Below are 190,098 nucleotides of genomic sequence, written 5' to 3' on the forward strand. Positions count from 1 at the left end.
GAGTGACGCTGGCGACGCGTCGGGCGACCCCGACGACGCCGGGCACCCCGACGAGGCCGCCCCGTCTGCGGCTGCGGACCCCTCCGAGAGCGACGCATCCGGCGCCGATGAGGACGCAGCGCCACCGACGGCCGGAGACGGCCTCGCGGCCGACGAGGCGGCGGCCGCGCTCGAAGAAGAGACCGACGAAGAGAGCGGTCCGAGCCGACTGCAGCGCGCCGCGGCGTTCGCCACGGGGAAGGTCATCATCGAGGAAGACGACCTCGAAGACCCGCTGTGGAACCTCGAGATGGCGCTCCTCGAGAGCGACGTCGAGATGAACGTCGCCGAGGAGATCCTCGACACCGTCCGCGAGAAGATGGTGGGCGAGACCCGGGCACAGGTCCAGACCACGGGCGAACTCGCCGAGAGCGCGTTGCACGACGCGCTCTACGACGTCATCAGCGTGGGTCAGTTCGACTTCGAAGAGCGCATCGCCGACGCCGAGAAGCCGGTCACGATCGTATTCACCGGGGTCAACGGCGTCGGAAAGACCACGAGCATCGCGAAGATGGCACGCTATTTCGAGGCGCGAGACCGCTCTGTCGTCCTCGCGAACGGTGACACCTACCGCGCCGGCGCGAACGAACAACTCCAGAAGCACGCCGACAACCTCGATCAGAAGCTCATCTCACACGAGCAGGGCGGCGACCCTGCCGCGGTCCTGTACGACGCCGTCGAGTACGCCGAGGCCAACGACATCGACGTCGTCCTCGGCGATACGGCTGGTCGGCTCCACACCTCGAACGACCTGATGGCCCAGCTGGAGAAGATCGACCGCGTCGTCGATCCCGATATGACGCTGTTCGTCGACGAGGCCGTCGCCGGGCAGGACGCCGTCGAGCGGGCGAAGCAGTTCAACGACGCCGCCGAGATCGACGGCGCGGTCCTGACGAAGGCCGACGCCGACTCCAACGGCGGCGCAGCCATCTCGATCGCGTACGTCACGGGCAAGCCCATCCTCTTTCTCGGCACCGGGCAGGGCTACGACGACCTCGAACGCTTCGACCCCGATCGGATGGTCGATCGGCTCGTCGGCGGCGACGAGTAGCCGTCCCATCGGACCTCCGACCCTGAACCGTCCTCTCGTTGGGTCGCTGAGTGTGAGCCGTCCTCCCGTCGGGTCGCTGAGTGGCAATCGCTCTCTCGTCGGATCTCCGACGGTGAGTCGTCGTCTCGTCGACCCTCCGGTTACGCGTCGCTGTCGGCTGTCCGACTAGGCGTCGCCGTCCGACTGGAACGGCTCGCCGACTGCCGATCTGGGGAGGAGACTCAGGAATTCCAGTTCGAGGTCGTCGCGCGAGGTGAATCGGTCGGTGGCCGATCGTTCGAGTACGTCGCCGACGCTGACCGATCCCTCAGCGAGGCGCACCGTCACGTCACCGCACTCGCCAGCGGCCCGCCGCGGCGAGAGCGGGTACTCGAGTGCGTCGAAGACGGTGCCGATCCGGTTGAGTTTGATCGATTCTGTCACGCTACTCGTACGCCGCCAACAATAATAAATATATATGATAATTTCTGGCGGCTCACCGGAAGCGGGAGCGCGGAGCCAGCGGCCGTCACTCGACCGCGAGCGCCAGGCCGAGCGTGATCATCGCGCCGCCGCCGACCCAACTCAACCGGGAGGTTGTGGTCGAGGCGGTGAGCAGCGAGCCCACGCGCCCCGAGGCGACCGCGACGATGCCCAGATACGCCGCCGTCAGGGTGGCGTACGTCGCGCCGAGGACGAGCATCCGACTCGTGGCACCGGGGGCCGACCCCGCGAACCCCGGGAGAAACGCGAGGAAGAACAGCGCCACCTTCGGGTTCAGGACGTTGACCAGGACGCCCCGCCGGAAACTCCCTGTGGCGTCCGCGGTCGGCCCGTCGGCGTCGGCGGCGTCGCCGAATTCGTCGTTCCGGATCGCCTGTACGCCGAGGGAGGCGAGGTAGACCGCGCCGGCGTACTTCACGACGCGGTAGGCGGCCGGCGCGGCACGGAGCAGCGCGGCGAGGCCGAGCGTCGCCGCGGCCGTATGGAGGAGCACGCCCGTCGCGATCCCGAACGCCGAGCGGACGCCGGCGTCGCGGCTCTGGATCCCCCGCGCGAGGACGTACATCGTGTCTGGACCGGGCGTGAGAATGAGCGCGACGGCGGCCGCACAGAACGCGAGGTAGGTGGCGGGGCCCGGAAGGAGCGCCATCACGAGTGCGTCGGCGGCCCCGCAGAAAAAGCCTTTACACGGCCGGTGGCGTAGAGACGGGTAATGGTACTCGATAATCTCGGGAGTTCCCTCCGCAGCAGCCTGGATACACTGCAGGGGAAGTCCCGCCTCGACGAGGAGGACGTCGAGGAGATCGTCAAGGAGATCCAGCGGTCGCTGCTCTCTGCCGACGTCGACGTGAATCTCGTGATGGACCTCTCCTCGTCGATCGAAGAGCGTGCGATCGAGGAGGAACCGCCCGCGGGGACGTCCGCCCGGGACCACGTCCTCAAGATCGTCTACGAGGAACTGGTCGATCTCGTCGGAGAGTCGACAGAACTGCCGCTTGAGTCGCAGACGATCCTGCTCGCTGGGCTCCAGGGCTCGGGGAAGACCACGAGCGCCGCCAAGATGGCGTGGTGGTTCTCGAAGAAGGGGCTCCGCCCCGCCGTCATCCAGACGGACACCTTCCGCCCTGGCGCGTACGACCAGGCCAAACAGATGTGCGAGCGCGCGGAAGTCGAATTCTACGGCGATCCCGACGAGTCCGACCCGGTCAGGATCGCCCGCGACGGCCTCGAAGCCACCGAGGAGGCCGACGTCCACATCGTCGACACCGCCGGTCGTCACGCGCTGGAGGACGACCTGATCGCGGAGATCGAAGAGATCGAAGCCGTCGCCGAGCCGGATCGATCGCTCCTGGTCCTCGACGCCGCGATCGGCCAGGGCGCGAAGGAGCAGGCCCGCGAGTTCGACGAGGCGATCGGCATCGGCGGCGTCGTCGTCACCAAACTCGACGGGACGGCGAAGGGCGGCGGGGCGCTGTCCGCCGTCAACGAGACCGGCTCCTCGATCGCCTTCCTCGGGACGGGTGAGACCGTCCAGGACATCGAGCGCTTCGAGCCCAACGGCTTCATCTCCCGGCTCCTGGGGATGGGCGACCTCAAACAGCTCTCCGAGCGCGTCGAGCGCGCGATGGCCGAAACCCAGGAGGAAGAAGACGACTGGGACCCCGAGGACATCATGGAGGGATCGTTCACCCTCAAAGATATGCAGAAGCAGATGGAGGCGATGAACCGGATGGGGCCGCTCGATCAGGTCCTCGATATGATCCCGGGACTCGGCGGCGGTTTCAAGGACGAACTCCCGGACGACGCGATGGACGTCACGCAGGATCGGATGCGCGCCTTCGACGTCATTATGGACTCGATGACTGACGACGAACTGGAGAACCCCCGCTCGATCGGGGCCTCCCGCGTCCGCCGCATCGCCCGCGGTTCGGGCAAGGACGAAGAGACCGTCCAGGAACTCCTCCAGCAGCACAAGATGATGGAGCAGACCATCCAGCAGTTCCAGGGGATGGGCGACGGCGATATGCAGCGGATGATGAAGAAGCTCCAGAACCAGGGCGGCGGTGGCGGCGGAATGGGCGGTCTCGGCGGCGGCGGTGGCGGCCTCGGCCCCTTCGGATAACGGGCCGTGACTCTGCGGTCGTCCACGACACGTCCGATTTTTCACCCCCGCGTTCGTCCCCAGTCGTATGACCGTCCGGGACGCGGCTCGCGACGCCTACCGCGAGGCCCTCCCAGCACTCGCCGCGAGCCTCGTCGGCGGTCTGTTCGCGGGCGTCGTGCTCAGCGGAATGCGCGCGGAACTGCGCGCGGTTCCCGGACTTCTCGTTCTCGTCCCCGCGCTGTTGGCGACCCGGGGTAACGTCTATGGCTCGCTCGGCGCACGGATCTCGACCGCCCTGCACCAGGGGCTCATCGAACCCCGCATCCGCGGCGGCGACGAGCGCCTCCGCGCGGCGGTGGCAGCGGCGCTTGCCAACGGACTGCTCGTGTCGTCGTTTGCGGCGATCGCGGCATTCGCCATCCTCACGGTCTTCGGTGGTTCCGTCGCGCCGCTTCCCGTCCTCGTCGCGACTGCGCTTCTCTCCGGTCTCCTCTCCGGCATCGCGCTCGCCGGCGTCGTCGTCACCGCCGTGTTCGCCGGCTATCGTCGCGGGCGCGACCCCGACACGCTCGTGGGGCCGCTCGTGACGACGACGGGGGACCTCTTCGGAATGCTGTTTCTCCTCGTGGCTGTCAGGCTCGTCCTGTTCGTCGTCGGGGTGATCTGAGTGGCGACCGACTGGACCGTCCGGGCGATCACGCGCGCGATGCTCCCCGTGCTCCTCGTGTTGACGATGGTCGAGATCGGCAGCGGACTCGTCCTCGGCAGCTTCGAGGCGCAGCTGCTCCAGTACCCGACTCTGCTGGCGCTCGTGCCGGTCACGATCGGGACGGCCGGCAATCTGGGAAGCATCCTCGCCGCGCGGCTCTCGACGGCGTTTCACCTCGGGACGCTCTCGTTCGACCCGCGCGACGAGAACCTCGCGGGTAACGCGGTCGCGACGCTCGCGCTCGCGGTCTCGATCTTCCCCGTCGTCGGCGGCGGCGCGTGGGGACTCACCGCGATCGTGAGCGGGGTCCAGCTGGCACCGGGCACGGTCGTCGCGATCTCGCTCATCTCGGGGATCGCACTGGCGATCCTGGCGATTACGGTGACTGTGGCGGTGACGTACGTCGCCTACCAGTTCCAACTCGACCCGGACGACGTGGTCATTCCGGTGGTCACCAACACCTGCGACGTGCTGGGGATCGTCGTGCTCTTCGCGACCGTCCAGTTGGTGTTGTGAACCGACGGGCGACCCCGCGGGGGATCGGAAACTGCAGAATCGACGCCGATTAGTCGGCCGAGAACCGAGTACTGCGCGTGCAACCTGGAGCGCTCGTCGACACCGCCTGGCCCGTCCTCGTCGAGGTTGCGCCGCGAGTCGCCCGCATCGCGGTCTTCATCGGGGCGGGCGTCTTCCTCGCGAACATCGCCGTCGGCTTCGGCCTCGTCGAGAAGATCGCCGGCTTCTCGAAGTACCTCACCCGTCCGGCGAACCTCCCGGACGAGGTCGGGACCGCGATCGTCACGACCGCGGCGTCGACGACGGCGGGCTACGGGATGCTCGCGGACTTCCGCGAGTCCGGCCGGTTGACCGACGCCGAGACGCTGATCGCCGTCACGATGAACACGTTCTTCGGCTTCGTCCAGCACATCTTCACGTTCTACGCACCGGTGCTGATCCCGATTCTGGGGCTCGAAGTCGGCCTCCTCTACGTCGGCGCGCGTGCGGCGATCGCGCTCGGCATCACCGTCGCGGGTGTCCTCGCCGGCGCGGTGCTGCTCTCTCGGGGATCGGCGACCGACCGGTCCGAGGACGCCGCCGTCGACGGCGGCGTCGAGGCGACCGACGGCGGCCCCGAACAGCCGGTCACAGCGCCCGACACCGACGACGGCGACGACTCTCCTGCGGCCGTCGTCCGCACCGCCGCCGAGAAGACGTGGCCGAAACTCACGCGGATCGTCCCGCGGCTCGCCATCATCTACGTCCTGGTGACACTCCTGGTTCGGACGCAGGACCTCCGTGCGGTCACGGGCGTCGCGGAGCCGCTGACGGCGCTGCTCGGCCTCCCCGGTGCGTCGCTGCCGGTCGTCGCCGTGTTCGCGTTCGACACCACCGCCGGCGCGGCCACCATCGCGCCGATGATCGGGCCGACGTTCACGCCGCGGACCGCGGTCGCGACGATGCTCCTCGGCGGGATCATCTCCTTCGCCGTGTCGACGTTCAAGCGCTCGATCCCGTTCCAGTACGGCATCTGGGGGCCGACCTTCGGTTCGAAGGTCATCGCGGTGAACACGGCGCTGAAAGTCGTCTTCATCGCCGCGGCGCTGGCCGTGCTGCTCGCGCCCATCTGAACGCGGCGGACCGAGCGCGTCCACAAGTAGTCAGGACTGCTGTCCAGCGTCGTCGAGTCTCACGGGGAATCGATGAGTCTCATCCAGGATCGGCGAGCCTCACTCTGAGTCGTCGATATCGATCGGCGTTCCGTCCTCCGTCGGCGGCGCGACGTGGTCGATGTAGGACTCCACGTCGGGTTCGTGGACGGTGACGTGGACCTCGATGTCGCCGAGTTCGTCGGGGTTCCCGACGGCGAAGTTGATCGTGCCTTTGAACGCCGCCTGTTTCTTCAGCGCGAAGGAGAAGCCCTCAGCGTCGGCGCGCTTGCCGAACTCGCGGCGCGCGGTGTCGAGGATCTCCTGTTCGTGCAACCGCTCGGAGAACCGTTCGAGCGAGTGCGTCGTCCCGACGAGCGCCGTCTCCTGGCGTTCGAACTCGACGTTCGGGAAGAGGTTCCGGACGGCATCCTCGACGCGGGCGGTGACCTCGGTGTCGCGCACCGGGGCGACGACCCGGGCGTCGATGCGGTAGATCACGCCGAATCACCGGCCGTCGAACCGAGTGTGGGGTCGTCTCTGGCGTCGGCGGCCTCGATAGCGACGTCGACGTGGTCGTCCCCGGCGACGTCCGCGAGGTCGCCGTCGAGGACCGCACGGATCCGATCGCGGAACGCCGCCAGCGTATCGGTGTTCCGAATCACCACGTCCGCGCGGTCCATCACCTCGCCCATCCCGAAGCCGAGTTCGCGCTCCTCGCGGTGGCGGAGCGCTTCGCGGTCGAGGTCGGAGTCGTCGCGGGCGCGGTCGAGCAGGCGCTCGGCCCGGATCTCGAACGGTGCTTCGATGCTCACGAGCAGGAAGTCCTCGCCGAACGCCTCGCGGAAGCGGTCGAGTTCGACGTCCGAGCGGAGGCCGTCGACGAGGACTGCGTCGCGACGTTCCAGTTCGGATTCGATCAGTGGCAGCGACCGCTCGGCGATCGCTGCGGGACCGTCCTCCTCGCGGAGCGTCCGCGCCATCTCGCCGTGGTGTTCGGCGGGATCGAAGCCGCGCTCGCGACAGGCCTCGCGAATCACGTCGCCCATCGTGACGACCGGAACGTCGGCTTCACGAGCGACGGCGGCGGCCTCGCCCTTGCCGCTCCCGGGCAGTCCGACGGTGCCGATGACCTTCATTACGCGCCAATTCACGGCACCCGACCTTACGCGTTCCGCTCGCTCGCAACGACGACAACCCACATTCCTTTTTACCGACGACCGACTGGTTTTCGACGAGGGCGCGTAGCTCAGTCGGACAGAGCGTCGGACTTCTAATCCGATGGTCGCGGGTTCGAATCCCGTCGCGCTCGTTCGGCCTTCGGCCTCACTCGCGCGACGACCTCCCGAGCGCTTCGCTCTCGGGAGTCCCGTCGCGCTCAAAACGTCCCGCCGTCCAAATGCACCGCGCTGCGAGCGCTGTCGGATGGTCCCCCAGCAGTGGCGCGAATCCTACCAAAAAATTATGTCACCATCGGTGAGAGTACGGCTATGGCCTCACACGCTGTCATCAGTGCCGAAGAGCTCCCGCCCGGCGACCACCTCGTCGTGGAGTTAGAGGGCAAAGAGATCGGAGTCTACAACGTCGACGGGGAGTACTACGCGTACACGAACTGGTGTGCTCACCAGAGCGGACCGGTCTGTGAGGGGCCGACCTCTGGATTCCTGGAAGCCGAGTTCGATCGAGAGGAGATGGAGACGAAGACGGAGTACGTTCGGGAGGGCGAGATCGTCGCGTGCCCGTGGCACGGGTGGGAGTTCGATCTCGTGACCGGTGAGTGCCACTCCAAGCCGGGTGTACAACTCATCTCTCACGACGTCGACGTCGACGACGGGGAGCTCGTCGTCACCGTCTGAGGGCCCGCCGCCGTCCGCGCTCCTGCCACACGTGGCAAGCGGCTGAATACTTATTACGCACGGCCTGGACCACACGAGGTATGGGAACGACCCCCACGTCATCCGGCGAAGCACCGATGCAGGACCTCGTCGTCGTCGACACCGACGTGCACGTCCCCGAGCACCACCCCGACATCGCGGAGAAGGTGGCCGAGAAGATGGAGATGCCGTACAGCCACCTGCTCGACCCGAACAAGGGGACCGGCGGCTACGGATTCCCCTCGACTGGAAGCCACAGCGAGGTCCCGGACACGCTCTCTGTCTTCGGTGGCCGCGACGATGTATCGAGTAACGTGACCGATACCGAGGCGTACATCGACGAACCGCTCTTCGAGGGCTTCGGGGTCGACTACCCGATCATCAATATGCAGCCGATGTGGGACGTCTACCCGGACACCGAGCAGATCGTCCAGCAGATGCCGGCGGCCAACGACGTCCTCGTCGAGGAGTTCATGGACGCGAGCGACGAGTACTTCGGGCTGATCGGTCTCCAGACTCGCGACCCGGAGGCAGCGGCCGCGGAGATCGACCGCCTCGGCGACCACGACCAGCTCGTCGGCGTGTTCATCCATCCGGGCGGGCAGGAACGCGGGCTCGGGGAGTCGCGGTACGATCCGATCTGGGCCGCCGCCGAGGATCACGGACTCCCGGTCGTCTTCCACACGACGGCCACCGGGCATATGTGGGATATGGCGGGGATCTATCGGTCGATGTCGATTATGCCCGAGGTTCACACGCTCAGCCATCCGTTCGCGATGATGTGGGTCGTGACGAGCCTCATCGCCAACGGCACGCCGGCGAAGTTCCCGGACCTGGAATTCGTGATTCTGGAATCCGGTATCGGGTGGGTGCCGTACCTGATGTCGCGCCTCAACCGGGAGTACAGTACGTGGCGGAGCCAGGTCCCGCTCTTAGAGAAGATGCCGGAAGACTACATCCGCGATCAGTTCTACTTCGGGACGCAACCGCTCGGTGAGTTCAACGACCGGTCACAGATGGCCGATATGATCGATCTCCTCGGACCCGAGAGCATTATGTTCTCGACGGATCACCCCCACTACGACTTCGACAACCCCGAGTCGATCCGGGCGTTCTTCAGTCACCTCTCCGAGGCGGACCAGCGTGCGGTCTTCGGGGAGAACGCCATCGAGGTGTTCGACCTCCCCGTCTGATCCCGACGGGCGCGACGTCCTCACTCGGCCGCCTGCGCGATCCGTTCGCGGAAGGTTTCGGCGTCGACGTGGTACCGCGTGTTCCCGTTTTCGTCGCGCGACCGGTCGACGGTGAAGGCACGTTCGCCGTCCACCCGGACCTCCCAGTCGTCGGGATACTGCACGTTCATCCCGATGAGCCTGATCACACAGTCGTGCTCTGACTCCAACGCCGACACCACCTCGTGAACGTACGTTCCGTTCTCGAACCGCGACGGCTCGTAGGACGGAAGGTCCATCTGGTCCCGCTCGCGCTCGTTTCTGACCCACCAGTCGGGCTTCGGATCGCCGTCCATAGTCGGTCCTACGGACGGGCGGCGCTTGTATATTGGCCGGAGCGCGCGGCGGGCTGACTCGCCTTCCGGCCGCGACCGACCGTTCTACGGTCCCCAGCCGAGGGCGGCCGTCTGAGTCCGGTCCCGAAGCGTTTAATCGCTCGTGGGGGCATCTACGAGTCGATATGACGAAAGTCAGCATCGTCGGTGCCGCCGGGACGGTCGGCGCCGCCGCCGGGTACAACCTCGCGCTCCGTGACGTGGTGGACGAACTCGTCTTCGTCGACATCCCAGACAAGGAGGACGAGACGGTCGGACAGGCCGCAGACACGAACCACGGGATCGCCTACGACTCGAACACCGAGGTCGTCCAGGGGACCTACGAGGACACCGCGGGCTCGGACGTCGTCGTCATCACCGCCGGGATCCCTCGTCAGCCCGGGCAGACGCGGATCGACCTCGCGGGCGACAACGCGCCGATTATGGCCGACATCGGAGCCTCGCTCGCCGAGCACAACGACGACTTCGTCTCGGTGACGACCTCGAACCCCGTCGATCTGCTGAACCGGCACCTCTATGAGTCCGGTGAGCGCGACCGTCACAAGGTGATCGGCTTCGGCGGCCGACTGGACTCCGCGCGGTTCCGCTACGTGCTCAGCCAGCGCTTCGACGCGCCCGTGCAGAACGTGGAAGCGACGATCCTCGGTGAACACGGCGACGCGCAGGTCCCGGTCTTCTCGAAGGTGCGCGTCGACGGCGCGGATCCCGCGTTCTCCGCCGACGAGCGCGAGGAGATTCTCGGCGATCTCCAGGAGTCCGCGATGGACGTCATCGAACGGAAGGGCGCGACCCAGTGGGGCCCGGCGACCGGCGTCGCCCACACGGTCGAGGCCATCCTCCGCGACACCGGCGAGGTCCTGCCCGGGTCGATCGTCCTCGACGGGGAGTACGGCTACGAGGACACTGCCTTCGGCGTGCCGGTCAAACTCGGGTCTGACGGCGTCGAGGAGGTCGTCGAGTGGGGTCTCGACGACTACGAGGTGGAGCTGATGGACGACGCGGCCGAGAAACTCGCCGAGCAGTACGACGAAATCGCCTGAGCGCGGCGCCGTGTCGGACCTGCGTCTCACTCGGTCACGACGGCCGCAACCGAGGGTATCGCGTCGATGACACCGGCCGCGATGCCGTATGCCGCCAGCGCGTGCGCCCGCGGCCAGTTGTCGAGGATGGTCGTCTCCGTGAGGTAGCCGTCGCCCTTCGAGAGGTAGTACGCGGCCGACCGCAGGAGCCACTGCTCGAAATCAGTGCCCGTGGCGGCGATCTGATAGGCACCGTCGACGGCCCGGCGCTTCACGTCGAGTAGCAGCGACCGCGGTACAGACGAGCGGCCGTCGAGGCGCTCGACTGCCGCCTTCCCAGTGGGGAAGCCGCGGAACGCTGCGAGCGCGGTCGCGAGCGTGGTCGTCTCCAGGCCGGCCAACCCGTCCCGTCGAGCCCACTGTGCGTCGTCGAGCGAGTCCTCGCCCGGTGCGAGGGTCAGGAGTCGGTTCCAGGCGGTGTCTCGCGGCGTCGTTTCCGCCCGACGTCGCGCGTCGTACCACTCCTCGTCGTGAGCAGTCTCCGCCACGCGCGACCGGTACGTCTCGCGGGCAGCCGCGAGGTCGACCCGGACCGGCATCGACTGGCGCGCCTGGAAGGTCCGGTAGAACTGACGGGCGTCGTCGAGGTGGCGGACGGAGCGCTCGTGGTCGACGACGGCCTGGGACAGCGCCCGCTCGCGGACGCGTTCCGGGTTCTCGTCGAGTTCGGACCGGTCGACGCGAGCGTTCCCGCCGGCGATCATCGCGACGTGCAGTCGGCGCTCGATCAGGTCGATCCACACCATCGCCTCGGCGGCCGCATCGCTCTCGTAGTCGAGCGCGGTGCGGAGGTCCTCGAGACCGGACGCCGGTCCCGTCTGTGCGGGGCCATCGGGCCCGATCGAGACGTCGTCGAGCGCGGCAGCCGCGCCCCCGAGCGCCAGCGCGACGTATCTGACGTGATACCGGGCTTCGCTGATCGTGTCGAACGACGGTGGATGCGATTCCTCGAGGAACGCTTCGGCGTCGGCGATGCTCCCCTGGACGCCGAAGAACCGATCGCCGTCCAGGGACCCGGCTGCACGGGCCTCTTCGACGACCGGCTTCGCCCGTGTCGTGAGTTCCCGGAGATGTTCGATCGCCGAGTTTCGGTGTGCAGGGCTGACGAGGGCGACGTCTTGGTACGACACGCCGTCGGGGTACGGGACCGCCGAGGGGCCGGCCGCGGCAACCGCTCCGACACCGAGGAGTCCGGCGACGCCGACGGCACCTCCGGTCCGGAGAAGGGCACGGCGGGAGAGAGAGGGACCAGTCACGGGAGCGTCTTCGGAAATGAGCCAGATACGTCTTGTCCTAATTGCGGTCGGGGATGGCCCTCGCGACTTTACGCGCGCGCCGGTTGCAGTTCGGAGACGTAGGAGGCCAGATCGGTCGTCGTGACCATCCCGATGACGGCGCCTCCGTCGTCGACGACGGGGACGTGGTGGATTCCGTGCTCGATCATCGATTCGGCGACCTGTGCGATCGGGACCTGTGCGGTCGTCGTCACCGCGGTGTCGGACATATACTCCGAGACCGGCGTCTGGTCTTTCGGCCGTCGCTCGGCGACGATCCGCACGAAGTCGGTGTTCGTGAGGATGCCCACGAGGTGGCCGTCGTCGACCACGACGACAGAACCGATCTCCTCGTCGAGCATCTTCTTCGCGGCGTCTTCGACCAGCGTGTCCGGAGTGACGGTCTGCACCGGCGAGGACATCACGCGTGCAACGAAAATATCGTCCATACCACCACATACCCGATCAACGACTATTAAGGATTCTGCAGGCGGCGATTCCGTCGGGGTCGCCCGATCGACGCGAGCGTTTATGTCCGATCGGGGGACCAACACCTCCGTGACGTAAGCGACACCCCGCGTCGGGCCGCGGTCGTTCGGCACGCCGGCGCGGGATGCGACTCGGAGGGCCGGTGCCGACTGCTCGCCTGCACTGAGCAACTGCGTCTTCCTGCTCCAAAATCGGCTCGACCGTCCGCTCACAACCGTTCCTCGACCGGTCCGGCCGATCGCTCACAACCGCTCCCGGATCGTTTCGGCCGTTCGCTCGCCCACGCCCGGCACGTCGATCAGGTCTGCCGTGGAGGCCGCACGAACGTTCTCGACGCTCCCGAACCGACGGAGCAGCGCTTCCCGTGTCTGTTCGCCGACGCCCGGCACGTCTTCGAGAACCGTGCTCACCTCGTCGCGGAGCGTCTGGTGGTACTGGACGGCGAAGCGGTGCGCCTCGTCGCGGACGCGCTGGAGGACGTGCAGTCCGGGGTGGTCGTCGTCCCAGTCGTGGACGCCGTCGGGCGTGACGACTAGCTCCTGCTCCTTCGCGAGCGCCACCGCCGGCACGTCCCAGCCAGTTTCGGCGAGCGCGTCGGTCGCCGCACCGAGTTGTCCCTCGCCGCCGTCGATGAGCAAGAGGTCCGGGTCGGGGCGGTCGTCGCGCCCGTCGATCGCTCGCTCGGCCCGCCAGCGGACGAGGTCACGCATCCGCGCGTAGTCGTCGTTGCCGTCGGTGAGTCGCTTCCGGCGGTACGCCGACTTCTCTGCGGAGCCGTCGACGAAGCAGACGTCGCTGCCGACGACGGCCTTCCCCTGCGCGTGGCTCACGTCGAAGCCCTCGATCCTGGAGACCGAATCCACCCCCAGTCCGTCGGCGAGTGCCCCCAACTCGTCGCCGCGGTCGGGGCCGCTTCGGGCGTTCTTGAGCGCGAGGTCGACGAGCTTCGCTTCTCGACCCGCCCCGGGAACGCGAACGTCGACGCCCTCGGCGTTCAGCCACGCTGTCACGTCCGCGTCGTCGGGGCGCTCCGAGCAGAGAACCGTGTCCGGGAGGTCGCGCTCGGCGTAGAACTGCGTGAGAAACGCCGTGAGGACGGCTGCAGAGCGTTCGCCGCCGTCCGGGGCGTCGAGCCGGTGCCGAGAGCGGTCGACAAGCTGTCCGCGCTCGCTGTGGAGCCTGGCAACGGTCGCGGTGTCCCCCTCGACGGCCACACCGAGCACGTCCACGGCGCGCTCGTCGGACTGCGTCGCGACCGCCTCCTCGCCCTCACCGTGAAACGATTCGACCGCGTCGAGTCGGTCCCGCAGGTTCGCCGCTCGCTCGAACTCCTCGGCCTCGGCAGCGGCCGCCATCTCACGGCGAAGCGGATCCGCCAGGACGCCCGTCTCGCCCTCGAAGAACCGGACGACTGACTGCACGTCGTCCCGGTAGGCGTCGGCGCCGATCTCACCGGTACACGGGGCGCTGCAGAGCCCCATCTCGTAGTCGAGACAGGGCCGGTCTCGGCCGGCGTACTTGTGATCCGAGCAGCCGCGGAGTCCGTAGGTCTCCCTGAGTGCCTTCACGGCGGTCTCGACGCGCCCTTTGTCGGTGAAGGGGCCGAAGACCGTCGCCCCGGGCTCTGGGTCCCGCGTCACCTCGATTCGGGGGACGGCGTGATCGGTGAGTTGCACCAGCGGATAGGACTTGTCGTCCTTCAATCGGACGTTGTACCGGGGCTGGTGGCGCTTGATCAGGTTTGCCTCGAGTAGCAGCGCCTGGGTCTCTGTGTCCGTGACGGCGACGTCGATCGACCGCGCGCGGTCGACCATCTGGCGGATCCGTTCGCCGCGCGGATCGGCGTACGACCGCACGCGGTCGCGGAGGTCCACGGCCTTGCCGACGTAGAGGACGTCCTCACCGTCGAGGAACTGATAGACACCGGGATCGGTCGGCAACGCCGCGGCGCGATCGCGGAGGTCGCTGCGCTCCATCGCTCCAGCGTAGCGGCGCGAACGGCTTGAGCGTGACGCGACGGGCCGGGCGGCAGCCCCCTCGCCGACTGCGCGAGACGGCAGGTACAAACCGCGCCTTGACGATCATCCCGTATGGACGAAGACGAGAACCGGAGTCACGACGACCCCGTCCGCTGTTGGCTCGTCGAACGGACGTACACGGATCGCGGACTCGTCGATATGGTGTACGCGACGCCCGACGGCTCGGCCGTCCGGCGGAAGCAGATCTCGACGACCATTATGCGCCAGCGCGGGACCGAAGCGACGGCCGCCGTCACCGTCGACGCCGACGACCTCGAACCGGTCGGCGATCAGGACACGCGCGAGCGGTACGCGACGGAGGTCGAGCGGATGCGCGAACAGCACGGCCCCGACGAAGAGGTCTGACCCGCGATCGCCCCGAACCGCCGTCGAACGGCGGCAGACCGATTTCAGACCTGATTTTCGCACCAAACGCTTTAACAGCAAACCTGACAATCCTCGCCTATGGCTGCTATCGAACTCGACGGGGTGACGAAACGGTTCGACGACGTCACCGCCGTCTCGGACCTCTCGCTGACGGTCGAGGATGGAGAGGTCTTCGGCTTTCTCGGCCCTAACGGCGCCGGGAAGTCGACCACGATCAATCTCCTTCTCGACTTTGTCCGCCCGACGACGGGTACTGTGACGGTCCTCGGACACGACGCGCGCGAAGAGAGCGTCGCGGTCCGCGAACGGACCGGCGTCCTCCCGGAGGGATTCGACGTGTACGATCGGCTGACGGGTCGTGCGCACGTCGAATTCGCGATCGATTCGAAAGAGGTGGACGTCGACCCCGACGACGTCTTGGACCGCGTCGGCCTCGCGGACGCGGCCGACAGACAAGCCGGTGGCTACTCGAAGGGGATGCGACAGCGCCTCGCGCTCGCGATGGCACTGGTCGGCGACCCCGACCTCCTCGTCCTCGACGAGCCCTCCTCGGGACTGGATCCCGCCGGCGCGAAGGAGATGCGCGAGATCGTCCTCGAAGAGGCCGAGCGCGGCACGACCGTCTTCTTCTCGAGTCACATCCTCGAACAGGTCGAAGCCGTCTGCGACCGCGTCGGCATCCTCCGCGAGGGTGAACTGGTCGCGGTCGACTCTATCGCGGGGCTCCGCGAGGCGTCGGACGCAGACGCCACGCTCAGCGTCGCCGTCGGCGATCCCGTCGACGACGACGTGCTCGAATCGGTGCGCGCACTCGACGGGGTTCAGCGCGTCGAGCGCAGTACCGAGGGCGGTCTCCGCGTCGGCTGCGACAGCGACGCCAAGACCCGGGTCGTGACCGCGCTGGAGGACAACGGCGTCACTGTCACAGACTTCACGACCGACGAGGCGTCGCTCGAAGACCTGTTCCTCGCGTACACCGAAGGCGAGCGTGACGAACCGACAGACGCCGACGCGTCGGTCGCGGCGGACGACGGAGAGGCGGACGCCGACACGACCGCCAGTCGCGACTCGACTGCGACCAGCGATCCGGCCGCCGACAGCGGAGAGACCGCTGACAGCGATACCGCCGCCGGCGCTGAAGACGCGGACGCCGATTCGGCCGCCGACGAATCCGACGGTGACGAGACCGACGCGCCGGACGCCGGAGACGAGGCCATCGAAGAGGAGGTACAGCGATGAGCTGGCAGGCCGTCGCCCGCAAGGAGTTCCGCGACGCGATCCGCTCGCGATGGCTCCACGGATCGACGCTGTTCTTCGCCCTTTTCCTCGGTGGGGCCTCCGCGCTGTTCTTCGGCGTCCTGCTCGGGCCCGAGAGCCGCCAGGTGTCGAACCTCTTCGGCTTCTTCGCGAGCCTGGGAGTGTTCAGCTTCTCGTTCCCCGGGCTGCTCGCACTCGTCCTCGGCTTCATCGCGCTCTCGACCTCCTACGGATCGATCACCGAAGAGCGCGAGACGGGCTCGGTGAAGCTCCTGCTGTCGCTGCCGAACTCGCGGCTCGACGTGATGATCGGGAAGTTGCTCGGCCGCTCGGCGGTCGTCGTCGCCGCGCTCTTGGTCGGCTTCCTCGCGACGTTCGTCATTCTCGTCGCGACGGGGTCGCGCCTCGAACTCGGCTCGTTCGTCCCCCAGGTCGCGCTCACGGCGCTCTTGGGTGCCGCGTTCGTCTCCGTCGGGTTGAGTCTCTCCGCGCTCGCGGACTCGAACCGCGAGGCGACGCTCGCGACGATGGGACTGTACCTCGTCTTCGCGATCCTCTGGGGTTCGATCGCCGAGGGGATCCCGAAGCTCATCAACTACGCCGCCGAGCAAGTCGGGATGAGCGTCGCCGAACTCACGCGGGTGAAGATCGGTGTCTTCCTGAAGTACCTGAACCCGCTGAAGACCTACGAGACGCTGGCGGCACAGTTGTACTACGGTCCCGCCCAGGCGCGCCTCGTCAGCACGACGTTCGGTGAGCGGACGATCCTCGCGCCCGTGCTGGAGGGATCGCCGCCGTTCTACTTCACGGGGTGGTTCCTCTTTCTCGTCCTCCTGGCGTGGATCGTGCTCCCCGCGGCGGTCGGCTACTGGTCGTTCGAGCGCGCCGACCTCTGATCGGCCGCGTCAATCCGCGCCCGTACTCGGAGCGCTCCCCCAACTTCCGAGCCACGTCAACACGGCCGCCAGCGCCACGACGGCACCCGACACGCCGGCGAGTGCGAAGATCGGGCCGTCCTGGTAGCCCGAAGTCATATATCCGGTATCGGCGAGGGCGACGAGGCCGACGCCGAGCAGGAAGACGATGGCCAGTAACAGGCGGCGGATCGAGCGGAGCAGTGCGGTCGTCTCGGCGGTCTCGGAGGGCACGGTCCCGCTTCGTGCACCGGCCGTAAGAATCCACGCTCGTCGCTTGTCGTGGAGTGATATCGATCCGCCCCGGTCTCACTCCGCGGGCGGATACGCGATCCCGTGCTCGGCCAGCAGGTCGGAGAACCCATCTTCGTCGAGCGTCGGCACGTCGTTGGCGTCGGCGTCCGCGCGCTTCGATCGGCCCGGATTCTCGCCGACGACCAGATAGTCCGTGTTCCCCGAGACGCTCCCGGTCGCGCTCGCGCCGTGGCGTTCGACGAGCGCCTGCGCGTCCTCGCGCGTGATCGCGAGCGAGCCGGTGAAGACGAACGTCAGCCCGTCGAGGGCGTCGCCCCCCTCGGCGGTCTCGACGGGCTCGGGATCGACGCCCAGTTCGCGGAGTTCTTCGACGACCGCGCGGTTGCCCTCGTTGGCGAAGAACTCCGCGACGTGTTCGGCGACGGTCGGTCCCACGTCGTCGACGGCCTCTAGGTCGTCCGCCGCCGCGTCCATCACGGCGTCGAGCGTGCCGAACTCGCGGGCGAGGTTTCCCGCGGTGTGCTCGCCGATCTCGGGGATCCCGAGCGCGACGAGAAAGTCCGGGAGCGGCGGCGACGTGGTCGCGTCGATGGCGTCGACGAGGTTCTGCGCGCTCGTCTCGCCCCAGCCCTCGAGAGCGGCGAGGTCGTCGGGGTCGAGCCGATAGAGGTCCGGCAGCGACGACAGGAGGCCCGCGTCGACCAGCTGTTCGACCCGTTCCTCGCCGAGGCCGTCGATGTCGAGCGCCTGTCGGCTCCCGTAGTGGACGATCGCGCGGACGAGTTGCGCGTCGCAGGTGAGGCCGCCGGTGCAGAACGCCAGCGGGCCGTCGCGCTCGACGGGGCTGCCGCAGACCGGACAGGCCTCCGGGAAGTCGACGGTGCCGTCCGCTCGTTTCTCGGTCACCTCGGCGACCTCCGGGATGACGTCGCCCGCGCGGCGGACCCGGACCTCGTCGCCGACGCCGACGCCGAGGCGCTCGATCTCTTCGGGGTTGTGGAGCGACGCCCGCGAGACGGTGACGCCGCCCACGTCGACCGGATCGAGGAGTGCGACCGGCGTGAGCCGACCGGTCCGACCGACCTGGACGACGACGTCGGTGACGCGAGTGATCTCCGCCCGCGCCGGGAACTTATACGCGAACGCCCAGCGGACCGCACGGCTCGTCGCGCCCAACTGCTCGCGGGCGTCGCGGGCGTCGACCTTGATGACGGTCCCGTCGATCTCGTAGTTCAGATCCGCTCTGTCGGCGAGGAGGTCGTCGCGGTACGCGATCGCGTCCTCGATGGAATCGACGACGTCGACCCGGTCGTTCACGTGGAGGCCCCACTCCCGCAACCGATCGAGCGTCTCGTGCTGACTGGCCGGGACCTGGCTGGCGTCGAGGACGTCGTAGAAGTAGCAGTCCAGCGGCCGGTCCGCGACGACTGAGGGGTCGAGCTGACGGAGCGTCCCCGCGGCGGCGTTCCGCGGGTTCGCGAACGGATCGTCGCCGCGCTCGACGCGCTCGCGGTTGTGCTCACGGAACGCGTCGCGGGGCATAAACACCTCACCGCGGACGGCGAGCGTCTCCGGGGGGTCGCCGCCGAGTCGGAGCGGGACCGAGCGGATCGTCCGCACCTGTGCGGTGACGTCGTCGCCGACCGCGCCGTCGCCGCGGGTCGCCGCGCGGACGAACGCCCCGTCTTCGTAGACGACCTCGACAGAGAGCCCGTCGAACTTCGGCTCACAGACGTACGCGACGTCACCGACCTCCTCCCGGACGCGGCGGTCGAACTCCCTGAGGTCGTCGGCGTCGGTCGACTGTTCGATCGAAAGCATCGGCGCGACGTGTTCGACCGTGTCGAGTTCGTCGATCGGCTGTCCGCCGACGCGCCGGGTCGGACTCGCCTCGCGGTCGAGGTCGAACGCCGCCTCCAGTTCCCGGAGGCGCGCGAACAGTTCGTCGTACGTGCGGTCGGCGATCAGCGGGTCGGCCCGCACGTAGTAGCGATGGTCGTGCTCGCGGATCGCCGCACGGAGCGCTGCGGCCTGTGATTCGGCCTCCTCGCGTGGCAGTTCTTCGACCGGCGTGAAGTCGGTGTCGGGGTCGCGGAGGTAGGGATTGTCGGGGGCGGCGTGCGCGACCGCTATCGCGTCGCCGTCTGTCGACTCCGCCCGCTGCCCGGCCTCGTCGCTCATCTCGGTTCGAACCCCGTGCGGCGCGGAGTTAGATGCTTCGTCGACGGTCCGCGTCGGGGTCGGCCCGCGGACGCAAACCGATACTCGATTCCGGGTGAAGCGCCCGGCGAGCCCGCACTGTGCCGGCGGAAACCCGTATCGCTTATCCCGGCGCGCCGCAATCGCCGGGTATGGAAGAGGACTTCCTGCTCCTCAACCCGGGCCCGGTGCCCGTCACCGACGAGGTGGCGGCAGCGATGGACGAGCCGATGGTGTCGCACCGGTCCGCGGCGTTCGAGGCGGTCTACGAGCGAGCACAGGACGGTCTCGACTACATCTTCGAGGAGTCCACTCTCGACGGAACGTCCACCGCGACCGCCGGGGGCGGGACGACGCTCCTCCTCAACGGGACGGCCACGATGGGAATGGAAGCCGCCGTCGCCAACCTCGTCGGGGATGGCGGCCACGTGGTCGCGCTCGTCAACGGGAAGTTCGGCCGGCGCTTCGCCCGCATCGCCGAGCGGTACGCGGACGTGACGCGCGTCGAGGTGCCGTGGGGCGAGTCGATCCCGCTCGCAGACGTCAGCGCGGCGGTCACCGACGACACCGACGTCGTGACGATGGTCCACAACGAGACCAGTACGGGCCTGCTCAACCCTGCTGCCGGTGTCGGTCGCATCGCGTCCGAGCACGACGCCCGGTTCGTCCTCGACGGCGTCACCTCGATCGGCGGGGACGTCTTCTGCCTGGACGCCTGGAACGTCGACATCGCCGTCACCGACGCACAGAAGGCACTGGCGGCTCCCCCGGGGATCAGCGCGATGTACGTCACCGAGGAGGTCGAAGCCGACCTCGACGGCGAGTCCGCCCCCTTCTACGAGGACCTGGACTGGCACCTCCGCAAGGCGGATTCCCACCAGACGCCGTTCACGAGCGCTGTGCCGCTGTTCCGCGCGATGGCGGTCGCTGTCGAGGACATCGTCGAGGAGACGATGCCGGCCCGCATCACGCGACACCGGACGCAGGCTGCGGCCTTCCGTGCCGGCTTCACGGCGATGGGGCTGGAACTCTTCGCCGACGCGCAGGACGCGACTGTCCTCTCGAACACCGTCACCGCCGTCTCCCTGCCGGATCCGGTCCGCGGCGACGACGCCGACGCGTTCTTCGACGGCGTCGCCGAGCGGAACGTCAGCATCTCCGGGGGCCAGGCGCACCTCGGCGGGACCATCTTCCGCGTGAGCAATATGGGTGGCCTCCCCGACAGCGCGATCCTCCGCGGCGTCCGGACCGTTGGCGAGGCGATGGACGACGCGGGCGTCGAGGTCGACGTCGACGCCGGCGTCGCGGCCGCTCGCAACGAACTCGACGTGGCCGAACCGGCCTCGGCGGACGACTGAGCGGCCGATGAGCGGTCACCGACCGCACTGATTCTGCGGCAAACGGCGTCTGGGACGGTCAGCCCTCCGACGACAGTTCCGTCGTCACCGTCGCCGGGTTCCCTTGCACGACCACGCCCTCGGGGACGTCGCTCGTCACGACCGCGCCCGACCCGACGACGCTGTCGTCCCCGACAGAGACGCCGGGGTTGAGTACCGCTTGTCCGCCGATCCAGACGTTATCGCCGACAGTGACCGGCTCACCGTACTCTAAGCCGTCGGCCCGCTGCGCCGGGTCCAGCGGGTGGGTCGCGGTGTAGATGTGGACGCCCGGACCGAGCAGGCAGTCATCGCCGATCGTCACCGGGCACACGTCCAGGACGACGCAGTCGACGTTCGCGTAGCACGCGTCCCCGACGTGGATGTTGTCACCGTAGTCGCAGCGGAACGGCGGTTCGATGCGACACTCCTCGCCGACTGTTCCGAGGAGTTCCTCGAGCAGTTCCCGTCGGCGGTTCGTCTCGGTTGCCGCCGTCCGGTTGTACTCCTCCGTGAGCGCCCGCGCCTCGTTCCGGGCGGCGACCAGGTCGGGGTCGTCGGCGTCGTACAACTCGCCACGGAGCATCTTCTCGCGCTCGGTGTGCATACGCGCTGCCCCGTCCCGGAGCCCGATAGCTGTTTTGCGAGTCCGTGTCGTGGCCGTGACAGCTGGGGCCGACCCGCACGCGCTCCGGGCGTAACCGACGGTTATAAGCCTACAAGAGAATATGCATAATATACATAGTATGGTCGATGGGCTCCACACCCGGAGTCTCCACGCCGGTCAAGAACCGGACGAGACGACGGGCGCTCGCGCGCCGCCGATCTATCAGACCACCTCCTACGCCTTCGAGGACGCCGATCACGCCGCGGACCTCTACGCGCTGGAGGCCGACGGCGACGTCTACTCGCGGATCTCGAACCCGACGACGCGGATGCTCGAAGAGCGACTCGCGGCGCTGGAGGGCGGTGTCGCCGCGGTCGCGACCGCCTCGGGGATGGCCGCGCTCGACTCGGCGACGAGCATCCTCGCGAGTGCGGGCGACAACGTCGTCGCCGCCGCCGATATGTACGGCGGGACCGCGACGTATCTGACCAAGATGGCGACGCGCCGCGGCGTCGACGTCCGGGTCGTGGACACGCTCGACTACGAGGCCTTCGCCGACGAGATCGACGAGAACACCGCCTTCGTTCACGTCGAGACGATCGCCAACCCGTCGCTCAAGACGCCCGACTTCGAGCGCCTCGCCGACGTGGCGCACGCCGCGGCCGCCCCGTTGTTCGTCGACAACACGTTCGCGACGCCGTACCTCTGCCGGCCGATCGAACACGGCGCGGACCTCGTCTGGGAGTCGACGACGAAGTGGATCCACGGTTCGGGGACGACCGTCGGCGGCATCCTGGTCGACGGCGGGACGTTCCCCTGGCAACACGCCGACTACGACGAACTCTCCGGCGAGAACCCCGCGTTCGGGATCGACTTCGTCGAGCGGTACGGCGCGGCGGCCTTCGCCAACGCGGTCCGTCAGCGCGCGCTCCGGACGCTCGGCAATCAGCAGTCGCCGTTCGACGCCTGGCAGACGCTCCAGGGGCTGGAGACGCTTCCGCTCCGAATGCAGCGGCACTGCGAGAACGCCCGCACGGTCGCCGAGTTCCTCCGCGATCACGAGGACGTCGCGTGGGTCTCGTATCCCGGATTCGAATCGCATCCGACTCACGAGAACGCGACGCGGTATCTCGGTTCGGACGAGACCGGAGCGAGCCCCGGAGAGCGCGATTCGCCGACGTACGGCGGGATGGTCACGTTCGGCCTCGACGCCGGTTTCGAGGCGGCCAAGCGGACCTGCGAGGAGACCGAACTCGCCTCCTTCCTCGCGAACATCGGTGACGCGAAGACGCTCGTGATCCACCCCGCGTCGACGACACACGCCCAGTTGAGCGAGGCCGAACAGCGCGCCGCGGGCCTCAGTCCCGAGATGCTCCGCCTCTCGGTGGGGATCGAGGACGCGGCCGACGTCGTCGCAGACCTCGACCGCGCGATCCGATCGGCGACCCAAAGCGTTTCGGGCGGGAGTGCGAACTCGGGGGAGAACGAATGAAAACCGACAGCGGAACCGTCGAACTCGGACGGTTCGACTTCGCGTCCGGCGACGAGATCGAGGCCCTCGAGGTCGCCTACGAGTCGTACGGCGAGTTCGACGGCGACAATGCCGTACTCGTCTGTCACGCGCTCACCGGGAGCCAGAACGTCGCGGGCTATGGGTCTGAGACCACCGGACAGGCCCGCGCGTGGTGGAACGACATCGTCGGTCCCGGGAAGGCGATCGACACCAACGACTACTACGTCGTCTGCGCGAACGTCCCGGGGTCGTGCTACGGCACGACGGGGCCGGCCTCCGAGGATCCGACGGGCGAGGTGTACGGCACCGACTTCCCGCCCGTGACCGTCGCCGACTGGACGCGTGCGCAGCGCCTGCTTCTCGACGAACTCGGCGTCGGACGGCTGCACGCGGTCGTCGGCGGGAGCGTCGGCGGCATGAACGTCCTCGACTGGGCGAAGCGTTACCCCGACGACGCCCGCTACGTCGTCTCCGTGGCGGCCGCCGCGCGACTGGACGCGCAGTGTCTCGCGCTCGACGCCATCGCCCGGCGCGCGATCACGACCGATCCGGACTGGAGCGGCGGCGAGTACTACGACACGGCGGCGACGCCGACGGACGGCCTCGCGCTCGCGAGACAGATCGGCCACGTGATGTACCTCTCGAAGTCCTCGATGGAGGGCAAATTCGGCCGACGCGCCGCCGGCCGCGACGCCCGCCGGGACTCCTTCCCGTCGGATCCAGCGGCCGCGTACTTCCCGTACCGCGACGTGGAGTCGTACCTCGATTACCAAGCCGAGAAGTTCGTCGATCGCTTCGATCCCAACTCGTATCTGTATCTCACCCGCGCGATGGACGATTACGACCTCGCGGAGGGCTACGAGGACGACGCCCGCGCGCTCGCCGCCTTCGAGGGCGAGGCGCTGTTGCTCTCGTTCACCGGCGACTGGCACTTCACGACCGAGCAGTCCGAAGCCGTCGCCGACGCGTTCCGCGAGAACGACACGCCGGTCGCACACCACGTCATCGAGTCGGATCACGGCCACGACGCCTTCCTCGTCGAACCGGAGAAGGTCGGCCCGCCGCTTCGAGACTTCCTCGACGCCGGCATCGAGGGGCGCGCCGTCCACGACACCGACGCCGGCGATACGGAGACCGGCGGCGACTTCGCGCCCGTCCACGCCTCGCTGTTCAGCCAGTGAGCGCCGAACCCGAACGCACTTTTCGATCCGCGCCGACTCCGTAGCTATGACTCCTCCCGCATTCGTCGCGCGGCTCGTCGGCCTCCTCGTCGCCGTCGCCGGCGGTGTCCTCGCGTGGGCCGGCCTGCTCGCGCCGACCACCGGCGCGCCCGGTGTCGAACTGCTCGCCCGTGGCGGCCCCGGCCCTGTCGTCGGGATCGTCGGCGTCGCACTCCTCCTCGCGGGCGTCGCCGTGCTCGTTGACCGGGGCCGTTCGATCGCCGTCTCGATCGGCGGCATCGCACTCGTCGCCGCGGTCGTGCTGGTCGCCGTCGGCAGCCACCCACCCGCGAGTGCGCTCGGGATCGGGGCCGTGGCGGTGGCTGTCCTCCTCGCGGGCGCATCGATCGGCGGGCGGCCTGCCTGAGCAGTGGCGATTCGGTCGACAGTCGACCCGAGCAGTGCGCGGTGCTGATCGGCGGACTGTGTCGCAGATAGCGGCGGAAATTGCACACGTCACGTCGGTTAGGACATCCCTCCGAGAAGACCGCGGTATGGCAGACGACGACAGCGAGAAGCCACTCGGGTTCGGGTCGCGGAGCCTCCACGCGGGACAGGAGCCCGATCCGGCCACCGGCGCGCGGGCACAGCCGATCTATCAGACCACCTCGTACGTCTTCGACGACGCCGAAGACGCCGCGGGGCAGTTCGCGCTGGAGAAAGAGGGGTTCATCTACAGCCGGCTGATGAACCCCACGGTCGCGACGCTACAGGAGCGCCTGGCCTCGCTCGAAGGCGGGATCGGCGCTGCGGCGACGTCATCCGGGATGGCCGCGCTTGACCTCGCGACGTTCCTCCTCGCGTCCGCCGGCGACAACATCGTCACGGCGTCGTCGCTGTACGGCGGCACCTACACCTACTTCACTCACACCGTCGAGCGTCGCGGAATCACGACGAAGTTCGTCGACACGCTCGATTATGCGGCCTACGAGGAGGCCATCGACGAGGACACCGCCTACGTCCACCTGGAGACGATCGGGAACCCGGCGCTCGTGACGCCCGACATCGAGCGGGTCGCCGAGATTGCCCACGACCACGACGTCCCGCTGTTCGTCGACAACACGTTCGCGACGCCGTACCTCTGCCGGCCGATCGAACACGGCGCGGACCTCGTGTGGGACTCGACCACGAAGTGGATCCACGGCGCGGGGACGACGATCGGCGGGATCCTCGTCGACGGCGGGTCGTTCCCGTGGGCCGACAACGCCGAGAAGTACCCCGAGATCGGGGCCGCCAACCCGGCCTATCACGGCGTCAACTTCGCCGAGCGCTTCGGCGATGCGGCGTTCACCTACGCCGCCATCGCGCGCGGCCTGCGGGATCTCGGCAACGCTCAGTCGCCGTTCGACGCGTGGAACACGCTCGAAAAACTCGAATCGCTGCCGATGCGGATGGATCGTCACTGCGAGAACGCGATGGCCGTCGCGGAGTTCCTCGCGGACCACGAAGCGGTCTCCTGGGTCAACTACCCCGGCCTGGAGAGCCACGAGACCCACGAGCAGGCCGCCGAGTATCTGGACGGAGGCTACGGCGGGATGATCACCTTCGGGCTCGAGGCCGGCTACGAGGCCGCCCGCGACACCGTCAACAACGTCGAACTCGCCTCGCTGCTCGCGAACGTCGGCGACGCGAAGACGCTCGTGATCCACCCGGCGTCGACGACGCACCAGCAGTTGACCGAGGACGAACAGGCCGCCGCGGGCGTCACCCCCGATATGGTCCGCCTCTCAGTCGGCATCGAAGACGTCGACGACATCATCGCGGACCTCGAACAGGCAATCGCGGCCGCGACGCACTGAGCCGCCGCCGGCGCTCTGAGCGCCGCCCTCGATGGTGACGTTTTTTTCTTCGTCCGCTGAACGAAGCGTGTGATCGAACCGCTTCTGCTCGTCGGGCTCTTCGTCGCGGTGTTCGTCGGTTTCAACATCGGCGGCTCCTCGACCGGCGTCGCGTTCGGCCCCGCGGTCGGGAGCGGCCTCGTCTCGAAACTGGGTGCCGCCGCGTTGATGACCGGATTCGCCCTCTTCGGCGCGTGGACGGCCGGCCGCGAGGTGATCGAGACGATGGGGGGCCAGATCGTCCCCCAGAGCCAGTTCACTCTGGCCGCGAGCGTGGCCGTCCTCTTCTTCGTCGGACTCGCACTCCTGATCTCGAACACCTTCGGCGTCCCCGCATCGACGTCGATGACGGCCGTCGGCGCGATCGCGGGGCTGGGCATCGCCTCCGGGACCCTGAACGAAGCCGTGATGCTCGAGATCGTCTCGTGGTGGATCGTCGCGCCCGTGATCGCCTTCTGGATCTGCGCCGTGATCGGCCGGTACGTCTACCCCTACCTCGACGCCACACTGAAACTCGACCGCTCGCCGGGGCCGATCCTGACGGTCCATCGAGCGGACGCCGTACCGCGTCCGCGACTCGGCCCGAACACGACGCCGCGGGAACTCGGCAGCGTCGTCTTGGTCGTGCTCATCGCCTGTTATATGGCCTACTCAGCGGGGGCGTCGAACGCGGCCAACGCGGTCGCCCCGCTCGTCGGCAACGGCGCGGTGTCGATAGACAACGGGATCTTTCTGGCGGTCGGCGCGATCGGCCTGGGGGCGTTCACCATCGCGCGCCGGACGCTCGACACCGTCGGGAACGACCTCACCGAACTCCCGATCCTGGCGGCGCTCGTCGTCGAGACGGTGTCGGCGTCGCTGATTACGATGCTGTCGTATCTCGGGATTCCGGCGAGCCTCGCGGTCTCGGCGACGATGTGCATCGTCGGACTCGGCTGGGGGCGAGCGACCCGGACGGTGACGTTCGGCGAGGCGCTCGGCGGCGACACCCCGGAGTTCTCCGTCGACGCGCTGACTACCGAGACGGCCGACGAGGTGCCCGCGATGGGCGAAGAGACCTCCGGCGACCTCGCCGGGACGGACCTGTTCGATCCGGGGACCACGGGCCGGGTGATCTTCTTCTGGATCCTCACCCCGAGTCTGTCCGCCGCGGCGTCGTACGTCCTGTTCGCCGCCGTTCCGCTGTGACGGTCGCGGCCCCGTTCGTCACGGCCGACACCCGTCGAAAATGGCCGTCGTTGACCCTCTAACTGTTGCACGTGGTCGATGCGGGGCTGAAAACTGAACAGCAAAGTCTAATTGGGTGGCATACAAACCATCGGCTGAGATGCCTACCGTAGAATACCTCAACTACGAAGTGCTGGACGACCAGGGCTGGGATATGGACGACGACGATCTCTTCGAGAAAGCCGCCGACGCCGGCCTCGACGACGAAGACTACGGCTCGCTTGAAGTCAACCAGGGCGAGTACATCCTCGAAGCCGCCGAGGCGCAGGGCTACGACTGGCCCTTCTCGTGCCGCGCGGGTGCCTGTGCGAACTGTGCGTCGATCCTCAAGGAGGGCGAGATCGATATGGATATGCAGCAGATCCTCTCCGACGAGGAGGTCTCCGACAAGAACGTTCGTCTGACCTGCATCGGTTCGCCGGCTGCGGAAGAAGTCAGGATCGTCTACAACGCGAAGCACCTCGACTACCTCCAGAACCGCGTCATCTGAGGTCGTCACGAGGCGACCGAGTTGCACGGCGGACCGACCGATCTCTCATTTCTTGCGCGGACCGGCTCGACAGTCCGAACGTTCCGCGAACTGCATCGAACCAAAGGCCTAAGCCCATCGGCACTGAATAGATAGCTATGAGTACGGACGCTGCAGGCGGCGACGACGACCTGAAAGAGCGTGTCACGAACTTCCTGCGCCGGAACTTCCCACAGATCCAGATGCACGGTGGGTCGGCCGCGATTCAGCACCTCGACCGTGAGAGCGGCGAGGTGTCGATCCAACTCGGCGGCGCGTGTTCGGGCTGTGGCATCTCCCCGATGACGATCCAGGCGATCAAGAGCCGGATGGTCAAAGAGATCCCCGAGATCGAAACCGTCCACGCCGACACCGGTATGGGTGGTGGCGGCGGTGGCCACGAGGACGGAATGTCGCCTTCGTTCCCCGGCGAGACGTCGGACGACGAGAGCAGTAGCGACGAAGGTCCGCAGGCCCCGTTCTAATCCGGGCCTTCGACTTCCCGACCCGGGACCGGTGATTCTTTGATGTCCAGGCCGCGAGGGGTGGATATGTCCACCGAATCGCCCGAGAACGTCCTCTTCGTGGTGATGGATACGGTCCGGAAGGACCGCCTCACCCCCTACGGGTACGACCGCCCGACGACCCCGAATCTCGACGCGTTCGCCGACGAGGCGACCGTCTTCGAGCACGCGGTCGCGCCCGCACCGTGGACGCTGCCGGTACACGCCTCGCTGTTCACGGGGATGTACCCCTCTCAGCACGGCGCAGACCAGGAGAACCCGTATCTGGAGGGCGCGACGACGCTCGCGCAGACGCTGTCGAACGCGGGCTACGACACCGCGTGTTACTCCTCGAACGCGTGGATTACGCCGTACACCCACCTCACCGACGGCTTCGACGAGCAGGACAACTTCTTCGAGGTGATGCCCGGCGACTTCCTCTCGGGGCCGCTCGCGCGCGCCTGGAAGACGATGAACGACAACGAGGCGCTCCGGGCGATCGCGGACAAACTCGTGAGCCTCGGCAACACGGCACACGAGTACTTCGCCGGCGGGGAGGGCGCAGACTCGAAGACGCCCGCGGTGATCGATCGGACGCAGGCGTTCATCGCCGACAGCGACCGCTCGTTCGCGTTCATCAACCTGATGGACGCCCACCTGCCGTATCATCCGCCCGAGGAGTTCGCTGCCGAGTTCGCCCCCGGCGTCGACTCCACGACGGTCTGTCAAAACTCCAAGGAGTACAACGCGGGCGCTCGGGACATCGACGAGTCGGAGTGGGCGGACATCCGGAACCTCTACGACGCCGAGATCGCACACATCGACGCCCAACTCGGGCGGTTGTTCGACTGGCTGAAAGCCGAGGGGCAGTGGGACGACACGATGGTCGTCGTCTGCGCCGACCACGGCGAACTCCACGGCGAACACGACCTCTACGGGCACGAGTTCTGCCTGTACGATCCGCTGGTGAACGTCCCGCTGCTGGTCAAACACCCCGCTCTCGACGCGGATCGGCGAGACGACCAGGTCGAACTCGTGGACCTGTATCACACGGTGCTCGACGCCCTCGACGTCGACGGCGGGACGCCCGCGGCAGGGGGCGACGCGGCCGTCGCGCTCGATCGGACGCGGTCGCTGCTCTCGGACGCCTACCGGGAGTTCGAGGGCGTGCCCGACGCCGATCGCGATCCTGGCCAGCGCGGCGACGGCGCGTATGCGTTCGTCGAGTACTCCCGCCCGGTCGTCGAACTCAAGCAGTTGGAGGAGAAGGCGGCAAGTGCCGGGATCTCGATCCCGGAGGAGTCACGGTTTTATTCGCGAATGCGAGCCGCGCGTCGGACCGATGCGAAGTACGTCCGGATCGACCGGATCGACGACGAGGCCTACCGACTCGACGCCGATCCCGACGAAACCGACAACGTCGCGGGCGCGGGCGACCCCGAGATCGAGGCAGTGAGCGAGACGCTCGCGGACTTCGAGTCGGCGGTCGGCGGCGCGTGGACCGACGCGCTCGACGACGACGTCTCCGACGACACCGTCGAGGAGATGGACGAAGACGCACAGGAACGCCTCCGCCAACTCGGATATCTGGAGTAACTGTCGCAGAGCGAGGCGGACGTCGCCTTCAGCACCACCAAATGAGAGAGCCTTGGCTGGGACGTGTAGTTGTGTGAAAAGTCAAATCGTCGGTCACCGCTGACGCGACGAGTGTGCTTCGACGTTACTGCCGGACGACGTTCGCTGCGCGCGGGCCCTTCGGCGAGGACTCGATGTCGAACTCTACTTCAGTACCCTCGGTGAGATCCTCGCCGCCGACGTCTTCCATGTGGAAGAAGACGTCTTCGTCGTCGTCGAGGTCGCCGTCGTCAGTCGAGATGAAACCGTAACCGCCTGTGTCGTTGAAGAAGTCAACCTTACCGTGTGCCATTGCATACAAGCGTACAGCGGGCTGAGGGATAACCCTTCCGAGGGTCGCGGTACCACGACCCGGCACTGGGGTTCCTGGCCCTGCCGAATCGCTAGATTAGCCGACAACGGGAGGCTGATGCCCGAGAACGGACTTTCGTGCGCTGCGTGGTAGCAACTGATTCGACTAACGTCGCCAGTAGGCGACGATGTCCCGATTGCGTGGCTGGATTACGCTTCGAGAGAGGAAGCGGACCCACCGCAGCGAGTACTGGCGCCGCGCGCAGTATTGCCCGGAGAGTTGTCGGCTTTGTCGGCATCGGGAGCGAAATCCGGGCCAGTGCGATCACTGAACTCTCGAAAAGCGTCTGGCTGGTGGTGGTCCTGACCGCGCACAGCGTAAACCGGTGAGACCGTGTGTGTCGGCGTGGTGAAATACCACGACTATCGCGACCTACTCCTCGTCCGATTGCTCGTCGGCGGGCGATTGCCTCTGATCGAGCAGCGTCTTCGAGACGCGGGCTGATTCTGGTCCCGCGACTACTTCTGATCGACCCCTGTCGCGGTCGACTACTTCGTTGCTGTATGGTCGACTGGGAGTCGCTGCCCTCGTCCCGTCGGATGGTTCTTCTGTCGTATATAACTAAGAAGAATATATAGTGGCAATATTATGTGCTATAGTTAATATAACCCCGATCGAGGCCATCGGTACGCCTGTGAACGCCAGATGACCGTCACCAACGACAGAATCCTCACGACGCACGTCGGGAGCCTGCCCCGTCCGGAATCACTCCTGGAATTCTTCGAGCAACGACAGGCCGGTGAATCGATCGACAGCGACGCCTTCGACCAGGCGGTCCGAGAGGCGACCGAATCAGTCGTCCGTCGCCAGGACGAGATCGGGATCGACATCGCCTCCAGCGGTGAGCAGAATCGCCTCTCGTTCGTGACCTACGTCGTCGACCGTCTCTCCGGATTCGACGGCGAGTCGCCGGCGATCCAGTGGGCCGACCTCGAAGAGTTCCCGGAGTACGCTCGCGAGGTGCCGACGTTCAGCGAGTGGTCCGAACCGGGAGCCACGATTCCCGCCGTGACTGGACCGATCGAATACGACGGCGAGGCAGAGACTCGCAGCGAGTACGAACACTTCGAGCAGGCGATCGAAGCCGGTGAGGCCGACTTCGAGGACACGTTCGTGACCGCCGCCTCGCCCGGGGCCGTCGCCTCATATCTCGGCAACGAGTACTACGAGAGCCACGAGGCCTTCACCGAGGCGATCGCCGATGCGATCCGACAGGAGTACGAACTCATCGCCGAGACCGGTGCAACCCTGCAGATCGACGCCCCCGATCTCCTCGGTGGCCGGCATCTGAAGTTCAAGGATCGGTCCGATGCGGCGTTCGTCGATGTCGCGAAAACCCACATCGACGCGCTCAACGACGCACTGGAGGAGATACCCCGCGAGCAGGTCCGGATCCACACCTGCTGGGGGAACTACGAGGGGCCGCACCACCACGACATCCCGCTCGCCGAGGTACTCCCGCACCTCACGGACGCCGACGTCGGTGGACTGCTCCTCGAACAGGCGAACCCGTGCCACCAGCACGACTACCACCTGCTGGCCGAGCACTCACTCCCGGACGACTGGACGCTCGTCCCCGGCGTCATCGACGTGACCGTCAACTACGTCGAACCACCGGCCGTCATCGCCGACCGCATCGAGCGCTTCGTCGACGCGATCGGTGACCCGACGCGAATCGTCGCCGGCGCGGACTGCGGCCTCGGGACCTTCGCCGGGTTCGGTGCGGTACACCCGGAGATCGCCTGGAAGAAACTCGAGTCGCTCGTCGAAGGCGCGGAACTCGCCTCCGAGCGGGTGTTCTGACGACCGTCTACTCTCTGTCTCCTTCTCGAATCTTGATCCCCGCTGGCGCGGTATATCGCTCTACAAACGCTGTCGCTACCGATGCACGGCGGCTGTGATCCGTCGCTTTTGCGTTGCGGGTGGAAGGGCGACTTCAGAATCGGACTCGCGGGCGAACACGTCTCGGCTGAGCGCAGTTAGCCGATCGGCGTCTCGATAGCCACCTGGGCGTCTTCGATGGCGCGACCGATACGGGGGTCGAGCGCGGCCACTGAACTGTCGGTGTAGCCGTCCTGGTTGTCACTCTGGAGGGTTTCCTGGGCGCGCTGGAGGGCATCGACGGCCGCACGGAGTCGGTCGTCCGCCCGCACGGCCGCACCCTCCTCGGTAGCGGCGACCGCGTCCTCGACGGCCGTCAGCGCACTCGATAGCAGTTCGATCACCTGTCCCCTCGCCCCATCTTGTTCTGCAAGGCTTCCCGCGAGGTCGCGCAGGTCTCTCAGAAACGCCGCCAGTGAGCGGGCCAGCGACGCCTTGCCCGCTGTGACGACTTCTCTGATGGTGTCGTCGGCATCACCGAAGTCGGCAGGAGTGACGCGGTAGGCGCCACGCCGCCCGTTCCCGTCGACCACCACAACCGTGTAGGTCCCCGCGCGGTGGACCGGAATCTTGTACCGGTCCGGCTCGACCGGGCGACCGTCGTACACCGTGCCGGCGTAGTCCTCGATGACTCGCACGCGCTCGACACCGTTCGCGGCGCGGCCGTCGCCCCGAATCGTCGCGGCGTCCTCGCTGGCGACGACGGTGAGTTCCCCGCCAGCGCCGGCACGGACCAGTCCGCCATCGTGGTCGAACCGCTCGGCGACCGGCGCGTAGCCAGGGCCGTTGACCACCAGCAGGTGGTCGCCCTGCTCGACGCGCAGCAGGCCGAAGACGCCGCCGCGGGTGACTGTCGCGACCGGGTCCGGACTGGCCAACCTGACGGCGGCCTCGACCGGCACCCCGAACAGCGAGACGGGAATCTGGTCTGCCAGGGCCGACCGGGCGTCGTCGCTCACCTGCGGCACGGTTCCTTCGGCGCCCGCCCGGAGCTGTCGCACTCTGCCGACGACACGATTGGTGAGCCCACCGGACACCTCGCCGGCGATACTGCGGCGGTGGTCCGGGTCGGTCACATCGGTCAGTGGGTCGGTAAAGCGTGGCTGCTCCCACGGGGTGCCGACCGACGTGATGTGGCTAGCGAGTCGGTCCTCGGCAAAGCCCGGCACGGCGAACTCGAAGCTCAACTGTGGACCCACGAAGTCGCCGATGGCCGCACGGACCCGCGCCATCGGTTTGAGCGCGTACGCGACGTCGCCGTCGGTCTGGCTCTCGGAGCTGGTCAGCACGAGCCCCGACTCCCGAGTTGGGATGTCCGCGGGTGGCCGCGGGAGGCCGTTCCACGAACTGACGGTGACTCGCTCGTCGATGAAATCCCCGCGGTCGACCGACAGGTCTGGATGTTCGTCCAGCGGCTGGCCGTCGAGTTCCGGCAGTACGAACGGCAGCCGTGCCCCCTCGTCGCGTGGCAGGCCGTAGGCGAATGGGGCACGGACCCGCGTCGAGATACTGACGGCATCGTTTGTGATGTCGGAACCCCAGTCACTGGACGGGACCCGTTCGAACGTCGGGACGACGGCGTTTGTCTCGCTGGCACTGGAGTGAGAGCCGACCTCCGACAGGACCCCGGGCCGACGCTCCTCCGGGGTAGGCGGGTTGGCATATTCGTTGTTGGGCACCGTCCGGGAGTGAGCGCTCGCCGACAGCAGCAGGGGCGCTCCCGTCTCACGGTCGACGAACACCTGGAGCAGTTCCCAGTCGTGCCAGTGGAAGTTCACCGTGAACTGATCGAACGCCGAGTACATCCAGTACTGGATGGCGTCGATACCCGGACTCCCGGCGTCCTCGACCACGTTGTAAAACACCGTCGGCCACGGCGGCGACCTGGGGTCGGTGAAGGCCGCGGCGTAGTTATCGAGCGCGTCGAAACCATCCAGAACGCTATCGCCGGCGCCGAGTAACTCAGTGGGGTCGGTCGGGTACCACTCTTCGAGCCGGCCGAAGTACAGGTCTGGCGCGTACCGCCGCACGATGGTCGGGGCTGTCGGCTCCGGCGCGTCGGTGGGAGTGGGCGCTGGCGTCGGCTCAGGTGTCGGTCCCGGGTCGATCGGTTGCTCGTCCGGGCGTGTCTGGAACCACGCTGTCGCCGCGCCCCCACCGGCCAACACGCCTGCGGCGAAGGCGCCAAGGACGCGCCGCCGACTCGACCCACCGGACCGCTCCTTCTTTTTATCCCCGGACATAGCGCGCCTATTTATGGGCTGATAACATATACTTTGACTCGGCCCGGGTGGGACGGCGTCTGAGGCCTCCAAACGGGAGTATCACGAAGTCCAGATTTCTGTCAGATGATATAATTGGGGTGCTGACAGCGCGTGACTTGCCGTGGGTCGCTCTCGATGCCGCATCCCGAACGTTGCACACGCAGAGCGGGCGCCTTCGGTGGTGGATCAACGGCACTATGGCCACAAAGTGCCGCCTGTGGAGGACGAACGCCTGATTCTACATAAAGTCCGCAAAGCCGGACTGCTTGTTCTTGTCATTCTCGAACACCGATTCGAGACTCTGCTCTAAGACTTCGAGTCGTTGCTTGGTGTACTCCCGACAGCCGAACTCCTCGGCGACGTGGATGGCGGTGTCCATATACTTGTTCACCGACCCCTCGTGGACCGTCAGGTTCACGCGCCCGCCACACTCCCGACACTCGCCCGTCAGCGGCATCCGGCGATACTTTTCGCCGCAGTCGAGACACCTGGTCTCCTGTCTGGAGAACGCCCGGAGGTTCCCGATCAGATCGGGGAGGAAGTGATACTCGATGACGCGCTCGGCGACGTCAGTCTCGTCGACTGCGCGCAGTTTGCGGGAGAGTTCGAGCTGGGCGTCCATCTTGTCCATCATCGATCCGAGCGTCTTGTACGCCGAGAGGTCGGGCCCCAGCGCGATGTCCGTGGTGTCGTGGGTGTGATCGAAGCCGCGGTACTCGTCGTCGGTGCCGAGGGTGTCCTCGCCCAACTGGATGATGTCTTCGACCGCGCCGGGGTCGGCCATCTCGCGGGTCGCCTCGTAGAACTCGAGGGGGTACCGCCGGACGATGTCCATATTGTGCGCCTCGTCGTCGATTTCGTTCGGATCGATCCGCGAGGACATCACCAGCGGCGCATCCATCGAGTTGTGTGCATAGAGCCAGTTGGCGGTGAAGACCGGATCCCCTCCGACCTGTAGGTCGTAGAGATATCCGTCGTAGTCGATTCGATCGACGTTTTTCACCCTGAGGTACGAGAGGTCTCCATCCACTAGCGGACGGATCGAATCGAGCTTCGAACGTGCGCTTTCAGGGAGATCGCGGTCCTCGATCGCCGCCACTATTTCTCGTAGTTTTTCGAGAGGGACGTTTTCTCGACGCTTCAGATACTTCGGGATCAGTTGCTTGATGCCCTCGATGTCCATCTCCCGAATCTCGAACAGCGCCTCCGGAATCGAGACAACGAGACTCTTGGGTTGATACGGCTCGTCGCCGTCGAAGATGCGGTGGAGTTGGTTGTCGGACGCACCACCAGAAACGGAGACTGTATAGATGGGCTGTCGGGACTCCTCGCGTTCCCTGTGTGAGACGTTTGCGACGACCCCGAATCGATGGAGGAGGAAGACGAGTCCGTCCTTGACGTCTTCACTCGTCGTGTAACACGCGACTGTTGTCACATTCCCGTCCGCCGTCTCGCTTCCGTCTCCGGCGATGAACCCTCGCAGGAACGCGAGCGCAACGTCGTCCGCCGCACGGAGGATACAGTCCGGGACCACCTTCTCGCTCGAATCGGACGAGTCGGCGTCTTCGAATCCGATATCGTAGAGAACTTCGCGGAACACCGCAGGAAACGCAACCTCGTAGGCTTTGTTCGACCACCGAACGCTCGGCGTCGCGCCGAGGGCGGATTTGCTTGCGCCGACAACTCGATCGACGAGGGTCTTCTCGCTGATATGAATCGTCGGTCTGACTCCGGACAGCGATCCCTCGGCGACGAACATGCCGAGGAGCCAGGCGAAGTCCTCATCGACATCGATGAATCGTCCGATTCCGTCAGATGATCCCTTCAGACCGACTTCGACGTCCTCCGGAACATTCGATCCGGACGCCTTATCGATCGAATCAAGCGTTTCTTTGGACAGTTTCCGCTTCGACAACCGACATAAGAGTCCCCCGTCGAACGCGACGCGGGTCGAGTCCCCTCGCTCCGCGTCGTCCCACACGTCGGTCAGGAACTCCTCGATCGAGTCGTCGAGGAAGACGTACGGGTCTTCAACGGCGTCGAGCGCGTCGATCGTGGTCTCCGTCGGCTCAATCCCGAACGTCTGCGGTGCAAGAACGAGATCACCGGGTTCGAGGTCGGCTCCCGCTACCTCTTCGATCCCGTCATCGTAACGGAAGAGGCTATGATGCTCGGTGAGGTCGAGCGAACGGCCGAACTGTGTCTCGACTCGGACAAGCGACTCGTCGGAGTCGGCTCGGTACCGAATCGCTTTTTGAATGGGCTTTAGCGACGCCTCGTGGTTCTTGTCGAAGGCGTACGTTTGCCACCCCTCGGAAACGCAGGTCTTCTTCCGGAACTTCCCGTCGTGTTCGACGGGACTATCGAGTTCATTCCAGAACTCGTCGAACGTGGTGAAGTGGACCTCTCCATCGGGAGCGACCGCGACGAGCCGAGCGCCCTCTGAGACGCTTCCACCGCGCTTGTCGGGGAGATAGGACTTCGAGAAGTTCAGCAGGCCATCCATAAGAAGCATCACGCAGTCTTCGTCGCCGTCGCATTGACCTGAATATATAGAATTTGACAATACTGTGTGCGTATCTTGGACAGTCAGACAGTACGTGTGATCGACGTCGCTTTCGACGTACTCGATCGTCGCGATGGCGTCCGTCTCACGTCCGCCGTCGGCATATGCCGGCTCTGCCGTATCAGCGGCCGCGACGTCGTCGATTGGTGGATCTCCCGGGACTGCGAGGCAGTCGCCCGGAGCCAACTCCGTCACCTCAATCTTCTCTACGCCGCCGTCCCTCCGACAGAGTCGATGATCGGGAGTAACTGTGATCTCCCGCCCGCTCCGCGTCTCCACGCGTACGAGATGCTCCGGCGCGACGTGTTTCGAGACCGCCTCGATCGGTTTCGGGACCTCCTCGCCGTCCTCGGTTATCGACGGGACGTACACGTCGCCGTCGAGTTCCTGGACGAGCGTGCCGAAGTCGTCCTCGTCGGGGTCGTCGAGTCGCGGCTCGACGAGATCGCGAATCGGCTCGTGGTGCCACTTGTCCTCCTCGTCGCAGTACCAGACCTTCGTCTCCGGGTGGAAGCAGTTCCGTCGCTTCGCGGCGTGAAAGTACGGATGCGCGTAGCCGACGGCCGCGGAGGTGAAGCCGACCACCCGGCCGACCACCGCCGCTGACGTGTGCGGGGCCATCCCGAAGACGAGTTCGCCGACCAGGTCCTCGCGTTTTTCGACCTCATAGAAGGGGGGCAAGCCGTAGAACTGTTCGAGCAGGTCGTCGACGAAGTCCGCGGTCTTGAGCATATGCTCGGCCGCGCCGTCCGAGAGGACGATATCCTGTACTTTCAATTCGACGAGCTGGTCGTCGAACTCCAGCGGCTCGCCGTCGATGTCTGTGTCGTACCCCAAGTCGCGGAAGTCCTCGGCGGTCACGTCGAGTTCCGCGGGGCGAACCGCGGTGACCGGGAGGTCCGTCATATCGTAGCGGACTGTGCCGTCTTTGAACGAGGTGACGCCGTTCTTCGCCCGGAGCACGCCCTTCCCCATCGGTTCGGGCGTCTTGTCCGACGAGGTGAGCCCCTGAACGCCTTTCATAATGTCGTACGCCGACTCGCGTTCGCCCACGCGTTCGAGCGCCTCGCGGTACTCCTCGCCGACGTCGATCGAGAACCACTCGGGGCTCTCGACGTCCCGCTCACAGCGGTCGCAGTAGACGCGGCCGGAGTCGTCGGGTTCGATCACCTGGCCGCACTCCTCGCACTCGTAGTGCGGTTCGGTGTGGGCCTCACAGTCGGGACAGCGCGTTCGATACGTGTGGGTGTCGCACTCGGGACAGCGTCGGTCGCCCACGCGAACGTCGACGACGCCTCTGCGGCCCTCGTCGTCTCGGGCCCGTGCCGCCTCCCCGACGTCGCGCTGGCTCCCGCCGGCCTCGCCGATCGGAAAGAGCGTGTGGACGGCCGGTGAGAGGTCTCGTGACTCGGACTTCTCCGGGCGGCCCATCCGGTTGCCGATGCGAGTCGGCGCACGCTCTCGGATCGTGAAGGGTGCGACCTCGTTGACGGCCTCGAGCGCGTTCTCGCCGTCGTCCCACTCGCGGGCGCGCCTCGAAAGGTCGCTCTCGGTCCAGGTGCGCTCGATCTCCCCGTCGCTCATCCGGAAGCCGAGCGACCGAACCAGGAGTCGCCACTCCGGAATCTCGATTGTCTCCTCGCCCTGGGTGTGTTCGACGAGGAGGCGCTCCACCGTGCTCGCGACCGCATCGGTGTGAGTGACGACTAGGGCGTCGCTGCCGCTCGTCGCACTGTGCGTGCCGTCTCGGGTGCCATCGCCATGCGGCGGCGCGTCAGCGTCAACGAGGCCACCGTCGGCCTCCGCGGCGACGATCCGGCCGTCCTCGATAGCGTCGGCGAGGTCCTCGAACTCACTGATCGAGATGTCGTGCCAGAGGTACGTGTAGTCCGGGTGGAGCGGACAGTCGTAGGCGCTCGCCCACTCGGTCGCCTCCTTGGGCGTCGGGTGGGCCAGATCCACGCTCGGATCGTCCGCGAGCGCCTGGACCGGCCCGCCGGCGGCCTCGAACTCCTGGACCCACCACTCGTAGACGTACGAGGCCGGCGCGAGCGAGTGGTTGTTCTCGACGAACTCGCCGTAGTTGACGAGGTACTCGCCCAGGTCGATGATCTTCTCGACGCCGTTCCGGACTTCCAGCGCCTCCTCGGGGTCGTCGATCTGGCGCACGTCGCCGTTCGCCAGTCTCACGGTCGGTCCCTCGATTGAGTCGACCGGGATGACGCCGGCGGCCTTCCCCGGCCGCTCGGTCTTTATCTGCGTGCCGGTCGCGAGGAAGTCGTCGACGAGGTGCATCGTCGCGGGGTGGACCCCCGCGGTCGCGAAGCCGTGGTTGCGGGCGCGGCCGTAGCGGAGGCGAAAGCCACCGTCGGCGCTCGGGTGTCCGAAGACCGGGCGGCCGGCGATCAGGTCCCGGAGATACTTCGTCGACGGCGCCGGCCGCGGGGGGCCGGTCGGTCCATCGGGGTCGGTCGCGCCGGGACCCGATTCGTCGCCCGCCGGATCGCCGCCTTCGGATTCCGCTCCTGAGTCGTCGTCGGCCTGTTCGTCGGTGGCTTCTTCGTCTGCGCCCGCTGCGTCCGTTCCGATCGTCCCGTCGATGAGGTCCTGGAGCCACGGCCAGTCGACTTCGTCCAAGTCGCCGGTGTAGCGCTGGATCTTCGGGGCCTTGAGCGCGATCCCCTCTGCGAGGACGAGACACATCCCACCGCGGGCGGCGTTGGTTTCGACCCGTTCGAGGTCCCGAAAGCCCGAGACCTCCTCGTCGCCGGTGGCCTCGCCGTCCAGCATGATCGGCATGTGTTCGGCGATGAACTTCGTCTCCTTGTCCTTCGGCGAGTACTGGAGCCCGGTCTCTTTGTCGTAGAGCCCAATCTCCTCGGCGTAGCGCTCGACCTCGTCGGATCGCGCCCTGTACTCCTCGATGTCGAGCAGCGACCTGGCGTAGTCGGCCACGAGGACCGAGAGGGCCTGGGCGGTCCCGCCCGCAGAGCGGATCGGGCCCGCGTAGTAAACGTTCACGAACTCGGTGCCGTCGTCGTTTTCCAGGATCTCGACGCGGTCGATGCCCTCGATCGGCGCGGCGACGACGCCCTCGGTGAGCAGCGCCACGGCGGTCCGAACCGCTCCCTCGATCTTCCCGGCGCGGCCCTCGTAGTCCCCGACGGTGCCGTCGACGAAGTCGGTGACGAGTTCCAGCGCGGCCTCCTCGCGGGACATCTCGCCCTCCAACTCCCGAACGCGTTCGGCGACGCCGTCGATCCCGAGGATGTTCTCCACCCGGTCGGCCATGTCTTTCGCGACCGGGATCTCGACTGTGGGTTCGGGGTCGTATCCCTGCGCCTTCGCGCGCTCTGCTCGCTCGAAGGCCTGATCGAGACGGGATTCGATCTCCTCGAAGTACCGTTCGTCGTCGCCGCGCATTACAACCAGAGGTCCAGGTCGGTCGGCTCGTGGTGGGCCCGTTCGAGCGGTTCGTCGAACGCGCGGAGGTGGACCTCGCCCGCGAAGACCGTCGCGGCATTGAGGTGCCCGGCGAGCGCCTGCCCGCTCCGCCGCGAGAGCACGGCGTGGGTATGGGCGAAGCGCTCGCCGTCGAGATCAGCGACGTTCCCGACGCAGGCGGCGACCTCTAAGGGCTCGTCGAACGTCACCGACTGGTACTCCTGGTCCTCCTGATCGTAGAACCACACCTCGGCGTCCTGGACGGCCCCCATCGCCTGAAACCACGCCGCGTCGATGCCTTCGAGGTCGGCGAACTCCTCGATCTCGGTGCGCCAGTCGCCCCCCGTTTCGAGTCGAAGCAGGAACTCCCGGGTCGACTCGACCTCGCGGTAGTGCATACCCATCCCCTGGTGAGAGGCGGACAAAAATCTACGGTGTCCACACTCGCCGGGGCACCCGCCACGCCACAGCGTCCACTGACGAACGGTAACTACCGATGTCTGCTCGTCGCAGACGCGAGCAGAAAGAACGCGACCACACCCGTGAACCACGTGACGAAGACGATTGTCGCCCCCTCGCCGCCGTAGTGCTGCGCGAAGGCGAGCGGACTCACGCTCACGCCGAACACGCCGACCGCGTGACCGACCCGGTCGGTCCGGTCTTCGAACCGGAACTGCTCCTCAAGCAGGGAACTGTCGAACGCGAGATACAGATACGTCGCGCCGGCGTAGACTGCTGCGGTCCCGAGTGCGACGAACCAGTCGGTGACGAGAAACTCGTGGACGGCCAAGCCGACGACCGCGCCAGCGAGTAACCCAAAAGCGAGATTCCGGTCCACACCTCGGACGTCAGTATCGACGAAAATCAGCGTTGGGGACGCTCACTGAGAGTCACGTCGATACTCGTTGCGAAAAAAGCCGCACCTCGAAGTGGCGACGAACGATCGTGCCCGCCTAAACCCACTCGTCGAGCGACGGCGCGTCGGATACTCGCATCGAAAGCCACGCGTCGTCTCGGGTGATGTCCGCGATAATGAACTCCGACTGGGCAGCAGTGGAGTCTACCGAGGCCATCACCTCGGCGCGCGACGCGTCGGACGCTGCCGTCGCATTCGGCGTCATGTTTGTCACTGTGTCTCAGTCCTATATAAAACCGTCGGATCGAACCCGATCATACCACACGAATATGTGTGTTTCACCGGATCAAACACCGTAGATACCAATCTATCTGGGTGAATACTCGACGTATGACCTGCTTTGCACTGATTTGAACAGTATTCATCGACCCGTAGAGTGTGTTATGGGTTGTCGTGTCAACCTACGCGTCACCGTTCGGGGAATACCGACGACCCGTCTGGCAGTCTCGGCCCGGTGATCGCGATCGGACCCGCACGGACGGGGGCGCGCGGGGCAAACGGGGCTTCAAAGAGTACAAGAGGTGTGGCGCAGTAAAGCGCCGTATGAACGTTGCCGACGCGATGACTCCCCGCGAAGACGTGGTAGTCGTTGAGCTTCCGGGGACCCGCGACGACGTGTTGGAGTACCTCCAGGAGCGCGGTTTCTCTTCGGTCCCAGTCGTCAAGCAGACCGACGAGGGCGAGGAATACCGTGGGCTCGTCTCCCGCGAGGAACTCATCGAGCGACCCGACGAGGACCAACTCGCGGTGCTGATGCGCGAAGTCCCGACCGTCACGGCCGACGAATCCGTCGTGGACGCGGCGCGGCTGATGATCGACGCCGGGACGCGCCGGGTCCCCGTCGTCGACGGCGTGCTCGAGGGTATTATCACGGTCACCGATGTCATCCACGCGATCGCTCGCGGCGAGGTCGAACTCGACGCCACCGCCGGCGAGATCGCGACCCACGACGTGAACACGACGTACGAGCAGACGCCGCTGCCGGTAGCCGAGCGCGAACTCTACTACGCGAACGTCCCTTACGCCGTCTGTCTCGACGACGAGGGCTCGATGGACGGCATCCTCACCGAGGTCGATATTATCGAGGTCGCCCGCGTCGTCGAGGGCGAAGACGACACCGGCGACTCCGTGGCCGGCCAGGACGACGAGTGGATGTGGGAGGGAATCAAAGCCGTCGGCAAGCGTTACATCCCCACTCGGAACGTCGAAATCCCGGCCGAACCGGTCTCGACGTTCATGTCCGACGACCTCGTGACCGTCCCGAAGAGCAAGCCCGTTATCGAAGTCGCGCAGGCGCTGATCACCGAGGACATCGAGCAGGTCCCGCTCGTCTCCGGTGATCAGCTGATCGGTATCGTCCGCGACAGCGACCTGCTGGAGGCGCTGTAATGAGTATGGAGACGGAAGGGGAGCGCCTCGCCGAACTCGCAAAGCGCCGCGGCTACTTCTTCGGCGCGAGCGGCGCGTACGGCGGGGCCGCCGGCTTCTACACGTTCGGGCCGCAGGGCGCGTCGCTGAAGTCGAACGTCGAGGACGCCTGGCGCGATCGATTCACCGTCCAGGAGGGGAACTTCGAGATCGAGGCCCCGACGATTATGCCCGAGCCCGTCTTCGAGGCTTCGGGCCACCTCGACGGCTTCGACGATATGCTCGTCGAGTGCCCCGAGTGCGGCGAGTCCCACCGGGCCGATCACCTGATCGAGGACGCGACAGCCATCGAGGAGGCCGAAACGCTCCCCATACCCGAGGTCGAAGCCCTGATCGCCGACCACGAGCTGCAGTGCCCGACCTGTGGGGCGCATCTCGCGGGCGAATCCGTCGACGATTTCAATCTGATGTTCGAGACGAACATCGGTCCGGGGTCCTCGACGCCGGGCTATCTCCGCCCGGAGACCGCCCAGGGCATCTTCGTGGAGTTCCCGCGGATCAAGGAGTACGCCCGCAATAGCCTCCCGTTCGGGGCGACGCAGATCGGTCGGGCTTACCGCAACGAGATCTCGCCGCGCAAGAGCATCGTCCGCACGCGGGAGTTCACCCAGGCCGAATTAGAGCAGTTCGTCGACCCCGAGCGCGACGAACCGGCCCTCGAATCGGTCGCAGACGTCGCGGTGACGCTGTACCCCGCGGCCGAGCAGGAGGCCGACGACGGCGACTACGTCGAGACGACGGTCGGCGCGGCCGTCGAGGAGGGCATCATCGGCGACGCGTGGATCGGGTACTTCCTCGGTATCGCCCAGGAGTGGTACGAGCGGATCGGCGTCGATATGGACCGCTTCCGCTTCCGGCAGCACCTGGCCGGCGAGCGGGCCCACTACGCCGCAGACTGCTGGGACGCCGAGAGCGAGGTCGACGGCGACTGGATCGAGATCGCCGGCTTCGCCTACCGGGGGGACTACGACCTCTCGAAACACAGCGAGTACAGCGACGACGAGTTCACCATCTTCCGGCAGTTCGACGAACCGAAGACGGTCGAAACGGCCGTCGTCGAGCCGGATATGAGCGTCCTCGGCCCGGAGTTCGGCGGGGCGGCGGGCGACGTGAAATCGGCGCTCGAAGCCCTCGCCGAGCGCGATCCCGACGCGTTCGAGGGCAAGACCGTGACCGTTGAGGTCGACGGCGAGACCCACGAGGTCGACGTCGACGTAGCGAACTTCCGGGTCGAAACGCAGACCGTGTCCGGAGAGCACATCACGCCGCACGTGATCGAGCCGTCGTTCGGCGTCGATCGGACCGTGTACACGCTCTTAGCGCACGCCTACGAGGAGGACGACGTCGGCGACGAGACGCGGACGTACCTCTCGCTGTCACCCGACGTCGCGCCGACCGACGTCGGCGTCTTCCCGCTGGTCTCGAACGTCGAGCGACTCGTCGAGCGCGCCGAGGGCCTCGTCGACGACCTCCGCGAGTCGGGATTCAGCGTGGTCTACGACGACTCCGGTAGCATCGGGCGACGATACCGGCGACAGGACGAAGTCGGGACGCCGTTCTGCGTCACCGTCGACCGCGACGGACTCGAGGGCGACGGCCCCGACACCGTAACCATCCGCGAGCGCGACACTGCCCGCCAGGTCCGCGTGCCCGTCGACGACCTCGTTGCGGAACTGCGCGCGGTCGAACGCGGCGGGCAGCCGTTCGACGACCTCGTCGATCGGTACGACCTCGTCGAGTCCGGCACGGACGCGTAGATGGTCCTCGCCCGCGTCTCGAAGAGCGAACTCCAGCGGCGACTCGTCCACGCGAGTGGGACCGGCCTGCCGCTGCTCTTCGTGCTCGAGTTCGTGACGTGGGCGCAGTTCGGCCTCGTGATGCTGTTCGTCTCCGGCGTCACCGCTCTCTTGGAGTTCGTGCGGCTGTACGTCGGACTCGACTGGGCGATCTACGACCGACTCACCCGCCCGTACGAGGAGACGAACGTCGCGGGCTACGCGCTGTACCTGTTCAGCCTGACGGCGGTCGTCCTCGTCTTCGCGCCGCACGTCGCCGTCCCGGCAGCCCTGATGCTGACAATCGGCGATCCGATTTCCGGGCTGCTCGGGACGACCCGCGAGGCCGGCGAGTCGAAACGGCTGCGGACGCTCGGAGCGATGTTCGCGGTCTGCCTGCTCGTGTCGCTGCCGTTTCTCGTCCCCGCTGCGGGCGTCGTCGCCGGCGGCGTTGCCGCGGTGGCGGCTGCGCTGGGCGCGACCGTGGCGGACGGCTTCAAGCCCGTGCTCGCGGGCTACGTCGTCGACGACAACCTCTCGATCCCGCCGGTCGCCTCGCTCGCGGCCGCTGTCGTCCTCGCGGCGACTCGCGCCGCGCCGGTGTTCGGATAGCCGTGACCCGCTCTCCGTCCCCGGGACGGTGCGTGCCGCGTTGCTCGATGAGCAATCGCGGATCGCCCTGATTGGCCAGACGGCAGTCTTCTATGTGACGTGGCACTCCGGACACGACGCCTCTCGGCCGGGCGTTTTAGGCCGTCGGCGTCGGTATCGGGACGTGATGCCCGACTCTCCGCTCGTCGTCGGCGCGGACGCCTGTTCTGCGGGCTGGATCGCGACCGTCCCCGACGGCGACGACGTGCGCGTCGCAGCGCACGACCGATTCGACGAACTGGCCGAGACGTACGCGGACGCGGCGCGCATCCTCGTCGACATCCCGATCGGACTGCCGACCGACGACCGGCGGCGGTGTGACGAACACGCCAGCGACCGGCTCGGGTGCCGTGGCATCTCGGTGTTCTACCCGCCCAGCGAGGCGGCGATCGACTGCGACGACTACGACGACGCCAGCGACGCCCACCGGGCGCACGTCGGTCACGGCCTCTCGCGGCAGGCGTTCCACATTCGGGACTCGATCCGGGACGTCGCGGCCGTCGTCAGTGAGACGGCGGAAGCGACGGGAGTTGACGGATCGGCAGATCGCTACGCCGGGTGGATCAGAGAGGCCCATCCGGAACTCTGCTTCGCCTCGTTGAACGGCCAACCGATCGCGTACTCGAAGTCCAGCGAACGCGGGCGTCGCCTCCGCCGGTCGCTGCTGTCTGCGGCGCTTCCCGGCGGCGACGCCGCGTACGAGGCGGCGCTGGAGCGGTATCCACGGAGCGAGGTCGGCCGCGACGACGTGCTCGATTCGATGGTGCTCGCCGTCGCGGCGCGCGAGTCCTCGCTGGCGACGGTGCCCCCCGATCCGGCACCGACCGAACCGCGGATCTACTACCCCGGCTTCGAGGTCTGATCCGGCCGGTGCATCCCGAAAACGTTTAGTGCGCCGCCTGACGGCTATTGAGTAATGACGCGCCGCTCTCGGACGCCCGTACGCTTTTTCCCGAGAGCCGCCGCTGCGGCGGTTTTCGCGCCTCTCGCGTCGTTCGTCTCCGAGCGCGACGGCGACGTGCGACGACGACGGGCCTGTTAGGCCCACCAGTATCTCACTTCCACGTCACATCGAAGGTACCGACAAGCGACCAGCGTCCGTACAGGCATTGCTGCGATTTTATTTCTGAAATTGAAACCGTGTAATTTATACGGAAGAGCGTCTGACTCGGAGATATGACAAGCGTGGCACTCGCGTTCTCCGGCGGGCTCGACACCACGGTGTGCGTGTCGCTGCTGCAGGAGGAGTATGGATACGACGAAGTGGTCGGCGTCACCGTCGACGTCGGGCAGCCGGAGTCGGAGTTCGAGGAGGCACAGGAGACCGCAGACGCCCACGGGCTGGATCTGCACGTCGTCGACGCGAAAGACCAGTTCGCGGACCTCTGTTTCGACTCTGTGCGTGCGAACGCGACCTACCAGGGCTACCCGCTCGGGACGGCGCTGGCGCGCCCGGTCATCGCCAACGCCATCCTCGACGTCGCCGAGGCAGAGGGCTGTGACGCCCTCGCACACGGTTGCACCGGCAAGGGCAACGACCAACTCCGCTTCGAGGTCGTCTGGCGCGCCTCCGACCTCGACGTGGTCGCGCCCGTCCGCGAACTGGAACTCACCCGCGAGTGGGAACAGGAGTACGCCGAGGAACACGACCTCCCCGTGCAGTCGGGTAACTCGGGCGTCTGGTCGATCGACACGAACCTCTGGAGCCGGTCGGTCGAGGGCGGCCAGTTGGAAGATCCCAACTACGTCCCACCGGAGGACATCTACGAGTGGACGCAGGATCCCGCGAACGCGACCGAGACCGAACTGGTCGAGATCGAGTTCGAGAACGGGTACCCGGTCGCGCTCGACGGCGAGGCGCTCTCGCCCGTCGAACTCATCGAGACGCTCAACGAGCAGGCCGGCACACACGGAGTCGGTCGCACGGACATGATGGAAGACCGGATGCTCGGGCTGAAAGTCCGCGAGAACTACGAGCACCCGGCGGCGACGACGCTGCTCACCGCCCACGAGGCCCTCGAACAACTCGTGCTCACGAAAGACGAGCGCGACTTCAAGCGGTCGATCGACGACGAATGGGCACAGAAGGGCTACGAGGGCCTCGTCGAGCACCCGCTCGTCGACGCGCTGGAGGGCTTCATCGCGGAGACACAGACCCGGGTCACCGGCACCGTTACGGTGAAGTTCGAGGGCGGTCAGGCCCGCGCGGTCGGTCGCGAGTCCGAGTACGCGGTCTATTCCGAGGACGCCGCCTCGTTCAACACCTCCGGCGTCGGCGACATCACCCAGCAGGACGCGACGGGCGTCGCGAAGTACCACGGCTTCCAGTCGCGGCTCGCGAACGCCGCGACCGAGGCCGCCGAGAGCGACGACGAAGGCGACTGGGAGTAAGATGACCGACGGCGAGGATCCGAACGGCGACGCGGGAGTGCAGGACGGCGGGCGCACGGCCGAGGGCGGCGGATCGGGCGTCGTCCGGCGGGACCGTTTCAGCGGCGGTCCGGCACGCGGCTTTATGTCCAGCCTCGCGGCCGACGAACGGATTTTCGCGGCCGACCTCGCTGTCGACCGCGCGCACGTCGTGATGCTCGCCGAGCAGGGGATCGTCGCCGACGACGTCGCGGGCGAGATCCTCGCGGCCCTCGACGGGATCGAATCGGCGGGCCACAGTGCGCTCCCCGACGGCGAGGACGTCCACGAGGCAATCGAGACGGCCGTCGTCGACCGCATCGGGTCCGACGGCGGAAAGATGCACACCGCCCGGAGCCGCAACGACGAGGTGGCGGCCTGCATCCGCTACCGGTTGCGCGAGGACCTGCTCGGCGCAATCGAGGCGACGGTCGCGCTCCGGGAGGCCCTCTCGGCGGTCGCCGCCGAACACGTCGACACCGTGATGCCGGGCTACACGCACCTCCAGCCGGCCCAGCCGACGACTGTCGCCCACTTTCTGCTCTCGTATGAGTCCGCGGCCGCCCGCGACACCGCGCGGTTGCTCGACGCCTACGACCGGACGAACCGCTCGCCGCTCGGGGCGGCCGCGTTCGCCGGGACACCGTTCGACGTCGATCGCCACCGAACGGCCGAACTCCTCGGCTTCGAGGGCGTGATCGAGAACTCGATGGACGCCTCCGCGGGACGAGACTTTCTCGCGGAGTCGACGGCAGCCCTCGCCATCCACGCGACGACGTTGTCGGGGCTCGCCGAGGACCTGGTGCTCTTCGCGAACAAGGGGTACGTCGATCTCGCGGACGCGTACTCCTCCACCTCCTCGATTATGCCGCAGAAGGTGAATCCCGACACGCTCGAACTCGTCCGCGCAGTCGCTGGCGACGCCGTCGGCGGCCTGACGGGGCTCTTGACGACGCTGAAGGGGCTCCCGCGCGCGTACAACCGCGACCTCCAGCGGGCGACGCCGCACGCCTGGGAGACCGTCGACGCGGTCTCTGAAGCGGCGGCCGTCGCCGCGGGCGCGGTCGGGAGCGCCGAGTGGCCCACGGAGACGCTCGCCGAAGCGGCCGGGGCGGGCTTCTCGACGGCGACGGGCGTCGCGGACGCGCTCGCGATGGCTGGCGTCCCGTTCCGCACGGCCCACGAGGTACTGGCGGAGGCGGCCGAACGGAGCGAGGGCGAGACGCCGACCGTCGCAACACTTGACGAGGTCGCAGCAGATGTGCTCGGCGCGTCCCTGTTCGAGTACGTGCGCCGCGAGGACGTCGCGGCCGCACTCGACCCCGCCGAGAGCGTCCGGAGTCGGGACTCCCCCGGTGGACCCGCGCCCGAGGCGGTCGCGTCGCAACTCGACGCTGCGGACGTCGGAATCGATGCCGACAGTTCGGCGCTCGCGTCGCGTCGCGAGGCGCTCGACGAGGCCGCATCGACGCTGGCGGCGGAGGTGGAGACGTATGGGTGAGTCACGGTCCGTGGGACGCCCTAACTCCGGGGGACTCTCGGGTCCGCCTGCCCCGCCGTTGCGGCGTCGGCCGCGACGGTCCCCTCCCGGGGACAATAACATATGAAATCAGACATAGATTTCACACGGGCGGACTGACCGACTGTTTTGCGCCGTTAGTGGTTCTGCCGCTTGGGTAAGTTATCCGATAACTTCGATGGGTTTAAGTCGCTTCCTTGCCCAGCGATTGATATGGCAGAGACCATCACCGCGGAAGATCCGTTGAGCGGAGAGGAGATCGAAATCCCCGCCGACGTCGAGGTCGGCGAGATCGTCGACAGCCCCGCCACCGGCGCGGAACTGGAAGTCGTCTCGGTCGATCCGATCACACTGGAGGAAGCCCCGGAGCTCGAAGAGGACTGGGGCGAGTGAGATGAAGGTTGGGCTGCTCTACTCCCGGATTCGGAGAGACGAGAAGCTCCTCCTCTCGGAGCTTCGCGAGCGCGGCCACGAGGTGACGAAGATCGACGTCCGGAAAGAGCAGTTCAACATTTCACAGGCACCCGACGTCTTCGAGGGGCTGGACATCGTCGTCGACCGGTGTCTGGCGACGAGTCGGAGCCTCTACATCACGCAGTTCCTCGAATCCTACGACGTCCCCGTCGTCAACGCGGCGGAGACGGCCGACGTCTGCGCGGACAAGGTGAAAAACAGCCTCGCGCTGGAAGCGGCCGGCGTCCCGACGCCGAACACGGAGGTCGCCTTCACGACCGATAGCGCCCTCGAAACGGTCGAGGAGTTCGGCTATCCGTGCGTGATCAAGCCCGTCGTGGGCTCGTGGGGGCGGCTGATGGCGAAGGTCGAATCGCGCTCGGCCGCGGAGGCCATCCTCGAACACAAGGCGACGCTGGGTCACTACCAGCACAAGGTGTTCTACGTCCAGGAGTTCGTCGAGAAGCCCGGCCGCGACATCCGCGTCGTGGCCGTCGACGGCGAGCCGGTCGCCGCGATGACGCGCTCGTCGGACCACTGGCTGACCAACGCCGCGAAGGGCGGCGAGGTCGCGGCCTTCGAGGTCGACGACCGCGCGCTCGAACTCGTCGAAGCCGCGTCCGCTGCGGTCGGCGGCGGACTCCTCGGCGTCGACCTGATGGAGACGGGAGACGACTACACGGTCCACGAGGTCAACCACACCGTCGAGTTCAAGGCGCTGAACGACGCCGTCGACGTCGACGTGCCGAGCGAGGTCGTCGACTGGCTCGAAACGAAAGCGAACGCGGAGACGGAGGCAGCGGTATGAGCAGCGAATCCGGTGCCGGGACCGACGCCGACTACACCGCCGCGGTCGTCGGCGGCTCGGGATTCACCGGCGGCGAACTCCTCCGGCTCCTGTATCAGCACCCCGAGTTCGACGTCGTACAGGCGACGAGTCGCTCCAAAGCGCGGAAGACCGTGGGACACGCCCACCCGAACCTCCGGGAGATGGACCTCCGTTTCACCTCGCCCGAGGAACTCGAATCGGTGGACGTGCTCTTTGCGGCGACCCCCCACGGTGTCTCGATGGAACACATCGACCGGTTCCGCGAGGCCGCCGGCACCGTCGTCGACCTCTCGGCGGACTTCCGGCTGAGCAGCGAAGCACAGTACGACGAGTGGTACGACGGCCACGTCTGCCCCGAGTATCTCGAAGACGCCGAGTACGCGCTCCCCGAACTAAACAGAGACAACCTTCCCGGCGCGGACCTGATCGCCTCCGGCGGGTGCAACGCCACGGCGACGATTCTCGGCCTGAAACCGCTGTTCGACGCCGGGATCCTCGACGGCGACGAACAGGCCGTCGTCGACGTGAAGGTCGGTTCCTCGGAAGGCGGTGCCGGCGGCGGCGACGCCTCCAGCCACCCGGAGCGCTCGGGGATCGTCCGCCCGTACGCGCCGACGGGCCACCGCCACGAGGCCGAGATCGAGGAGTTCCTCGGTCTCTCGGTCTCCTTCACCGTTCACGCGGTCGATATGACCCGCGGGGCGAGCGCGACGTGTCACCTCTTCCCCGGCGCGCCGGTCTCGAACGGCGACCTCTGGAGCGCCTACCGCGACGCCTACGCGGAGGAGCCATTTATGCGGACCGTCGCCGGCGGGGGCGGCGTCTACCGCTACCCCGAGCCGAAGGCGGTCGCCGGCACCAACTACGGCGAGGTCGGTTTCGAGGTCGACCCCGGCAACCGGCGGCTGGTCGTCTTCTCGGCGATCGACAACATGATGAAAGGCTCGGCCGGACAGGCCGTCCACGCCGCGAACATCGCGCTCGGGATCGAGGAGACCGCCGGCCTGGAGTTCACCGGTCTCCACCCCGTGGGCGCGCCCTGACCCGCCGACCCAGCAGTTCGATCACACACCAGTTTCGACGATGACGCACGACGCTCACCCACACGACGCACGCGACGCCCGCCAGACGCCGAGCCGCGACCGCGCGAGCGGATCGCGACTCCGAACCGACGGGGGTGCGCGAGGCGGCGGGTCGGCCCGCGGGAGCGACGCGTCGCGCCCACCAGTCGTCGTGAAGGTCGGCGGCGCGCGGGCGGTGGACCCCGCCGGCGCGGTCGCGGACGTCGCCGAACTCGTCGACTCGGGTCGGGCGGTCGTCGTCGTTCACGGCGGCTCGACCGCCGTCGACGACACGCTCGAAGCGCTCGGCGAGGAGCCGACGTACGTCGAGACGCCCGGCGGCGTCGTCGGTCGCTTCACCGACGAGCGCACGATGGAAGTTTTCTCGATGGTGATGCCCGGGAAGCTCAACACCGACCTCACCGTCACGCTCCAGAACGCCGGCGTCGACGCCCTCGGCCTCTCGGGGGTGGACGGCGGGCTGTTGACCGGCCCGCGGAAGTCGGCCGTACGGGTGATCGAAGACGGGAAGAAGAAGATCAAGCGCGGCGACCACTCGGGGAAGATCACCGCGGTGAACGGCGAGCTGCTGGAACTGCTCTTGGCGCAGGGGTACACGCCCGTCGTCACGGTTCCGATGCTGGCGGACGACGGCGTCGCGGTCAACGCCGACGCCGACCGCGCGGCTGCGGCCGTCGCCGGCGCGATCGGCGGCGAACTGGTGGTTCTCACCGACGTCGCGGGCGTCTACGCCGACCCCGACGACGAATCGACGCTGATCGACTCGGTGACGACGCCGGAAGAATTCGACGCGCTAAAGGACGCTGCGGAAGGATTTATGACTAAGAAAGTGATGGCAGCCAACGAGGCGCTCGACGGCGGCGCGACGACCGTCATCGTCGCAGACGCGAATGCCGACGATCCGATCCTGGCGGCGCTCGACGGCGACGGGACGCACGTCGAGGCGAGCGCGGTCGCCGACGAGGAGACGAACGACGACGAGGACCTGGAGGCGACAGGATGACCGGCGGATTCGTCTTCTCGGAGAAACCGATCCAGATCGAGTCGGGCGAGGGCGCGTACCTCTACGGCGAGAACGGCACCGAGTACTTAGACTTCGGAGCGTCCTACGCGGTCGCCGCGCTCGGACACTCTCACCCGGCCGTGACGGAGGCCGTCCAGGCGCAGATCGAGAAACTGACCTACGTACAGGCGTCGTACCCGGTCGAGGTACGGACGGAACTGTACCAGAAACTGGCGGCACTGGCCCCCGGCGACATCGAGAACGTCTGGCTCTGTAACTCCGGGACCGAAGCCAACGAGGCGGCGATGAAGTTCGCCCGTTCGGCGACGGGGCGCTCGAAGATCGTCGCGACCAAGCGCGGCTTCCACGGGCGGACGCTCGGGGCGCTCGCGATGACCTGGAAGGACAAGTACAAGAAGCCGTTCGAGCCGCTGGCGGGCGGTATCGAGTTCGTCCCCTACGGCGATCCGGCGGCGCTCGCGGAGGCCGTCGACGAGGAGACCGCCGCGCTCTTCTTAGAACCCGTCCAGGGCGAGGGCGGCATCCACCCGGCCTCGGCGGCGTACCTCGAACACGCCCGGGACGTGACCGAGGACGCCGGCGCAGCGCTCGTCTTCGACGAGATCCAGACCGGCGTCGGGCGCACCGGTGACCTCTGGGCGTGTGAGGGCGTCGGCGTCGAACCCGACATCCTCACCTCCGCGAAGGGCATCGCCAACGGGCTGCCGCTCGGCGCGACGCTGGTGAAAGACTGGATCGCCGAGGACGCCGGCGATCACGGGTCGACCTTCTCGGGCGGCCCGGTCGTCGCTTCGGCCGCCAACGCGACGCTCGACACCATCGTCGAGGAGAACATCCCAGAACACGCCGCACACGTCGGCGAGTACCTGCAACACGAACTCGACGCCGCGACCGAGGAACACGACCTGCCGGTCCGCGAGATCCGGGGAGTGGGCCTGATGATCGGCGTCCAGGTGAAGCGCGGGGCCAACCGCGTGCTGAAGAACCTCGCGCTCTCCGAGCAGGTGCTGGCGCTGCCGGCGGGGCGGACGGTCGTCCGCCTGCTCCCGCCGCTCGTCGTCGACGAGGACCACGCTGACCAGTTCGTCGACTCGTTCGTGGAGGTGCTCGGATGAGCATCGAACTCGATCCCGATGAGACGGAGGAGTCGCCGGCCGAGGACGCAAACGGGCCGGCGGATTCCGAGGCGATGTACGCCGACTTCGACGCCGACGGCGCCTCGGAACTCCTCCGCGATGGCGGGATGGCCTTCGCGACCGAACACGAGGTCTTCGACGTCCAGGACGGCCTCACTGAGGGGTTGACTGAGGCGCAGACGCTGCTGGCCGACCTGGTCTCGATCCCCTCGCCGTCCGGCGAGGAGGCCGCCGCGGCCGAGCGTCTGAAGGCGTTCTTCGAGGCCCACGGCCGCGAGGTGTGGATCGACGAGGTCGGCAACGTCCGCGCACCTGCCGACGACGCCGTCTTGCTCACGTCGCACATCGACACCGTCCCGGGCGACGTGCCCGTCGAGATCGAGAACAACGTGTTGTGGGGTCGCGGGAGCGTCGACGCGACCGGCCCGCTCGCGGCGATGGCCGCCGCGGCCGTCGAGACCGGCGTCTCGTTCGCCGGTGTCGTCCAGGAGGAGACCAGTTCGACCGGCGCGTGGCACCTCGTCGAGAACCGCGAGGAACCCGACGCGGTGATCAACGGCGAGCCCTCCGGCTGGGACGGCATCACGCTCGGCTACCGGGGCTTTCTCTCGGGGACCTACGTGTCGACCAGCGAACTCGGTCACTCCTCGCGGCCGGAAGACAACGCCATCCAGTCGGCCGTGAACTGGTGGTCGCGCGTCGCGGAGTTCTTCGACACCGACGAATCCGACGGCGTCTTCGACACCGTCACGACCAAGCCAGTCAGCTTCGACGGCGGCCCGACCGACGACGGTCTCGCCGTCGAGGCGACCGTCGACGTGCAGTTCCGCGTCCCGCCGAAGTACACCATCGACGACATCCGGGAGGTCGCCGAGGGCGAACTCACGCGCGGCGGGGTCCACTGGGAGAAACCCATCCCGCCGGTGATGACGAGCCCGCGAACCGAGGTCGGGCGAGCGTTCCGCGTCGCGATCCGCGAGGTCGGCGGGAAGCCCCGCCTCCTGCGGAAGACCGGGACCAGCGATATGAACATCTACGCGGGCACGTGGGACTGCCCGATGGCGACCTACGGCCCCGGCGATTCGGACCTGGATCACGCCCCGAACGAACATCTCGACCTCGCGGAGTACGACAGTTCGATCGAGGTGCTCGTGGACGTTTGCGAGCGCCTGCAGGAACAGGACACGGAGTGAGCCCAATGCTGGAAACCGACCACTTCCTCGACATCGACGACCTCTCGACGGACGAACTGCACACCGTCCTGGACCGCGCGGCGGCGATCAAGGCGGGCGAGGACGACACTCGGCTGCCCGAACAGACGCTGGGGATGCTCTTCGAGAAGCCCAGCACCAGAACCCGGATCTCCTTCGAGACCGGGATGACACAGTTGGGCGGTCACGCCATCTTCCTCGGCCCCGACGACATCCAACTCGGACACGGCGAACCGCTCTCGGACACCTCGCGCGTGCTCTCCCGCTACGTCGACGCCGTGATGGCGCGGCTGTTCGACCACGCGGACCTGCTGGAGATCGCCGAGTACGCCGACGTCCCCGTGGTCAACGGCCTCACCGACGACGCGCATCCCTGCCAGACGCTCGCGGACCTGCTGACGATCAGGGAAGCCTTCGGCGGGTTCGACGGCGTCCAGGCGGCGTGGGTCGGCGACGGCAACAACGTCGGCCAGTCGTTCGTCATCGGCGCGGCGATGGTCGGCCTGGACCTGACGGTCGCGACGCCCGAAGGCTACGCGATGGACGACGCCGTGCTCGAACAGGCGGCAGAGATCGGCCATCCGCCGACGGTCGTCGACGACCCCGAAACGGCGGTCGCCGACGCCGATGTGGTCTACACCGACGTGTGGATCTCGATGGGGCAGGAGGACCAGCGCCAGGAGAAACTCGCGGCGTTCGAGGGCTATCAGGTGAACGAGGAACTCCTCTCGGCATCCGAGGCGCAGGTGATGCACTGCCTGCCCGCTCACCGCGGCGAGGAGATCACCGACGCGGTACTGGAGTCAGATCGAGCGCTCGTGTGGGACCAAGCCGAGAACCGACTGCACGCCCAGAAGGGCCTGCTCGTCGAACTGCTGGACGCCTGAGCGCGCTTTTTTGCCCGTCGGTCACCGGGCCGACACGCAACGGCAACTGCCTTTATCAACGTGCGCCCGAAGGTTCGGGTAGCACCGCTGATATGGGAGACGAACCGGATCCGAAAGCCGAGATGAGCACCCCGCGGCGACTCGACTCGTCGATCGATCGCATCGCGAGTTACATTGAGGATTTCGTCAACATCGTCGAACTCGCTGCAGCCGCCATCTTCGCGCTCCTGTTCGCCATCGGGGTAATCGATCTCGCGCTGCAGATCGTCCAGCGGGTGCAGACTGGCGAGATCGCTAATCCACGGGCCGTCATCGGGATCATCGACACCGGACTGCTCCTGCTGATCATCGTCGAGGTGTATCAGACTGTCATCGCGTACACGCGACGGAGCGAGACCCGTCGGATCGTCCGGTTGATCATCTACACCGGGATCATCGCGGTCATCCGGAAGCTGATAATCTTCCGCACGACCGACTACGCGTCGACGCAAGACGCGCTCTTCGCCGCGGTGGCGTACACGCTGACGCTCGTCAGCCTCAGCGTGATCCTCCTCATCGAACAGCGAGCGCTCGGGGAGTGAGTCTGCTCCGTCCGAGCCTTTTAATCCGAGGAAGGCGGAGCACTCACTGTGTCGACGACCGGCGAGTACGAGCGGTTCTTCCCCTACGAGGAGCCGTACCCGAATCAGCGCTCGGCGATGGCGGAGATCGCCGGGGCGCTCGACGACGAACGCGACGTGCTCTTAGAGGGCGCACCGGGGACTGGCAAGACCCTCTCGGCGCTCGTGCCCGCGCTCGAGTACGCGCGGCGGACGGACAAGACCGTCGTCATCACCACCAACGTCCACCAGCAGATGCGCCAGTTTGTCGAGGACGCGCGTGCGATCACCCGCGAGGAACCGCTCCGCGCCGTGGTGTTCAAAGGCAAGGCCTCGATGTGCCACATCGACGTGGAGTACCAGGAGTGTCAGACGCTCCGGGATACGACCCGAACGCTCGTCGAGAAAGAAGACGAGCGGGCCGAACTGACAGAGCAGGCCGAGGCGCTCTTAGATCGGATCCGCGAGGGCGCAGACGGCGCGGCCGAGGCCCGGAGCGCGGTCACGGACGAACTCGACGACATCGAAGACGAACTCGAGGAACTCCGCGAGGGCAACGTCTGTGAGCACTACTACAACAACCTCGAACGATCGAACGACGAGTTTTTCGAGTGGCTCTTCAGCGACGTCAGAACTCCCGAGGAGATCTACGAGTACGCCCACGAGCGGCAACTCTGTGGGTACGAACTCCTCAAAGAGGGGATGGAAGCGGTCGATCTGGTGGTCTGTAACTACCACCACCTCCTGGATCCGAACATCCGCGAGCAGTTCTTCCGGTGGCTCGGTCGCGACCCCGAGGAGGTCGTGACCGTCTTCGACGAGGCGCACAACATCGAATCGGCCGCCCGCGACCACGCGAGCCGGACGCTCACCGAGAACACGCTCGAAGAGGCGCTCGGGGAACTGGAGGACGCCGACGACTCCCGCGCGGAACCGGCCGAGAACGTCCTCTCGGCGTTCCTGGGTGCGCTCCGAGAGACGTACGACGACGCGTTCGGGTTCGGTGAGCGAGAGCAGGTGGGCGAGGAGTGGTACGACCTCTCGATCGCGAACACTGACCGCCGAGACGAACTCACGCTCGCGTTCTTAGACCGCTACGAGGGCCGCGGCATCGACGCAGAAGTCGACCTCGCCCTTCAGTTGGGTCGCGCGCTCGATCAGGCCTACGAGGAGGCCTACCGTGAGGGGGAGGCGACGACCCGCTCGGAGTGTCAGACCCTCCAGGCCGCGGAGTTCGTCGCGACGTGGATGGCCGACGGCGGCGAACTGGGCCAGCATCCGATGTGTTCGGTCCGTCGCGACGCCGGCACCGACGAGATCTACGGCCGTGCGGAGCTGTACACCTGCATCCCCCGCGAAGTGACCGAGGGGCTGTTCGAGGACGTCCACGCGAGCATCCTGATGTCGGCGACGCTCCGCCCGTTCGACGTCGTCGAAGACGTGCTGGGGCTCTCGGACCCGGCGACGATGGCCTACGGGCTGGAATACCCCGAGGAGCGCCGCCGGACGCTCGCGGTCGGGGCCCCGGCGCTGTTCAGTTCCGAACGGAACGATCCGGAGACGCAGTCGGTCGTCGCGGACGTGCTGGCGGACGCGATGCGATTCACCCCGGGGAACGCGCTGTTCTTCTTCCCGTCCTACTCCGAGGCCGAGCGCTACCACGACCGGCTCCGGAGCCGCGTCGACGTCGACGGGGCGGTCCTCCGCGACGGCCCGGACGTCGACACCGAGTCGCTCCGGCGGCGGTTCGTCGACGACGACGGGGCCGCGCTGTTCACGTCGCTGTGGGGCACGCTCGCGGAAGGGGTGAGCTTCGACGGCGACGACGCCCGCACGGTCGCGGTCGTCGGCGTGCCCTATCCGCACCTCTCCGAGCGGATGGAAGCGGTCCAGGAGGCCTACGAGCGCGCGTACGAGGACAGAAACGGCGCGGGCTGGCGCTACGCCGTCGAGATTCCGACCATCCGAAAGACCCGGCAGGCCCTGGGGCGCGTCATCCGGTCCCCGGAGGATTTCGGTGTCCGCCTGCTGGTCGACAAGCGCTACACGCAGGCGAGCGCGGATATGGGGAAGTACGGCGTCCGCGAGAGCTTCCCCCGCGAGGAGAGCGCCGAACTCGTCGACGTCGCGCCGGACAAACTGAAGTTCGCGATGCTGAACTTCTACGGCGACCTCGACGCCTACGAGGGGGAGCCCCCGCAGCCGTAATCTCGGGACGGACGCGGGGGCCGACGGCCGAACGGCTGATAGTTCTCCGGACCAACTAGCAGTCGATGCGCACCCAGCCCCCAGGTCCCGCCGGTGTTCCTGTCTTTGGCAACAGCCGACAGTACGCACGAGACCCCTTCGAGTTCCTCACGACGGTGACAGCGGCCTACGGCGACGTGGTTCGGCTCGACCTCGGACCGCTCGAGACGTACCTACTCACCAACCCCGCGGACATCGAGCGGGTCCTCGTGTCCGAGGAAGCGAAGTTCCGCAAATCCGACGTTGAGAACGATGCGATCGGCACGCTCCTCGGCGATGGACTGTTGCTCAGCGACGGCGACACCTGGCAACGACAGCGCGACCTCGCACAGCCGGCGTTCAGTCCTCGACGCGTTTCGGGCTTGGGAGACGTGATCTCGCGGCACGTCCAGGAACTGCTCGACGACTGGGAGGACGGCGAAGTCCGCGACGTCCAGTTGGAGATGGCGCGGGTGACCGTCCGGATCATCGTTGAAGCGATGTTCGGATCGCAGTTGAGCGACGCGCAGACCGAACGGATTCAAGAGCACCTCGAGCCGCTCGGGCAGCGCTTCGAGCCCGAACCGATGCGTGCGATCGTGCCCGAATGGGCCCCCACGAAGGAGAATCGCGAGTATCACGAGTCGGTTCGGGTCCTCGAGGGGATCATCGATGACATCGTCGCCGAGCGACGCGGGACTGAGTTCGATCCCGATGTCGACCCCGCCGGCGTGGCAGACGGCGACGAGCCGATGGACCTGCTGTCGATCCTGCTTCGGGCGCACGGGCGCGGCGAGCAGAGCGACGAACAGCTCCGGGACGAACTGATGACGATGCTGCTCGCCGGTCACGACACCACCGCGCTGGCGCTGACGTACACGTGGTACCTGCTCTCAGAGCACCCTGAGGCCGCCTCGCGCGTCCACGACGAACTCGATTCGGTCTGCGGTGACGATCCGCCGACTGCGGCTGACACCCGCGAACTGGACTACATCGAACGGGTGCTTCAGGAGTCGATGCGGCTGTACCCTCCGGTGTATGCACTCTTTCGCGAACCGAAACTCGACGTGCGGTTGGGCGGCTACCGGATTCCGCGCGGTTCCGCCGTGATGCTGTCCCAGTGGGTGGTACACCGCTCCGAGCGGTGGTACGACAATCCCGAGACGTTCGATCCCGACCGCTGGCTGCCCGAGCGCCGAACCGAGCGCCCGCGGTTCGCGTACTTCCCGTTCGGCGCGGGGCCGCGCCACTGCATTGGCAAACACCTCGCGATGCTGGAAGCAAAACTCATCGTCGGCACTGTTGCCCAAGCGTACGAACTCGACTACGTTCGCGACGAGCCGTTCGAACTCCGCGGATCCCTGACGATGCACCCACAGGAACCGATGGGGATGCGGATCCGCGCGCGGTCGGACTGACACGGCCGGGCGACGCCGCCACCCGTGCGCGCGGACTCAGGACAGCGGGAGACGGGCGGCGGGCTCGCGATACCGGGAGTCCCAGAGCAGTACCTCGCCGGCGGTCCACTCGATCGGGTCGATCTCGCGGCGTCCGACGAGGTCGGCCGCGTCGTCGAGACGCCCTCCGCGAGCGAGCGTGACGTGTGGGACGTAGTCGTCGCCCTCCATCTCCGCGACGGCCCCGAAGGCGTCGCACAGTTCTCGGTGCAGCGCGCGGAGGTCCGGGCTCTCGATTGCGAGATACACCACGGGACCGGGGCCGCGGGTCGGGATCTCGAAGTAGTCCAGACCGGCGATCCGGAGGTCGATCTCCTCGACGCCCCGCAGCAGCGGTCGCAGTCGCTCGCGGAGTCGCGGGAGCGAGTCGGCGCCGTCGTCGAGCGCGGTGTCGAAGCGCTTGGCGAGGAGCGTGTGCCGCTCGCGGATCCGCTCGAAGCGCGTCAGTTCCGGGTGGAGTTCGGCGGCGAGGCGATCGACTCGCCCCGGAACCGGGACGTTCAGGCTGAACACGCTCCCGAGTGCGTCTCCGGCCGACAAGAAGCCGTCGCCCCGAGAGTTAATGCCGGCCACCGCGAGCCACACGTATGGGACACCGTCTCTCATCCTCCCGTCGAGAACTCCTCTCGACGCTTTCGGGAACGTTCGCTGTCGGCCTCGTGGCGGGCTGTAGCGGGCAATCCGACGGGAGCGACGCCACCCGGACAGCAACCGAGGGCGAACCGTCACCCACCGCCACCGCCTCACCGACGAGCGAAGCCAGCCCGACTCCCCGACCGGAACTCGACCTCCGGGAGGCGAACGTCGTCGACGTGGCGTTCGACGCCGAGGGAGACCGCTACACGTTCGACGTCACGCTGCACCACGACGACGAGGGTGAAGACGGCTACGCGAACTGGTGGCAGGTCGAGCGTCTCGACGGCACGCGACTCGGCCGTCGTGAGTTGCGCCACGCGCACGCGGACCAGCCCTTCACGCGGTCGGACACCATCGAGATTTCGTCGGCCGTGACCTGTGTCGTCGTCCGGGGCCACGACCAGACACACGGGTACGGCGGTCGACTTTTGCTCGTGGACCTCGCCTCGGGGGAAACCCGAACGGTCGAACAGGGGCCCGATCGGCAGTCAGTGAGCGAGCGCGAGTGTCCCGGGTCGTGAGCGCCGCTCCGAATCGACTGAGACGATCGAACGGGGCGCTCCGCGTCGGGGCGAGTTCAGATCCGATCGAGGAACCACAGCACGATCAGGACGACGATCACGAGCCCCACGAGCGGCTGTAGTGGGCCGAGGAGCCACCCGACGATGCCGAGCACCTCGCCGACGACTTCCAGGATCAGCCACACCACCGCGAGACCCAGGAGGATCTTCAGGAGATCTTCGACCTCGATGTTGCCACGGTCGGTATCGGGACTCGGGAGTTGCATACCTTCTGCGTCGACGCCCACGGGCAAGTGCCTTCGGACCCGTGACGGGCGACCGACTGGCTCGGCGTCGGAGCGGGCGAGTGCGGGACACCCTTAATGTGACACGTTCCCAACGTTCACTATGGCGAGTCTCTTCCGGGAACTCGGCCGTCTCTCCGCCCGCGGCCTCCCCAACTGGATCGGCCCCGCAGTCGGCGTCGCGCTGATCGCCGCAATCACCTTCGCCATCTTCGGGAACGATCCGGCGACGGTCCTCGGTATCGTCGCGCTCGCGCTCGCGGCCGCGACGGTGTACAGCACGGTCGAGATCGTCGACGCCTACGAGAAGGAGGCGCTGACGGTGTTCGGAGAGTACCGCAAACTCCTCGAGCCCGGCCTCAACATCATCCCGCCGTTCATCTCGCGCACGTATCCGTTCGATATGCGGACGCAGACGATCGACGTGCCCGAACAGGAGGCGATCACCCGCGACAACTCACCCGTCACCGCCGACGCCGTCGTCTACATCCGCGTGATGGACGCAAAGCGGGCGTTCCTCGAAGTCGACGACTACAAGCGCGCGGTCTCGAACCTCGCGCAGACCACGCTACGGGCCGTGATGGGAGACATGGAACTCGACGAGACCCTCTCGGAGCGCGAGAAGATCAACCGCCGAATCAACGAGGAACTCGACGAACCAACCGACGAGTGGGGCATCCGCGTCGAGAGCGTCGAAGTCCGCACGGTCAAGCCCAGCCGCGACGTCCAGAGCGCGATGGAGCAACAGTCCTCTGCCGAGCGCCGCCGCCGGGCGATGATCCTCGAAGCGCAGGGCGAGCGCCGCTCGGCGATCGAGTCGGCGCAGGGCGAGCAGCAGGCGAACGTCATCAGCGCACAGGGGACGAAGCAGGCGTCGGTCCTCCGCGCGCAGGGCGACGCGGTCGCGACCGTACTGCGGGCGAAGTCCGCCGAGTCGATGGGCGAGCGCGCGATCGTCGAACAGGGCCTCGAAACGCTGACATCGATCGGGACGTCGCCGTCCACGACGTACGTCCTCCCGCAGGAACTCACGAGCCTGCTCGGTCGCTACGGCCGCCAACTGACCGACTCCGACGTCCAGGAGTCCGCGGGGTTAGAGAGCCTCGACTTCGACGCGGAGACGCGCGAACTGCTCGGCATCGACGACGTCGAGGAGATCATCAAATCCGTCGACGAGATGGGGAGCGCAGACAGCGTCTCGGACCTCTCTGAGACCGCGGACGGCGAGACTGACGTCGATCTGAATCTCGACGGCGCTTACGACCAGGCGTGAGGACCGCGGAGTGATCGAATAATCGTTACAATTATTCCATCGCCCGAGCGTACCACGAGTATGAGCCACGAACGGGGTCCGACTGTTCCGCGCGGCGAGGAGACGCCACCGAACCCGGAGCACCGCGTTCTCACCCGGTTGAAGCGGCACTTCCTCGAATGGGCCGACCGGTACGTCGAGATGCGCGTTCGCGCTCGCCGAGAGTAAGAGTCGACGCGACACGAAGCTGTCCACCGACGACGTCAGACTTTTCGACTGCCGTTGCTCGTGGCGCGGTTCCGGAGCGAAACCACCCTGCCTGAGCCGAAGCGCTACTCGTCGGCGTCCGAGTCGCCACTGACGGTCAACACCGGGACGGGCGACTGTCGAACGACCCGCTCGGTGACGCTCCCGACGAGGTAGCGATCCAGTCCCGAACGCCCGTGAGTGCCCATCACGACGGCGTCGGCGTCGAGCCGTTCGATCGACTCGAGGATCTTGTCCTCGGGGATCCCGATCGCGACGGTGCGCTCGATTGCGACGCCGTCGGGGAGTCGCGCGACGGTCTCCTCGATGGCCGTCTCGGCACGGTCGCGTTCGGCTTCCTCCCACACCTCGGGCGCGAGCCCGCTACTGGGGCTCTCGAACCGGTTTCGACTGTCCGCAATGGAGACGACGTGGACAGTCGCGCCGGACGTCTCCGCGAGCGTCCCGGCGTGGAGTGCCGCCGCGTGCGACGCGTCGCTGCCGTCCGTCGGCAGCAGGATCGTCTCGTACATCAGGCCACCCCCGCCGCCATCAGGAACAACGCCACAGCGATGATCGCAAACAGCCCGCCGACGAAGGCTTTGATCGTCGACGTGCTCAGCGCGCTCGAGACGTAGGGGGCGATCTGGCCGCCGGTCACCGTCGCGGGGACGGTGAAGACGACCATATTCCACGGCGTCGAGGCCAGACTCAGAGTGTGCCCGCCGACGAGGTCGCCGCCGAAGACGTGGACGAGGGAGGCGAGGATGGCCGTCAGCGCGACGACGATGTGGTTGGTGCCGATCGCGACCCGGACCGGTACCTTCGTGCCGAGCATCGAGATGATGCCGAGTTCGCCGGCGCCGAAGCCGGCGAGCCCCTGGAACGTCCCGCCGATGCTGTAGTTGACGAAGCGGCGGACGTAGCCGCCGCGGGTGTAGCGGTAGTCGTCGCCCTCGCGGTCGACACGGGTGACGGTGCCTTCGTCGTCGGTGTCGACGCCGGCGGGGCCAAGTTTGTCGGCGTCGTTCGGGAGGTCGGGCTGACCGCCGTCGACGGCCGCCCCGTCGGGGTCCTCGACCGAGGCCGCGTCCGTCGCGTCGCTCTCGGCGTCCGCGTCGGCGTCCGACTCGTGCTCGTGGTCGAGGTCGGCCTTGAACAGGAGATACGACGCCGCGAGGAGCGCGATACCCAGCAGGCCGTGGAAGACCGGCTCCGGGACGATAAACGACAGCAGCGCCCCGCCGACGACGAACGGGACCGCGCCGCCGACGATCGAGAGCGCCAGTCGGCGGTCGACGAGGCCGTACTGGATGAAGGCGATCGACGAACTCGACAGCCCGAACGCCTCGCTGATCAGCCCGACTTTGACGATCGTCGCCGGTTCCAGCGGTGCGGCGGCCAGCGGGAACAGGAAGATGAGAAACGGCACGAACAGTGCTGAACCGCTGATGCCGACGGTGTTGACGATGGTTGCGCCGAGCAGGAACGCCGGGAACAGCCACCAGAACTCGAGCCAGTAGTTCGTCCCGACGCCCGCGGGCGTCGGTGCGGCGAAGAACACGCCCACGACGAACGCGATCGGTGCGAGGAAGACGAAGACGTGCTGGTACCGGAGAAACGATCGCTGGACACGACTGTAGGAGAGTGAACTCATTACTGTACAGGAGTCAGTGCTGCACCGGGTGATCGAGCGAGCGAGTGAGAGAACTGACGACGTCTGGCCGGGATACGGCAGCGCCCCGGACCATCTACGTGCCCTCCAGACAGTCGCCGCGAGGGACGTGCTGATCGACACTGCACCGTGCCGAATCCTGATTCATCGTGCGCGCTGGATAGCGGTGTCCGAGGAATAAATCTTGAGATCCACGAGCGCCCTGTGGTGCGGTCACACACGTTCTGCCCGCCGGTCGTGACCGCCGCCGGTCACTCCTCTTCGCTGTCGGTCACTCCTCTTCGCTGTCGGTCGGACGACGATCGATCGGCTCTCCGTCGACCGGCACGCCATCGAGGGGGTCCGCGCCGGGGTCGACGCCGTCGTCGCCGCGGGACCCCTCGTCGTCGTCTCGGATCCCGAACTCCTGTCTGAGTTCACGGATCCGGTCGCGGATGTCCGCAGCGAGTTCGAACTCCAGGTTCTCGGCCGCCTCCGACATCCGGTCTTCGAGGTAGGCGATCCGCTGGCGGGCCTCCGCCTCGTCGTCCGGTTCCCCGTCGGGCGAGTCCGTCTCGCTGCGGCCGCTGCCCGGCAGGTTCGTCTCGCCGATCTCCTTCTCGATGGTCGCCGGCTCGAACCCGTGCGACTCGTTGTACTCCCGCTGGATCCGCCGCCGCCGACGCGTCTCGTCGATGGCAGACTGCATCGCATCGGTAGTTTCGTCCGCGTAGAGGACGACCTCGCCTGCGACGTTTCTCGCCGCCCGCCCCATCGTCTGCACCAGCGTCGTCTCCGAGCGGAGGAAGCCCTCCTGGTCGGCGTCGAGAATGGCTACCAGCGAGACCTCCGGGATGTCGAGTCCCTCTCTGAGGAGGTTGATACCGACCAGGACGTCGATGTTCCCCAGGCGCAGGTCGCGGACCAGCTCGTGGCGCTCCAGCGTGTCGGTCTCGTCGTGCATATACGCGACGTCGACGCCGGACTCCTCGAGGAACTCGGTCAGATCTTCGGCCATCCGCTTCGTGAGCGTCGTGACGAGCACGCGCTCGTCGCGCTCGATGCGCTCGTCGACCCGATCCAGCAGGCCGTCGACCTGGCCCGTGGCGTCCTCGATCTCGATCTCGGGGTCGACGAGGTGCGTCGGCCGGACGATCTGCTCGACGATCTGCTCGGAGTGGTCGCGCTCGTAGTCACCCGGGGTCGCCGAGACGTAGAGCGTCCGGTCGGTCTTCTCCTCGAACTCCTCGAACGTCAGCGGGCGGTTGTCGTACGCCGTCGGCAGGCGGAACCCGTTCTCGACGAGTGAGTCCTTCCGCGACTTGTCGCCGGCGAACTGCCCGCGGATCTGCGGGAGCGTCTGGTGGGACTCGTCCACCACGGTGAGGAAGTCCTCGGGGAAGTAGTCCAAGAGGGTGTAGGGCGGTTCGCCGGACTCGCGGTCGGACATATGCACCGAGTAGTTCTCGATGCCCGAGCAATAGCCCGTCTCTCTGAGCATCTCGATGTCGAACGTGGTCCGCTCTTCGATGCGCTGGGCGGCGACGAGGTCGCCCTGCCGCTCGAAGTACTTCACGCGGTCTTCCATCAGCGCCTCGATCTCGTCGATCGCCGCTTCGAGTTTCTCCTCGGGAATCGAGTAGTGCTCGGCCGGGTGGATCAAAACGGCCGGTTCCTCGGAGACGACCTCGCCGGTCAGGGGATCCAGTTTGGTCATCCGATCGACCTCGTCGCCCCAGAACTCGATCCGGGCGGCGTACCGGCCGTACATCGGGTACACCTCCACGGTGTCGCCGCGGACGCGGAACGTCCCCTGCTGGAAGTCCACGTCGTTGCGCTCGTAGTTCAGATCGACCAACTGCGCCAGCAACTCGTCGCGGTCGATCCGGTCACCCAGTTCGACCCGGAGCGCCATCTCGGTGTAGTTGGTCGGATCGCCAAGCCCGTAGATCGCCGAGACGCTCGCGACGACGATGACGTCGTCGCGGGTGAGCAGCGACCGCGTTGCCGAGTGGCGCAGCCGGTCGATCTCTTCGTTGATCGACATGTCCTTGTCGATGTAGGTGTCGGTCTGTTCGACGTAGGCCTCGGGCTGGTAGTAGTCGTAATAGGAGACGAAGTACTCGACGGCGTTGTCTGGGAACAGGTTCCGAAACTCCTCGTAGAGTTGCGCGGCGAGCGTCTTGTTGTGGGCGATGACGAGCGTGGGTTGCTGCAGTTCCTCGACAGTCCACGAGACGGTGTTGGTCTTCCCGGATCCGGTGACGCCGAGTAAGGTCTGCTTCGTCATCCCCGACACGTAGCCCTCGACCAGTTGCTCGATGGCGTCGGGCTGGTCGCCCGCGGGGTCGAACGGCGCGTCGACGTGGAAGTCCCGGTCCGCTGCGGGCCTGTCAGGCGACAGCGGACTCGACCCGGAGGTGTCACTCATCGGAACACGATAGCGGACACACGCACTTGAGACAGTCGGTGGCGCCCTCGGGGGGGACGAGGCTCACGTGAACCCGGACCGATGCTCGAACAGCACCAGCTACCGAGACGCCGCGACACCGTCGTCTCCTGTAGTGACACGGCGGTACGCCCTCGACGCGATACCCCCGGTGTTTAGGTGCCAGCACCCATAGCACTCACTATCGCGTAGCGCCCCCGGTATGATCGACGATGCCCTCCCACTCGGCCGCCGTTCACTGGTAGTGCTCTTGTTCCTCGGGGTGGTCCTCTCGGTGGCCTTCTGGCCGTCGGGCGGAGCCATCCCCGGGGGCGACCCGCAGGTCGACGCGAACGTGAGTGAACGCTACCGGTCGATCGATTCGATCACGGCGACCCGCTCGGTCGTCGTCGACAACAACGCGACGACGACCCGGACGGTCGCGGACGTGACACTCGTTCCGGGCACGGACCGCGAGCGCGTTCGCTTCCGGGACAGCGGCCCGTCCCGGTACGACCGGCGGATCTCGAACGGGTCGGTCCTGTGGCTCTACGACAGCGACCGGCAGAACCTGACCGTCATCGAACTCTCCGGCTCTCCGACCCCCGTACTGCCGGCCCGGGTTCAGCGACTCGTCGCGGCGGCCGGCCTGACTGACGCCGGCGGTCAGCCACAGGAACCGACGGTCGCGCCGCTACCGGCCGTTCCGCGCGGGGCACAGCCCCGCCCCAACGCCACCGACGCCTACCGCGTCGAGTACGTCGAGACCGCCACCGTCGGCGATCGGGAGGCGTACGTCCTCAGCGTCGCGCCGGCGTCGAACCGCAGCGACGTCGGCTACCGGCAGCGGCTCTGGCTCGACACCGAGCGGTTCTATCCGCTCCGCACGCAGACCGCCTGGACCGAGAACGGGACCCGCCGCTCGGTGACGACGACCTACACGAACGTCACCTTCGACGCGTCGGTCCCGGCGGACGCCTTCCGCCCCGACGTCGGCCCGAACGTGACGATCAACCGCCCGGAGACGCCCGACACCGAGTGGTACCGCAGCGTCGACCGGCTCTCCGAGGCGACCTCGATCACCATCCCGCAGCCGTCGATACCGCCCGAATTCTCGCTGACGTACGCGACCCGGACGACCGGCCGGGTACAAGGTGTCGGACTCCGATACACGGCCGACGGACGCCGGCTCACGGTCGCCAAGTACAATTTCACGTACGCCCTCGACGAGAGCGAGCGAGACCTCGTCGTCGACGGCCGGCCGGCGACGCTCGATCGCGGTCCGACACCCTCGCTGTCGTGGTCGTGTGCGCAGTACCGATACACGGTCCGCGGCACGGGCGTCGAGATCGATCGCCTGGTCGAAATCGGACGCTCGATCGGGTGCTCGGCCGCCTGACCGTCGGTTCGGATCCGAGCGCTGCGTCGGGCTCTCCGCGGTCACGCGCGGTCGTCGTCGGAACTTCTGACTCTGAAACTCCGCCCGACGGTATATGATCTATCGGCTCCTCGGTCGACTTGCGATGGACACTCCACGCGGAACGTCGACGGTACCGTCGTCTGTGACGTCGTTTCGTCCATCGCCGCCCGCACGGCCGACGCCGTGCCCCCGCTGACGTGTTCGCTCCTCCCCAGCCGGGATTCGTTCTGGTCTCGGCACCGACTCTCGACATCTCTGCCCCCCTCGGCCCGGCGCTGTGCCGCCGACAGCGCCGATCGCTGCCCTCCCACGGCCGATACGGGCGGGGTTTCAGGACCAGAAAGCCGTGGCGGCTTTTATTCGGCCGCCGGCCGTTCAGTCGAGTCGTGAGTGAGGATCCGGAACCGGGTGCCGTTCTCGACGTCCTCAGCGACGAGTACGCCCGGTCGATCCTCGCTGCAACGAGTGTCAAACCAATGTCTGCACAGCAACTCGCCGACGAGTGTGGGATGTCCAAGCCGACGGTGTACCGGCGGGTCGAACGACTGCAGGAGCACGACCTCCTCGGGGAGCGGACGGAGATTCAAGACGACGGGAACCACTACAGCGTCTACGTGGCGACGCTCTCGGAAGTCTCGATCGAACTGGACGACGGCTCCTTCGAGGCCGACGTGCAGCGACGCGAACCGGCGGCGTTCCCGGGCGAACGAGAGTCAGACACCGCAGACCGCTTCGCAAAGATGTGGGAGAACCTCTGAGATGTTCGGCGCCGCCGTCGTCGAGTGGCTGATCTTCGCGCTGGCGCTCGGCTCGACACTGGTCGGGGGCTACGTCGGCTATCAGGCGTATCGCGGGTACCGCCGCCACGACAGTCGAACGATGCGGGCGCTGTCGCTCGGCCTGTTGCTTCTCACCACTGTCGCGTTCGGCCTCGCCTTCGTCGGATCGCTCCTCCTCCGGGAGGGCTATCTGGGACTGCAGTATCAGCAGCCGCTGACGCTCGCGACGCGCGGTCTGCAGTTCCTCGGGGTCGTCCTGATCGCCTACTCTCTGCACTCCCGAGGGTGAGCTCGCCGCCGCTGGTCGGCGTCTGCAGACACCGCTGGCCTCCCGCCCACTTATATCTTCAGGTGGGTGTTCACTCCGAGAAACTCCGCACACTCGCTCTTGTTGCTGTAGCCGTTACTGTCGAACGCGATGGTCCCCACGCAGACGTGCCCCGACACGGGGCACTGCCCCGCGAATGTACTGACTGCATCCGATCCCGCTTCGGCCCCCGAGCGACTCCGCGTCCCCGAATATGCGGGGAACCGACCCACCCTTTCGTGAGCGATGGCGAGTCTCTTACCCACCCGTCAGTCGGTCCCGTCACCGGCATCGACGCGCAAAGAGGTCGTCGTCGACGGGAGCGAGTCCGGCACGGTGCTCTCGGTGCTCTCCTCGCAGACGGCCAGACGAATCCTCGCGGCGCTTCGTGACGGTCCGAAGCCCGTCTCCGAGATCGCTCCGGCGGCCGAGACGTCGCTTCAGAACGCGCGGTATCACGTCGAACGCCTCTGTGAGGCCGAGTTCGTCGAGCCCGTCGATACGTGGTACTCGAAGAAGGGCAGAGAGATGACGGTCTACGGACTCCGGACGACAGAACTCGTCATCCGGTTCGATCCGTGAGCGCGGCGGCGCCGGCGTCGACCGGCCCGGTCGGTCACGCCTCTGCGCCGAGTCGGAGTTCGAGTCGGCGGCTGGTGAGACCGTAGACGGTCATCTCCGTCCCCTTCGCGGAGTACCAGCACCCGGCGTCGGTCACGAGTCCGGCCGCCTGCAGGCATTGCAGGTGGTGACAGGCGTTCTGGAGGGAGGTCTCGACGCGTTCGGCGAGGTCCGACGCGGTCGCTGGACTGTCGCCGAGCGCCGACACGATGTCTCGTGCCGTCTCCGACCGCAACGCGTCGAGTGCGTCCGCCGACGCGTCGGGGTCGAGGACGACGGTCGTCGTCGGCTGTGGAGTGTGTTCGACCGCCGGCCGGCGCGGCAGCGGCGGTGGCGCGTCCATCGACATCGGTCAGCTCCCGGTGACGGTCACGTCGCCGTCTGCCGTGCGGATCGTCAGTTCGTTCGTCCCGTCTCCGAGCGTCGTCTCGACGCGCCGCTCGGAGGTCGTCGTGAGCCCATCGAAGGCATCGGCGACGGTGACGTTTCCGTCGTCGGTGGCGATCTCGACGGTCGCGTCGAGCGATTCACTGACCCGAGCCGTCACGTCGCCGTCAGACGACCGGACGGTTGCGGCGTCAGTGATTGCCGGGACGTCGGCGACGATGTCACCGTCGTCCGTCTGTACGGCCTCGATCGATCCCGGATCGCGCACGGAGAGATCGCCGTCTCGCGAACGCACCGAGACCACGCCGTCCGCGCCGTCGACGCTGATCGAGCCGTCCTGCGTCGTCGCCGAGACGTCGCCCTCGACGTCGCTGACAGCGATGTCGCCGTCTCCGGTCTCGAGGACCGCGTCTCCGCCCGTTCCCCGGACAGATACGTCGCCGTCGGCGGTCTGGACCTGATCGACGGGAACCGACTGCGGGAGGTGGACTTCCAGGTCGACGCTCCCGCCGCCGATCCCGAACACGTCCGGCTTCTCCGTCCCGATCTGGAGCGCCCCGCTGTCGGTCTGTGTTTGCAGCCGCAGGTCCGAGAGGCTCGTCTCGCCCTGCGCTCGCTTGTGTGCGCGAACCGTGACGGCCGCACCGTCGGCCGGTTCGACGCTCACGTCGTCGCTCGCGTCCGCGACGACGAGCCGGTCGATCTCGGTCGATTCGAACTGGCGTTCGACGGTCGTCTCGGCCCTGTCGATCTGGACGAACGAGCCGGTACAGCCGGCCACGGCCGCCGTGCCGGCGGCGGCCGCCGCACCGAGGAGCTTCCGTCGGCTGAGCGTACGGTCGGTCGATCGAGTCGGCTCCGCGGACTCGGCGTCGGTGTTGGGTTGCATCGGTACGGGGTGTTAGGCGCTCTCGGATTCGGTTTCGTCGTCGATCCCGACCAGCACGGCCGTCGTGTATCCGCCGAGTTTCGCGAGTCCGTTGAGGACGTGCAGCGACACCAGGACCACGACCACGCCGGCCCCGGCGACAGCGAGGGCCTCGCCGAGCGTGTCGACGAGGTACGGGCCGATCGTGTAACTCACGCCCGCGGCGTCGTAGAACACCGGCGTGGTGAGTAACGCCGCGCCGAGCGTCCCGGCCGTGACGAGCGCGGTGAACGCGACGATCCCGAACACGAACTTCAGGCAGACGAGCAGCACGCCCGTCCACGTCGACGGCGCGGTCAGGAACCGGACCGTCGTCGCCAGGAGGTCGTCGAGGCTCTCGACGTTCCAGTCGATCGTCTCGAGCGCTGCCGGCGGCGTCGCCTCGACGTCGACCAGCCACGTCGCGAGTCTGGCCTCGAAGCCGGCGGCTCCAACCGCTGCGAGGAGCGTCACCACGAGGAGCGGCACCCCGACGATGGTGATGAGGAGGCTCGCGCCCGTCGAGAGCCCCACCGAGAGGCCGACGAAGTAGAGCAGCCCGAGCGGGAAGGCGAGCGCGAGGTATGCGATGTTACGGTACGTCTGTCTGCGGAACGGGACTCCGAAGAACTGCTTGAGAACAGCTCCGGGTCCCGTGCGGAGGGCTTGGGTCATCGTCCCACCTGGGACGAGGGACGGCATATCCGTATAAACAGGGCGCGACTCGCTGCGTGAGCGACTCCCCGAAACGTTCAAATAGGAGTTTCAATCGAACGACCGGTAGATCGCGACGAGACCCACGGTGTGTGCGACTGTCACGCCGAGGATCGCCTGGGCGTCGCTGAACTGCAACACCGGCGCGAGCACCCGACTGACGAGGAACGGGACGACGGCGATGAACAACACGCCGACTGCGAGCACGCGCATCGTTTCGCTATCGTTGCGCCGGTAGCCACGATACGCAAGGTAGGCGACGTACCCGCCCACGATGGCGGTGGCCGTGGCGATCACTGTCGTGATGGGTGCCGGGATCATTGTCTGTGCACCACCGCGAGGATGACTAAGAGGCCGCACAGTTTGCTCACGTTCACGACGAACGTCCGCTCGGTCGCGCCGAGGACGGCCGTGTTCCCGAGGAAGAGTCGGAGGAACATCGGTGCCGGCGCGAGCAGCAGCATCCCGACGGTCAGGAACAACAGCGGCCGCTCCCGCGTCCGCAGGTAGCCGGTCGCGTACCGATAGGTCACGAGGATCGACAGGACGACGGCGACGAAGAACACGACGATCGCGACGATCGCCGTCGGCGCTGCGCCGCCGACGACGTCGATCTGGGCGAGGTCGCCGCTCGCGCCGAGTGCGCGCACCGCCGCGTGTCCCGTTGCTGTGTGCCCAGTCATCCCGAGAGCTCCTCGTACAACCGCGTGAACCGATCGGCGGCCTCCTCTTTCTCGGTTCGATCGACGTCCACCACGAACCCGTCGTCGGTGAGTTCGACGGTCACGCGCTCCATCCGCGCGATGTACTCCTCGTGGTGGTGGCCGCCGGGATCGAGTCGCTGTACGCCCTCTAACAGATCGCGGTCGCGAAGCTGTTCGACGCGCCGGTAGATCGTCGACTCGGAGGCGTCGCACGCGTCGCTCAGCGCCTCGGCGGATCGAGCCTCGCCGTACGTCTCGATGAGGATCCGACGGGCGTAGTCGTCGTCGATCAGGGTGATGATCTCCTCGTCCTCACCACGCCCGTCAGCCGAACGCATCGTCTCCGCGTTTCGGTGCGTCGGTGAAAAATGGTGCCCTCCCTGGGACGTCTGCCGATGCCACGATCGCCCGCACGGACGCCCAGAGGCCCCATATTTATGCTGAACAGCCCGTGATTCGAACGTGTGGTATGCCTGACGTTGTTGCCCGCCTCCGGTCGTCCCTCCCCCGACCCTCCCTCCGAACCGTCGTCACGACGCCGCTTCGCCGTCGGACCTACGGGAACCTGCTGTATCTCGTCCTCGCGTTCCCGCTCGGCCTGGGCTACTTCGTGTTCCTCTCGGTCGGGTTGTCGCTGAGCATCGGCCTCAGTTTCGTACTGATCGGGATTCCGCTCTTCTTCGTCGTGTTGGCGACGAGCCTCGTATTGGTGGGCTTCGAGCGCCGCCTGGCGACCACGCTTCTTGCCATCGACTTCGAGGCGCCGCCGTGGCGCGTCGCCGACGCCGACGGTCCCCTCGACGGGGCGAAGCGCCTCGTGAGTGACCCCGCGCTCTGGCTCGGACTCGCGTTTCTCGCGACGAAACTGGCCGTCGGCGTCGCCGCGTTCACCCTCCTGATGGGGATCCTCGTTCCGGCGCTCGCGATCGTCGCCACGCCGCTGTACTACGACACCCCCGGCGTCCGCGTCGGCGTCTTTCTCCCGACGGAGTTGACCCAGGAGCTCTCGCTGTACATCCCGTGGAACGAACTGCTCGTCGGCGTCTCGTTCGTGGTCCGACTCTCCTCCTGGCAGGTCACGTCGCTCGTCGACGCCGTGGCGATGTCGCTCGGCGGCCTCCTGGTAGTCATCCTCGGACTGGCGGTCCTCGATGGCTTCGCCTGGCTCTGTGGACGGTGGGCCCGCCTGCTGCTCGGGCGATCGATGCTCGATCGGTTCCGGTGACTCACGGCCACAGCCTCGATTGGTACCGCGGCGGGGCTGACCCGTCGTCTCCTGAACCGAACTGTTCCCCACGACAGCAGCCGAGTGCCCCCGCGTTCGAGCTGTCACCGCCGACTGCCTGCGTGCTTCGTGGTATCACGGTAGATACTTGCCTCGCAGCCCATTCAACAGAAGCAAACACATCCGAAAGCGCGCTCGTGTTCTCCTGTCCTCCGATCGTCGCATCGGAGCGATGCCGAACCACACGCCGTTTTCGGCCCCCCGAGCACTATGCCCGAGATCTACCCACGTTGTCGATTCGAGAGCGGTACCGCTGCGACGCTGTCGGTCACGGCCCCGACAGACGCCGTCTCGGACGCCCCGTGTCCCCTCGTCGACGACGTCAGCGTCCCTATCGCCGGCGATCAGTTGATCATCTCCCAGCCCGAAGGAGGTGGTGAATGAGCGCCCTCTCGTCGCTGGTGGACCCCTCGGGCGAGACTATCCACGTCCTTCACGTCGACGACGAACCCGATTTCGCCGAACTGGCTGCGACGTATCTCGAACGCGAAGACGACCGCTTCGAGATCGAGACGGCGACTCGGGCGGACGAGGCGCTGGCTCACCTCGCCGAGCACGACGTCGACTGCATCGTCTCGGACTACGATATGCCGGGGGTGAACGGGATCGAGTTCCTCGAGGCGGTTCGCGAGGACCACCCCGACCTCCCCTTCGTCCTGTTCACGGGGAAGGGGTCCGAGGAGGTCGCCAGCGAGGCGATCTCCGCCGGCGTGACCGACTACCTCCAGAAGGAGGGCGGGACCGACCAGTACACCGTCCTGGCGAACCGCGTCTCGAACGCCATCGATCACTACCGATCCCAGCAGATGGTCGAGCAGAGCGAGCGACGGCTCCGCGAAATCATCGACGCAGTGCCACACCCGCTGTACGTCGTGAGCGAGGACGGGCGCTATCTGCTGGCCAGCGAAGCGCTCGCGTCCTTCCACGGCAAGACCCCCGAAGAACTCGAGGGGTCACATATGCGTGAAGTACTCCCTACGACCGCTGCCGACCGCCTCCAGGAGGCGTTCAGCCACGTCATCGAAACGCGGTCCTGCACACAACTCCGGGAGTTAGTGATCACTGACGCCGACGGCGAACCGCACCTGTTCGAGCCACAGTTGCTGCCGTATTACCTCAACGACGACAGGCGAGCAGTACTCGGAATCGCGGTCGATGTGACCGAGCGACAGCGACGGGAGCGCGAACTCGAACGCATCCGCGAGCGGATGGAACTCGCGCTCGATCACACCCGGTCGATCGTCTTCGACCTCGATCGCGACACTGGCGAAGTCGTTCGGCACGGGGACTTCGAGGGGTTCTTCGGTATCGATCCGGGCGACGTGCCGACGTGGACCGATCACCTCGAACGCGTGGTCCACCCCGACGACCGGGCGGCGTTCCGAGAGTTCTACGAGCAACTGATCGACGGCGGACGCGACAGCGGGACGCTCGAATATCGGACCCATCCCGAGCGCGGTCCCGTTCGCTGGATCAGAGACACGATCTCCGTGCAGACGGACCTGGACGGCGATGGCCGTCAAGCGGTCGGCATCGCACGCGACGTCACCGAACAGAAGGGCCGCGAACTGGACCTCCGCGGGAAGGAACGTCGGTACCAGGCGGTGTTCAACGATCCGAACACGCTCGTCGGGTTCGTCGATACGGACGGAACCGTCCTCGAAATCAATCAGGTGGCGATGGAGTACGTCGACGCCGACCTCGACGACGTCGTGGGGGAGCCGCTCTGGGCGACGCCGTGGTTCGATCACTCGCCCGAGGCCCGTCAGGAAGCCAGAGAGTGGGTCGAGCGTGCCGCCAGCGGCGACTACGTCGAGTTCGAGGTCGACCTCGATCATCCGAGCGGTGACTCGTCCACGGTCGAGGGCGTCTTCCGGCCGGTGACCGACGACGAGGGGGCCGTCGTTTCGGTGTTTATGTCCGGCCGCGACATCACCGAACGCACGGAGCGAGAACGGGAGCTACAGCGGTACGAGGCGTACCTCGAGGAATCTTCGGACGTCGTCACGGTCCTCGACGACGACGGAACGGTTCTGTATCAGAGCCCCGCGGTCGAAACCGTCCTGGGCTACCCACCGGAGGTGTTCCTCGGGCAAAACGGGTTCGACTTCATCCACCCCGACGACGTGGGCGAGGTTCGCGAGACGTTCGCGGAACTCCTCGCCAACCCCGACTCGACGGTGACCGTCGAGTGTCGGTTCCGAACGGCCGACGACGAGTGGTGCTGGCTCGAAGTCCGGGGGACGAACCGACTCGATCACGAAGCGATCAACGGCGTCGTGACGAACAACCGGGACATCACCGAGCGCAAGGAGCGCGAGAAGGCACTCAAACGAGAACGGGACCGGCTCGACGAGTTTGCGGGCGTCGTCAGCCACGACCTCCGAACGCCGCTGAACGTCGCTGAAGGCCGGCTCGACCTTGCGCAGGCGGAGTGCGAAAGCGAGCATCTCGACACGATCGGGACCGCGCTCGACCGGATGAACGCCATCATCGAGGACGTGCTCAGACTGTCGCGCGAAGGGCGAGACATCGGTTCGATGGACTCCGTTGCGGTTCAGGAAATCGTTACTGACGTGTGGAACATCGTGGCCGACGGCGAGCGCGCGGCCGACCTCCGCGTCGCGGACGAGGGCCTTTCGACGCTCACCATCGAGGCCGACGCCGACCGCCTCCGGCAACTCTTGGAGAATCTGCTACGCAACGCGGTCGATCACGGCGGCGACGACGTGACCGTCACCGTCGGTTCGATGACTGGGGGCTTCTACGTCGAGGACGACGGCCCCGGGATCCCCGAAGACAACCGGGACGACGTGTTCACCGCTGGCTACTCGACCAACCAGGCGGGGACCGGCTTCGGGCTGAGCATCGTCAAGCGAGTGGCGGAAGCGCACGGCTGGGAGGTCCGCGTCACCGACGGAGCCGAGGGCGGGGCCCGGTTCGAACTCACGGGCATCGAAATGACGGCCCAGTAGTCGCTCGCGTTCGGTGCCCGCCGCCGAGCGCGAGCTCAACTCAGGAACAACCGCCGGTCGGCGCGCTCGTGCTCGGCCGACAGGACGTCCACCAGCGGCGCGAACGGCTCCATCTCGTCGAGCGAGCGGTCGGAACTGCCGTCGACCGCCGCCGTCATCACCGGTCGGAGTTCGTCCAACACGCGCTGGAGGTCGGTGTGGCTGATCCCGATCAGCCGCTGGGTCGCTTGGAGGAGTGCGGTCACGAACTCGTGGCACGCCAGCAGGCAGGCCTCCCGAACCGGGACCCCTTCTCGGGCCGAAACGGCGCCGAGCACCGCGGCGTAGTTCCCCGGGACACCCGCCGCCGTTTCGTCCTCAGCGACCCGCTCGGCGTAGGCGTCGAGCAGGGTGTCGTCGCCGAGCTCCGTCTGGAGCGACAGGAGCCGCTCGCCGGTCCGCTCGCTCGACTCACGGAACTCGGCGGCCATCGTCGTCGCCGTCAGCCGACGATCGGCCGCGACGACGCGGTCGAGATCCCTGTCGTCGGCGGCCGTGTGGGCGTGTCTGAGCGCCACGAGGTCCGCCGGGCCGAACTGTCGGCGGAGATACGACTCGACCAGTTCGGCGAGTTCGTCGGCGTCGGTCACGCGGTCGGCCGCCGCGAACTGCTCGACTGCGTAGGAGACGCTGTCGGTGCCGACCGGAAGCGCCGAGTCGGCGAGTCGGAACGCTGCGAGGCGTGCTTCGGGGTCACTCATCGGTCGCCCCTCGGCGTCGACGCCTCGTGTGAATCGGCCTCATGAGAGTCGGACTCGTGGGAGTCGGACTCGTGGGAGTCGACCTCGTAGGTGTGAGTCCCCTCATCGTGACCGTGTGAGTGATCCCCGCCCTCGTGGGCGTGGGTCTCACCACCGTGACTGTGCGAGTGGGCCCCGGTATCGTGAGAGTGCCCGTGCGTGTGCCCGGCCCCCGAGTGTGCGTGCTCTCCCTGTTCCCTGCTGTCATCGTCGAATAACGCGGGCGAGACGGTGTCGTACGCGAGCGTCGCGTCCTCGGGAAGGAGCGGCCGGATCTCGGATTCCATCCGATCGCGGTCCTCGCTGACCGGGAAGTACGCCCGCCCTCCGTCGATCGCGAGGTCCCAGTGTCGGTTGCCTGCGGCGTGACCGAGTGCCAACGCCGCCGTGAGTTCCTCCGGTGACGCATCGCCGAGATCGACCACGAGCGCGGTCTTGGACGCGAGGGAGACGATCACCGGTCGGCCCCCCTCGGTGGCGATGACGTCGCCGTCGGCGAGCGTCTCGCCGACGACGATCCCCAGGTCGGTGCCGTCGTCCGTCTCGGTCCGCACGCGCGACCGCCGGCGCTCCTCGTCGGTCAGCGTCACCGCGAGCGCGCCCGCCGGATCCGGGCGCACGTCGTCGCGGTGGCCCAGGTAGGTGTCGGCCAGCAGCATCAGTTCTTCCTCCGTGGGGGAGCCTCGGCCCCGATGAGTTCGGTTCTGGCCGTCGACCACGCGGCCCGGAGCGACCGCGTGACGCCGTCCGCGCGGTCGCCCAGGGCACGGACGAGGACGCCCGCGTCGTTCGGGAGGGCCGTCGCCCCGGCGGCGACCGTGTCCGTCGCGTCGTCATCGGATTCGCCGCCCGGCGCCTCGACGGCCGCGGCGTGCAGGGCGTCGGCGAACGCCGACAGCGTCGGCCGGCCTGCGTCGCCGTCGAGGTCGGGTGCGAGGACGTACAACGTGCCGTAGACGTCGTACTCGTCGAGGACGCCCGGCGCTGACGGGTCGCGCTCGGCGGGACACAGGTGCGCGTCGTCCGCGACGAGGAGGCGGTCGCCGCGGAGCGCCCGGAGGCTGGCGGCGAAGCGGTCGAACGCGAAGCGCTCGCCACGGGCCAGGCGTCCGGGGACGACGACGTCGCCGACGATCGCGCTGGCTCCCGGTGCCAACTCGACGGCGAGCCGCTGACAGTAGCGCGCGTCGGCGTGGAGGATGAGCGGTTCGGGCACGTACTCCAGGTGGCCGCCGGCCTCGACGTGGAGATCGATGTCGACGCCGCCGTAGTTCTGGTCCATCGAGAGCACCTTCGTGGAACTGCTCGTCGAGACGTGTGCGACGGCACCCTCACGGACGCGAACGGCGACGTCGTGGCGGTCGCCCTGCGCGATTCCGCCGGAGGGCGACTGCACGTACACGGTTTCGCCCGTCGGGTGCGGGTCGTGGCCGAGCGTGCCGGACACGTGAAACGGGACTCGGGCGTAGTCGCGGACGAGTCGCGTCGTGCCGTCGGCGATGGCGAAGGAGAGATCCAACTCGCCGGTCTTTCCCGGGGCGCCGACGCCGACCGACGGGACGACTTCGCCTTCGTAGCGCTCGAACGCCGGATGGAGCGCGCCGTCGCGAGTGGAGTCGTCAGTCTCCTGACCGCCTCGATTCGAGGGGTCGTCGTCCGGTCCGCCGCCGTCGGCTGCGTCCTCCGGTGTCGTTTCGGCGGCCATCTACGCGAACAACACTCCCTCGCGGACGTGTTCGAGGACGTCCCCGACGCCCGCGCCAGTCTTGCAGTTCGTCGCCACGAACGGGCCGTCACGGACGGTCTCGGCGTCCCGTTTCATCGCGTCCAGGTCCGCGCCGACGTGCGGCGCGAGGTCGGTCTTGTTGATGACCAGGAGGTCGCACTCGACGACGCCCGGACCGCGCTTGCGCGGGATGTCCTCGCCCTCGGCGACGCTGATGACGTACAGCGAGTAGTCCGCGAGTTCGGGGTTGAACGTCGCCGCGAGGTTGTCGCCGCCGCTCTCGACGAGGACGAGATCCAGTTCCGGGTGGGCGTCCAGGAAGTCGTCGACCTGCGCGAGGTTCATCGAGGGATCCTCGCGGATGCCCGTGTGCGGGCACGCGCCGGTCTCGACGCCGGCGACCAGGTCCTCGGGGACGATCCCCTCGAAGCGCTCTCTGAGCGCGTCGGCGTCCGCCTGCGTGAGGATGTCGTTGGCGATGACGCCGACGTCGAGACCGGCCTCGCGGAGCTTCGGGACCATCTCAGTCACGAGCGAGGTCTTGCCCGAACCGACCGGGCCCCCGATCCCGACCGTCGCGACGTCCCGGTGGGTGAGACTCACGCGTCCTCACCTCCGTCGGCCGCCGGCGTTCCGCCGTCTGCACTCGGATTGCGGGCGGTCTCGGACCGGATCGGGTCGTGAACGGTCACGAGCTTCGTCCCGTCGGGGAAGACGGGCTCGACCTGGATCCGGTCGATCATCGAGGGGACGCCGTCCATCACGTCGTCCTGCCCCAGGAGTTGTGTCGCCTCGGCGCGGATCTCCGCGACCGTCCAGCCCTCCCGCGCCCGCTCGAACATCCAATCGGAGATGTACGCGACCGTCTCGGGGTGGTTCAACACGACGCCGCGCTCCTTGCGGCGTCGCGCGAGCTCTGCGACCATGAATACCGTCAGCCGTTCCTCGTCTTTGGGTGTCAGATTCATTCTCTGTCGGAGCGCTCACTCAGAGCATATACCGCTGGGTGAGCGGGAGTTCCTCGGCCGGTTCGCAGGTGACGACCTCGCCGTCGACGCGCACCTCGAACGTCTCGGGGTCGATCTCGATCTCGTCGGGGCAGTAGTCGTTGTAGTGCATCGACGACTTCTCGACGGTCCGGGTCCCGGAGATCGGGACGACCTCCGTGTGCAGATCGTAGTCGTCGCCGACGCCGGCCTCCGCGGCCGCCGGACTCACGAACGCGAGGGTGTTCTCCTGGACCGCCGAGCCCATCGCCCCCGCGCGCGGCCGCTGTTTGATCGGCTCGCACGTCATCAGCGAGCCGTTCGCCTCGCCCATCTCCGAGTAGGCGGGGAAGCCGCCCTTGAACGTGATCTCGGGCTTGATGCCGAAGGACGCGGGATCCCAGACGACCAGATCGGCCAGCTTGCCGGGCTCGAGGCTGCCGACGTAGTCGTCGATGCCAGCGGAGATCGCGGGGTTGATCGTGTACTTCGCGAGATAGCGCTTGATCCGGTGGTTGTCGGCGTCGGTCCCCTCGTCCTCGGGGAGCGGGCCGCGCTGACTCTTCATCTTCGAGGCCATCTGCCAGGTCCGACAGATCAGTTCGGCCATCCGGCCCATCGCCTGGGAGTCGGTGGTCATCATCGAGATCGCACCCTCGTCGTGGAGGACGTCCTCGGCGGCGATGGTCTCCGCGCGGATCCGCGACTCCGCGAACGCGACGTCCTCGGGGACGTCGGGACTCAGGTGGTGACACACCATCACCATATCCAGGTGCTCGTCGAACGTGTTCACCGTGTACGGGATCGAGGGGTTCGTCGAGGAGGGGAGGACGTTCGAGTCGCCGATCGCGGCCATAATGTCGGGGGCGTGCCCGCCGCCGGCCCCCTCGATGTGGAACAGGTGAATCGTCCGACCGTCGATCGCGCCCTGGGTGTTTTCGAGGAAGCCCGCTTCGTTGAGCGTGTCGGTATGCATACACACCTGGACGTCCTCCTCGTCGGCGACCGAGAGCGCCGTGTCGATAGCTTTCGGCGTCGAACCCCAGTCCTCGTGGAGTTTGAGGCCGCACGCGCCGGCTTCGAGTTGCTCGCGGAGCGGCCCCGGCCGCGAGGCGTTGCCTTTCGCGTAGAAGCCCACGTTCACCGGCCACTCCTCGGCGGCCCGGAGGAACTGTTCGATGTTCCGCGGCCCCGGCGTGCAGGTGGTCGCGCCGCCGCCGTAGCCGCCGCCGAGCATCGTCGTGATCCCGGACGCCAGCGCGTGTTCGACCAGCTGTCCGGAGTTGAAGTGGACGTGGATGTCCAGCCCGCCGGGGGTGACGATCTTGCCCTCCGCGGGGTAGGCGTCGGTGCCGGGACCGACGACCATATCGACGCCGTCCATCGTCTCCGGATTGCCGGCCTTCCCGATACCGGCGATCTCGCCGTCGCGAATCCCGACGTCGGCGGCGACGACGCCCGCGACGGGGTCGAGGACGATCGCGTTCGTGAGGACCCAATCGAGCGCACCCTCCTCGTTCGTGACGCCGGGGGCCTGTCCCTGGCCGTCACGCAGGGTCTTGCCCCCGCCGAAGACAGCCTCGTCGCCGGGCGTCCGGAGGTCGCGCTCGACTTCGAGGAACAGTTCCGTGTCGCCGAGGCGGACGTGCCCGCCCGTCGTCGGTCCGTACAGTTCGGCGTAGTCGGCGCGGTCGACGTCCCGCGTCACGATTCCTCGCTCCCCGTGTCGCCGAAGCCGGCCTCTCGGGCCCGCTCGACGGCCTCGTCGACGCCCTCCGCGACGGTGCCGTCGACGAGGTCGTTCATCCCGACCGCGCGGCGCTTGCCGCCGATCTCGACCAGTTCGACCGTCGTCCTGTCGCCCGGTTCGAACCGCTTGGCCGTCCCCGCGGGGACGTTCAACCGCTTGCCGAACGCGGCCCGGCGGTCGAACTCGAGTGCCGCGTTGGCCTCGAAGAAGTGAAAGTGCGACCCGACCTGCACCGGCCGGTCGCCGGTGTTCGCCACGTCGACGGTCGTCGTCTCCCGTCCATCGTTGATCGTGACGGTCCCCTCGCCGGGGTGGACCGCCCCCGGCGTGACGCCGTCGTCAGTCACGACGTCTCACCCGCCGACGACGGACTCGATCGAACCGTTCCGTTCGCGCGTGTCTCATCGCCCGGCTGTTGTTCGCTATTTAATAAATATACGCGTTTAGATGAAAAAATCGCACCGATAGCCGCAAACAGTAAAACAAATAGAAAATATATGATCGGATGAAAGCAGATCGTCGAGGTGTCGTGGTTGAAGTGAAGAAAAAGTTGACAGATGTGTCCTTCGACGCGAACTGCAGCGGTGTTCGGTGAATATTGCGACTCCGGAAACCTATTTTGTCGTGATTCGACGAGAAATTGGTGATGACATCGACCAGTGGGTTTGGTGGCGGACTGTCCGAGCGGGAAGTGACGCGCGGATGAGCGGGGCCGTCTACGGGGCGATGGCGACCGCCGCGGTCCTCGGGGCGACGCACGCAATCGAGCCCGATCACGTCGCGGGAATCTCCTCGCTCACGAGCCGGTACGGCGACTCTCGACTGTCGGCGCTGGTCGGCGCGTGCTTCAGTCTCGGCCACGTCGTCCTCGTCGTCTGCTGGCTCGGCCTCGGCTATCTCCTCTTGGGCCGTACGTCGTTCCCGGCGATCCTGAACACGGTCGGGACGGTCGGGGTCGTCGTCCTGCTCGGTGCGCTCGGATGCGCGACTGTCTGGAGTGGTGTCCGCTCGCTCCGTCACCAGTACGGTCGCGAACACGACCACGGGGCTCACGACCACGGTGACGCCCACAGCCACTTTCATCGCCACGGCGGCCTCTTGGGACACACCCACACGCACGCGAACGGCGACCACGATCACGGCGTCCGCACGTACCTTCGGACCGGCGTCGTCGGTGCACTCTTCACCCTCTCGCCGCCGATGTCGATGATACTCTTCGCGTCGACGCTCCTCCCGACACACGGGGTCGACGTCGTCGCCGCGTCGGTCGGCGCGTACGCGGTCGCCATCGTCGGGACGATGAGCCTCGTCGGCGCGGGCGTCGGTTCGCTCTTCGGACTCGTCAGTATCGACGCGCGCACGGCCGGCACCGCGCGGACCGTCACCGGCGTCCTGATCGTCGGCGTCGCGGCCTGGGTCGGACTCGGTCTGGCCTGACGCCGTCAGCCGCCTCGGTAGGTCGTTTCGGCCGTCTCGGCCGTCTCGATCGGCTCCGCACGCGGCCCGCAGCCGACGACCGGTTCGATCGGTGCTGAAAAATTCATATCCCTCCGCCGGAAACCGTCGACTATGACCCGAGAACTGCTTCGAGAAGCGAGCGGGCGACTCAAGGACGCGGCGGAGGCCGCGAGCGGTGACGCGCAGGAACGCATCTACGACCAGTCCGACGCGCTGGCGTCGCTCGCAGCACGCGATCGCGACCCGGACCACGGACGCCTCGCACGTCACACCAACACACTGGAAGAACTGGCCGACGAGACTGAGGGCACGGCTCACGAGGCGATCGTCGAGGCCAAAGAGAAGATCTCGACGTTCCGTGAGGGCGTCGAGGGCGTCTGAGTTCGTCCGCGTCCGGCCGCTCCCTGTCGAGACTCAGCGCGCAGACGCCGCCCCGGCGTTTCGGCTGGAGATTGTGATACGTTCACAGGGACTTCCCGCGGCGCTCGGCCGCCGGCGGACTCGGCCACTCAACAGACGTTCTTCGGTTTGATGCCCATCGACTGCAACGTCTCGACGTAGTCGTCGTAGGCGGCCTCGATCACCGCGTCGCCGGCGTCGCGGGCGGCGTGCCAGTCGTCGTCCTCGCCGGTCGCATCCAGCACCTCCACGACTTGATCGCGCTCGGCCTCCAGCGCCGAGCGGAGTCCGCGGAAGTCCTCGGCGGCCATCGGATCCGCGTCGCCGACGAAGAAGCCCACCATCTGCCCGACGTACTCGAGCGACACCAGATACCGGCCGAGCAGTCCTCCGGGTCGGGCCGACGTCGACTCCAGTCCGGCGAGGCTGTCGTACAGGTCCGGGGACGCCCCGAGCGACGGATCGTCGCTCACGTCGTCGGCGTGTGTCCGGGCCGCCGCCGCGAGGTCCTCGTAGAGCGACGCCGCGTCGCCGTCGGCGTCTTCGATCCAGTCTTCGAGGACCGACGCGAGCGCCAGCGCGTCGGTCGCGGCCGCGGCGCGGACGCTGTCGCCGTCCATCTCGCCCGCGGTGAGCGCGTACATCGCCTTCGAGGAACCCAGCCTGGAGAAGGCCGTCTCGTGATCGTCGCGCAGTTCGGCTTCGAGATCGGTCCCGTCCATACTCGGACATCGCCGGCGATCCGCTTGTAGCCATCGACAGGCGACCGCGGGCGAGTCACCTGTTGGGGTCGACCGAGACCGGCCGTCCCATCGCACGGGCCCTCACCGATCGCCGCTGTCGAGTCGCTATCAACGCTTTTGCCGACGCTGGGCGACCGTCCGGTATGGTCCCCGATCCCGACTCCACCGGTGCCCCCGCTCCGGACGCGACGGATGAACCGCGAGGAAACGATCGCTTGCCGGACGACGTCGACCCCGAGTCCCTGTACGATCTCGTCTACCGCGCGACCCGCGATGCGCTCTGGGACGTCCTGGGGACCGCGACGCTCCTCCTGTTTTATCTCCTGCTCGCAGCGATTGCGCTCTCTGTCGCCGTCGGCGGACTCGGTCCGCTGCTCCGCGGGTCGGCGTCGCCGTCGGCGCTCGGTATCGGGCTCCTCGCGGCCGGCGTCGGACTGTTCGCGCTCTTCCGGGTGTACCGACTCGCCACGGAGTGATTCCGGCATCGGATACCGGCCGACCGCGCCGACCCCGGCGGACGCGCCGTTCGCCGCAATACCGGCCCCTGGGGAACGGTTAAGTAGATTCCTGGCAGTGGTTCAAGCGATGAGGGACGACCCCGAGGAGGGGATGCTCTCGTGGGACGAGACGGTCTTCCGCGACGAACACGTCTTCGAGATCGACTACGTCCCCGAGACGTTCGAGCACCGCGAGAGCCAGCTCGAGAGTCTGAAGTACGCGCTCCGTCCGGCCGTCCGGGGCTCGCGCCCGCTGAACACGATGGTTCGCGGCCCGCCCGGGACCGGCAAGACCACCGCGGTCCAGAAGCTCTTCGGCGAACTCGGTGTGCAAAGCGGCGTCCAGACCGTCCGCGTGAACTGCCAGGTCGACTCGACGCGGTACGCGGTGTTCTCGCGGATCTTCGAGCACATCTTCGAGTACGAGCCGCCCTCCTCGGGCATCTCGTTCAAGAAACTGTTCAGCCAGATCACCGACCGCCTCGTCGAGGAGGACGAGGTCCTCGCGGTCGCGCTCGACGACGTGAACTACCTCTTCTACGAGAACGAGGCGTCGGACACGCTTTACTCGCTCCTCAGAGCCCACGAGGCCCACTCGGGGGCCCGCATCGGCGTCCTCGTCGTCTCCTCGGACCTGGCGCTCGACGCCATCGACGAACTCGACGGGCGGGTCCAGAGCGTCTTCCGGCCCGAGGAGGTGTACTTCCCGGTCTACGACGTCGACGAGATCGTCGACATCCTCCGCGAGCGGGTCCGGCGGGGGTTCCACGAGGGCGTCGTCGGCGCGCCTGAACTCGATCGCGTGGCCGAACTCACCGCCGAGAGCGGCGACCTCCGGGTGGGGATCGATCTCCTCCGCCGCGCCGGCCTCCACGCGGAGATGCGCGCCAGCCGAACCGTCTCGGTCGAGGACGTCGAGGCGGCCTACGAGAAGTCGAAGTACGTCCACCTCTCGCGGCAACTCCGGGGGCTCTCGGACCGCGAGCGCGACCTCGTTCGCGTCATCGCCGAGCACGACGGCGACCAGGCCGGTGCGGTCTACGACGCCTTCCACGAGGAGACCGACCTCGGCTACACCCGCTACTCGGAGATCGTGAACAAACTCGATCAACTCGGCGTCGTCGACGCCACCTACGCGGACGTCGAGGGCCGCGGCCGCTCGCGGTCGCTGTCGCTCGCGTACGAGCCAGAGGCGGTCCTCGAACGGCTGTAGGGACGCGCGGTATCCCCGGCCGAACTGCCGGAGCGGAACTTTTGTGCGTGCCCGTGCTGACTCGCCGGGTATGAAGACGACCGGCGGCAGCGACGAGCAGAAACGACGCGCAGGCGAACGTGCCGCCGAGGCGGTCGAAGACGGCGACGTGGTCGGCCTCGGAACCGGGAGCACCGCCGCCTATGCCATCCGCGCGCTCGGTCGGGCAGTCGACGACGGTCTCGACGTGGTGGGGATCCCGACGTCGTTCGACTCGCGACAGCTGGCACGGGAGGTCGGCGTTCCGGTGCGTTCGCTGGAGGCGATCGAGGGCATCGACCTCGCGATCGACGGCGCGGACCAGTTCGACTCCCAACTGGCAGCGATCAAAGGCGGTGGTGCCGCTCACGCCCGCGAGAAAGTCGTCGCCGCCGCCGCCGACCGCCTCGTTCTCGTCGTCGACCCCTCGAAGTCCGCCGCGACGCTCACCCGGTCGGTTCCGCTCGAAGTCCTGCCCGACGCCCGTCCCGCCGTCGAACGGGACGTCGCCGACCTCGGCGGCGCGTCGACGCTGCGCCGCGCCGAGCGCAAAGACGGTCCAGTCGTCACCGACAACGGGAACCTCGTTCTCGACTGCGATTTCGGGCCCATCGACGACCCCGGTCGGCTCGCGTCGTCGCTGGCGTCGGTCCCGGGCGTCGTCGAGCACGGACTGTTCGTCGGGCTCGCCGACGCGGCGTACGTCGGCACCGACGACGGCGTCGAGGTTCGAACGCGGGACTGACCCCTCACGACGGCGATAGCGTCGGCTCGTCGGCGTGCGGTCGCAAAAAAACGGTGTTAGTGCGCCGGAATTACAGGTCGCGCGGCTGGACCGTCTTGCGGTCGTTCTCTTCAGCGCGGCGGGCTGCGTCTTCGAGCAGTTCTTCGACTTCGTCGTCGAGCGCGTCGTAGAAGTCAGAAGCGACGTTCTTCTCCTGGAGCGCTTCCTTGACGGCTGCCTTGACAATAAGGTCTGCCATACACGTCCTCCTATATCGGCACTATATAAAAAGATTTTCCAAATCGCCCGCGTCTCCGTCCGTGGCCGTCGTCTGTGGCGTTTCCTATGGGAATAATTTATATACCCGGGGGCCGCATTGGCAGGACTATCCAAATCACCGCCGCCAGACGGTTACACCGCCGCGAACCGGGAGTCGTGTCGACTGGTCCGGTCCGAGGGACCGCCCCGCGCTGGCCGCGAAGCGACAGACTCGTCTCTACCGCCCCCCGAACGGTGCTATGCGCGACGTACTCGACGCAGTCGCCGACGGCGAACTCTCGCCGGCGGCGGCCGAAGCACGGCTCGCAGGCTACGTTACGACCGGTGCCGGACGGTTCGACGCGGCCCGCGAGTCCCGCCGCGGCGCTCCCGAGGGCATCCTGGCCACTGGCAAGACGCCGGCGGAGGTGGCAGTGCTCGCGACGGCCGCCCTCGAATCGACCGGGCGCGCCCTCGTCACCCGTGTGTCCGATACCGACGTCGACGCAGTCGTCGAGGCTGTCGCAGCAGACGTCGACGCCGCGGTCGAGTGCAATCACGACGAGCGGGCGCGGACGCTCCTCGCACAGACAGCTGATCACGACCCGCCCGAACTCGACGCGACCGTCGGGGTCGTCACCGGCGGAACGGCCGACGGGGCCGTCGCCGGCGAGGCGACGGCGGTCCTCGACGCGATAGGTGCGACCGTCGAGCGCGTCGACGACGTCGGGGTCGCCCATCTCGGTCGCGTCCTCGACCACCTCGAACGCCTCCGCGCCGCCGACGTTTTGATCGTCGCTGCGGGGCGGGAGGGCGCGCTCCCGACCGTCGTGGCCGGCCTCGTCGACACGCCCGTTATCGGCGTCCCGGTCTCCTCCGGCTACGGCCACGGCGGCGACGGCGAGGCGGCGCTCGCGGGGATGCTCCAGTCGTGTACGGTGCTCTCGGTCGTCAACGTCGACGCGGGGTTCATCGCCGGCACGCAGGCGGGGCTGATCGCCCGCGCCGTCAGCGACGCTCGCTCGGGGGGCGAGTGACGCGCCCGTCGACGGCTCAGTCGGTCTCATCGCCCAAATCGGCGGACAAACGTTCGATTATCGGCCGCTTTTCTGGGCGAATTGGGGGTCCGCGCGCGTGCGCGGGAAGCCATATATGTGGTACGCTCGTAGAGAAGGTACCGGCAAATGGTGGCTGCCGGAAACACGCATGCCAAGTTGTGACCATTGCGGGTCACACGTCTCCGACCGTTTCGCACGCGTGTTCGCCGACGAGCACGGGCGACTGCTCGCCTGTCCCAACTGCTCGGCGAACGCGGGAATCGCGGAGGTCGCACGACAGCGGACCCGCACAGCGTGACCACTGAAGCGGATCTAGACCACCACGCGAAGCCGTGTTCCGATGTTTGAGGTCGGGCGGGTGAACCGCCGTCCGACCGCTTCAATTCCACAGCCACGAGAGCGGCCGCACTGGTCGTTCGAGCGCGGCCGTCTCGACGCCCCGGCAGGACCCGCACCGACTGCCCGAGACCGGAAGGGCTACCTGAACTCTCGGCGAACCGTTGCGCTATGAGCGACCCTCTGTCTCCGACGATTCTCTTGACCAACGACGACGGCATCGACGCGCCGGGGCTCGCGACGCTCCGTACCGAACTCACCGCGCTCGGTGACGTCACGGTCGTCGCGCCCGCCGCGAACCAGAGCGGTGTCGGCCGCACGCGGAGCCACGCGGCGGTCATCCGTGACCACCCCTGGGGGCACGCGCTCGCGGGAACCCCGGCGGACTGCGTCGCGTACGGACTCCGCGGGCTGGACACCGAGTTCGACGTCGTCGTCTCCGGGGTGAACAACGGCCCCAACGCGGGCAACTACGTCGTCGGCCGCTCTGGCACGGTCGGGGCGGGCATCGAGGCGGCGTTCCTCGGCACGCCGGCGCTCGCCATCTCGGGGTATCACTCGACCGATTTCTTCCTCTCGCCGCCCGAGGAGTACGACTTCGCCCGTCCCGCGCGGATCGCCCGACGGCTCGTCGCCCGCGCGCTCGACGCCGGCGTCTACGACGACGTCGACCTCCTCAACGTCAACGCGCCCGTCGACGCCTCCTCCCCGCCGGTGATCCTCACCGAACCGTATCACGACTACGAGCAGGACGTCGAAGAGGTCGGCCCCGACGGCGTCGGCGACGATGGCGCGCTCGCTGCGGACATGGAACTCGACGGCGTCGGCCCCGAGGATCTCGGACCCGACGATCGCATCGTCCGGTTGAAAGACCAGACGTGGCCCGGCGTCGTCGGCTGGGAGAGTCCCTTCCCGCCGACGGACGAACACCGCGATCGCTATCCGGTCGGGACGGACCGTCGCGCGATGGTCGACGCCGCGGTCAGCGTCTCGCCGCTCGCCGTGACTCACGCGTCGCCCGACAGCGCGGCGCTCGCTGACGTCGTCGAGACCATCAGCGTCGAGTGACCCGGAGGACCGCGATGGGTGACGCTCACTTCGTCTACGTGCTCGAGTGCGCCGACGGCACGTTCTACACCGGCTACACCACCGACGTCGAGCGGCGCGTCGACGAGCACAACGCCGGCGAGGGCGCGAAGTACACCCGCGGCCGGACGCCCGTCGAACTCGTTCACGTCGAGTCGTTCGACTCGAAATCGGCGGCGATGTCCCGCGAGTACGAAATCAAGCAACACTCCCGCGCGACCAAAGAGCGACTCGTCGGCCGGGAGTGACCGCTTCGCCTCGGAGACAACCGAATACGTCTGTTCGTCGCCGATTCGTCGCTGACTCGTCAGGGCTCCCGGGCGGTTCCACACGGCTTGGGGTCTCACCTCGGGATTTTACGCCGCTCCTCACGCCTCGGGGTGCAACCGCCGCGCCTCCGCGACGACGGCTTCGCTCAGTTCTCCGAGTCGGCGTCGGATGCCGTCGTCGGTGAGCCTGTCGCCGTCGTACTTACTCGACGCGTTCCGGACGCCGACCTGTTCGGGCACCGTGTGGCCGTAGACGCCGCGGACTGTACTCCGGAGGTGGTCCAGGGTCGGGCCGTAGGAACCGCCGCCAGCGGTGACGACGAGCCCGACGGCGGTGTCCCGGTAGTCGTCCTTCGAGCAGTAGTCGTGGAAGTTTCGGAACGTCGAGGAGTACGAGCCGTGGTAGACGGGCGATCCGATCAGGACCGCCTCCGCCTCCCGGACCCGTGTCCGGAGGGCCGCGGAGTCGCCCTGCTCGTCCCTGCCGGGGTGATACAGCGGCAAGTCGACCGCGCTGAGGTCGAGGAGATCGGTCTCGACGCCCGGTTCGGCGGCGACGGCGTCGAGGGCGACCTGGAGGGACTTGCGGGTGTAGCTCCGTTCGCGGCGGCTTCCGTTGACGGCGACGACGGTGAGCATTGTGCGTATTCACCTCCCGAGGGCGAAAAGCACGACGCCGCGCCGCACCTTTTTGTTCGATGACGAACACCCAGCGGTATGGACGCGATCTCTTTCGGCACGGACGGGTGGCGCGCGACGCTCGACGTTTTCACCGACGACCGGGTGCGGGTCGTCGGGCAGGCGGTGGCGGACTACCTCCGCGACGAGGGCCACGACGCGCCCGTACTCGTCGGTTACGACGCGCGCCCCAGTTCCGAGGGGTTTGCCGATTCGCTGGCGGACGTTCTCACGGGGAACGGATTCGACGTCCTCCTCCCTCAGCGCGACTGCCCCACCCCGCTCGTGGCGCACGCGATCGTCGATCGCGGACTCGCCGGCGCGCTGATGATCACGGCGTCGCACAACCCGGCGGAGTACAACGGCGTGAAGTTCATCCCGGCCGACGGCGCGCCAGCGCTCCCCGAGGTGACCGACGCCGTCGCGGACCGGCTCGCCGAACCCGAGCGGCTCTCGCAGGCCGAACGCGGCACCGTCCGGCGGGTCGACCTCGTGACGCCACACGCGGAACACGTCCGCGAGTTGATCGACGCGGACCTCTCGGGGCTGACAGTGGTCCACGACGCGATGCACGGATCCGGCCGAGGCGTCACCGACGACCTGCTCCGCTCGGCGGGCGCGGACGTGGTGTGCATCCGCGACGACCGCGATCCCGAGTTCGGCGGGACGCCGCCGGAACCCAGCGGCGAGAACCTCGGACCGCTAGTCAGCGCCGTCGACAGGCACGACGCCGACCTGGGCGTCGCCAACGACGGCGACTCCGACCGCGTCGCGTTCGTCACGCCCGAGCGCGGGCACCTCGACGAGAACCTCTTCTTCGCGGCGGCCTACGACTACCTCCTCGAATCCGACTCGGGGCCCGCGATCCGAACCGTCTCGACGACGTTCCTGATCGACCGGATCGCCGAGGCCCACGGCGAGGAGGTCTTCGAGACGGCGGTCGGCTTCAAGTGGGTCGCCGAGGGGATGGCCGAACACGACGCCCTGATCGGCGGCGAGGAGTCAGGCGGGTTCTCGATCCGCGGACACGTCCGCGAGAAGGACGGCGTTCTGATGGGACTCCTCGGCGCGGCCGCGGCGGCCGCCGAACCGATGGACGAGCGGGTCGACCGGCTGCTCGAAGCCCACGGAGACATCGTCGCGGACAAGATCAGCCTCGAGTGCCCCGCCTCCGAGAAGGAACGCGTCATCGAGGAGCTCGACGGCGCGCTCCCGGATCAGATCGCCGATCGTGAAATCGCCGAGATCGTCACGCTCGACGGATTCAAGCTGCTCTTAGAGGACGGCTCGTGGCTCCTCGTTCGCCCCTCCGGCACCGAACCGGCGATGCGCGTCTACGCCGAGGCCGCGAGTCAGGAGCGGGCCGACGCACTGCTCTCGGCCGGTCGAGACCTCGTCGCCCCGCTGATCTGAGCCGCCGGCTCCCGGTTCACTCTCGGACGCCCAGCTGGCGGCTGTCGTCCCCGTCTGTCTCTCGGATCTCGAATCCAAGTGCCTCGTAGAAGGGCCGCACCTGCGACGGAAACCGCACGACGAGCGCCCCGTCGGCGCGCTCGGCGGCCGTTTCGACGAGGTCGCGGCCGATCCCGCGCCCACGTCGCGATCGGTGGACTGCAAGCTGTTCGATCTCCGTCGCGTCGTCGATACCGGCGGCGTTCTCGTCAGTGCCGGTCCCGCCGCCTCTGGCCACCTCGTCGTCGTCGACCACACCGTCGCCGTTGGCCACACCGCCGCCGTCGATCGTCGCTTCGACGGCCGCGTCGCCGAGCACACAGACGCCGACGACTCGCCTGTCGCTCGGTTCGGTGGGCTCCGCCTCCCCGTCGACGACTGCGACGAGCGCGCGTCCGGCGTCGATGCGCCCGCGCACTCGCTCGCGATCGAATTCGAGCATCGCTGCGTCGAGTAGCCGGCAGGCGGCGTCGGCGTCGTCACCGGTCGCTTCGCGGATGCTCGTGGTCACGCTACCTCGTGCCGCCTTTGATCAGTCTGAGCACGCGAACGCGATCGACCGCCACGGGCTGATCCTCCGGCACGGGGGAGTCGTCGACGAGGACCGACACCTCGTGCGGGGAGTAGCCGACCGCACGGACGACGTCGGCGTAGGTCCCGTCGTCGTCGATCACCACCTCGTCCTCGCCCTCGCCAACGATCTCGACGGTCACGCGCATACGCCCCCTTCTCGCGTCGTGGGCTTGCGCGTTTCGCTCCCGCAGTCGGCCACGCTGGACTCGGCCCACGGTCCCGATCGAAACGCGGGTGGTTTATGATCCGCCGGCCCCGTCTCACCCGTATGAGCGAGGCCGACGCGCCCGCGGATGCCCCGACCGGCCGCGAGATCTGGATCGAGAAGTTCCGGCCCGAGCGCCTGGCGGACATCCACGGGCAGGAGGAGATCGTCGATCGACTGCAGTCGTACGTCGATCGTGACGACCTGCCGCACCTCCTGTTTTCAGGCCCGGCCGGGATCGGAAAGACCACTGCCGCCACCGCCATCGCCCGCGAACTGTACGGCGACGACTGGCAGGAGAACTTCCTCGAACTCAACGCCTCCGACGAGCGCGGGATCGACGTCGTTCGGGACCGAATCAAGAACTTCGCGCGCTCGTCGTTCGGCGGTCACGATTACCGCATTATCTTCCTCGACGAGGCGGACTCGCTGTGTGTCCCTCCCGGAACGGACGTCGTCACCGGTTACCCGTCGTCTCCGGAAGTAAAACCGATCGAGGAGGTAAGCGACGACGGCGAGCCGATCCCGTCTGTCGACTTCGAGACAAACGAGATCCAGTCCGACAAAGGCAAACTCGTCGACTCCGGCGTCGCCGACTTCTTTGCGGTCGAACTCGCCGACGGCCGAACGATCACCGCGAGCCTCTCCCACCCCTTCTTCACCGTCGGTGAGGACGGCAGACTGGTCGAGACCGAACTCCGAGACTTGTCGCCCGGTGACGAGATTGCAGATTTCACAGACGAGGTAGGCGTATCACGATGCGAAGTCTGTGGTGACTGGACTGCGGGGCGGTTCTGTTCTCTCGACTGCAAGAACGAGGGACACAGCCGGGAGATGCGGGGTTCGGGGAACCCGATGTACGGCGTCGAGTGGTCAGACGAGCGGCGGGAGAAAATCGTCGAAAAACTCGCAGACGGGCGGTTCGCGGGCGAGAACAATCCGAACTACGGAGGCGATTTCCACGGTATCAACGTCTGGGAGATGGACGAAGAGACCGTCGAGCGCGTTCGAGAACTGATCAGTGAGATGCGTTCAGGCACTTCGTGGGAAGAGTGGGTCGTCGATGCCGATTCCGAAGACGTCAAAAAGCGAATTGGCGAGGCCACCGCAGAGTGGTGGGATAGCCTAAACGATGCGGAGAGAGCCCGAATCATTGAAAAGAGCGTCGAGAACTGTGATTATCCGGTCTGCGACATTACCGGTGACAACAACCCGATGCGTGATCCCGAGGTGGCACAAAAGGTCTCGGAGGCACTGAAAGGCCACGAACCAACCGGAGGAAACGTCAGATTCAGCGACGAACTGGGGCACCTCGTCAGATCCGATTGGGAGTACGAAGTCGCAAAGGCACTACAAGACGCCGATGTCGACTACGAGTACGAACCCGAATTCGAACTGTCCGACTCGGTGTTACACCCCGACTTCCTCGTCGGCGATACGGTGATCGAGGTCAAAGGAGTCGCCGAACTGTGGGGACAGACGGAGAAAGTCAAGGAGTTCTTACAGATCTACGGGGACGAATACACGTTCGTCGTCGTCGGCGACGGGGACCTCCCACATCACGAGCATTACGAGCGGGCGGAGTTCGACCCCGCACGCGTCTCCGATGGTGGTCTCGCAACGGTCGAGACGGCGGAAATTCGCCAGATCGACTACAGTCACCGCGGGAAAGCATACAACATCTCTATGGAGGGAACGCCGAACTTTATGCTCGCCAACGGCGTCCTGACTCACAACACCGACGACGCCCAGTCAGCACTCCGCCGGACGATGGAGCAGTTCTCCGACAACACCCGGTTCGTGCTCTCGTGTAACTACTCCTCTGAGATCATCGACCCGATCCAGTCGCGGTGTGCGGTCTTCCGCTTCTCGCCGCTCTCGGACGACGCCGTCCGGACCCAGATCGAAGAGATCGCCGAGAGCGAGGGGATCGAGGTCACAGAGGACGGCCTCGACGCCCTCGTGTACGCGGCTGACGGCGATATGCGCCGCGCGATCAACTCCCTGCAGGCGGCGGCCACGACCGGCGAGGTCGTCGACGAGGAGGCGGTGTACCTGATTACCTCTACAGCCAGACCCGAAGAGATCGAGGAGATGGTTCACGCGGCGATTGACGGCGACTTCACGAGCGCCCGGGCCAAACTGGAGACGCTGCTCGTCGACACCGGGATGGCCGGTGGCGACATCATCGACCAACTGCACCGTTCGGCGTGGGATTTCGACCTCGACGAGCGGACCACCGTTCGCCTGATGGAGCGGATCGGCGAGGCGGACTACCGGATCACCGCCGGCGCGAACGAGCAGGTCCAACTGGAGGCGCTCTTGGCGTCGCTGGCAGCCGAAGAGTAGGCGGTATCGGACGCTAATCAGTCGTTAAACGCTCTCCTGCGGCCGTCCGGCTCTCCCGCACCCGGAACTGTTTTACCCGGCCGTTGGCCAACACGAGGGTAATGAGTGAACTCGAAGCAGCGTATCGCCTCGACTACTTCGAGGAGGAGGGCTTCCACCGGAAGCAGTGTCCGGTGACGGGCGTCCACTTCTGGACGCGCGACCCCGACCGCGAGACGTGCGGGGAGCCGCCCGCAGACGACTACTCCTTCATCGATAACCCCGGCTTCGACGAGGAGTACTCCCTCTCGGAGATGCGCGAGGAGTTCCTCTCGTTCTTCGAAGAGCACGGACACGAGCGAATCGATCCGTACCCGGTCGCCGCCAACCGCTGGCGGGACGACGTCCTCCTGACGCAGGCGTCGATCTACGACTTCCAGCCGCTCGTCACGAGCGGGCAGACTCCGCCGCCGGCGAACCCCCTCACGATCTCCCAGCCCTGCATCCGGATGCAGGACATCGACAACGTGGGCAAGACCGGCCGACACACGATGGCCTTCGAGATGATGGCCCACCACGCGTTCAACGCCCGCGAGGAGGCCGAAGACGAGTACGCCTACGAGGGCGAGGTGTACTGGAAAGACGAGACCGTCGAACTCTGCGATCAGTTCTTCGAGCATATGGGGGCCGACCTCGAGGAGATCACCTACATCGAGGACCCGTGGGTCGGCGGCGGCAACGCCGGTCCCGCGTTCGAGGTTCTGTATCGGGGTGCGGAACTGGCCACGCTCGTCTTTATGTCGATGGAGCAGGACGAGGACGGCGACTACGAGATGAAAGACGGCAACCGGTACTCGCCGATGGACACCTACATCGTCGACACCGGCTACGGCCTCGAACGCTGGACGTGGGTTTCGCAGGGAACGCCGACGGTCTACGAGGCCGTCTACCCCGACGCCATCGAGTTCTTGAAGGACAACGCCGGCATCTCGCTCACCGACGAGGAGGAAGAACTCGTCCACCGCGCGGCGAAGCTCTCGGGCTACCTCGACATCGACGAGGTGGACGACCTGACGGCCGCACGCGCGGACGTCGCGGCCGAACTCGGCGTCGACGCCGAGGCACTCACCGAACTCCTCGAACCCCTCGAGACGATCTACGCTATCGCCGATCACTGCCGGACGCTGGCGTATATGTTCGGCGACGAGATCGTGCCCTCGAACGTCGGCACGGGCTACCTCGCGCGGATGGTACTCCGGCGCACCAAGCGCCTCGTCGACGACGTCGGCGTGGATGCGCCGCTCGACGAACTCGTCGACATGCAGGCCGAACGCCTCGGCTACGAGAACCGCGACACGATCCGCGACATCGTCCGGACCGAGGAGCGCAAGTACAGAGAGACGCTCGAACGCGGCCGACGGAAGGTCGAGAACCTCGCGGCCGACTATGCGAACAAGGACGAGCCGATCCCCGTCGAGGAACTCATCGAACTGTACGACTCCCACGGGATCCAGCCGGAGATGGTCGCAGAGATCGCCGCAGACCGCGGTGCCGACGTCGACGTCCCCGACGACTTCTACTCGCTCGTGGCGGATCGCCACGGCGGCGAGGGCGCTTCCCGTGAGGCCATCGAGCGCGAGGAGCGCATCGCCGACCTGCCGGAGACGGAGAAACTCTACTACGACGACCAGGAGCGCACGGAGTTCGAGGCGGTCGTGTTGGACGTCATCGAACGCGAAGACGGGTACGACGTCGTCCTCGATCAGACGATGTTCTACCCGGAGGGCGGGGGACAGCCCGCAGACCACGGGACGCTCGCGACCGACGACACGACCGTCCAGGTCACGGACGTCCAGAGCCGCGACGGCGTCATCCTCCACCGGGCCGACGACAACCCCGGCAAGGGCGAGTTTGTCCGCGGGCAGCTCGACGTGGAGCGTCGGTGGCGGCTGATGCGTCACCACACTGCGACGCACGTGATCGGCGACGCCGCCCGGCAGGTCCTCGGAGACCACGTCCGGCAGGCCGGCGCACAGAAGGGAACCGACAGCGCGCGGCTCGACGTCTCCCACTACGAGCGCATCTCCCGCGAGGAGGCCAAGCGGATCGAGGCGGTCGCAAACGACGTCGTGCGGCGGAACCTCCCGGTCAAACAGCACTGGCCGGATCGACACGAGGCCGAAGAACAGCACGGCTTCGACCTCTATCAGGGCGGCATTCCGCCGGGGCAGAACATCCGCACGATCACCGTCGGCGACGACGTCCAGGCCTGCGGCGGTACCCACGTGAGTCGCACCGGCGACATCGGCGCGATCAAGATTCAGTCCACCGAGCCGGTCCAAGACGGCGTCGAACGGATCACCTTCGCCGCGGGTGACGCCGCCATCGAGACCACTCAGGCTACCGAGGATGCACTTTATTCTGCCGCCGACGTCCTCGACGTGAACCCCGAGGACGTCCCCGAGACGGCCGAGCGGTTCTTCACCGAGTGGAAGGAGCGCGGCAAGACGATCGACCGACTGAAGAACGAACTCGCCGAGGCGCGTGCTGCGGCGGACGAGGAGACCGTCGACGTCGACGGCACGCCCGCAGTGGTCCGCCGACTCGACGGCGACGCCGACGAACTCCGCGCGACCGCGAACGCGCTCGTCGAAGCGGGCAAGGTCGCCGTCCTCGGTTCGGGTGCGGGCGAGAGCGCTCAGTTCGTGGTCGGCGTCCCGGACGACGCCGGGATCAACGCCGGTGAGGTGGTCGGCCGCCTCGCGGCGAAAGTCGGCGGAGGCGGCGGCGGGCCGCCGGACTTCGCCCAGGGCGGCGGCCCCGACGTCGACGCCCTCGACGACGCGATCGAGTCGGCACCCGAGGTGCTTCGCGCCGTCCAGAGCGCCTGAAAAACCGGGGATCCGTCGGAGCCGGCGGAACAGTCGCCCGACGCAAGACTTATCGATAGCTGTTAGAGATTTAACACTGTGTCCTCCCAAGCGCAAGCAATAGCGCAACTCGATGACGCCCCTTCGGTCCTCGTCCTCCGCCCGCAGGCCGCAGTGTCGTCCGACGCTCCGTGCAAGCGTCACTTACTCGCGGGGCCGGAGCAAATCGAGATACTCGGCGTCGACTTCTCGACGCCGCCCCCGGTGTGGTACGACGACTGGTGTACGCTCCTCGACGGGGAGCCGGCGGACGCTGCAGTCATCACGACCGCCGATCTCGCCGAATTCGGGGGCGCGGACCGAGAGGCCCCCTACGACGTCGAAACCGTCGGTTCCCCATCGAACCTCACAGGCGTCGGAGTCAAATCGACGCCGTACCTGAGCGATTGGGACAACCCGTCTGTCGTCGTCGAATCGCTGACCGTCCTGCTGCAGTACGCCGATCCGCAGTCCGTCTACCGGTTCCTCCACGTCCTGACGAGTCGCCTCGCCGCGACCGATGCGAGAGGACAGTTCTACCTCGATCCCCTCGCGCAGGACGAGCAGACCGTGGAACTGCTTACCACCCTGTTCGACGCAGTCGTCGAGTACGACGAGGAGTGGACCGTCCGAACCCGGCACGACTGACCGCCCCGATTTCGCTCGCGCCCGGGTCCCGCTGGCTTCGAGACGACTAAACCTGCTCGCCGGGAAGTCCGCCTATGCCAACGACCGCGAACGACGGCGTCGACCTCTACTACGAGACGACCGGCGGCGATCGCACCGACGAGACCGTCGCCTTCGTCGGCGACGTCGGCTACGGCGCGTGGCAGTGGGGCTGGCAGCACGCCGCCGTCGCCGGACCGTACCGGAGTCTGGTCGCGGACCTCCGGGGGTCCGGCCGCTCGGACGCCCCACCCGGTCCGTACTCGATGGCGACGCTCGCGGACGATCTCACGACCGTCCTCTCGGACGCCGGCGTCCGCTCGGCGCACGTCGTCGGCGCGGGACTCGGCGGAATGGTCGCGCTCGCCGCCGCCCGCAACACCGCCCGCGTGAAGAGCCTCGTCCTCGTCGGGACCGCGGCCCGCGGCGACGACCTGACGCTCGACCCCCTCTGGGGCGCGCCCGACGACCCCGCGACGCTGGAAGACTCCCTGGTGGCCGGGCTGTCCGGGACGTTCGTCGACGAGCGCCCCGCGGCGCTCGAACAGATGGTCGAGTGGCGCGCGAGCGAGGACGCCGATCGCGCCGCCTGGGACGCGCAGGCGGCCGCCGTCCACGACTTCGACGTCTCAGAAGAACTGTACGAGATCACCGAGCCGGCGCTCGTGATCCACGGCCGCGACGACGCCGTCTGGCCCGTCGAGCGCGGCGAGCGGCTGGCCGAGGGGCTCCCGCGCGGGGAGTTCCTCGGGATCGACGACGCCGGCCATCTCGTCCACATCGAGGTCTCGAAGCGAGTCAACGACGAACTGCTCGGCTTCCTGCCGGACCTCGAGTGACGACGTTCGGCCCGCCCGCTCGATCCCCTCTCACGGCGGTTCGGCGCAAGTGACTTTTCCTCGCAGCCATTTCGAGGAGTCGATGACCACGGCACGCGACCGTCTCCGACTCGCCCTCCTGGATGCCTCCGAGAGCGACCACACCCGCCGGAACTTCCGACGCGAACTCGACGCCGACCTCGTCGAGTTCGAGGTGACCGCCAACGAGCGGCCGGCCGGGTTCGATTTCGACGGGGTGATCGTCACGGGCTCGCGGACCTCCGTGTACTGGGATCGCGACTGGATCCGCCCGCTGCTCGATTACATCGCCGCCGCTGACGACGCCGGACTCCCCATCTTGGGCGTCTGTTACGGCCACCAGGCGCTGGCGTCGGCCCTCGGCGGTCGCGTCGAGGATATGGGCGAGTACGAGATCGGATACCGCGAGATCACACAGACGGCCGAGGGCAGCGAGGACGAACTCTTCGCGGGCATCGAGGAGTCGTTCACGGCGTTCACGACTCACTCGGACGCCGTCACCGAACTCCCGCCGGACGCCGAGTTGCTCGCGGAGAACGACTACGGGATTCACGCGTTCCGGCGGGGCCACGCCTGGGGCGTCCAGTTCCACCCCGAGTACGACCGCGACACCGCCGCGAGGGTGACGAAAGGCAAAGACCTCTCCGAGGAGCGGATCCAGTCCGTCCTCGATGGGATCAACGCGGCGAACTACGACGCGGCCTGCCGAACCAAGCGGCTCTTCGAGAACTTCACCGACTACGCCCGTCAGGTGCGCGAGACGGTCCCGGTGCAGTAGGCGAGCGCCGGTCGCGGTCGGCTGTGCGGCTCTCTACGACTCGTCCTCCCAGTAGTCCACGTCGTCCCCCTCACGATAGTATCCCGCGACGACCCGCTCGTCTTTGTCGCCGCCGGGCGGCGCCCCGGCGTAGACGCCGATCTTCTCGGAGTCCGGGTAGACGGTCACGTCGGGGTCCTGCATCGTCGATACGGCGAGAAACCGGAGCGGGTCGTCGCCGTCGTTGCGGAGGCGGTGAGCGCCCTCCGGAGTCGCGGGGAAATCGCAGTAGTCGCCCGCTTCGATGGGCTCCTCCCCGTCGGGCGTTCGGAGCACGCCCGCCCCCGAGAGGACGTAGATCGCCTCCGCGTTGCCGGTGTGGAAGTGATACGGCCACGACGACCCGTCCGGCGGGAGTTCATAGAGGCTCGCCCCCAGGTCGTCGACGTCGGTTTCGCTGCTCAGCGACTTCCGTCGGAAGTGGGTCTCCTCGCGTTCGGTCTCGCTCCACTCGAGGTCGTCCTCGTTGACGCGTCCCATACCCCGGCTCTCGGTCGGTTCCGTGTTAATGGGTCGGGTCACCTCGGCGACGCCGGTCGCTTCGCGGCGGGCGGGTCGCGCTCGACGCTGTATCGCCAGCGTGGGGGTTCGGATCGGTGCGCGATCGGTCCGCCCACCGTTTCTGGCACCGACGCTGTTTTCCTCTTGACCCGAGAAAGAGCGGCCAATGGGAATCGATCCGAACTTCGACAGCAACAGAGAGCACGTCGGCACCGAGAACGGCGTCGACGTCTGGGGCCCGGTCGAACCACCGGAACAACTGGGCATCCACGGGACCCACGTCGCCGTCGACTACGACATCTGTATCGCCGACGGCGCGTGCTTAGAGAACTGTCCGGTCGACGTGTTCACCTGGGTCGACACGCCGGACCACCCCGAGTCCGAGCAGAAGGTCGAACCGACCTACGAGGACCAGTGCATCGACTGTATGCTCTGTGTCGACATCTGCCCCGTCGACGCCATCGACGTCGACGGGTCACGACGATAACGCGGGTCTCTGTTGCTCGTTCGGTTACTCGATTCCGGACACGCGTGCCGATTCCGCCGTCTCCCAGTCAGTTCCGATCGTCGACAGTATCTTACCGCCACCGGCCGAATAATGACCGCTATGTCTGACGAAGTCGTGCGGCTGCTCCAGAAGGCGTATCAGGACGAGATCGAGACCGTGATGAACTACCTGTCGAACTCGATCGTCCTCGACGGGGTTCGCGCGGAGGAGATCAAAGAGTCCCTCCAGCAGGACATTCAGGAGGAACTCACCCACGCCGAGCAACTCGGGAACCGACTCAAGCAACTCGACGAGCACCCGCCCGGCTCGGCCGCGTTCGAGGCGACGCAGACGAGCCTTCAGCCCCCCGAGGACACGACGGACGTGCTCTCGGTCATCCGCGGGGTTCTCGACGCCGAGGCGGACGCGATCAAGACCTACCGGGAGCTCATCAACGCCGCCGAAGCGGCTGATGACCCCGTCACCGAAGATCTCGCGGTGACGATTCTCGCCGACGAGGAGGCCCACCGAACGGAGTTCCACGGCTTCGAGAAGGAGTACCAGAACGACTGACGCCCCGGCCGAGACCCGCGCCCACCTTCTGACGTCCGCGTCAGACGAACGCCCCGACAGCGAGGCCGACGGCGAGGAGGACACCCCAGGCGTCGACCCGTCCGAAGCGGAGCGCCGGCAGCGTCGGATTCCACGCGAAGCAGCGGGCCCGGAGCGCCACCGCCAGGCGGTCCGCCCGCCCGAACGCACCGCGGATACCCGCCGACGCGACGAACTGCATCCGGTCCCGGAGCGGTCGTTCGGTGCCGAGTCGCGCGTGTGATGCCTCGCGAACGCGCCGGAGATCCGCACGCAAGAGGGGCAGAAAGCGGAACACGAGCGCGACGCCGACGCCGAGCAGTCGGCCCACGCGACCGGGAACGAGCCGCTGGATCGCCGCCCGCGAGTCGCGGACGGCCGTCGTGCGGAGGTAGACGGCCGAGACGAGGAGGATCAACAGCACTCGATAGCTCGCCAGCAGTGGACCGATCGCGGCATTCGGATCGAGGCCGACGGCGAGACCAGTCTTCGGTCCACCGAATCCGACGCTCACCGTCTCGACGAGCGGCGCGGCAAGCAAAAACGGCAATGCGGGCAGATACCCCCGAAGCGCGTCGATCGGCGAGACGCGTCCGGCGACGAGGAAGCCGCCGGCCAGAAGCGTGAACGCCGCGAGGCCGCGCGGCGTCGTGTGCGCGAACGCCGCCGCGGCGAACGCCGCTTGCAGAAGCAGTTTGGTCCGCGGGTCGAGTCGGTGTGCGAGCGAGTCGCCGGGGCGATACGTCAGCATCGCGGTCCGTCCCGATCGGGATCCCTGACGTCGTATCTCGGCAGCGACGCACGCGCGCTCTCGGGGTCGTCGTCGACCACGAGTTCGCCGTCGGCCATCACGAGCACTCGACCGACGAGCGCGAGCACGTCGCGGAGGTCGTGGGTCACGATCACGACGCTCGTCCCCTCGGCGGCGAGTGCTCTGAGGCGATCGAGGACCGACTCCCGCGCGGGTGCATCGAGCCCGGTGAACGGCTCGTCGAGGACGAGGTGATCGGGCTCCATCGCCAGCGCCCCGGCGATGGCGACGCGCTCTCGCTCGCCGCCGGAGAGGTCGGTGACGGGCTGTTTCTCCCGTCCGGCGAGGTTCACGGCCGACAGCGCGGTCTCGACGCGGCGGTCGATCTCCGTCCGATCGAGCCCCAGGTTCTCCGGCCCGAAAGCGACGTCCGCACCGACGGTGGCGGCGACCAGTTGGTCTCTGGGCTCTTGGAACACCATTCCGACCGCGGTCCGGGCGGCGACGAGGTCGTCGCCGACGGCGCGACCGTTCACCTCGACGGCCCCCGCGTCCGGTTCGAGCAGCCCGTTGAAGTGCCGGACGAGCGTGGTCTTGCCCGAGCCGTTCGCGCCCGCGACGACGACGCACTCGCCGTCGTCGATCGAGACGGAGACGCCGTCGACGGCGACGACGTCGTCGTACCGGTGGACGAGGTCGTCGGTCCGGATCATACCGCCCCCTGCGTTCGGCTCACGGCTGCATTCCGCGTTCGACCCTGGCCGGGGGCTCGGGATTCGCTCACGTTCGCCTCAGGCCGCCGCGGCAGCGTCGCTGCGGACGACGCCGACGGCCGCGGCGATCTTCACCGCCTCGAACGGGACGAACGCCAGCGCGCTGACGGTGAACGCCTCGACGAGGCCGACGTTCTGGACGACCGAGAACCCGACCGTCCCGAGCGCGTAAATGACCACCGTCCCGACGAGCATCCCCAGCACCAACCGTCCGGTGGCGATCGTCTCGGGGTCGGCGAGGCCGTCGAAGCCGTGGACGACGCCCCCGATCAGAGACGCGGCGATCGGGTACGACCAGAGGTAGCCCGCGGTGTACCCGACGAGCGGACCGAACCCGGCCGATCCGCCGGCGAAGACCGGCGCGCCGGCGGCCCCAGCAGCGAGGTAGAACGCGAGCGAGACACCGCCCCAGACCGGGCCAAGAAAGATCCCCGCGAGGAACACGCCGAGCACCTGCAGGCTCACCGGCACCGGCGAGATCGGGTTCGGGAACGACACGTACGCGAATGCGCCGGTGAGCGCCGCGAACAACGCCGCGCGTGCGACGTTGCCGACGACGTCCTCGCCGACGAGTTCGACCGACTCCGTCTCTGTCGACATACCTCTCCCTGTCTCGTAAACCTGTATCAATCGTTCGGTTTACGACTTCGGGAGAGACGTCGCAGGGATGGACCGACGGCAATCTTTGTACGTCTGCGCGGCCTACGCTCGATCGATGGACGAGAAGACAGCCGAACTCCGGGACCTCTTCGTCGACGCAACGGGCGAGGAGGCAGTCACCGAGTCGCAGTCGCGTCCGCGGGGATCGCTCTCGGAACCCGCCGACGCGACGGTCGAGGATCGGCTGACTGCACTCGTCGAGGAGATGCAGGAGCGCTACGACTTCGCGTCCTCGCTCTCGACAGCGGACCTCGTCGCCGTCGTCCGCGGCTTCTTCGATCCCGACGTGACCGGCGCGGACGCCGAGTCGTGGTCGGCTGCTGCCGACGCCGCACTCGCGTCGACGCTCTCGGCCGACGTCGACGCCGAGGCGGTCTTCCGCGCGCGGATGGACCTCCACTTGGTCAGCGGCAGCGACCGCGACGCGCCGATCGCCTACGATCGGCTGCGGAGTCTCGTCTCGGCCTCGACCGGGGCGGACGGGTCGCTGACCGACGACGAACTGGCCGCTGCGATCGCATCGGGTTCCGAGGATTCGATCGAGGACGACGCTGCGAACGACGTCGCCGAGAATGGCGCCGCCGAGAACGATGTCGCGCCCGAGACCGTCCGGCGCTACCGCCGCGTCGCGGAGGCCGACCTCGTCTCCCGCCGGGCGAACCACCGGTTCCGTGACGCGTTCACCGACCTGCTCACCGACGCGGACCTGTCGACGCGCCTCGCCGAGGACGCCCGCCGCGACGGCCTCACAGAGGCCACCGAGGACATCGAGACCGACGTGTCGCTCTGAGCGGGGCCGCACATTCACGATCGATTACTTCCACCGCGGGTGGCGAAGACTCTTACCCGGTGAGGTCCCTACTCCGGTGCGATGGCCCAGGCCCCCCAAGACTCGCGCGACCTGACCGATCGGTTCATTCAGTTCTACCGAAAGTACTACCGCGACGCGATCGGCACCCTCGCGCAGAAGTACCCCAACGAACAGCGCTCGCTGTACGTCGACTACGAAGACCTCTACAAGTTCGACACCGAATTGGCCGAAGAGTACCGGAAGGTCCCCGGCCAGTACCGCGAGTACGCCGAGGAGGCGCTCCGGCTCTACGACCTGCCCGCCGACGTCAAACTCGGCCGCGCGCACGTCCGCTTGCAGAACCTGCCCGAGACGGTCGACATTCGCGACATCCGCGTCCACGACGACCACATCGGGCGGATGATCGCGGTCCAGGGCATCGTCCGGAAGGCGACAGACGTCCGCCCGAAGATCACCGAGGCCGCCTTCGAGTGCCAGCGCTGCGGGACGATGACCTACATCCCCCAGTCGGACAGCGGCTTTCAGGAACCTCACGAGTGTCAGGGCTGCGAGCGGCAGGGACCGTTCCACGTCGACTTCGACCAGTCGGAGTTCGTCGACGCGCAGAAGGTTCGGGTTCAGGAGAGCCCCGAAGGCCTGCGGGGCGGCGAGACGCCGCAGAGCATCGACATCGATCTCGAAGACGACGTGACGGGGAGGGTTACCGCCGGCGATCACGTCACCGTCACGGGCGTTCTCCACATCGAACAGCAGACCTCCGGCAACGAGAAGACGCCCATCTTCGACCTCTATATGGACGGCGTCTCGGTCCAGATCGAAGACGAGGAGTTCGAGGATATGGACATCACCGAGGCGGACGTCGCCGAGATCGTCGATCTCTCGAACGATCCCGACATCTACGAGAAGATGGTCGAGTCCGTCGCGCCGTCGATCTACGGCTACGAGGAGGAGAAACTCGCGATGATCCTCCAACTCTTCTCGGGCGTGACGAAGCACCTCCCGGACGGGTCGCGAATCCGGGGGGACCTGCATATGCTTCTCATCGGGGATCCTGGGACGGGGAAGTGCGTCGCCGGCGACACGCTTGTCACGCTTGCCGACGGCTCAGAAATACCAATTCGAGAACTGGTTGAGGATAATCTCGACGATCCAAAGTCGGTCGATGATGGCGTCTGGGACGCTGTCGATTTCGAGGTCCCATCGATGGCAGAAGACGGGTCGCTTGGGACGCAGCGAGCGACTAAGGTCTGGAAGCGGGAAGCGCCGGAGCAGATGTATCGGATTCGGACCGCGAGCGGGAAAGAATTGACCGCCACGCCGTCGCATCCGCTGTTCGTTCAGTCCAATGGCGAAATCGAGGCGGTGAAGGTCGAGGATCTGACCCAAAACCAGTGTATTGCGACGCCGCGAACGGTGCCGACAGACGGCGGCGACTCACTCGACGTCACGTATCGACGCTCGAAGTCCAATAACGCGGTTTCGCTTGACTTGCCTGAGGTATGGACGAATTCCTTGGCAAGGCTCATTGGTTACATCGTCGCTGAAGGGTACGTCGAACACCGCGACGATCATACGGGTAGCGTTCGAATCACAAACTACGACGAGGAGATCCTCTCCGACGTCGCGTCCGGGTTTGAGTCGCTCGGGGTGAATTACTCACTTTTGAATTCGCGCGAGCACAAACAGGCACGGGTCGTTCGCTGTAGTTCGGGAGAGTTTGTCAGCTTCCTCGAACACCTCGAACCCGCGCTTTTGAGCCGATCTGCTGCCCAGCGCGTTCCAGACGCTATCAAGAACGCAACCACCGAAATCAAGCAGAGCTTCCTTCGGGCGTACGTCGACGCGGAGGGTCACGTCTCGGCGGCGCAACGTGAACTGACCGTCGCCTCGATGAGTCGTGATCTGCTGAAAGACGTCCGATCGCTCTTCTTGTCGTTGGACATCTCATCCTCGATTCAGCCCCGACAAAACGGCAGTTATCGGCTTCGACTGAGCGGAGACGCGTTCCAGCGGTACGCCGATGCCGTCGGATTCGTCACTGAACGCAAACTGGATGCCGCCAAAGCGCACTCAGATCAGGATCGAAACACGAATGTCGATGTCGTCCCCGACATCGGGGACTCACTCAGAGACATCCGAGAATCGCTCGCCCTGTCGCAATCAGACTGTGGCGTTCCTCGGTCGACATATCAGCACTACGAGCGTGGAGACCGAAACCCCAGTCGAGACTCACTCAGATCTGTTCTTGACGCGTTCGAGCGCCGGATCGAGCGGCTCAAAGAAACCGCGAAACACCTCGAGACACGCTCGTGGGAACAGATAGAATCCGTTCGTCGCTTGCTGAACGTGTCACAAAGAGAAATCGCGACCGGGATGAGTGTCGAGCAGACGACCGTGAGTTATTACGAACGGACCGATGCCGTCCCCGACGGTGGACGAATCGCTCACGGAACCGACGTGCTCGCGAACCGGATCGACGAGGCCCTGTCAGTTGTTACTGACGTTCGTCGCCTTCGGGCGCTGGCGGAGAACGATATCCGCTGGGATCGCATCGAATCGATCGAAGCGTGTTCTCCGACGGACGACTGGGTGTACGACCTCGAAGTCGCGGAGACGCACTCGTATCTCTCCAACAACATCGTCTCGCACAACTCGGCGATGCTGCAGTACATCCGCAATATCGCGCCCCGGTCCGTCTACACCTCGGGGAAAGGGAGTTCGTCTGCGGGGCTCACCGCCGCGGCCGTTCGCGACGACTTCGGCGACGGCCAGCAGTGGACGCTCGAAGCCGGCGCGCTCGTGCTCGCCGACAAGGGGATCGCGGCCGTCGACGAGCTCGATAAGATGCGATCGGAAGACCGAAGCGCAATGCACGAAGCGCTCGAGCAGCAGTCGATTTCGGTCTCAAAGGCCGGCATCAACGCGACCCTCAAGTCCCGGTGTTCGCTGCTCGGCGCGGCGAACCCGAAGTACGGCCGATTCGACCAGTACGAGCCGATCGGCGAGCAGATCGATCTCGAACCCGCGCTGATCTCGCGATTCGATCTGATCTTCACCGTCACCGACGACCCCGACCCCGAGACCGACGCCGAACTCGCAGAGCACATCATCAACACCAACTACGCGGGCGAACTCCACACCCAGAAGTCCGAAGTGCCGAGTTCGGAGTTCACCGACGATCAGGTCGACGACGCGACCGAGGAGGTCACCCCGACGATCGACGCCGAACTCCTTCGGAAGTACATCGCGTACGCGAAGCGGAACTGCTACCCGACGATGACCGACGAGGCGAAGGAAGTCATCCGCGACTTCTACGTCGACTTCCGAGCGAAAGGGGCCGACGAGGACGCGCCCGTCCCCGTCACGGCGCGGAAGCTGGAAGCGCTCGTTCGCCTCTCGGAGGCCTCCGCGCGGCTTCGCCTCTCTGACACGGTCGACCGCGAGGATGCTGTTCGCGTGACCGACATCGTCGAATCCTGTCTCCGCGACATCGGAATGGACCCCGAGACGGGCGAGTTCGACGCCGACATCGTCGAGACCGGGACCTCGAAGAATCAGCGTGACCGGATCAAGAACCTCAAACACCTGATCGAGGAACTCGAAGACGAGTACGAGGAGGGTGCCCCCCTCGACGAGGTCGTCGAGCGGGCGACGACCGATCTGGGGCTCGGCGAGTCCAAGGCCGAAGACGAGATCGAAAACCTCCGCCGGAAGGGGGAAGTGTACGAACCGCGACAGGGCTACCTCCGAACCACGTAGATGGACCGCATCTCAGCCCTCCGGAACGTCGAGGAAGCCCTCAGCGACTTCGAGGCGGGGGACGCGGACCTCGCGGCGACCGAGCAGCGCGTCCTGACGGTCCTGCGAACGTACGCCACAGATTTCGACGGGGAGGAGGGACTGCAGGCCTATCAGGCGAGTGGGGCGGGCCGGGCCCACGGGCTGGTGGTCGTCGCCGAGAGCGAAGCCGAGGCGCGCGAGCGGATCGCGGACCTCCTCGACGAGGAGCCGGCGTCGATCGCCGCCGACATCTCGCCGGTGTAAGTGGATTTATATCGCCACCCGGGGATCTGCGCGTAACCGTGTTGCTGGTGGTGACTTACTCACGTCGGGCGCGCGAGACCCTACGAAACGCCTGTCGGGCCCACGAGGAAACCGTCGTCCGCCGGTTCGGCCGCGCCGCGCTGCTGAGAGAGACCGAGTACGGAGCGTTCCTGGCGTGTCGCCTCCGCGAGCGGCACGCCGCCGACGTACAGATCCAGCGGACCGAGCCGTTCAACGAGTTCGCCGACGCCCCTGATTCCGTGCGCGAGGCGGCCGTCGCCTACGAGCAACGGGAGTCACCGAACACGCCGTACGATCGGTTCGCCGCGGGGACCGACCACCCTCCCTCGGCGGCGATGCGCGAACGCGACCTGTGACCGCGGCCACACCGCCGCCGTCGTTCACGCTCGTCCTCCCGGACGACACCCAGTTGTCCGGCCCCGTCGTCGACCTCCGCGGTCGGCCGACCGCCCCTCCGCGTTCGGCGCTCGTCCGCGCCGTCCGCGCCGGTGGCCCCGTCCCGGAGCCGGCACCCGCGGTTCTCGGATCCCCACCAGGTCCGGCCCACGACCACGTCGGCCTGCTGCGGACCGATCGCTCCTTCGACCGTCGCGCTGCGCTCGCCGCGCTCGCTGCGGCCCGGGGAGTCCAGACGCCGCACGATCCGGCACTCGCGACTGCACGCCGCCGACTCCGTGCGATGTCGGCGGCGCCCCTCGATACGTCGGAACTGCGAGAGGCCCGCCGTCGCGCGGCGGAGGCGGGATCGCAAACCGAACGGCTCCGCGAGCGGGTCGCCACGATCCGCGGCCGGGTCACGGCGCTCCGGGCGGCGAACGACGACGTCGACAAGCGTGTACTCGAGGACGCCGAAGACTCGCTCGCGGCGGCGACGCGCCGCCTCTCTGAGGTTTCGACACGCCGGGTAGCCGCCGGACAGCGGTTGGCGCTCCTCGAAGCACGCGCTCGCAACGCCCGCGACGACCGCGAACGGCGGCTCCGACTCGAAGACCGCATCGGCAACCTCGAACGCGCCCAACGCGACGCACGCGTCGCTGCGGTCGCCCCAGCCTTTGCGGCCGCGCGGGACCGGATCGCCACCCGCGTCTCCACTGGCGGCGACACGGTGTCGCGCTCGACTGCGCTCACCGGCGCACTCGCCGCGGCACGACTCGCGCCCCCCCGCGCACCACTCGTCGTCGCTCCCGACGTGGTCGCGCTCCTCGGTGGCGTCGCCGCCGCGGCCGACGCGCTGGCCGCGCCCCTCCTCGTCCGGTGACTACGGCGACGTCGCCGCCGAACTCCTCTCCGACGAACCTCGGATTTATATCGGATCCAGCGGCCAGAGGCCGTGTGCGAATCCACCCACAGCCCGCCGACGCGACCGGTCCGGCGGCCGAACCCCCGGCGTCGGTCCCTCCAGACGCTGTTTCGATTGACCGCTCACCCGTCGGTGTCGACGTCACCACGTCGGCGCTACGGGGCCTCACGCTCGTCCGGGTCGAACTCCGAAGCGACATCGACGAGGCCCTCCGGGTCCGGGTCTCCAATCGCCTCGACGGCCCCGTGCTTCCCCCGCGGGACGAGGGCATCCCAGCGGCCGGATGGGACGCAGCGGGCTTCACCGGCCGCCTGCCCGCGGCGGGCGGCTTGGGGATCGGGTACGCCTGTCCCGTCACCGGAGCGCCTGCAGCCGACGCGGCGGTTTCAGTCGACCTCCTCGGCTCCGCGTCCGAAAGCCCGGAGACGACCGGCGGAGCCGGCGTCGCAGACGCGATCCGTGACCTCGGGCGGGCGGCTCCACCGGTCGACGCCGTTCCGACCCCCGACGCGGCGTCGCCTTCCGTCTCGGGGGCGAACGGTCCGCTCTCGAAGCGGACCGACGAGACTCCCCCTCCGCAACCCGTTTCGGCGTGGCTCACCGCCGTCGAGTCCCGCATCGAGCGGGCGGAGAGGCTGACCGACGCGACGGCCTCGGAGGCGGCGGTAGTCCTCGAATCGGACGCCAACGAGGTGCTCCCGGAGGTTTCGGGGACCCTCGCCGCCGACCTCGCGGCCCTCCGGACGACCGCAGATCGGATCCAGCGACTCGCCGACCGGGCGGCGGCAGCCGACCCCGGTCCCGTCGCCGACGCGCTCCGGACGGCCGCGGCGGCGCTCGATACCGAGAGCCGCCCGGAGACGGAGCGGCGATCCGGATGATCCTCGCCGTGACCGGCGGCAAGGGCGGCGTCGGGAAGTCGACGCTCGCGATCGAACTCGGTGCGGCACTCGACGCGACAGTGGTCGACGCCGACCTCGGGATGGCCGACCTCCCGACCGGACCGGGACCGGACCTCCACGACGTGCTGGCCGGGCGTGCAGATCCGCTTGAGGCTGTCCGCGAAGGCCAGGGTCCGGTCCGACTGCTCCCGTGTGGCCGCTCGCTCGCAGGCGCTCGGGCGGCGGACGTCGCCGGCCTCGCCGAGGCACTTCGGGCCGTCGAGAGCGCCTACGGCGACGTGATCGTCGACTGTCCGGCGGGGATGAAGGCAGACGCCGGCGTCCCGCTCGCGGTGGCCGACGCCTGCGTCGTCGTCGCCTCGCCGCAGCCCTACGCCCTGGCCGACGCCGTCCGCTCGCGCGAGTTGGCCCGCGAACTCGACGCCGGACTCGTGGCTGTCGTGATCAACTGCGCCGTCGACGACCCGCCCGAAGACGCGTTCGAGACGGTGCTCGGCGCCCCCGCGCACACCGTTCCCGCGGACCCGCGCGTGGCCGAGACAGTCAGCACGTTCCGCCCCGTCGTCCGCACGGCCCCGTCGACTCGGGCGGCGCGCGCAGTCGGCAGCGTCGCGGCGGCTGTCCGTCGTGCCACGCGCGTCTGAGTGGGCCTCTCGGCCCCTGACCGCTCCGCTCGCAGTTCTGCCGTCGGTCGAGTAGCAGGATCTCGGCCAGCGAATGGGTACCCGGCACTCAGCCCGAATCAACCGTCTCGGTGCGGCCCACCTCGAACAGGCTTCGGCCCCGTCTGTGCTATTCGCCGTCCCGTAGTTTCTGGTAGGTCGCCCGAAGCGTCACCGGGGTGACGCCGGCGACGTCGGCGGCCTCGCGCTGTGTCAGGCCGGCGCTCACGTCGCGAGCGGCGGTGTAAATACAAGCGGCCGCGACGCCGCTGGGGTTTCGGCCGACGGTGAGGCCGCGGTCTGCGGCCTCGGTGACGTACTCGCGGGCCCGCCGCTCGACCGCACTCGGGAGGTCCAGTTCGGACGCGAACCGGGGGACGTACTCGGCGGGATCGATCGGACCGACGGGGAGCCCGAGTTCGCGGTTGATCGCGTCGTAGGCAGCGCTCTGCTCGGCCTCGGTCGCCTTCGCGGCGTTCGTCACCTCCTGGACCGTCCGCGAGACGCTCGCGACCCGACAGGCGGCATAGACGGCTGCCGCGGCGAACCCCTCCAGTGATCGACCCTGGAGGAGGTCCTCCGACTGCGCCGACCGGAACAGCGAGCAGGCGTGATCGCGGATCCGTTCGGGCAGCGATAACGCGCTCGTGAGTCGCCGGATCTCCGTGAACGCGTAGACCTGGTTCCGTTCGCGTTTCGTCGGAATGCGTGCCCGGTTGTGCTGACGACGCATCCGGGTGAGCTGGCGACGCTTCCGCCCTTTCACCCGCGTCGACCGCCCGATCTCGGTGGAGAGTCCCCGGTCGTGCCGCGATCGGGTCAGCGGCGCCCCCGTCCGCTTCGGATCGGTGTCGCGATCGGCGAACGACCGCCACTCGGGCCCGTGATCCACGCGGTACTCCGAGAGGACGAGTCCGCAGTCGCCACAGAGCGTCTCGCCGCGGGCGGTCTCCGGTCGCCCCCCGCACTCGGGGCAGGCGTTCGTGGGCTGGCCGGCGTCGGTGGGAGGTGCTTCACTCATCACAACTGAAAATTGGGCTGGATCGCATATTTAAATAGAGGAGAAATACGCCATTTTGGCCATTGAGGTCCGTGTCTTACCTACCGGTCACCGGTCGGTTCGAGTATCAGATTCGATAGCGAAAGCGAAACCGCTTATACGATCGCGCGGGAGAAACGCTCGATGAGTCTGTCGGACATCGCAGCAGGATTAGAACTGACGGCGGCGCAGGTCGACCGCGGCGTCGCGACCGTCGACGACACGGCCGTCGACCGCGACGCGCGACTCCGCGAGCACGCGGACGAACTCCCGTGTACTGCTGCAGCGGCGGCGACTGTGCTCGATCGCTACGAGTCGGGAGTGCGCATCGGCGCGGCAGGCGCGGCGGCGGCGCTCCCGGAAGTCACGGCGGCGAAGCTCCTCCACCGATGTGGGTTCGAGGGCGTGACACCACTGGCACCGACGGCCCGCCGGGTCCTCCGCGACTGGCTCGACGGCCGGATCGCGCGGGCGGACGCGCTGGAACTCACGGGCGCGACCGAAGCCGAGTTCGCGCTCGCAGCCTACGTCGAAACGCACGACCCGATCGACGCCGTCGCGGCGACGGTCCGACGAGACGCGTCCGCGCCGATCACCGGCGACGCGCTCGTCTCGAAACGCGACGCCCTCGCGGAGACGATGAGCGCGGGCGGCGACGTCAGCTAAGCCGGTTCCGTCGACTGCCGCGTTACCGGCCGACGTACTCGCCGACCGTCCGCAGCACCCCGCCGTCGTCTGCGGGCGCGAGTTCCGCCCCGGTCACTGCGGCCGCGACGCGGTCGATCGCCTCGCCGAACGCGCCCTCCGCCTCGCCTCCCGTCGGCCTCGACACGTCAGCCTGCGCTGCAGTCGGGATCTCGACGTCAGCCGTCTCGATCGCTCCCCGCGTCGACACCACGAGCGCGGCGTCGACGCCCACGTCGGCCAGGCGCTCGTGCGTCCGCTGCGTCGCCGCCGCGCCACGCTCTGTCGCCGGGGCGACGATGGCGATCGAATCAGCGACGGTGACCGCGGCGACGGCCTGGTTCGCCGCGATCGGCGGCACGTCCACGAGGACGTGATCGAACCGGGCGGCTGCGGTCTCGATGCGCGCTTCCAGCGCCCGCGCGGCATCGACGCTCTTCGCGCGTGCGAGGCGTTCGAACGGGGCGTTCGCCGGCAGGGCTGCGAGCCGACCAGCCGCTCCATCGACGTCCAGATCGACGAGGCCCGCAGCGAGGTCTGCGTCGCGATCGTCGGTCACGAGCGCCGTCACGTCGGGCGCGAGTCTCCCTGTGAGGTAGTCTGCAAGTCCCTGCGTCGCAAACGCGGCGTCGACGACGCAGACGTCCTGTCCGTCGGCCGCGAGCGCGGCCGCGACTTCGACGACGGTCCGGGTCGTGCCCGCACCGCCCGTCGCGCCGACGAAGCCGACGACGGGTCGCTCTCGTTCTGCCATACCCCACCTGGCCGCGTACTCGGGGTTAAACAATCCGGTCGCCGGGCCGACGCCGTCGGGTAGTCACTCGGCCGCTTCGATGTCGGCCGCGATCTCGTCCAGTTCGTCGTCCGAGAGGTCCGGCCGCGACCCCGCGACGGCGTGGATCGGGCCGCCGCCGTCACCCTCGAAGCGCGGGACGATGTGGACGTGGACGTGCGGCACCTCTTGGCCCGCCGCCGGGCCGTTGTTCACGCCGACCGTCGTCGCGTCGGCGTCGACGACCGATTCGATCCGTGGCGTCAGCGACTGGACGGCGGCCCACACGTCTGCTGCGATGTCGTCGGGCAGATCGTCGAGGCGCTCGTAGGGCTCTTTCGGCACGACCAGCGTGTGCCCGGGTGCGAGCGGGTTGGCGTCGAGGAAGGCCGCGACGGTGTCGGTCTCATAGACGATGCGTCCCGGAATCTCCCCGGAGACGATCTGCTCGAAGATGGTCGGATCGTCGCTCATACGCGTGGGATCGTACGGATCGCCGAAGTAACTTCGGTCTGTGCGGCCGGGGACGGGAGCGGCGTTCCACCCCAACTTCGGCGACCGCGGTTCCGCTCGCGACTCACTGGGTCCCGCCGACCGCGTCCCGAACCGCCTCGCGGACCGCTTCGCGGTACTCGCCGTCTTCGTATCCGAGCCGAGCGCGCCAGACGTCCTGATACGAGGGGTGCAAGACCGGCAGCAGCGTTCCGGGGACCGATTCGAGGTCGATCGGGTCAAGCACCGACTCGACGAACCCCGTCAGGTCGCGACCGTCGAGCGCGAGGACGCTCGCCGTCGCGTGCTTTCCCGTCGCCACGATGACGGCCGGATCGACGGTTTCGAGTTCAGTTTCGAGATGCGCCCGGCAGTTCGCCCGTTCGGCGGGGGTGGGTTCGCGGTTCGATCCGTCGCCGTCGCACGGGAAGCACTTCACCGCGTTCGTGACGTAGGCGTCGGGGTGCCCGGCGTCCGCGAGGAGCGCTCTGATCCGCCGCCCCGAGTGGCGAGTGGTGTACGCGCGGCCGGTCCAGTTCCCGCCGCGCCACGTCTCGGCCTCCGGTGCGCCCGCGCCCGGTGCCTCACCGATCGCCATCACCGCGGCGTCGGGATCGCCGGTACCCCACGAGATCCGCTCGCGACACGCGACCAGTGCGTCACAGCGCGCACACCCCGGTTCGAGGACGTGCCGCGCTTCGGGAAACAGCGGGTCCGTGCCGTCCGCATCCGAGGGGCCGTCGCCCATCGGCTCAGTTCGCTTCGACGGCGTCGACCGCCGCGGCGACGACCGGAGCGACTGAGACGGCGCTCACGTCGCGTTCGACCGTGTCGGTGCCGACGATCCGCTCGACGCCGGCGCGTTCCAGTTTCGTCCGCGCGCTCCGCGCCAAGAGCGGATGCACACACGCTGCGAACACCCGTGCCGCGCCGTCGTTCCGGAGGTGGGCGATCGCCTGACTCATCGTCGATCCGGTCGCGACGATGTCGTCGACGATCACGACGTCTCTGTCCCGGGTCTCGGCGTCGCTCGGTGTGATCTCGACGTCGGTCCCGGACTGTCGGGTCTTCTCGAAGTAGTCGGTTTCGCCGTCGCCGTAGGCCGCACACGTCGCCTCGGCGAGGGACACGGCCCCGGCGTCCGGGGCGAGAAAGAGCGGGTCGGCGAGGTCGTCCGGGAGCGGGTCGGCGAGGCGACCGGCCGCATCGCAGATCGTGACGTGCGCGTCGAAGAAGTCCGTGACCGATCGCTCGTGGGGGTTCACCACTACCACGCGGTCGGTTCCGGTGGAGATCGCGCGTGCCATCGCCCGCGCGGAGACCGGGGCCCCCGCCTCGAACGCCTCGTCCTGGCGGGCGTAGCCCATATACGGAATCACGGTCACGATCTCGGTCGCGCCCGCCTCGCGAACGGCGTCCTGCAACTGGAGGAGTTCGACCCACGCGTCGTTCGAGTCGGTCGCCGCGACGATCACCGCACGGTCGGCGTCGAACCCCGGGACGGCCGCGTACGTCTCGCCGTCGGGGAACCGGTCGTACGTGACGGCCGCGAGCGACTCGCCCAGTTCGTCAGCGAGGGCGGCCGCGAGGGCCTGCGACGATGCGCCGGGTACGATCATACCGGTATCTCTCGATCCGCGGTAAAACCCCTTTCCGTCTCGGCCGACGGTCGGACTGGCGGCGGCCGCGTCGCGACGGCGTCGTCTCACCACCGCGGTCGGTTCCGTCAGGACCTCGCGACCGCTGACTTCGGCACTACACCGCCGCGGCGACGACGTCGTGGACGCCGATCCCCCGGTAGCGCCACTCGTCGTCCGGCAAGCGCACGGCGAACGTGCCGTCCTCGGTGACGGCGTAGGACGCCTCGCGCCCGTGCGTCACGGCCCCGACGGGTTCGTCGACGGGCAGCGACTCCTCGCGCCAGCCACGTTCCGCGCCTCCCTCACCGCCCCGCACCCAGAGCGTGCCGTCGCGGACGGCCTGTGCCCGCGGGCCGGCAGCGTCGATGGCATCGACCGGACCGTCGAGGACGTCCATCCAGCCGTTACCGAGCTTGTAGAGGCCCGCACCGGCGGCGATGAGCGGTTCGCTGTCCACGTCGCGGGCGTCGTCGAGGCCGGCGTGAGTGAGCGACGAGGGCCCGAGTCGGTAGACGCCGTCGGCCGCGGCGAGGAGGCCGCCGTCGATGGCCCGGACCGATCCCGTGGTCCCGACGTCCGTCCACGTCCGATCGCGCTCCGAGATGGACGCGTCCGCCTCGGTCCGTGCGACCCGTCCGTCCCCGTCGCCGGCGACGAGCGCACCGTCGTCGAACCCGACAGCTGCGGCGGGCCCGAACCCGGTCGACTCGAACGTGAGCGCCGCTGCCGCCCCCACCGTGGAGTCGGCTTCCGCCGCACTGACCGCCTCGCGGTCCGCAACGAGGACGTCTTCGTCGGTCGCGACCGCGATGAGCGGGCCGGCGGTGGCGACGTCACGGGCCGTACACCGGTGGGCGATCCCGAACTCGCCGATCAGATCGTCGGAGACAGCGACGGCGACGACACCGAGTCCCGAGGCGAGGTAGACGGTCTCGGTCCCCGTGTTGTCGGTGTACACTCGTTTCTCGTCGATCGTGGGCATTGCCGGCCGTTCGTCGACGCGGCGTAAAAACTGTGCGGAGCGACGGGGCTACGCCGGCGTGATGACCGCGCGGCCGTCGATCTCGCCGCGTTCGAGTTTCTCCGCGACGTGGTCGATCTCGAGCGCCTCGTCCATCTCGTCGGTGTACTCGTGGCGCCTCGCTGCGTGCACCGTGTCACCTATGGACACGGAGCGAACATAACCGTTCACTGCTGTCCGAATTGACCACCCGCGGTTCCGGCAGCCCATCGCTCGCGGTTCCGGGAGCTAATCGGCTGAGGTGTCGCCGCACCGAACTCGGATTACAGGAAGTCGCGGACCTCGGAGTACCACATCTCGTGGTGGTCGATCTCGCCGATTCGCTCGGCGATGGCGACGGCGAGCACGTGCCAGCAGCGCTCGTGGGGATCCTCGGGATCGAGGTTGTACTCGCTGTCTTTGCAGGTACACCCGCCGTCCTCGACCACGTACTCGTCCTCGTGGCCGACGACGACCGTGAAGTCGCGGTAGCGCTTGATGCGACCCTCGGAGACTGCCTCGACCGCGCGCGCCCCGCGCCCGTCGTGTAGGTCCACCAGCCGCTCGACCCCGTCCGGCGTGAGTTCGCCCGCCTCGGCCAGTTCCCGCCGCCACGCGGTTTCGGCGTCGCTCTCGGTCTCCGTCGGGACGACGTAGGCGTCGGCCTCGCGCGTCTCGTCCGACGGCGGGCCCGCCGGTGGGTCGTCGCCGTCGCTCACAGCCGTCGATTGCGCGGGCCCGGACAAAATGCCACCGGTGCCCGGATCGACGCGGTCGGCCGCCGAGCGCCGCCGGGCGACCCAGGAGCATCGGAAGACAGGCGTCGCATCCCGCCGGCGCGCGATCGGGGAGTCATACGTCTCCGGAACGCCATCGGCCCGACGGGGGCGTGCCCGCTTCCGACCCGGCCGCTCGCCATCGCATCGCTTTTCGCCGCGGAGCGTCCTCTCCCGCTATGGACGTTCGTGAGGGCGGCGTCGAGATCGCGGTCCCCGACGCCCGCGACGGGGCCTCTGAGGGGGCCGGCGACGACGTGTTCTACAACCCGACGCAGGAACTCAACCGCGACGTGACGGTGGCGACGCTGCGGGCGTACCGCGAGCGCGAACCGCGCGTCGCCACCTACCTCGACGCGATGGCCGCCAGCGGGATCCGCGGGGTTCGCGCGGCGAAGGCGGGCTACGACGTCACCTGCGCCGACGTCGACGCCGACGCGGTCGGCCTCGCCCGCGAGAACCTCGCGCGCAACGATCTCGACGGACGGGCGGTCGAGCGCGACGTCAACGCGCTCCTCCACGACGGTGAAACCGTGTTCGACGTCGTCGACCTGGATCCGTTCGGGACGCCGATCCCCTTCGCCGACGCCGCGTTCGCGAACGCGCGAAACCTGGTCTGTGTCACCGCCACCGACACCGCGCCGCTCTGCGGTGCCCACCAGCGCTCGGGAATCCGGAAGTACGCGACGCTCCCGCAGAACACCGACTACCACCCGGAGATGGGCCTCCGCGTCCTCCTCTCGGCACTGATTCGCACCGCCGCCCGCTACGACAAGGCCGCAGTTCCGATCCTCTCGCACGTCTCCCGGCATTACGTCCGCACGTATCTCGAACTCGACGCCCGCGCCACGCGGGCCGACGACCTGATCGACGACCTGGGCTACGTCCACCACTGCGAGGACTGCCTCCGGCGCTCCCACGAGTTCGGACTCGTGGCGCATCCGCCCGAGACCTGCGACGCCTGCGGCGGCGACCGACTCCTCACGGCCGGCCCGCTCTACCTCGGCCCGATCCGCGACCGCGAGTTCGTCCGCTCGGTCCGCGAGCAGGTGACCGACGGACTGGGCGAGGCCGCCCGCGCGGACCGACTGCTCGACACGCTCGTCGCGGAACTCGACACGCCGACCCACTACGATCAGCACCGGCTCTGCAAGCAGTGGAGTCGCTCTGCGCCCGCGATGGACGACTTCCTCGAAACGCTCCGGGACGCCGGCTTCGCGGCGAGCCACGCGCACTACGCGGGGACCGCGTTCAAGACCGACGCGACGGTCCCCGAGATACGCGACGCGACCGGCGAGTGAGGAACCGGGACATCCCGCCGGGGTGACCTCCCGTACACTCTTGGTTCGATCGGTCGAAGATATCCCGTGTCCGCACGGAACGCTTCCATTCAGGTCCCGCGATCGGTCCTCGCGATCGTCCGCGAGCGCGAGGTGACGTTTCTCGCCGCAGGGATCTCCTATTACGTTCTCGTCTCGCTCGTCCCGCTTCTCACGCTCGCCGTCGTCGCCGGCACGATCATCGGCGGTGCTGACCTCGCCGCGCAGGTCCAGTCGCTCGCCCAGCGCTACCTCTTGCCGACCGGCTCGGAACTCGTCGGGGACGCCCTGACCGACGCGACGGGACGGGGCACTCTCTCGGTCCTCAGTCTGCTCGTGACGACGTGGGGCGCACTGAAACTGTTCCGCGGTGTCGACGTCGCGTTCGCCCGGATCTACGGCTACCCGACGAGTCCGATCCTCCGACAACTCGCCGACGGCCTCCTCACGCTCGCGACGCTCGGCGCGGCCACGGTCGGCGTCGTGGTCGTCGCGGCGCTCATCGCGCTGCTCCAGGTCCCGTTCGTCGGGGTCATCGGCCCGCTGGTCCTGCTCGTGTTCCTCGTCACCGCGTTCATTCCCCTCTACTCGGTGATCCCCGACATCCAGGTCTCCCCCCGACAGGCGCTCCCGGGGGCGCTGTTCGCGGCAGTCGGCTGGACGGCGCTGAGTGCCGTGTTCGGCCTGTACGCGCAGACGTCGAGCGGGGTCGCGGGTGCGCTCGGCGGGGTCTTGCTCTTGGTCACGTGGTTCTACCTCTCCGGGATCTTGGTCCTCACCGGCGCGGCGGTCAACGCCGTTTTCTCCGGGCGAGGTTCGGACCCCGCGGATTCCACGCCGCCGTCGCGCGCCGACGACGGAGACCGGCAGGTACAACACCCGCGGGGCCGACGTGACGAGCGGACGATGAGTGCGGACGACGCGACGACGCCAGACGGCGCCGAACCCGACGGGACCGGCGACGCCGCCACCGACGTGGAACCGGACGGCGCGCCCGACATCGCGCAACTCGAACAGGAACTCGAGGCGCTCCGGGCCGACCTCGATGCCTTCGAGGACGATGTCGAATCCCGGACGGTCGATCGACCGGACGTCGAATCGGAGATGCGCAGGTACGTTCGCGGACAGCTCCGTCGCGGGAAGGCCCGCGGGTGGGGCCCCTATCTGATCCTGCTCTACGGCACGGCGGCCACGATCGCGGCGTTCTACTTCCTCTCCTCTGACCTGCTCGCGGTCGTCGCGATGCTGATCATCTATCTCTCGACCCTGGGGCTCTACGCGCTGTTCGTGGTCTTCGGCGTGGGGTTGAATGCGCTGGGGATCCCCGGCCGTGTCGTCGACTGGCTCCGGGACCGCCGCTGACCGCAGGCCGAGACCGAGTCCGTCGCGACGCCATTTCGGGAGTCCTCGAAGCGCCGTCGCAGTCCCGCAGGTATTTGTCGCTCGGGCGGCGAGCACACGATCGATGACCTCCCCCGTAACGCCGCTCGCGACCCGCGGCGTCGGCGAAGTCGCGTTCGCCGAGTCGCTCCCAGACGTCGTCGCGGGCCTCTTTTGGTGGCTCACGCACCTCGGCAACCCCTATCTCCTCTTAGCGCTCGTCGCGCTCGCGTACCTGTTCGGAGACCGAGTCGGCCTGCCGCGCCGCAGCGCGGCGTTCGCGCTCGGGCTCGGCCTCTGTGCGATCGGGCTCACGATCGGGCTGAAGCACGCCTTCGCGCTGCCGCGGCCACCGGTCTCCTACCGCGGCGGATACGGCTTCCCGAGCGGCCACGCGCTCGGATCGACGGCGTTCTGGGGCGGAGTCGGCGTCCTCGCCACCCGCGGCCGATGGCGCCGACGGCTCACGGTCGCGGGCGTCGTCGTCGCTGTCGTCGCACTCTCTCGCGTGCTCATCGGCGTCCACTACCTGGTGGACGTCGTCGCCGGGGTCGGGATCGGGGTGGCCTTCCTCGCTGCCGTCTTCGCCGCCGGGCCGGGGTTCTCGATCGGGGATCAGATCGGCGCGCTCGCGACCCCCGAACACCAGCACGTCACGGCGCTGTTCGTGCTGGCGCTCGGCCTGGGACTGCTCGGGTTGTTCGTCGCACCTAGCGAGAGCGAACTCCTGCTCGGCGTCGGCACCGCGCTCGGAGCGGTGCTCTCGTGGCACCGGTTCGGCTCACGGGCGACCGCGGCCACGATCGACATCTCACCGCGCCCGCTCGCACTCAGCGGCGGCGGACTCGTCGTTGCGCTCGCGGTGATGAGCGGCGTCACGGAACTGACAGAGAACGCCCGGATCGTCGTCGCGGCGAGTGCGATCGGGGCGACAGTCCTCCTCGCGCTGCCGGTGCTCGTCGGCGACGAGGCGTGATTGGCGGCGCTGGACATCACGGAGCGGAGGCTCCCAGTACCGCCGAAGAAAAAACGGATCGCGTCGGCCAGTGACGCCGTTCAGTAGGTCTCGAGGTACCGGTCGAGTTCCCACTGCGAGACGTCGATGCGGAACTCGTCGTACTCCTGGCCCTTGGCCTCGATGAACTTGTCGTAGACGTGGCCGCCGAGCGCTTCCTCGATGACTTCGTCCTCTTCGAGCGCGTCGACTGCCTCGCCGAGGTTCGCCGGAAGCGTCTCGATGCCGTACTCCTCGCGCTTCTCCTCGTCGAACTCGTAGATGTTCTCCCGGACCGGGTCGGGACAGTCCAGATCCTGCTCGATCCCTTCCAGCCCGGCGGTGATGAGCGCCGCGAAGGCGAGGTAGGGATTACAGGACGGATCGGGGAAGCGAGCCTCGATACGGCTTGCGGCCGGGATGCGCGCGGCCGGCTTCCGGATGAGCGCCGAGCGGTTGCGGTCGGACCACGCGATGTAGACCGGGGCCTCGTATCCGGGGACGAGGCGCTTGTAGGAGTTCACCGTCGGGTCCGCGACAGCCGTGATCGCCGGCGCGTGTTCGAGGATGCCAGCGAGGAACGAGTGGGCCGTCTCCGAGAGATCGAACTCGTCGTCCTCGTCGTGGAACGCGTTGTTGCCGTCCTCGTCGAACAGCGAGATGTGGGTGTGCATCCCCGAGCCGTTGATCTTCGGGATCGGCTTGGGCATGAACGTCGCGTGGAGGTCGTGCTGGGCCGCGATGGCGCGGACGACCGTCCGGAACGTCGCGACGTTGTCGGCCGTCGAGAGCGCGTCGTCGTACTCGAAGTTGATCTCGTGCTGGCCTTCGGCGACTTCGTGGTGGCTGGCCTCGATCTCGAAGTCCATCTGTTCGAGACCGTAGATGATGTCGCGGCGCACGTCCGACGCGAGGTCCTTCGGTGCGAGATCGAAGTAGCCGCCGGCGTCGCTGGTCTTCGTCGTCGCACGGCCGTCCTCGTCCTCCTCGAAGAGGAAGAACTCGGGTTCGGGGGCGACGTTGACGGTGTAGCCCATCTCCTCGGCGCGATCGAGCGCGTTCTTCAGGACGCGGCGCGGATCACCCTCGAAGGGCTCGCCCGTGGACGTGTTGATGACGTCACAGATGAGCCGCGCCGAGCGGCCGTCGCGCCACGGCAGGACCGCGAACGTCTCGGGATCGGGCTTGAGCCGCATGTCGGACTCCTGGATGCGGACGAAGCCCTCGATGCTCGATCCGTCGAAGTAGATGCCGTCGGTGAAGGCCTTCTCGGCCTGCGTGGCCGGGACGGCAACGTTCTTTACGGTGCCGAGGATGTCGGTGAACTGCAGGCGGAGAAAGTCGACGTCTTTCTCCTCGATCTCGTCGATGACGCGCTGTGCTTCGGCCGAAAGTCCCCCGTCTGTCACAGGGGTGGGTGTGTTTTCGTCCGTCATATCCTGGACAATCGAATCCGAACACTCCCAGTATAAAGACCTTATCGCTTAGTGCAAATGCCCCTCCGATCAGTCCTAATTGGATATTCGTAAAATTCTAATGCCCCCAGAGGCATTTTGGGTGTAATGACGTACGAAAACCTCGATGCAAAACTCATCAACGCACTGCTCGGCGACGGGCGCGCGAGTCTCCGGAGTCTCGCGGAGGATCTCGACGTCTCGGTGACAACGGTCTCGAACCACCTCCGTGATCTCGAAGACGAGGGCGTGATCGAGGGATACACCCCTCGGATCAACTACGACGCGCTCGGCTACGACGTCACGGCGATCATCCAACTGAAGGTCGAAGGGAGCGCGCTCCCGGACATCACCGACCGGCTCGAAGAACAGAAACAGATGACCACGGTCTATGAGGTCACCGGCGACTACGACGTCATCGCGGTCGGGAAGTTCGAGGACACCGACGGGATGAACGACCAGATCAAGGAGTTGCTCACCGACACCGACATCCGCGAGTCGAACACCAGCGTCGTGCTCAACCCGGTGGTCGAGAACGCCCAGTTCGACCTCGACGTCGAGGAGTAACGGGACCCTACTCCTCGTCGAGGACGTCGTCTTCGGCGTGTGCTCGCACCCACAGTTGGCCGATTCGCGAGAGGCGGGTCTGATAGGACTTGCCGTGTTCCTCCTGCTCGATGTAGCCCTTCCCGCCGGGACCCAGTCGGTCGACGTTGTAGATCACCTTCGATCTGAACGAATCGGTGTACTCTTCGTTCATATCCCGCGCGAGGGTCTCGGCGAGTTCCGACACCGAGTCGAACTCGCCGTACTCACCGAGTTCGAAGAGGATCACCTCCTCGAAGGGCTTGACGTTCCGGAACGAGGCGACGGGGAGTTCGACGATGTGGCTGCCCCCGATGCGCTTTGCGCCGATGGTCGTCCCGCGCTCGTCGAACTCCGAGAGGATGTCCACGGCCGACTCATAGCGCGCCTCGATGCGCTCGTCGTCGACGTCCTCACCTGCGAGTACTTCTCCGAGCAACTCTTTGGCCTCTCGGACCTCTTCGGCGAGTTCGGTCTCGAGGTACTTCTCCGGGGCCGTGTAGTAGGTGTGGATCCGCTCGCGGTCCTCCTGGCGCTCGACCATGATCGAGTGGGCCGCGGTCGCGAACGCGAACGAGACGGGGCGGGGCATCGCCGAGACGTTCACCCACACCTCGGTGTCGGTGCCGGCATCGAGTTCCTCGTTGATGAGGTCGTACGCCTGCTCGAAGGCGGCGTCGTAGTCGTAGACGTCCGCGAGAACGAGGCGTTCGGTGTCGGCGCCGAGGAGGTTCTGGAAGTCCTTCTCCAGTTTCTCCGAGAGGTTCCGAGAGTACTCCACGTTCGACTCGCTGCCGACCGCGCCCTCGAGGAGGATCACCCGGTCGACGTCCTGCTGGTCCCGGATGAGCGGCGCGATCAGGCGGTCGTAGTCGAACCCGACCGGGACGATGTGTGTCTGCATACGGGTACGGTTCGCCGGGACCGTATTCAATCCCGTCGACCGCCGGCCGCGCTGGCTGCCATCGGTGCGTCGTCCGCTTCATCTGTGACGAGTGAGACGTCGGTGAACTCGAACCGCGCCCCGCCCATCTCGCTCGTCGTAATCTCGACGTCCCACCCGTGCGCGTCGGCGATGGTCTTCACGATCGTCAGTCCGATCCCGGCTCCGTCCTCGCCGGTCGAGTACCCCGACTCGAACACGGTCTCGCGACGGTCCTCGGGGATGCCGGGACCGTCGTCGGCGACGAAGAACCCGTCCTCGAGGCCGCCGACGCGGACCGAGACCGCCTCGCCCCCGTGTTCGACCGCGTTGCGGACGAGGTTCTCGATGAGTTGCCGGAGGCGGGACTCGTCGGCGCGTACGACCACGTCCGCGTCGGTCTCGAGTTCGGCCGACGCCGTCGCGACCGTCTGCCAGCAGGCGTTCGCCAGCGCCGACGGGTCGACCGCCGTCGTGTCGCTGACAGTCGTTCCCGCCCGCGCCAGCGCCAGCGAGTCGTCGATGAGCTCCGCCATCCGGTCGTGTGCCCGCTCGACTGCCGCGAGGTGCTCGCTGTCGACCTCCTCGGCGACCAGCGCCAGTCGCCCCTGCGCCACGTTGAGCGGGTTCCGGAGGTCGTGGGAGACGAAACTGGCGAACTGTTCGAGCCGCTCGTTCTGCCGGCGCAGTTCCGCGGACCGCTCTTTCTGGGCCGTGACGTCGCGCTGATTGAACACCACGCCGTCGATCGCGGGGTTGTCGAGCCGGTTCCGCCCCCGACTCTCGAGCCAGACCCACTCGCCGTCGGCGCTGCGAAAGCGGTACTCCACGCGAACCGTCTCTCCCGGCGTCTCCAGGACGGCCTCGAAGGCGGCCCGGACGCGTTCGCGGTCCTCGGGGTGGATGAATTCCATCGAATTCGCACCGCATAGCTCGCTCTCCGAGTAGCCGAGTGTCCGCTCGGTCTGCGGATTGGCGTACTCGATCCGGCCTTCCTCGTCGATGAGCGTGAGCAGATCAGACGACTGCTCGACGAACGCCTTGTACTGTTCGAGCTCCCGTTCGTACTCCTCGCGGTCGGTGACGTCGCGGAGGATGACCACGATGCCCGCGGGCGCCTCGGCCGGTTCGAGCGTGGAGACGGTCATCTCGTAATGACGCGCCGGCCCCTCTCCCTGGAGTGTCACCGTCGTCCGACCGACGGTCTGTTCGACGAGGAGGTCGTGCGTCCCGATCGGAGCGGGCAGCGCGGTTTCGGCCGTTTCGCCGACCTGCACGGACGTCTCGAACAGCGATTGAGCGGCCTGGTTGGCGTCGATGATCCGCCCGTCGGGATTCACGACGACGACGCCCTCGTCGATGTGCCGAACTGCGTGCTCGCGCGCGACCGGGACGAACCCGAACAGGTCGCCACGGTAGAGCGCCACGATGTACACGACAGAAGCCATCGCCGTCCCGACGACTGCGTAGTCGACGCCGGTGACCGAAGCGACGGCCGCGTTCGAGACGATGTCGAACGTCACGACGAGCCCGACGGCACAGAGGAAGACCGCTACCTGCCACTGACGGGCGTACTTCGTCTCGATGAGTCGAAAGCCGAGAATGACGGTCCCGGCTCCGACCAGGACGTAGCCCACCACCTGCGCCAGATAGTGGAACGGGGTCGTCCCGAGCAACGCGACGGTCGTCAGTGGATCGCGCACGACGTGGATTGTCTCGAAGGTGAACCGGGTCGCGATCGGCGGCACGCCCGTCACGAGCAGTAAATAAGCCGTGCCTGCGCCGACGAGAACGCGTCCGAGCGTCGATTCGAGTACTGACTGATGCCCGGCGTACGTCACGGTGAAGTAAAACCAGGTGACAGCCATCAGGCCACGCGCGATCTCGACGCCGAACGAGGCGTAGTACGCCACCGTCACGCCGCCGAGTATCTCGACGAACTGCACGCCGGCCCACAGCCCCACAGCGACCAGGAAGACCGCGAACTCGTTCGCCGCGCGCTTCTCTCGGTGTCGAACGGTCCACCAGAGCGACGACAGCGTCGCCACGAGCGCGCCGCCGATCAGCACCAGGTGGAGCGTCAGCGCCTCCATCGTCACACGGCTCCCGCCACCGGCCGTGACCGTTGCGCGGTGGTCGACATCGTTGGTACCGACACTTGCGACAATTCAGTAATAAAGGCGGCTAAATGTTTCCGAGACTAGATTTCGACGGCGACACGCCCCCGAATCGGTCACTCGCGCCCGGTTCTCGACGGACGGTGCTCGTCCTCGGTCGCGTCTTCGACACCGGCGAGTACCTCGTCGGCCGTCGCTACCGCAGCGAATTCCCCGTGCAGGTGGGTCAGCGCAGTCCGATGAACCTCCACCGCAGCGTAGTGCGTTCCGTCGGGCGCGTCGCGCTCGAACGTTGCGGTAGCGTCGGCGACGACGACCGGGTCGAACCCCAGATTCTCCGCCAGCCGAGTCGTCGTCGAGACGCAGTGATCGGTCGTGAGTCCGACGACGACGACGGAGCCACAGCCCCGCTCGCGGAGCCACTCCTCCAGTTCGGTACCCACGAACGCCGCGTTCACCCGCTTCGTCATCACGGTCTCGTCCTCAGTCGGTTCGGTTTCGGGCTTCCACGCGAACCCCGGCGTATCCCGGCGGAGCGGCGAGTCCGGTTCGGTGGAATCGTGGCGAATGTGGACGCGGGGCCAGTCGGTCGACCGCCAGGTGTCCAGCAGCCGCGCGGCGTTGGTCTCGGCGTCGCGATTGTTGCGGTCGCCCCACCTCGGGTCGTCGAAACCGGTCTGGAGATCGATCAACACGAGCGCGGGGCGTTCACCGAGTTCGACCCCGCCGTCGGTGTCACCGTCGCCCGACATCGAGTTAGTCGTCCCCCGTCGATGGCGCCGTCCGCGGCGGGGAAGCCTTCGGATGTTCGCGGGTCACCTCGATCGGGCACTCGTCGGGTGACTGCTCGGGGTCCTCCCGGAAGAGGTACTGGACCCACTCGCGGTCCCCTTCGACCCCCCAGTCGCCCAGGTCGGCGTGGGGACAGACGCCGTCGTACTCCTCGAGGCGACCCTGGATCTGCTCGCGAGCGCGCCGCCCGGCCTCGGTGTCGTGAGTGATACCGTCGAAGAGCACCCGCGGCTGGAACGTGATCTCCAGACCGACCGGGCAATACCGACTCCGGCGGTCGTCGTAAAACGGCGCTCGACACGTCGGGAACATCGGTTCGCCGCCGAAAGAGAACTCCCAGTGGGGGTCGTCCGGGTCTGTTGGGATCTCTTCGGGCCAGGGCTCGGGGTCGTGCACGTGGAGGAACTGGAGAAGGTGCCAGAGCGCCTCGTGATAGTCGGCCTCGGTCCACGTCTCCTCGGGCGGCTTGAAGAACGTCACTAGGGAAGTCTGTCCGGGAGCGTCCGGGTGCCTATCGAGATACTCGAGCAGCGTCTCGCGGAACCTCAAAAGCGCATCCGGATCGGTGGTCGACGGAACGGCGGTGTAGAGCGGGTTGCCCTCTTGGACCGACTGTGTCCCGAAGTGACAGGGAAATGCTGTGTCGTTGCGCTCCCCGAGGAGGGCGTCCGTGAACGTCTCGAAGTGCCGTGTCACCCAATGCGGCACCTCGCCGGCCTCGACGCGGGACGCCATCGTCTCCTGATCGACGAGCGATTGGACGCCCGGCTCGTTCATACGCGAACGTGGATCTGACCGTTCAAGAGCGCTTCGCCCGCTCTCGGTCCCCCCGACACTCCGACGGAGGTGAATCCGAATTCAGTCCGCCCGCGTGCCGACGGTGAACGTCTCGGCGCGCTCGTCGGCGTCGGCGGTCGTGAGCAGTGACACGCCGACGGTGAGGAGCAGCGAGAGCGCCATCCCGTAGAGCGCGAAGTCCCACGTGAAGTACGTCGAGCCGAACACGGTCACGCCGCCGACGGTGAGAGCGGGGAGGAAGACGTGTAGCAGGTAGAAGAGCTGCGACCCCGCGATGCCCGCGATCATCCCCTGACGGGTCGTCTTCGGCCAGTAGAGCGCCACGATCACTGGGAGCGCCAACTGCGCGTACCCGCCGAAGGCGGTGTCACCTACGGTGATGAGCGTGCCCGGTCGGAACAGGCTGACGACGAACGTCCCGATAGCGAAGACGGCGACGCCGATTCGGGCGATCCATGCCTCGCGCTCGTCGCTCGCGCTCGGGTTCACGAACGGCCGATAGAGGTCCCGGGTCAGGTACGACGACCCCGAGAGCAGCATCGAGTCCGACGACGACATCATCGCCGCCATCGCCCCGGCGACGACGAGCGCCGCGAACCACGCGGGCGTGTACTCGTTCAGCAGCACCGGAATCACGTTCGAGCCCTCCGGGACCGCGATCCCGAGTCCGGCCGCCCACGTGCCGAGGAGGAACGCGGGGACGAACAGCAGCACGACCAGCACCGGCCACAGCGCGAACGATCGCTTCAGGACGCGGACGTCCTTCGCGACGAAGAAGCGCTGATTGATCTGTGGGAACATCGTCACGCCGAAGGCGATGGTCACCGCCTGGGCGATCATCCACTGTGGCGAGTAGAGACCGCCCCCGAGCGCGAGGAACTCGGGAGTGGTCTCCGCCACCGATGACGAGACGACGTCGAGCCCGCCCGCACTCGAGAGGACCCAGCCGACCGCGATCCAGACGATTCCGAGCATGAAGAGCCCCTGGATGGTGTCGGTCCACGCGACGCCGCGGAGCCCCGCGGCGACGACGTAGACGATGATGAACAGGGTGATGCCGGCCGCGCCGACCCAGTAGGGGATCGCCCCGTTCGTGAGGCCGACGATCGCCTCGCCAGCGCCCATCTGCTGGAGCATCACGTACGGGAACAGCCAGAACAGCGAGACGCCCGCCACGAGCGCTCGGAGCCGTCGCGACCCGAAGCGGTCGCCCAGCATCTCGCCGAGCGTGACGTACCCCTGGATCTTGCCGATCAGCCACTGCCGGTAGCCGATCAGATACCAGAGGATCGCAAAGAGGATCCCGTCCATCAGGCCCATCACGAGGATCCACTCGGGGCCCGCCCCGTAGGCGAGGTTCGGACCGCCGAAGAACGTGAACGCCGACAGCAGCGTCGCGAACGTGGTGAAGAGCAGGACGACCGTCCCGATCGAGCGACTCGCCAGGTAGTAGTCCTCCGCGTCGCGGCCGGTCAGTCGATACGCGAGCAGCCCGACCGCCAGTGCGACGACGAGGTACCCCCCGACGATGCCGAGTTGGACGGGTAACTGCGGGCTAGCCATCGAATCCCACCTCCTCGGGGTCGACGTTCATCCCCCGGTCCCATGCACCGCGGGCGAACAGCGCGAAGGCCACCGAGGCCAGCCCCATCCAGCCGATGTGCCACCACAGCCACACCGGCAGTCCCTGCCAGGTCGTCGCGTCGCGCCAGAGGAACCACGGAACCGCGAACGTCACGAGTACTGCGAAGACGCCGATCCAAAGATAATCGGTCTTCTTTCGCGTCATCGAATGGGTATCACCACTCGACAAAAGTAAAGATTGTCTTTCGAAGTTCGATATCGATTTCCGAAGAAAATTTTTCTTCGGTACTGGGTTGCTGCGGTCCTCCGTACTTCATACAGACGTGTGACACGATCGACGGACGACGGAGCACGTCAGTTCCGACGTGCTTGTGGGGACTCCGACTCCCGACGCGTTGATTGCAATCTCGACGTATCGCGGTCGTTTCCGTCGGATCCCGGGGTCACAACGAACGAGACGTGAACGGTGCCCCGCACGCGAGGCCAGTATCAATGTCTGTTTTTGACACGATAGATATTTGCCGCGAGCAGCCCATATATAAAGACGTCATCGGGTTTCCCATGACGATCATCTCACCATCACCCAACCCCTACGGGGGGACTCATCAATGGAAGACACTGAAAAATACCTCATTCACGCAGCGATCACCGCAGACGGGGTCGTCGAGCGGTCCGACGTCGTCGGGGCCATCTTCGGGCAGACCGAGGGGCTCCTCGGCGACGACTTGGACCTCCGGGACCTCCAGCAGTCGTCGAAAGTCGGGCGCATCGACGTCGAAATCGACTCCCAGAACGGCCAGTCGTTCGGGACCGTCACGATCGCGAGCAGCCTCGATCGCGTCAAGACAGCGATCCTCGCCGCCTCCCTCGAGACGATCACTCGCGTCGGGCCCTGTCGGGCCACCGTCGAAGTAACCGACATCGAGGACGTCCGCGAGGCGAAACGCCGCGAGGTCGTCGAACGAGCGAAGGAACTGCTCTCGGAGTCGTTCGACGAGAGCGTGATGTCCTCGAACGAGATCCTCTCGGAGGTCAAAGAGAGCGTTCGCATCGAGGACATCAGCGAGTACCAGGGCCTCCCCGCCGGCCCCAACGTCGCCGACTCGGACGCGGTCGTGGTCGTCGAGGGCCGGGCGGACGTCCTGACGCTCCTGAGCTACGGCATCAAGAACGCCATCGCTGTCGAGGGTACCAACGTCCCCGAGGCGATCGCGGAACTCACTCAGGAGCGGACCACCACCGCCTTCCTCGACGGGGACCGCGGCGGGGAACTCATCCTGCGCGAACTCACGCAGGTGGGCGACGTCGACTACGTCGCCTTCGCTCCCTCGGGCCGCTCCGTCGAGGACCTCGAACGTCACGAGGTGTTCACTGCGCTCCGCGACAAGGTGGCACTGGAATCGTTCACGTTCGGGTCCGAGACCGACGCAGCGGCCGACGACGTCGAGGAACCGGACGCGCGAGCGGGCGGTGACGTGACGGACCCTCGGACGGGGTCGCCGACGACTGAGTCGGCGGCCCACCCCGCCGTCGATCGGCGGTCGATGCCGGAGGCCGTCGACGTCGACGCCGATAGGTCCGCCTCCTCGGAGTGCACCTCGCCATCGGAGTCGCCGGGGGAGGCCGTGCGTGCCGAGGCCGAGGGACGCGAATCGAACGGCGACGCGCCGTCGCCGGGATCCACCGACCCCGCCGACGCGACCGACCCTGCCGGTTCGAGTGATCCCGCCGACGAGACTGATCCCGCCGACGGCTCCGACTCGACGGACGCGTTCGAGACCCCGGATGTGACCGATCACGCCGAACCGCCGCATCCGACGGACGGCGACGCCGACCCGGAGGAACTGACTGCGACCGTCGTCGAATCGGACGATCCGGATACGGACGTGACAGGATCGACGGATTCGACCGCGGCCGTCTCCGAGGGCGACGAATCGGCCGAGGATGTGGGCGATTCGGCGGCGACGACCGACCAGCCGGTCGATAGCGACGACGCGGGAGACGGCGATAGTTCGACTGCGGACGATGCGGACGCGACTGCAGCCGAGACAGACACGTCTGCAGCCGAGACAGACACGGCTGCAGACGATTCGGACGCGCCTGCAGATCCCGATGCGGCCGCGGGCGACGACTCGACGGACGACCGCCCGCAATCGCTCGCCGATCACGTGCGGGAGGTCATCGACGACGGGAGCGAGACCATCCGACTCCTCGACGCCGACCTCGTCGCCGTCGAGGAGCGGCCCGTTACGGACGCCTTCGACGCGCTCTCGTCGACCGACCCCGCGCCGTACGCCGCCGTCGTCGACGGCGAATTCTCACAGCGCCTCCTCGACGTGGCGGCCCAGCGCGGCGTCGAACACGCCGTTGCGGCGTCGACCGGCGAGTTCGTGAAGAAGCCCGTCGGGGTCAGACTGCTGACGGCCGACCAGCTGGCGACGTCTGTCGCGAACTGAACGGCCCGTTCTCGCTTCTTGGGGGACTCACTCCGGGACGTCGTACGCGTAGACGAGCGCGTCGGCCCACGCGCCCCCGCGCTCGTAGAAACACGGCCGGTACGCCACCGGCTGGAATCCGATCGACTCGTACAGCGACCTCGCCGGGTCGTTGTCGACCGCGACGAGTAGCGTCACCCGCGTCCCGGGGTCGCATCTCGCGACGACCCCGTCGACGAGCGTCCGGCCGTGACCGCGACGCCGATGGTCGGGGTCGACGACCAACTCCGCGAGGTGGACGTCGCCCTCGCCGACCGTGATCGCGTACCCGACTGGCTCGCCGCCGGGACGCTCGACCGCGACCAGGCACGCGCCGACGGCCGCGAACGACGCGAGCAGTTCCGGCGACGGCGCATCGAGATGCGACTGGAGCGCGGCGATCGCCGAAGCGTCGGCGGGACGGGCCGGCCGGATCACGGCCCCAACAGCGCGAGCGCGGCGACGGCACTCACCACGGCTCCGACCAGCGTCGCCGCGAAGTTCACCGCCTCGTTGCCGAACTGCTGTCCCTCGACGGTCGCACCGAGGACGCTGTCGGCCGTCATGCCGAGGAAGCCGCCGAGGGTCACGACGGCCGCGCCCACGAAGCCGACGTCCGGGAGGAGCGCGAACGCCACGCCAGCGACGACAGTGGCGCCGAGGACGCCGAACACCTCGCCCTGCCAGGTCACCCCGCCGTCGGTCCCGGGCGGGACTGACTCCATTGTGGTGATGAGCCGCGGGCTGTCGTAGAGGCCGCCGATCTCGGAGGAGAGCGTATCACTGAGCGCCGCCGCCATCGACCCGGCGAAGGCGTACTGGAACAACAGCCCGTCGACGGGCAGCGACCGACTCCCGGCGAAGAGGAGCACACAGAGCAGCGCGACCGCGGCGTTGCCGAGGACGTTCCCAGTCCCCCGCGCGCCCTCGTTCTCCTCGGCGATGCCGCGGCGTTTTTTCTCCTCGTAGCGAAACTTCGTCGAGAGCGAGCCGATCCCGAAGAACGCGATGAGCACCGCGAACCAGCCGAAGCCGCCGAAGACGATGACCAGGAGGCCCAAGAGGACGCCGGAGAGCATCCCGGCGACGGACGCGGCGCCGAGCGCGTAGGAGGCGTATCCGAGCGCGACCGTGACGGCGAGCGCGGCCCCGATGTCGACCACGCCCACCGAGACCGCGAGCGAGTCGAAGAGCCACAGCAGCAGACCCGCCGAGAGCATCACCAGCGGGTCGTCGCGCTCGAAGAGCATCTCGCGGAAGAGCGCAGCGACGAGCGCTCCCGCGACGGCGAGAAACGCGAACCGCGGTGCGACGATCGGCGACGAGGTGAGAGAGGCCACGCCGGCCTGCCCCGCGAAGCCCGCGGCGCTCCCGGCGACGCCGAAGCCGGCCGTCCCCAAGAACGGCTCGTCAGAGGCCTCCGCTACGAGGCGCTTGCCAAGGTTGCCGTACGAGAGCACGAAGACGCTCGCGACGAACAGGTCGATCGGGAGTCCGAGTTCGGTCGCCAGAATCGCCAGCCCAGCCGCGGCCAGCGCGAAGCCCGTGAGTCCGTTCAGCCGCCCCTCGCGGTGGTCGCTGGGTCGCGCGAACAGATCGAACAGCGGTCCGTCGGTGATCACGAATGCCGCGAGCAGCGCGACGGCGGCGAAGGGGACGAAGGCCGCCCGGCCCAGCACCGGCGCGGTCACCGAGATCGTCCCGATCAGGGCGAACCCGCCCGCCCGCCGAAGCGTCGGTTGCACATCACGGGCTACCCCCGACGCGCACTTAACGGTCCCGACATCTCGTCTCGCGGTTTCCCGGCTGGCTTGGTCGCGTACACGAACTGCTGTCGCCCGGGCCAGTGACTGTCTGCACGGCGACCCGAACGCCGTCGATCGACCCGAACCCCGAAACATATGTCACTCCGTCGCGGACGGTGCGCCGTGGGACTATACGACCGGTATCTCGCCCTCCGCTATCGGCTTCACGAGGCCGACCCACCCGAGCACGTCGCCGTCGTGATCACCGAGCGGGACCTGCTCGAACAGGGTGCGTACGACACGCTCGCGGACTTTCTGACCTGGGCGTTCGAATACGGCGCACGGCGCGTGACGGTCTCGGTCAGTGTCCTCGACGAGGCGGTCGTCCCGACGCTGTCTCGGGAGCTTCGGACAGTGGACTCGCCGGAGCCCATCGACGTCCGCGGCCCGGGCGACACCGAGCGCGCCGACGCACCCGTTCGGATCAGCATCGGCCTCGGCGGCAAGCGGGAGTTCGCGTCGGCCGTCAGGCGTATCGCCGAGTCGGTCGAGGCGGGCGAACTCGACCCCGAGGACGTCGACGCCGATCGGATCGAGGAACGGCTCGTCTTCGACGACGAACCCGACCTCCTCATCAAGACCGGCGCCGAGCGGCTCTCGGACTTCCTGATCTGGCAGTCGGTCTATTCGGAGTTGTACTTCACCGACGTCAACTGGCGCGATTTCCGGCGGCGGGATTACCTCCGAGCCGTCCTCGATTACAAGAACCGCCAGCGGCGGTTCGGTCGGTGACCGACGCGCTGGGGAGCTGTCTGTGCTGTCGCTGATAGATTTATTCCGTCGCGGATCAGAGTGGGTCTGCTCCGATCAGTCTGCCCCCTCAGCAGGGTCGGCTCCGCGCTGGCGCTCCAGTTCGGCCGAGACCTCCTTCGCGCCCGCGGAGGGGAGCTTCGATCGCAGCCGGTGGGCGACCGCCCGGGCGTCGGCGAGTTCGGTCTCCGTGACGGCGCGGACCAGCGCCACCGCCCGTTCGGTCCGCGACTGTCGCCAGGACCGCTCCCGGGACTCGTAGGTGCGGAGCCCCCGCAGGAAGTCCGCTTTCGAGAACTCGGGCCAGTACGGCGCACAGAAGTAGACGGCAGCCTCGTTGCCGTTGGCGTGCCACGGCAGGAAGTTCGAGGTCCGCTCGTCGCCGCCGGTCCGGACGATGAGATCGACGTCGCGCGTGGTGTGGCGCGCCAATCGCGCTTCGACGGCCGTCACGTCGACGTCGTCGGGTTCGAGCTCGCCCGATTCGACGTCGCGGGCGATCTCTCGTGCCGCACCGAGCAACTCCGACCGGCCGCCGTAAGCGAGCGCGATGTTGAGCCGAAGCGTGTCGTACTCAGCCGTCTGTGACTCCGCGTACGTGACGGCCTCGCGGACCCGCTCCGGGAGTCGCTCCACGTCGCCGATCGCGCCGATCCGGACGCCGTTCTCGTGGACCCGATCGGCGTCAGCGAACTCGTAGAGCTTCGATTCCAAGAGATCGAAGAGCGGTTCGAGTTCCTCCTCAGGACGATCGAAATTCTCCGTCGAGAAGGCGTACAGCGTCAACTCCTCGACGCCGAGTTCGTCGCACCACTCGAGGACCTGCTCTGTCGTCTCCGCCCCCTCGCGGTGGCCCTCCGGCGCGTCGTCGCCCTGTTCGCGGGCGTAGCGCCGGTTGCCGTCCTGAATGATTGCGACGTGCGTCGGCGTATCGTCGAGTTGCCGTCGGAGCATCCGCTGATAGCTTTCCGAGACCTGTCGACGGAACCACTTCCGCATACTCGACGTCACGATACCTATTGTGACTCCGTCGTCGGGTATGTGTCTTTCCGTTCTGACACCTCGACCTCCTGGATCGGGCCGTCCGCCGATGCGACACGGTTTTGCCGGATCCCGGAGAATCGACGGGTATGATCGAGAGACAGTTCCTCCGGGAGAACCCCGAGGCGGTCCGCGCCGCCCTGGAGCACAAAGGCGTCGCGGATGTCGACCTCGACCGGGTCCTGGCGGTCGACGAGGAGTGGCGCGAACTGAAAAAGCGCGGCGACGACCTTCGCCACGAACGCAACGAGATCTCCTCGAAGATCGGCGAGCTGAAAGCCGAAGGCGACGAGGAAGAGGCCCAGGCGGCCATCGAACGCTCGCAGGAACTGAAGGCCGAACTCGACGAGGTCGAGACGCGTGCGGACGAACTCGAGGCCGAACTCGAGGCCGCCTTGCTCGAAATCCCGCAGATCCCGGCCGACGAGGTCCCGATCGGTGCCGACGAGTCCGAGAACGTCGAGCGTCGTCGCGAGGGCTTCGGCGACCTCCGCGAGCTCCCCGACTCGGTCGTCCCCCACTACGACCTCGGAGAGGACCTCGAGATCTTAGACTTCCAGCGCGGTGCGAAGGTGACCGGCGGCGGCTTCTACTTCACGAAGGGCGACGGCGCGCGCTTGGAACACGCCCTGATCCAGTTTATGATGGATATCCATCGCGAGCAGGGGTACGTCGAGGTCTTCCCGCCGATCCCGGTCAACTCTCGCTCGATGGTCGGAACGGGGCAGTTCCCGAAGTTCACCGAGGACGCCTACCGAATCGGCGGGGCGAACGACGAGTCCTGGGACGACGACGACCTGTGGCTCTGTCCCACTGCGGAGGTCCCGGTGACGAATATGTACCGCGACGAGATCCTGCTCGACGACGATCTGCCGCTGAAGATTCAGGCGTACACGCCGAACTTCCGCCGCGAGGCGGGCGAACACGGCACCGAGACCCGCGGCATCGTCCGCGTCCACCAGTTCAACAAGGTCGAGATGGTCAACTTCGTCCGGCCCGACGAGAGCGAGGCGCGGTTCGAGGGCCTCGTCGACGAGGCCGAGGAAGTCCTCCGTCGGCTGGACCTCCCGTACCGGATTCTCGAGATGTGTACGGGCGATCTCGGCTTCACCCAGCGGAAGAAATACGACATCGAGGTGTGGGCTCCGGCCGACGACATGGCGGACGGCCCCGAGGAGGGTGGCCGTTGGCTGGAAGTGTCTTCGGTCTCGAACTTCGGCGCGTTCCAGGCGCGCCGCGCGGGCCTCCGATACCGACCCGAGCGCCACGAGTCCGCCGAGTACCTCCACACCCTCAACGGCTCGGGGCTGGCAATCCCCCGCATCGTGGTCGCGATCCTGGAGTACTACCAGAACGACGACGGCACCGTCACGGTGCCGGAGGTGCTCCGACCGTATCTGGGCGGCACGACGATCATCGACGGCCACGACCCGGTTGGCGAGTCCGCTCTCGGAGCCGGCGAGTCTGACTGACCCCGCCCTCGGAGCCGGCGGGGCGGGCTGACCCTCCCGACCCATTGATAACGAGACATTAAAGCGGTATATTCGGCCAAATCGGGGCAAATCCGGAACGAGGGTATCCCTGTTTCATACGCGTAGAGACGGTCTACACTGGTATGACAGAACAGACGGAATATCCCGATCAGCGTTCACTCGGTGAGTGGCAGCAGGTCGCTCACCACGACTTCGACGGGCCGGACGAACTGGACGCGACACTCGCTGCGGCGCTCACCGACAGCGAGAGACCGTGGAACGAATCGCCGCTGTACGACGCCGTCGACACCGAGCCAGCAGAGCGGTTCCTCGCGTCGGTGGACGACGACGACGCCAGCGTCGTCTTCGCAGTGTCGGACCGGACCGTTCGCGTCTCGGCCGACGGGACCGTCGAGGTCAGACGCCCGAACTCGAACGCCTGAGGTCGACTGATGGCCGTCGTCTGTGGGGGCCATAGCCACCTGTGACGTCGCTCCACCGGATTTCGTCTCCCCAGGCGCTGGCCGCAGTCGCCTCCGACCGGCGCTTCCGCCGCCGGGAACGTTTTTACCCTCGATTCGCTACCCAATTATATGCCTTCTGACAATATTCCGGTGACGGTGGTGAGCGGCTATCTCGGCGCCGGGAAGACCACGCTGGTGAATCACGTCCTCGCGAATCAGCAAGGGTACGAGGTCGGTGTCCTCCTCAACGATATGGGCGACATCAACGTCGACGCCGAACTCGTCGCCGACCGGAACGAGGACGCCGGGATTATCGACCTCTCGAACGGCTGCATCTGCTGCCGATTGCAGGACGACCTCCTGACGGAGGCCCACCGACTCGCGACCGAGCGCGAGTTCGACTACTTGCTCGTCGAGTCCTCCGGGATCAGCGAGCCAATTCCGGTCGCACAAGTCTTCACCGAGGGCACGGAGGGAAGCGACATCGACCCGACGGAGTGGTTTCGCCTCGACACGATGGTCACCGTTCTCGACACCTACGGCTTCTGGAAGGAGTTCGACGGCGACACCTCGCTCCCGGAGGGCGCGCGCGCCACCGACGACCGGCCGTTGAGCGAAGTCCTCATCGAGAGCGTGGAGTTCTGCGACGTGCTCCTGCTCAACAAGTGCGATATGGTCCCCGACCAGGTACTCGACGACATCGAAGCCGTCGTGAGCGAACTCCAGCCCCGAGCGGAACTCGTTCGGACGGTCCACTCCGAGATCGATTCCGGTCGCATCCTCGATACTGGGCGGTTCGATTTCGCGGCGGTGTCCCGTTCACAGGGCTGGAAGCGTCACCTCGCGGACGATCACGAGCACGCGGCCGCCGAACAGCACGGCGTGTCGTCGTTCGTCTACCGCACGACGCGGCCGTTCGATCCGGAGGAATTCGCCGCGTGGCTCGAGGAGCCGGACCCCTCGATCATCCGCGCAAAGGGGTTCAGCTACGTCGCGGGGTCCACCGAGGTCATCGGCGTGAGTCAGGCCAGCGACGCGGTCCAGGCGGGTCCGATCGGGTCGTGGGACGAGGCGGACGAGCCACAGACTCGATTGGTGTTTATCGGACAGGAGCTCCCGGAGTCGCGGCTTCGGGACGAACTCGACGCGCTCCGCACAGCGCCCGATGCGACCTCCTCGACGGACGCCTTCCCCCTCTAGATGCCGAGTTCGTCGCGGAGGTCGTCCCACTCCGCTTGGAACCCGTAGGTCGACTCCGCCGTGGGCCGCTCGAGCGTCGACTGATAGAGTTCGTCGTATTCGAGCAGTTGTCCCCACCCGTCGTCGAAGACGACGCTACAGTACATACACATACGATATTCTCCGGCGTGCGCTGACTTACCAGTTACCCCGATCGAGCGAAAAAATCGGGTGCGGGTGGCGCTACGGCTCCAGGATGACCTTGGTGAAGCCCTCTTCTCTGTTGTCGAACCGGTCGTACATCTCCGCTGCCTCGTCGAGTCCCACCCGGTGGGAGACGACGAAGCTCGGTTCCGCGCGACCGGCAATGATGAGGTCGCGAAGGTAGCGATTGTAGGACTTCACGTCGCACTGTCCGGTCGCGAGGCCCTGTCCCTTCTCGAAGAGCTTCCCGAAGTCGATGCCGAGGCGGCCCTGGGCTTCCATCTCACTGATCGTATCGGGTGCGCCCGGGTCCTCGGGAACGTAGAGGCCGATGATCCCGAGGCGGCCTTTCGGCTCGACGACGCGGATGAGCTGATTGATCAGGACGCCCGGGTTCTCCTTGGTTGGATCGTAGGGCTCGTCGCTGTCCCGGACGGACTCCGGCTCGACGGACTGATACCCGACGGCGTCAACGCCCTTGTTGACCTCGCCGCCGTGCTCGTCGATGATCTGCTCGACGGGGTTGCCCTCCTCGAAGTTGATCGCGGTGGCGTCACAGTGCTCCTCGGCGAGTTCGAGGCGACTGGGCACGCGGTCGACGACGTAGATCTCGGACGCGCCCTTGATCTTCGCGCTGTAGGCGGCCATCAGGCCGACCGGCCCGGCGCCGAAGATGGCGACGGACTCGCCGGGCTGGAGGTCCGCGAGTTCGGTGCCGTGCCAGCCGGTCGGGAAGATGTCCGCCAGCAGCGCGAAGTCGTCCTCGTGGCCCTCGTCGGGGAGCTTCAGCGCGTTGAAGTCCGCGAACGGAACGCGCATCCGCTCGGCCTGGCCCCCTTGATACGGGCCCATTCCGACATAGCCGTAGGCGCCGCCGGCGGGGACGCTCCCCTCCTGATTGACGTTCAGACAGAATCCGGTCTTTCCTTCCTCGCAGTTCTTGCAGTGGCCACAGGCGACGTTGAACGGGATCGAGACCCGGTCTCCGACTTCCAGTGAGGAAACACCGTCGCCGACCTCGTCGACGATTCCCATCGCCTCGTGCCCGAATACGATTCCTGGTTCCGCAGCGGTCCGTCCCTCGTACATGTGCAGGTCCGACCCGCAGATACACGTCGACGTGACGTCGATGACCACGTCGGTCGGATCCTGTATCCCCGGATCGTCCACTTCTTCGATAGCGACTTCGTGCGGGCCGTTGTACACGACTCCCTGGATTGCCATTGGAAAATACCTCCATCCATTACTGTCATTTGATAACAATAAATATGGGGGAAAGACACACACTCGCTCTCGTATGACGAAGGCTTTTCGCGTTCCCGACGAGTACCGGAACTGTGGCCCCCGACCCCGAGACCGACGCGGACGAGCCGTCCGGTGCCGATTCGAGCGCGTCCGCGACCGGCTGGCGCGGCTCGCTGCACGTCCGTTACGAGGGTGACGACGACCCCGAGAAGTGCACGGCGCGGAAGCTGGCCCGCTTCGACTTCGTGGCGTTGCACCGCTCGGACCGCGCGACGCCGTATGGGGTCGTCCTCAACCCCCACGCAGAACGCGCGCTCTCGCCGGCTGACGCCGATACCGGCGCGCTCGTCGCGCTCGATTGCTCGTGGGAGTCGGCGGGCGAGGCGCGGTTCTCGCTGGCTGGCGAGCACCGCGCGCTCCCGTATCTCGTGGCCGCGAACCCGGTCAACTTCGGTCGCCCGATGGAACTGACGACTGTGGAGGCGCTGGCCGCTGCGCTCTCGATCTTCGGTCGACGCGATCGGGCGGAAGCGCTGCTCTCGAAGTTCACCTGGGGGCACACGTTCTTAGAACTCAACGACGAACCGCTCCGGCGATACGCCGAGTGCGCCGACTCCGAGGCGGTCGTCGCCGTCCAGCAGGAGTACCTCGACCGCGCAGACCGCGACTAACTTCCGCTCACCGGTCGACCTTACTTGTTGACCAGCCCACCGATTGCACCGCCGAGAGCGCTGTCGAGAGCGAAGAAGACGGTGACGATGATGCCGAAGAGGAACGCTCCGGCTCCGCCGAGAAGGCCCCCGAGCGGGCCGCCGAGTGGGCCGCCGCTGAGCCCGATCGCTCCCCCGATAAGCACGCCGACCAGCCCGATCGCGATCGAGACGAGGATTCCAGAGATCGACCCCGCGACCAGACCGTTCCACGCTCCCTTGCCGAGTCCGCCGCCGGCGAGGAATCCGGCTGCGGCACCGCCGAGGAGTCCGGCGGTGAGCTGTCCGAGCGGCGCGATGGTGAGCCCGATGACTGATCCGACGACGATCACCGCGAATCCGATCCCCACTGCGCGCCAGTCAGTGTCCATACCGCGATCGACGCACCGCGGGACTAAAACGACCCGGGCCACCGCGACGCGAGCGATGATTCCACGCACGAGGGCCGGAGTACCACGTGAGATCGGAACGGACGCGCTTTTACCCCTCGGCCCAGTAGGAAGGCACAATGATTTTTGAGTCCCTTCCGACGACGCCCCGGTCGGAGGAACTTCTCGACAAGGCGTTTTCGCGAGCGGCGCGTGCGGGGCGAGCGAAATCCGGGCTGGAGGCCCAGCAGTCGATGCTCCAGACCGCCTCCTCGATCCTCTCAGACAACCTGGAGAACGTCGTCACGCGGTGGCCCGATTTCGGCACGGTCGATCCGTTCTACTACGAACTCGCGGACGCGATCGTCGACGTCGACGAACTCAGACAGAGCCTCTCGGAGGTGACCTGGGCGAGTCGGCAGATCGGCGAACTCCGCCGGGAGTACCAACCGAAACTCCGCAAGACGCAGCCCGAGACCGCTCGCAAGCACCGCAAACAGGCGTTCGCCCGGATGGCCGACGTCGTCGAGGAGGTCGCTGACGACCTCGTCCGGATCGGCGAGGCCCGCGACGCACTGAAGACGCTGCCAGACATCCGCCCGGACGAACCCGCGATCGTCGTCGCGGGGTACCCCAACGTGGGCAAGTCGTCGTTCGTCAACGGCGTCACCCGCGCGGACAACGAGATCGCCCACTACCCGTTCACGACCCGCGGCGTCCACGTCGGGCACTTCGAGCGTGATCGGATCCGCTATCAGATCATCGACACGCCGGGGTTGCTCGACCGGCCCGAAGACGAACGCAACGACATCGAGCGCCAGGCCGTGAGCGCGATCGAACACCTCGCCGACGCGGTGGTGTTCGTTCTCGACGCGAGCGAGGCCTGCGGGTACCCCCTCGATTCGCAGTTGGAACTCCGCGACGCGGTGGCCGAGCGCTTCCGCGAGCGCGACGTGCCGGTCCTCACTGTCAACAACAAGAGCGACCGCTCGCGCGACGTCGACGCCGCGTATCAGATGAGCGTCGAGACGGGCGAGGGGGTCGACGCGGTGCTCGACGCGGCTGTGGACGCGGTGGCGTGGGAGCCAGACATCCCGCCGTCGCGACAGGAGTAGCGGTCCGCGAGGCCCCTCGAGGCTCGTCTATGCGACTGTGTACGTGACGTCGACCCGCGCAGTGACGGTCACCGGACCGGCATCGAACTGCGTCCCCGACCCGGCCCCCTCGGCGGCTGACTCACGCACCGCATAGATCGGTCCAGAACTCCCGATCGAGGCCGATCGGACGCCGGTCACTGCGAGCCCAGCGGCCTCGGCCACGACGTCGGCGTCGGCGCGAGCGTCGGTCATCGCGCGCTCAAGCGCCTGGGAGCGGAGTTCCGTGCGAGCCTCGTCGCTCAACGTGAACGCGACGCCGGACACCTCGGTGGCCCTGTTGTCGACGGCGGTGTCGACGATCTCGCCGGCGGCACTGGGTGTCGTTTCGATCCGGTGGGCGTGGACGGCTTCGTAGCCAGCGATCGTTTGGACGCCCGTCTCGGGATCGAGCTGTGAGCGCGACGAGAGTCGGAATGAGACCGTCTGCAGCTCGTCGTCCGCGACGCCGGCCGCACGGAGCGCTTCACGCATCCGGGTCGCGTTCGCTGCGATCCGATCTCTGACCGCGTCCGCGCTCGCACCACGGGCGGTGACGGCGACCGTCACGACGGCCCGATCGGCGTCGGCGGCGACGGCTCCGGTTCCGGCCGTCGAAACGGTCCGGACGGCCGGGTGGCTGGCTGTGTCTGCGGCGGCCGTCCCCGGGCCGGACTGTAGCGGGGCGCTACACCCCGCGATCAGGACGAGTGCGGCGACCACGACGGTGCTGATTCCGAATCTGCGATCCATATCGCTCGATGGGCGGCTCAGCTATTGAACACGCGCTTGACGCAATGAATCGTTTGTGCCTGCTCCGGCACCGCTACCGCCCGGTTGCCGTCGCTCGGTCGACATCCACGTAGCGGATCTCGACGCGAATCGACTCGTCCCCGAACGGTCCCAGGGGGTCGGGTGCCAGCGCGGTCACACGATCACGTATCGTATTCGCCACGGACGGCGGTGTCGTCGACGGCGGGTGACCCACCGTCACGACGATCCGTTGCGGCGTCTGCAGTGGGAACCCCTCGTAGGTCACCGCCAGATCGAGAAGCGTCGCCTCCGGCGGCAACTCCGCTTCGATCGCCGCGGTCGCGCCGCGTTCGAACTCCGACGTCCGGTAGGAACTGTACGTGAACGCACCGAGCAGTCCCGTCAGGACGAGCAGCACCGCTGCCAGGACTGCGATCCGCTTGAGGGTCGTGGCCCGGGCCTCCTCCTCGCGGAACCACAACTTCGGCCGGTAGCCCATCCGCCAGAGCACGACGAGCGCGACCAGGTTGATCGCGAGGATGTTGACCAGGACGAGGACCGCCGAGCCGACGACTGTCTGGGGCTCTCCCCAGGCGATCCCGATGCCCACGACCGCCGTCGGGGGGACGAGCGCCGCCGCGATCATCACGCCGACGAGTGCCGAGGAGACGCCCGACGCCAGCGAGACGGCCCCTGCAGCGCCCGCCCCGAGCGCGATCACGAGCGAGAGCACGCCCGGCGCGAGGCGCTCACGGACCTCGCCGATCGCGAAGACCTCCTCGGCGGTGAGTGGCACGATGTTCATCATCCGCAAGAGGAGAGCGAAGAGCGCCGCCGCTCCGATCGCCAGCGCGCCGCCGAGCGCCTGGAGTTTGATCCCTCGGAGCGCCAGGTCGCGGTCGTCGACGACGGTCCCGACGCTCGCAGCCATCGCGGGTCCGATCAGCGGCGCGATGACCATCGAGCCGACCACGATCGCGGGCGAGTCCAAGAGGAGTCCCGCGGTTGCCACGACGGCGCTCACCGCGGTCATCAGCACGTACGGGCGAACCGTCGGCGCCATCTCGTCGGCGCGGGCCACGAGTTCTTCTCGGGCGATCCGATCGCCGTTACTGGTCTCTTCCTCGTCGGACTCGTAGCGCTCCTTCAGCGCCTCGAAGCGGTCGGAGACGACCGTCTCCGCCTGTACGATCACCGTGTACGCGTCCCGCTCGATCCCGACACCGCGGAGCTGTTCGAGGACCGGCTCGACGGCGGAGGTGGGGAGGGGAAACGTGACGACAGCGGTGTAGTCGCGGCCGCTGGTCTCGTCGGAGACGGCGTAGTCGACGCCTTCCTCGTCGAGCACGTCCAGCACGGCCTCCCGCTTCCCGGTCGGGATCATCACCTGAACGAGTCGCACGTCCGTCGCTCACGCCGGTGCGACAAGAATCCGGCGGGTCCAGTGGCCGCTCACCGTCCGGTGACAACAGAGCGAACAGCCGGCACGACCGCTTCCACGCCGCTGTGCCGGACAACCGCTGTGCGGCGTGGAACAACCCTCAGCGCACGCCGTTGTTGGCCGCGCCTTCGGAGATAAACCATCGGTCCCTCGATCCACCGACGCCGCCCAAGCACTCATACGCTGGCGGTACGCACACACTGCTGATGCGGCGCGTTTCGGTATCGAACCTCCTCATGCCGTTCGAGAACGGCCTGCGGCCGGTCTTCGCCGATCACCGGTCGTTATCGGCGCCCGTCACCGACTTGCTCGTCGTGATCGTCTGTGCGGTCTACGCTGTCCAGGCGTTCCAGACCGCGCTGTGGGGGGCGCCCTCGGTCTTCGTGACGACCAACTACGTGTATCTCCGCGCGCCCTGGCTCGCGTGGCCGCTGTCGCCGCTGCTCCACGGCGGCCTCGTCCACGTGATTCCGAACGTGGTGACGCTCTTCGCCTTCGGCCGGATTGCGGAGGCGACGCTCCCGGGACGCCGCTACGCCTCGATGGCGCTCGTGGCTTCCGTCGCGTCGATCGGCGCACTCGCCGCGTGGAGCCTCGCCTTCGGTTCGGGTCCGCAAGCCGTCTACGGCATCAGCGGCGTCGTGTTCGCTGTCGGCGGCTTCGCCATCGCGTACTTCCCCCGACACCGACGCGCGACGGACCTCGAACTCCTCGCGACCCTGTTCGGAGCGTGCGCGCTCGCACTCGTCGCGACCGAGTCGATAGCCGCGCTCGTCCTCGCCTCGCCCGCGACGGCCAACGTGGGGCACACCGCGGGCCTTCTCGTCGGCGTCGCGACGGGACTCTGGACCCCGCTCCGGCACGACGACGGGGGCCGAACGGCTCGCTGATTCGGCACTCCTCGGGAGGCTGGACGCACCGTGGTCCCCGCCCCTGCGGCAGCCACACGAGCGAATCAGTACATTCAACCCGGACCCAGTGCCTTGAGACGGGTAGTGAAGCTCAAGCGTGCCTTTCTGCTCTCACTGCTGCTCGTGGCCACGGTCCTCTCGGGCGCAGTCGTACTCGGGTTCCAGGAGTACAAAGACACGCTGTACGCCCAGGAACGGACGGAGGTCACGCACTCGGCCGAACACGTCGACGTCGCGCTCGAACGAGAGCTCGAATCGCTGCAACGGACGGTGTCGGTCGCAGCGACCAACCCTGCCCTCGGCCGTCACGGCAGCGATGCGCAGCGCCGCGCGCTCGCGACGTTCCTGAACCGTTCGACGTTCGCGGGCGCTTCCGTCGTCGCCGCCAACGGCACGATGACCACTATCGTCTCCGACATCTCTCCGGAGACGAGGCGCGAATTGATCGGCGCTGACTTCAGCGACCGCGAGTACGTCCGGCGAGCGCTCGCGGGAGAAACCTACGTCAGCGACCCGGTCCAGGCGGACTCGGGGAACTACATCATCACGGTCAGTACGCCCATCCATCGCGACGGCCGCGTCGTCGGAACGCTCAACGCGGCGTTTCACCTGGCTGACGAGGACCTGTTCGACTCGTTCGCCGAAACCCTCGATTCGGGGCAGCAGTTGACGGTGTACTCGCGTGACGAGGGTGTCATTTACGCCTCCGACGGCGCGCCTGCACACGACTTCGGCCACAACGCGACGATCAGCCAGACGGGGTGGACCGTCAGCGTTACCAAGAACCGTGCCACGGTGGAATCGACGATCCGAACGGTGACTGCCTTCCAGGTCGGTTCACTCCTGGCGGTCCTCGGACTGTTCTCGGGGCTCGGCTGGTGGGTCTATCGACGAAACATCCGACAACTCGGCCGCCTCCTTGGGGGGTTCCGTGCGCTCGAATCAGGGCGGTACGGCGTCGAAATCACGCTCGACGATGCGGAGGAGTGGCAACAGATCGAGCACGGGTTCAACCGCCTCAGCCGAACCATCGAAGCGTCTCGTGCCGAGCGCCGGGGTCGAGAGCGCGCCCTCGAACGCGAGCGGGATCGCTTCGAGGCGCTCTTCGAGGGCGTGCCCGAACCCGTCGTCAGCGTGGAACTCACCGACGACGGTGCGATCCTCCGAGACGTCAACGAGGCGTTCGAGCGAACGTTCGGCTACGACGCCGAGACCGCACTCGGGCGTGACGTCAACGACCTGATCGTCCCCGACGAGGACGACATCGCCGCGGAAGCCGCCGCGATCGACGACGAGGCCACGGCCGGCGAACAGGTCACGCGTGAGGTCGAGCGACAGACTCGCGACGGGCGCCACGATTTCCTGTTCCGCTCGGCGCCGATCAACGCCGGCGACGACGCCTCGCGGCAGTTCGGCGTCTACATCGACATCACCGACCGCAACGAGTACGAGAGCCGTCTCAGAGAGCAGCGTGACAACCTCGATCTCCTCAATCAGGTCGTCCGCCACGACATCCGCAACGACCTCCAGTTGGTGACCGCGTACGCGGACTTCCTCGCCGACAGTTACGCCGACGACGCGGGAGACGAGACGCGCACCGAACGGACGTACGTCGAGAAGATTCGTGACAGCGCCGCCCACGCGGTCGAACTCACCGAGACCGCACGAAACCTCGCCGACGTGATGCTCGCCGAGGACGACGACCGACGGCCGATGCCACTCCGGCAGGCGATCGAGAGCGAAGTCGAGAAACTCGACGCTGAGACCACCGAAGCCGTCGTCACGGTCGACGGGCCGCTTCCGGACGTGTCGGTGTCGGCCAACGACCTCCTCGGGTCGGTGTTCCGGAACCTCCTCTCGAACGCCGTCCAGCACAACGACAGCCCCGTCCCGGAGGTCCGCGTCTCGGCGTCGACCGTCGACGACGGCGACGCCGTCCGCGTGCGCGTCGCCGACAACGGCCCCGGCATCCCCGACGCGCGCAAAGGCGACATCTTCGGCAAGGGCGAGAAGGGCCTCGAGAGCAGCGGGACCGGACTCGGCCTGTATCTCGTCCGGACGCTCGTCGAGCTCTACGGCGGCGACGTCTGGGTCGAAGACGGCGACCCCGAGGGCGCGGTCTTCGTCGTCGAACTCCCGGTCACCGACTGAGCACTCGTCGGGCGACGCCTCGTCGACCCACCCCGGACGCCCCGTCGTCGCGGGGAGTAGAATTATGATGGATCGTTTCATCGGTGGGAACGATGGAAGACGAAGAGTACGACGAACTCACCACGTCACTGACGCCGCACGAGTCGGCCGGCGGGGTGACGACGTACCGGAACACAGTGGCGATCGCCTGTCCCGCGTGCGGTGACCCGTTCGACGACCTGGTCATCTGCGAGGACGAGTACAACAGCCTCGAGCTCAGTATGCTTTTGGACCTCTGCGTAACCACCCACGAGAACGAGGTCCTCCTGTTCACCCACAAGCACTGAGCCCGCGGGTCGCCGCTGCGACGGGGACGACAGGGTCGCCTGCGTTCAGGCGTCTCACGCCGACCGCTGATCGATCTCCTCAGGCGGCAGACCCTCTTCGTTGACGACCTCGCCGTCCTCGTCGACGGTATGGACGCCGCGGTTGTTGACCGCGTGAGGGTCGAGACTGACCTCTTCGAGGAACTGCTTGTAGAGCCGCTCGGCCGTCTCGCCGTCCTTCTGCCGCTCGGACGCCCGGTCGCACAGTTCCACGAGGTCCTCCGGCACGTCGTTCTCGTGGACGATCCAGTGGTTGATCAGGTCCGACAGCCGCCGGATAGGGGAGGTGAAGTGGCCGTAGATGTCGAAGTTGAGCGCGTAGTGGCCCCCGAAGGGATCGTTCATATACTTCGCGCGGGGCATCACCTTCAGCACTGCCCGCTGAATCTTGTTGAGCGCTCGCGAGTCGGAGTTCTCCAGGGCGTCGTTGACGGCCTTCCGCGGGTCGTCCCACGAGGCGCCGGACATATTCACACCGTTGAGATCGTTGATCTCCCGAAGCGCGTCGTCCCACTGGTCCGGCGTCGGTTGCGGGTGGACGCGGTACATCGCCTCGACGCCCCGGTTCCACATCAGTTCGTGCGTGACGGCCTTGTTGGCCTTCAGCATACACTCCTCGATGATCGTGTGCGCCCGGTCGCGGCTCGGATTCAACACCAGCGACCCGTCCTCCTTGCGCTGCTCGTGGAGTTGGTCGGCGAGTTCGTAGACCAGCACGTTCTCCTCGTGCAGCGGTGCGTCGGGGTCGTCGAGGCGGTTCTCACACTGGGTGTAGGTCAGGCGCTCGTCCGAGTGGATGACCGACTTGTAGATCTCGACGGACTCGAACGACAGCGTCTCCTTGTCGATCTCCATCTCGACGGTGTGTGCCAGTCGGTCCTCCTGCGGCACGAGTGAACAGACCGTCTCCGCGAGCACTGGCGGCAGCATATGGATCGTGTACCCGGGAAGATAAACGGTGTTGCCTCGCTCGACGGCCTCCGCCCACATCTCGGAGTCGGGGTGGACGTAGTGGGTCACGTCGGCGATGTGGACCCACAGCGTGTACGTCTCCTCGTCCTCGTCGATGCTGAGCGCGTCGTCGAAGTCCTGCGCATCGATCGGGTCGGTCGTCCACGTGGTGAGGTCCCGCAGGTCCGTCCGGTGTTCGAGTTCGTCTTCGATCTCCGCTTGGATACCCTCCGTCCGCGAACGGGCCTCAGAGAGCACCGCCGACGGGAACCCGTCCTTGATCTCGAACTCCTCGAAGAGTTCCTCGCGTTTCTCGGCCATCTGCCGGGCGACGTCGATAGAAACTTCGACGGGGCCTTGCCCCTCGGCCGTCCCGGCCTGTGACTGCGCGTCGTTTGACATACGTGTTGATACTTGGGTGAGGTAGTTAGTGGTGTCGCACGGCCCGCTCGAGGACCGACGGACTCCGGTCCGAAGCGGTAGCGGTTTAGTCGGCCCGTTCGAGATCCGACCGTGTCCCGCGTTCGGATCCCGCCGGAAATCGGTCGCGGCCTCCGCGACGCTGCGCCCGTTCTGCTCGGCGTCGCGCCGTTCGGACTCGTCGCGGGGGCCGCCGCAGTCGACGCCGGTCTGACGCCGCTCCAGGCGGTCGGCCTCTCGGTCGTCGTCTTCGCGGGGGCGTCGCAGTTGGCCGCGATCGACCTGTTCGGCAGCAACGCCGAACTCCTGGTGATCGTGTTCACTGGCGTCGTGATCAACCTCCGTATGTTGATGTACTCCGCGTCGATCGCGCCGCGGTTCCGCGTTCTGCGCTCGTGGTGGAAATCGCTCTGCGCGTACGTCCTCACCGATCAGGCGTACGCGCTCTCGATCGCGCGCTACGCCGACGAGGAACTGGACCCGACCGAACGGCGCAACTACTACCTCGCCGTCGGGGTGTCGCTGTGGATCGTCTGGCAGAGCTGTACGATCCTGGGTATCGTCGCCGGCGCGCGCATCCCCGACGCCTGGGGCCTCGAGTTCGCCGTGCCACTCGTGTTCTTGAGCCTGCTCGTCCCCGCCGTCTCGTCGCTGCCGACGGTCGTCGCCGCGGTCGTCGGCGGCACGGTCGCCGTCGTCGGCACGGTCGTCTCGGTCCCGTTCGACCTCGGCATCATCGCCGGCGGGGTCGCTGGCGTCGCCGCCGGTGTCGCCGCCGACGCGGTCGTCGGCGGATCGGGATCGACGTCCGAGCACGGGGGTGAGCACTGATGGTCACCGAGTACGGGCCCGTCTCGATCTGGAGCGTCGTCGTCGCGCTCGGCGTCCTCACGTTCTCGATCCGGGCGTCGTTCATCTACCTCTTCGGCCGGATCGACGAGGTCCCAGACCGCCTCAGCAACGCGCTCCGCTTCGTCCCGCCGGCGGTCTTCGCCGCGCTCGCCGTCCCGGCCTTCGTCGCGCCGGAGGGCGCGATCGCGGTCGTCGGCAACGAACGCCTCGTCGCCGGCGTCGTCGCGGCCGCCGTCACGTGGTACGTCGACGACGTTTTCGCGACAATCGTCGTGGGGATGGGGACGCTCTGGATCCTCCGATTCGGGCTCTGAGCGTCGTCTCGTGTCGGTGTCGCCCGCTGCGGTCCGCCGGCCGCTCCGGGACAGCGCCGCCCGCCGAATGAACCACGAACATCCAGTCTGCCGTTCAACCGCGAACAACGGAACGGCCTCAGAACTACTGCACATTTAATTCCCGGCGGCGCGTCGTGCCGCTATGACGTGGCGGGAGGCAGAGGTTGACTTCGAGGACCCAGTTCTCGGCCCGGACACACTGGGTCGGCTGTTCGAGGCGAGCGCCGAGCGGAACGCCGCCGACGCCGCACAGCGGTACAAGGGCGGCGTGTACGATCGATCGCTCGTCACGCACGACGTGCTTCCCGCTGCTCCCGAGGGCGAGTTCGCCGAACTGAGGTACGCCGAGATGCGAGACCTCGTCAGGCGACTCGCCGCCGGATTCCGATCGCTCGGCATCGACCCCGGCGACCGCATCGGGATCCTCTCGGACACCCGAATGGAGTGGGCACAGACTGACTTTGCGCTGCTCGCGGCGGGCGCGGTCACGACGACCGTCTACACGTCCTCCTCGGAGTCGCAGGTGCGGTACCTCCTCTCCGATCCGGGCGCGACGGGGGTCGTGGTCGAGAACGCCGAGTTGCTCTCGCGCGTTCTCGCCGTCGAAGACGACCTCGACCTCTCGTTCGTCGTCGTGATCGACGACCTCCCCGACGGCAGCGGGATGGCCGGCGTGGTCCGCGACCGCGACGACGTCGTCTCACTCGGAACCGTTCACGAACGCGGCCGTGACGCCTTCGATCTCGACGCGTACGAGTCCTGGCTCGCCGCTCGCGATCCCGACGACCTCGCCTCGCTCATCTACACGTCGGGGACGACGGGACAGCCGAAGGGGGTCGAACTCACCCACCGGAACTTCTGCGCCAACGTGTCCCAGTGCTACCGGCGGTTCGGACCCCGCCCGGACCGCCCGACCCCGGCTGTCTCGCCCGCGTCGACGACGCTGTCGTTCCTGCCGCTGGCACACGTCTTCGAGCGGCTGGCGGGGCACTTTCTGATGTTCGCGGCCGGCGCGACCGTCGCGTACGCCGAGAGCCCCGACACCCTCCGCGAGGACTTCGGCCTGGTGCGCCCCACGGTCGGTACGAGCGTCCCACGGGTCTACGAGAAACTGTACGACGCCGTCCGGTCGCAGGCCGCCGAGTCGCCCCTCGGACGGCGACTCTTCGCGTGGGCCGTCGAGGTTGGGCGATCTCACCGGGCGTCCGACGATCCGGGGCCCGTCCTCTCGGCGAAGTTCCGCCTCGCCGATCGACTGGTCTTCTCGCGGGTCCGCGAGGCACTCGGCGGGCGCGTCGAGTTCCTCATCAGCGGTGGGGGCAGTCTCTCGGCTGACCTCTGCGGGCTGTATCACGCGATGGGGCTCCCGATTATGGAGGGATACGGACTCACCGAGACCGCTCCGGTCGTCGCCGTCAATCCGCCGGAAGAGCCGAAAGTCGGGACCATTGGCCCGCCACTTCCCGGCCTCGAGGTCGACCTCGATCAGACCGTCGCCGGCGTTGCTGACGGGGCAGCGGAGGGCGACGTCGGCGAACTACTCGTCCGGGGCCCGAACGTGAGCGCGGGGTACTGGAACCGTCCGGACGAGACAGAGGCGGCGTTCACCGACGACGGCTGGTTCCGAACCGGCGACATCGTCGAATTGCGTCCGGACGGCTACCTCGCGTTCCGTGAGCGGGCGAAACAGCTGTTGGTGCTTTCCACGGGCAAGAACGTCGCCCCCGGACCGATCGAGAACGCGTTCGCCGCCAGTCCCGTGGTCGAACAGTGCTTCGTCGTCGGCGACGGCCACAAGTTCGTCTCAGCGCTCATCGTTCCCGACTTCGAAGGGATCAGCGACTGGGCCGACCGAGCGGGCGTGGACCTCCCGGACGATCCCGACGCGCTCGTCCGCGACGAACGCGTCCGCGATCGGATCCAGCGGGAGGTCGACGAGGTCAACGAGGAGTTCGAGTCTTACGAGCGGATCAAACGCTTCCGCATCGTCCCCGAGGAGTTCTCCGAAGCGAACGACACGCTGACACCGACGATGAAGAAGAAGCGACGGACCATCCTGGATCGATACGGGGCGCAAATCGAGATGCTCTACGAGGACGCCTAAAGACACACGTCGCGACGACACCGATCGACCTAGTACGAGAACTCCACAGTTGACCACATTTTGTGGCTTTTCTTTCGCTATTCGCCAGACCATTCCGGCACACTTCTGTCCGAAATGTGTGGGTTTATACCCGATGCGAATGCACGTTCGGGACATGGAGGTGTCATAGTGGCGGCCAGCAGTGGGGCGAACCTCATCCCCATCGTCGCAGCGATCATCGGGATCGGTGTCATCTCGCAGATTCTCTCTGACCGCTACCGGGTCCCGAGCGTCGTCTTCCTGATCGCTGCGGGGGTCGTTCTGGGACCGGAGGTTCTGGGCGTGATCGGTCCGAACTCGTTCGGAAACGCGCTGTCTGCCATCGTCGGGCTCTCCGTCGCGATCATCGTCTTCGAGGGGGCCTTTCACCTGCGGATTCAGAAGCTCCGGGAGGCCCCGGCAGCGACGCTCAAGCTCATCACCGTCGGTGCCGCCATCGCCTTCTTCGGGACGGCTATCGCGGTCAACGTGCTCCTCAACGCGTCGTGGCCGGTCGCGTTCCTGATCGGGGCGCTGCTCGTCGCCACCGGGCCGACGGTCATCACCCCGATCCTGGAGGTCGTCCCGGCGCGCGACCGCGTCGAAGCCGTCCTCGAGACCGAGGGGATCGTCAACGACGTGACGGCGGCGATCCTCGCGGTCGTCATCTTCGAGGCGATCATCTCCGACATCACGGAGCCAGCGGCGCTCCTGACGCTGTTCGCCGAGCGCCTCGGCATCGGGGTTCTGGTTGGTGGACTCGTCGCGGCCGCGCTCCTGTACGCGCTCCGCTACGTCGAGTTGTCGCCGGGGAACGCGCCGCAGAACGCCAGACTGCTCGTTCTCGCCGGCGCACTCGTCGCCTACGGCGCCGCCGACGCCCTCGCCACCGAAGCGGGGATCGCCGCGGTCGCGACCGCGGGGATCCTGCTCGGCAACGCCGATATCCCCTACGAAGAGGAGATCTCGGCGTTCAAAGGCGACGTGACCCTGCTCGTGCTCTCGTTCGTCTTCATCGCCCTCGCGGCGCTCCTGCAGTTCGATATCCTGCGGACGATCGGCCCTCGCGGGCTGCTCGTGGCCGCCATCGTCGCCCTCGTGCTCCGGCCGGGGCTCGTGTTCCTCTCGGCGTACGGAGACCGCTTCAGCACCGGTGAAAAGTGGTTCATGAGTCTCGTCGGCCCCCGCGGCATCATCCCGGCGTCGGTCGCGACGCTGTTCGCTATCGAATTCCGGAACGCCGGCCTCGATCAGGCGGCGAACACGCTCGTCGGCACGGTCTTTCTCGTCATCCTCGTCACGGTCGTCCTCGAAGGTGGTTTCGCCCGTCAGATAGCCGAATACCTCGACATCATTCCAATGCGCGTACTCATCATCGGAGGCGGAAAGGTGGGCCGAACGCTCGCCGAACGCCTCGAAGGTCGCGGCGAAAACGTAGTGCTCATCGAACAAAACCCCGAGACCGTCGAAATCGCCCGGAACGAGGGATTCACCGTACATAACGGTGACGGGACCGACACCGAAGTTCTCCGATCGGCCGGCGGGGAGAACGCTCGGATCGTCGTCGGTGCGACCGGAAACGACGACGTGAATCTGCTGGTCTCACAGCTCGCGAGCTCGAAGTTCGATCCCGAGACGATCCTCGCACGCGTTAACAACCCCGAGAACGCCGAGGCGTTCGAGGAACTCGGCGTCCGGACCATCTCGGCGACGCTGGCGACGGCGCAGGCGATGGACAACTACATCGAGCGGCCGTCGATGATGGACTGGATGAGCGAGATCGGTCAGTCGGGCGACGTCCAGGAGATCGAAGTGACCTCCAAGGAACTGATCGGACGGACGGTCGGCGATATCGGTCCCGAACTCCCGGACGACTGTCTGATCGCGCTGGTCCAGCGCGACGGGACGACTCGCGTCCCCGACGCCGACTTCGCGCTCCAGGAGGGCGACCGCATCACGATCATCGGCGGGCGCGAAGAGGTCAAAACGGCGATCGAGTTCGTCCACCCCGACAAGTAGCGCCGGATCGCCCCTCGACGGTTACCGCAGGAACTCCACCGCTTCGCCCTGTCCGAATCCGACACAGAGCGTGGCGAGTCCGCGATCGACGCCTTGATCGTGCATTTCGTGAATCAGCGTGACGGGCAGGCGAGCGCCGGACGCGCCGAGCGGGTGACCGATGGCGATCGCGCCGCCGTTGACGTTGTACCGATCCTCGTCGATGCCGAGTTCGCGCTGCGCGTAGACACACTGGCTCGCGAATGCCTCGTTGAGTTCCACGAGGCCGTAGTCGTCGATGTCGGTCCCAGCCCGCTCTAAGAGCGCTTTCGTCGCCGGAACGGGGCCGATGCCCATCACGGTCGGATCCACGCCGGCGACGGCGTTGGTGCCGACTTCCGCGAGGATCTCGAGGCCGTGGTCCGCGGCGAACGATCGCGACGTGACGAGCGTCGCGGCCGCGCCGTCGGTCATCTGCGAGGCGTTGCCGGCGGTGACGGTCCCGTCGCCGGTGAACGCCGGGGGGAGCTCCGACAGCGCTTCCATCGACGTGTCGGGACGGATGCCCTCGTCCTCCGTCACGGTCTCGCCGTCGACCTCGAAGGGGACGATCTCGTCCTCGAACCGCCCCGACTGGGTCGCGTCGGCCGCCCGCTGGTGTGAGCGCACGGCGTACTCGTCTTGAGCTTCTCGGGAGACGTCGTACTCCTCGGCGACTTTCTCTGCGGTCATCCCCATCTGGAGTCGGGGCACGTTGTACTGCTCGGCGAGATCCGGGTGGAGGTACTGATAGGAGTCGCCGTCCATCGGCACCCGCGACATCGATTCGACGCCACCGGCGATGATGCACTCGCGGTTGCCCGCCGCGATCGCGTTCGACGCGGAGACGATCGCCTCCATCGAGGAGGCGCACCAGCGGTTGATCGACGTCGCCGGGACGGACTCGCCCAACTCGGAGAGCAGCGCGACCACGCGAGCGACGTTGTTGTCCTGCTCGCCGCGCTGCTGGGCGACGCCCCACAGCAGATCCTCGACGTCGTCGTTCGTCAGGCCGGTCTCGGCCAGGATGTGGTCGATGAGCGAGACCGAGAGGTCCTCGCTTCTGACGTCTTCGAAGACGCCGCCGGCCTTTCCGAACGGCGTGCGGTACGCGGCGGCAATCACTGGGGTTGGCATACTCACACGTGCGTGGGCTGGTGACATAAAGGTCGCAGAAGCAGCAGGTCAGCACACCGGCTTCGGTGCCCGGCGCTTTCGACGCGCTTATGCGGGTGACCCGGCAACGTCTTTGGGATGAGTAACCGGGCTCTCGAAGTTGTCGAGTTCCTCCTCACGGCACACCTCTACACTGAGGACCGCGATCTCGACGAGAACGATCTGCCGCCTCGATATCGACGCGTCTTCTGGAGCGAACCGGAAGACGACGACGGCGACGACGAGGCGGAATCGAACGTCGTCGGCATCGAGCGACCGCTCGTCGTCACCGAAAGCGTCGCGCGGAAGGCCACCGGCGTCGAGCACCCTTGGGATGCGATCTCCGACCTGCTCTTCACGCAGCAGGAGGACTTCTCCGGGCGGCTCTCGCTCACGCAACCCGAGATGGCGACCGAGTGGTACCTCGACCGGGCCGACCGCGACCGGCTGGAGACCAATCCGACGATCGCGGCCGCCGTCGAAACGCGAGACGACGTGGACGTGACGCACGCCGAGGCGCGCGAGCAGACGCGGCCGATTCAAGCGGATCGCGTCTGGATCGACAGCCTGCTGGAGGAGTACTTCGACGAGGACGAAGACGGGGAGATGCTCGATCTCGTGCAGGTCCGAGCGCCCGAGGAGATCGAGATGACCCTCGACGACCTCGTGCTGACGACCGACCAGGAGGGAGAGATCCACAAACTGATGCAGGCGATCGAACACCGCGAGTACCTCGCGGAGATCGGTCTCCGCGAGATCGGGAAGATCCTCTTCGTCGGGCCGCCGGGGACCGGCAAGACGACGGTTTCGCGGGCGCTCGCACACGAACTTGGGCTCCCCTTCGTCGAAGTGAAGCTCTCGATGATCACGAGCCAGTACCTCGGTGAGACGGCCAAGAACGTCGAGAAGACCTTCGAGGTCGCGAAGCGGCTCTCGCCGTGTATCCTCTTCATCGACGAGTTCGACTCCGTCGCGAAGACGCGGCGCTCCGACGAGCACGCGGCGCTGAAGCGTGCGGTCAACACGCTGCTCAAGAGTATCGACGACATCTCGCTGATCCGCGACGAGGTGATCCTCATCGGGGCGACGAACCACCCGGATCAACTCGACGCCGCCGCCTGGCGGCGCTTCGACGAGATCGTCAACTTCCCGAAGCCGGACACCCAGATGCGTGCGGATATCCTCCGCATCATCACCAAGCGGATGGACATCACCGAGTTCGACCCCGAGGCGGTGGCCGAACTCACCGAAGGACTCACGGGCTCTGACCTCCGGATGGTGTTCCGAGAGGCCGTCTTAGAGGCACTGACTGAGGAGCGGACGACGCTCACTCAGCAGGACATCGTCGAAGCCGTCGAGGACTTCGAGGAGCGGGACAACCTCAAGAATATGAATATGATGTCGGACGGCGATCAGTTGGTCGCGGGCGACGGCGGCGACGATCACGCACACGATCACTCGCACGACCACTGACGCGGCGGTCGCGGCCGCCCGCCGTTCGGGCTGATTTTCGGGTCTCCCGATGGGAGCCCGCGCTGTTTGTTGAGACGGTTCGGCGGTGTCCACCCCTCAGCGTTCGTGCACTTTCAGTCCGAACGGTCCCACGACGAACAGCCGCCCAGCCGCGACCACCGGCGAGGCGTACGCGGTCGCGTGGGAGGCTCCGAGCTCCCACCGCAGCCGGTCGGGGTCGAAGATCCCCTCGACGTCCCGTCGGAACGCGCGGACGCCGCTCCCCGCGACGAGGACGGCGTCGTCTGTCACGACCGGCGCAGCCGTTCCCTCGCTCGGCAGATGCGCCCGCCAGGTCGTCTCGCCGGACCCCGCGTCGAGTTCGTGGAGGTCGCCCGCGGCGACGTAGACGTCGTCGCCCGCGAGTGCGGCGGCGGCGCGGCTGTGGAGGTCGCGCCGCCAGCGCTCCTCGCCCGCGTGGTCGACGGCGACGACCTCCTGATGCCCCGTCTGGACGACGCCGCGCCCGTCAGTGGCCGACGCGGCGTACGGCGTGTCGACGTCGACGCGCCAGCGCTCCTCGCCGCTCTCCCGGTCGAGTTTCACCAGCGCGTCCCGGTCGGGGACGTAGACGGCGTCTCCGGTCACCGCCGGCGGAATCTGCGTCGCCGTCGAGTCGCCGAGGTTGTACTCGTCGTAGACGAGCGGATCGAGCGAGCGCCGCCAGCGCTCCGTTCCGTCCGGGCCGAGCCTGACACACGCTGTCGCGCTCCGGGCGTAGACGTCGCCGTCGACGACGCTCACGCCGTAGGTCGCCTCGTCGCCGACGCGATACGTGGCGAGTCGGTCGCCGTCGTCGGGCGCGAACGCGGTCACCGATGCGGGCTCCGGATCGAGATCGCTCGACCCCGCGCTGCGCATCGGAACATACAGCCGCCCACGATCGGGATCGAGCGCGGGCGCACCGAACGCCTCGCCCTCGAGTCGCTGCGTCCAGGCCTCGGTCCCGTCGACGCCGATCGCGACGACCCGTCGCTCCGCGGCGAAGTACACGACATCGTCGCGGACGACCGGCGGCCCGTACGCCCAGTCGGCGGGGACCATCGGGGCCGCCTCCTCGGGCTCGGGTGCGCCGCCGGTGACGCGGTTCCGGTTCTCCGGGCCGTTGCCGTAGGCGTGCCAGTCGCCGTCGTAGAACGCCGCGGATTCGTCGCTTCGGAGGGAGCCACAGCCGGCGAGGCCGGCGGTCACGGCGACAGCGATCCCTGAGAGGAACCGCCGACGAGCGGTGCCGCGGCCGGCCGCGGTATGCGCCGAGCGTTGTCCGTCGCCATCGGAGGGGGTGAAAGCGGGGGACACGCCTCCGCCGTTTCGTGAGTATCGGCAAGTGCTTTGCCAATCCGTCGCGAGGAGTAGTCGATCCGCGAACGGAGAGCCGACAATATATCACCTATCGGGTCCCAACCCCGGACGATGCGGGTCACGCTTCTCGGAACGGGCGATACGACGGGGACGCCGACGGCCGGATGTGACTGTGACACCTGTGCCGAAGCGCGCCGGCGAGGCGTCGAGCGCACGCGGTTCTCCGTCCACGTCGAGAACGAGCGCACCGGCGAATCGCTGCTCGTCGATTTCAGCCCCGACTTCCGTCACCAGTTCCTGACGCGCGAGGTCCCGCTGCCCGACGTCGGGATCGTCACGCACATTCACTTCGATCACCTCGACGGCCTCGGCAACGCCTATCGCCTGTTCGACGACCTCCCCATCTACGCCGCCGACGAGACCGATCCGGTGACCGACGAGAGCGTCGCCGAGACCGTCGGCCGGAAGTACGACTACCTCGATCAGGTCGGCGTTCACCCCCAATCGCCGTTCGAGCCGTTCGAGATCTGTGGCCTGCGGGCGACGCTCGTCCCCGTCGAGCACCCGCCGCTGGTCTGCTACGGCCTCGCGATCGAAGACCCCGAAACCGGTGCGAAGCTCTCGCTCTCGGGCGACACCAACTACGCCGTCCCCGAGCAATCGCGGGCGGTCCTGCGCGATCCCGACCTCTTGCTCGCCGACGGCATCGTCCCGGCGTCGCTCTGTGCGAAGCACCCGCTCGGCGGCGACCATCACGACGCCGACGGCGTCCCCCGGACGTTCGGCTCGAAGCATATGACCCGCGAAGGCGCGGTCGACCTCGCCGGCGAACTGAACGCCTTAGAGACGCGGATCGTCCACACGGCGCACTTCTACCCCGCCGAGGAGGCCTTCGAGGAACCGCTGGCAGTCGACGGCGAGACCTACGAGTTGTGAGTTGGCGCGGCCGACCGGCCCGCTGTCACGACCCCGGTTGAGGCTGTTTGCGAGCTATCGAACCACACACTGTGGAAGGGTTTTTATCCCCGCGCACTTCACGGAATCCAACCCTCGATGTCTCTGTCTCTCGATTCAGATCTCGGTCCGCTACGGTACGTCGCAGGTATTGGGAGTGGCCTCGTCCTCGTGGCGGCGAGTGAACTTCTGTTCTACCTCATCGGGCGTACCCCGTTCCCGGACGGTTTTCTGGTTGGGCTGCTCACCTCGCTCCCGTTCGCCCTGTGGCTCGTCTACGGCAGCTACCGGACCGTGACGGCCGGGGTTTCGGACCGCCGCTACTGGCGCATCGTCCGGTGGACACTCGGGGGCGGGGGTGTCTTTCTCGTCATCAACCTGGGCCTGATGCTCGCCTTTCCGCCGGCGACCGGGGTCGTCGTTCTCAGTTGGGTTCGCTGGGCCGTCGCTATCGGCTCGGGCGTCGGCTTCGTGATCGGGACGTTCGAGGCCAGAGCGATCCAGCGCGAACTCGCCGCCGAGCGGATCCGAATCAAACAGGAGGAACTCCAGCGCGAACGCGACCGCCTCGAGGAGTTCGCGAGCATCGTCTCTCACGACCTCCGGAACCCACTGAACGTCGCGGACGGGCACCTCACTCTGGTCCAGCAGAAAGACGACGGAACGTTCGAGGATCACCTCGAGACCATCAAGGCGTCTCTCGACCGGATGGAGGCGATCATCGAGGAGACGCTCACGCTCGCTCGCGAGGGGCGGGCAGTCGGCGAGACGAGCGCTGTCGACCTCTCAGAAATCGCCGAAGCCTCGTGGGACGCAGTCGACACCGCCGACGCGGAACTGTCGATCGACACGGACGTGACCGTGCAGGCCGACGCGGACCGCCTCCACCACGTCTTCGAGAACCTCTTTCGCAACGCCGTCGAGCACGGCGGTGACGACGTGACCCTTCGGGTCGATACTCTCGGGGACGCGCGTGGGTTCTCTGTCGCCGACGACGGTCCGGGGATCCCCGAGGCGGACCGCGAACGCGTCCTCGAACCTGGACACACGACGCAGGACTCAGGGAGCGGATTCGGACTCACGATCGTCGAACAGATCGCGACGGCGCACGGGTGGCGACTCCGGATCGACGAGAGCGACGCCGGCGGTGCCCGCTTCGAGTTCCGAGACGTCACTGTCGAATCTTGAGGGGACGAACATCGACGACCGCACTGCGAGAACGGCGTCCGAAAATCAGCGGAGGGAACTGGTGGCGCCGGAACGGGTGGGTCGTGTCACCCGAGGATGTACTTCGCGATGCGGTTGTCCGCGAAGTCCATATCCTCGATGACGGAGTCGAGTCCGAGGACCCGACCGGCACCGAGGACGCCGAGCGTCACGAAGAGCAGCAGGCCCATCAGGTCACCGTTGACCAGGCCGTGGCTCCACGCCGCGTTCCCGAGGTAGAAGAACACCATCAGGAAGGCCCCGAAGAAGCTCGCCAGTCTGACGAGCGCACCGACCATGAGGCCAAGTCCGATGAGCGTCTCCCCCAGCGGGATCATAAAGTTCGTGAACTCGAGCATCCAGGGGGTCTGCCCCACCCAGACGAAGAACCCGGTGATCGGGCTCCCGCCAGTGGCGTTGACCAGCCACCCCTGCGCGTTGAACGGCTCCGCAGCGAGGTACTTGGTCACGCCCGCGTGGAGGAACCAGTAGCCGGTCACCACGCGGAGCACGGCTGCCCAGTAGCCGGCGAACGTGCCCTGCAGGTCGAAATCGAGCGGGTTCGAAACCGTCGTTTGGGTCGAAGTTGCCATCGTCGGTCACCTCACATTCGCATATCCGAGCAGCAGTGGAGTATAAATACAGGCCGATTTTCATCAGCTTGGAAACGGACTCTCCACTTCAGCGTGCCATTCTTCGACATTCCCACATCACTGGAATCGGTCGAGTCCGGACTGTCTGCGGCGGACGCCCGCCGGGTCCCGTCGCCACGGCGTCCGCGACGCGCGGAGGGCCTCGGCGTCGACATCGGGCGAGTTCGCAGGCTCCCGCGCGTCGCAGTCGGCTCCGCAGGCCCGGCGTGGATCGACGATCCGCTCGAAGTGCGTACACCGCGGGCGGCCGTCTGCCGTCGCCGTCGCGTGCGCACACGACGGGAAATCGTAGGTCCGCCAGCCCTTGCCGTAGGCGCGCTCGGCGATCCGTCGCCGCGCCGCCGCCTTCGCCGCTCGGTCGACGACCGCAACCTCGGTTTCGAGGGGCCGTCGCTCGACGAGTTCGACGCCGGGTTCGTCGGTCGGGAGCGGCGTCGGTTCCCGGAGCACCGTTCGCTCGTTCGCGTCCGGGTGGACGCGCCAGACGCCGACCTCCTCGGGGATCCGATTCAGGTGCGCGCGGGTGACGTGGCTCTCGGTCGCGAGGATCACGTGATCGAACAGGCCGAGCGACACGTCGGTCCTGAGTTGTCGTTCGAGCGCTCCCGGTGAGCCCAGATCGGGCTTGTTCTCGATCCCGACGAGCCGGTCGAACCACGCGTCGGGATAGCGCGTCGTCTGCCGCAGGGTCGCCCGGCCGTTCCGACGCTCGCTCGCGAAGAAGCCGACTTCGACGGCTCGGTCGACGAGCGGTTCGGTCAGCCCCGGCGTCTCACGGATCGCCCGCCGGCGCGGGACGGCCTCGCCGACGCCGACGATGCTCTCGATGGCGCGCGCGGGAATCGTTTCGGCCGTGATCGCCGCGCGGTCGTCGAACGCCGCGCCCGGCTCGACACCGACGACGTCGACGATCCGCCGACCGGGTCGGTCGACGGCCCCGCCGAGTTGTCGACCGACGATCCAGTCGGTCGTCGATTCGAGCTGCGCGCAGAGACCGAGCTCGAAGGTGAACTCCCGTGCGCCGCCGGCGTCGCTCACATCGGATCCAGGGAGTGCGCGGACAAAAGCGTGACCGGTGGCTGCACGTCGCTGGGCGGGACCGCGTCGGTCGCGGTGCGACGACGTGTCCCCGTCAGCGACTCGCGATCGCGGGCGTCAGAAGTGCCCGGGATCGTCGGTGCCGTACTGGAGTTCGCCGCCACGGCCCCCCTCGACGGTGCTGTTGCCGTGATCGCCGGCGCTGGGGACTTTCACCCGGACGTCCTCGACCGCCTCGAAGTCCGTGATGAGGTCGGCTTTGATGTTGTCCGCGGTGATGTTCGAGATGCCGCAGCCGGCACAGGCCCCACCCAGTTCGACCACGACCTCGCCCGTGTCGGGGTCGGCTTTCCGGACGACGCTCTCGCCGCCGTGCATCTGGATGATCGGCATCTGCCCGACCATCCAGGTCTCGATCCGCTGGCGAAGGGAGTCCTCGGAGTCGCTCATTGTCACCAGTTGGCGTTCGAGCCATTGGTACCTTGCGGTTGTACTCACCGCCGGACGCCGTCGAGAAAAGTGTGTCACGGTCTTTCTCTGTGGAAGTCGACGCCGACAGCCGCGATCCCGTCTACAGCCGAGTTCGATCGCCCGTTCCACCGGTCATCGCGCTCGCTAACGCCCCTTTCACGACGACATCGTCGCCGAGCGTCGTCAGCCTGATCTCGGGCACGTTCGTCATCACCATCTCGTCCATCCGTTCGCGGATCGGCCCCAACACCTGCTCGGGGTTGTTGAGTGCGACCGCGCCCCCGACGTAGATGACGAGCGGCGCGAACGAGTGGACGATGTTGGCGACGCCCATCGCGTTCCAGTGGCCGAGCCGATCGACCACGTGTGCCGCGAACGCGTCGTCGGCCGCGTGTTCGAACACGTCGACCGCCGAGAAGTCGGGCTCGCCGAGCGGCAGTGCCGTCTCGACGCCTTCGACCTCCGCGAGGTACTCGGCGTAGTCCGGAATGTTGTTGCCCGAACAGTACCCCTCCCAGTGCCCGTCGTGGCCGCAGCCGCAGGTGATCTTCCCCTCGGGGTCGAGCGTCAGGTGGCCGACCTCGCCGGCGTTGCCGTCCCAGCCCGCGAGGACGTTGCCGTCGACGCAGACGCCCGCGCCGATGCCCGAGGAGATGGTGAGATACACCATGTCGTCGGGGTTCCGCTCGGAGTGGAACCGTTCGCCGATCACGCCCGCAACGGTGTCGTTGTGGAGAAAGACGCGTTCCGTGTCCAGAAGCTTCGAGATGGGGCCAGTGAGCGGGATCCGATCGATCGTGTCGGGGAGGTTCGCCGGGTCTTCGACCGTCCCCTCGGCGAGATCGAGCGGCCCGATCGCGCCGATCCCGGCCGCGTTCGCCCGTTCCGGATCGACCCCGGCCGCCTCGCACGCCTCGCGGACCACGCCGAGGACCGCTTCGGTGACGGCGATCCCGGTGGGCCCCTGGGGGGTGCCGTCGTCTGCCGCGCCGATAATCGTCCCGTCGCCGTCGGCGACGACCGACCGGATGTTCGTCGCCCCGAGGTCGACGCCCACGTAGTAGGCCATCGTGTCGATACGTGTGGTGGCGACACTTAATTAAGCGGGTTCTCGGCCGTCGTGGCCGCCGCTTTCGGGACTCGATCGATCGTCATCGCCGGACGGCGGAGCGGTGGAGCCGGCCGCTGGGAGGCGCCTGTCCCGTCGGTCACGAGTCGCTGCGGACCGTCGGGACTCGGGGGCTGACGAACAGTGGAACGGTCGTCGCCGACAGTATCAGTAGTCGGGCGCGTCGTCCTCGACGGCGCGCTTCATCGAGTCTCGCCGGGACTTCGCGTCACGACCAGTGGCTTCGAGCAGGAAGTCGTTCTTCGCGTCGACGGCGTCGCCCGCGGCTTCGAGATCGTCGGGACCGAGTTCCGTGGGGTCGCGCTCCTCGAACTCGACGCCGAGGCGGTCCTTCTTGCCGCTGTAGGTGACTGCGCCCGCCACGATTCGCTGAAAGACGGGGTTGTCCGGCTCTTCGACGACGTAGAGCTCGCTGTCTTTGTACTCCATCGTGTCGCTGATGGAACCGAAGTACTCCTCGACGGTCGCCTCCATATCCGGGATGCGTTCCTCGAGCGTCTCCCCGCGACGCATCTTGTACTCCTTCATAAGCCGTGATTCGATAGCAGACGGTTTACCTGTTTCGTCACTGTTCGACGGCCGGGCCTAGCGCTCACGCTCGGCGATGTATCCCTGCTTGCACTCGGGGCAGATGTCACCGGCCCGCATCGAGGACGCCCCGGCGAGTCGCGCGTGGCCGCAGTTGGGGCAGTAGAACTCCACGCGGTCGTCGGGGACGTCGGATTCGAGCGTCGTCGACTCACCAGCGCGCGTGAAGCCGTTGCCGGCGTCGGCCTCCCGAGCGTCCACCGGATCGGCGTCACGGTCCGGACTCGACGGCTCCCCACGACCGGTCTGCGGTGATTCCGGCGGCTCGGCCTCGGCTGCGAGCCCCTCGATCGACCCGTCGTGATCGGCCGCGGCGTGGCCGTTCACTTCGGGCGTCAGCCCGCCACCGCCGAGTTCGACGTCGGTGTCGTCGGTCGTCGCGTCGAAACCTTCGTCGTCGCCCTCGTGGTCTGGCCACCTGGACGACTCCGCCTCGCGGCCGTGCCACTCGCCGCGTTCCCGGTCGTCGGCCGTCTCGGCCTCGGCGGAGTCGGCCCCGTCGTCGGCGTCGATGATCTCCGCGTCGTTCGTCACCTCCTCCGCCGCTGCGTTCTCGCCCGGGCCTGTGCCCTCCTCGGCGGCTGCGGACTCCGCGGCGGCCTGGGTGGGGTCGGCCTCGGTCTCCTCGGGCCACTGCGTCTCGTCGCGTTCGCCGGCTTCGCCGTCGAGGATGACCGCGTCGTCGGCATCGGGATCGGTCTCGACATCCTCCCAGTCGTCGCTCCCCGTCTCCCAGCCGTCGTCGGTCTCCGCCTCGTCGATCGCCTCGACCGCCTCGGTCGCGTCGGCGATCGCCTCCTCGTCGGCCTCCGGAGGGGTCGAAGCCGACGTCGCTCCGTCGGCCGCCTCCGCTCCGGGCTCCGCCGCAGGGTCGGCTCCCGCATCCGACGGTACCTCGGCCGGTTCGGCCGCGTCCCGGTCTTCAGCCGTCGGCGAGGCCGCTTCTCCGGCGGCCGCTGCGGCCGACTCGTCGCCGCCGGCGCTCGCGGCGCTCTCGGGGCCGGCAGCCCCGTCGGTAGGCTCCGCGGAATCGTCGAGGCCGACTTCCGCCGGCGATCGGATCGTGGTCACTTCCTTGTTCTGACTGACGACCTGTTCGTCGCCGCACCGTCCGCACGTCTGCACTTCCCGGATGGTAACGACCACCTCGTCGCCCCGTTCCTCCCTGTTGCGCTCTACCTCGGGGTCCCCGTACGTATGCCCGAGAAGACGGCACTTGAGTCCCATTACCCGTGTTTCCGGCAGTCAGCGTCAAAAGTGTACCTCCTGCGTCTGACGGACGGCAGACGGACCCACGCGGGCGGCGCTCCCGCCCAGTTCGGCGGTAAGCGTATACCCGATGGGAGCGAAGGTCGGGGTATGAGAGCGCGGCGCGAGTTCCGAGACCGGCCCGACGTCGAAGTAGCTGTCCTCGACGCTCTCGTCGACCGTGCGGAGGAGGGGATGACCGTCTTCGAGGTGCGCGCGGCGGTCGACTCCGATATCGATGCGATCGAGGAGGCGCTCGCGGCGCTGAAGCGGGACGAACTCATCGCGGTCGAGAACGGCGAGGACGACCGCGTCGTGATCCTCGTCGCTGACCGCGTGGTCCCCGATCCCGAGGCGGATCCGCCGGAAGAGCAGAGCATCATGGAAGCACTGCGCGACAAATTCGGTCTGTGAGGGCTCACAGGCCCCGGTTGCGATGCGACCCTCCCCCGGACCTCTGTGACGCTGCGGTTTTCCCTCCTCGTCCCGGATACCACCACGATGACCGTCGTCACTGAACAGCACGAGGCACACGGCGCGACGTTCGAGGAGCGTGACGGCCGGCGGCTCGTCCGCGAGTACGGCCGCCCCGAGCGCACTCACGGGGCCGTCCGCAAGGGCGCGGGCGTGATCGAGATGGGGTACGGCGTCGTCGTCGTCACGGGCGAGGATCGGCTCGAGTTCGTCGACGACACGGTCTCGAACCGTGTCCCACGGGAAGACGGCGAGGGCGTCTACGCACTCCTCTTGGACCCGCAGGGCCGCATCGAGACGGATATGTACGTCTACAACGCCGGCGAGCGACTCCTCTGTTTCACGCCGCCGACGCGGGCCGGACCGCTCGCGGACGACTGGGCGGAGAAGGTGTTCATTCAGGACGTCGACATCCGCGAGGCGTCGACGGACTTCGCGATCTTCGGCGTCCACGGCCCGAAATCGACCGAGAAGGTAGCGAGCGTCCTCAACAGCGCAGGCGCGCCGGAACCGCCGCTCTCCTTCGTCAGAGGCTCGATGGGTGACGAGGGCGTCACCGTGATCGCGGCCGATGGGCCCACCGGCGAGGAGGGCTACGAGGTCGTCTGCGCCGCCGATGCTGCCGAACGCGTCTTCGAGATGTTACTGACGATGGGGATGAACGCCGTCCCGTTCGGCTACCAGACCTGGGAGACGCTCACGACGGAAGCCGGGACGCCGCTCTTCGACACCGAACTCGCGGGGCAGGTCCCGAACGTGCTCGGTCTGGCGAACGCCGTCGACTTCGAGAAGGGCTGCTTCGTCGGGCAGGAGGTCGTCTCGAAGGTCGAGAACCGCGGGCAACCGAGCAGTCGGCTCGTCGGTCTCGGATTCGACGGCGACACGGTCCCCGAGGAGGGAGCCGACGTCGCGGTCGGCGGCGACGTCGTCGGCCACGTGACCCGCGCCAGTGTGAGTCCGTCGCTCGATCACCCGATCGCGCTCGCGCTCGTCGACTTCGACGCCGACCTCGACGGCGACGGATCGCTGTCAGTCGCCGCGAGCGCCGGGCGTCTCGACGCCGACCCCACACCGCTGCCGTTCGTCGAGGGCACGGCTCGATCGGCGCGCCTCCCGACGTACTCGGACGCGTGACCTGACACCGTCGCGGACTACGCGTGCTCGGCACAGTATGAGACACCTGACAGGTCGGTGGAAAAAATAAATATCCTCGCGCACTCGGACCTGAGCGTGCACTGCCACCGCCGACGGCCGATCGATCCCGCACCGTCTCCCGACGTCGGGAACGCCGGGTGCCCGGGGACCGATCATCGACGATGAGCCAGGGTACCGCCGCGGCGCGATCGCCCGTCGGTCGCGACGCACTCGCCCTGCAGATTCACTTCGCTCTCGTCGCTAGCCCCGCCGACATCACTCACCCCGCCGTCGCTCGCGCGCCCGATCAATCGACGCGACGTCACGGGCGGCGGTGAGACGATGCAAGCGAATCCTCGAACGACGGGCGTGCTCGTCGCCGTCTCCGACGCGGGGAACCGGCGCGTCCTCGTGAACTGGGTCCGGAAGACGTCCGCGTATCACCTCGTGGACCGTCGCGCCGCCGACGTCGACGACGGCCGGCCCCTGCCGGCGTTCGACGTGTGTCTCGCTGACGGTCCCGGACTGTTGGGGATAGAGGCGGAACTCCGATCGGCAGTCACGAGCGACGGCTCGTTTCTGCCCTGTCTGCTCGTCGAGAGCCGGACGGGCGCTTACGAGCGGCTCCACGAGGACGCCCGTGCGCTCGTCGACGACATCGTCACGACCCCGGTCGACCCGGAGCGACTCCGGTTTCGGATCGATACGCTCTCGCGGCGCCGGCAACTCTCCGTGGAACTCCGACAGGCCGAACGCCGGTACCGCCGGCTCTTCGAGGTGGCGCCGAGCGCGAAACTCCTGATCGAAGGCGGCGTGATCGCCGCGTTGAACCCCGCTGCGGAGGCGCTCCTCGGAGCCGACGCCGAGGAGGCCCGGGGCCGCGAACTCGCCTCATTCGTCGCCGATCCGGACCGAGAGACCGTCGAGCGGATGCTCGCAGACGCGGCTGCGGAAATCGACGCGGACGGGCCGCAGTTCTGGACGGTGGAGTTCGAGACCCCGGAGGCTGCGGCCATCTGCGAGTGCGCGGCCGTACAGACCGGCGAGGGTGAAGAACGCCTCGTCGTCGCACAGGACGTGACCGAACGGATCGATCGCGAAGAGCGCCTCGAACTCTATCGGCGTGCGATGGACGAGGCGTCCGCCGGCATCACGATCACCGACCCGAGCCTTCCGGACAATCCGCTGATCTACGTCAACGATCAGTTCACCGAGATCACCGGCTACGACCCCGAAGAAGTGATCGGTCGGAACTGCCGGTTACTCCAGGGCGAGGGGACCGACGACGCGACCGTCCGTCAGATCCGCCGGGCGGTCGACGCCGAACGCCCGATCTCTGTGACCATCCTGAACTACCGGAAAGACGGCGAGCCGTTCCACAACGCTCTCGAAGTGATGCCCGTCCGGAACGCGGCGGGCGAGGTGACGAACTACCTCGGATTCCAGCGAGACGTCACCGAGTCCGTCAGACAGCAACAGCGCCTGTCCGTGCTCGATCGGGTCCTCCGACACAACGTCCGAAACCGGATGAACGTCGTCCTCGGCTACGCGTCGCAACTCACCGAGCACGACGACGAATCGGTCCGTCACATCGCCGAGCGGATCTCCTGCGCCGGCGAGGACCTTCTCCAGCAGAGCGAGACCGCCCGAAACTTCCGACAGCTCGTCGATTCGACGTCGCAGGCGCTGGGAAGCCGTGACCTCGTCGACGTCGCGAGCGAGGCCATCGATGAGATTGCCGGCGCGTACGACGACGTCGATATCCAGACCGCGTTCCCCGCCTCCGCGCCCGTCCGCGCGGACGAAAGCGTCAAACTCGGAGTCATCGAACTCGTCGAGAACGCGGCTGAGCACGGCGCGCCACCGGTATCGGTCCGCATCTCCACCGACGGCGATTGGACGTCGCTCTCGGTCTCCGACGAGGGATCGGGAATCCCGGCCGAAGAGCGCAACGTGTTCCGCGCGGACGAAGAACGCCCCACGGAACACAGCGGCGGCGTGGGCCTGTGGCTCGTCCGCTGGACGACCGAACGCGTCGGCGGGCGGGTCACGTACGACGACGGCCGGCCCGCGACCGTCACGCTGGAGTTCCGCCCGGCGGACGCCGACGATAGCGCGGTCGGATTCGGCTTCGACACCCCGTCTGGGTCCGAAACGGGCTGAACCCGGACGAACTCCGAGACCGCTCGGCCCCCCTTCTCACAGCCCCAGGACTTTTCGCAGGTGGTCCCGCGAGAAGAACGAACTGGGCCGGTCCATATGGACGCCGATCTCGCCGGAGAGCGCGCGGAGGCCGACCCGCTGGACCGGTTCTGGGAGGGAGTACGCCCGCCGGAGCCAGTGGCCGAGGGCGATCTCTCGCGACAGCGCCGACCGCCACGCCGACTCGTAGTCGCGCAGCGTCGCCGGGTCCCCCGGATCGATCGTCTCGGCCGCCCTGTCGGCGGCGGTCATTCCGTAGAGGATCCCGCCGCCGGTGAACGGCTTCGTCTGTGCGGCGGCGTCGCCGATCAGGAAGACGCGCCGCCCGTGGACGCGCTCGGGTGGTCCAATCGGGATCGCGCCGGAGCAGAAGTGCTCGGTCTCGACGTCGTAGTCGTCGGTCAACTGCTCGAACAACTCGTTGACCGACCGCCCGGGCGGGGCGGCGAGGCCGTACTCGACGCCGGCGTCACCGCGGGGGATCCGCCAGGCGAAGAACCGCGGTGCGGTCAGGTGCACGTCGACGAAGTCGCTATCGTCGGGAGCCGAATCGAACGCGAGCACGCCGTGGAGGAGTTCCTCGGGCTCCGGCAGCCCGCACTGTCGCCGGACTCGGGAGGTGGGACCATCGCAGCCGGCGACCATCCGGGCGCGAACGGTCTCTGTCTCGCCGTCGTGAGAGACAGTCAGTGCGACCTCGTCGTGTCGTTCGTCGACGTCGACGACGGTGTGGTGTTCGCGAACGTCCGCACCGGCGTCGCGAGCGAGCCCCGCGAGCGTCCGGTCTAACTCGACGCGGTCGATCACGTTCGAGATCTCCTCGCGCTTGTAGAAGGGATACGCCGCGGAGTCGGGGCCGCCGATGTGGAAGCGCGCACCGCACACGCGGTTCTGGAAGAGGTCGGCTTTCGCCGTCTCGGGGACGTACTCCCAGATGTCTGTGCTGACGTGTCCCGAACACGCGAGCGGCGTTCCGACGGTCCCCTGCTCGAAGGCGACGACGTCGTATCCGGACTCGGCCGCGCGCCGGGCGAAGCGCGCACCCGCGGGACCGACGCCGACGACCGCGAAGTCGTACATTATCGCGTCTTATCGGTCCCGCGGGCAAATACTTTCTTCGTCGGCCGTCCTCGGGCGCGGTGTCCCCCTGTCAGACGACCGCGAGCCCGCGGCTCGTCCGGTCCCGGAACGAGTCCGGCCACGCCACGTCGACGCGGGTGAACGAGTCGCCGCCGTCGGTAGTCCGGAACAGCCCCCGGTCGGTGAGCGCGAACAGTTCCCCGGGTTCGGTGCCGCCGGCGAGTGTCGCCCGGAGCACGCCCTCGCCAGTCGGGACGTCGACGTCGTCGAGGCGGGCCCACGCCGACGCGTCGCTCCCCGTGTCGGTCCGACGGTACAGATACGACGCGGCAGACGCCGACGTGTGAGCTCGGCGCGCGCTCGCCGCCGCAGAGAGCAGGACGCGGTCCGGGTCGCCGGGATCGATCGCGACGCTCCAGCAGTAGCGGTGGCGCAGCCCATCCTGTGGAAATGCCCACGTCTCGCCGGCGTCGTGACTCTCGGCGTATCCGTCGCCCGCGGCCGCCCGAACTGTGTCGGGTACCTCAGGGTGAATCGCCATCTCGTGGGTGTCTCGACGGGTCGACGGCGACCGCTCCTCCCAGGTGTCGCCGCCGTCGTGGGTCTGGAGCAGCGCGCCGGCCTCGACGGCGACGTAGAGGTGGTCTCGGTCCGCGGGATCGACCTCGATCCAGCGCACGTGGTGGGTGTCCGGCCGAGGGGGAAACGACCACGCTGACGCCGACGGGAGATCAGTCAGCCCCGGCAACTCGGTCCAGGTGTCACCGCCGTCGTCGGATCGGAAGACGGCGCTCGGTTCCGTCCCGACGTAGATCACGTCCGGGTCGTGCGGCGAGACGGTCGCGCTCGTCACTGACGCCGGGAGCGTCGCCTCCCCGACGCGCTCCCAGGTCTCACCGCCGTCCGTCGATCGGTGTAGTCCCGCGTCGAACGTTCCGCAGAACGCTCGCTCGCGGGCGTCGCGCGCGGCGTCGAGACACTCGATACTGTACTCCGTCAGCGACGGCGTGCCCGCCGGCCGGAGGCCGGTGTCCGGCACCGCGACGTTATGCACGACGAGCACGCCGGCGCGGGACGCGGCGTAACAGGTGGCCATATCCCCCGTACGCGCTTCGCTCACTTGGCCGTGCGGGGCCGGCCATCGAATGCCCCGGCAGGCCCGGCTCTGGTGGCGAACTGTCGGCACCTCTTCGCCGCTCCCCGCGCCGACGTACCGAGCGACCGCTGTCCGGCGCGGGACGACTGCTACGTCACGGGGGTTCTGGCCCCGGCTTCGGATATAAAACCGCGGCCCGTTCAGTCGTCGTCTGCGGGCTTGGCTGGCGTGCGTCGGTCCGAGCGCGGCCCCTCGGCGTCGACGTCGGGGAGCAGATCTCGGAGGTAACGGCCGGTGTGAGACGCGTCCACGCTGGCGACTTCCTCGGGCGTGCCGTTCGCGACGATCTCACCGCCGCCCTCGCCGCCCTCGGGGCCGAGATCGACGATGTTGTCCGCGTTCTTCACCAGATCGAGTTCGTGTTCGACCACGACGACGGTGTTGCCGTTGTCGGTGAGCCGCTGGAGCACCTCGATCAGTTTTCGCTCGTCCGCCTTGTGGAGGCCGGTCGTCGGCTCGTCCAGTAGATAGAGTGTGTCACCGGTCTGCTTCTTCCCGAGTTCCTCGGCGAGTTTGACGCGCTGGGCCTCCCCGCCCGAGAGCGTCGTCGACGGCTGGCCGAGCGTCATGTAGCCGAGCCCGACGTCTTCGAGTAACTGGAGTCGCCGCCGGAGTTGCGAGTTGGCCTCGAAGAACGACAGTGCCTCCGAGACCTCCATATCGAGCACGTCGGCGATCGTCTTGCCCTTGTACTCGACGTCGAGCGTCTCGTCGTTGTAGCGAGCCCCGTCGCACTCCTCACAGGGGACGTAGACGTCCGAGAGGAAGTTCATCTCGATCTTCACGGTTCCCTGCCCGCCGCAGGCCTCACACCGCCCGCCCTTGACGTTGAACGAGAACCGTCCCTTCTCGTAGCCGCGCTGTTTCGCGAGTTTCGTCTCCGCGAAGAGCTCGCGGATGTAATCGAAGACGTCGGTGTACGTCGCGGGGTTCGAGCGCGGAGTCCGCCCGATCGGCGACTGATCGATCAGCCGCACGGTCTCGATCTCGTCGATCCCCTCGATCGCGTCGTGATCGCCGGGGTCGACCGAGGTGTTGTCGTTCATCTCCCGCGCCAGCCCCTTGTAGAGGATCTCGTGCATCAGCGTCGACTTCCCCGACCCGGAGACGCCCGTGATGGCCGTGAACTGCCCGATCGGGATCTCGACGTCGAGGTCGTTGAGGTTGTGCTGGCGTGCGCCGCGGATCCGGAGGGCGGTGTCGCTGTCGCGGCGCTCGTCGGGGACCGGGATCGTCCGCCGGCCCGCCAGATAATCGCCCGTGACCGACTCCTCAGCGTCGCAGACGTCCTCGAAGTCGCCCTGGACGACGATCTCGCCGCCGCGCTTGCCCGGACCGGGACCCATATCGATGATGTTGTCCGCGCGTCGCATCGTCTCCTCGTCGTGTTCGACGACCAGCAGGGTGTTCCCGAGATCGCGGAGCCCTTCGAGGGTGTCGAGCAGGCGGTCGTTGTCGCGCTGGTGGAGGCCGATCGACGGTTCGTCGAGGACGTACAGCACCCCGACGAGTCCGGAGCCGACCTGGGTGGCCAGCCGAATCCGCTGGCTCTCCCCGCCGGAGAGCGTCGCGGCCTCGCGATCGAGCGTGAGGTATTCGAGCCCGACCTCCTCCATGAAGCCGAGCCGCGCGCGGATCTCTTTGAGGATCTCCTCGGCGATCGTCCGGTCCCGCTCGGAGAGCTCCGACTCGAGGCCCTCGAAGTGCGCCAGCGCGTCGCCGATGCTCATCTGATTGACCTCGGTGATCGAGGTGCCCGCCACGAGGACGTGCCGGGACTGTTCCTTCAGGCGCGTCCCCTCACAGGCCGGACAGGTCGTGACGGCCATGTAGTCCTCGATGTGCTCGCGCGTCGAATCCGAGTCGGTCTCGACGTGACGGCGTTCGAGGTTCGGGATGACGCCCTCGAAGCGCTTGGTCTTCCGCCGCGTTCCGTTTCTGGTCTGCCGCTCGAAGACGACCTCGTCGTGGGTGCCGTAGAGGAACTGCTGCTGTACGCCCTCGTCGAGTTCCTCGAACGGCGTCTCGACGCTCACGCCGAAGTGCTCGGCCACGGCGTCCAGACGGGTTCGGTAGTACGAGCGGTTGTACGACCACGCCTCGAAGACGTGCTTGATCGGCTTCGAGGGGTCGCGGACGACGAGAGACTCGTCGACCTCTTTGGTCTGGCCCAGCCCTTCACACTCCGGACAGGCGCCGTGGGGACTGTTGAACGAGAACGACCGCGTCTCGATCTCGGAGAACTGGAAGTCCGAGTTCGGGTTCCCCAGTTCCTCGGAGAACTCGACGACGAGTCGATCGTCGCCCTCGCCCCCGAGTGCGCCCGTCGAGCGGGAGTTCGACGCGAACGGGACGTCTTCGGGCGGATCGGGGACGATCACCTTCAGCACCCCCTCGGCCTCCTCCAGTGCGGTCTCGACGGAGTCGGCGAGTCGGGAGCGATCCGCGGCCCGGATCTTCACCCGGTCGACGATCACGTCGATCGTGTGGTCGTAGTTCTTGTCCAGATCCGGCGTGTCGAGCGTGAGATCGTACTCCTCGCCGTCGACCTCGACGCGCGAGTACCCCTCACTCACGAGGTCTTCGAAGAGGTCCTCGAACGCGCCCTTCTGGTCGCGAGCGACCGGCGCGGCGATCTTCGCGCGCGTTCCCTCGGGAAGTTCGAGGAGTTGATTCACCATCTCTCCGGCCGACTGTTCGCCGACTTTCTCGCCCGTCACGGGATCGTACTGCGTCCCGACGCGGGCGTACAGCAGTCGGAGGTAGTCGTGGAGTTCGGTGACGGTCCCGACCGTCGACCGGGGGTTGTTGGCGGCGTTCTTCTGATCGATCGAGATCGCCGGCGAGAGCCCCTCGACGGCCTCGACCTGTGGCTTGTCCATCTGCCCGAGGAAGTTGCGGGCGTACGCCGACAGCGATTCGATGTACCGCCGCTGCCCCTCGGCATAGATCGTCTCGAAGGCGAGCGACGATTTCCCCGACCCCGAGAGCCCGGTGACGACGGTGAACGTCTCGCGCGGAACCCGGACGTCGAGGTCCTCGAGGTTGTGCTCTTCGGCACCTCGGACCTCGATAAAGTCCTTGCTCATCTACGATCGGCTACGGAGAGCGGAGAGGAAAGTTCGTCGGTTCCGGCGGTCAGTCGGCCGCCACGTTCGTGCCGCACTCGGGACAGAAGTTCTCCCCGCCGGAGAGTTCGAACCCGCAGGCGCGACACCGCGCCTGCAGTTCCTCGCCGCATTCGGGACAGAAGTTCTCCTCGCCCGTCAGCCCGTGCCCGCAGTTGTCGCATTCGATCTCGGTCCCGCCGTCGTTCGGGGCGCTCTCGTCAGCAGCGGTCGTCGCTGTGCTCCCGGTGGCGTCCTCCGCATCGGGTTCCGCTGAGCCGGTTCCGCCGATCTCGTACTCCGGCGGAACCGGGACCTCGGTCGGCGAGAGTGAGAACGTCGCGGCCGGGCCCGGGTCCGCGAGCAGCCCCAGTTCGACCAGACTCTCTGTGACTTCGTCGACGACGTCGTGTGCGCCCACGGACTCCTCGCAGGCGACGAAGACCGTCCCGTTGCCGAGAACTGCGGCTACGGCTTCCGCACCGTCTTCGGGGTGGTATACGAGCCCGGGGAAGCGCTCCGGTTCGTATGCGACCTCCTCCAAGCCGAGTCCGATGGCGGCCGCGTTGAGGTTGAGTTGTGATTCGAGATCGGCGTACGCCGTCGTTCCGACGTCCGCCTCGGTGACGGCGCCCAGTTCGTCGAGCCTGCGCAGAACGTCGCCCGCTGCGACGGTCGTCTCACTCATACCAGGAAATTCTACAGCGCCGATATAACACCAGGGGCGCGGATGCGACTCAGTTCAGTTTCCGCCGCGCGACGCCGACGCCCGTCGGCGCGATGATGACCTGATCGTCGCCCTTCTGGGCGATGTCGCCGTCGACCTCTTCGGCGACCTGTCGGAGATCGTCCATGATGTGTTCCATCGTACTGTCGCTCGTGGTGTGTCGGGTGATGTCCGCGATCACCAGATCGCCGTCGTAGACGGCGTCTTTGATGTCGACGACGTCCTGCTGGCCGCTGATCGTCGCGATCCGAACACTCATTCCGGCGTCGCCGCGGGAGGGCTCGACGCCGTCGACATCGAGGTCGAGGTACTCGTCTGTCGTGTTCTGTCCGCCCCCGCTGATGATCTTGCTCATAATCCCCATACCAACCCCAAGCGGCAGTACCACGTTAGTTCTTACGTCAGACGCGCGTCTGACGCACGGATTCGTCGCATCTCTCCCGGATCGTCCCTCGGACCGTCGCTCTCCGGGCGTCGAACGCCGCTCAGACGGCGAACTCGAAGAGGTCGTCGCCGACGTGGTGGATGGAGTCGACGACCTTCCCCGCGTCGCCGGGCATCTCCTCGCCGTCGACCAGCGCACGGCCGATCGCCAGTACCTTTCCGTGCGTCTCCTCGGCGATCGTGACCAGATCTCCCTCGGCGACGTCGTCGTCGGCCTCGACGATCCCCGGTCGCATCACGTCCGCGCCGTCGCTGACGAACGAGATCGCTCCCGCGTCGACGGTGACCACGCCCGCGGAGGGACCGTGGCGGTTCGCACCCTGAACGGTCAAGAACGCCTCCGCGTCGGCATCGGGCCCGGCGTCGAACCTGACCACGTCGGGGTCGCCGTCGACGAGGACGACGTCGAACGGCTCGTCGCCGAGTTCGACCATCTCGTAGGTGTCACCGTCGAGTTCGACGCCCGTCCGCGATTCGATCTCCGTCTCCAGGTCGTCGATCTCGTCGGCACGGAGGTGGTGTCTGGACTTGACCTGCATATCCGGTCGCACGGCGCGCCGGCCGATAAATGGCGCGACACGACCTGCCCCGAGACGGCGTCCGCCGGAGGGCTGACGCCCGTCCGACGCCGACGCTCGCTCGCGGAAAAAACGCTAAGTGAGGGTGGTGCGTGAGTGATAGTATGTGGCGTTCCCGGAACAACCGGGATGGAACGACGGTGGTCTGTATCGCCTGCGGGACGTCGCTCCCGCGCTCTGAGGCCCGCGAGTACGACAAACACGGCAACCGCTGGGAGCGACACGGCAAGACGTTCGAACACCTCTGTAAGGAGTGCTATCGCGACCTCTGTCACCAGCCCCGCGCCGACCTCGAATCCCTCCTGATCGACCTCGAGCGTGAGGCCTCGTTCTCCGAGACGGACGCCGCCGACGAGGACGACGACTCGCGTGCGGCGTTCCTCGCGCGGTACTTCACGGCCGTCGAGGAACGGTCGAGCTCCGCCGAAGAACAGGGCCGAGAATCCTGAGTTACGGTTCCGAATCGGGGGCCGCGTCGCCGCCGGTCGCGCCCTCGTCTGGTTCTCTGTCTGCGCTTTCGTCCGCGTCGTGCCCGATCACCACGGCCTCGCGGATCTCCAGCGCCGTCTCGAACTCGTCCCGCCGGTCGGTCTTCGTTCCGATCCGGCGGAGTTGCTGGCCGTGCGCGCGCTTGACGGCATCGACCTCGCTGTCGGTGAGTCCCACCGCCGCGCCGAGTTCCGCCACCTCCCCTTCGGGACAGAGGTACACCGACCGCGACTCGTCCGCGTACACGCGTTCGTAGGTCCGCCGGTAGTGTTCGGATCGGTCGGCGAGCGCCGACTGGACGCGGCGGAGCAGCGGCCCGAGCCGCTCGGGTGCGAGGCTGGCCGTCGCGCCCGTGTACTGGATGACGTCGCCGTCGAGCGGGATCGTCGTCGACCGCTCCGATCGCTCGCCCTCGGAGGACTCCTCGGCGACCATCTCACCCACCGGCGCGCATCGCCTTCTGCGAGAAGCGCTCGATCAGCGGATCCAGCGTGGACGGGTCGCCCTCGAAGACGACGGTCACCTCGGTCAGTTTCAGCGAGGGCCCGATCGAGACCTCGTCGTCGGCGAGCGTAGCGACCCACGCGTCGCCCTCGACCCGGTCGTCGGCCACGGTGGTCCCGCCGAGTTTCTCGAGGTACTTGCGCGCCAGACGGACCGAGATGCCGCGATAGGACCGCTCGCGGGTCTCCCGTTCGGTACTCACGGCGCGCCCCTCCGCGCGCCGCCCGCGACGGGCGGGAAGATGCTCAGCGTGTCGTCCGGGTCGATCGGGGTTTCGACGCCCGACTCGTGCTCGACGTCCCGTCCGTTCAGGAGCACGTTCACCTGCGGTCGGACCGAGCCGTCCTCGAGGATCTCGCCCGCCAATCCCTCGAACTCGGATTCGAGCGCGACGAGGACGTCACCGACGGTGTCGGCGTCGTACTCGCGCGTGATCGTCTTCGTCCCCACCGCCTCCCGAAAGGTGGCGAAGAACCGCAGTTGAAACGTCATACTCGACTCTGGAGCGGGCCGGACAAAAAAGATGCCCGGCTGTGCGGGGGCCGGATCGACCGCCCCTCGGAATCTGTGATTACTCGATGACGGCTCATCTGGTCGGATGCGAATCTGTGACGAACTTCGCCGCCTGCGGCGGTGGACCCCTCGAAACGGGTGCGTCTGCCCGTCTGAGAATGATGGCTCTCACTTTTTACCGCCGAGCGCCACCCCCGGCGACGGCGCTCGGCAGTAAGAGACGAGAGGCATCATTCTCAGTCGCCGAACCGAATGCCGTCTTCGACGAGGCGGTAGTTCCGCTCGCGGTCGATCTGGGCGGCGAGCCACTCGTGTTCGTAGAGTTGCGCGATCACCTCGGCGTAGAGGTTGCGCCAGGCGATGGCGTAGATCGGCGACTGCCCCCACGCTCGGAGTTCTGGGATGAACCCGTCGTAGGTCTCCATCCGCTCTTCGAGGTGCTCGATCGCGTCGACAGCGTAGCTCGCCGCTTCGCTGTCGGACTCCGCGTCGTCGATCGCCTCGGTCAGACTGCGCTCCAGTCCCGCGACGGCTTCCTTCATATCCGCGGCGGCGTTCGAGCCGTCCTCCGGAAGCGATTCGAGGACGCCCCGCGGGACGCCGAGAGAGAGTTCCCGATCGGTGTCTGTCTCGTCTGACATACCCCGACCGAGGGACGCCCAGGTGAAAAAGTCGCCGTCGCCGACGGCGGTCCGCCTCGACTCGAAACCGGGGCGATGACTACGCGTTCGGTTCGTCGTAGATCCCGACGAACTCGCGCTGTGCCGCGACCGTCTCGGGATCGAGTTCGACCACCAAATCGTCCGGCCGGCGGTCGAGCGCCGCGCGGATCCCGCCGTCGGGTCGGGCGACCAGCGAGCGGCCGGCGTACTCGACCACTTGGCCGTCGTCGACCTCTCGACGCCCGGTGCGCCCCGCGCCGACGACCCAGCGGACGCCGTCCAGCGCCCGGGCGCGGAGGAGGAGCCGCCAGTTCTCGCTGTACGCCCCGGGCCACGCACCGAGGACGAACAGGGCGTCGACCCGCTCGTCGGCGAGAGTCGCGCTGTCGCCGACGAAGTTGAGGTCGTAGCACGTGAGGAGGCCGGCCGTCCCGACGGGTGTCTCGACGATTACGAGGTCGTCTCCGGCTTCGAGCACGTCTCGTTCGCCCTCCCACAGGTGCCGCTTCCGGTAGCCCGTCGTTCCGCCGTCGGGGTCGACGTACGCGGCGGTGTTGTACAGGCTGTCTCCCTCGCGCTCGACGAACCCGACGACCAGGGCCGTGTCCTCGGTGGCGGCGAGTCGGCGAAGTCGCTCGACCGTCGCCCCGTCGCGTGCGAGTGCGACGTCGTCGATACGTCCGTCAGCGACGAACCCGGTGAGCGCGTATTCGGGGAACACTGCCACTTCGACGGCGTCGGGCAGGCCGCGGACGCGCCGCTCGACGGTCGCGAGGTTCGACTCCACGTCGAGGGTTGCGATGTCGATCTGACAGGCTGCGACGGACGGTGCCATACGTCCGGCGCCGGCCCGGACGGTGAAAAAGGGCCCGTCTACCCGTCGCGCTCTTCGACGTGTCGGACCTGTACTGCCTCGCCGCGTGTCGATTCGACCATCTCCGAGCCGAACATCCGCGCGCGCCCGACGCCGAACGCCCGCGGCCCGTCGACGACGACTTCGTCGCCGACGCGAATGTCTTCGTCGGCGTCGACGACGCCCGGGGCGAGGACGCTCCCGTGCGGAACGAACTCGTCGATCTCGACGCGCTTGGTCGGAACCGCTGACTCGTCCCAGACGCGCGCTCCCGCGAGGGTGAGCGAGAGGACGCCGTACTGCGGCACCATCGTCGCCAGTTGCTCCCCGCCGTCGTTGCCGTCGGCGGCGTCGCTGTCGCCGTCACGGACCTGGAGTTTGGGGTAGCGACTCGTCGTCTGCAGGTCGACGTCCGCGAAGAGGTCGTCGCCCGCGCCGGGACCGAACTGGTAGTCCGCGATGGCCTTCACCGTGTTGTGCTGGCGCTCGCGCTTGCCGTACTTTAGTTCGCCGTCGAGCGTCGACATCAGGTTCGCGATCGAATCGGTCGTCGTCGGATGGTCCTCGACGGTGAACTCGAACGGGACGTCGACGTCGGCCGCGACCCGCTCGCAGATGTCGCGATACCCCTCGTCCGGCACGTGCGCGATGACTCGCGGGTACTCGTTGCGTTCGAGGTAGCGTCGGAGCACGTCGGCGACGAACGCTTTCTCGTCTTCGGACCACCGCCCGGTCACGACGGTGTCGTAGTGCTGTGCGGGATAGGTCAGTTCGAGTTCCATCGGGACGACGCCGATGGGCGACGTCATCGAGACGAGGTGGCCGCGGTACTGGATCGCGTCGTGGAACTGCGCGTGGCTCTGGGACTCGCTGTAGGGCTTCGTCGCCGAGCACGGCACTAACACGAGCGGGTTCGAGAAGCGGTTCCGGTACCGATTCGTGACCCGTTCGGCGAAGCGCTGGATCTCGACCCGGCGGAGGCTGTCTTCGCTCGCCGCCGCGAGTTCGGTGTCGCGGACGACCGGCGTTCGCTCCTCGATGTAGCCGTACTGCTGGTCGAACTCACGGAACGCCGCGGTGAGCCACTGGTCGTGACGCGCCTGCCCCTCGATGTAGTCTCGGAGTCGTCCGTCCCGGATCCGCCGTCGAACCGTCGCCAATTCAGACTTCAGGGCGTACTCGTTGTGATCGGCGCAGTCCTCGCGGTCGAACGCGGCGCTGCTGGCGGGCCCGTCAGCGTCGGGGTCGACGTCGACGCGCTTGCCGCGACACGCGGGACACGAACACGGCAGTTCGTCGAGGTCCTCGAGGAAGTACTCGTCTTCGGCGGTGAGATAGAAGCCCTCGAACCCCCTGACACGGGCGCGCTTCGCGTCGAGGAGGTCGACACCGGCGTAGACGAGCGTGGCGGCGTTGCGCGGCGTCGCGACGCCGGAGAGATACAGCGCCGTGTCGGCCGGGAGCGCCTCCCGCGCGGCGATGATCTCCTCGCGGAACGCCGACGCGTGGCCGACGAACCCGGGCGCAGTAGAGAGGATGTAGGCGTCGGCGCCGTAGTCTGCGGCCGTCTCGGGGGTGACGACCACCGCACTCGGATAGTCGACGTCCGGGTAGTCGACAGCGAAGGTGTCCTGGACGCGTTCGTCGGTCCCGGCGGGGAACGCGCGGTGTGGGAGTACCGTCAGGATCTCTCTGTAGCCCTTCGGGATGCCCTGGTCATCGGTCCAGAGACTCCCGGCGTCGTCGACGCTGTCGTCGACGAGCGCGGGCGTCCGCAGGGGATCGGAGAGCCGAAGTTCCCCGAGTCGGGCCGCTCCGTCCCGTCCGTGGACCTCGAAGTAGTCGGTCATACACCCGAATGCGACACCGAGGGTGAATTATCTGTCTGTTCGAGTGTCTCCCCGAATCGGCCCGCGCGCTTTTGCCCGCAGCCGCCGAACTGGGGTCGTATGCGCGTCACCGGCCCGTGGTCACGATCGAGGCTCGACGAGTTTCTCCTCGAGACCCAGTTCCCCGTCCGTCTCGGCTGTCGCACGCCCGGTGGCCATCCGTGGCTGCTCTCGCTGTGGTACGCCTGGGGCGACGGCGACGCCATCGACGACGCGGCGGGTGACAGCACCGCAGTCGACGCCGACGCGGACGATTCCCGCGAGATTCTGTGCGCGACGAGCGCCGACGCGGACGTCGTCACGTTCCTCCGGAACGACCCGGAGATCTCGTTCGAGATCTCGACGAACGAGATGCCGTATCGCGGTGTTCGCGGCCGCGGCGTCGCCGACATCGAGACCGACACCGACAAACGACTGCTGCGGTCGCTCTTCGACCGGTATCTCGGTGGCACCGACAACGAACTAGCCACCCACCTGCTGTCTCCCGACCGCGAGGAGGTCCGGATTCGCGTGACGCCCAAGCGACTCCACTCTTGGGACTTCTCCAGCCGAATGGCGGACGTCACACCGGCCGAGGAGGGGTGAGGCCTGCCCGCCGCTACCGGCCGCTGTGGACCAGTTCGGTCTCGACGCGGTCCGGGACCCGCGAGAGCGCTGAGGCGGGCCAGTCGTCGTGTGCGAGGACGAACGAGGTCTCGGGATTCGCCTCGACGAGTCGCGCGACGCCCGTCGCCGCGGCTTCTCGGGCGTGTCTGTCGGTCCGCGCCGGGACCTCGCCGGTGAGGGGATAGGTCTCCGAGAGCGCCCGCGGGAACGGACCGAACGGCGGAACGACGCGCCAGGCGGCGTCGTAGACGTCGCCCGAGGGCATCCCGCCCTCGGTGAGTAACACGGTGCCGCCCGGGTCGAGTCGCGTCACTCGCTCGTGGTGCCGGTGTACCTCCGGTCGCCGGGCGGACTCCCCCGAGAGGTAGAAGAACGATCCCTTCGACGCCGGATCCTCCCGTTCCAGCTGCTCGGCGTGGTCTAGCAGCGCCCGGTAGCCGTCGAGCATCGCCGGGTGCGAACGCGCCCGCGACTCGACCAGTTCGAGCAGGTTCCCCGAACGGATCGCCTGCTTCACGCGCCTGATCTCGGCGAACGAGACGTGGAGGTTGTGCTCGGCCAAGAGGCGCTCGCGCTCCTCGTCGGGGCACGCCCGCAGGTCGTCGGGGTCGTGCGCCGTGCAGACCGCACACGAACACGGGAGGTACGCCAGATCCTCGAGGTGCTCGGTCCCGCGGACCGTGAGGTACCGATCGTCGCGCGCGTAAATGGCGTACGCCGCCGAGTCGAAGAGGTCGCAGCCGGCGGCGACCGCCAGCGCGAACATCATCGGGTGGCCGGCGCCGAACAGGTGGACGGGGGCGTCGCGGCCGAGTCCCCGCTTCGCGCCGGCGACGATGTCGATCATGTCCGCGTAGCGGTAGCTGTTCATCAGCGGGACGACCGCGCCGACCGGAAAGACGTCCAGATCGGTCGCGTACGCGTTCCGGCCGGCCGCCTCCCGAAGCTCCGGGTACGTCGACCCCTGGACCGGTGCGTTCACGAGCATCTCCCCAGTGTCGACGGACTCGGCGTCCGAGAGCGCCCGCTCTGTCGTGGCCAACTCGCGTTCGGCGCGTTCTCTGCTGACGTCCGGCGGCGTCGGGACGTCGACGGGGGTTCCGACGTCCGCGCCGATGTCGCGCTGGAATTCGAGGATCTCTCGCGTCGTCACGTCGATGTCACCGTACTCGGCGAGCTGGAACGACCCCGAATCCGTGACGATCGCGCCGTCGAATCCGAGCAGGTCGTGCAGCCCTTCTTCGAGCGCTCGCTCGCGGAGATCGTCGGTGCTGTGGACGATGTAGGAGTTCGTGATCAGGATCTCGGCACCGAACGCCGATTCGATCCGGCCGGGTGAGATCGTCCGGATATTCGGGTTGACGACCGGCATCAGCGCCGGCGTCTCGACGGTGACGTCCGCCCGAGGGACGGACAGCCGACCGATCCGACCGGCGGCGTCCCCGTCGCGGACCTCGAAGTGATCGCGCATACCGGTGTACTCGTGAGCGGCGGGTAAGTATCGTCGCTTTCGCGGCGGTGCGGTGACCGCCGACTGGGACTGGGGCAAACAGCCGGCACCGTCTCCGAGTCCCGCGTCGGTGTGCCGGACAACCGCTGTCCGACGCGGGCGTACGCTCAGGTCACACGGTTGCTGGCCTCGCGTCGGTATTTGAAGCTTCGTGGCGACGGTCTCCCTCCGAAATCCGTCTCTCGAACGGCTATCATGCGACGATCTCGGGCTGAATCGACGGACTGCACCGGTCTCGACTTCGACCACGGAGTACTTGTGTCTGAATAGTCAACGGAGTTCCCGTATGAGACACCTGGGACTGAAAGCGCGAATGGCATTCGTCGGTGCGGTCCTGTTCGCGTTCTACGCCGTCGCGGCCGTGGTCGTGATGGGCGTCTTCGGCTGGTCGATCTGGCTCGTCCTTCTCGCCAGCGTGGCCTTCGTCGGGGTCCAGTACAAGATCGGCAAGTGGATGGCGCTGCGCAGCGTCGGTGCGGAGGAGCTCCCCGAAGACCGTTTCCCCCATATCCACCGCCGCGTCGAATCGCTCTCGCGGTCGATGGGAATCGAGAAGCCCCGTCTGATGATCGCGCAGATGGGCGTGCCGAACGCCTTCGCCGTCGGTCGTAAGGGTGCGGGGACGGTCGTCGTGAGCGAGGAACTACTCTCGCGGCTGGACGACGACGAGGTCGAGGGCGTGCTCGCACACGAACTCGCGCACATCCGCAACCGCGACGTGGTGATGATGGTCCTCGGCCAGGGCGTCGCGTCGATCGTCGCGATCGTCGCCCAGTGGGTCGTCCTCCTGACCGGCGACAACGACATCGCGGACTTCTTCCTCGCGATCGTCGTCGGGCAGATCACGCAGTTGCTGGTGATGCTCTTCGTCTTCGCTATCTCCAGATATCGGGAGTACGTCGCCGACAGCGACGCCGCTGACGCCATCGGCGGCGGCGACCCGCTCGCCCGGGCGCTGGAGAAGATCAGTCGCGGCAACGAGCGACGCGACGAATCGGCGGTCGATTCGCAGGTCAACGCGCTGTGTATCTTCGGCGAGGAGCGCGGCCTCGCCCGACTCTTCGCGACGCACCCGCCGATCGAGCAGCGGATCGAGCGCCTCCGCCGCTGATGGTCGACGTCCGGACGCTCGCGGCTGCCGTTCTCGGCGTCGCGCTCGGCCTGCTGTTTCTCGTCGCACCCGGAACCGTCATCCGGGTCCATACCGCCGGCCGCGTGCCGGGCAATCGCCACGGTCGGTACGGGGAAGACGGCGTCTCGACCGAGCGCGACGCGGACGCAGAAAGCGGTGGGTCCGGCCTCCCGACCCGGTGGCGGCGACTCGTTCAGGCGGCCGGCGCGGTGCTGCTTCTCGGCGGCCTCTACTTCGGGCCGACGCTGATATAAGTGGGATCGATTTGGCGGTGACGGCCGCGGATCAGACCCCGACGATCGCGAGCAGCGTCTGCGGGAGCTGCCCGGAATCGGCGTACGGCAGGGAGAGATACAGCATCCCGAACAGCGTCGCGTTGTACGCGCCGTGGATCAGCGCCGGGACGAGGATGTTGTCTGTGAGTTCGTACACCGTCCCGAACACGAGCGTGGGGAGCACGAGCACGGAGATACTGACCAGTCGCGCTCGCGGCATTCCCGTGAGCGAGAAGTAGTGGATCGACGCGAAGATCAGACTCGCGAGGACGATCGCTGCGGGCGCTGGCAACGCCTCACTCAGGCGGTTCTGGACGACGCCGCGGTAGAGCAACTCCTCGCCGGGACCGATCAGGAGCAGCGACGCGGGGATCAACAGCAGGAGTATCTCGGGGTTCTGCAGTCCGACCTCGGCGGCGCTGTTCGAGGCCGCCTCGGCCCCGAGCGTTCTGATGATCACCGACGCGATCACCAGAAAGCCCATCGCCGCGACGTAGCCCCCGATGACGGACGCGACGTCCCGGAGCGAGGGGACCCCGATGCCGACGTAATCGGCTCCGATGCCGCGGTATCGCAGGTACGCGAGCGCGACGCCGCCGAAGCCGAACCCCGTCGCGAGGACCAGCGAGAGCACGATGCTCAGAAGCGGCGTCACCTGGACGCCGGCGACGCCGAGCACGAGGGCCGCGGCGACGACGAGCAATCCGCCGGCCACGATGCCGACGACTGAGAGGACGACCGCGGCGAGGAGCGCGCGGAGCACGTCGCGGACGGCATCGCCCGAGACCGAGCCGCCCGCTTCGTTGACGGAATCGAATTCGGAGGACACACACGAGATACGTACTGCGCCGTCAAAATCCTTCGCTCTGTGTGACCGTGTCTACGAGCGTTCCCAGCGCGCAGCGAGTTCGTACCGGGTGAGCGCGAGGACGGTCCGCCCGTCGCGGAGCTCGCCGTCGAGCGCCGCCGCCAGCAGGTCGTCGTAGTCGATAGTGTCGACCCGGATGCTCTCGTTGAAATCGAGTTCCTGCTCGGCGCTCGCTGTGCACCCACGGGCGAGGTAGTAGTGGTGGACGCTGTCGAGGAGGCCGTTAGCCGGCTCAGCGGAGAACAGGTGCCGGACGCTCGCCGCCTCGTGGCCGGTCTCCTCACGGAGTTCTCGTCTGGCGACGGCGTCCAGATCCTCGTCGTCCGGTTCGGCCGTCCCGGCGGGGAGCCCGCGGTTGACCCGGCCGACGGCCTGCCGCCACTCCTCGATCACGACGACGTCGCCGTCGTCGGTGAAGGGCAGCACCACGACCGCGGGCGGCTCGTCCACGTAGTGGAAGTCGGTCTCGGTGCCGTCGGGCAGGACTACGTCGTCTCGGCGGACGTCGAATCCGGGGCAGGTGTAATCGAGTTCGCTCCCGGTCGTCGTCCACGCCAGGCCGTCGTCGGGGTCCGCTGCGGTACCGGGTGCGGATGCGTCTGGATCGACCATACTCGGTTCTCGGTCTCGCACCCAAGAAGTGCTGGGGTGGATTCGGTGGGTCGTGGCCGCGTCACGGCCATCGGACTGCTCGAAGCCCGCCGCTCAGTCAGCCTCGCAGTCGCCCGCGAAGGGCGATCCCGCTGCCACCCAGCACGAATCCGAGCGAGACGAGCGCGACGGCGACGTGCGCCTCGGTGAACCAGAACGGCGTCTGGAGTCCAGTCTGTAAGAGCAGCAGCAGGAACGACAGGACGGGAAGGTTGCGGCGCTCGTCGACCGTCGTCTCGCCACCATCCGCGTAGGCGACCCCGCCGACCGTCTCCCCGGCGGGCAGGCGCTCGGCCTCGTAGGGAACCTGTGGCGTGGCGTAGCTCCACACGGTCGCCCCCGTGCGATTGATCTCGACGACGCGCTTGTTCAGCGAGTCGGTGACCAGCGTGTTCCCGTTCGGGAGTCGGTCGGCGTCGCGCGGCCAACTGAACGGCACGCCCTCGGCGCGGTCGACGGCCCAGGCCACGTTCCACGAGCCGCTCTCGTTCCGCCGCAGTTCGACGATCCGGTCGTTGTGGCTGTCGGCGACCAGGACGGTTCCGTTCCCGAGCCACTGCGGGTTGTGCTGCTGTCTGAGTACCGTCGGGTCGCCCTTCGGATTCGGGCTCCCGCCGTCGGTCCGGCCGTCGTCCGCGTTGATCACCTCGACGACGCCCTCGCCGCGCTCGACGATCACGAGCTGGTGGGCGTTCCGGACCGAGACCAGGTAGCGATCCTCCGAGATGACGTCGACGTCGTTGATGTGGAGCCAGTCGGTCCGAGTCGGGTCCGCGGGCGCGTCGTACCGCTCGCTCGCGTTCCACTGCCAGGTGATCTCGCCGTCCTCGACGGTGAAGATCCGCTCGTACTCCATGTCGGTCACGAGGAACTCGCCGGAGTCGAGCCGCTCGACGTCGTGGACCTCGCTGTTCGCTCGCGTCCGTACGGGGAACGAGTACTCCGAGACGACTTCGGGGCCCGCGCCGCTGTCGGCGTTCGGTTCGATGATCCGGAAGCCGGTGTGAGTACAGGGCGACTCGTAGGGGCCGCACTCCTCGTAGCCGCTGTCCATGAAGCCGGCCATCACGCTCCCGTTCTCCAGCATCGTGACGTCGAAGTAGCTGTCTGTCTCCCCGGCCCGCCACTCGGTCTGGCGGCCGTCGAGCAGGTAGACCGACCCGGCTTCGTGGAGGCCGGGGCCGCCGCCTTGGGACCCGACGAGTGTCCGTCTCGCCTCGCCGTCGTCTGCGCCGCCGACGCTCGGCGCGAGCGCCGCGCCGACGAGGAGCGAGGAGAGGAACAGCACGACGCCGACGAGCACGAGCGTCGCGCCGGCGCGCGTTCCGGTGAGTGGAGTGGGGACCTTCGATCGCATCGACTGCGTAGAGCACGGGGGAGCGCCGAAAAAAACCGTTCGGTGTGGACCGCAGTGGTGCTACTCCCGCTCGGCCTTCAGTTCGAGCAGGTAGCCGAACGGATCGGTGACGTAGACGGCCGGGGCGACGCCCGTCGCGCCGAGCGGGTCCAGCCGGCGGTCGATCTCGATCCCCGCGTCCGCCAGGGTGGCCTCGATGCCCTCGATGTCGTCGTCGACGCGGACGGCGATGTGGTCGTACGCGGTCTGGGTCGGCGCGGCGAACGCCTCGTCGGGTTCGAGATGCACGACTGCGCCGGGTGCCAGCCGGACGGAAAAGAACGGCTTTTCGCCCGACTCGTACAGGTCCATTCCGTCGATTCCGAACCCGAGCGCGTCCCGGTAGAACGCCAGTGCGGTCTCGATCCCGTCGGCCGGAATCCGCAGTTTCACGTGGTCGATCGCGGTTCCATCCATACGATGTCGTTGGCGTCGGTCGGACAAAAGTCCGGGTGCCGGCCGGAGGGTCGTGTTTAGTTTGGAGCATTGAGCCAGGCGGCAAATGCTTGGAGCCAATTTTCGGCGGTTTGCGGCTCAACGTGGCTGAAACAGTTGGAGAACGACGAGGTGCGACGCTTGAGTTCTCGAAAGATTCGCTCGATGGCATTCCGATTTCCATTCCGTTCGGTTTGAAATCGGAGTGAAGCTCTGGCCAGCGCAGTTTGGAGGTGTTGAGCGCCATCGACCAGAAACACTGCGGATTCGACATCGTGTTTCTCGCGCAGTTCACGCAGAAAGATCTCGGTCAATGCGGTCGTCGTCGTTGAAAACA

The 190,098-nt window shown here is 67.4% G+C and carries 193 protein-coding genes, 1 tRNA gene and 5 pseudogenes (1 of these 199 cut by a window edge); 104 read left to right on the plus strand and 95 right to left on the minus strand.

The annotated features are described in order from the left end of the window. On the plus strand, nucleotides 1–1,090 hold the 3' portion of the coding sequence (gene ftsY, locus BLU74_RS04565; protein WP_089765669.1) for a signal recognition particle-docking protein FtsY. The gene continues 173 nt to the left of window position 1, outside the view; only the last 1,090 of its 1,263 coding nucleotides appear in the window; its start codon lies off the left edge, out of view; it ends in the stop codon at nucleotides 1,088–1,090. Nucleotides 1,091–1,255: 165 nt separating this feature from the next. Here ftsY and BLU74_RS04570 read toward each other — a convergent pair whose 3' ends face one another. Together BLU74_RS04570 and BLU74_RS04575 are read right to left on the minus strand one after the other, a co-directional pair. Next, nucleotides 1,256–1,513: a DUF5789 family protein gene (locus BLU74_RS04570; protein WP_089765671.1), complete on the minus strand. Its 258-nt coding sequence runs from the start codon at nucleotides 1,511–1,513 to the stop codon at nucleotides 1,256–1,258. Between the two features lie 85 nt (nucleotides 1,514–1,598). Continuing rightward, nucleotides 1,599–2,222, minus strand: coding sequence for a LysE family translocator (locus tag BLU74_RS04575; protein WP_089765673.1), 624 nt, complete (start codon nucleotides 2,220–2,222; stop codon nucleotides 1,599–1,601). A gap of 63 nt (nucleotides 2,223–2,285) precedes the next feature. Here BLU74_RS04575 and BLU74_RS04580 point away from each other — a divergent pair, with 63 nt between their 5' ends. From BLU74_RS04580 to BLU74_RS04595, 4 genes are all read left to right on the plus strand, one after another. After that, nucleotides 2,286–3,695 carry a signal recognition particle protein Srp54 gene (locus BLU74_RS04580; protein ID WP_089765675.1) on the plus strand — a complete coding sequence of 470 codons (1,410 nt, stop codon included), beginning with the start codon at nucleotides 2,286–2,288 and terminating at the stop codon, nucleotides 3,693–3,695. A gap of 67 nt (nucleotides 3,696–3,762) precedes the next feature. Next, nucleotides 3,763–4,344, plus strand: a complete 582-nt coding sequence (locus tag BLU74_RS04585; RefSeq protein WP_089765678.1) for a magnesium transporter — start codon at nucleotides 3,763–3,765, stop codon at nucleotides 4,342–4,344. Next, nucleotides 4,345–4,902, plus strand: a complete 558-nt coding sequence (locus BLU74_RS04590; protein ID WP_089765680.1) for a magnesium transporter — start codon at nucleotides 4,345–4,347, stop codon at nucleotides 4,900–4,902. A gap of 77 nt (nucleotides 4,903–4,979) precedes the next feature. Continuing rightward, nucleotides 4,980–6,014, plus strand: coding sequence for a nucleoside recognition protein (locus BLU74_RS04595; RefSeq protein ID WP_089765682.1), 1,035 nt, complete (start codon nucleotides 4,980–4,982; stop codon nucleotides 6,012–6,014). 99 nt (nucleotides 6,015–6,113) lie between these two features. Here BLU74_RS04595 and BLU74_RS04600 read toward each other — a convergent pair whose 3' ends face one another. Beyond that, nucleotides 6,114–6,533, minus strand: coding sequence for an RNA-binding domain-containing protein (locus tag BLU74_RS04600; protein WP_089765684.1), 420 nt, complete (start codon nucleotides 6,531–6,533; stop codon nucleotides 6,114–6,116). Next, nucleotides 6,530–7,171 (minus strand): AAA family ATPase, encoded by a 642-nt coding sequence (locus tag BLU74_RS04605; RefSeq protein ID WP_089765686.1) that lies wholly within the window; start codon nucleotides 7,169–7,171, stop codon nucleotides 6,530–6,532. The genes BLU74_RS04600 and BLU74_RS04605 overlap by 4 nt, the downstream gene beginning before the upstream one ends. 99 nt (nucleotides 7,172–7,270) lie before the next feature. On the opposite strand from BLU74_RS04605, the gene BLU74_RS04610 reads away from it, so the two are divergent. From BLU74_RS04610 to BLU74_RS04620, 3 genes are all read left to right on the plus strand, one after another. Continuing rightward, nucleotides 7,271–7,344, plus strand: a tRNA-Arg gene (locus BLU74_RS04610). Between the two features lie 178 nt (nucleotides 7,345–7,522). Continuing rightward, nucleotides 7,523–7,888, plus strand: coding sequence for a Rieske (2Fe-2S) protein (locus BLU74_RS04615; protein WP_089765688.1), 366 nt, complete (start codon nucleotides 7,523–7,525; stop codon nucleotides 7,886–7,888). Nucleotides 7,889–7,968: 80 nt separating this feature from the next. Then, nucleotides 7,969–9,099: an amidohydrolase family protein gene (locus BLU74_RS04620; protein WP_089765690.1), complete on the plus strand. Its 1,131-nt coding sequence runs from the start codon at nucleotides 7,969–7,971 to the stop codon at nucleotides 9,097–9,099. Between the two features lie 20 nt (nucleotides 9,100–9,119). On the opposite strand, the gene BLU74_RS04625 is transcribed toward BLU74_RS04620, so the two are convergent. Continuing rightward, on the minus strand, nucleotides 9,120–9,434 hold the full coding sequence (locus tag BLU74_RS04625) for a hypothetical protein (RefSeq protein WP_089765692.1): 315 nt from the start codon (nucleotides 9,432–9,434) through the stop codon (nucleotides 9,120–9,122). A gap of 164 nt (nucleotides 9,435–9,598) precedes the next feature. Between BLU74_RS04625 and mdh the strand changes: the two genes are divergently transcribed. Then, a complete protein-coding gene (gene mdh / locus BLU74_RS04630) occupies nucleotides 9,599–10,513 on the plus strand; it encodes a malate dehydrogenase (RefSeq protein WP_089765694.1) in 915 nt (304 codons plus the stop codon). 26 nt (nucleotides 10,514–10,539) lie between these two features. On the opposite strand, the gene BLU74_RS04635 is transcribed toward mdh, so the two are convergent. The 3 genes from BLU74_RS04635 to BLU74_RS04645 all read right to left on the minus strand — a co-directional run bounded on the left by BLU74_RS04635 (nucleotide 10,540) and on the right by BLU74_RS04645 (nucleotide 14,291). Beyond that, on the minus strand, nucleotides 10,540–11,808 hold the full coding sequence (locus BLU74_RS04635) for a hypothetical protein (RefSeq protein WP_089765696.1): 1,269 nt from the start codon (nucleotides 11,806–11,808) through the stop codon (nucleotides 10,540–10,542). A gap of 68 nt (nucleotides 11,809–11,876) precedes the next feature. Further along, nucleotides 11,877–12,275 (minus strand): CBS domain-containing protein, encoded by a 399-nt coding sequence (locus tag BLU74_RS04640; protein ID WP_089765698.1) that lies wholly within the window; start codon nucleotides 12,273–12,275, stop codon nucleotides 11,877–11,879. A gap of 282 nt (nucleotides 12,276–12,557) precedes the next feature. After that, a complete protein-coding gene (locus BLU74_RS04645; RefSeq protein ID WP_089765700.1) occupies nucleotides 12,558–14,291 on the minus strand; it encodes an excinuclease ABC subunit C in 1,734 nt (577 codons plus the stop codon). Nucleotides 14,292–14,405: 114 nt separating this feature from the next. Between BLU74_RS04645 and BLU74_RS04650 the strand changes: the two genes are divergently transcribed. The 3 genes from BLU74_RS04650 (at nucleotide 14,406) to BLU74_RS04660 (ending at nucleotide 16,873) form a co-directional block, all read left to right on the plus strand. Continuing rightward, nucleotides 14,406–14,699: a DUF7967 family protein gene (locus BLU74_RS04650; RefSeq protein WP_089765702.1), complete on the plus strand. Its 294-nt coding sequence runs from the start codon at nucleotides 14,406–14,408 to the stop codon at nucleotides 14,697–14,699. Nucleotides 14,700–14,798: 99 nt separating this feature from the next. After that, nucleotides 14,799–15,959, plus strand: coding sequence for an ABC transporter ATP-binding protein (locus BLU74_RS04655; RefSeq protein ID WP_089765704.1), 1,161 nt, complete (start codon nucleotides 14,799–14,801; stop codon nucleotides 15,957–15,959). Further along, nucleotides 15,956–16,873 (plus strand): ABC transporter permease, encoded by a 918-nt coding sequence (locus BLU74_RS04660; protein ID WP_089765706.1) that lies wholly within the window; start codon nucleotides 15,956–15,958, stop codon nucleotides 16,871–16,873. The genes BLU74_RS04655 and BLU74_RS04660 overlap by 4 nt, the downstream gene beginning before the upstream one ends. Nucleotides 16,874–16,882: 9 nt before the next feature. Here BLU74_RS04660 and BLU74_RS04665 read toward each other — a convergent pair whose 3' ends face one another. Together BLU74_RS04665 and ligA are read right to left on the minus strand one after the other, a co-directional pair. Further along, complete coding sequence (locus BLU74_RS04665; protein WP_089765708.1) at nucleotides 16,883–17,125, minus strand: hypothetical protein; 243 nt, start codon at nucleotides 17,123–17,125, stop codon at nucleotides 16,883–16,885. Nucleotides 17,126–17,200: 75 nt separating this feature from the next. Then, nucleotides 17,201–19,327 carry an NAD-dependent DNA ligase LigA gene (gene ligA / locus BLU74_RS04670; protein ID WP_089765710.1) on the minus strand — a complete coding sequence of 709 codons (2,127 nt, stop codon included), beginning with the start codon at nucleotides 19,325–19,327 and terminating at the stop codon, nucleotides 17,201–17,203. A gap of 170 nt (nucleotides 19,328–19,497) precedes the next feature. Between ligA and BLU74_RS04675 the strand changes: the two genes are divergently transcribed. Continuing rightward, nucleotides 19,498–20,703 (plus strand): pyridoxal-phosphate-dependent aminotransferase family protein, encoded by a 1,206-nt coding sequence (locus BLU74_RS04675; protein ID WP_089765713.1) that lies wholly within the window; start codon nucleotides 19,498–19,500, stop codon nucleotides 20,701–20,703. 58 nt (nucleotides 20,704–20,761) lie between these two features. Here the strand turns inward: BLU74_RS04675 and BLU74_RS04680 are convergent, their stop codons facing one another. After that, nucleotides 20,762–21,328 (minus strand): sugar O-acetyltransferase, encoded by a 567-nt coding sequence (locus BLU74_RS04680; protein WP_089765715.1) that lies wholly within the window; start codon nucleotides 21,326–21,328, stop codon nucleotides 20,762–20,764. Nucleotides 21,329–21,467: 139 nt separating this feature from the next. On the opposite strand from BLU74_RS04680, the gene BLU74_RS04685 reads away from it, so the two are divergent. The 8 genes from BLU74_RS04685 (at nucleotide 21,468) to BLU74_RS04720 (ending at nucleotide 29,733) form a co-directional block, all read left to right on the plus strand. Further along, complete coding sequence (locus BLU74_RS04685) at nucleotides 21,468–22,820, plus strand: O-acetylhomoserine aminocarboxypropyltransferase/cysteine synthase family protein (protein ID WP_089765717.1); 1,353 nt, start codon at nucleotides 21,468–21,470, stop codon at nucleotides 22,818–22,820. After that, nucleotides 22,817–24,022, plus strand: coding sequence for a homoserine O-acetyltransferase MetX (gene metX, locus BLU74_RS04690; RefSeq protein WP_089765719.1), 1,206 nt, complete (start codon nucleotides 22,817–22,819; stop codon nucleotides 24,020–24,022). The genes BLU74_RS04685 and metX overlap by 4 nt, the downstream gene beginning before the upstream one ends. 46 nt (nucleotides 24,023–24,068) lie before the next feature. Next, a complete protein-coding gene (locus BLU74_RS04695; RefSeq protein WP_089765721.1) occupies nucleotides 24,069–24,428 on the plus strand; it encodes a hypothetical protein in 360 nt (119 codons plus the stop codon). A gap of 127 nt (nucleotides 24,429–24,555) precedes the next feature. After that, nucleotides 24,556–25,860, plus strand: a complete 1,305-nt coding sequence (locus BLU74_RS04700; RefSeq protein WP_089765723.1) for an O-acetylhomoserine aminocarboxypropyltransferase/cysteine synthase family protein — start codon at nucleotides 24,556–24,558, stop codon at nucleotides 25,858–25,860. Between the two features lie 69 nt (nucleotides 25,861–25,929). Beyond that, entirely contained in the window at nucleotides 25,930–27,087 is a 1,158-nt protein-coding gene (locus BLU74_RS04705) for an inorganic phosphate transporter (RefSeq protein WP_089765724.1), read from the plus strand. 139 nt (nucleotides 27,088–27,226) lie between these two features. Further along, entirely contained in the window at nucleotides 27,227–27,616 is a 390-nt protein-coding gene (fer, locus tag BLU74_RS04710) for a ferredoxin Fer (protein WP_089765727.1), read from the plus strand. Between the two features lie 137 nt (nucleotides 27,617–27,753). After that, nucleotides 27,754–28,119 (plus strand): NifU family protein, encoded by a 366-nt coding sequence (locus BLU74_RS04715; RefSeq protein ID WP_089765729.1) that lies wholly within the window; start codon nucleotides 27,754–27,756, stop codon nucleotides 28,117–28,119. A gap of 66 nt (nucleotides 28,120–28,185) precedes the next feature. After that, nucleotides 28,186–29,733, plus strand: a complete 1,548-nt coding sequence (locus BLU74_RS04720; protein ID WP_089765731.1) for a sulfatase — start codon at nucleotides 28,186–28,188, stop codon at nucleotides 29,731–29,733. A gap of 124 nt (nucleotides 29,734–29,857) precedes the next feature. Here the strand turns inward: BLU74_RS04720 and BLU74_RS04725 are convergent, their stop codons facing one another. After that, complete coding sequence (locus tag BLU74_RS04725; protein ID WP_004978121.1) at nucleotides 29,858–30,064, minus strand: cold-shock protein; 207 nt, start codon at nucleotides 30,062–30,064, stop codon at nucleotides 29,858–29,860. 705 nt (nucleotides 30,065–30,769) lie between these two features. On the opposite strand from BLU74_RS04725, the gene BLU74_RS04730 reads away from it, so the two are divergent. Next, the gene (locus tag BLU74_RS04730; RefSeq protein ID WP_089765732.1) at nucleotides 30,770–31,927 is read left to right on the plus strand and encodes a cobalamin-independent methionine synthase II family protein; all 1,158 of its coding nucleotides are present in this window, start codon (nucleotides 30,770–30,772) and stop codon (nucleotides 31,925–31,927) included. Between the two features lie 176 nt (nucleotides 31,928–32,103). Here the strand turns inward: BLU74_RS04730 and BLU74_RS04735 are convergent, their stop codons facing one another. The 5 genes from BLU74_RS04735 to BLU74_RS18840 form a co-directional block, all read right to left on the minus strand. Then, on the minus strand, nucleotides 32,104–34,248 hold the full coding sequence (locus tag BLU74_RS04735) for a hypothetical protein (RefSeq protein ID WP_139175649.1): 2,145 nt from the start codon (nucleotides 34,246–34,248) through the stop codon (nucleotides 32,104–32,106). 259 nt (nucleotides 34,249–34,507) lie between these two features. After that, complete coding sequence (gene polC / locus BLU74_RS04740; protein WP_089765737.1) at nucleotides 34,508–40,258, minus strand: DNA polymerase II large subunit; 5,751 nt, start codon at nucleotides 40,256–40,258, stop codon at nucleotides 34,508–34,510. Next, nucleotides 40,258–40,677 (minus strand): PPC domain-containing DNA-binding protein, encoded by a 420-nt coding sequence (locus BLU74_RS04745; protein ID WP_089765739.1) that lies wholly within the window; start codon nucleotides 40,675–40,677, stop codon nucleotides 40,258–40,260. Before BLU74_RS04745 ends, polC begins: the two co-directional genes overlap by 1 nt. 92 nt (nucleotides 40,678–40,769) lie before the next feature. After that, entirely contained in the window at nucleotides 40,770–41,117 is a 348-nt protein-coding gene (locus BLU74_RS04750) for a hypothetical protein (protein WP_089765741.1), read from the minus strand. 115 nt (nucleotides 41,118–41,232) lie between these two features. Beyond that, nucleotides 41,233–41,400, minus strand: coding sequence for a DUF7556 family protein (locus tag BLU74_RS18840; RefSeq protein WP_175454565.1), 168 nt, complete (start codon nucleotides 41,398–41,400; stop codon nucleotides 41,233–41,235). 338 nt (nucleotides 41,401–41,738) lie between these two features. Here BLU74_RS18840 and BLU74_RS04755 point away from each other — a divergent pair, with 338 nt between their 5' ends. The 16 genes from BLU74_RS04755 (at nucleotide 41,739) to BLU74_RS04830 (ending at nucleotide 59,842) form a co-directional block, all read left to right on the plus strand. Next, nucleotides 41,739–42,584, plus strand: a complete 846-nt coding sequence (locus BLU74_RS04755; RefSeq protein WP_089765743.1) for a CBS domain-containing protein — start codon at nucleotides 41,739–41,741, stop codon at nucleotides 42,582–42,584. Next, the gene (gene glyS / locus BLU74_RS04760; RefSeq protein ID WP_089765745.1) at nucleotides 42,584–44,380 is read left to right on the plus strand and encodes a glycine--tRNA ligase; all 1,797 of its coding nucleotides are present in this window, start codon (nucleotides 42,584–42,586) and stop codon (nucleotides 44,378–44,380) included. Before BLU74_RS04755 ends, glyS begins: the two co-directional genes overlap by 1 nt. Next, the gene (locus BLU74_RS04765; protein ID WP_089765747.1) at nucleotides 44,381–45,010 is read left to right on the plus strand and encodes a diacylglycerol/polyprenol kinase family protein; all 630 of its coding nucleotides are present in this window, start codon (nucleotides 44,381–44,383) and stop codon (nucleotides 45,008–45,010) included. Nucleotides 45,011–45,176: 166 nt separating this feature from the next. Beyond that, entirely contained in the window at nucleotides 45,177–45,911 is a 735-nt protein-coding gene (locus BLU74_RS04770) for a DUF429 domain-containing protein (RefSeq protein WP_089765750.1), read from the plus strand. Between the two features lie 314 nt (nucleotides 45,912–46,225). Further along, a complete protein-coding gene (locus tag BLU74_RS04775; RefSeq protein WP_089765752.1) occupies nucleotides 46,226–47,440 on the plus strand; it encodes an argininosuccinate synthase in 1,215 nt (404 codons plus the stop codon). A 1-nt stretch (nucleotide 47,441) separates the two neighbouring features. Next, nucleotides 47,442–48,959, plus strand: a complete 1,518-nt coding sequence (gene argH, locus BLU74_RS04780; protein ID WP_089765754.1) for an argininosuccinate lyase — start codon at nucleotides 47,442–47,444, stop codon at nucleotides 48,957–48,959. Between the two features lie 231 nt (nucleotides 48,960–49,190). Next, entirely contained in the window at nucleotides 49,191–49,370 is a 180-nt protein-coding gene (lysW, locus tag BLU74_RS04785) for a lysine biosynthesis protein LysW (RefSeq protein ID WP_089765756.1), read from the plus strand. Nucleotide 49,371: 1 nt separating this feature from the next. Then, on the plus strand, nucleotides 49,372–50,238 hold the full coding sequence (gene lysX / locus BLU74_RS04790) for a lysine biosynthesis protein LysX (protein WP_089765758.1): 867 nt from the start codon (nucleotides 49,372–49,374) through the stop codon (nucleotides 50,236–50,238). After that, a complete protein-coding gene (argC, locus tag BLU74_RS04795) occupies nucleotides 50,235–51,302 on the plus strand; it encodes an N-acetyl-gamma-glutamyl-phosphate reductase (protein ID WP_089765760.1) in 1,068 nt (355 codons plus the stop codon). The genes lysX and argC overlap by 4 nt, the downstream gene beginning before the upstream one ends. Before the next feature lie 40 nt (nucleotides 51,303–51,342). Further along, nucleotides 51,343–52,344, plus strand: a complete 1,002-nt coding sequence (locus tag BLU74_RS04800) for an acetylglutamate/acetylaminoadipate kinase (RefSeq protein WP_089765762.1) — start codon at nucleotides 51,343–51,345, stop codon at nucleotides 52,342–52,344. Next, nucleotides 52,341–53,480: an aspartate aminotransferase family protein gene (locus BLU74_RS04805; protein ID WP_089765764.1), complete on the plus strand. Its 1,140-nt coding sequence runs from the start codon at nucleotides 52,341–52,343 to the stop codon at nucleotides 53,478–53,480. Before BLU74_RS04800 ends, BLU74_RS04805 begins: the two co-directional genes overlap by 4 nt. Before the next feature lie 74 nt (nucleotides 53,481–53,554). Beyond that, entirely contained in the window at nucleotides 53,555–54,694 is a 1,140-nt protein-coding gene (locus tag BLU74_RS04810; RefSeq protein WP_394327863.1) for a [LysW]-lysine hydrolase, read from the plus strand. Nucleotides 54,695–54,699: 5 nt separating this feature from the next. Further along, on the plus strand, nucleotides 54,700–55,599 hold the full coding sequence (gene argF, locus BLU74_RS04815; RefSeq protein ID WP_089765769.1) for an ornithine carbamoyltransferase: 900 nt from the start codon (nucleotides 54,700–54,702) through the stop codon (nucleotides 55,597–55,599). A gap of 92 nt (nucleotides 55,600–55,691) precedes the next feature. After that, nucleotides 55,692–56,180, plus strand: coding sequence for a phosphate-starvation-inducible PsiE family protein (locus BLU74_RS04820; RefSeq protein ID WP_089765771.1), 489 nt, complete (start codon nucleotides 55,692–55,694; stop codon nucleotides 56,178–56,180). Nucleotides 56,181–56,228: 48 nt separating this feature from the next. After that, nucleotides 56,229–58,406 (plus strand): ATP-dependent DNA helicase, encoded by a 2,178-nt coding sequence (locus tag BLU74_RS04825; RefSeq protein ID WP_139175652.1) that lies wholly within the window; start codon nucleotides 56,229–56,231, stop codon nucleotides 58,404–58,406. A gap of 65 nt (nucleotides 58,407–58,471) precedes the next feature. After that, nucleotides 58,472–59,842 carry a cytochrome P450 gene (locus BLU74_RS04830; RefSeq protein WP_089765773.1) on the plus strand — a complete coding sequence of 457 codons (1,371 nt, stop codon included), beginning with the start codon at nucleotides 58,472–58,474 and terminating at the stop codon, nucleotides 59,840–59,842. Between the two features lie 36 nt (nucleotides 59,843–59,878). On the opposite strand, the gene BLU74_RS04835 is transcribed toward BLU74_RS04830, so the two are convergent. Then, the gene (locus BLU74_RS04835) at nucleotides 59,879–60,394 is read right to left on the minus strand and encodes a 2'-5' RNA ligase family protein (protein WP_089766092.1); all 516 of its coding nucleotides are present in this window, start codon (nucleotides 60,392–60,394) and stop codon (nucleotides 59,879–59,881) included. 74 nt (nucleotides 60,395–60,468) lie between these two features. Between BLU74_RS04835 and BLU74_RS04840 the strand changes: the two genes are divergently transcribed. Continuing rightward, on the plus strand, nucleotides 60,469–61,038 hold the full coding sequence (locus BLU74_RS04840; protein ID WP_089765775.1) for a hypothetical protein: 570 nt from the start codon (nucleotides 60,469–60,471) through the stop codon (nucleotides 61,036–61,038). A gap of 56 nt (nucleotides 61,039–61,094) precedes the next feature. On the opposite strand, the gene BLU74_RS04845 is transcribed toward BLU74_RS04840, so the two are convergent. Next, a complete protein-coding gene (locus tag BLU74_RS04845) occupies nucleotides 61,095–61,304 on the minus strand; it encodes a DUF7554 family protein (RefSeq protein WP_089766094.1) in 210 nt (69 codons plus the stop codon). A 121-nt stretch (nucleotides 61,305–61,425) separates the two neighbouring features. Between BLU74_RS04845 and BLU74_RS04850 the strand changes: the two genes are divergently transcribed. Next, a complete protein-coding gene (locus tag BLU74_RS04850) occupies nucleotides 61,426–62,595 on the plus strand; it encodes an SPFH domain-containing protein (RefSeq protein WP_089765777.1) in 1,170 nt (389 codons plus the stop codon). 60 nt (nucleotides 62,596–62,655) lie between these two features. After that, entirely contained in the window at nucleotides 62,656–62,802 is a 147-nt protein-coding gene (locus tag BLU74_RS18845) for a hypothetical protein (RefSeq protein ID WP_175454566.1), read from the plus strand. Between the two features lie 104 nt (nucleotides 62,803–62,906). Here BLU74_RS18845 and BLU74_RS04855 read toward each other — a convergent pair whose 3' ends face one another. From BLU74_RS04855 to uvrB, 3 genes are all read right to left on the minus strand, one after another. Beyond that, entirely contained in the window at nucleotides 62,907–63,353 is a 447-nt protein-coding gene (locus BLU74_RS04855) for a universal stress protein (protein WP_089765778.1), read from the minus strand. Beyond that, a complete protein-coding gene (locus tag BLU74_RS04860) occupies nucleotides 63,353–64,477 on the minus strand; it encodes a sulfite exporter TauE/SafE family protein (RefSeq protein WP_089765780.1) in 1,125 nt (374 codons plus the stop codon). The genes BLU74_RS04855 and BLU74_RS04860 overlap by 1 nt, the downstream gene beginning before the upstream one ends. Before the next feature lie 289 nt (nucleotides 64,478–64,766). After that, nucleotides 64,767–66,905 carry an excinuclease ABC subunit UvrB gene (gene uvrB, locus BLU74_RS04865; RefSeq protein ID WP_089765782.1) on the minus strand — a complete coding sequence of 713 codons (2,139 nt, stop codon included), beginning with the start codon at nucleotides 66,903–66,905 and terminating at the stop codon, nucleotides 64,767–64,769. Nucleotides 66,906–67,125: 220 nt separating this feature from the next. On the opposite strand from uvrB, the gene BLU74_RS04870 reads away from it, so the two are divergent. From BLU74_RS04870 to BLU74_RS04885, 4 genes are all read left to right on the plus strand, one after another. Next, nucleotides 67,126–68,301: a LolA family protein gene (locus tag BLU74_RS04870; protein WP_089765784.1), complete on the plus strand. Its 1,176-nt coding sequence runs from the start codon at nucleotides 67,126–67,128 to the stop codon at nucleotides 68,299–68,301. Nucleotides 68,302–68,708: 407 nt separating this feature from the next. Then, nucleotides 68,709–69,080, plus strand: coding sequence for an ArsR/SmtB family transcription factor (locus BLU74_RS04875; RefSeq protein WP_089765786.1), 372 nt, complete (start codon nucleotides 68,709–68,711; stop codon nucleotides 69,078–69,080). Between the two features lies 1 nt (nucleotide 69,081). Beyond that, nucleotides 69,082–69,390: a DUF7521 family protein gene (locus tag BLU74_RS04880; protein WP_089765787.1), complete on the plus strand. Its 309-nt coding sequence runs from the start codon at nucleotides 69,082–69,084 to the stop codon at nucleotides 69,388–69,390. Between the two features lie 264 nt (nucleotides 69,391–69,654). Next, entirely contained in the window at nucleotides 69,655–69,990 is a 336-nt protein-coding gene (locus BLU74_RS04885; RefSeq protein WP_089765790.1) for an ArsR/SmtB family transcription factor, read from the plus strand. A gap of 34 nt (nucleotides 69,991–70,024) precedes the next feature. Here BLU74_RS04885 and BLU74_RS04890 read toward each other — a convergent pair whose 3' ends face one another. The 6 genes from BLU74_RS04890 to BLU74_RS04915 all read right to left on the minus strand — a co-directional run bounded on the left by BLU74_RS04890 (nucleotide 70,025) and on the right by BLU74_RS04915 (nucleotide 73,079). After that, nucleotides 70,025–70,378, minus strand: coding sequence for an ArsR/SmtB family transcription factor (locus BLU74_RS04890; protein ID WP_089765792.1), 354 nt, complete (start codon nucleotides 70,376–70,378; stop codon nucleotides 70,025–70,027). Nucleotides 70,379–70,381: 3 nt separating this feature from the next. After that, nucleotides 70,382–71,305: a DUF4097 family beta strand repeat-containing protein gene (locus BLU74_RS04895; RefSeq protein ID WP_089765794.1), complete on the minus strand. Its 924-nt coding sequence runs from the start codon at nucleotides 71,303–71,305 to the stop codon at nucleotides 70,382–70,384. 12 nt (nucleotides 71,306–71,317) lie between these two features. Then, the gene (locus tag BLU74_RS04900) at nucleotides 71,318–71,998 is read right to left on the minus strand and encodes a sensor domain-containing protein (RefSeq protein ID WP_089766096.1); all 681 of its coding nucleotides are present in this window, start codon (nucleotides 71,996–71,998) and stop codon (nucleotides 71,318–71,320) included. 90 nt (nucleotides 71,999–72,088) lie between these two features. Further along, nucleotides 72,089–72,358, minus strand: coding sequence for a DUF7521 family protein (locus BLU74_RS04905; protein ID WP_089765796.1), 270 nt, complete (start codon nucleotides 72,356–72,358; stop codon nucleotides 72,089–72,091). After that, a complete protein-coding gene (locus BLU74_RS04910) occupies nucleotides 72,355–72,720 on the minus strand; it encodes a hypothetical protein (RefSeq protein WP_245705729.1) in 366 nt (121 codons plus the stop codon). Before BLU74_RS04910 ends, BLU74_RS04905 begins: the two co-directional genes overlap by 4 nt. Further along, the gene (locus BLU74_RS04915) at nucleotides 72,717–73,079 is read right to left on the minus strand and encodes a helix-turn-helix domain-containing protein (protein WP_089765798.1); all 363 of its coding nucleotides are present in this window, start codon (nucleotides 73,077–73,079) and stop codon (nucleotides 72,717–72,719) included. The genes BLU74_RS04910 and BLU74_RS04915 overlap by 4 nt, the downstream gene beginning before the upstream one ends. A gap of 131 nt (nucleotides 73,080–73,210) precedes the next feature. Between BLU74_RS04915 and BLU74_RS04920 the strand changes: the two genes are divergently transcribed. The 3 genes from BLU74_RS04920 to BLU74_RS04925 all read left to right on the plus strand — a co-directional run bounded on the left by BLU74_RS04920 (nucleotide 73,211) and on the right by BLU74_RS04925 (nucleotide 77,001). After that, on the plus strand, nucleotides 73,211–73,966 hold the full coding sequence (locus BLU74_RS04920) for a sensor domain-containing protein (RefSeq protein WP_089765800.1): 756 nt from the start codon (nucleotides 73,211–73,213) through the stop codon (nucleotides 73,964–73,966). A gap of 270 nt (nucleotides 73,967–74,236) precedes the next feature. Further along, nucleotides 74,237–74,410, plus strand: coding sequence for a hypothetical protein (locus tag BLU74_RS18850; protein WP_175454567.1), 174 nt, complete (start codon nucleotides 74,237–74,239; stop codon nucleotides 74,408–74,410). Further along, the gene (locus BLU74_RS04925; protein ID WP_089765802.1) at nucleotides 74,407–77,001 is read left to right on the plus strand and encodes a PAS domain S-box protein; all 2,595 of its coding nucleotides are present in this window, start codon (nucleotides 74,407–74,409) and stop codon (nucleotides 76,999–77,001) included. The genes BLU74_RS18850 and BLU74_RS04925 overlap by 4 nt, the downstream gene beginning before the upstream one ends. A gap of 35 nt (nucleotides 77,002–77,036) precedes the next feature. Here the strand turns inward: BLU74_RS04925 and BLU74_RS04930 are convergent, their stop codons facing one another. The 7 genes from BLU74_RS04930 to BLU74_RS04960 are packed head-to-tail and all read right to left on the minus strand — an operon-like array spanning nucleotide 77,037 to nucleotide 82,589. Continuing rightward, nucleotides 77,037–77,741 carry an urease accessory protein UreF gene (locus tag BLU74_RS04930; RefSeq protein ID WP_089765804.1) on the minus strand — a complete coding sequence of 235 codons (705 nt, stop codon included), beginning with the start codon at nucleotides 77,739–77,741 and terminating at the stop codon, nucleotides 77,037–77,039. Further along, entirely contained in the window at nucleotides 77,738–78,439 is a 702-nt protein-coding gene (locus tag BLU74_RS04935) for an urease accessory protein UreE (protein ID WP_089765806.1), read from the minus strand. The genes BLU74_RS04930 and BLU74_RS04935 overlap by 4 nt, the downstream gene beginning before the upstream one ends. Further along, on the minus strand, nucleotides 78,439–79,485 hold the full coding sequence (locus tag BLU74_RS04940) for an urease accessory protein UreD (RefSeq protein WP_089765808.1): 1,047 nt from the start codon (nucleotides 79,483–79,485) through the stop codon (nucleotides 78,439–78,441). Before BLU74_RS04940 ends, BLU74_RS04935 begins: the two co-directional genes overlap by 1 nt. Further along, nucleotides 79,486–80,109: an urease accessory protein UreG gene (ureG, locus tag BLU74_RS04945; protein WP_089765810.1), complete on the minus strand. Its 624-nt coding sequence runs from the start codon at nucleotides 80,107–80,109 to the stop codon at nucleotides 79,486–79,488. Continuing rightward, a complete protein-coding gene (locus BLU74_RS04950) occupies nucleotides 80,106–80,474 on the minus strand; it encodes an urease subunit gamma (RefSeq protein WP_089765812.1) in 369 nt (122 codons plus the stop codon). Before BLU74_RS04950 ends, ureG begins: the two co-directional genes overlap by 4 nt. A 19-nt stretch (nucleotides 80,475–80,493) precedes the next feature. Next, on the minus strand, nucleotides 80,494–82,200 hold the full coding sequence (gene ureC / locus BLU74_RS04955) for an urease subunit alpha (RefSeq protein WP_089765814.1): 1,707 nt from the start codon (nucleotides 82,198–82,200) through the stop codon (nucleotides 80,494–80,496). Then, a complete protein-coding gene (locus BLU74_RS04960; RefSeq protein ID WP_089765816.1) occupies nucleotides 82,197–82,589 on the minus strand; it encodes an urease subunit beta in 393 nt (130 codons plus the stop codon). The genes ureC and BLU74_RS04960 overlap by 4 nt, the downstream gene beginning before the upstream one ends. 355 nt (nucleotides 82,590–82,944) lie before the next feature. Between BLU74_RS04960 and BLU74_RS04965 the strand changes: the two genes are divergently transcribed. After that, the gene (locus tag BLU74_RS04965) at nucleotides 82,945–83,679 is read left to right on the plus strand and encodes a HoxN/HupN/NixA family nickel/cobalt transporter (RefSeq protein ID WP_089765818.1); all 735 of its coding nucleotides are present in this window, start codon (nucleotides 82,945–82,947) and stop codon (nucleotides 83,677–83,679) included. Nucleotides 83,680–83,811: 132 nt separating this feature from the next. Then, nucleotides 83,812–84,081, plus strand: a complete 270-nt coding sequence (locus BLU74_RS04970; protein WP_089765821.1) for a DUF7553 family protein — start codon at nucleotides 83,812–83,814, stop codon at nucleotides 84,079–84,081. 128 nt (nucleotides 84,082–84,209) lie between these two features. Here BLU74_RS04970 and BLU74_RS04975 read toward each other — a convergent pair whose 3' ends face one another. Next, nucleotides 84,210–84,821 (minus strand): transcription antitermination protein, encoded by a 612-nt coding sequence (locus BLU74_RS04975; RefSeq protein ID WP_089765823.1) that lies wholly within the window; start codon nucleotides 84,819–84,821, stop codon nucleotides 84,210–84,212. Between the two features lie 164 nt (nucleotides 84,822–84,985). On the opposite strand from BLU74_RS04975, the gene BLU74_RS04980 reads away from it, so the two are divergent. The 3 genes from BLU74_RS04980 to rpiA all read left to right on the plus strand — a co-directional run bounded on the left by BLU74_RS04980 (nucleotide 84,986) and on the right by rpiA (nucleotide 87,315). Continuing rightward, a complete protein-coding gene (locus tag BLU74_RS04980) occupies nucleotides 84,986–85,318 on the plus strand; it encodes a hypothetical protein (protein WP_089765825.1) in 333 nt (110 codons plus the stop codon). A gap of 109 nt (nucleotides 85,319–85,427) precedes the next feature. Next, nucleotides 85,428–86,552, plus strand: a complete 1,125-nt coding sequence (locus BLU74_RS04985; protein WP_089765827.1) for an ORC1-type DNA replication protein — start codon at nucleotides 85,428–85,430, stop codon at nucleotides 86,550–86,552. 70 nt (nucleotides 86,553–86,622) lie between these two features. Further along, complete coding sequence (rpiA, locus tag BLU74_RS04990) at nucleotides 86,623–87,315, plus strand: ribose-5-phosphate isomerase RpiA (RefSeq protein ID WP_089765829.1); 693 nt, start codon at nucleotides 86,623–86,625, stop codon at nucleotides 87,313–87,315. Nucleotides 87,316–87,385: 70 nt separating this feature from the next. Here the strand turns inward: rpiA and BLU74_RS04995 are convergent, their stop codons facing one another. Beyond that, nucleotides 87,386–87,553, minus strand: coding sequence for a DUF1931 family protein (locus BLU74_RS04995; protein ID WP_089765831.1), 168 nt, complete (start codon nucleotides 87,551–87,553; stop codon nucleotides 87,386–87,388). 259 nt (nucleotides 87,554–87,812) lie between these two features. Here BLU74_RS04995 and larB point away from each other — a divergent pair, with 259 nt between their 5' ends. From larB to BLU74_RS05010, 4 genes are all read left to right on the plus strand, one after another. Beyond that, nucleotides 87,813–88,589, plus strand: coding sequence for a nickel pincer cofactor biosynthesis protein LarB (gene larB, locus BLU74_RS05000; RefSeq protein ID WP_089765833.1), 777 nt, complete (start codon nucleotides 87,813–87,815; stop codon nucleotides 88,587–88,589). 169 nt (nucleotides 88,590–88,758) lie between these two features. After that, on the plus strand, nucleotides 88,759–88,908 hold the full coding sequence (locus BLU74_RS19665; protein ID WP_449271654.1) for a DUF7563 family protein: 150 nt from the start codon (nucleotides 88,759–88,761) through the stop codon (nucleotides 88,906–88,908). A 209-nt stretch (nucleotides 88,909–89,117) separates the two neighbouring features. After that, nucleotides 89,118–90,014 carry a 5'/3'-nucleotidase SurE gene (surE, locus tag BLU74_RS05005; protein WP_089765836.1) on the plus strand — a complete coding sequence of 299 codons (897 nt, stop codon included), beginning with the start codon at nucleotides 89,118–89,120 and terminating at the stop codon, nucleotides 90,012–90,014. Nucleotides 90,015–90,028: 14 nt separating this feature from the next. Continuing rightward, on the plus strand, nucleotides 90,029–90,280 hold the full coding sequence (locus BLU74_RS05010; protein WP_089765838.1) for a GIY-YIG nuclease family protein: 252 nt from the start codon (nucleotides 90,029–90,031) through the stop codon (nucleotides 90,278–90,280). 120 nt (nucleotides 90,281–90,400) lie between these two features. On the opposite strand, the gene BLU74_RS05015 is transcribed toward BLU74_RS05010, so the two are convergent. After that, on the minus strand, nucleotides 90,401–90,940 hold the full coding sequence (locus tag BLU74_RS05015) for an NADPH-dependent FMN reductase (RefSeq protein ID WP_089765840.1): 540 nt from the start codon (nucleotides 90,938–90,940) through the stop codon (nucleotides 90,401–90,403). A gap of 78 nt (nucleotides 90,941–91,018) precedes the next feature. Between BLU74_RS05015 and BLU74_RS05020 the strand changes: the two genes are divergently transcribed. Beyond that, nucleotides 91,019–92,392 (plus strand): phosphoglucomutase/phosphomannomutase family protein, encoded by a 1,374-nt coding sequence (locus BLU74_RS05020; protein WP_089765842.1) that lies wholly within the window; start codon nucleotides 91,019–91,021, stop codon nucleotides 92,390–92,392. Between the two features lie 16 nt (nucleotides 92,393–92,408). Here BLU74_RS05020 and BLU74_RS05025 read toward each other — a convergent pair whose 3' ends face one another. Continuing rightward, nucleotides 92,409–92,942: a GNAT family N-acetyltransferase gene (locus BLU74_RS05025; RefSeq protein WP_245705730.1), complete on the minus strand. Its 534-nt coding sequence runs from the start codon at nucleotides 92,940–92,942 to the stop codon at nucleotides 92,409–92,411. Nucleotide 92,943: 1 nt separating this feature from the next. Then, on the minus strand, nucleotides 92,944–93,150 hold the full coding sequence (gene samp2 / locus BLU74_RS05030; protein ID WP_089765844.1) for a ubiquitin-like small modifier protein SAMP2: 207 nt from the start codon (nucleotides 93,148–93,150) through the stop codon (nucleotides 92,944–92,946). Nucleotides 93,151–93,272: 122 nt separating this feature from the next. Here samp2 and BLU74_RS19260 point away from each other — a divergent pair. From BLU74_RS19260 to BLU74_RS05055, 7 genes and pseudogenes are all read left to right on the plus strand, one after another. Then, a pseudogene (locus tag BLU74_RS19260) lies at nucleotides 93,273–93,641 on the plus strand (AAA family ATPase); the annotation flags it as partial. 60 nt (nucleotides 93,642–93,701) lie between these two features. Then, nucleotides 93,702–94,943: pseudogene (locus BLU74_RS05035) on the plus strand (replication factor C small subunit); the annotation flags it as partial. 3 nt (nucleotides 94,944–94,946) lie between these two features. Beyond that, nucleotides 94,947–95,558: pseudogene (locus BLU74_RS19540) on the plus strand (replication factor C small subunit); the annotation flags it as partial. A gap of 101 nt (nucleotides 95,559–95,659) precedes the next feature. Further along, nucleotides 95,660–98,428: an alanine--tRNA ligase gene (gene alaS, locus BLU74_RS05040; RefSeq protein WP_089765846.1), complete on the plus strand. Its 2,769-nt coding sequence runs from the start codon at nucleotides 95,660–95,662 to the stop codon at nucleotides 98,426–98,428. A gap of 78 nt (nucleotides 98,429–98,506) precedes the next feature. Continuing rightward, complete coding sequence (locus tag BLU74_RS05045; protein WP_089765849.1) at nucleotides 98,507–99,094, plus strand: DUF7504 family protein; 588 nt, start codon at nucleotides 98,507–98,509, stop codon at nucleotides 99,092–99,094. A 74-nt stretch (nucleotides 99,095–99,168) separates the two neighbouring features. Continuing rightward, on the plus strand, nucleotides 99,169–99,951 hold the full coding sequence (locus tag BLU74_RS05050; protein ID WP_089765851.1) for an alpha/beta fold hydrolase: 783 nt from the start codon (nucleotides 99,169–99,171) through the stop codon (nucleotides 99,949–99,951). 82 nt (nucleotides 99,952–100,033) lie between these two features. Next, complete coding sequence (locus tag BLU74_RS05055) at nucleotides 100,034–100,747, plus strand: type 1 glutamine amidotransferase (RefSeq protein ID WP_089765853.1); 714 nt, start codon at nucleotides 100,034–100,036, stop codon at nucleotides 100,745–100,747. Nucleotides 100,748–100,780: 33 nt separating this feature from the next. Here the strand turns inward: BLU74_RS05055 and BLU74_RS05060 are convergent, their stop codons facing one another. Further along, nucleotides 100,781–101,266 carry a cupin domain-containing protein gene (locus BLU74_RS05060; protein ID WP_089765856.1) on the minus strand — a complete coding sequence of 162 codons (486 nt, stop codon included), beginning with the start codon at nucleotides 101,264–101,266 and terminating at the stop codon, nucleotides 100,781–100,783. Nucleotides 101,267–101,453: 187 nt separating this feature from the next. On the opposite strand from BLU74_RS05060, the gene BLU74_RS05065 reads away from it, so the two are divergent. Both BLU74_RS05065 and BLU74_RS05070 read left to right on the plus strand, forming a co-directional pair. Continuing rightward, a complete protein-coding gene (locus BLU74_RS05065; RefSeq protein ID WP_089765858.1) occupies nucleotides 101,454–101,774 on the plus strand; it encodes a 4Fe-4S dicluster domain-containing protein in 321 nt (106 codons plus the stop codon). Nucleotides 101,775–101,894: 120 nt separating this feature from the next. Beyond that, nucleotides 101,895–102,347, plus strand: a complete 453-nt coding sequence (locus BLU74_RS05070; RefSeq protein WP_089765860.1) for a ferritin-like domain-containing protein — start codon at nucleotides 101,895–101,897, stop codon at nucleotides 102,345–102,347. 40 nt (nucleotides 102,348–102,387) lie between these two features. Here the strand turns inward: BLU74_RS05070 and BLU74_RS05075 are convergent, their stop codons facing one another. The 3 genes from BLU74_RS05075 to BLU74_RS05085 form a co-directional block, all read right to left on the minus strand. Beyond that, nucleotides 102,388–103,116 (minus strand): energy-coupling factor transporter transmembrane component T family protein, encoded by a 729-nt coding sequence (locus BLU74_RS05075; protein ID WP_089765862.1) that lies wholly within the window; start codon nucleotides 103,114–103,116, stop codon nucleotides 102,388–102,390. Further along, a complete protein-coding gene (locus tag BLU74_RS05080) occupies nucleotides 103,110–103,829 on the minus strand; it encodes an energy-coupling factor ABC transporter ATP-binding protein (protein ID WP_089765864.1) in 720 nt (239 codons plus the stop codon). Before BLU74_RS05080 ends, BLU74_RS05075 begins: the two co-directional genes overlap by 7 nt. 78 nt (nucleotides 103,830–103,907) lie before the next feature. After that, a complete protein-coding gene (locus tag BLU74_RS05085; protein ID WP_089765866.1) occupies nucleotides 103,908–104,489 on the minus strand; it encodes a biotin transporter BioY in 582 nt (193 codons plus the stop codon). 115 nt (nucleotides 104,490–104,604) lie between these two features. Here BLU74_RS05085 and BLU74_RS05090 point away from each other — a divergent pair, with 115 nt between their 5' ends. From BLU74_RS05090 to BLU74_RS05120, 7 genes are all read left to right on the plus strand, one after another. Then, complete coding sequence (locus tag BLU74_RS05090; protein ID WP_089765868.1) at nucleotides 104,605–105,339, plus strand: hypothetical protein; 735 nt, start codon at nucleotides 104,605–104,607, stop codon at nucleotides 105,337–105,339. Between the two features lie 81 nt (nucleotides 105,340–105,420). Then, nucleotides 105,421–109,119 (plus strand): LAGLIDADG family homing endonuclease, encoded by a 3,699-nt coding sequence (locus BLU74_RS05095; RefSeq protein WP_089765870.1) that lies wholly within the window; start codon nucleotides 105,421–105,423, stop codon nucleotides 109,117–109,119. Then, complete coding sequence (locus tag BLU74_RS05100; RefSeq protein WP_089765872.1) at nucleotides 109,120–109,404, plus strand: DUF7854 family protein; 285 nt, start codon at nucleotides 109,120–109,122, stop codon at nucleotides 109,402–109,404. It begins immediately after the preceding gene. Nucleotides 109,405–109,442: 38 nt separating this feature from the next. Then, nucleotides 109,443–109,781: a DUF7855 family protein gene (locus BLU74_RS05105; protein WP_089765874.1), complete on the plus strand. Its 339-nt coding sequence runs from the start codon at nucleotides 109,443–109,445 to the stop codon at nucleotides 109,779–109,781. Then, entirely contained in the window at nucleotides 109,778–110,683 is a 906-nt protein-coding gene (locus tag BLU74_RS05110) for a DUF7856 family protein (protein WP_089765876.1), read from the plus strand. Before BLU74_RS05105 ends, BLU74_RS05110 begins: the two co-directional genes overlap by 4 nt. Before the next feature lie 74 nt (nucleotides 110,684–110,757). Beyond that, nucleotides 110,758–111,606 (plus strand): DUF7857 domain-containing protein, encoded by an 849-nt coding sequence (locus BLU74_RS05115; protein ID WP_245705731.1) that lies wholly within the window; start codon nucleotides 110,758–110,760, stop codon nucleotides 111,604–111,606. Further along, nucleotides 111,603–112,271, plus strand: coding sequence for a MinD/ParA family ATP-binding protein (locus BLU74_RS05120; protein ID WP_089765878.1), 669 nt, complete (start codon nucleotides 111,603–111,605; stop codon nucleotides 112,269–112,271). Before BLU74_RS05115 ends, BLU74_RS05120 begins: the two co-directional genes overlap by 4 nt. Before the next feature lie 148 nt (nucleotides 112,272–112,419). Here BLU74_RS05120 and BLU74_RS05125 read toward each other — a convergent pair whose 3' ends face one another. Then, nucleotides 112,420–113,310 carry a transcription initiation factor IIB gene (locus BLU74_RS05125; protein WP_089765880.1) on the minus strand — a complete coding sequence of 297 codons (891 nt, stop codon included), beginning with the start codon at nucleotides 113,308–113,310 and terminating at the stop codon, nucleotides 112,420–112,422. A 162-nt stretch (nucleotides 113,311–113,472) separates the two neighbouring features. Between BLU74_RS05125 and BLU74_RS05130 the strand changes: the two genes are divergently transcribed. After that, entirely contained in the window at nucleotides 113,473–113,994 is a 522-nt protein-coding gene (locus BLU74_RS05130) for a DUF7858 family protein (RefSeq protein ID WP_089765882.1), read from the plus strand. A 22-nt stretch (nucleotides 113,995–114,016) separates the two neighbouring features. On the opposite strand, the gene BLU74_RS05135 is transcribed toward BLU74_RS05130, so the two are convergent. The 7 genes from BLU74_RS05135 to BLU74_RS05160 form a co-directional block, all read right to left on the minus strand. After that, on the minus strand, nucleotides 114,017–114,766 hold the full coding sequence (locus tag BLU74_RS05135; protein ID WP_089765885.1) for an AAA family ATPase: 750 nt from the start codon (nucleotides 114,764–114,766) through the stop codon (nucleotides 114,017–114,019). Nucleotides 114,767–114,829: 63 nt separating this feature from the next. Continuing rightward, entirely contained in the window at nucleotides 114,830–115,258 is a 429-nt protein-coding gene (locus BLU74_RS05140; RefSeq protein WP_089765887.1) for an HIT family protein, read from the minus strand. Between the two features lie 103 nt (nucleotides 115,259–115,361). Beyond that, a complete protein-coding gene (locus BLU74_RS05145) occupies nucleotides 115,362–116,024 on the minus strand; it encodes a uracil-DNA glycosylase (RefSeq protein ID WP_089765889.1) in 663 nt (220 codons plus the stop codon). 4 nt (nucleotides 116,025–116,028) lie between these two features. After that, nucleotides 116,029–116,895, minus strand: a complete 867-nt coding sequence (locus BLU74_RS05150) for a ribose-phosphate diphosphokinase (protein ID WP_089765891.1) — start codon at nucleotides 116,893–116,895, stop codon at nucleotides 116,029–116,031. 136 nt (nucleotides 116,896–117,031) lie between these two features. Then, nucleotides 117,032–117,898, minus strand: a complete 867-nt coding sequence (locus tag BLU74_RS05155) for an HVO_0234 family beta-propeller protein (protein ID WP_089765893.1) — start codon at nucleotides 117,896–117,898, stop codon at nucleotides 117,032–117,034. A gap of 48 nt (nucleotides 117,899–117,946) precedes the next feature. Next, a complete protein-coding gene (locus BLU74_RS19450; protein ID WP_281241820.1) occupies nucleotides 117,947–118,069 on the minus strand; it encodes a hypothetical protein in 123 nt (40 codons plus the stop codon). Between the two features lie 131 nt (nucleotides 118,070–118,200). After that, complete coding sequence (locus BLU74_RS05160; RefSeq protein WP_089766108.1) at nucleotides 118,201–118,518, minus strand: SWIM zinc finger family protein; 318 nt, start codon at nucleotides 118,516–118,518, stop codon at nucleotides 118,201–118,203. A gap of 353 nt (nucleotides 118,519–118,871) precedes the next feature. Between BLU74_RS05160 and BLU74_RS05165 the strand changes: the two genes are divergently transcribed. The 3 genes from BLU74_RS05165 to BLU74_RS05175 all read left to right on the plus strand — a co-directional run bounded on the left by BLU74_RS05165 (nucleotide 118,872) and on the right by BLU74_RS05175 (nucleotide 122,367). Further along, on the plus strand, nucleotides 118,872–119,993 hold the full coding sequence (locus BLU74_RS05165) for a tRNA (guanine(26)-N(2))-dimethyltransferase (RefSeq protein WP_089765895.1): 1,122 nt from the start codon (nucleotides 118,872–118,874) through the stop codon (nucleotides 119,991–119,993). A 66-nt stretch (nucleotides 119,994–120,059) separates the two neighbouring features. Continuing rightward, entirely contained in the window at nucleotides 120,060–121,373 is a 1,314-nt protein-coding gene (locus BLU74_RS05170) for a YihY/virulence factor BrkB family protein (RefSeq protein WP_089765897.1), read from the plus strand. A 103-nt stretch (nucleotides 121,374–121,476) separates the two neighbouring features. Continuing rightward, nucleotides 121,477–122,367 carry a phosphatase PAP2 family protein gene (locus BLU74_RS05175; RefSeq protein WP_175454568.1) on the plus strand — a complete coding sequence of 297 codons (891 nt, stop codon included), beginning with the start codon at nucleotides 121,477–121,479 and terminating at the stop codon, nucleotides 122,365–122,367. An 80-nt stretch (nucleotides 122,368–122,447) separates the two neighbouring features. Here the strand turns inward: BLU74_RS05175 and glnA are convergent, their stop codons facing one another. Continuing rightward, nucleotides 122,448–123,821, minus strand: a complete 1,374-nt coding sequence (gene glnA, locus BLU74_RS05180) for a type I glutamate--ammonia ligase (RefSeq protein WP_089765900.1) — start codon at nucleotides 123,819–123,821, stop codon at nucleotides 122,448–122,450. 126 nt (nucleotides 123,822–123,947) lie between these two features. Between glnA and lrp the strand changes: the two genes are divergently transcribed. Further along, entirely contained in the window at nucleotides 123,948–124,406 is a 459-nt protein-coding gene (lrp, locus tag BLU74_RS05185) for an HTH-type transcriptional regulator Lrp (protein ID WP_089765902.1), read from the plus strand. Nucleotides 124,407–124,413: 7 nt separating this feature from the next. Here the strand turns inward: lrp and BLU74_RS05190 are convergent, their stop codons facing one another. The 6 genes from BLU74_RS05190 to BLU74_RS05215 all read right to left on the minus strand — a co-directional run bounded on the left by BLU74_RS05190 (nucleotide 124,414) and on the right by BLU74_RS05215 (nucleotide 130,842). Next, the gene (locus BLU74_RS05190) at nucleotides 124,414–125,328 is read right to left on the minus strand and encodes an HFX_2341 family transcriptional regulator (protein ID WP_089765904.1); all 915 of its coding nucleotides are present in this window, start codon (nucleotides 125,326–125,328) and stop codon (nucleotides 124,414–124,416) included. 26 nt (nucleotides 125,329–125,354) lie between these two features. Next, nucleotides 125,355–127,439: a PAS domain S-box protein gene (locus tag BLU74_RS05195; RefSeq protein WP_089765906.1), complete on the minus strand. Its 2,085-nt coding sequence runs from the start codon at nucleotides 127,437–127,439 to the stop codon at nucleotides 125,355–125,357. Nucleotides 127,440–127,579: 140 nt separating this feature from the next. Beyond that, entirely contained in the window at nucleotides 127,580–128,215 is a 636-nt protein-coding gene (locus BLU74_RS05200; RefSeq protein ID WP_089765907.1) for a cysteine hydrolase family protein, read from the minus strand. A 4-nt stretch (nucleotides 128,216–128,219) separates the two neighbouring features. Then, complete coding sequence (locus BLU74_RS05205; protein WP_089765909.1) at nucleotides 128,220–129,032, minus strand: YqcI/YcgG family protein; 813 nt, start codon at nucleotides 129,030–129,032, stop codon at nucleotides 128,220–128,222. An 81-nt stretch (nucleotides 129,033–129,113) separates the two neighbouring features. Continuing rightward, a complete protein-coding gene (locus BLU74_RS05210) occupies nucleotides 129,114–130,616 on the minus strand; it encodes a sodium:solute symporter family protein (protein WP_089765911.1) in 1,503 nt (500 codons plus the stop codon). Further along, complete coding sequence (locus BLU74_RS05215; RefSeq protein WP_089765913.1) at nucleotides 130,609–130,842, minus strand: DUF3311 domain-containing protein; 234 nt, start codon at nucleotides 130,840–130,842, stop codon at nucleotides 130,609–130,611. Before BLU74_RS05215 ends, BLU74_RS05210 begins: the two co-directional genes overlap by 8 nt. A 403-nt stretch (nucleotides 130,843–131,245) precedes the next feature. Here BLU74_RS05215 and dnaG point away from each other — a divergent pair, with 403 nt between their 5' ends. Then, a complete protein-coding gene (gene dnaG, locus BLU74_RS05220; protein WP_089765915.1) occupies nucleotides 131,246–133,093 on the plus strand; it encodes a DNA primase DnaG in 1,848 nt (615 codons plus the stop codon). Nucleotides 133,094–133,120: 27 nt separating this feature from the next. Here the strand turns inward: dnaG and BLU74_RS05225 are convergent, their stop codons facing one another. Beyond that, complete coding sequence (locus tag BLU74_RS05225; RefSeq protein ID WP_089765917.1) at nucleotides 133,121–133,549, minus strand: GNAT family N-acetyltransferase; 429 nt, start codon at nucleotides 133,547–133,549, stop codon at nucleotides 133,121–133,123. Continuing rightward, nucleotides 133,546–134,856 (minus strand): DUF92 domain-containing protein, encoded by a 1,311-nt coding sequence (locus tag BLU74_RS05230; protein ID WP_089765919.1) that lies wholly within the window; start codon nucleotides 134,854–134,856, stop codon nucleotides 133,546–133,548. Before BLU74_RS05230 ends, BLU74_RS05225 begins: the two co-directional genes overlap by 4 nt. A 183-nt stretch (nucleotides 134,857–135,039) precedes the next feature. On the opposite strand from BLU74_RS05230, the gene BLU74_RS05235 reads away from it, so the two are divergent. After that, nucleotides 135,040–135,648, plus strand: coding sequence for an undecaprenyl diphosphate synthase family protein (locus tag BLU74_RS05235; protein WP_089766110.1), 609 nt, complete (start codon nucleotides 135,040–135,042; stop codon nucleotides 135,646–135,648). Between the two features lie 75 nt (nucleotides 135,649–135,723). On the opposite strand, the gene uppS is transcribed toward BLU74_RS05235, so the two are convergent. Next, nucleotides 135,724–136,665, minus strand: coding sequence for a polyprenyl diphosphate synthase (gene uppS, locus BLU74_RS05240; RefSeq protein ID WP_089765921.1), 942 nt, complete (start codon nucleotides 136,663–136,665; stop codon nucleotides 135,724–135,726). Nucleotides 136,666–136,796: 131 nt separating this feature from the next. Between uppS and serS the strand changes: the two genes are divergently transcribed. From serS to BLU74_RS05255, 3 genes are all read left to right on the plus strand, one after another. Further along, entirely contained in the window at nucleotides 136,797–138,179 is a 1,383-nt protein-coding gene (gene serS, locus BLU74_RS05245; protein WP_089765923.1) for a serine--tRNA ligase, read from the plus strand. A gap of 143 nt (nucleotides 138,180–138,322) precedes the next feature. Then, nucleotides 138,323–138,622: a HalOD1 output domain-containing protein gene (locus BLU74_RS05250; RefSeq protein ID WP_089765925.1), complete on the plus strand. Its 300-nt coding sequence runs from the start codon at nucleotides 138,323–138,325 to the stop codon at nucleotides 138,620–138,622. A gap of 150 nt (nucleotides 138,623–138,772) precedes the next feature. Then, entirely contained in the window at nucleotides 138,773–139,843 is a 1,071-nt protein-coding gene (locus BLU74_RS05255) for a CobW family GTP-binding protein (protein ID WP_089765927.1), read from the plus strand. Here BLU74_RS05255 and BLU74_RS18855 read toward each other — a convergent pair. Together BLU74_RS18855 and BLU74_RS05260 are read right to left on the minus strand one after the other, a co-directional pair. Beyond that, nucleotides 139,840–139,995 (minus strand): hypothetical protein, encoded by a 156-nt coding sequence (locus BLU74_RS18855; protein WP_175454569.1) that lies wholly within the window; start codon nucleotides 139,993–139,995, stop codon nucleotides 139,840–139,842. The genes BLU74_RS05255 and BLU74_RS18855 overlap by 4 nt on opposite strands. A 70-nt stretch (nucleotides 139,996–140,065) precedes the next feature. After that, nucleotides 140,066–141,244: a glutathione-independent formaldehyde dehydrogenase gene (locus BLU74_RS05260; protein WP_089766112.1), complete on the minus strand. Its 1,179-nt coding sequence runs from the start codon at nucleotides 141,242–141,244 to the stop codon at nucleotides 140,066–140,068. Between the two features lie 200 nt (nucleotides 141,245–141,444). Here BLU74_RS05260 and BLU74_RS05265 point away from each other — a divergent pair, with 200 nt between their 5' ends. Continuing rightward, nucleotides 141,445–141,942, plus strand: coding sequence for a DUF367 family protein (locus BLU74_RS05265; RefSeq protein WP_089766114.1), 498 nt, complete (start codon nucleotides 141,445–141,447; stop codon nucleotides 141,940–141,942). A gap of 20 nt (nucleotides 141,943–141,962) precedes the next feature. On the opposite strand, the gene BLU74_RS05270 is transcribed toward BLU74_RS05265, so the two are convergent. Then, on the minus strand, nucleotides 141,963–142,352 hold the full coding sequence (locus BLU74_RS05270; RefSeq protein WP_089765929.1) for a DUF5518 domain-containing protein: 390 nt from the start codon (nucleotides 142,350–142,352) through the stop codon (nucleotides 141,963–141,965). A 137-nt stretch (nucleotides 142,353–142,489) separates the two neighbouring features. Between BLU74_RS05270 and BLU74_RS05275 the strand changes: the two genes are divergently transcribed. Next, complete coding sequence (locus BLU74_RS05275; protein WP_089765931.1) at nucleotides 142,490–143,464, plus strand: NOG1 family protein; 975 nt, start codon at nucleotides 142,490–142,492, stop codon at nucleotides 143,462–143,464. Between the two features lie 27 nt (nucleotides 143,465–143,491). Here BLU74_RS05275 and BLU74_RS05280 read toward each other — a convergent pair whose 3' ends face one another. Together BLU74_RS05280 and BLU74_RS05285 are read right to left on the minus strand one after the other, a co-directional pair. Next, nucleotides 143,492–144,235 (minus strand): SIMPL domain-containing protein, encoded by a 744-nt coding sequence (locus tag BLU74_RS05280; protein ID WP_089765934.1) that lies wholly within the window; start codon nucleotides 144,233–144,235, stop codon nucleotides 143,492–143,494. 73 nt (nucleotides 144,236–144,308) lie between these two features. Then, nucleotides 144,309–145,637, minus strand: a complete 1,329-nt coding sequence (locus BLU74_RS05285; RefSeq protein ID WP_175454570.1) for a TIGR00341 family protein — start codon at nucleotides 145,635–145,637, stop codon at nucleotides 144,309–144,311. Nucleotides 145,638–145,882: 245 nt separating this feature from the next. On the opposite strand from BLU74_RS05285, the gene BLU74_RS05290 reads away from it, so the two are divergent. From BLU74_RS05290 to BLU74_RS05300, 3 genes are all read left to right on the plus strand, one after another. After that, nucleotides 145,883–146,566, plus strand: coding sequence for a rhomboid family intramembrane serine protease (locus BLU74_RS05290; protein ID WP_089765936.1), 684 nt, complete (start codon nucleotides 145,883–145,885; stop codon nucleotides 146,564–146,566). Between the two features lie 105 nt (nucleotides 146,567–146,671). Next, complete coding sequence (locus BLU74_RS05295; protein ID WP_175454571.1) at nucleotides 146,672–148,738, plus strand: ATP-binding protein; 2,067 nt, start codon at nucleotides 146,672–146,674, stop codon at nucleotides 148,736–148,738. A gap of 92 nt (nucleotides 148,739–148,830) precedes the next feature. After that, nucleotides 148,831–149,064, plus strand: coding sequence for a DUF7385 family protein (locus tag BLU74_RS05300; protein WP_089765940.1), 234 nt, complete (start codon nucleotides 148,831–148,833; stop codon nucleotides 149,062–149,064). A 54-nt stretch (nucleotides 149,065–149,118) separates the two neighbouring features. Here BLU74_RS05300 and BLU74_RS05305 read toward each other — a convergent pair whose 3' ends face one another. Continuing rightward, nucleotides 149,119–150,456, minus strand: a complete 1,338-nt coding sequence (locus tag BLU74_RS05305; RefSeq protein WP_089765942.1) for a ribonuclease catalytic domain-containing protein — start codon at nucleotides 150,454–150,456, stop codon at nucleotides 149,119–149,121. A gap of 111 nt (nucleotides 150,457–150,567) precedes the next feature. Here BLU74_RS05305 and BLU74_RS05310 point away from each other — a divergent pair, with 111 nt between their 5' ends. The 4 genes from BLU74_RS05310 (at nucleotide 150,568) to BLU74_RS05325 (ending at nucleotide 155,802) form a co-directional block, all read left to right on the plus strand. Further along, complete coding sequence (locus tag BLU74_RS05310; protein ID WP_089765945.1) at nucleotides 150,568–151,305, plus strand: AzlC family ABC transporter permease; 738 nt, start codon at nucleotides 150,568–150,570, stop codon at nucleotides 151,303–151,305. Next, nucleotides 151,305–151,640, plus strand: a complete 336-nt coding sequence (locus BLU74_RS05315; protein WP_089765947.1) for an AzlD domain-containing protein — start codon at nucleotides 151,305–151,307, stop codon at nucleotides 151,638–151,640. Before BLU74_RS05310 ends, BLU74_RS05315 begins: the two co-directional genes overlap by 1 nt. A 163-nt stretch (nucleotides 151,641–151,803) precedes the next feature. Then, nucleotides 151,804–153,765: an AMP-dependent synthetase/ligase gene (locus BLU74_RS05320; RefSeq protein WP_089765950.1), complete on the plus strand. Its 1,962-nt coding sequence runs from the start codon at nucleotides 151,804–151,806 to the stop codon at nucleotides 153,763–153,765. Nucleotides 153,766–153,933: 168 nt separating this feature from the next. After that, the gene (locus BLU74_RS05325; RefSeq protein ID WP_089765951.1) at nucleotides 153,934–155,802 is read left to right on the plus strand and encodes a cation:proton antiporter domain-containing protein; all 1,869 of its coding nucleotides are present in this window, start codon (nucleotides 153,934–153,936) and stop codon (nucleotides 155,800–155,802) included. 21 nt (nucleotides 155,803–155,823) lie between these two features. On the opposite strand, the gene BLU74_RS05330 is transcribed toward BLU74_RS05325, so the two are convergent. Continuing rightward, nucleotides 155,824–156,957 carry a thiolase family protein gene (locus tag BLU74_RS05330; protein WP_089765953.1) on the minus strand — a complete coding sequence of 378 codons (1,134 nt, stop codon included), beginning with the start codon at nucleotides 156,955–156,957 and terminating at the stop codon, nucleotides 155,824–155,826. 117 nt (nucleotides 156,958–157,074) lie between these two features. On the opposite strand from BLU74_RS05330, the gene BLU74_RS05335 reads away from it, so the two are divergent. Next, nucleotides 157,075–158,448, plus strand: coding sequence for an ATP-binding protein (locus BLU74_RS05335; protein ID WP_089765954.1), 1,374 nt, complete (start codon nucleotides 157,075–157,077; stop codon nucleotides 158,446–158,448). A gap of 96 nt (nucleotides 158,449–158,544) precedes the next feature. Here BLU74_RS05335 and BLU74_RS05340 read toward each other — a convergent pair whose 3' ends face one another. Then, on the minus strand, nucleotides 158,545–159,786 hold the full coding sequence (locus tag BLU74_RS05340; RefSeq protein WP_139175658.1) for an outer membrane protein assembly factor BamB family protein: 1,242 nt from the start codon (nucleotides 159,784–159,786) through the stop codon (nucleotides 158,545–158,547). A gap of 114 nt (nucleotides 159,787–159,900) precedes the next feature. Here BLU74_RS05340 and BLU74_RS05345 point away from each other — a divergent pair, with 114 nt between their 5' ends. Continuing rightward, nucleotides 159,901–160,725: an MBL fold metallo-hydrolase gene (locus BLU74_RS05345; protein WP_089765959.1), complete on the plus strand. Its 825-nt coding sequence runs from the start codon at nucleotides 159,901–159,903 to the stop codon at nucleotides 160,723–160,725. Nucleotides 160,726–160,842: 117 nt separating this feature from the next. Continuing rightward, nucleotides 160,843–161,931 (plus strand): sensor histidine kinase, encoded by a 1,089-nt coding sequence (locus tag BLU74_RS05350; protein ID WP_245705732.1) that lies wholly within the window; start codon nucleotides 160,843–160,845, stop codon nucleotides 161,929–161,931. Nucleotides 161,932–162,017: 86 nt separating this feature from the next. On the opposite strand, the gene BLU74_RS05355 is transcribed toward BLU74_RS05350, so the two are convergent. From BLU74_RS05355 to BLU74_RS05380, 6 genes are all read right to left on the minus strand, one after another. Beyond that, nucleotides 162,018–162,542, minus strand: coding sequence for a DoxX family membrane protein (locus BLU74_RS05355; protein WP_089765961.1), 525 nt, complete (start codon nucleotides 162,540–162,542; stop codon nucleotides 162,018–162,020). 117 nt (nucleotides 162,543–162,659) lie between these two features. Continuing rightward, on the minus strand, nucleotides 162,660–163,640 hold the full coding sequence (locus BLU74_RS05360) for a DUF5787 family protein (RefSeq protein WP_089765963.1): 981 nt from the start codon (nucleotides 163,638–163,640) through the stop codon (nucleotides 162,660–162,662). A gap of 117 nt (nucleotides 163,641–163,757) precedes the next feature. Then, nucleotides 163,758–164,090 carry a NifU family protein gene (locus BLU74_RS05365; protein ID WP_089765965.1) on the minus strand — a complete coding sequence of 111 codons (333 nt, stop codon included), beginning with the start codon at nucleotides 164,088–164,090 and terminating at the stop codon, nucleotides 163,758–163,760. A gap of 121 nt (nucleotides 164,091–164,211) precedes the next feature. After that, on the minus strand, nucleotides 164,212–165,180 hold the full coding sequence (locus tag BLU74_RS05370; protein WP_089765967.1) for an ROK family protein: 969 nt from the start codon (nucleotides 165,178–165,180) through the stop codon (nucleotides 164,212–164,214). A 207-nt stretch (nucleotides 165,181–165,387) separates the two neighbouring features. After that, entirely contained in the window at nucleotides 165,388–165,768 is a 381-nt protein-coding gene (locus BLU74_RS05375) for a DUF5611 family protein (protein ID WP_089765969.1), read from the minus strand. Nucleotides 165,769–165,825: 57 nt separating this feature from the next. Continuing rightward, entirely contained in the window at nucleotides 165,826–167,055 is a 1,230-nt protein-coding gene (locus BLU74_RS05380) for a DUF7093 family protein (protein ID WP_089765971.1), read from the minus strand. Between the two features lie 132 nt (nucleotides 167,056–167,187). Between BLU74_RS05380 and BLU74_RS05385 the strand changes: the two genes are divergently transcribed. From BLU74_RS05385 to BLU74_RS05400, 4 genes are all read left to right on the plus strand, one after another. After that, on the plus strand, nucleotides 167,188–167,490 hold the full coding sequence (locus BLU74_RS05385) for a DUF6432 family protein (RefSeq protein ID WP_089765974.1): 303 nt from the start codon (nucleotides 167,188–167,190) through the stop codon (nucleotides 167,488–167,490). Between the two features lie 87 nt (nucleotides 167,491–167,577). After that, entirely contained in the window at nucleotides 167,578–168,684 is a 1,107-nt protein-coding gene (gene ygfZ / locus BLU74_RS05390; RefSeq protein WP_089766122.1) for a CAF17-like 4Fe-4S cluster assembly/insertion protein YgfZ, read from the plus strand. Between the two features lie 182 nt (nucleotides 168,685–168,866). Beyond that, the gene (locus BLU74_RS18860) at nucleotides 168,867–169,022 is read left to right on the plus strand and encodes a hypothetical protein (RefSeq protein WP_175454572.1); all 156 of its coding nucleotides are present in this window, start codon (nucleotides 168,867–168,869) and stop codon (nucleotides 169,020–169,022) included. 4 nt (nucleotides 169,023–169,026) lie between these two features. Then, nucleotides 169,027–170,847: a PAS domain S-box protein gene (locus BLU74_RS05400; protein ID WP_089765978.1), complete on the plus strand. Its 1,821-nt coding sequence runs from the start codon at nucleotides 169,027–169,029 to the stop codon at nucleotides 170,845–170,847. Nucleotides 170,848–170,883: 36 nt separating this feature from the next. On the opposite strand, the gene BLU74_RS05405 is transcribed toward BLU74_RS05400, so the two are convergent. The 7 genes and pseudogenes from BLU74_RS05405 to BLU74_RS05430 all read right to left on the minus strand — a co-directional run bounded on the left by BLU74_RS05405 (nucleotide 170,884) and on the right by BLU74_RS05430 (nucleotide 177,939). Further along, nucleotides 170,884–171,966, minus strand: coding sequence for a geranylgeranyl reductase family protein (locus tag BLU74_RS05405; protein WP_089765980.1), 1,083 nt, complete (start codon nucleotides 171,964–171,966; stop codon nucleotides 170,884–170,886). Between the two features lie 70 nt (nucleotides 171,967–172,036). Next, nucleotides 172,037–173,062, minus strand: a complete 1,026-nt coding sequence (locus BLU74_RS05410) for a beta propeller repeat protein (RefSeq protein WP_089765982.1) — start codon at nucleotides 173,060–173,062, stop codon at nucleotides 172,037–172,039. A 200-nt stretch (nucleotides 173,063–173,262) separates the two neighbouring features. Beyond that, nucleotides 173,263–176,211 carry an excinuclease ABC subunit UvrA gene (uvrA, locus tag BLU74_RS05415; RefSeq protein ID WP_089765984.1) on the minus strand — a complete coding sequence of 983 codons (2,949 nt, stop codon included), beginning with the start codon at nucleotides 176,209–176,211 and terminating at the stop codon, nucleotides 173,263–173,265. A gap of 49 nt (nucleotides 176,212–176,260) precedes the next feature. Further along, the gene (locus tag BLU74_RS19565) at nucleotides 176,261–176,650 is read right to left on the minus strand and encodes a zinc ribbon domain-containing protein (RefSeq protein WP_394327864.1); all 390 of its coding nucleotides are present in this window, start codon (nucleotides 176,648–176,650) and stop codon (nucleotides 176,261–176,263) included. A gap of 18 nt (nucleotides 176,651–176,668) precedes the next feature. After that, a pseudogene (locus BLU74_RS19570) lies at nucleotides 176,669–176,824 on the minus strand (TATA-box-binding protein); the annotation flags it as partial. Nucleotides 176,825–176,966: 142 nt separating this feature from the next. Then, nucleotides 176,967–177,320 carry a cell division protein SepF gene (locus tag BLU74_RS05425; protein ID WP_089765988.1) on the minus strand — a complete coding sequence of 118 codons (354 nt, stop codon included), beginning with the start codon at nucleotides 177,318–177,320 and terminating at the stop codon, nucleotides 176,967–176,969. Between the two features lie 121 nt (nucleotides 177,321–177,441). Then, complete coding sequence (locus BLU74_RS05430; RefSeq protein WP_089765990.1) at nucleotides 177,442–177,939, minus strand: RNA-binding protein; 498 nt, start codon at nucleotides 177,937–177,939, stop codon at nucleotides 177,442–177,444. A 143-nt stretch (nucleotides 177,940–178,082) separates the two neighbouring features. On the opposite strand from BLU74_RS05430, the gene BLU74_RS05435 reads away from it, so the two are divergent. Next, nucleotides 178,083–178,427 (plus strand): DUF7562 family protein, encoded by a 345-nt coding sequence (locus BLU74_RS05435; RefSeq protein WP_089765992.1) that lies wholly within the window; start codon nucleotides 178,083–178,085, stop codon nucleotides 178,425–178,427. A 1-nt stretch (nucleotide 178,428) separates the two neighbouring features. On the opposite strand, the gene BLU74_RS05440 is transcribed toward BLU74_RS05435, so the two are convergent. The 6 genes from BLU74_RS05440 to arcS all read right to left on the minus strand — a co-directional run bounded on the left by BLU74_RS05440 (nucleotide 178,429) and on the right by arcS (nucleotide 182,849). Next, complete coding sequence (locus BLU74_RS05440) at nucleotides 178,429–178,902, minus strand: DUF8048 family protein (protein WP_089765994.1); 474 nt, start codon at nucleotides 178,900–178,902, stop codon at nucleotides 178,429–178,431. 1 nt (nucleotide 178,903) lies between these two features. Then, a complete protein-coding gene (locus BLU74_RS05445) occupies nucleotides 178,904–179,173 on the minus strand; it encodes a MoaD-like domain-containing protein (RefSeq protein WP_089765996.1) in 270 nt (89 codons plus the stop codon). Further along, complete coding sequence (locus BLU74_RS05450) at nucleotides 179,170–179,463, minus strand: ubiquitin-like small modifier protein 1 (RefSeq protein WP_089765998.1); 294 nt, start codon at nucleotides 179,461–179,463, stop codon at nucleotides 179,170–179,172. The genes BLU74_RS05445 and BLU74_RS05450 overlap by 4 nt, the downstream gene beginning before the upstream one ends. 257 nt (nucleotides 179,464–179,720) lie before the next feature. Next, the gene (locus BLU74_RS05455) at nucleotides 179,721–180,125 is read right to left on the minus strand and encodes a DUF7971 family protein (protein WP_089766000.1); all 405 of its coding nucleotides are present in this window, start codon (nucleotides 180,123–180,125) and stop codon (nucleotides 179,721–179,723) included. Nucleotides 180,126–180,204: 79 nt separating this feature from the next. After that, nucleotides 180,205–180,981, minus strand: coding sequence for a carbon-nitrogen hydrolase family protein (locus tag BLU74_RS05460; RefSeq protein ID WP_089766003.1), 777 nt, complete (start codon nucleotides 180,979–180,981; stop codon nucleotides 180,205–180,207). Between the two features lie 38 nt (nucleotides 180,982–181,019). Further along, nucleotides 181,020–182,849, minus strand: coding sequence for an archaeosine synthase subunit alpha (gene arcS, locus BLU74_RS05465; RefSeq protein ID WP_089766006.1), 1,830 nt, complete (start codon nucleotides 182,847–182,849; stop codon nucleotides 181,020–181,022). A gap of 99 nt (nucleotides 182,850–182,948) precedes the next feature. Here arcS and BLU74_RS05470 point away from each other — a divergent pair, with 99 nt between their 5' ends. After that, a complete protein-coding gene (locus BLU74_RS05470) occupies nucleotides 182,949–183,473 on the plus strand; it encodes a pyridoxamine 5'-phosphate oxidase family protein (RefSeq protein WP_089766008.1) in 525 nt (174 codons plus the stop codon). A 13-nt stretch (nucleotides 183,474–183,486) separates the two neighbouring features. Here the strand turns inward: BLU74_RS05470 and tgtA are convergent, their stop codons facing one another. Beyond that, entirely contained in the window at nucleotides 183,487–184,965 is a 1,479-nt protein-coding gene (tgtA, locus tag BLU74_RS05475) for a tRNA guanosine(15) transglycosylase TgtA (protein ID WP_089766011.1), read from the minus strand. Nucleotides 184,966–185,290: 325 nt separating this feature from the next. On the opposite strand from tgtA, the gene BLU74_RS05480 reads away from it, so the two are divergent. Both BLU74_RS05480 and BLU74_RS05485 read left to right on the plus strand, forming a co-directional pair. Next, nucleotides 185,291–186,115 carry a M48 family metallopeptidase gene (locus BLU74_RS05480; RefSeq protein ID WP_089766013.1) on the plus strand — a complete coding sequence of 275 codons (825 nt, stop codon included), beginning with the start codon at nucleotides 185,291–185,293 and terminating at the stop codon, nucleotides 186,113–186,115. Further along, a complete protein-coding gene (locus tag BLU74_RS05485; protein ID WP_089766015.1) occupies nucleotides 186,115–186,390 on the plus strand; it encodes a hypothetical protein in 276 nt (91 codons plus the stop codon). The genes BLU74_RS05480 and BLU74_RS05485 overlap by 1 nt, the downstream gene beginning before the upstream one ends. Before the next feature lie 31 nt (nucleotides 186,391–186,421). Here BLU74_RS05485 and BLU74_RS05490 read toward each other — a convergent pair whose 3' ends face one another. The 5 genes and pseudogenes from BLU74_RS05490 to BLU74_RS05510 form a co-directional block, all read right to left on the minus strand. After that, nucleotides 186,422–187,174, minus strand: coding sequence for a CPBP family intramembrane glutamic endopeptidase (locus BLU74_RS05490; RefSeq protein ID WP_394327865.1), 753 nt, complete (start codon nucleotides 187,172–187,174; stop codon nucleotides 186,422–186,424). Nucleotides 187,175–187,291: 117 nt separating this feature from the next. Beyond that, a complete protein-coding gene (locus BLU74_RS05495; RefSeq protein ID WP_089766020.1) occupies nucleotides 187,292–187,891 on the minus strand; it encodes an NUDIX hydrolase in 600 nt (199 codons plus the stop codon). 97 nt (nucleotides 187,892–187,988) lie between these two features. Continuing rightward, nucleotides 187,989–189,287: an aryl-sulfate sulfotransferase gene (locus BLU74_RS05500; protein ID WP_089766022.1), complete on the minus strand. Its 1,299-nt coding sequence runs from the start codon at nucleotides 189,285–189,287 to the stop codon at nucleotides 187,989–187,991. Nucleotides 189,288–189,347: 60 nt separating this feature from the next. Beyond that, nucleotides 189,348–189,743 carry a VOC family protein gene (locus tag BLU74_RS05505; protein ID WP_089766024.1) on the minus strand — a complete coding sequence of 132 codons (396 nt, stop codon included), beginning with the start codon at nucleotides 189,741–189,743 and terminating at the stop codon, nucleotides 189,348–189,350. Between the two features lie 56 nt (nucleotides 189,744–189,799). Continuing rightward, nucleotides 189,800–190,098 (minus strand): annotated as a pseudogene (locus BLU74_RS05510) (IS6 family transposase); the annotation flags it as partial.

Origin of the sequence: Halobellus clavatus (genome assembly GCF_900107195.1) — an archaeon.
Lineage (GTDB): Archaea > Halobacteriota > Halobacteria > Halobacteriales > Haloferacaceae > Haloquadratum > Haloquadratum clavatum.

What these genes read in the sequence shown, in the direction of transcription:
- BLU74_RS05385 (WP_089765974.1), top strand. Translation starts at nt 167,188, where the DNA reads ATGAGAGCGCGGCGCGAGTTCCGAGACCGGCCCGACGTCGAAGTAGCT.
- glnA (WP_089765900.1), bottom strand. Translation starts at nt 123,821, where the DNA reads ATGACGGACGAAAACACACCCACCCCTGTGACAGACGGGGGACTTTCG.
- BLU74_RS05075 (WP_089765862.1), bottom strand. Translation starts at nt 103,116, where the DNA reads ATGCTGACGTATCGCCCCGGCGACTCGCTCGCACACCGACTCGACCCG.
- BLU74_RS05370 (WP_089765967.1), bottom strand. Translation starts at nt 165,180, where the DNA reads ATGGCCTACTACGTGGGCGTCGACCTCGGGGCGACGAACATCCGGTCG.
- serS (WP_089765923.1), top strand. Translation starts at nt 136,797, where the DNA reads ATGATCGAGAGACAGTTCCTCCGGGAGAACCCCGAGGCGGTCCGCGCC.
- BLU74_RS05125 (WP_089765880.1), bottom strand. Translation starts at nt 113,310, where the DNA reads ATGAGTGAAGCACCTCCCACCGACGCCGGCCAGCCCACGAACGCCTGC.
- BLU74_RS05470 (WP_089766008.1), top strand. Translation starts at nt 182,949, where the DNA reads ATGCGCGTCACCGGCCCGTGGTCACGATCGAGGCTCGACGAGTTTCTC.
- BLU74_RS04660 (WP_089765706.1), top strand. Translation starts at nt 15,956, where the DNA reads ATGAGCTGGCAGGCCGTCGCCCGCAAGGAGTTCCGCGACGCGATCCGC.
- BLU74_RS05405 (WP_089765980.1), bottom strand. Translation starts at nt 171,966, where the DNA reads ATGTACGACTTCGCGGTCGTCGGCGTCGGTCCCGCGGGTGCGCGCTTC.
- BLU74_RS05100 (WP_089765872.1), top strand. Translation starts at nt 109,120, where the DNA reads ATGGACCGCATCTCAGCCCTCCGGAACGTCGAGGAAGCCCTCAGCGAC.
- BLU74_RS05190 (WP_089765904.1), bottom strand. Translation starts at nt 125,328, where the DNA reads ATGCAGACACACATCGTCCCGGTCGGGTTCGACTACGACCGCCTGATC.
- BLU74_RS04640 (WP_089765698.1), bottom strand. Translation starts at nt 12,275, where the DNA reads ATGGACGATATTTTCGTTGCACGCGTGATGTCCTCGCCGGTGCAGACC.
- BLU74_RS04915 (WP_089765798.1), bottom strand. Translation starts at nt 73,079, where the DNA reads ATGCGTTCGGCTGACGGGCGTGGTGAGGACGAGGAGATCATCACCCTG.
- BLU74_RS04830 (WP_089765773.1), top strand. Translation starts at nt 58,472, where the DNA reads ATGCGCACCCAGCCCCCAGGTCCCGCCGGTGTTCCTGTCTTTGGCAAC.
- BLU74_RS05175 (WP_175454568.1), top strand. Translation starts at nt 121,477, where the DNA reads ATGACCTCCCCCGTAACGCCGCTCGCGACCCGCGGCGTCGGCGAAGTC.
- BLU74_RS05095 (WP_089765870.1), top strand. Translation starts at nt 105,421, where the DNA reads ATGGCCCAGGCCCCCCAAGACTCGCGCGACCTGACCGATCGGTTCATT.
- BLU74_RS04870 (WP_089765784.1), top strand. Translation starts at nt 67,126, where the DNA reads ATGATCGACGATGCCCTCCCACTCGGCCGCCGTTCACTGGTAGTGCTC.
- BLU74_RS04625 (WP_089765692.1), bottom strand. Translation starts at nt 9,434, where the DNA reads ATGGACGGCGATCCGAAGCCCGACTGGTGGGTCAGAAACGAGCGCGAG.
- BLU74_RS05065 (WP_089765858.1), top strand. Translation starts at nt 101,454, where the DNA reads ATGGGAATCGATCCGAACTTCGACAGCAACAGAGAGCACGTCGGCACC.
- BLU74_RS05315 (WP_089765947.1), top strand. Translation starts at nt 151,305, where the DNA reads ATGGTCACCGAGTACGGGCCCGTCTCGATCTGGAGCGTCGTCGTCGCG.
- uvrB (WP_089765782.1), bottom strand. Translation starts at nt 66,905, where the DNA reads ATGAGTGACACCTCCGGGTCGAGTCCGCTGTCGCCTGACAGGCCCGCA.
- BLU74_RS05270 (WP_089765929.1), bottom strand. Translation starts at nt 142,352, where the DNA reads ATGGACACTGACTGGCGCGCAGTGGGGATCGGATTCGCGGTGATCGTC.
- BLU74_RS05085 (WP_089765866.1), bottom strand. Translation starts at nt 104,489, where the DNA reads ATGTCGACAGAGACGGAGTCGGTCGAACTCGTCGGCGAGGACGTCGTC.
- BLU74_RS05060 (WP_089765856.1), bottom strand. Translation starts at nt 101,266, where the DNA reads ATGGGACGCGTCAACGAGGACGACCTCGAGTGGAGCGAGACCGAACGC.
- BLU74_RS04910 (WP_245705729.1), bottom strand. Translation starts at nt 72,720, where the DNA reads ATGACTGGGCACACAGCAACGGGACACGCGGCGGTGCGCGCACTCGGC.
- BLU74_RS05275 (WP_089765931.1), top strand. Translation starts at nt 142,490, where the DNA reads ATGATTTTTGAGTCCCTTCCGACGACGCCCCGGTCGGAGGAACTTCTC.
- BLU74_RS05255 (WP_089765927.1), top strand. Translation starts at nt 138,773, where the DNA reads ATGCCTTCTGACAATATTCCGGTGACGGTGGTGAGCGGCTATCTCGGC.
- BLU74_RS05400 (WP_089765978.1), top strand. Translation starts at nt 169,027, where the DNA reads ATGCAAGCGAATCCTCGAACGACGGGCGTGCTCGTCGCCGTCTCCGAC.
- BLU74_RS05335 (WP_089765954.1), top strand. Translation starts at nt 157,075, where the DNA reads ATGAGTAACCGGGCTCTCGAAGTTGTCGAGTTCCTCCTCACGGCACAC.
- BLU74_RS04715 (WP_089765729.1), top strand. Translation starts at nt 27,754, where the DNA reads ATGAGTACGGACGCTGCAGGCGGCGACGACGACCTGAAAGAGCGTGTC.
- BLU74_RS04575 (WP_089765673.1), bottom strand. Translation starts at nt 2,222, where the DNA reads ATGGCGCTCCTTCCGGGCCCCGCCACCTACCTCGCGTTCTGTGCGGCC.
- BLU74_RS04935 (WP_089765806.1), bottom strand. Translation starts at nt 78,439, where the DNA reads ATGCTGCTGGCCGACACCTACCTGGGCCACCGCGACGACGTGCGCCCG.
- BLU74_RS04810 (WP_394327863.1), top strand. Translation starts at nt 53,555, where the DNA reads ATGTACGCCGACTTCGACGCCGACGGCGCCTCGGAACTCCTCCGCGAT.
- BLU74_RS04650 (WP_089765702.1), top strand. Translation starts at nt 14,406, where the DNA reads ATGGACGAAGACGAGAACCGGAGTCACGACGACCCCGTCCGCTGTTGG.
- BLU74_RS05080 (WP_089765864.1), bottom strand. Translation starts at nt 103,829, where the DNA reads ATGATCCGGACCGACGACCTCGTCCACCGGTACGACGACGTCGTCGCC.
- BLU74_RS05330 (WP_089765953.1), bottom strand. Translation starts at nt 156,957, where the DNA reads ATGCCAACCCCAGTGATTGCCGCCGCGTACCGCACGCCGTTCGGAAAG.
- BLU74_RS05495 (WP_089766020.1), bottom strand. Translation starts at nt 187,891, where the DNA reads ATGGTCGATCCAGACGCATCCGCACCCGGTACCGCAGCGGACCCCGAC.
- BLU74_RS04735 (WP_139175649.1), bottom strand. Translation starts at nt 34,248, where the DNA reads ATGTCCGGGGATAAAAAGAAGGAGCGGTCCGGTGGGTCGAGTCGGCGG.
- BLU74_RS05450 (WP_089765998.1), bottom strand. Translation starts at nt 179,463, where the DNA reads ATGACGTTTCAACTGCGGTTCTTCGCCACCTTTCGGGAGGCGGTGGGG.
- BLU74_RS04940 (WP_089765808.1), bottom strand. Translation starts at nt 79,485, where the DNA reads ATGGCCGCCGAAACGACACCGGAGGACGCAGCCGACGGCGGCGGACCG.
- BLU74_RS05250 (WP_089765925.1), top strand. Translation starts at nt 138,323, where the DNA reads ATGACAGAACAGACGGAATATCCCGATCAGCGTTCACTCGGTGAGTGG.
- BLU74_RS05375 (WP_089765969.1), bottom strand. Translation starts at nt 165,768, where the DNA reads ATGAAGGAGTACAAGATGCGTCGCGGGGAGACGCTCGAGGAACGCATC.
- BLU74_RS05350 (WP_245705732.1), top strand. Translation starts at nt 160,843, where the DNA reads ATGTCTCTGTCTCTCGATTCAGATCTCGGTCCGCTACGGTACGTCGCA.
- arcS (WP_089766006.1), bottom strand. Translation starts at nt 182,849, where the DNA reads ATGACCGACTACTTCGAGGTCCACGGACGGGACGGAGCGGCCCGACTC.
- BLU74_RS04765 (WP_089765747.1), top strand. Translation starts at nt 44,381, where the DNA reads ATGGTCCTCGCCCGCGTCTCGAAGAGCGAACTCCAGCGGCGACTCGTC.
- BLU74_RS05210 (WP_089765911.1), bottom strand. Translation starts at nt 130,616, where the DNA reads ATGGCTAGCCCGCAGTTACCCGTCCAACTCGGCATCGTCGGGGGGTAC.
- BLU74_RS04985 (WP_089765827.1), top strand. Translation starts at nt 85,428, where the DNA reads ATGAGGGACGACCCCGAGGAGGGGATGCTCTCGTGGGACGAGACGGTC.
- BLU74_RS05480 (WP_089766013.1), top strand. Translation starts at nt 185,291, where the DNA reads ATGAGACACCTGGGACTGAAAGCGCGAATGGCATTCGTCGGTGCGGTC.
- fer (WP_089765727.1), top strand. Translation starts at nt 27,227, where the DNA reads ATGCCTACCGTAGAATACCTCAACTACGAAGTGCTGGACGACCAGGGC.
- BLU74_RS05165 (WP_089765895.1), top strand. Translation starts at nt 118,872, where the DNA reads ATGGACGTTCGTGAGGGCGGCGTCGAGATCGCGGTCCCCGACGCCCGC.
- BLU74_RS05070 (WP_089765860.1), top strand. Translation starts at nt 101,895, where the DNA reads ATGTCTGACGAAGTCGTGCGGCTGCTCCAGAAGGCGTATCAGGACGAG.
- BLU74_RS04980 (WP_089765825.1), top strand. Translation starts at nt 84,986, where the DNA reads ATGGTCCCCGATCCCGACTCCACCGGTGCCCCCGCTCCGGACGCGACG.
- tgtA (WP_089766011.1), bottom strand. Translation starts at nt 184,965, where the DNA reads ATGCGCGATCACTTCGAGGTCCGCGACGGGGACGCCGCCGGTCGGATC.
- BLU74_RS04725 (WP_004978121.1), bottom strand. Translation starts at nt 30,064, where the DNA reads ATGGCACACGGTAAGGTTGACTTCTTCAACGACACAGGCGGTTACGGT.
- ligA (WP_089765710.1), bottom strand. Translation starts at nt 19,327, where the DNA reads ATGAGCGACGAGGCCGGGCAGCGGGCGGAGTCGACAGACGGCGACGCG.
- argF (WP_089765769.1), top strand. Translation starts at nt 54,700, where the DNA reads ATGCTGGAAACCGACCACTTCCTCGACATCGACGACCTCTCGACGGAC.
- BLU74_RS04775 (WP_089765752.1), top strand. Translation starts at nt 46,226, where the DNA reads ATGACAAGCGTGGCACTCGCGTTCTCCGGCGGGCTCGACACCACGGTG.
- BLU74_RS05430 (WP_089765990.1), bottom strand. Translation starts at nt 177,939, where the DNA reads ATGCAGGTCAAGTCCAGACACCACCTCCGTGCCGACGAGATCGACGAC.
- BLU74_RS05380 (WP_089765971.1), bottom strand. Translation starts at nt 167,055, where the DNA reads ATGGGACTCAAGTGCCGTCTTCTCGGGCATACGTACGGGGACCCCGAG.
- BLU74_RS05505 (WP_089766024.1), bottom strand. Translation starts at nt 189,743, where the DNA reads ATGGATGGAACCGCGATCGACCACGTGAAACTGCGGATTCCGGCCGAC.
- BLU74_RS18845 (WP_175454566.1), top strand. Translation starts at nt 62,656, where the DNA reads ATGAGCCACGAACGGGGTCCGACTGTTCCGCGCGGCGAGGAGACGCCA.
- BLU74_RS05410 (WP_089765982.1), bottom strand. Translation starts at nt 173,062, where the DNA reads ATGGCCACCTGTTACGCCGCGTCCCGCGCCGGCGTGCTCGTCGTGCAT.
- larB (WP_089765833.1), top strand. Translation starts at nt 87,813, where the DNA reads ATGCGCGACGTACTCGACGCAGTCGCCGACGGCGAACTCTCGCCGGCG.
- BLU74_RS05435 (WP_089765992.1), top strand. Translation starts at nt 178,083, where the DNA reads ATGTGGCGTTCCCGGAACAACCGGGATGGAACGACGGTGGTCTGTATC.
- BLU74_RS04890 (WP_089765792.1), bottom strand. Translation starts at nt 70,378, where the DNA reads ATGTCGATGGACGCGCCACCGCCGCTGCCGCGCCGGCCGGCGGTCGAA.
- BLU74_RS04970 (WP_089765821.1), top strand. Translation starts at nt 83,812, where the DNA reads ATGACCCGAGAACTGCTTCGAGAAGCGAGCGGGCGACTCAAGGACGCG.
- BLU74_RS04840 (WP_089765775.1), top strand. Translation starts at nt 60,469, where the DNA reads ATGGGACACCGTCTCTCATCCTCCCGTCGAGAACTCCTCTCGACGCTT.
- BLU74_RS04685 (WP_089765717.1), top strand. Translation starts at nt 21,468, where the DNA reads ATGGTCGATGGGCTCCACACCCGGAGTCTCCACGCCGGTCAAGAACCG.
- lysX (WP_089765758.1), top strand. Translation starts at nt 49,372, where the DNA reads ATGAAGGTTGGGCTGCTCTACTCCCGGATTCGGAGAGACGAGAAGCTC.
- BLU74_RS05155 (WP_089765893.1), bottom strand. Translation starts at nt 117,898, where the DNA reads ATGCCCACGATCGACGAGAAACGAGTGTACACCGACAACACGGGGACC.
- BLU74_RS04580 (WP_089765675.1), top strand. Translation starts at nt 2,286, where the DNA reads ATGGTACTCGATAATCTCGGGAGTTCCCTCCGCAGCAGCCTGGATACA.
- uvrA (WP_089765984.1), bottom strand. Translation starts at nt 176,211, where the DNA reads ATGAGCAAGGACTTTATCGAGGTCCGAGGTGCCGAAGAGCACAACCTC.
- BLU74_RS05500 (WP_089766022.1), bottom strand. Translation starts at nt 189,287, where the DNA reads ATGCGATCGAAGGTCCCCACTCCACTCACCGGAACGCGCGCCGGCGCG.
- BLU74_RS04680 (WP_089765715.1), bottom strand. Translation starts at nt 21,328, where the DNA reads ATGCACACCGAGCGCGAGAAGATGCTCCGTGGCGAGTTGTACGACGCC.
- BLU74_RS04950 (WP_089765812.1), bottom strand. Translation starts at nt 80,474, where the DNA reads ATGAATCTGACACCCAAAGACGAGGAACGGCTGACGGTATTCATGGTC.
- BLU74_RS05460 (WP_089766003.1), bottom strand. Translation starts at nt 180,981, where the DNA reads ATGGCACCGTCCGTCGCAGCCTGTCAGATCGACATCGCAACCCTCGAC.
- BLU74_RS18860 (WP_175454572.1), top strand. Translation starts at nt 168,867, where the DNA reads ATGAGCCAGGGTACCGCCGCGGCGCGATCGCCCGTCGGTCGCGACGCA.
- BLU74_RS04675 (WP_089765713.1), top strand. Translation starts at nt 19,498, where the DNA reads ATGGAAGAGGACTTCCTGCTCCTCAACCCGGGCCCGGTGCCCGTCACC.
- BLU74_RS04730 (WP_089765732.1), top strand. Translation starts at nt 30,770, where the DNA reads ATGACCGTCACCAACGACAGAATCCTCACGACGCACGTCGGGAGCCTG.
- BLU74_RS04655 (WP_089765704.1), top strand. Translation starts at nt 14,799, where the DNA reads ATGGCTGCTATCGAACTCGACGGGGTGACGAAACGGTTCGACGACGTC.
- BLU74_RS05015 (WP_089765840.1), bottom strand. Translation starts at nt 90,940, where the DNA reads ATGCTCACCGTCGTCGCCGTCAACGGAAGCCGCCGCGAACGGAGCTAC.
- BLU74_RS04855 (WP_089765778.1), bottom strand. Translation starts at nt 63,353, where the DNA reads ATGTACGAGACGATCCTGCTGCCGACGGACGGCAGCGACGCGTCGCAC.
- BLU74_RS04720 (WP_089765731.1), top strand. Translation starts at nt 28,186, where the DNA reads ATGTCCACCGAATCGCCCGAGAACGTCCTCTTCGTGGTGATGGATACG.
- BLU74_RS18840 (WP_175454565.1), bottom strand. Translation starts at nt 41,400, where the DNA reads ATGACGCCGAATGCGACGGCAGCGTCCGACGCGTCGCGCGCCGAGGTG.
- dnaG (WP_089765915.1), top strand. Translation starts at nt 131,246, where the DNA reads ATGGAAGACACTGAAAAATACCTCATTCACGCAGCGATCACCGCAGAC.
- BLU74_RS05140 (WP_089765887.1), bottom strand. Translation starts at nt 115,258, where the DNA reads ATGAGCGACGATCCGACCATCTTCGAGCAGATCGTCTCCGGGGAGATT.
- BLU74_RS05195 (WP_089765906.1), bottom strand. Translation starts at nt 127,439, where the DNA reads ATGGAGGCGCTGACGCTCCACCTGGTGCTGATCGGCGGCGCGCTCGTG.
- BLU74_RS05130 (WP_089765882.1), top strand. Translation starts at nt 113,473, where the DNA reads ATGAGTCTGTCGGACATCGCAGCAGGATTAGAACTGACGGCGGCGCAG.
- rpiA (WP_089765829.1), top strand. Translation starts at nt 86,623, where the DNA reads ATGAAGACGACCGGCGGCAGCGACGAGCAGAAACGACGCGCAGGCGAA.
- BLU74_RS04585 (WP_089765678.1), top strand. Translation starts at nt 3,763, where the DNA reads ATGACCGTCCGGGACGCGGCTCGCGACGCCTACCGCGAGGCCCTCCCA.
- uppS (WP_089765921.1), bottom strand. Translation starts at nt 136,665, where the DNA reads ATGCGGAAGTGGTTCCGTCGACAGGTCTCGGAAAGCTATCAGCGGATG.
- glyS (WP_089765745.1), top strand. Translation starts at nt 42,584, where the DNA reads ATGAGTATGGAGACGGAAGGGGAGCGCCTCGCCGAACTCGCAAAGCGC.
- BLU74_RS04620 (WP_089765690.1), top strand. Translation starts at nt 7,969, where the DNA reads ATGGGAACGACCCCCACGTCATCCGGCGAAGCACCGATGCAGGACCTC.
- BLU74_RS05200 (WP_089765907.1), bottom strand. Translation starts at nt 128,215, where the DNA reads ATGTCGGGCGACGGTGACACCGACGGCGGGGTCGAACTCGGTGAACGC.
- BLU74_RS05280 (WP_089765934.1), bottom strand. Translation starts at nt 144,235, where the DNA reads ATGGATCGCAGATTCGGAATCAGCACCGTCGTGGTCGCCGCACTCGTC.
- BLU74_RS04860 (WP_089765780.1), bottom strand. Translation starts at nt 64,477, where the DNA reads ATGAGTTCACTCTCCTACAGTCGTGTCCAGCGATCGTTTCTCCGGTAC.
- argH (WP_089765754.1), top strand. Translation starts at nt 47,442, where the DNA reads ATGACCGACGGCGAGGATCCGAACGGCGACGCGGGAGTGCAGGACGGC.
- BLU74_RS05145 (WP_089765889.1), bottom strand. Translation starts at nt 116,024, where the DNA reads ATGGGCGACGGCCCCTCGGATGCGGACGGCACGGACCCGCTGTTTCCC.
- BLU74_RS18850 (WP_175454567.1), top strand. Translation starts at nt 74,237, where the DNA reads ATGCCCGAGATCTACCCACGTTGTCGATTCGAGAGCGGTACCGCTGCG.
- BLU74_RS04965 (WP_089765818.1), top strand. Translation starts at nt 82,945, where the DNA reads ATGAGCGGGGCCGTCTACGGGGCGATGGCGACCGCCGCGGTCCTCGGG.
- BLU74_RS04900 (WP_089766096.1), bottom strand. Translation starts at nt 71,998, where the DNA reads ATGACCCAAGCCCTCCGCACGGGACCCGGAGCTGTTCTCAAGCAGTTC.
- BLU74_RS05090 (WP_089765868.1), top strand. Translation starts at nt 104,605, where the DNA reads ATGGACGAGAAGACAGCCGAACTCCGGGACCTCTTCGTCGACGCAACG.
- argC (WP_089765760.1), top strand. Translation starts at nt 50,235, where the DNA reads ATGAGCAGCGAATCCGGTGCCGGGACCGACGCCGACTACACCGCCGCG.
- BLU74_RS04770 (WP_089765750.1), top strand. Translation starts at nt 45,177, where the DNA reads ATGCCCGACTCTCCGCTCGTCGTCGGCGCGGACGCCTGTTCTGCGGGC.
- BLU74_RS05205 (WP_089765909.1), bottom strand. Translation starts at nt 129,032, where the DNA reads ATGAACGAGCCGGGCGTCCAATCGCTCGTCGATCAGGAGACGATGGCG.
- BLU74_RS04805 (WP_089765764.1), top strand. Translation starts at nt 52,341, where the DNA reads ATGACCGGCGGATTCGTCTTCTCGGAGAAACCGATCCAGATCGAGTCG.
- BLU74_RS05135 (WP_089765885.1), bottom strand. Translation starts at nt 114,766, where the DNA reads ATGGCAGAACGAGAGCGACCCGTCGTCGGCTTCGTCGGCGCGACGGGC.
- BLU74_RS04695 (WP_089765721.1), top strand. Translation starts at nt 24,069, where the DNA reads ATGACTCCTCCCGCATTCGTCGCGCGGCTCGTCGGCCTCCTCGTCGCC.
- BLU74_RS05365 (WP_089765965.1), bottom strand. Translation starts at nt 164,090, where the DNA reads ATGAGCGACTCCGAGGACTCCCTTCGCCAGCGGATCGAGACCTGGATG.
- ygfZ (WP_089766122.1), top strand. Translation starts at nt 167,578, where the DNA reads ATGACCGTCGTCACTGAACAGCACGAGGCACACGGCGCGACGTTCGAG.
- BLU74_RS05215 (WP_089765913.1), bottom strand. Translation starts at nt 130,842, where the DNA reads ATGACGCGAAAGAAGACCGATTATCTTTGGATCGGCGTCTTCGCAGTA.
- BLU74_RS05150 (WP_089765891.1), bottom strand. Translation starts at nt 116,895, where the DNA reads ATGATCGTACCCGGCGCATCGTCGCAGGCCCTCGCGGCCGCCCTCGCT.
- BLU74_RS04700 (WP_089765723.1), top strand. Translation starts at nt 24,556, where the DNA reads ATGGCAGACGACGACAGCGAGAAGCCACTCGGGTTCGGGTCGCGGAGC.
- BLU74_RS04615 (WP_089765688.1), top strand. Translation starts at nt 7,523, where the DNA reads ATGGCCTCACACGCTGTCATCAGTGCCGAAGAGCTCCCGCCCGGCGAC.
- BLU74_RS04845 (WP_089766094.1), bottom strand. Translation starts at nt 61,304, where the DNA reads ATGCAACTCCCGAGTCCCGATACCGACCGTGGCAACATCGAGGTCGAA.
- BLU74_RS04920 (WP_089765800.1), top strand. Translation starts at nt 73,211, where the DNA reads ATGCCTGACGTTGTTGCCCGCCTCCGGTCGTCCCTCCCCCGACCCTCC.
- BLU74_RS04745 (WP_089765739.1), bottom strand. Translation starts at nt 40,677, where the DNA reads ATGCACTACCGCGAGGTCGAGTCGACCCGGGAGTTCCTGCTTCGACTC.
- BLU74_RS04850 (WP_089765777.1), top strand. Translation starts at nt 61,426, where the DNA reads ATGGCGAGTCTCTTCCGGGAACTCGGCCGTCTCTCCGCCCGCGGCCTC.
- BLU74_RS04925 (WP_089765802.1), top strand. Translation starts at nt 74,407, where the DNA reads ATGAGCGCCCTCTCGTCGCTGGTGGACCCCTCGGGCGAGACTATCCAC.
- samp2 (WP_089765844.1), bottom strand. Translation starts at nt 93,150, where the DNA reads ATGCGCGTGACCGTCGAGATCGTTGGCGAGGGCGAGGACGAGGTGGTG.
- BLU74_RS18855 (WP_175454569.1), bottom strand. Translation starts at nt 139,995, where the DNA reads ATGTGTATGTACTGTAGCGTCGTCTTCGACGACGGGTGGGGACAACTG.
- BLU74_RS05020 (WP_089765842.1), top strand. Translation starts at nt 91,019, where the DNA reads ATGGACGCGATCTCTTTCGGCACGGACGGGTGGCGCGCGACGCTCGAC.
- lysW (WP_089765756.1), top strand. Translation starts at nt 49,191, where the DNA reads ATGGCAGAGACCATCACCGCGGAAGATCCGTTGAGCGGAGAGGAGATC.
- BLU74_RS04995 (WP_089765831.1), bottom strand. Translation starts at nt 87,553, where the DNA reads ATGGCAGACCTTATTGTCAAGGCAGCCGTCAAGGAAGCGCTCCAGGAG.
- BLU74_RS05050 (WP_089765851.1), top strand. Translation starts at nt 99,169, where the DNA reads ATGCCAACGACCGCGAACGACGGCGTCGACCTCTACTACGAGACGACC.
- BLU74_RS04905 (WP_089765796.1), bottom strand. Translation starts at nt 72,358, where the DNA reads ATGATCCCGGCACCCATCACGACAGTGATCGCCACGGCCACCGCCATC.
- BLU74_RS05355 (WP_089765961.1), bottom strand. Translation starts at nt 162,542, where the DNA reads ATGGCAACTTCGACCCAAACGACGGTTTCGAACCCGCTCGATTTCGAC.
- BLU74_RS05345 (WP_089765959.1), top strand. Translation starts at nt 159,901, where the DNA reads ATGCGGGTCACGCTTCTCGGAACGGGCGATACGACGGGGACGCCGACG.
- BLU74_RS04880 (WP_089765787.1), top strand. Translation starts at nt 69,082, where the DNA reads ATGTTCGGCGCCGCCGTCGTCGAGTGGCTGATCTTCGCGCTGGCGCTC.
- BLU74_RS04975 (WP_089765823.1), bottom strand. Translation starts at nt 84,821, where the DNA reads ATGGACGGGACCGATCTCGAAGCCGAACTGCGCGACGATCACGAGACG.
- alaS (WP_089765846.1), top strand. Translation starts at nt 95,660, where the DNA reads ATGAGTGAACTCGAAGCAGCGTATCGCCTCGACTACTTCGAGGAGGAG.
- BLU74_RS05010 (WP_089765838.1), top strand. Translation starts at nt 90,029, where the DNA reads ATGGGTGACGCTCACTTCGTCTACGTGCTCGAGTGCGCCGACGGCACG.
- BLU74_RS05120 (WP_089765878.1), top strand. Translation starts at nt 111,603, where the DNA reads ATGATCCTCGCCGTGACCGGCGGCAAGGGCGGCGTCGGGAAGTCGACG.
- BLU74_RS05305 (WP_089765942.1), bottom strand. Translation starts at nt 150,456, where the DNA reads ATGTCAAACGACGCGCAGTCACAGGCCGGGACGGCCGAGGGGCAAGGC.
- mdh (WP_089765694.1), top strand. Translation starts at nt 9,599, where the DNA reads ATGACGAAAGTCAGCATCGTCGGTGCCGCCGGGACGGTCGGCGCCGCC.
- BLU74_RS05290 (WP_089765936.1), top strand. Translation starts at nt 145,883, where the DNA reads ATGCGGCGCGTTTCGGTATCGAACCTCCTCATGCCGTTCGAGAACGGC.
- BLU74_RS04885 (WP_089765790.1), top strand. Translation starts at nt 69,655, where the DNA reads ATGGCGAGTCTCTTACCCACCCGTCAGTCGGTCCCGTCACCGGCATCG.
- BLU74_RS05440 (WP_089765994.1), bottom strand. Translation starts at nt 178,902, where the DNA reads ATGGTCGCCGAGGAGTCCTCCGAGGGCGAGCGATCGGAGCGGTCGACG.
- BLU74_RS05055 (WP_089765853.1), top strand. Translation starts at nt 100,034, where the DNA reads ATGACCACGGCACGCGACCGTCTCCGACTCGCCCTCCTGGATGCCTCC.
- BLU74_RS05485 (WP_089766015.1), top strand. Translation starts at nt 186,115, where the DNA reads ATGGTCGACGTCCGGACGCTCGCGGCTGCCGTTCTCGGCGTCGCGCTC.
- BLU74_RS04895 (WP_089765794.1), bottom strand. Translation starts at nt 71,305, where the DNA reads ATGCAACCCAACACCGACGCCGAGTCCGCGGAGCCGACTCGATCGACC.
- BLU74_RS04605 (WP_089765686.1), bottom strand. Translation starts at nt 7,171, where the DNA reads ATGAAGGTCATCGGCACCGTCGGACTGCCCGGGAGCGGCAAGGGCGAG.
- BLU74_RS04755 (WP_089765743.1), top strand. Translation starts at nt 41,739, where the DNA reads ATGAACGTTGCCGACGCGATGACTCCCCGCGAAGACGTGGTAGTCGTT.
- metX (WP_089765719.1), top strand. Translation starts at nt 22,817, where the DNA reads ATGAAAACCGACAGCGGAACCGTCGAACTCGGACGGTTCGACTTCGCG.
- lrp (WP_089765902.1), top strand. Translation starts at nt 123,948, where the DNA reads ATGACGTACGAAAACCTCGATGCAAAACTCATCAACGCACTGCTCGGC.
- BLU74_RS05455 (WP_089766000.1), bottom strand. Translation starts at nt 180,125, where the DNA reads ATGTCAGACGAGACAGACACCGATCGGGAACTCTCTCTCGGCGTCCCG.
- BLU74_RS05425 (WP_089765988.1), bottom strand. Translation starts at nt 177,320, where the DNA reads ATGGGGATTATGAGCAAGATCATCAGCGGGGGCGGACAGAACACGACA.
- BLU74_RS04800 (WP_089765762.1), top strand. Translation starts at nt 51,343, where the DNA reads ATGACGCACGACGCTCACCCACACGACGCACGCGACGCCCGCCAGACG.
- BLU74_RS05300 (WP_089765940.1), top strand. Translation starts at nt 148,831, where the DNA reads ATGGAAGACGAAGAGTACGACGAACTCACCACGTCACTGACGCCGCAC.
- BLU74_RS04930 (WP_089765804.1), bottom strand. Translation starts at nt 77,741, where the DNA reads ATGAGTGACCCCGAAGCACGCCTCGCAGCGTTCCGACTCGCCGACTCG.
- BLU74_RS04820 (WP_089765771.1), top strand. Translation starts at nt 55,692, where the DNA reads ATGGGAGACGAACCGGATCCGAAAGCCGAGATGAGCACCCCGCGGCGA.
- BLU74_RS19665 (WP_449271654.1), top strand. Translation starts at nt 88,759, where the DNA reads ATGCCAAGTTGTGACCATTGCGGGTCACACGTCTCCGACCGTTTCGCA.
- BLU74_RS05320 (WP_089765950.1), top strand. Translation starts at nt 151,804, where the DNA reads ATGACGTGGCGGGAGGCAGAGGTTGACTTCGAGGACCCAGTTCTCGGC.
- surE (WP_089765836.1), top strand. Translation starts at nt 89,118, where the DNA reads ATGAGCGACCCTCTGTCTCCGACGATTCTCTTGACCAACGACGACGGC.
- polC (WP_089765737.1), bottom strand. Translation starts at nt 40,258, where the DNA reads ATGCGCGGCGACGACGAACGGTACTTCGAGGAGATCGAATCCCGTCTC.
- BLU74_RS04645 (WP_089765700.1), bottom strand. Translation starts at nt 14,291, where the DNA reads ATGGAGCGCAGCGACCTCCGCGATCGCGCCGCGGCGTTGCCGACCGAT.